This is a genomic window from Streptomyces sp. NPDC088387 (assembly GCF_044753385.1).
Lineage (GTDB): Bacteria > Actinomycetota > Actinomycetes > Streptomycetales > Streptomycetaceae > Streptomyces.
On the sequence record NZ_JBIVNC010000014.1, the window covers coordinates 1 to 230686 of the forward strand.

167 protein-coding genes (1 of these 167 cut by a window edge) are annotated in these 230686 nt (G+C 71.2%); 89 read left to right on the plus strand and 78 right to left on the minus strand.

Annotated features, from left to right (window positions below):
- A partial coding sequence (locus ACIQAC_RS30920; RefSeq protein WP_402197120.1) for a Fe-Mn family superoxide dismutase occupies positions 1 to 139 on the plus strand: 139 nt, incomplete at its 5' end.
- 218 nt (positions 140 to 357) lie between these two features.
- Positions 358 to 1095 (plus strand): dienelactone hydrolase family protein, encoded by a 738-nt coding sequence (locus ACIQAC_RS30925; protein ID WP_402196765.1) that lies wholly within the window; start codon positions 358 to 360, stop codon positions 1093 to 1095.
- Between the two features lie 65 nt (positions 1096 to 1160).
- Here the strand turns inward: ACIQAC_RS30925 and ACIQAC_RS30930 are convergent, their stop codons facing one another.
- Both ACIQAC_RS30930 and ACIQAC_RS30935 read right to left on the minus strand, forming a co-directional pair.
- On the minus strand, positions 1161 to 2648 hold the full coding sequence (locus tag ACIQAC_RS30930; protein ID WP_402196766.1) for a long-chain fatty acid--CoA ligase: 1488 nt from the start codon (positions 2646 to 2648) through the stop codon (positions 1161 to 1163).
- A 225-nt stretch (positions 2649 to 2873) separates the two neighbouring features.
- Positions 2874 to 3785 (minus strand): amidohydrolase family protein, encoded by a 912-nt coding sequence (locus ACIQAC_RS30935; RefSeq protein WP_402196768.1) that lies wholly within the window; start codon positions 3783 to 3785, stop codon positions 2874 to 2876.
- A 271-nt stretch (positions 3786 to 4056) separates the two neighbouring features.
- On the opposite strand from ACIQAC_RS30935, the gene nhaA reads away from it, so the two are divergent.
- The 3 genes from nhaA (at position 4057) to ykgO (ending at position 6380) form a co-directional block, all read left to right on the plus strand.
- On the plus strand, positions 4057 to 5937 hold the full coding sequence (nhaA, locus tag ACIQAC_RS30940) for a Na+/H+ antiporter NhaA (RefSeq protein ID WP_402196769.1): 1881 nt from the start codon (positions 4057 to 4059) through the stop codon (positions 5935 to 5937).
- Between the two features lie 102 nt (positions 5938 to 6039).
- Positions 6040 to 6204, plus strand: coding sequence for a 50S ribosomal protein L33 (rpmG, locus tag ACIQAC_RS30945; protein WP_402196772.1), 165 nt, complete (start codon positions 6040 to 6042; stop codon positions 6202 to 6204).
- 53 nt (positions 6205 to 6257) lie between these two features.
- The gene (gene ykgO, locus ACIQAC_RS30950; protein ID WP_402196774.1) at positions 6258 to 6380 is read left to right on the plus strand and encodes a type B 50S ribosomal protein L36; all 123 of its coding nucleotides are present in this window, start codon (positions 6258 to 6260) and stop codon (positions 6378 to 6380) included.
- A gap of 62 nt (positions 6381 to 6442) precedes the next feature.
- On the opposite strand, the gene ACIQAC_RS30955 is transcribed toward ykgO, so the two are convergent.
- The 27 genes from ACIQAC_RS30955 to ACIQAC_RS31085 all read right to left on the minus strand — a co-directional run bounded on the left by ACIQAC_RS30955 (position 6443) and on the right by ACIQAC_RS31085 (position 36062).
- Positions 6443 to 7033, minus strand: a complete 591-nt coding sequence (locus ACIQAC_RS30955) for a GNAT family N-acetyltransferase (RefSeq protein WP_402196777.1) — start codon at positions 7031 to 7033, stop codon at positions 6443 to 6445.
- Positions 7034 to 7036: 3 nt separating this feature from the next.
- Entirely contained in the window at positions 7037 to 7303 is a 267-nt protein-coding gene (locus ACIQAC_RS30960; protein ID WP_402196779.1) for an acyl carrier protein, read from the minus strand.
- The gene (locus ACIQAC_RS30965; protein WP_402196781.1) at positions 7293 to 8807 is read right to left on the minus strand and encodes an AMP-binding protein; all 1515 of its coding nucleotides are present in this window, start codon (positions 8805 to 8807) and stop codon (positions 7293 to 7295) included. Before ACIQAC_RS30965 ends, ACIQAC_RS30960 begins: the two co-directional genes overlap by 11 nt.
- A complete protein-coding gene (locus tag ACIQAC_RS30970; protein WP_402196784.1) occupies positions 8804 to 10807 on the minus strand; it encodes a class I tRNA ligase family protein in 2004 nt (667 codons plus the stop codon). The genes ACIQAC_RS30965 and ACIQAC_RS30970 overlap by 4 nt, the downstream gene beginning before the upstream one ends.
- Positions 10804 to 11889 (minus strand): NAD(P)/FAD-dependent oxidoreductase, encoded by a 1086-nt coding sequence (locus ACIQAC_RS30975; RefSeq protein ID WP_402196786.1) that lies wholly within the window; start codon positions 11887 to 11889, stop codon positions 10804 to 10806. The genes ACIQAC_RS30970 and ACIQAC_RS30975 overlap by 4 nt, the downstream gene beginning before the upstream one ends.
- On the minus strand, positions 11886 to 13199 hold the full coding sequence (locus ACIQAC_RS30980) for a lysine N(6)-hydroxylase/L-ornithine N(5)-oxygenase family protein (RefSeq protein ID WP_402196787.1): 1314 nt from the start codon (positions 13197 to 13199) through the stop codon (positions 11886 to 11888). Before ACIQAC_RS30980 ends, ACIQAC_RS30975 begins: the two co-directional genes overlap by 4 nt.
- 44 nt (positions 13200 to 13243) lie before the next feature.
- Positions 13244 to 14425 carry a saccharopine dehydrogenase C-terminal domain-containing protein gene (locus ACIQAC_RS30985; RefSeq protein WP_402196789.1) on the minus strand — a complete coding sequence of 394 codons (1182 nt, stop codon included), beginning with the start codon at positions 14423 to 14425 and terminating at the stop codon, positions 13244 to 13246.
- On the minus strand, positions 14415 to 15497 hold the full coding sequence (locus ACIQAC_RS30990; protein WP_402196792.1) for a saccharopine dehydrogenase: 1083 nt from the start codon (positions 15495 to 15497) through the stop codon (positions 14415 to 14417). The genes ACIQAC_RS30985 and ACIQAC_RS30990 overlap by 11 nt, the downstream gene beginning before the upstream one ends.
- Positions 15497 to 16717, minus strand: coding sequence for an acyl-CoA dehydrogenase family protein (locus ACIQAC_RS30995; protein ID WP_402196795.1), 1221 nt, complete (start codon positions 16715 to 16717; stop codon positions 15497 to 15499). Before ACIQAC_RS30995 ends, ACIQAC_RS30990 begins: the two co-directional genes overlap by 1 nt.
- Positions 16718 to 16781: 64 nt before the next feature.
- A complete protein-coding gene (locus ACIQAC_RS31000; protein ID WP_402197122.1) occupies positions 16782 to 18608 on the minus strand; it encodes an FAD/NAD(P)-binding protein in 1827 nt (608 codons plus the stop codon).
- 87 nt (positions 18609 to 18695) lie between these two features.
- On the minus strand, positions 18696 to 18944 hold the full coding sequence (locus ACIQAC_RS31005) for an acyl carrier protein (RefSeq protein WP_402196798.1): 249 nt from the start codon (positions 18942 to 18944) through the stop codon (positions 18696 to 18698).
- Between the two features lie 198 nt (positions 18945 to 19142).
- On the minus strand, positions 19143 to 20336 hold the full coding sequence (locus tag ACIQAC_RS31010; protein WP_402196801.1) for an FAD-binding oxidoreductase: 1194 nt from the start codon (positions 20334 to 20336) through the stop codon (positions 19143 to 19145).
- Between the two features lie 24 nt (positions 20337 to 20360).
- Positions 20361 to 21866, minus strand: coding sequence for a phytoene desaturase family protein (locus ACIQAC_RS31015; protein WP_402196803.1), 1506 nt, complete (start codon positions 21864 to 21866; stop codon positions 20361 to 20363).
- Between the two features lie 72 nt (positions 21867 to 21938).
- Positions 21939 to 23609, minus strand: coding sequence for a class I adenylate-forming enzyme family protein (locus ACIQAC_RS31020; RefSeq protein WP_402196805.1), 1671 nt, complete (start codon positions 23607 to 23609; stop codon positions 21939 to 21941).
- A complete protein-coding gene (locus ACIQAC_RS31025; protein WP_402196807.1) occupies positions 23606 to 25072 on the minus strand; it encodes an adenylosuccinate lyase family protein in 1467 nt (488 codons plus the stop codon). Before ACIQAC_RS31025 ends, ACIQAC_RS31020 begins: the two co-directional genes overlap by 4 nt.
- Positions 25073 to 25095: 23 nt before the next feature.
- Positions 25096 to 25869 carry a 4'-phosphopantetheinyl transferase family protein gene (locus tag ACIQAC_RS31030; protein ID WP_402196809.1) on the minus strand — a complete coding sequence of 258 codons (774 nt, stop codon included), beginning with the start codon at positions 25867 to 25869 and terminating at the stop codon, positions 25096 to 25098.
- Entirely contained in the window at positions 25866 to 26945 is a 1080-nt protein-coding gene (locus ACIQAC_RS31035) for a C45 family autoproteolytic acyltransferase/hydolase (protein ID WP_402196811.1), read from the minus strand. Before ACIQAC_RS31035 ends, ACIQAC_RS31030 begins: the two co-directional genes overlap by 4 nt.
- Positions 26946 to 27012: 67 nt before the next feature.
- Positions 27013 to 27939, minus strand: a complete 927-nt coding sequence (locus ACIQAC_RS31040) for a 3-oxoacyl-ACP synthase (protein WP_402196814.1) — start codon at positions 27937 to 27939, stop codon at positions 27013 to 27015.
- Positions 27940 to 27982: 43 nt separating this feature from the next.
- Entirely contained in the window at positions 27983 to 28465 is a 483-nt protein-coding gene (locus ACIQAC_RS31045) for a MaoC family dehydratase (protein ID WP_402196815.1), read from the minus strand.
- A complete protein-coding gene (locus ACIQAC_RS31050) occupies positions 28462 to 28926 on the minus strand; it encodes a MaoC family dehydratase N-terminal domain-containing protein (RefSeq protein WP_402196818.1) in 465 nt (154 codons plus the stop codon). Before ACIQAC_RS31050 ends, ACIQAC_RS31045 begins: the two co-directional genes overlap by 4 nt.
- 124 nt (positions 28927 to 29050) lie before the next feature.
- A complete protein-coding gene (locus tag ACIQAC_RS31055; RefSeq protein WP_402196820.1) occupies positions 29051 to 30523 on the minus strand; it encodes a UbiD family decarboxylase in 1473 nt (490 codons plus the stop codon).
- Positions 30498 to 31160 carry a UbiX family flavin prenyltransferase gene (locus tag ACIQAC_RS31060; protein WP_402196822.1) on the minus strand — a complete coding sequence of 221 codons (663 nt, stop codon included), beginning with the start codon at positions 31158 to 31160 and terminating at the stop codon, positions 30498 to 30500. The genes ACIQAC_RS31055 and ACIQAC_RS31060 overlap by 26 nt, the downstream gene beginning before the upstream one ends.
- A gap of 10 nt (positions 31161 to 31170) precedes the next feature.
- On the minus strand, positions 31171 to 31677 hold the full coding sequence (locus ACIQAC_RS31065) for a hypothetical protein (protein WP_402196825.1): 507 nt from the start codon (positions 31675 to 31677) through the stop codon (positions 31171 to 31173).
- Positions 31674 to 32225 (minus strand): beta-ketoacyl synthase chain length factor, encoded by a 552-nt coding sequence (locus ACIQAC_RS31070; protein WP_402196827.1) that lies wholly within the window; start codon positions 32223 to 32225, stop codon positions 31674 to 31676. Before ACIQAC_RS31070 ends, ACIQAC_RS31065 begins: the two co-directional genes overlap by 4 nt.
- The gene (locus tag ACIQAC_RS31075; protein ID WP_402197125.1) at positions 32222 to 33316 is read right to left on the minus strand and encodes a beta-ketoacyl-[acyl-carrier-protein] synthase family protein; all 1095 of its coding nucleotides are present in this window, start codon (positions 33314 to 33316) and stop codon (positions 32222 to 32224) included. Before ACIQAC_RS31075 ends, ACIQAC_RS31070 begins: the two co-directional genes overlap by 4 nt.
- A 240-nt stretch (positions 33317 to 33556) precedes the next feature.
- Entirely contained in the window at positions 33557 to 34261 is a 705-nt protein-coding gene (locus tag ACIQAC_RS31080) for a beta-ketoacyl-ACP reductase (protein ID WP_402196830.1), read from the minus strand.
- Between the two features lie 385 nt (positions 34262 to 34646).
- Entirely contained in the window at positions 34647 to 36062 is a 1416-nt protein-coding gene (locus ACIQAC_RS31085; protein ID WP_402196832.1) for a transcriptional regulator, read from the minus strand.
- A 503-nt stretch (positions 36063 to 36565) separates the two neighbouring features.
- Here ACIQAC_RS31085 and ACIQAC_RS31090 point away from each other — a divergent pair.
- Positions 36566 to 38359, plus strand: a complete 1794-nt coding sequence (locus ACIQAC_RS31090) for an AMP-dependent synthetase/ligase (protein WP_402196834.1) — start codon at positions 36566 to 36568, stop codon at positions 38357 to 38359.
- A 279-nt stretch (positions 38360 to 38638) separates the two neighbouring features.
- Here ACIQAC_RS31090 and ACIQAC_RS31095 read toward each other — a convergent pair whose 3' ends face one another.
- Positions 38639 to 39016, minus strand: coding sequence for a peptidoglycan-binding protein (locus tag ACIQAC_RS31095; RefSeq protein ID WP_402196837.1), 378 nt, complete (start codon positions 39014 to 39016; stop codon positions 38639 to 38641).
- A 259-nt stretch (positions 39017 to 39275) separates the two neighbouring features.
- Between ACIQAC_RS31095 and ACIQAC_RS31100 the strand changes: the two genes are divergently transcribed.
- From ACIQAC_RS31100 to ACIQAC_RS31110, 3 genes are all read left to right on the plus strand, one after another.
- Entirely contained in the window at positions 39276 to 39650 is a 375-nt protein-coding gene (locus ACIQAC_RS31100) for a nuclear transport factor 2 family protein (protein ID WP_402196840.1), read from the plus strand.
- A 34-nt stretch (positions 39651 to 39684) separates the two neighbouring features.
- Complete coding sequence (locus ACIQAC_RS31105; protein WP_402196842.1) at positions 39685 to 40230, plus strand: DUF1707 domain-containing protein; 546 nt, start codon at positions 39685 to 39687, stop codon at positions 40228 to 40230.
- 385 nt (positions 40231 to 40615) lie between these two features.
- Positions 40616 to 41395, plus strand: a complete 780-nt coding sequence (locus ACIQAC_RS31110) for a hypothetical protein (RefSeq protein WP_402196845.1) — start codon at positions 40616 to 40618, stop codon at positions 41393 to 41395.
- Positions 41396 to 41438: 43 nt separating this feature from the next.
- Here the strand turns inward: ACIQAC_RS31110 and ACIQAC_RS31115 are convergent, their stop codons facing one another.
- Positions 41439 to 42191 (minus strand): SDR family NAD(P)-dependent oxidoreductase, encoded by a 753-nt coding sequence (locus tag ACIQAC_RS31115; protein ID WP_402196847.1) that lies wholly within the window; start codon positions 42189 to 42191, stop codon positions 41439 to 41441.
- A gap of 88 nt (positions 42192 to 42279) precedes the next feature.
- Between ACIQAC_RS31115 and ACIQAC_RS31120 the strand changes: the two genes are divergently transcribed.
- The 3 genes from ACIQAC_RS31120 (at position 42280) to ACIQAC_RS31130 (ending at position 44675) form a co-directional block, all read left to right on the plus strand.
- The gene (locus ACIQAC_RS31120) at positions 42280 to 42870 is read left to right on the plus strand and encodes a TetR/AcrR family transcriptional regulator (RefSeq protein ID WP_402196848.1); all 591 of its coding nucleotides are present in this window, start codon (positions 42280 to 42282) and stop codon (positions 42868 to 42870) included.
- Positions 42871 to 42951: 81 nt separating this feature from the next.
- Entirely contained in the window at positions 42952 to 43938 is a 987-nt protein-coding gene (locus ACIQAC_RS31125) for a glutathione S-transferase family protein (RefSeq protein WP_402196849.1), read from the plus strand.
- 110 nt (positions 43939 to 44048) lie between these two features.
- Entirely contained in the window at positions 44049 to 44675 is a 627-nt protein-coding gene (locus tag ACIQAC_RS31130; protein WP_402196851.1) for a DUF998 domain-containing protein, read from the plus strand.
- Between the two features lie 94 nt (positions 44676 to 44769).
- Here the strand turns inward: ACIQAC_RS31130 and ACIQAC_RS31135 are convergent, their stop codons facing one another.
- The 3 genes from ACIQAC_RS31135 to ACIQAC_RS31145 all read right to left on the minus strand — a co-directional run bounded on the left by ACIQAC_RS31135 (position 44770) and on the right by ACIQAC_RS31145 (position 48356).
- Positions 44770 to 46290, minus strand: coding sequence for a DEAD/DEAH box helicase (locus ACIQAC_RS31135; protein ID WP_402196853.1), 1521 nt, complete (start codon positions 46288 to 46290; stop codon positions 44770 to 44772).
- 274 nt (positions 46291 to 46564) lie between these two features.
- On the minus strand, positions 46565 to 46768 hold the full coding sequence (locus ACIQAC_RS31140; protein ID WP_010032345.1) for a cold-shock protein: 204 nt from the start codon (positions 46766 to 46768) through the stop codon (positions 46565 to 46567).
- Between the two features lie 355 nt (positions 46769 to 47123).
- A complete protein-coding gene (locus ACIQAC_RS31145; RefSeq protein WP_402196855.1) occupies positions 47124 to 48356 on the minus strand; it encodes an alpha/beta hydrolase in 1233 nt (410 codons plus the stop codon).
- Positions 48357 to 48711: 355 nt separating this feature from the next.
- Between ACIQAC_RS31145 and ACIQAC_RS31150 the strand changes: the two genes are divergently transcribed.
- Entirely contained in the window at positions 48712 to 49728 is a 1017-nt protein-coding gene (locus ACIQAC_RS31150; RefSeq protein ID WP_402196857.1) for an alcohol dehydrogenase catalytic domain-containing protein, read from the plus strand.
- A gap of 22 nt (positions 49729 to 49750) precedes the next feature.
- Here the strand turns inward: ACIQAC_RS31150 and ACIQAC_RS31155 are convergent, their stop codons facing one another.
- The 3 genes from ACIQAC_RS31155 to ACIQAC_RS31165 form a co-directional block, all read right to left on the minus strand.
- A complete protein-coding gene (locus ACIQAC_RS31155) occupies positions 49751 to 50323 on the minus strand; it encodes a TetR family transcriptional regulator C-terminal domain-containing protein (protein WP_402196860.1) in 573 nt (190 codons plus the stop codon).
- Positions 50324 to 50400: 77 nt separating this feature from the next.
- Positions 50401 to 50823, minus strand: a complete 423-nt coding sequence (locus tag ACIQAC_RS31160; RefSeq protein WP_402196863.1) for a prepilin peptidase — start codon at positions 50821 to 50823, stop codon at positions 50401 to 50403.
- Between the two features lie 253 nt (positions 50824 to 51076).
- Complete coding sequence (locus ACIQAC_RS31165; RefSeq protein WP_402196864.1) at positions 51077 to 51904, minus strand: SDR family NAD(P)-dependent oxidoreductase; 828 nt, start codon at positions 51902 to 51904, stop codon at positions 51077 to 51079.
- 194 nt (positions 51905 to 52098) lie between these two features.
- On the opposite strand from ACIQAC_RS31165, the gene ACIQAC_RS31170 reads away from it, so the two are divergent.
- The gene (locus tag ACIQAC_RS31170) at positions 52099 to 52998 is read left to right on the plus strand and encodes a helix-turn-helix transcriptional regulator (protein WP_402196867.1); all 900 of its coding nucleotides are present in this window, start codon (positions 52099 to 52101) and stop codon (positions 52996 to 52998) included.
- 34 nt (positions 52999 to 53032) lie between these two features.
- Here ACIQAC_RS31170 and ACIQAC_RS31175 read toward each other — a convergent pair whose 3' ends face one another.
- Positions 53033 to 53881 (minus strand): alpha/beta fold hydrolase, encoded by an 849-nt coding sequence (locus tag ACIQAC_RS31175; protein WP_402196870.1) that lies wholly within the window; start codon positions 53879 to 53881, stop codon positions 53033 to 53035.
- A 200-nt stretch (positions 53882 to 54081) separates the two neighbouring features.
- Between ACIQAC_RS31175 and ACIQAC_RS31180 the strand changes: the two genes are divergently transcribed.
- Positions 54082 to 55695 (plus strand): MFS transporter, encoded by a 1614-nt coding sequence (locus ACIQAC_RS31180; RefSeq protein WP_402196871.1) that lies wholly within the window; start codon positions 54082 to 54084, stop codon positions 55693 to 55695.
- Between the two features lie 78 nt (positions 55696 to 55773).
- Positions 55774 to 56346, plus strand: coding sequence for a winged helix-turn-helix transcriptional regulator (locus ACIQAC_RS31185; protein WP_402196873.1), 573 nt, complete (start codon positions 55774 to 55776; stop codon positions 56344 to 56346).
- Between the two features lie 66 nt (positions 56347 to 56412).
- On the opposite strand, the gene ACIQAC_RS31190 is transcribed toward ACIQAC_RS31185, so the two are convergent.
- Positions 56413 to 57051, minus strand: coding sequence for an HD domain-containing protein (locus ACIQAC_RS31190; protein WP_402196876.1), 639 nt, complete (start codon positions 57049 to 57051; stop codon positions 56413 to 56415).
- Positions 57052 to 57266: 215 nt separating this feature from the next.
- On the opposite strand from ACIQAC_RS31190, the gene ACIQAC_RS31195 reads away from it, so the two are divergent.
- Complete coding sequence (locus ACIQAC_RS31195; RefSeq protein WP_402196878.1) at positions 57267 to 57671, plus strand: pyridoxamine 5'-phosphate oxidase family protein; 405 nt, start codon at positions 57267 to 57269, stop codon at positions 57669 to 57671.
- Positions 57672 to 57715: 44 nt separating this feature from the next.
- On the opposite strand, the gene ACIQAC_RS31200 is transcribed toward ACIQAC_RS31195, so the two are convergent.
- The 3 genes from ACIQAC_RS31200 to ACIQAC_RS31210 form a co-directional block, all read right to left on the minus strand.
- A complete protein-coding gene (locus ACIQAC_RS31200) occupies positions 57716 to 58228 on the minus strand; it encodes a Dps family protein (RefSeq protein ID WP_402196880.1) in 513 nt (170 codons plus the stop codon).
- A gap of 66 nt (positions 58229 to 58294) precedes the next feature.
- Positions 58295 to 58690, minus strand: a complete 396-nt coding sequence (locus ACIQAC_RS31205) for a gamma-glutamylcyclotransferase family protein (RefSeq protein ID WP_402196882.1) — start codon at positions 58688 to 58690, stop codon at positions 58295 to 58297.
- A 230-nt stretch (positions 58691 to 58920) separates the two neighbouring features.
- Positions 58921 to 59130: a DUF2180 family protein gene (locus ACIQAC_RS31210; protein WP_402196885.1), complete on the minus strand. Its 210-nt coding sequence runs from the start codon at positions 59128 to 59130 to the stop codon at positions 58921 to 58923.
- Positions 59131 to 59293: 163 nt separating this feature from the next.
- Here ACIQAC_RS31210 and ACIQAC_RS31215 point away from each other — a divergent pair, with 163 nt between their 5' ends.
- Entirely contained in the window at positions 59294 to 60187 is an 894-nt protein-coding gene (locus tag ACIQAC_RS31215) for an alpha/beta fold hydrolase (RefSeq protein ID WP_402196887.1), read from the plus strand.
- Between the two features lie 100 nt (positions 60188 to 60287).
- Complete coding sequence (locus ACIQAC_RS31220) at positions 60288 to 60740, plus strand: Fur family transcriptional regulator (RefSeq protein WP_402196890.1); 453 nt, start codon at positions 60288 to 60290, stop codon at positions 60738 to 60740.
- 296 nt (positions 60741 to 61036) lie between these two features.
- On the opposite strand, the gene ACIQAC_RS31225 is transcribed toward ACIQAC_RS31220, so the two are convergent.
- Complete coding sequence (locus tag ACIQAC_RS31225) at positions 61037 to 61399, minus strand: winged helix-turn-helix transcriptional regulator (protein ID WP_402196893.1); 363 nt, start codon at positions 61397 to 61399, stop codon at positions 61037 to 61039.
- Between the two features lie 225 nt (positions 61400 to 61624).
- Between ACIQAC_RS31225 and ACIQAC_RS31230 the strand changes: the two genes are divergently transcribed.
- Together ACIQAC_RS31230 and ACIQAC_RS31235 are read left to right on the plus strand one after the other, a co-directional pair.
- Positions 61625 to 62635 carry a zinc-binding alcohol dehydrogenase family protein gene (locus tag ACIQAC_RS31230; protein ID WP_402197127.1) on the plus strand — a complete coding sequence of 337 codons (1011 nt, stop codon included), beginning with the start codon at positions 61625 to 61627 and terminating at the stop codon, positions 62633 to 62635.
- Between the two features lie 89 nt (positions 62636 to 62724).
- A complete protein-coding gene (locus ACIQAC_RS31235) occupies positions 62725 to 63963 on the plus strand; it encodes a serine hydrolase domain-containing protein (RefSeq protein ID WP_402196894.1) in 1239 nt (412 codons plus the stop codon).
- A 467-nt stretch (positions 63964 to 64430) separates the two neighbouring features.
- Here the strand turns inward: ACIQAC_RS31235 and ACIQAC_RS31240 are convergent, their stop codons facing one another.
- Positions 64431 to 64967: a TetR/AcrR family transcriptional regulator gene (locus ACIQAC_RS31240; RefSeq protein WP_402196896.1), complete on the minus strand. Its 537-nt coding sequence runs from the start codon at positions 64965 to 64967 to the stop codon at positions 64431 to 64433.
- Between the two features lie 246 nt (positions 64968 to 65213).
- Between ACIQAC_RS31240 and ACIQAC_RS31245 the strand changes: the two genes are divergently transcribed.
- The 6 genes from ACIQAC_RS31245 to ACIQAC_RS31270 all read left to right on the plus strand — a co-directional run bounded on the left by ACIQAC_RS31245 (position 65214) and on the right by ACIQAC_RS31270 (position 70706).
- Complete coding sequence (locus ACIQAC_RS31245; RefSeq protein WP_402196899.1) at positions 65214 to 66248, plus strand: SDR family oxidoreductase; 1035 nt, start codon at positions 65214 to 65216, stop codon at positions 66246 to 66248.
- 106 nt (positions 66249 to 66354) lie between these two features.
- Positions 66355 to 67341, plus strand: coding sequence for a BtrH N-terminal domain-containing protein (locus tag ACIQAC_RS31250; protein ID WP_402196902.1), 987 nt, complete (start codon positions 66355 to 66357; stop codon positions 67339 to 67341).
- 226 nt (positions 67342 to 67567) lie between these two features.
- Positions 67568 to 68302 carry a helix-turn-helix domain-containing protein gene (locus ACIQAC_RS31255; protein ID WP_402196905.1) on the plus strand — a complete coding sequence of 245 codons (735 nt, stop codon included), beginning with the start codon at positions 67568 to 67570 and terminating at the stop codon, positions 68300 to 68302.
- Between the two features lie 117 nt (positions 68303 to 68419).
- Positions 68420 to 69055 carry a metal ABC transporter ATP-binding protein gene (locus ACIQAC_RS31260; RefSeq protein WP_402196908.1) on the plus strand — a complete coding sequence of 212 codons (636 nt, stop codon included), beginning with the start codon at positions 68420 to 68422 and terminating at the stop codon, positions 69053 to 69055.
- The gene (locus tag ACIQAC_RS31265; protein WP_402196910.1) at positions 69052 to 69933 is read left to right on the plus strand and encodes a metal ABC transporter permease; all 882 of its coding nucleotides are present in this window, start codon (positions 69052 to 69054) and stop codon (positions 69931 to 69933) included. The genes ACIQAC_RS31260 and ACIQAC_RS31265 overlap by 4 nt, the downstream gene beginning before the upstream one ends.
- Positions 69879 to 70706 (plus strand): metal ABC transporter solute-binding protein, Zn/Mn family, encoded by an 828-nt coding sequence (locus ACIQAC_RS31270; RefSeq protein WP_402196913.1) that lies wholly within the window; start codon positions 69879 to 69881, stop codon positions 70704 to 70706. The genes ACIQAC_RS31265 and ACIQAC_RS31270 overlap by 55 nt, the downstream gene beginning before the upstream one ends.
- A gap of 78 nt (positions 70707 to 70784) precedes the next feature.
- Here the strand turns inward: ACIQAC_RS31270 and ACIQAC_RS31275 are convergent, their stop codons facing one another.
- Positions 70785 to 72437 carry an AMP-binding protein gene (locus ACIQAC_RS31275; protein ID WP_402196915.1) on the minus strand — a complete coding sequence of 551 codons (1653 nt, stop codon included), beginning with the start codon at positions 72435 to 72437 and terminating at the stop codon, positions 70785 to 70787.
- Complete coding sequence (locus ACIQAC_RS31280; RefSeq protein WP_402196918.1) at positions 72434 to 74176, minus strand: CoA transferase; 1743 nt, start codon at positions 74174 to 74176, stop codon at positions 72434 to 72436. Before ACIQAC_RS31280 ends, ACIQAC_RS31275 begins: the two co-directional genes overlap by 4 nt.
- Before the next feature lie 124 nt (positions 74177 to 74300).
- Here ACIQAC_RS31280 and ACIQAC_RS31285 point away from each other — a divergent pair, with 124 nt between their 5' ends.
- Positions 74301 to 75476: an acyl-CoA dehydrogenase family protein gene (locus tag ACIQAC_RS31285; RefSeq protein WP_402196920.1), complete on the plus strand. Its 1176-nt coding sequence runs from the start codon at positions 74301 to 74303 to the stop codon at positions 75474 to 75476.
- A 113-nt stretch (positions 75477 to 75589) separates the two neighbouring features.
- On the opposite strand, the gene ACIQAC_RS31290 is transcribed toward ACIQAC_RS31285, so the two are convergent.
- On the minus strand, positions 75590 to 76612 hold the full coding sequence (locus ACIQAC_RS31290) for a sugar ABC transporter permease (protein ID WP_402196922.1): 1023 nt from the start codon (positions 76610 to 76612) through the stop codon (positions 75590 to 75592).
- Complete coding sequence (locus tag ACIQAC_RS31295) at positions 76609 to 77748, minus strand: MFS transporter (RefSeq protein WP_402197128.1); 1140 nt, start codon at positions 77746 to 77748, stop codon at positions 76609 to 76611. Before ACIQAC_RS31295 ends, ACIQAC_RS31290 begins: the two co-directional genes overlap by 4 nt.
- 257 nt (positions 77749 to 78005) lie before the next feature.
- On the opposite strand from ACIQAC_RS31295, the gene ACIQAC_RS31300 reads away from it, so the two are divergent.
- The 11 genes from ACIQAC_RS31300 to ACIQAC_RS31350 all read left to right on the plus strand — a co-directional run bounded on the left by ACIQAC_RS31300 (position 78006) and on the right by ACIQAC_RS31350 (position 90218).
- Entirely contained in the window at positions 78006 to 78692 is a 687-nt protein-coding gene (locus ACIQAC_RS31300) for a hypothetical protein (RefSeq protein WP_402196925.1), read from the plus strand.
- A 168-nt stretch (positions 78693 to 78860) separates the two neighbouring features.
- Positions 78861 to 79085: a heavy-metal-associated domain-containing protein gene (locus ACIQAC_RS31305; protein WP_402196928.1), complete on the plus strand. Its 225-nt coding sequence runs from the start codon at positions 78861 to 78863 to the stop codon at positions 79083 to 79085.
- Positions 79086 to 79217: 132 nt separating this feature from the next.
- The gene (locus ACIQAC_RS31310; RefSeq protein WP_402196931.1) at positions 79218 to 79958 is read left to right on the plus strand and encodes a DUF1775 domain-containing protein; all 741 of its coding nucleotides are present in this window, start codon (positions 79218 to 79220) and stop codon (positions 79956 to 79958) included.
- Positions 79959 to 80126: 168 nt separating this feature from the next.
- Positions 80127 to 80393: a hypothetical protein gene (locus ACIQAC_RS31315; RefSeq protein ID WP_402196934.1), complete on the plus strand. Its 267-nt coding sequence runs from the start codon at positions 80127 to 80129 to the stop codon at positions 80391 to 80393.
- Complete coding sequence (locus ACIQAC_RS31320) at positions 80393 to 82705, plus strand: heavy metal translocating P-type ATPase (protein WP_402196936.1); 2313 nt, start codon at positions 80393 to 80395, stop codon at positions 82703 to 82705. The genes ACIQAC_RS31315 and ACIQAC_RS31320 overlap by 1 nt, the downstream gene beginning before the upstream one ends.
- On the plus strand, positions 82702 to 83223 hold the full coding sequence (locus tag ACIQAC_RS31325) for a copper chaperone PCu(A)C (protein ID WP_402196939.1): 522 nt from the start codon (positions 82702 to 82704) through the stop codon (positions 83221 to 83223). The genes ACIQAC_RS31320 and ACIQAC_RS31325 overlap by 4 nt, the downstream gene beginning before the upstream one ends.
- A gap of 233 nt (positions 83224 to 83456) precedes the next feature.
- Positions 83457 to 84623, plus strand: coding sequence for a 4-hydroxybenzoate 3-monooxygenase (locus ACIQAC_RS31330; protein WP_402197130.1), 1167 nt, complete (start codon positions 83457 to 83459; stop codon positions 84621 to 84623).
- A 68-nt stretch (positions 84624 to 84691) separates the two neighbouring features.
- Positions 84692 to 86383 (plus strand): methyltransferase, encoded by a 1692-nt coding sequence (locus tag ACIQAC_RS31335; protein WP_402196941.1) that lies wholly within the window; start codon positions 84692 to 84694, stop codon positions 86381 to 86383.
- A 251-nt stretch (positions 86384 to 86634) separates the two neighbouring features.
- On the plus strand, positions 86635 to 88032 hold the full coding sequence (locus ACIQAC_RS31340; protein WP_402196944.1) for an MFS transporter: 1398 nt from the start codon (positions 86635 to 86637) through the stop codon (positions 88030 to 88032).
- Positions 88029 to 89288 carry an FAD-dependent monooxygenase gene (locus ACIQAC_RS31345; protein ID WP_402196946.1) on the plus strand — a complete coding sequence of 420 codons (1260 nt, stop codon included), beginning with the start codon at positions 88029 to 88031 and terminating at the stop codon, positions 89286 to 89288. Before ACIQAC_RS31340 ends, ACIQAC_RS31345 begins: the two co-directional genes overlap by 4 nt.
- A gap of 129 nt (positions 89289 to 89417) precedes the next feature.
- Positions 89418 to 90218, plus strand: a complete 801-nt coding sequence (locus ACIQAC_RS31350) for an alpha/beta fold hydrolase (protein ID WP_402197132.1) — start codon at positions 89418 to 89420, stop codon at positions 90216 to 90218.
- A gap of 69 nt (positions 90219 to 90287) precedes the next feature.
- Here the strand turns inward: ACIQAC_RS31350 and ACIQAC_RS31355 are convergent, their stop codons facing one another.
- Both ACIQAC_RS31355 and ACIQAC_RS31360 read right to left on the minus strand, forming a co-directional pair.
- Positions 90288 to 90989, minus strand: a complete 702-nt coding sequence (locus ACIQAC_RS31355; protein WP_402196947.1) for an SDR family oxidoreductase — start codon at positions 90987 to 90989, stop codon at positions 90288 to 90290.
- Between the two features lie 257 nt (positions 90990 to 91246).
- A complete protein-coding gene (locus ACIQAC_RS31360) occupies positions 91247 to 92674 on the minus strand; it encodes an MFS transporter (RefSeq protein ID WP_402196949.1) in 1428 nt (475 codons plus the stop codon).
- A gap of 94 nt (positions 92675 to 92768) precedes the next feature.
- Here ACIQAC_RS31360 and ACIQAC_RS31365 point away from each other — a divergent pair, with 94 nt between their 5' ends.
- On the plus strand, positions 92769 to 93416 hold the full coding sequence (locus tag ACIQAC_RS31365) for a winged helix-turn-helix transcriptional regulator (RefSeq protein ID WP_402196951.1): 648 nt from the start codon (positions 92769 to 92771) through the stop codon (positions 93414 to 93416).
- A 42-nt stretch (positions 93417 to 93458) separates the two neighbouring features.
- Here the strand turns inward: ACIQAC_RS31365 and ACIQAC_RS31370 are convergent, their stop codons facing one another.
- Genes ACIQAC_RS31370 through ACIQAC_RS31380 form a run of 3 tightly spaced genes read right to left on the minus strand, consistent with a single transcriptional unit; the run spans position 93459 to position 97682 of the window.
- Positions 93459 to 94133 (minus strand): response regulator, encoded by a 675-nt coding sequence (locus tag ACIQAC_RS31370; protein ID WP_402196954.1) that lies wholly within the window; start codon positions 94131 to 94133, stop codon positions 93459 to 93461.
- On the minus strand, positions 94130 to 95437 hold the full coding sequence (locus ACIQAC_RS31375; RefSeq protein ID WP_402196956.1) for a sensor histidine kinase: 1308 nt from the start codon (positions 95435 to 95437) through the stop codon (positions 94130 to 94132). The genes ACIQAC_RS31370 and ACIQAC_RS31375 overlap by 4 nt, the downstream gene beginning before the upstream one ends.
- A 7-nt stretch (positions 95438 to 95444) precedes the next feature.
- Positions 95445 to 97682, minus strand: a complete 2238-nt coding sequence (locus tag ACIQAC_RS31380; protein ID WP_402196958.1) for an MMPL family transporter — start codon at positions 97680 to 97682, stop codon at positions 95445 to 95447.
- A 215-nt stretch (positions 97683 to 97897) separates the two neighbouring features.
- Here ACIQAC_RS31380 and ACIQAC_RS31385 point away from each other — a divergent pair, with 215 nt between their 5' ends.
- Complete coding sequence (locus ACIQAC_RS31385; protein ID WP_402196960.1) at positions 97898 to 98272, plus strand: ArsR/SmtB family transcription factor; 375 nt, start codon at positions 97898 to 97900, stop codon at positions 98270 to 98272.
- A gap of 58 nt (positions 98273 to 98330) precedes the next feature.
- Positions 98331 to 100310, plus strand: coding sequence for a heavy metal translocating P-type ATPase (locus tag ACIQAC_RS31390; RefSeq protein WP_402196962.1), 1980 nt, complete (start codon positions 98331 to 98333; stop codon positions 100308 to 100310).
- Here the strand turns inward: ACIQAC_RS31390 and ACIQAC_RS31395 are convergent.
- On the minus strand, positions 100280 to 100855 hold the full coding sequence (locus tag ACIQAC_RS31395) for a dihydrofolate reductase family protein (RefSeq protein ID WP_402196963.1): 576 nt from the start codon (positions 100853 to 100855) through the stop codon (positions 100280 to 100282). The genes ACIQAC_RS31390 and ACIQAC_RS31395 overlap by 31 nt on opposite strands.
- Positions 100856 to 101063: 208 nt before the next feature.
- Positions 101064 to 102200, minus strand: a complete 1137-nt coding sequence (locus ACIQAC_RS31400; protein WP_402196965.1) for a PQQ-dependent sugar dehydrogenase — start codon at positions 102198 to 102200, stop codon at positions 101064 to 101066.
- A 358-nt stretch (positions 102201 to 102558) separates the two neighbouring features.
- Here ACIQAC_RS31400 and ACIQAC_RS31405 point away from each other — a divergent pair, with 358 nt between their 5' ends.
- From ACIQAC_RS31405 to ACIQAC_RS31415, 3 genes are all read left to right on the plus strand, one after another.
- A complete protein-coding gene (locus ACIQAC_RS31405; protein ID WP_402196967.1) occupies positions 102559 to 103407 on the plus strand; it encodes a PhzF family phenazine biosynthesis protein in 849 nt (282 codons plus the stop codon).
- Between the two features lie 221 nt (positions 103408 to 103628).
- The gene (locus tag ACIQAC_RS31410; RefSeq protein ID WP_402196970.1) at positions 103629 to 104816 is read left to right on the plus strand and encodes a trans-sulfuration enzyme family protein; all 1188 of its coding nucleotides are present in this window, start codon (positions 103629 to 103631) and stop codon (positions 104814 to 104816) included.
- A gap of 169 nt (positions 104817 to 104985) precedes the next feature.
- Positions 104986 to 106287, plus strand: coding sequence for an amidohydrolase family protein (locus tag ACIQAC_RS31415; RefSeq protein ID WP_402196972.1), 1302 nt, complete (start codon positions 104986 to 104988; stop codon positions 106285 to 106287).
- Positions 106288 to 106303: 16 nt separating this feature from the next.
- On the opposite strand, the gene ACIQAC_RS31420 is transcribed toward ACIQAC_RS31415, so the two are convergent.
- Together ACIQAC_RS31420 and ACIQAC_RS31425 are read right to left on the minus strand one after the other, a co-directional pair.
- Positions 106304 to 106738 carry an Lrp/AsnC family transcriptional regulator gene (locus tag ACIQAC_RS31420; RefSeq protein ID WP_402196973.1) on the minus strand — a complete coding sequence of 145 codons (435 nt, stop codon included), beginning with the start codon at positions 106736 to 106738 and terminating at the stop codon, positions 106304 to 106306.
- A 71-nt stretch (positions 106739 to 106809) separates the two neighbouring features.
- The gene (locus ACIQAC_RS31425; protein WP_402196975.1) at positions 106810 to 108543 is read right to left on the minus strand and encodes a xylosidase; all 1734 of its coding nucleotides are present in this window, start codon (positions 108541 to 108543) and stop codon (positions 106810 to 106812) included.
- A 716-nt stretch (positions 108544 to 109259) separates the two neighbouring features.
- Between ACIQAC_RS31425 and ACIQAC_RS31430 the strand changes: the two genes are divergently transcribed.
- From ACIQAC_RS31430 to ACIQAC_RS31440, 3 genes are all read left to right on the plus strand, one after another.
- Positions 109260 to 109499 carry a DUF5302 domain-containing protein gene (locus tag ACIQAC_RS31430; protein ID WP_402196978.1) on the plus strand — a complete coding sequence of 80 codons (240 nt, stop codon included), beginning with the start codon at positions 109260 to 109262 and terminating at the stop codon, positions 109497 to 109499.
- 123 nt (positions 109500 to 109622) lie between these two features.
- On the plus strand, positions 109623 to 110009 hold the full coding sequence (locus tag ACIQAC_RS31435) for a BlaI/MecI/CopY family transcriptional regulator (protein WP_402196979.1): 387 nt from the start codon (positions 109623 to 109625) through the stop codon (positions 110007 to 110009).
- Between the two features lie 6 nt (positions 110010 to 110015).
- Positions 110016 to 110948 (plus strand): M56 family metallopeptidase, encoded by a 933-nt coding sequence (locus tag ACIQAC_RS31440; RefSeq protein WP_402196981.1) that lies wholly within the window; start codon positions 110016 to 110018, stop codon positions 110946 to 110948.
- Between the two features lie 65 nt (positions 110949 to 111013).
- On the opposite strand, the gene ACIQAC_RS31445 is transcribed toward ACIQAC_RS31440, so the two are convergent.
- Positions 111014 to 111973: a sporulation protein gene (locus ACIQAC_RS31445; RefSeq protein WP_402196983.1), complete on the minus strand. Its 960-nt coding sequence runs from the start codon at positions 111971 to 111973 to the stop codon at positions 111014 to 111016.
- Between the two features lie 219 nt (positions 111974 to 112192).
- Between ACIQAC_RS31445 and ACIQAC_RS31450 the strand changes: the two genes are divergently transcribed.
- From ACIQAC_RS31450 to ACIQAC_RS31460, 3 genes are all read left to right on the plus strand, one after another.
- Positions 112193 to 113527 (plus strand): hemolysin family protein, encoded by a 1335-nt coding sequence (locus tag ACIQAC_RS31450; protein WP_402196985.1) that lies wholly within the window; start codon positions 112193 to 112195, stop codon positions 113525 to 113527.
- Positions 113524 to 114546, plus strand: coding sequence for a hemolysin family protein (locus ACIQAC_RS31455; RefSeq protein WP_402196987.1), 1023 nt, complete (start codon positions 113524 to 113526; stop codon positions 114544 to 114546). The genes ACIQAC_RS31450 and ACIQAC_RS31455 overlap by 4 nt, the downstream gene beginning before the upstream one ends.
- A gap of 257 nt (positions 114547 to 114803) precedes the next feature.
- Positions 114804 to 114965 carry a CBS domain-containing protein gene (locus tag ACIQAC_RS31460; RefSeq protein ID WP_402196989.1) on the plus strand — a complete coding sequence of 54 codons (162 nt, stop codon included), beginning with the start codon at positions 114804 to 114806 and terminating at the stop codon, positions 114963 to 114965.
- Positions 114966 to 115005: 40 nt separating this feature from the next.
- Here the strand turns inward: ACIQAC_RS31460 and ACIQAC_RS31465 are convergent, their stop codons facing one another.
- Both ACIQAC_RS31465 and ACIQAC_RS31470 read right to left on the minus strand, forming a co-directional pair.
- On the minus strand, positions 115006 to 116103 hold the full coding sequence (locus ACIQAC_RS31465; protein WP_402196991.1) for a threonine aldolase family protein: 1098 nt from the start codon (positions 116101 to 116103) through the stop codon (positions 115006 to 115008).
- Between the two features lie 85 nt (positions 116104 to 116188).
- Positions 116189 to 116734, minus strand: coding sequence for a helix-turn-helix domain-containing protein (locus ACIQAC_RS31470; RefSeq protein ID WP_402196993.1), 546 nt, complete (start codon positions 116732 to 116734; stop codon positions 116189 to 116191).
- A 359-nt stretch (positions 116735 to 117093) separates the two neighbouring features.
- Between ACIQAC_RS31470 and ACIQAC_RS31475 the strand changes: the two genes are divergently transcribed.
- Entirely contained in the window at positions 117094 to 117894 is an 801-nt protein-coding gene (locus ACIQAC_RS31475) for an SAM-dependent methyltransferase (RefSeq protein ID WP_402197134.1), read from the plus strand.
- A 169-nt stretch (positions 117895 to 118063) separates the two neighbouring features.
- Here the strand turns inward: ACIQAC_RS31475 and ACIQAC_RS31480 are convergent, their stop codons facing one another.
- The gene (locus ACIQAC_RS31480) at positions 118064 to 119413 is read right to left on the minus strand and encodes a glycoside hydrolase family 18 protein (protein ID WP_402196995.1); all 1350 of its coding nucleotides are present in this window, start codon (positions 119411 to 119413) and stop codon (positions 118064 to 118066) included.
- 1028 nt (positions 119414 to 120441) lie between these two features.
- On the opposite strand from ACIQAC_RS31480, the gene ACIQAC_RS31485 reads away from it, so the two are divergent.
- The 10 genes from ACIQAC_RS31485 to ACIQAC_RS31530 all read left to right on the plus strand — a co-directional run bounded on the left by ACIQAC_RS31485 (position 120442) and on the right by ACIQAC_RS31530 (position 180678).
- Positions 120442 to 123258, plus strand: coding sequence for an AAA family ATPase (locus tag ACIQAC_RS31485; RefSeq protein ID WP_402196997.1), 2817 nt, complete (start codon positions 120442 to 120444; stop codon positions 123256 to 123258).
- Positions 123259 to 123446: 188 nt separating this feature from the next.
- Positions 123447 to 123848, plus strand: a complete 402-nt coding sequence (locus tag ACIQAC_RS31490) for a nuclear transport factor 2 family protein (protein ID WP_402196998.1) — start codon at positions 123447 to 123449, stop codon at positions 123846 to 123848.
- Positions 123849 to 124429: 581 nt separating this feature from the next.
- Positions 124430 to 139735: a type I polyketide synthase gene (locus ACIQAC_RS31495; protein ID WP_402196999.1), complete on the plus strand. Its 15306-nt coding sequence runs from the start codon at positions 124430 to 124432 to the stop codon at positions 139733 to 139735.
- 83 nt (positions 139736 to 139818) lie between these two features.
- Positions 139819 to 146190 carry an SDR family NAD(P)-dependent oxidoreductase gene (locus ACIQAC_RS31500; RefSeq protein ID WP_402197137.1) on the plus strand — a complete coding sequence of 2124 codons (6372 nt, stop codon included), beginning with the start codon at positions 139819 to 139821 and terminating at the stop codon, positions 146188 to 146190.
- A 25-nt stretch (positions 146191 to 146215) separates the two neighbouring features.
- Positions 146216 to 155755: a type I polyketide synthase gene (locus ACIQAC_RS31505; protein WP_402197140.1), complete on the plus strand. Its 9540-nt coding sequence runs from the start codon at positions 146216 to 146218 to the stop codon at positions 155753 to 155755.
- Between the two features lie 52 nt (positions 155756 to 155807).
- Positions 155808 to 161087, plus strand: a complete 5280-nt coding sequence (locus ACIQAC_RS31510; RefSeq protein WP_402197000.1) for an SDR family NAD(P)-dependent oxidoreductase — start codon at positions 155808 to 155810, stop codon at positions 161085 to 161087.
- Positions 161088 to 161374: 287 nt separating this feature from the next.
- Complete coding sequence (locus ACIQAC_RS31515) at positions 161375 to 172369, plus strand: type I polyketide synthase (protein WP_402197002.1); 10995 nt, start codon at positions 161375 to 161377, stop codon at positions 172367 to 172369.
- A gap of 23 nt (positions 172370 to 172392) precedes the next feature.
- Positions 172393 to 179493 (plus strand): type I polyketide synthase, encoded by a 7101-nt coding sequence (locus ACIQAC_RS31520; RefSeq protein WP_402197003.1) that lies wholly within the window; start codon positions 172393 to 172395, stop codon positions 179491 to 179493.
- 98 nt (positions 179494 to 179591) lie between these two features.
- On the plus strand, positions 179592 to 180368 hold the full coding sequence (locus ACIQAC_RS31525; RefSeq protein ID WP_402197005.1) for a thioesterase II family protein: 777 nt from the start codon (positions 179592 to 179594) through the stop codon (positions 180366 to 180368).
- Positions 180369 to 180438: 70 nt separating this feature from the next.
- Positions 180439 to 180678 (plus strand): DUF5988 family protein, encoded by a 240-nt coding sequence (locus tag ACIQAC_RS31530; RefSeq protein WP_402197007.1) that lies wholly within the window; start codon positions 180439 to 180441, stop codon positions 180676 to 180678.
- Between the two features lie 121 nt (positions 180679 to 180799).
- On the opposite strand, the gene ACIQAC_RS31535 is transcribed toward ACIQAC_RS31530, so the two are convergent.
- Positions 180800 to 182932: an MMPL family transporter gene (locus tag ACIQAC_RS31535; protein WP_402197009.1), complete on the minus strand. Its 2133-nt coding sequence runs from the start codon at positions 182930 to 182932 to the stop codon at positions 180800 to 180802.
- A gap of 91 nt (positions 182933 to 183023) precedes the next feature.
- On the opposite strand from ACIQAC_RS31535, the gene ACIQAC_RS31540 reads away from it, so the two are divergent.
- From ACIQAC_RS31540 to ACIQAC_RS31550, 3 genes are all read left to right on the plus strand, one after another.
- A complete protein-coding gene (locus ACIQAC_RS31540) occupies positions 183024 to 183722 on the plus strand; it encodes a TetR family transcriptional regulator (RefSeq protein WP_402197010.1) in 699 nt (232 codons plus the stop codon).
- Between the two features lie 181 nt (positions 183723 to 183903).
- Positions 183904 to 193293: a type I polyketide synthase gene (locus ACIQAC_RS31545; RefSeq protein ID WP_402197012.1), complete on the plus strand. Its 9390-nt coding sequence runs from the start codon at positions 183904 to 183906 to the stop codon at positions 193291 to 193293.
- Positions 193290 to 194459 (plus strand): acyl-CoA dehydrogenase family protein, encoded by a 1170-nt coding sequence (locus ACIQAC_RS31550; RefSeq protein ID WP_402197014.1) that lies wholly within the window; start codon positions 193290 to 193292, stop codon positions 194457 to 194459. The genes ACIQAC_RS31545 and ACIQAC_RS31550 overlap by 4 nt, the downstream gene beginning before the upstream one ends.
- A gap of 15 nt (positions 194460 to 194474) precedes the next feature.
- Here the strand turns inward: ACIQAC_RS31550 and ACIQAC_RS31555 are convergent, their stop codons facing one another.
- On the minus strand, positions 194475 to 195152 hold the full coding sequence (locus ACIQAC_RS31555) for a hypothetical protein (protein ID WP_402197016.1): 678 nt from the start codon (positions 195150 to 195152) through the stop codon (positions 194475 to 194477).
- Between the two features lie 267 nt (positions 195153 to 195419).
- On the opposite strand from ACIQAC_RS31555, the gene ACIQAC_RS31560 reads away from it, so the two are divergent.
- From ACIQAC_RS31560 to ACIQAC_RS31570, 3 genes are all read left to right on the plus strand, one after another.
- Positions 195420 to 196601 carry a DUF475 domain-containing protein gene (locus ACIQAC_RS31560; RefSeq protein ID WP_402197018.1) on the plus strand — a complete coding sequence of 394 codons (1182 nt, stop codon included), beginning with the start codon at positions 195420 to 195422 and terminating at the stop codon, positions 196599 to 196601.
- A gap of 85 nt (positions 196602 to 196686) precedes the next feature.
- The gene (locus ACIQAC_RS31565) at positions 196687 to 197397 is read left to right on the plus strand and encodes a FadR/GntR family transcriptional regulator (protein WP_402197021.1); all 711 of its coding nucleotides are present in this window, start codon (positions 196687 to 196689) and stop codon (positions 197395 to 197397) included.
- A complete protein-coding gene (locus tag ACIQAC_RS31570; protein WP_402197024.1) occupies positions 197394 to 198647 on the plus strand; it encodes a CynX/NimT family MFS transporter in 1254 nt (417 codons plus the stop codon). Before ACIQAC_RS31565 ends, ACIQAC_RS31570 begins: the two co-directional genes overlap by 4 nt.
- Before the next feature lie 22 nt (positions 198648 to 198669).
- On the opposite strand, the gene ACIQAC_RS31575 is transcribed toward ACIQAC_RS31570, so the two are convergent.
- The 3 genes from ACIQAC_RS31575 to ACIQAC_RS31585 form a co-directional block, all read right to left on the minus strand.
- A complete protein-coding gene (locus tag ACIQAC_RS31575; protein WP_402197027.1) occupies positions 198670 to 199332 on the minus strand; it encodes an NAD-dependent epimerase/dehydratase family protein in 663 nt (220 codons plus the stop codon).
- A 167-nt stretch (positions 199333 to 199499) separates the two neighbouring features.
- Positions 199500 to 199742: a DUF6411 family protein gene (locus ACIQAC_RS31580; RefSeq protein ID WP_402197029.1), complete on the minus strand. Its 243-nt coding sequence runs from the start codon at positions 199740 to 199742 to the stop codon at positions 199500 to 199502.
- Positions 199743 to 199870: 128 nt separating this feature from the next.
- The gene (locus ACIQAC_RS31585) at positions 199871 to 200812 is read right to left on the minus strand and encodes an RNA polymerase sigma factor SigF (RefSeq protein ID WP_402197031.1); all 942 of its coding nucleotides are present in this window, start codon (positions 200810 to 200812) and stop codon (positions 199871 to 199873) included.
- A 203-nt stretch (positions 200813 to 201015) separates the two neighbouring features.
- Here ACIQAC_RS31585 and ACIQAC_RS31590 point away from each other — a divergent pair, with 203 nt between their 5' ends.
- Positions 201016 to 201681, plus strand: coding sequence for an HD domain-containing protein (locus ACIQAC_RS31590; protein ID WP_402197034.1), 666 nt, complete (start codon positions 201016 to 201018; stop codon positions 201679 to 201681).
- Positions 201682 to 201894: 213 nt separating this feature from the next.
- Here the strand turns inward: ACIQAC_RS31590 and ACIQAC_RS31595 are convergent, their stop codons facing one another.
- Together ACIQAC_RS31595 and ACIQAC_RS31600 are read right to left on the minus strand one after the other, a co-directional pair.
- The gene (locus ACIQAC_RS31595) at positions 201895 to 202326 is read right to left on the minus strand and encodes a hypothetical protein (protein WP_402197035.1); all 432 of its coding nucleotides are present in this window, start codon (positions 202324 to 202326) and stop codon (positions 201895 to 201897) included.
- Complete coding sequence (locus tag ACIQAC_RS31600; protein WP_402197038.1) at positions 202320 to 202913, minus strand: TIGR03086 family metal-binding protein; 594 nt, start codon at positions 202911 to 202913, stop codon at positions 202320 to 202322. Before ACIQAC_RS31600 ends, ACIQAC_RS31595 begins: the two co-directional genes overlap by 7 nt.
- Positions 202914 to 203047: 134 nt before the next feature.
- Here ACIQAC_RS31600 and ACIQAC_RS31605 point away from each other — a divergent pair, with 134 nt between their 5' ends.
- From ACIQAC_RS31605 to ACIQAC_RS31615, 3 genes are read left to right on the plus strand one after another with little or no spacing between them, the layout of a single operon-like run.
- Positions 203048 to 204493 (plus strand): PLP-dependent aminotransferase family protein, encoded by a 1446-nt coding sequence (locus ACIQAC_RS31605; protein WP_402197041.1) that lies wholly within the window; start codon positions 203048 to 203050, stop codon positions 204491 to 204493.
- A 54-nt stretch (positions 204494 to 204547) separates the two neighbouring features.
- The gene (locus tag ACIQAC_RS31610; RefSeq protein ID WP_402197043.1) at positions 204548 to 204796 is read left to right on the plus strand and encodes an antitoxin MazE7; all 249 of its coding nucleotides are present in this window, start codon (positions 204548 to 204550) and stop codon (positions 204794 to 204796) included.
- Between the two features lie 4 nt (positions 204797 to 204800).
- Positions 204801 to 205181 carry a toxin Doc gene (locus tag ACIQAC_RS31615; RefSeq protein ID WP_402197046.1) on the plus strand — a complete coding sequence of 127 codons (381 nt, stop codon included), beginning with the start codon at positions 204801 to 204803 and terminating at the stop codon, positions 205179 to 205181.
- A 77-nt stretch (positions 205182 to 205258) separates the two neighbouring features.
- Here ACIQAC_RS31615 and ACIQAC_RS31620 read toward each other — a convergent pair whose 3' ends face one another.
- Positions 205259 to 206230, minus strand: coding sequence for an arsenic resistance protein (locus tag ACIQAC_RS31620; RefSeq protein ID WP_402197143.1), 972 nt, complete (start codon positions 206228 to 206230; stop codon positions 205259 to 205261).
- 88 nt (positions 206231 to 206318) lie between these two features.
- Between ACIQAC_RS31620 and ACIQAC_RS31625 the strand changes: the two genes are divergently transcribed.
- From ACIQAC_RS31625 to ACIQAC_RS31640, 4 genes are all read left to right on the plus strand, one after another.
- Positions 206319 to 207062, plus strand: a complete 744-nt coding sequence (locus ACIQAC_RS31625) for an extracellular solute-binding protein (RefSeq protein WP_402197146.1) — start codon at positions 206319 to 206321, stop codon at positions 207060 to 207062.
- Positions 207063 to 207165: 103 nt separating this feature from the next.
- Positions 207166 to 208179, plus strand: a complete 1014-nt coding sequence (locus tag ACIQAC_RS31630; RefSeq protein ID WP_402197049.1) for a carbohydrate ABC transporter permease — start codon at positions 207166 to 207168, stop codon at positions 208177 to 208179.
- 5 nt (positions 208180 to 208184) lie between these two features.
- Entirely contained in the window at positions 208185 to 209036 is an 852-nt protein-coding gene (locus ACIQAC_RS31635; RefSeq protein ID WP_402197052.1) for a carbohydrate ABC transporter permease, read from the plus strand.
- Positions 209037 to 209075: 39 nt separating this feature from the next.
- Positions 209076 to 210920, plus strand: a complete 1845-nt coding sequence (locus tag ACIQAC_RS31640) for a hypothetical protein (RefSeq protein ID WP_402197054.1) — start codon at positions 209076 to 209078, stop codon at positions 210918 to 210920.
- Between the two features lie 84 nt (positions 210921 to 211004).
- Here the strand turns inward: ACIQAC_RS31640 and ACIQAC_RS31645 are convergent, their stop codons facing one another.
- Complete coding sequence (locus tag ACIQAC_RS31645) at positions 211005 to 211484, minus strand: SRPBCC domain-containing protein (protein WP_402197057.1); 480 nt, start codon at positions 211482 to 211484, stop codon at positions 211005 to 211007.
- Positions 211485 to 211587: 103 nt separating this feature from the next.
- Entirely contained in the window at positions 211588 to 212034 is a 447-nt protein-coding gene (locus tag ACIQAC_RS31650; RefSeq protein WP_402197059.1) for an SsgA family sporulation/cell division regulator, read from the minus strand.
- Between the two features lie 182 nt (positions 212035 to 212216).
- On the opposite strand from ACIQAC_RS31650, the gene ACIQAC_RS31655 reads away from it, so the two are divergent.
- From ACIQAC_RS31655 to ACIQAC_RS31670, 4 genes are all read left to right on the plus strand, one after another.
- Complete coding sequence (locus ACIQAC_RS31655) at positions 212217 to 213086, plus strand: GyrI-like domain-containing protein (protein WP_402197062.1); 870 nt, start codon at positions 212217 to 212219, stop codon at positions 213084 to 213086.
- A gap of 310 nt (positions 213087 to 213396) precedes the next feature.
- Entirely contained in the window at positions 213397 to 214878 is a 1482-nt protein-coding gene (locus tag ACIQAC_RS31660) for a short-chain fatty acid transporter (protein WP_402197064.1), read from the plus strand.
- Between the two features lie 103 nt (positions 214879 to 214981).
- Positions 214982 to 215860 carry a menaquinone biosynthetic enzyme MqnA/MqnD family protein gene (locus ACIQAC_RS31665; protein ID WP_402197066.1) on the plus strand — a complete coding sequence of 293 codons (879 nt, stop codon included), beginning with the start codon at positions 214982 to 214984 and terminating at the stop codon, positions 215858 to 215860.
- A gap of 107 nt (positions 215861 to 215967) precedes the next feature.
- Positions 215968 to 216420, plus strand: a complete 453-nt coding sequence (locus ACIQAC_RS31670) for a hypothetical protein (RefSeq protein ID WP_402197069.1) — start codon at positions 215968 to 215970, stop codon at positions 216418 to 216420.
- Between the two features lie 14 nt (positions 216421 to 216434).
- On the opposite strand, the gene ACIQAC_RS31675 is transcribed toward ACIQAC_RS31670, so the two are convergent.
- Both ACIQAC_RS31675 and ACIQAC_RS31680 read right to left on the minus strand, forming a co-directional pair.
- On the minus strand, positions 216435 to 216839 hold the full coding sequence (locus ACIQAC_RS31675; RefSeq protein WP_402197072.1) for a nuclear transport factor 2 family protein: 405 nt from the start codon (positions 216837 to 216839) through the stop codon (positions 216435 to 216437).
- Between the two features lie 81 nt (positions 216840 to 216920).
- Positions 216921 to 217901 carry an aldo/keto reductase gene (locus ACIQAC_RS31680; protein ID WP_402197074.1) on the minus strand — a complete coding sequence of 327 codons (981 nt, stop codon included), beginning with the start codon at positions 217899 to 217901 and terminating at the stop codon, positions 216921 to 216923.
- Positions 217902 to 218127: 226 nt separating this feature from the next.
- Here ACIQAC_RS31680 and ACIQAC_RS31685 point away from each other — a divergent pair, with 226 nt between their 5' ends.
- From ACIQAC_RS31685 to ACIQAC_RS31700, 4 genes are all read left to right on the plus strand, one after another.
- Positions 218128 to 219000: a helix-turn-helix transcriptional regulator gene (locus ACIQAC_RS31685; RefSeq protein WP_402197076.1), complete on the plus strand. Its 873-nt coding sequence runs from the start codon at positions 218128 to 218130 to the stop codon at positions 218998 to 219000.
- Positions 219001 to 219122: 122 nt separating this feature from the next.
- The gene (locus ACIQAC_RS31690) at positions 219123 to 219485 is read left to right on the plus strand and encodes a DUF1304 domain-containing protein (protein ID WP_402197148.1); all 363 of its coding nucleotides are present in this window, start codon (positions 219123 to 219125) and stop codon (positions 219483 to 219485) included.
- Positions 219482 to 220045 carry a TetR/AcrR family transcriptional regulator gene (locus ACIQAC_RS31695; protein ID WP_402197078.1) on the plus strand — a complete coding sequence of 188 codons (564 nt, stop codon included), beginning with the start codon at positions 219482 to 219484 and terminating at the stop codon, positions 220043 to 220045. Before ACIQAC_RS31690 ends, ACIQAC_RS31695 begins: the two co-directional genes overlap by 4 nt.
- A 331-nt stretch (positions 220046 to 220376) precedes the next feature.
- Positions 220377 to 221204 carry an alpha/beta fold hydrolase gene (locus ACIQAC_RS31700; RefSeq protein ID WP_402197149.1) on the plus strand — a complete coding sequence of 276 codons (828 nt, stop codon included), beginning with the start codon at positions 220377 to 220379 and terminating at the stop codon, positions 221202 to 221204.
- Positions 221205 to 221363: 159 nt separating this feature from the next.
- Here ACIQAC_RS31700 and ACIQAC_RS31705 read toward each other — a convergent pair whose 3' ends face one another.
- Positions 221364 to 222026, minus strand: a complete 663-nt coding sequence (locus ACIQAC_RS31705) for a ScbR family autoregulator-binding transcription factor (RefSeq protein WP_402197081.1) — start codon at positions 222024 to 222026, stop codon at positions 221364 to 221366.
- Positions 222027 to 222244: 218 nt separating this feature from the next.
- On the opposite strand from ACIQAC_RS31705, the gene ACIQAC_RS31710 reads away from it, so the two are divergent.
- Positions 222245 to 223105: an NAD(P)H-binding protein gene (locus tag ACIQAC_RS31710; protein WP_402197083.1), complete on the plus strand. Its 861-nt coding sequence runs from the start codon at positions 222245 to 222247 to the stop codon at positions 223103 to 223105.
- 155 nt (positions 223106 to 223260) lie between these two features.
- Here the strand turns inward: ACIQAC_RS31710 and ACIQAC_RS31715 are convergent, their stop codons facing one another.
- The gene (locus ACIQAC_RS31715; protein WP_402197084.1) at positions 223261 to 224442 is read right to left on the minus strand and encodes a serine hydrolase domain-containing protein; all 1182 of its coding nucleotides are present in this window, start codon (positions 224440 to 224442) and stop codon (positions 223261 to 223263) included.
- A gap of 121 nt (positions 224443 to 224563) precedes the next feature.
- On the opposite strand from ACIQAC_RS31715, the gene ACIQAC_RS31720 reads away from it, so the two are divergent.
- The gene (locus tag ACIQAC_RS31720; protein ID WP_402197086.1) at positions 224564 to 225118 is read left to right on the plus strand and encodes a hypothetical protein; all 555 of its coding nucleotides are present in this window, start codon (positions 224564 to 224566) and stop codon (positions 225116 to 225118) included.
- Between the two features lie 51 nt (positions 225119 to 225169).
- On the opposite strand, the gene ACIQAC_RS31725 is transcribed toward ACIQAC_RS31720, so the two are convergent.
- The 3 genes from ACIQAC_RS31725 to ACIQAC_RS31735 form a co-directional block, all read right to left on the minus strand.
- Positions 225170 to 225817: a dihydrofolate reductase family protein gene (locus ACIQAC_RS31725; RefSeq protein ID WP_402197088.1), complete on the minus strand. Its 648-nt coding sequence runs from the start codon at positions 225815 to 225817 to the stop codon at positions 225170 to 225172.
- Between the two features lie 155 nt (positions 225818 to 225972).
- Positions 225973 to 226704 carry an SDR family NAD(P)-dependent oxidoreductase gene (locus ACIQAC_RS31730; protein WP_402197090.1) on the minus strand — a complete coding sequence of 244 codons (732 nt, stop codon included), beginning with the start codon at positions 226702 to 226704 and terminating at the stop codon, positions 225973 to 225975.
- A gap of 103 nt (positions 226705 to 226807) precedes the next feature.
- The gene (locus ACIQAC_RS31735; RefSeq protein ID WP_402197092.1) at positions 226808 to 227401 is read right to left on the minus strand and encodes a TetR/AcrR family transcriptional regulator; all 594 of its coding nucleotides are present in this window, start codon (positions 227399 to 227401) and stop codon (positions 226808 to 226810) included.
- A 234-nt stretch (positions 227402 to 227635) separates the two neighbouring features.
- Here ACIQAC_RS31735 and ACIQAC_RS31740 point away from each other — a divergent pair, with 234 nt between their 5' ends.
- The 3 genes from ACIQAC_RS31740 to ACIQAC_RS31750 all read left to right on the plus strand — a co-directional run.
- The gene (locus tag ACIQAC_RS31740) at positions 227636 to 228643 is read left to right on the plus strand and encodes an aldo/keto reductase (RefSeq protein WP_402197093.1); all 1008 of its coding nucleotides are present in this window, start codon (positions 227636 to 227638) and stop codon (positions 228641 to 228643) included.
- Positions 228644 to 228763: 120 nt separating this feature from the next.
- Positions 228764 to 229096 carry a hypothetical protein gene (locus tag ACIQAC_RS31745; protein ID WP_402197152.1) on the plus strand — a complete coding sequence of 111 codons (333 nt, stop codon included), beginning with the start codon at positions 228764 to 228766 and terminating at the stop codon, positions 229094 to 229096.
- Positions 229097 to 229099: 3 nt separating this feature from the next.
- On the plus strand, positions 229100 to 230686 hold the 5' portion of the coding sequence (locus ACIQAC_RS31750) for a caspase family protein (RefSeq protein ID WP_402197095.1). The gene runs 1269 nt beyond the window's last position; 1587 of the gene's 2856 nt are visible here — the first part of the coding sequence; the start codon lies at positions 229100 to 229102; its stop codon lies beyond the right edge, outside the window.

Below are 230686 nucleotides of genomic sequence, written 5' to 3' on the forward strand. Positions count from 1 at the left end.
GCACGCCTTCTACCTCCAGTACAAGAACCAGAAGGTCGACTTCATCGACGCCATGTGGGCCGTCGTCAACTGGCAGGACGTGGCCCGGCGTTACGCCGCGGCCAAGGAGCGCGGCGACAGCCTGCTGCTCGCCCCGTGACGCCGTAGCGCCGGCCGCCGTACGCACACGTCCTTCGGCGAAAAACCTGTTGGCGGACCGGCGGGACCACGGCTAGGTTGCCGGTGGCCGTGCGTGAGGACGAGGAGGTGGTACCCGTGAACACAGAATCGACATGGGTGCTCCCCTCCGGGGTCACGGTCGGACGTTAGGCAGGTCGTCCGGGAGCGCCGCTCTGAGCACTCCCGAAAGGCACGACCGTGTACTTCACTTCCGAACAGCTCCTCGACGACGGTGTCCTCGAACGCGAGTTCACCGTCGGCGAGATCCCCGGCACGCTGTGGATTCCCGCCTCCGCCGGAGCCTCCGGGGCCGCACCCGTCCCGCTGGTCCTGATGGCCCACAACAACGGCCTGCCCAGGACCCAGTCCCGGCTGGTGGCACGGGCCCGGCACTGCGCGGCCCACGGCTACGCGGTGGCCTCCATCGACGCCGCCGGGTGCGGTGACCGGCCCCGTTCCGCCGCCGACGAGCAGGCCCGCATCGAGCTCCGCCGGGCGATGCAGGCCGGCGAGCCGGTCGACGAGATCTTCGAGTCCTTCATCGGCCCGCTGGTCGAGATGGCGGTCCCGGACTGGCGGACCACCCTCGACGCCCTGCTCACGCTGCCCGAGATCGGCGGACCGGTCGGGTACTCGGGGTGGACCGCCGTCGGCATCCGGCTCGCGGTGGTCGAGCCACGTATCGCGGCCGCCGGCTTCTTCGCCGGAGGGTATGTGCCCCGTGCCCAGCGCGACGAGGCCCGGCAGGTCACCGTCCCGCTGCTGTTCCTGTTGCAGTGGGACGACGAGGGGAACCCGCGCGAGCGCGCCCTGGACCTGTTCGACTCCTTCGGTACGAAGGAGAAGACGCTGCACGCCAACCTCGGCGGGCACACCGGCACCCCGTGGTTCGAGGTGGAGGACGGGAACCGGTTCTTCGGCCGGCACCTGAAGTGACGCCGGGGCGCGTGATGTGACGCCCGGCGGCCGGGCCGGCCAGTGAGGTCACGCCCGGCCGCCGCTCACCGCACCGGCACGCGGATCCGCCCCTTGAGGATCTTGCCGGTGGGCCCGGTCGGCAGCTCGTCCGCCAGCCACACCACACGCGGGTACTTGTACGCCGCCACCCGCTCCTTGACGAACTGCCGCAGCTCGTCGGGCGTGGCCCGTGCCTCAGGGCGCAACACCACCGCTGCCGCCACCTCCTCGCCGAGATGTGTGTCCGGCACGCCCACCACCGCGGCCAGCGCCACGGCCGGGTGCTCGTGGAGCACCTCCTCGATCTCGCGCGGGTAGACGTTGTAGCCACCGCGGATGATCATGTCCTTCTTGCGGTCGACGATGAAGAGGAAACCGTCCTCGTCCTGGCGGGCGAGGTCACCGCTGCGCAGCCAGCCGTCGGGGATCGCGGCAGCCGTGTCCTCCGGGCGGTTCCAGTACCCCTTCATCAGGTTCGGCCCGCGCACCACCATCTCGCCGATCTCGCCGGTGGCCACGTCCTGGCCCTTGTCGTCGACGACCCGCACCTCGACGTCCTTGATGGGGGTGCCGATCGACCCCGCCTTGCGCGGCCGGTCGAGGTGGTTGAACGTCACCACCGGACTGGTCTCGGACATGCCGAATCCCTCCAGCACCACACAGCCGAAACGCCGTTCGAAGCCGTGCAGCACCTCCACCGGCAGCGAGGCGCCGCCGGAGATGCACAGCCGCAGGGTGGACACGTCGGCCTGCGACGGGTGCTGGAGCAGTGCCGCGTACATGGTTGGCACACCCTCGAACACCGTCGCGCCGTCACGGACGATGGCCTCCAGCACGGTCCCCGGATCGAATCGCGGGATCAGCACGAGGGAGGCACCCGCGTGGACGCTCACGCTCATCGTGCAGATCTGGCCGAAGATGTGGAACAGCGGCAGACAGCCCACGACGACGTCCTTCGCCGTCATCCGCTGCACATGAACGGTGTTGACCTCGGTGTTGTGCCGCAGCCCGGCGTGGGTGAGCGTGGCGCCCTTGGGCCGGCCGGTGGTGCCGGACGTGTACAGCAGCACGGCCACGTCCTCGTCGTCCGGCTCGCTCACCTCCGGCAGCGGTTCGTGACCGGCGAGCAGGGCGGCGAAGGCGGTGGGCTCGACGCTCCTGTGCCGCACGCCGGCGGCGGCCGCGCCCTGCTCGTCCTCCCCTGGCGTCCGATGCCACGCGAAGAGCAACCCGGCACCCGAGTCACGCAGGTGGTACTCGACCTCCCGGGTCTTGAGCAGCGGGTTGACCGGCACCACGACCGCTCCGGCGCGCAGCACGCCGTAGTACAGGACGACGAACTCGGGAACGTTCGGCAGCATCAGGGCGACCCGGTCACCCACCCGTATCCCCTCGGCCCGCAGTAACGCGGCGGCGCGGGCGCTGCGTTCGTCGAGTTCGGCGAAGGTGGTGACCTCGCTCCCCAGCCGCAGCGCGGGCCGGTCCGGCTGCCGCCGCGCCGACTCCACCAGGAACTCCGCCAGATTGGCCATGACCGCCTCCACGAACGTCACCGTCGGAATCCGCTGTTCACGTTGACCAGAACGTGCGGTCGACCGTGGCAACGGCCTGAACGCGGCAGGAAAGCAGCCGCACGGCCGCATTGTTCCGGAGCGGGAGACGGGGGCGCCAGACGGCGGCAGGCCACGCGTCACCGCCGGCTCACCTCAGGCCGGCCCGGCTCCGGAGGAGTTCCACGCCGTCGCCCTGGATGCCCGTCATATCCCGAACAGCCGCGCCGCGTTGTCGTGGCACACCGCCCGCAGCCACGCGTCCCCGAGGTCCAGCCGCTCCAGCGCGTGGAGCTGGTCCATGTACGGATAGGGGATGTTGGGGAAGTCCGTGCCCAGCAGCACACGGTCGCCGAGCGCGGCGAGCCGCGGTACGGCGTGGCGCGGGAACGGCATGAAGTCCTCGGTGAAGTCGGTGAACGCCATCGTGGTGTCCAGCCGCACCTCGTCGTGTCGCTCGGCGAGATCCAGGAACTCGGCGTACTCGGGCATGCCCAGGTGCGCGATCACCAGGCGCAGGCCGGGGTGGCGGGCCAGGACCCGGGCGACGGGCTCCGGTCCGGTGTGCTTGCCCGGCGCGGGACCCGAACCGCAGTGGATCACCACGGGGATCCGTGCCTCGGCCAGCAGTCCCCAGGCCGGTCGCAGGAGTTCGTCGGCGGGGTCGTAGGCACCCACCTGGACGTGTGCCTTGAACACGCGGGCGCCCGCTTCGACGGCCTCCCGGACGTACGACTCGACACCCGGCTCGGGGTACAGGGTGGCCGTGTGCAGGCAGTCGGGGGTGCGCGCGGCGAACTCGGCGGCCCAGTCGTTGAGCCAGCGGGCCATGCCGGGCTTGTGCGGATAGAGCATCGCGGTGAACGCGCGGACGCCGAACTCCCTGAGCAGCGCGGTGCGTTCGGCCTCGTCCCTGCGATAGGTGATCGGCCAGGCCAGGCCGCCGGTCAGCGGGCCGAGGGAGTCGAAGTAGTCCCAGACCTTGTGGAGCACACGGACCGGCATGAAGTGCGTGTGGACGTCGATCAGACCGGGCAGACCGAGGCGGCCCCAGAAGCGGCGGACCTCGGCGGGCTCCTGGGCGGTGTGGCCGGCGGGGGCCGTGGCGTGATCGTTCATGCAGACCACGATCGGTGCCCGGCGCGGCGAGGACCAGCCTTCCGCGGACATCGGTGTATGAGGCATCCGTCACGCCGGGTGAACGGCTGCCGAAGTTCCGCAGTCCGGTGTCACCCGGCCACGACAGCTGCGGCGGCTGCTGGGCCGGCTCCCGTCCGGCCCGCTCCGGGTGCGGAATCACGGCGGCAGCGGTGATGTTGCTTGCAAGTGCGGCCGGACGCCCCGATCCGGCAGCTGGAACACGTACCGATCACGAAGTGAGCCGCTGAGCATGGTCTTCCCACCCGGCGACTACACCAGTCAGACGTCCTGCGGCGGCTCCCGCTCGCCGCTGCGGGAGTTTCTGCGCACCGAGACCGGAAGCGCCGCCGTCCTGGTGACGGCGGCGCTCGCCGCGCTGCTGTGGGCCAATGCGGCCCCCGGCACCTACGAGTCGTCCTGGCACACCCACCTGTCCGTGGGGCTCGGCGGCCACGAGTTGTCGCTGACCCTGCGCGAATGGGTGAACAGCGGGCTGATGGCCCTGTTCTTCTTCGTGGTGGGCCTTGAGGCCCGCCGCGAGTTCGACATGGGGGAGCTGCGCGACCGCAGCCGGCTCGCCCTGCCGCTCGCGGCCGGCGCCGCGGGCATGCTCGTGCCCGTCGCGATCTACCTGATGTTCAACGCGGGCGAGAGCACCGTGCACGGCTGGGGCGCCGCCATGTCCACGGACACCGCCTTCGCCCTGGGCGTGCTCGCCGTCGTCGGCCGGCGGATGCCGAGCGGGCTGCGGGTCTTCATCCTCACGATCACCGTCGTCGACGACTTCCTCGCCCTCGGCGTCATCGCCGTCGCCTACAGCGACCGGATCTCCGTACCCGCCCTGCTCGTCGCGATCGGCGTCTTCGCCGTCGTCCTGCTCGTACGGCGGCTCGGAGTGCGGCGCGGCGCGGTCTACGGGGTGCTGGCCGTCGTGGCGTGGGGCGCGCTGGTGGAGTCCGGCGTGGACCCGGTGGTGATCGGCCTCGCCATGGGGCTGATCACCTACGCCTACCCGGCCGCGCGCGAGAACCTGGAGCACGCCACCGGGCTGTTCCGGCTCTTCCGCGAGCAGCCCACACCCGAGCTGGCCCGCTCGGTCCGGGCCGGACTCGCCTCGGCGATCTCGCCCAACGACCGGCTTCAGGGACTGTTCCACCCCTGGACGAGCTATGTCGTCGTACCGCTGTTCGCGCTGGCCAACACCGGCATCCAGCTCAGCGCGGACCAGCTGGGGCGTGCCTTCACCTCTCCCGTCACGCTCGGCATCCTCGTCGGATTCGTCGTGGGCAAGCCGCTGGGCATCCTCGGAGCGTCCGCGGTGGCGCACGTGCTCGGCCGCGGGCGGTTGCGGCTGCCCGTCGGCTGGGGAGCCGTGGCCGTGGGCGGCACCCTTGCCGGGACCGGCTTCACCGTCTCCCTCCTCATCGCGACGCTCGCCTTCGAGGGCACCCAGCTGGAGAACGCCAAGATCGGCATCCTGAGCGCGGTGATCGGCGCCTTCCTGCTCAGCCGCCTCGCCACCTGGCTGATCACACTGCTGCCCGCCCGGCTGCGGCGCCGGGCGCTCCTGGGCGACTCCGAGACCATCGTCGACCTGGCGGTACCGGTCGACCCCGACCGCGACCACATCCGCGGCCCGCGGCACGCGCCGGTGACCGTGGTGGAGTACGGGGACTACGAGTGCCCCTACTGCGGCCTGGCCGAGCCCGTCGTACGCGAACTGCTCGGCGACTTCGGTGACGTGCGGTACGTGTGGCGCCACCTGCCCCTGACGGACGTGCACGTGCACGCGCAGGTGGCCGCCGAGGCCGCTGAGGCGGCGGACGCGCAGGGCCGCTACTGGGAGATGCACGACCTCCTCATGAGCCACCAGGGCGCGCTGCGTATCGACCACCTCCTGGACTACGCCGGGGAGATCGGTCTGGACGTGGACCGCTTCGAGCTCGACATGAAGCAGCCCGCCGTCGCCGAGCGCATCGCAGCGGACGTGGACTCCGCGGACCTGAGCCAGGTCGCGGGGACACCCACGTTCTTCGTCAACGGGCACCGGCACCAGGGCGCCTACGACATCGAGAGCCTCTCGGTGGCCGTGCGCACGGCACGCGAGCGGGCGAAGGTCGCGGGTCACTGAGGGCCGGGGGCGCCGGGAATGCGGAGCGGGGTGTCCGCGTTGTGACCGGTGGCTGACATGTTCGGGTCACTGAACCCGGGCGGCGGTGAAAGGAGCAACCCCATGGCACGCAGTACCACGCGTCCCGTCGTGAAGCTGAGGTCGACGGCCGGAACCGGTGTCACCTACGTGACCCGCAAGAGCCGGATCAACGACCCCGACCGGCTGGTCCTGCGCAAGTACGACCCGGTACGTGGCGAGCACGTCCTCTTCCGCGAGGAGCGCTGACGCTCCGCTCCGGACGACGGCACCACGGTCCGTACGATCTTGAGGAGACCCCGATGAAGGTGCGCAAGTCGTTGCGCTCGCTGAAGAACAAGCCCGGCGCCCAGGTGGTGCGCCGGCGCGGCGTGACATTCGTGATCAACAAGAAGGAACCGCGGTTCAAGGCGCGCCAGGGCTGACCCGACGCCCACGTGAAAACGGAGGCGGTGCCGCTGCACGAGCGGCACCGCCTCCGGTCGCTTCACGCCGGGTCGGTCAGGAGGTGCTCCCTCACACGCGGCCACTCGGCGCGCAGGACGCTGTAGAAGATGGCGTCGCGGCGGCGGCCTCCGGGCATGTAGTTGAAGCTGCGGAGGGTGCCCTCCTCGGTGGCGCCGATGTTGAGCAGCCCGTGGCGGGCCTGCTCGTTGAGGATGTCCGTCTTGAACTCGACACGTTCGGCGCCGAGTTGGTCGAAGGCGTGCCGCAACATCAGGTACTTGGCCCAGCGGTTGACACCTTCGCCGCGGAAGTCCCGGCCCAGCCAGGACCAGCCGATCTCCAGCCGGGCGTCCGCCTCGGCCAGGTTGCCGAAGCTCATACTGCCGGCGATCCGGCCGGAGGCCTTGTGGGTGATGACGAACACCACCCGGCGGCCCGCGGCCTGGTCGGCGAGGCAGGTGTCGAAGAACACCTTGAAGTCGGCGTCGTTCTCCACGGCCGCCACGAAGTACCGCCAGATGTGGGGGTCCATCGCGACGGCCCGAATTCCCTCACGGTCCGCCTCGGTGACCGGATGGAGTTCGACGTGCTCGTTCTCAAGGACTGTTGACGCTTTGTCGGCCCAGGTCATGATTCAGTTTCCCACCGGACCCGCATGTCGCGCGAGTGCCTCTGTCACGTCACGCAGGGTCTTCATTCCGGCCAGGTCGTCCTCGGTGAAGTGCGACAGGTCGACCTCGGTGCTCTCGCACAACTCGGTGAGGAACAGCACCTTGTTGAGGGAGGTCAGCGCGTACTGACCGACCATGTCGGCGTCGAGGTCGAGTGCCGCCGGGTCGACCTCGTGGGTCAGGACGGCGGAGAGCTGTTCGCGGGCGGCGGTCTCCAGCTCAACGGGCATGGATTCCCTCCTCGGGGTCGTGGACGGCGGTGTGGTGGGCGGCGAGGATCTGCTGCCGCTTCGGCTTGTACTGCGAGGTGAGCAGGCCGTTGCCGATACTGAACGGCTCGTTGGCGACGATCACCCGGCTGATCCGCTCGTCCGGAGTGACGGCGGCGTTGGTCAGGGCGAGCCGGGCGCCGATCGCGTCCAGGTCGGCGGGGACGCGGGCGGGGGAGACCACCGCGACCAGCTCGGTCTGACCGGGGCAGAACAGCACACAGTCGGCGATCGCCGCATCGGCCTTCATCTGCTCCTCGACCGGCCGGACGACGACCTTCTTGCCGTTGTCCAGCACGATCACGTCGTCCGCGCGGCCCCGCACGAACAGGAACCCGTCCTCGTCGAGGTGCCCGAGATCGCCGGTGCGGACCGTGCCGTCGGCGGCGAACACCCGCTCCGAGTCACCGGGCCGTGCATAGGTGTAGCGGGTGTTGACGGGGTGCTCGCTGCGGACGTGGATGATGCCGTCCTCGTCGATCAGCACCTCCTTGCCACTGAGCACCTGGCCGACGCTGCCCTCGCGGTGCGCCTTGGGGTGGTTCTTGGTGACGATGCAGGTCTCGTTGAGGCCGTAGCCCTCGAAGAGGGGCAGTCCGGCCTCGTCGAAGAAGCGCAGGGTGCTCGGGTTCGCCGGCGCCGACCCGGTCCACAGATACCGGACGCGGTCGCCGAACACGGCCTGGGCCGCCTCCTCCAGGGAGGCCGCCCGGCGCGCCTTGGCCTCGATCTGGCGCTTGGCGGTCTCGTAGAACGCCGGCACCCCCATCACCACGGTCGGCCGCGCCCGGCGCAGCGCCGCGAAGGCCGCCTCGTAGGTGCTGACCGTGACGTCGTGGCCGTGCAGCAGCGCCGAGTAGATCCAGTAGCGCTGCTGGAGCAGGGAGAGCGGCAGGAACACGAACAGGTCGTCGCCCGGCCCGTGTTCGAAGATCTCCTGCACGGCCCGCAGTGAGCTGTCGATGCTGCCCGCCGTCGCGCCGAGCCCCTTGGGCGTGCCGGTGCTGCCGGACGTGAACTTGATCGTGGTGACGTCCTTGGGACCCCACGTCACCGGCGGCAGCGCGGGCTCGTCCAGGTCGGTGCGCCCGGCCGCCTCCGCCACCTCGCTCATCGTGACCGTGCCGGGCACGTCGGACGGCCGGTCGACGAACAGGTACGTCAGTCCGTAGTCGGTCAGCAGGTCGGCGGTGGGCGTGAACTTGCCCGGTTCGAGGCCGGCCGTCTCCACCTTCAGCCGCAGGGCCGCCAGGTCGAGCAGCACCCACTCGGGTCCGTTGGCCCCGAGGACGCCGATCCGGTCACCCGGGCGCACCCCCCGGTCGAGCAGCCACCGGGCCACCCGGCCGGAGCGCCGGTACAGGTCGGACAGGGTGAGCGTGCGGGTGCCCTGGAGACCGGCGAAGGAGATGTTCCCGGCGGCCGGTTCGGTGGCGACGAGCCGGCCGAGGGTCTCCCGCGTCACCGGTCCGACTCCGGGCGGGTGCCAGCCGCGGGCTTGAAGAACACCGCGTCCGCGAGCCGGATCTCACTGCCGGGGGCGACGAGCTCCACCGTGCGCGGCCACTCGGCCGGCTGCGGAACCCCGAGCGCGCCGGCCAGCCGGCCCGCGAAGCGGGGCATCAGCGGTGCGGCGGCGTGGGCGAGCAGCCGGGCCGCGGCCAGCTCCAGGGCGATCGCCGTACGCGCCTCGTCCTGCCAGCCGGCGCTCTGCGCGGTGCGGGCCTCCCGGCGGGCGAAGCGCACGGTGTCCTCGACCAGCCCGTCCAGCTCCGCCGCGGCCTCGTTGAGGCTGAAGCCGTCGGAGCGCAGCGCGCCGGTGACCGCGTCGAGCCGGGCGCCCAGGCGGGCCAGGAACGCCGAGTGCTCCGGCGTCCAGACACCCGCGTCGGGCACCTTGCCGTCGTACTGCTTGGCGACCCGCGTGCCCAGGTCGTTCAGCCACTGCTGCCAGGTGCCGATCAGTGTGTCGTCGAGCGCCGACTCGAAGTCCGCGCGCCGGAAGTTGGTGCGCTCACCCTCGGGCCGGGTGCGGCTGAGGAAGTACCGAACGGCGTCGACGGTGTCCTCGTTGAGGATCTCCTTGCCCCAGATGGCGTGCCGCCGGCTGGTCGAGAACTTCTCGCCCTCCAGCAGATAGAACTCGTTGACGTGGTAGTCGATGTCCGGCCGCCAGTCCGGGTGGGCCAGCTTGTACAGCACCGGGTACAGCACCGAGTGGTAGAAGCTGTTGTCGTAGCCGAAGAAGTGGACGATCTTCCAGTCCTGCTCCGGCGCCGCCGCCTTCCAGCCGCGGTCCAGCCGCACTCCCAGCGACTCGATGCCGTGCAGGAAGCCGTACGACATCTCGGGCCAGACCCAGATGACCTGTCCGTCGACGTCCTGCTCGGCCGGGGGCACACCCCAGTCGGCCGGGTGCGAGAGCGGGATGTCCATCGCCGGGCGGGCGAAGAGCCGGTCGCCGAGCTCCCGCAGCCGGGCCGGGACCCGGCCGTGCGTGTGATGCTCGGCGACGTCCTCGCGGAACAGGTGCAGCGGCAGCGACCAGCGGGCCAGCGGGGCGCGCCGCGGCTCGGCGTCCGACGCGTTGGACCGCGGATCCGCCAGGTCCACCACGGTGTTGGGCTCGCCGCACTCCTCGCAGATGTTGCCGCTGGTGCCCGAACCGCAGCCCGGGCAGCCGCCCTTGACGTCCACCTCGTACAGATAGCGGCCGCTCTCGCCGTCGAACAGGGCGTCCCGCTCGGTGACCGTGGCCCAGCCCGAGCCGACGACCCGGGTGAAGAAGTCCTGAAGGCCCTGCCGGTAGCCGGGCTCGGCGTCGGTGACCGTGTACTGGTCCGGGACGATGTCCATCAGCGCCAGCGTCCGCGCGATCTCGGCGCTGTAGTGCGCGGCGGTCTCCGCGGGCGCGCGGCCCTCGCGGTCGGCGGCGCCCACCACATAACTCTGGTAGTCGTCACTGCCCGTCAGATGCCAGGCCTCGGTGCCGTTCATCCGCTGGAACCGGACGAACGCGTCCGCGCCCAGATAGGGGCCGGACAGATGCCCGAGGTGCAGATCGCCGTTGGGCGTGGGCGGCGTCGAGAAGACGAACACCGGGCGCTCGCCGAACGCGAGGCGCTGCTCCTCACCGGCCGACTTCATGGCCCGGACCGGGTCGCGCCAGTACTGGGTGAGGAAGACCAGGTCGCTGTCGCCGGTGTTCTCCAGGACATGCGACTCGAAGGGCTCGAACAGGGCCAGCGTGCCGGGCTTCGCCGGATGGCGGCGGCCGTCCACGACGAACTCGCCCTGCCCGGCGACGATGACGAAGAACTCGGTCTCGTCGTGCTGATGGCTGGTCGACGCCCCGCCCGGCGTGACCCGCCCCCAGCCGGCGCCCACCCCGAGGCCCTCGACACTGCTCATGCCGATGCCGAAGGCGGGCGCCAGGGCGCGCGGGTCGAACGTACTGATGATCATTTCTCGGTGTCCTTCCGGTCCGTGCGGGACGGGGGCTGCGGGGAGAGCAGACGGACGGTCTCGCGCGCGAGGGCCGGGGCCAGCCGGTATCCGGAGCCCCCGGCGGCGCCCGCGAACACGACCCGTCCGTCGTCGGTGAGCGGCCGCACCAGCGGGACCCCGCCGGGCGCGTACGCGTCGCAGAAGACCCGGCCCGAGACACAGCGGTCGGCCAGCCGGGGCGCGTACCGCTCCAGCAGCTCCCGGGCCTCGGCGAGATGGGCCGGGGTGGGGCCCGGCTCCACGGTGTCGGGGTCCACGTCCCATTCCGTGCAGGTGTAGCTGAACAGCCAGTGACCCCGGTGCCGGTACGGCAGCAGGAAGGCGTCCTCCTCCTGGAGGACGATCGCGCCGTCGTCCTTGCCCGGGGCCTCCTCGATGTGCAGGGCGACGATCTTCTTGACCCGCGCCCCGAGGGGTTCCACCAGGTGGGCCCACGCCTTGGCGGCGAGCCAGGGACCCGGCGCGAGCACCACCCGTTCGGCGGTGAGGGTGTCGCCGGTGCCCAGGGACAGCCGGACCCCGTCCGCCTCCGGTGACACACCGGTCACCGTCACGCCCTCCAGGAACTCCACGCCGGGCCGCAGCTCGGCGGCGAGGGCCTGGGTGAGGGCGGGGACGTCGGCGTACTGGCAGCCGTCCCCGGTCCAGGCGGCCGAACCGGCCGGCACGGTGACGCCGTCCGGCACCCCGGTAGCGCGCCGCAGGTCCGCCTCGGGCAGGTACACCTCGCGCAGCCGCGCCTCGGTGCTCTCGGGCGCGACGACCGTCATGGGGAGCGAGTGGATCGGCAACTCGGGGCGGGCGGCGACGAGTTCGGCGTAGTAGCGCTGGCTCTCGGCGGCCATGGCACGTACCGCCGGGCTCGCGCCCCGGGGGAAGTGCAGGCCCGCGGACCGGCGGCTGGCGCCGCCGGCGACGAGATCTCGGTCGACCACGGTCACCGAGGCGCCGGGATCCGCGGCCAGGATCTCGCGAGCGACGACACACCCGAGGATGCCTGCGCCGACGACGACGGTGCCGCGGACGTGCTCGGCCGTCATGGCGTCCTCCCGGCGCGTGGCTTGCTCGACCACTCGATGAACGACGGCAGTTGCTCGTTGCTCGACACCATCGCGAGCCGGTCCGCGATGCGCTGGCTGCGCCAGGCGTTCAGACTCAGGTTCGGGTCGGCGAGGCCCCGCTGGCCGCGGGCGGCGTTCTGCACGAACACCCGGCGGTCGTCCGGCCCGTCCCAGTACACGGCGTAGTCCTCGTCGATGCGCAGTTCGTCGCCGTCGCGCTCCAGACGGTCGGCGATCGGGTCGAGGAAGTCCATCCGGGTCGGCCGGAAGCCCGTCGCCCAGATCACCACGTCGGCCTCGAACACCTCGGTGGACTCGGGGTGGTCGTTGTGCCGCGACGCCACCTGCCAGCCGCCGTAGACCCCGTTGCTGACCTCGGTGACCTCGCGGTTCGGGTACAGGCCGACCAGGTCGACGTTGTTCTCCACGAACCGGTGCACGTAGGCCCGCTGGTAGATCTCCTTCAGCGTGCTCTCCGAAATGCCGTCGCTGGACAGGACGTTGCGCTCGTTGAAGGTGTGCCGGGCCTCGCGGCTCAGGTCGAAGAAGTAGTCCGCGTAGCACGGCATGTAGTAGTCGTTGGTGAACGGCGAGTCGTCGATCGGGAAGTAGTTGCCGCGCCGCGACACCCAGGAGACCCGGCGGGGCAGCTTGTCGCCGGGCTGGTTGATCAGGTCGAGGAACACCTCGGCGCCGGACTGTCCGCCACCGATCACCACGACCCGTTTGCCGCCCAGGTCGCGGGCCGACTCCAGGTACTCGTTGGCGTGGAACTGCGTCGGCCCCATCTTGTCGCGCACATGGCCCGGCACCCAGGGGCGGCTGCCCACACCGACGACGACGTTGTCCGCGGTGACCGTCCGCCGGTCCGTGCGGACCGTGAAGACACCGTCGAAGGTGACTTCCTTGACGGCCTCGCCGAACACGATGTTCTTGTTGCAACGGCTCGCCCACGCCAGGTAGTTGCGGTACTCGACCCGCGGCACGGCGTCGAACTGGGCGTTGAGGAAGTGGTACAGCCTGCCGTTGTCGTGCAGATACGACAGGAAGGAGAACGGGTTCCTGGGGTCGGCCAGGGTCACGAGGTCCTTGAACAGGGAGACCTGGAGGGTGTTTCCGGGCAGCTGCTGCCCGTCGTGCCAGCTGAAGGACTCCTTCCGGTCGAGGAAGAGACTGGTCACGTCCGGCCGGTTGTGCAGCAAGGACGCCAGGCTCAGATTGGCCGGTCCCACGCCGACTCCCAGGCAGCGATAGTGCTCCGCGCCGGAGCGAGTTGGCTCATGCACCATGTCGGGCTTCTCCTTTGGGCGGCTCGCCGCACTCGATGAGAGGGTCATGCGGATCGGTCGGTCTGTTCCGGCGGACCGTCGAAGGCGGTACGCAGGCCGTGGCTCCTCAGGAACTCCATCCAGCGCGCGGCCTCGTCGGCGGACTCGGCCGCGCGGTTGACGCCCGCCGGCAGGGCCCCGTCGAGGATCCGGGTCACCCCGTGGGCGACCGGCAGCGAGACACAGCGGGCCATCGCGCTCTCCGTCGCGTCACCCGTGACGTCCAGCACCTGTGCCTGCCGCCAGCGGGTGGCGCCGTCCGCGTCGCGGACGGTGAGCCCGACCGTGAGCACCACACGGTCCCGGTCGGCCTCCGTGGTCGGGTACCGGTCGGCGAGCTCCGCCGCCAGCGCCCGGACCGCCGTCTCGTCCCCGGCGCGGACGGTGTCGAAGACCGCCGCCCAGGCCGTACGCCAGCCCGCGTTGCGCAGCGTCCCCCGTACGAACGTCTCCAGCCGCCACCCCTGCGGGACGGCGTACTGGGCGACGAACGGCATGCTGTCCCGGTTGGGGTAGGCCTCGAACGCCTCCCCGTCGAGCACCAGCCGGCGCGTCGCCTCCCAGGGGTGCCGGGCCGTGCGCTCCTCACCTCCTTCGACGTACCGCGCGGGCGAACCGAGCGCGGCCAGCACCCCGTAGGGCGCCCAGCTGAACCGGTAGCGGAAGTCGTTGGGCACGGCCGGGACACCACCGCAGTACGAGGTGAAGTCCACGGCGGCGGCGGTGTCGCCGACGTCCTGCCGGGCCCGCTCGATCAGCTGGTGGGCCATCAGATGGTCGATGCCCGGATCGAGTCCGGCCTCGGTGAGGACCACGAGCCCGTCGGCGGTGGCCGTCTTCGCCTCCTCCTCCAGCTGCGCCGAGGTGTAGCTCGTACAGGCGAAGTGGGCGCGGCGGGCGAGGGCGAGCCGCAGCAGGGCCGGGTGTTCGGCCGCGGGCAGCATGGAGACGATCACGTCACCCGGGCCCACCCCGGCCTCCAGGGCACCCTCGCCGAGCGCCCGGACCTCCGCCCGGTCGCCGAGTCCCAGCGCGCTCAGGCGGCTTCGGGCCCGCTCGGCGGTGCGGTCCCACACGACGACCCGTTCGGCGCGGTCGCACAGGACGCCGAGTCCGGTACGGCCGGTGGACAGGCCGGTGCCGATCCAGTGGACGGTGCCGCTCGCGGTCGGCCGGTCAGCGCACATGGGCGTCCTCCTTGGTACGGTCGGCGACCGCGCTCGCCCCGGCCGCCCTGGCGAAGGTCAGCAGGCAGCGGAACCAGGCGCCGTCCCCGTCGCCGAGGCGCAGCAACTGCGGCCACAGCTCGGCGGAGAACGCCCGGCCGGCCTCGACCGGCAGCAGGGACGGGAGGTTGTCGACGGCGATCATGTCCAGCGGCCGGTCGCCGTCCCGCAGCCGGCGTACCGGGTGCTCCCAGTCGGTGACGGTGTCGTAGACGGGCAGGACGTTGCACTCCGAGTCCACGTCACAGGTCACGTCCGCGACGACGGACAGCCGGCGGTCGGGCGCGTCCAGGTCGGCCCCGGTCAGGAACGGCGGCACCGGTGTGGTCACCAGCACGGTGTTGACGAGGAGGTCGTGCCCGCGCAGCGCCTCCCGGTCCAGGTCGCGTGTCTCGGCGACGTCCCAGCGCACCGGGCTGATCCCGGCCGTCTCCAGGGCGTCGCATGCACCGCGTCCGCTGCGGCCGAGCGCCCCGACGACCAGTGCGCTGCCGTCGTCCGCAGTGTCGCCGCCCGCCCGCAGCAGCGCGTCCCACTCCGTCCGCTCCAGCGGCCGCAGCGGTGTTTCGAGGGCGCCGCGCCGGTGCAGTACGGCGAGGACGGCGCCCATGTAGCCCGCCCAGTACCCGAACGCGGCCAGCCGCCTGCCGTGGTCGTCCGTCAGGTACTCCAGGTCCAGCAGCACCCCGCCGCCCGCCTCGAACCGGCGCAGCAGTTCGGCGGCGCCCGCCTGGCCCTTGTAGGCGTGGCCGAAGAAGATGTGCCGGTGGCGCAGCGCGTACGGCTCGGCGGGCAGCTCCTTCAGGCCCAGCACGTAGTGGTCCTCGGGGGCGTCCACCCAGCTGCCCGCCGGTGCGGTGGCGCAGCCCGCGCGGACGTACTCGGCGAGCGGGAAGGCCCGTTGGGGGGACTCCTCGACGGTGATCGCGACACCCTCGCGGACCAGCCGCGCGGCGTCCTCGGGCACCAGCGGCGCCCGGCGTTCGGTGGCCCGGGTCTCGTGCCGCAGCCACAGGCGGGGCCCGGCGCCCATCAGCTCGGCTCCTTCGTGGCCCGGCGCTCCGCGACCCGGTCGGCCCGCCGCATGTCCAGGGAGCCGGCGATCGCCATCCGCAGGACGTCGGTACTGCCCTCGTAGATGCGCAGCGAACGGATCTGCCGGTACAGACGCTCGGGGAGACCGTCCTGGACCACCCCTGCCGCGCCGAACAGCTGGACCGCCGCGTCGACGGTCTGCTGGGCCGCCTCCGTGGCGTGCACCTTGGCGATGTTGGAGTGCCGGGCGAAACCCCGGCTGCCCCGGTCGCACTCCCAGGCGGCCCGCGCCGTGAGCAGCGCGGCGGCGTTCAGCCGCACCTCCATGTCGGCCAGTGACGCCTTCACCAGCTGGAGGTCGAGGAGTGTGCCGCCGTACGCCCTGCGGTCCCTGGTGTGCGCGAGCGCCGCGTCGGCGGCCCGGCGGGCGAAGCCCAGGGCGGCCGCGGCGACCGTCATCCGGAACCGTTCCAGCAGGTCGATGGCTATCACGAAACCCTTGCCGGGCCGGCCGAGCACGGCCTCGGCGGGCACCCGGCAGTTCTCGAACACCAGATGGCCGAACGAGCGTGGCGCGACGGCGTCGAGCGGTTCGACCCGCACCCCGGGCGTGTCGGCGGGCACCAGGAACGTCGTCAGTCCGAGCGGGCCCGGCCCTTCGCCGGTGCGGGCCACGACGACGAACAGATCGGCGATCGTGGCGTGCGCGATCCACGCCTTGGCACCGTCGAGCACGAAGTCGCCCCCGGACCTCTTCGCGGTCAGTCCGACCGCCGCGACCTCCGAGCCGGCCTCCTTCTCCGACACGGCGAACGCGCCGACCAGCAGCCCCTTGGCCATCCCCGGCAGATAGCGCCGCCGCTGCTCCTCGTCGCCGAACCGGATGATCGGCGTCGCGGACAGCGACTGGATGGAGTACGCGAAGTCCGCCAGGTCCTCGGTGTAGGCGAGCGCCTCACGGGCCAGACACAGGGCACGCAGATCGGTGGGCAGATCGTGCGGCCGGGCCGCCGGGTCGAGCCCGGCGAGCCAGCCGTCCTCGCCGAGCAGCTCGACCAACCGGCGCCCGGAGACGTCCGGACGGGTCCGGCGGACGGACTCCCACACCTCGCCGTAGCTGTCGCACCAGATGCCGATCTGGTCGGCGAACCGGCGGTGTCCGTCGTCGTAGAAGGGGAGTTGGAGCAGTTCGGGGTCGAACATCGTGGTCACGTCCACTGGGATGACTCCGTGCGGATTCCGGGCGGATGGGGGCGGGGTGAACGGCCCTCCTGTCGTGCGGTCATGAGGTCGTCACCGCGCGCGCGATGGCGTCCGCGTCTTCGAGGATCACCGAGCCGACGCCGGGGCGGATGCCCGCGGCCGTGGCCCAGTGGACGTACTCGGTCGGCACCCCGTAGGCGAATCTGCGCGGGTGGGGCTCGCCCGAGGCGTCGACCACGCGGTAGGGCCGCGCGGTGACGTCCAGGCCGCCGCTCTCGAACACCCCGTCGGCGTCCGGGATCCGATAGGTCCGGCACTGGCCGGTCGCCAGCAGATGACGCAGCAGCGGGTTGGTGCTGCGGCGCAGATCCGGTTCGGCGATCCGCGCCTCGATCAGCGCGGTGGCCGCCACCTCCGGACCGGGGACCACACCGGAGCCGATCAGGAAGCCGGCGCCGTCGGGGGCCGGACGGACCCGGGTGCCCGGACCGACGACCTGGAGCACCCCGCTCTCGACGAGCGCGATCATCTCCTCGACGCGCGAGCGCGGCGGGCCGATCGACAGGAACGCGTTGAGCGGCGTGAACCAGCCCATCACCTCGTCGCGGTACGACGTTCCGGTGATCCCGGAGTGGTCGATCGCGAGCCGCACCTCGTTGCGCAGGTCGCGCAGGACGTCCAGGGCCGCCTTGAGCGGGTTGTCCACGTTGCCGCCGCCGGCGTGCCGGACGTCGTCGCGCAGATGGTCGAGCAGCCACGCGTTGAAGTCGGCGCCGTCGCTGAACTCCCGGTCTCCCCAGGGGCGTTGGACGTAGTCCCAGTTCCACTCGTCCCGGTCGGTCAGGCCGGCCCGGCGCAGCACCCCGGGCCGTTCGGCCTCGGCGGCGGCCAGGTACTCGGCGAGGAAGCGGTCGGCCGTGGCGCGGTCCGTCCGCTGGGCGACGAGCGCGTGGTGGTGGACCGCGCGCACCTCCGCGTCCAGCAGCGGCCACACGTCCCGGCGGAACGTGGCGCCGGGGGTGTCACGGATCCGGCGCACCGCGTCCAGGGTCAGGAACAGCGGCTCGTGCCGGCCCGAGGGCCCCTTCTGGTTCTCGCCGCGCGCCTGGTACGGCACACCGCGCCGCGATCCGGCGTACAGCACCGGCTCCTGCCCCGAGGGGAGGTACAGCGGGCCGTCGGGGGAGCTGACGAACTTTCCGCCGCGGCCCTCGGTGAGGAGGGACAGCACGTCGAAGAAGGCCAGTCCGAGCCCGCGCACGGCAACGCTCTCACCGGGCTTGATGGCGTCGAGGTCGACATCGGCGGGGTTGCCGGGCGGTATGTACGTCAGTCCGTGGCGGTCCGCGTGGACCGCGAACCGCCGTTCCTCGTCGGTCGGTTCGTTGGCCCCGTGGCCGAGGGCCAGGACCACGGCGTCCAGGCCCGGCAGCCGGGTGCCGTCGTCCAGGGTGACGCACTGGCCGTCGGCCCCGTCGTCCAGCGCGACCGCCGTCGCGCGGTGGACGACGAAGCTCAGGCCGTCGGGGGCGTTGTCGACGAGGTGCCGGAACACCCACTCCAGGTAGTGGCCGTACTGGGCGCGGGACGGGTAGTCGTCGGGGCCGAGCAGCTCGGCGCCCGCCCACACCCGGTCGGTGTCCGCGGACCGGTGCAGCCACTCGTGCAGGCTCGGGCCCGGCCGGATCGGGCCGGTGCACTGGACACTGTCGTCGGTGAACTGGCTGACCTGGGAGGTCACCGTGTTCATGAGCAGATGGTGGGACTGCTTCGTGCGCCACGTGCGTCCCGGCCCCGGCGGAAAGGGGTCGACCACGTGGACCAGCAGCCGGCGCCCGTTGGTGTGATGGGCACTCAGCCGCTCTAGGACGGCGAGTCCTCGCGGCCCGGCTCCCACGACGCACATCGCCCTGGTCGACTGCGGCAAGGTCACATCTCCTTCAATCGGCCTGCCCGCACATGACGAGCGCCAGGACCTGGTCGGAAGGGGCTGCTAATTCCCCGTGGCGCGGCGCTTGGCTTCCTGGGTGAATTCCCCCAGGGTCATCGTCGTGAGCTTCTCCATCTCCTCGTCGGAGAATTCCACGCCGAAGTTGTCGAGCTGCATGACGAGCTCGGCGAGAGAGAGCGATTCCAATTCGAGGCCGCCGTCGCCGAGCGGTGTCTCGTCGTTCACCGAGTCCACCTCGAAGTTCATGTTGCGGAGCGTCTCGACCACGACTTCGCGCAGGTCAGTCGACATTTCTCTACCTCCAGTTGAGTGCTTTTGTGCCGCACGGAAGCGCCTCGGAAATTCACGAGACGAAAAGAAGAGCGAGGGTGGCGGTCATTTCGGCCGCGGCCGGGGAACGGCCAGAGAAGGTGCACCTTCAGCACATCGCATTACCGGCCGACTGCCAAGAGGTGCGCCGTTCTTTTTCCGGAACTGCAAGGTTTCCGGCTAGAAACCGTTGCCGGGCTGGAAATCAACTTCGATGTCGGTGAGCGGATAGGCGACACAGGAATGCGCGTAACCGAACCGCTGGTCCGCCATGCGCAGCCGAGCCTCCTCGGCGTGGAAGACCTCGCCGGAGCAGACCTTGACCCGGCAGTCGCCGCACTCGCCGGAGCGGCAGGACGCCTCGGGCGGCATCCCGTTCTCCTCGAGCCCGTAGATCAGCTCCTGCCCGCGCGGCATCCGGAAGGTCCCACGGCCCCGGACGCTGACCGTGACCTCTTCCTTGGTGTCGAGCTGGGACGGCCAGCTGGTGTCCTCCGGCGGCGGCTTGGCGATGTAGTTGGCCTCCTTGCGGATCCGCCGGCCGGGCAGCCCCAGCGACTCCAACTCGCCCACCAGATGCGGGTACTTGTAGGCGGGACCGCACACATACGTCATCCGTCCGGCCGGCGGTCCGGCCAGCCGGCCGATCAGGGCCGCGTCGAGCGGCTTGACCGCGCCCGTCCAGCCGGGCTCGTCCTGGGCCAGCACGTGGTGGACCACGATGTTCGGATGCCGCTCGGCGATGGCGTCGAGCTCGTCGCGGAAGATGATGTCGTCCGAGCGGCGGGAGCCGTAGAGCAGGGTCATCCGGCGCGGCAGGCCCAGCTCGGCGATCTCCCGGATCATGCTCATCGCCGGCGCCACACCGGAACCGCCCGCGAGGAACACCAGGTCGTCGCCGTGGAACAGGGGATCGTGGCAGAAGGTCCCCATCGGCCCACCGCTCGTGAAGCGGTCGCCCACGGACACCTCGTCGAGGAGGTAGCCGCTGACCAGTCCGCCGGGCAGCCGGCGGACGGTGAGGTCGTAGTGCGCGCGCCGGGTGGGGCTGGACGAGATGGAGAACGCCCGGTTGGTGCGGACGTCGCCGACCCGGACGTCGAGGGAGATGTACTGCCCGGCGCGGAACGGCGGCAGGTCCCCGCCGTCCGGGCGGCCCAGCCGCAGCGTCTTCGTCGTGGCGGTCTCCTCGATCACCTCCGTCACCGTCAGGTCGATCTTCCTCGGGTGGTGCGGTTCGACCTCGGACCGGGCGTCGGCCGGGTGGGGCGCCTGGCTCTCGGCGTGCGCCTTGAGCCGCTCGACGACCTCGTCCGCCCCTTCGAGCAGCCGGGCCAGCGGATTGACCGCCGGCGTGTAGGGCTTGTCTGTCACGATCCACTCCGCTTTCTCAAGGGGTCACTGGCCCGCGGCCAGCAGCCGCTGGCACCGCCGGGCGGCGGTCACGAGGTTGGAGTTGTAGCCGCCGGCCGTGGTCCAGTTGCTGGTCAGCAGCAGACCCGGCACGTTCTGCTTGAGGTCCTCGTCGTGGAACAGCCAGCTGTCGGTGATGTCCTGGTCGAAGCCGTAGATGGCACCGCCCGGCTGGTTGGTGTAGCGCTTGAACGTCAGCGGGGTGGCCAGCTCGGCCTCCTCGATCACGTCCCGGATGCCGGGCACCAGCGACTCGACCAGATCCAGCTGGGACTGGGCGTACGCGGCCTTCGCCGACGCGTAGTCCTGCGGGGCGAGCGACTCCCACGGCTCCGAGTACTGGATCGAGGAGAGCACCACCTGCGCGCCGCCCTTCGGCGCGAAGCCGGTGGACTGCACGTCGTAGCAGGTCGCGATCATGAACGGGCAGGGCTCGTCCAGCGAGTACGCGCCCCGCAGGATGGACTCCTCGTCCAGGCTCGCGGACAGGAACGTCGTCGCCGTGGTGAAGCCCAGCTCCTCCGCCGTCGCGTCCACACCGAGGAACAGACAGGTCGCCGACGATCCCAGGCGCCGCGAGCGCAGATCCTTCAGCGTGTGCGCGGGCACCACGTCCGGGTCGTCGAGGAGCCGCATGTACGTGGTCGTGGAAGGGGCGTTGGAGACGATCTGCCTGGTCGAGACCGTCTCGCCGTCCTCCAGCCGGACCCCGACCGCGGTCCCGTCGCGGGTGAGGATCTTCTCGACGTTCGTGTTCAGCCGCAGTTCGCCGCCGGCCTCCTCGAACGACTCCACCAGGGCCGAGGACAGCGCCTGGCTGCCGCCGACGATCTGGAAGGGCTTGGTCTCGACGTACAGCGCCAGCAGCCGCGCCATGTCCACAAAGGCGATCCGGTGCGGGAGCTGGCCGTTGTAGCTCCAGTACGACGACAGCACGATCTTGAGCCGCTCGTCGGTGAAGAACTCGTCCAGCACCTCACGGAACGTCCGCAGCGCGTACCGCCGTACGTCCGGAAGGGTGCCCAGCCACTCCAGCTGTTCCTTCATCTTGTGCAGGCTGACCCGCGCGGTCAGCTGCCACAGCCCGGTCTCCCGGACGATCTCCAGGAACCGCACGATCTGCGGGCGGTTGCCGGGGCTGATGCCGTCGAGGACGTCCGCCATGCCCTCCCAGTCGTGGGGCAGCTTGACGTCGACCTCGCCGGGCACGAACGTCCGGCACAGGTCGCGGTCCTCCAGCCACTCCACCCTGCGCGTCACGTCCAGCTCGTCCAGCACCTTCTTCAGCGGCTCGTGGCCGCCCATGCCGCCCAGCTGGTGCAGCGACACCTCGAACTCGAAGCGGCCCCGCACGAACGAGGTGGCCGCGCCGCCGGGGATGCTGTGCCGCTCCACGACGAGGGTGCGCATCCCTCCGCGTTGCAGGGTGGTGGCGGCGGCCAGTCCGCCCAGACCGGCACCGATGACGATCACGTCGTAGTCGACGCTCATACCCAAGTCCCTTTCTCCGGTGACCGGGTGGGCGACGCAGCTGCCGCCCACCCGGTCGGGTCGTGAACGCCGTCAGCCTCCGACGGCCAGCTCCCTGGCCTGCTCGCGCAGGATCCGCTTGAGGACCTTGCCGGTGATGCCCACCGGGATCGCGTCCTCGGCGACCACCACGGCACCCTCCACCGCGGGCAGCCCGTGCTTGGTCAGCGCCGCGTTCACCCACGCGGTGGGGTCCTCCGGCGCGGTCGCTCCCTCGGCGAGGTTGAGCAGCATGTACGTCTTCGCGACGCCCTCGTCCTCCCAGCCGAACTGCACACCGTCGTCGGCCAGTCCGACGACCGTGCAGTCCCGGATCTCCTCGTACTCGCCCAACAGGAGCTCCTCCGTGTACGCGCTGTAGACGAAGCCCTCCTCGGTACGGATGGCGTCCGAAGTGCGGTCCAGGTGGTAGAAGTTGTTGCCGCCGTCCCGGTACACCAGGTCGCCGGTGAGGAAGTAGCCCCCGAGCCACTGCTGGTGCCAGCGCACGTTGTCGTTCCAGAAGCCCGGCGTCAGCGACTTCGAGCGCACCCCGAGCCGGCCCACCTGACCGGGCGGCAGCACCGCGCCGTCCTCGGTCAGCGCCGCCGCCTCCGCGAACCGCATCGGACGCCCGATGCAGCGTCCTAGGCTGGGGGCGCCGGGCCGGTGCACGTAGTCGAAGAGCACGTAGCCCATCTCGGTCGAGCCGAAGATGTCGAGGAAGATCGCGCCCGGCGCCGTCTTCGGCTTGAGGTCGCGGCCCGTGTACGGGTGCTGCCCCTTCTCCAGGAGCCGCCTGATGTGCACCACGTGCGCGGCGTCGCCCGAGGCGTAGAACCCCTCCACACAGGAGAGGTCACGGTCCGTCAGATCCTCGCCGGCCATCTCCATGAACGTGTGGGTGAACCCGAACACGATCGTCGGGCGGTACTTCTCGATCCCGTCCAGTACGGCCTTGCCGCTCGGGTCGGTGAAGTGGATCACCGGCGCGCCCAGCACCAGACCGAGCAGGGTGTTCGACATCGCCGAGACATGGTGGCCCGGCAGCGCGAGCAGACGGGCGCGGGTGCTGCAATCCAGGCCGTCCGACAGCCGGCTGAGCGCCCCGTGGAAGAGCGTCTCGTGGGTGTGGAACGCCGACTTGGGGATGCCCGTGGTGCCCGAGGAGTGCGAGATCAGGATCGGGTCGTTGGGGGAGTGCCGGAACGGGTAGTTCTCGGGGCGGTGCGCCCGGTCCTCCGGTGCGATCTCGGTCTGGAGGGCGACGAACCGCGGCGGCACGTCGTCGTCGAGGTGGCTGGTCAGCTCCTGGTGCCAGGGCTCGCGGGTCATGATGCCGACGACCCGCTGCCGGCGGATGTACTCGCGGCGCACTTCCAGGGGCATGTTGGCGTTCACCAGGGAGGCGATCGCGCCGATGCTGGTGAGCGCCATCAGGTTCAGCGCGAAGTCGGTGATGGACGTGGTCACGATGGCCACCGCGTCCTTGGCGCGCACCCCGTTGCGGCGGTAGTAGCCCGCGTACGTCGCCACGACCTCGTGCAGCTCGCCGAGCGTGAGCACCTCGGGGTGGTCACCGGAGGGCGCGCGCCAGGTGCCGTCCAGCCACAGCACCTGCTCGTCCAGGGACCGCCCGTACAGGGGCAGCCGGTGCAGCACGTTGCCCGCGCCGAGCGCCCGGTCGTCGAGAATCTTCCGGCGGAGCTCCTCGTTGATCATCATGATGTCGTCTCCAGTTCTTCGGACGGGGTGAGGGGGACGGCTGCCGGGCCAGCACGGTGCACGGCACGGTCGACCAGGGGCTCGGCGGCTCCGAGATAGCGCTCCGGGTCGAGGAGTTCGTCGAGTGAGTCGAGGCACGCGGACCGTCCGTCGACGAGTCCGGCCGCCCTGAGGGCGCCGCGCAGCGCCTCGGCCGCGGGCACGCCCGCCTCCGTGTCGCGCACGGCCCGGGTCACGGCCTCCTTGGCGCGCTGGCGGCCCAGTTCGGGGGCGAGCGCCACGGACAGCCGCTCGGCGACCAGACTGCTGCCGGTGAGGGTCACGTTGGCCCGGATCCGGTCGGCCGAGACGACCAGGCCCTCGGCCAGCTCGGCCGCCGTGTGGCTCGCGCCCGCGGCCAGCCGCAGGCACTCCCGCAACGGCTGCCACTCGGCGTGCCAGGCCCCCGACGACCGCTCGTCCTCGGCGACCATCGACTGGCCCAGCACCAGCGCGTACACCGGGAGTTGGCGGGCGGCGGTCGCGACCAGCGTGCTGAGTACGGGGTTGCGCTTCTGCGGCATCGCCGAGGACTGTCCGCGGCCCACCGCGGCGGGCTCGGTCACCTCGGCGATCTCGGTGCGCGAGAGCACCAGGACGTCCGCGGCGAACTTGCCGAGAGCCCCGCCGACGAAGCTCAGGACGGCGGCCAGATCGGCGATCGGGGTGCGCACTGCATGCCAGGGGACCGTGGGCCGGGCGAGACCCAGCTCCTCCGCGACCAGGGAGGCCAGCAGCAGTTCGGGATGGTCGTCAGGGACACAGGCGCCGGTCAGATGGTCGTGGTAGGCGGCGAGGGTGCCGGCCGCCCCGCCCATCGACACGGGCAGCCCGGCGCGCAGTACGGCGTCCACCCGGTCGTGGGCGTCGCAGACCAGCGTGAGCCAGGTCGCCGCCTTGGCCCCGAAGGTGGTGGGGACCGCGTGCTGGGTGAGCGTCCGGGCGACGGCGGGCGTCGAGCGGTGCTCACGGGCGAGCCCGGCGAGGGCTGCGCGGATCCGTACCAGGTCGTCACGGACCAGGGTGAGCGCACGGGTCGCGATCAGCATGGCCGCGGAGTCGAGGACGTCCTGGCTGGTGCACCCGGCGTGGACGTGCCCGGCCGCGTCCGGGTCGGCCGCGGCGACCAGTTCGGTCAGCCGCTTCACGAAGAACACCACCGGGTTCGCGGCCTCCCGGCCGATCCGGGCCAGCTCCACCGGGTCCAGGGCTCCGGCCCCGCCCGCCGCGCGGATGGCGTCCGCCGTGCCGGCCGGGACCGCGCCGAGCCGCGTCTGGGCGGCGGACAACGCGGCCTCGAACTCGACCATCGCCGCGAGCCACGCCTCGTCCGAGGTGAGCGCCTCGACCGGCGTACCGGCCCAGACGGGGGACAGCAGACCGGAGTCGGTGCCGGCGGCCGTAGGACTCCTGCGGACGGCCATCTCCACTCCTTCCGTACGGATGCTCACTGGGCGGCCCCCGTCCCGGACACGGGGTGCGGCAGACGGCTCGCGGCGGACGCGTCCCGCCGCCGTACGGCGTCCGGCACCCCCCACGTGTGCAGCCGTACCGGAAGGCCCAGGCCCTCCGTCACCATCGCCGTCATCACCTCGGCCGCCGACCCGGGCACGGCGAACCGGTCCGTACGACCGGACCACGCCACCCCGCCCGCGTCCCGGATCCCCGCCAGGGCACAGCGGTCGGAGCCGACCGGCCGGTACAGCTGGACCTCGCGCGCCCCGCGGGCGAGACCACGTCCGGTCGCCTTGACGGCCGCTTCGAGCAGCGTCCAGGCGGAGAAGAACGTCTCGGGTTCACGGAAGTCGCCCAGCGCGTGCGCCTTCGGATAGAAGGTCCGCAGCACCTTGGCGGGCGACTCGACGGGCCGGACCGCCTCCACGTCGACACCGATCCGCGCACCCCGGCACAGTGCGACCAGCAGCACCCCGGCCGACGTCGACCAGCTGACGGACCGGTCCGGATGGTCCGGCAGGACGGGCCCGCCGCCCGGCGCCACGCCTATCCGTACCCGCGCGGGCGCCTCGCCCAGCGCCTGGCCCAGCACCGTGCGGATCGCGGAGCGGACCCGGACGTAGGTGACGGCCGCGGACGCGCGCACGAACCGCTCGGCCCGCCGTATCTCCATGGCGGAGAGGTCGGCGCGGCAGCGCGCGTCGTCCCACACCCCGTCCGCCGTGTCGCCGACGGCGATCAGCCAGCCCTCCGCCCCGGCCCTCATCCGCCCGCCGCCCGGTTCGCCGACCTGGTGGTGAAGACCTGCGGTTCGCCGCACGGCCGGGACCCCAGCAGCCGCACCTCGCCCAGTGCCGGACGCATCGCCACCACGGCGACGGTGCGCTCACGGCGGATGTCCCCGTTGTCCGGCACGAAGATCGGCGGGGTCGTCAGCAGCCCGAGATGGTCCGCGGCGGAGGCGTCGTCGGGCAGGGCCTTGAGCCGTACGGCGCATGCGTCCAGCCGGCGCAGCGAACCGTTCTTCGCGAACACGTTCAGCTCGTCGAAGGGGACGAACTCCGGGTGCAGGAAGTGGTTCGTGTGGACCAGCGTCGAGTCCCTGACGACCCGCATCCGGCCGTCCATGAACTCCACGTAGGCGGCGCCCCGTTCGTCGCACAGCATCAGCGACCGGGAACTGGCGAACCGCAGCCCTTCGAGGACGCCCAGCGCCTCGTCCACCGAACCGGCGCTGTCCAGGACGTGCCGCACCGCCAGATACGGCGGGATCCCCGGCCGCCACCGCCCGCCGAGCACCAGGTTGATGCCGACGGCGAGCCCGTCGCTGTTCATACCCAGGTAGCCGAGCAGTCCGCCGAAGCTCAGCATCAGCACGTCACGCGGCGAACCGTCCCGGCGGATCGACAGAAAGCCCGTCTGGTCGTCGAGGTCGCCGTTGAGGTCGACCGTCTGCGCCAGGGTGGTGTGGTCGCCGGCGGCGACCCGCGCATAGGTGGTGCAGTCGCCCTCGGGGCGGCGCCGGGTGCTGCGGTAGCCGAGGATCTCCCTGCGCACCTGGAGCAGCAGGGCCTCGTCCTGGGTGATGCCCGCCCCGTCGGCGAGGCCCCGGATCTCCTCCGCCAGCGCGGGCACACCGGCCTCGATCTCCGACCGGAACGCCATCAGGATTGGTTCGAGCGAGTCCAGCGACACGGGGGTGTCCAGGAGATGGTTCAGCCGGGCCAGCCCGTCGTCCAGGAAGGCGCGCAGCCGGGCAGCGCGGGCGGCGCCGTGCTGCTGCCCCAATTGATAGGGATCTCCGGACAGTTGCAGATGCGGGACGGGTGCGATGGCGGTCATGTCGTCACCGCCGTGACTGCGGGGCGTGTGTTCATCCGATCCGTCTCCCTCGACGTCTCGAGCGGTCTCACGAGACCTTCCGGAGCAGTACGCCGTGCCGCGCACCGGGCACGCTGGAGGCCAGCAGGTAGAGCGCATCGATCTCCCCCTCTCCGGAGGCCAGCAGATCGACGAGGTTGATCAGCGGGTCGGCGGCGAAGCAGTGACCGAGCCGCTCGACGTTGCCCATGCGCACCTGCGCCGCGGTGAAGCCCGCCTGACGCTCCTTCAGCGTCACGAGCGGCCGCACCAGATTGGCCGGCAGAAGCGCGGTGATCTTCTCGCGGGGGATGCCGGTGGCCCGCTCCAGCTGCTCGTTGACGGCGATCGAGAGCCGGGAGTCGATCTGGTCCCGCACCCCCAGCACGGCGGCGTCCTGCGCCGTGGCGGAGGCGATCAACTCGAAGCTGTCCGGACCCTGTTCGTCCTCGCTCACCAGACAGCTCGCGGCGCCGTCACTGAACAGCGCGAACTTCTCCAGCCGGATGGACTCGTCGAGGATCCGGTCCGCCGTCACCACGAGGATCCGCCGGTGGCTTCCGGAGCTCACCAGGGAGCGGGCCACATGCAGGCCCGCGAGCAGGTTGTTGCACCGGTTGAGCGTCACCCCGCAGGCGAACGCCACATCGGTCAGCCCCAGCCCGCCCAGCACCGCCCCGAGGAACCCGGCGTGGTCGTCGACGTGCCGCGGGAACGAACTCGTACAGACGACCAGCCCGTCCACCGACTCCCGCGCCACCCCCGACGCGTCGAGCGTGGCGTTGCCGCCGGCGACCGCCAGCTCCACATGGGTGCGCTCGGTGCGGAAGTAGCTGCCCCAGCCCCAGGTCCTGGGCGCCACGGGGATGGCGAAGTGCGCCGCGCGGGCCTCCAGGTCCTGGATCGCCGTGTACGGTTCCTCGATCTCGCCCAGGACGTAGCGGGGCGCGGTGAGAAAGACCGGTGAGGTGTTCATCCGTCCGTTTCTTCCGTCTGGGGAGGGTCGGGTTTCCTCCGGGCTAGCGGGGGGCGAGACGTACGACGGCGCGGGCCTCGCTGAGCACCTTGGTTCCACCGCTGGTCACGGTGAGGTCGATCCGCACCCGGTGGTCGTCCAGGCGCGCGGCCACCCGGCCCTGTACCTCGACCGAGGTGCCCCGGTCGCCGTCGGGGACGACCACCGGCCGGCTGAAGCGGGTGCGGTACTCGACGACCGCGCCCGGGCCGCCCGCCCAGTCGGTCACCGTGCGGGCGGCGATCGCCATCGTGAACATGCCGTGGGCGATCACGTCGGGCAGCCCGGCCTCGTGCGCCACCCGCGGATTCCAGTGCACGGGGTTGAAGTCCTCGGAGGCCCCCGCGTACCGCACCAGGTCACCGCGGGTCACCGTGACCGTCCTGACGGGCAGTTCGGCACCGACCTCCACGTCCGTACCGGCCTCCACGTCCGTACCGGCCTCCACGTCCCTACCGGTCACCCCGTTGTCCGCGCCGTTCGTCATCGCGCGCCACCGCCGTCCACCGCGCTCAGGGAGACAAAGGTCATGTGCAGGGTGACGACGTGGTCACCGCCGCTGTCCCCGACGTCGGCGCGGAGGTTCAGTACGTCCTTGCCGCGCAGGTTCTTCGCCCCGGTGATCTCCAGGGTGGTCACCAGCCGGTCGCCCACCAGGACCGGCCGGGCGTACTCGAAGCGCTGGTCGCCGTGGATCAGATAGGTCGGGTCGAAGCCGATGTCGTCGTAGCTGAACACCTCGCCCATCGCCCGCATGGCCACGATGAACGGGAACGTCGGCGGGGCCGGGACGGCGGAGTGGCCCAGAGCGCGGGCCGCCTCCGGGTCGGTGTAGAGGGCGGCGGGGTCGCCCACCGCCTCGGCGAAGCGTCGGATCGTCTCCGCTTCCACGGGATAGGGACGCGCGGGGGGATACATCTTGCCCACGCAGCTCGGGTTCAACGGCATGTCGCTGTCGCTCCATCGGGTGGCGGTCGGGAAGGGGCCGTCGGGGCGGTGGCGGTCGGACGGGAAGGCGGTCGGTGCAGCGGCGGTCGGTCGGGAGGCGGTCGGCGCGGTGGTCCGCCGGCGCTCAGTCGTCCCAGTGCTCCAGGACCCTGCGGCGGATGTCGGCGGGGTAGGCCTGGTCGAACGAGCTGTGGTGCAGCCGTCCCTCGCCCCACGCCGGCAGCAGCCCGTCGTGGACGACGCTCGGACCGCGCATCGCCTTGCGCTCGTCCTCGGAGAAGCAGGCCATGAACGGCAGCACCACACCGTCCCAGGAGAACCGCCGGTCCCTGGGGTGCAGCCGGGTGGCCAGCGCCCAGAACAGGTCGGCCTCGTCGGCCGGGTCGATGTCGTCGTCGAGCACAAAGGTGACCGGCATCATCGCGCTGGGCCCGCCGCTGTTGTGGATGACCTCGCCGATCCGCCGTACGAACTCCCCGGAGTCCACGCCCGGCAGGGACTGCCGCCAGGTGTCCGGGACCGTCACCACCGTCCAGTGCATGGCGGCGGGGAACGGCATCCACACGGTGGTCACCGGCAACTGCGCCCGCCGCAGGGCGTGCAGGACGTTCGCGGCGCGCCCGGTCCCGGTGACGGTGTGGTACTCGTCCGCCGGCCGGCCCTCCGGGACGATCGGCCAGATCGGGTCGTTGCGGTGGGTGATCGCCTCGACGGTGTAGATCGGCTGCATCGACGACTGCGTGGAGGCGTATCCGGCGTACTCGCCGAACGGCCCTTCGAGGCTGTCGCGGCCCACCGACATATGGCCCTCGATGACCACCTCGGCGCTCGCCGGCACCTCCAGGTCGACGGTCTCGCAGCGGACCACGTCCACCGGCTCGCCGTGCAGGGCACCGATGTACCCGGACTCGTCCACACCGCGCGGCAGCGGGATCCCGGCCACGAAGGGGATCGCCGGAGCGCCGCCCTGGACCAGCGCGTACGGCATCGGCTCGCCCCGCTCGGCCCAGGCCTGCCAGACCAGGCCGAGGTGCTGCGGCGGCACCACCAGGCCGGTCATCCGCTTGCCGTCGAGCATCATGATCCGTGAGATGGACCAGTTGGTCCACGCGCCGTCGGGTGTCTTGACGACGATGACACCCCAGGTGTTGAGGTAACTGCCGCCGTCCTTCTCGTGGATGCGCGGAACGGCGAACCGGTCCAGCGTCGCGTCCTCCCCGAGCAGCACGTTCTCCTTGCAGGGCGCGCCCTCGCCGGACACCGTCCGCGGTGGCACGGGCTCGGCGTCCCGGGTGCGGACCAGGTGGTCGACCAGCTGGGCCGCACCGGTATCGGGCGGCAGCCCCACCGACATCGCGAGCCGGGCGAGGCGCATGTCGGGCCGGGAGCTGACACCCGCCGGCGCCCCGAACATCCGCATCCCGATCCGGTCCTCCGCCACGTTCGTGAACAGCGGCGCGGGGGAGCGGATCTCGTACGAGCGCCGGGTGATCGCCGCCGCCTCCAGGTCCGCGCTCACCGCCCGGTCGACGGTCTTCAGGTCGCCGAGCGCGTCCAGCGCGTCGATGTAGTCACGCAAGTCGGTGAAGTGGCGCATGCGCACGGTCCTCCCGGTCGGTCGCGGTCAGGGAGCTGCGGTCGAGCCCGACGGGCGCCGGTGCCGTGTGCGCGTCCGGCAGCCCCTGCCAGCGGCGGGCACGGCTCGACGAGATGGCGAACTGGTCGAGCACCCGGGTCACGATGTGGTCGGCGAGGTCCTCGACGGTGGACGGCCGGTTGTAGAAGGTCAGCATCGGCGGCAGCACCACCGCGCCCATCCGGGACAGGGTCAGCATGTTGTCGAGGTGGATCTCGTTGAGCGGGGTCTCCCGCGGCGCCAGCACCAGCCGCCGCCGCTCCTTGAGCGTCACGTCCGCGGCCCGTGCGATCAGACCGTCGGCGTACCCGGTCCGGATCGCCGCCAGGGTCTTCATGCTGCACGGCATCACGATCATGCCGTCCACGGGGAAGGAACCGGACGAGATCGCGGCGCCCTGGTCGTCGGGGGAGTACGTGTAGTCCGCCAGGTCGGACACCGCGCGCGGGCTCAGTCCGGTCTCCACGTTCAGCGTCGAGCGTGCCCAGCGGCTGATGACCAGGTGGGTCTCCACGTCCTGGTGGAGCTGGAGTTCCTGGAGCAGACGTACTCCCAGTACGGCGCCGGTGGCTCCGGTGATGGCCACGACCAGTCGCATCGGATGCCCCCTACTTCAGGCAGGCGCGGAAGCGGCAGACGGACGCCCCTTCGCGCATGCACTCGACGACCTCGTCCGACGCGCGCACGCCGATGCCCTCGAACCAGCCGGCGCGCAGCTCCATGCACGGGCACTGGTAGCCCTCCAGCGAGCGGCTGGCCTTGAGCATGCGCAGCGCGAAGTGCTCGCTGACCACGGTCTCCCAGGTGTTGTCGCCGTCGAACTCGGCGGAGTCCAGCCGCACCATCGCCCGGGTGAACATCAGCCGGGCCAGCGTCTCCAGCGTCTCGGCCACGTCCTTCGTACTGGCCTCGTCGCCGGTGGGGTGCCGCCGGGAGTAGATGGTCGCGACCCGGCGCGCCACGAACTGCATGACCTCGGCGTTGAGTTCGTTGGCCGCCTCCTGTCCGAAGCGGTTCTTCACCGCCTGGTACCAGCGGGCGTCGTGCAGCCACCACCCCTGCCGCAGCAGGGCGATCTCCTGGTCGGGCGGGAGATCCCGCGCGGTCTCGGTCATGCCGTCTCCCCGGCGGAGACCAGCAGCGCCTCGGCGTGGTCGGGCTGCCCCTCGCGTGCGGAGAGTTCCACAAGGACCAGCAGGACGTCGCCGGCGCTGCCGTCCTCGATGAGCAGTTCCGCCAGGTCCATGGCCTCGGTGAGCGGGTCGCCGGCCGGGCTGATGCAGATGACCGGCCCGCCGAGCCCCCAGCGTGCCGACACGAACCCGAGCACGGCGCTGGGCACCGATTGGTAGAACAGCAGCGGCGAGGCCTTGGAGCCGGTGTCGACCGACCCGACGACCGCGGCCTCGGTGGCCATGTCGCCCAGCTGGGACACCAGGACCATCGCGATCGAGTCGGCGCGCTCCGCCGGTACGGGCGGCTCCTGGTGACGCTCCCTCAGGCACACGTCGGCGACATGGGCGATGATCGGGGCGAACGGCGAGGCGGTGAACCCGGGCAGGTTCGGGGGCCGTTCGTCGGTGTCGGCGGACCAGGCGGTGCGGGCCAGCACGGTCAGCGGCCGGGCGTCGGGGGACGTTGTGGTATTCGCAGCGGTTGTCATGCGGCACTCACCACCAGCGCGGAGTTGGCTCCACCGAACGCGGCGTTGAGGCTGAGCACATGCCGTGCCGCCATCTCACGCGGGGAGTCGAGGACGAGGTCGAGCCGGCAGTCCGGGTCGGGCCCGAGATAACCGGAGTTGATCGGCGCGCTCCCCAGCTCCAGGGCGAGCAGGCAGATCACGAACTCCACGAGACCGGCGGCCTGGAGGGCGTGTCCGTGCATCGACTTGGTGGAGCTGACGGGAATGCTCTCGGCGTGCTCCCCGAGCGCCCGGTGCAGGGCCGCGGTCTCCGCGGAGTCGTTGAACGGGGTGCCGGTGCCGTGCGCGTTGACGTAGTCGAGGTCGCCCGGGGCGAGGCCGGCCCGGTCCAGGGCGCGGGTGATCGCGCGGGCCATGCCCAGGCCCTGCGGATGCGGCTGGCACACGTGGTGGGCGTCGCCCGCCATGCCCCAGCCGGAGACATGGGCCAGCGGGCGCATTCCGGTACGGCTGTCGGCGGCCTCCAGCACCACCGCGCCCGCCCCGTCGCCCAGCAGCAGCCCCTTGCGCCCTGAACTGAACGGCCGGAGCCGTCCGTCGGGCGCCAGGGCCTTGCCCGCGTTGAAGGTGGTGAAGGACTCGGCGTCGACGAGATGTCCGGCGGCGACGACGACGCGGTCGTTGCGGCCCGAGGAGATCAGCGCGGCGGCCTCGGCGATGGCGGTACTGGCGGCGACACAGGCGTTGATGTAGGTACGGCCGGCACCACCGAGGCCCAGCTCGTCCGAGAGCCAACGGGCGGTCTCGCTGATGGGCTTGGACTCCTGCTCCTCGCGCGGCAGCCGGGACACCGCGGGATCCGCGTGCCGGGCCATCACCAGGGGCGCGTCCGCGCGCTCGCTCTGCGAGAGCCCCGCCTGCTTGCACGCCTCCTCGGTCAGCGCCAGCAGCTCGGTGTCGAGGTCGAGCCCGGCATCCGCCTGGGCGGCCACGCCGACCCGGTACCTGCTGGTGTCGAACCGGGTCACCGGGACGAACGCCGGCTCACCCGACCAGATCCCGTCGCGCAGTGCGTCGACGCCCTGGCCGAATCCGGTGGTCACCGCCATACCGGTCACGGCCACCGTCCTGCCGGTGCGGCCCGTTCCGTTGTGACTGTTCACCTGAAGCCTCCCGGTGATTTCATCGAGGTCGGCCGAGTGGGTCGGAGAAGTGCGAGCGGCTGGAATCGGGCGGGTGCGTACGCACGATTCCTCGCGTCAAGAGGGGGAATTCGGTCGAGGTGATCCCGTCGTGTGCACCGAAGTCGTTCATGGCGCATTCCGGCCGGTCGGTACGGCGAGGTCATGTCAATGCCCCATTCCCATACCGCCGTCGACCGGGATGACGGCGCCGGTGATGTAGGAGGCTTCCTCGGAGGTCAGGAAGCGCACGGTGGCGGCCACTTCCTCCGGGGTCGCCATTCGGCGCAGCGGAATCTGGCCGACGATGCCCTCGCGCTGCGCGTCCGAAAGGGCGGTGCTCATCGCCGTGTCGGTCAGCCCGGGCGCCACCACGTTGACCAGCACCCCGCGGGGCGCGAACTCGCGGGCCATCGAACGGGCCATTCCGATCAGACCCGCCTTCGAGGCCGCGTAGTTGACCTGACCGGCGACCCCGCTGAGCGCCGCCGTCGACGAGATGATCACCACGCGGCCCGCCCGCGCCCGCATCAGATGCTTGGTCGCGCGCTTCACCACCCGGTACGTACCTGTGAGATTGGTGTCGATCACCGAGGTGAAGTCCTGCTCGGACATCCGCAGCAGCAGCGTGTCCCGGGTGATGCCGGCGTTCGCCACCAGCACCTCCACCGGCCCCTGCTCCGCCTCGACCTTCGCGAACGCCTCGTCCACGGCGGTGGTGTCCAGGACGTCGCACTGCACGGCCAGCAGGCCGCTCGGCGGCTCGCCCGAGCGGTAGGTCACCGCGACCCGGTCACCGTCGGCACTGAGTCGCCGAGCCACGGCAAGGCCGATTCCGCGATTTCCGCCGGTTACCACGACAGATCGACTCATGCGTAAATCTCCAGCCTGATGGTCATGAAAATTTCACGTTCGCGCCGTCCGATGCGCCCCAGCATCGGAATGCGCCCTTCCTCACGCCGGTGAATCGGGAACGGGTTGCATTCGCGACTCACCACCGTTCGGACAATGAAAGTCTCATCGCAGGGCCGGGTGAATTTCTACGGATCGTGATGTGCCTCGGATGTGCCTCGGGGCGGGGCACGTCCACGGGGCACACCCGAGGCACATTGACGATGTGGCACGACCTTGTTCCACTACGGAGGGGCGAATGCCGATAACGCACACGGCCGCCCGTCACCGAACGCGTCGGTGACGGGCGGCCGTGTGCACCGCCCCGGTACCGCCGGGCCCGCGGGCCCGGCCGGATCGTGTCCCCTCAGTCGGACGACAGGAGCATCCTCACCTCGGGCAGGTGCGAGTACGCGCGCAGGGCGAGACGCACCCGTTCGGAAGCCGCAGACCTGATGCCCCCGAGGAGGTTGGTCGCCTGAGCCACGGACTCCGCCCCGCCGGCCATGTCCCCGAGCGCCACCTGTGCCTCCGCGGCGCGCAGCAGATACAGGGAGCGCACCGAAGGAGGCAGCTTCAACTGCGGCACCTGGTCCGACAGCACCGGATCGAAACACTTGATCGCCCGGTCCGGCTGGTTCAGTTCAAGGAGTGACACCCCGTCCATCAGCTGAAGCCAGCGGTCGCAGCGCACCGGCAGGATCATCATGGGGTGCTCGTGCGGAGCGCTGGCCAGCGCCTGACGCCCCGCGAGCAGCGCTCTGCGCCGGCCCAGGTCGTCCCCGCGCTGGGCGTGTACACGTGCGATCTGCGCGTGCATGAGGGCCGGCAGCGCCGGATCCTTCACCCTGATGTGCGAGCGGCGCAGTAACGTCCGCGCGGACGTGAGGAGTTCGGTGGCGTCCTCGTGCAGGTTGAGGTCCAGGTACTGGGCGGCGTGCAGCGTCATCAGCGCGGCGGCGATCTCCGCGTCCCCGGCCGCCGTGGCACAACGCAGTCCGGCCACGTAGTACCGCTGCGCGCTGACGTGCTCGCCCTGCAACCGCGCGATGAACCCGCACAGGGCCAGGCCCTCCGCGGCCAGCGTCAGCAGCGCCTGCCCGCTGTTGTCGAGCAGGCTCGGCTCCGCGGCGAAGTGGTCGGCCAGATGCCGCAGTTCCTGCTCGCTGGCCGGCACCAGCCAGCCGGCGGTGAACCAGCCGGCGAACAACTGGAGGGTGCGCAGCCGGGTACAGGCGTGCAGCACCGAACCCAGTTTGATGTCGGTGCTGCGCTCCCACAGCCACACCGGCGTCGCGGGCACCAGCTGGCTCGGCGCCTTGGCCAGAGCCTCGGTCATGGCGTCCAGCCAGTTCTCCGCCAGCGACTTGGCCGCCCAGCCCGTCGCCAGCAGGTACCCCTGCTGGGTCTGTTTCCGCGTGGTGACGGCGTCGAGGATGGCCTCCGGTACGGACGCGGTCGTCCACGGGATCTCCAGCTGGCGCGCGTCACCGTGCGCGAGGTGGAGCCAGTCCGGCCAGACCAGCCGGTCGACGTCCTCTTTCGGGACGGCGTGGATGTGCGCGATCGCGAGCTGCGCGGTCCGCTCCGGAATGGCCCGGCCGGCCTCCCAGCGGGAGACCTTCTCCCGCCGCGCCGCCATGTGGCCGAAACCTAATTCGGCGTGCGTCGCCGCGATGAGGCGCGCGTACTCGCCGTGGGTGTAACCGGCCTTCGCCCTGAGTGCGGCGAGGGGATGACGGTGCCGGCTCGCTGTCGCTGTACTGCGTTCGTCTCGGTGCATGGGAATGCTGTGCTCCTCGGTGACACGTTCGCTTGAGGCGGTGGGGGCATCTTCCGGACGCGGATGAAGATCGAGTCCGTCAGACCGTCAAAGGGGCGGTGTCCAAGTTGCGCATCGTGCGTCGGGTTGCGGGCAGACCCGGAACGGAACGGCGGTTCTGCGCCAACATCACATGTGACGTATGGGGTGGAGCTCTACTGCTCTTGTCAGGACGGCCACCTGTACGTCATGGCAGCGCCCGGTCGAGTGGGCAGAGCGGGAAAAGGGATTTCGGCTGACACCGCGGTACGGGGGCTTGCCCCTTCATAACAAACGAAACGCGCCCGCTCGATCAACCCAGGAAATCGCCAAGTTGCCCGTTGAACGGTGTGATTGGGAACGCAGGAACTCGCCGGTGGCAGTGGCTATACCTGGTCCCTACCAGCTGGTAGCCTCCAGCCCGTCAGCACTGTCCCCCGCTGTGCCGCGTGCCTCCGCAGCCGCGTCCACAAGGAGGAGCCGCCTTGCGCGAGTTCAGCGTTCCGGCTTTATACGACGTACCCCCGGACGGCAACCTGGCGGACATCGTCATCCGCAATGCCGCCCTGTACCCCGACCGCGCCGTGTTGGCCCGCAAGGTCGCCGGGCAGTGGCAGGACGTCACCACCACCACCTTCCTCGCCGAGGTCCGCGGCGTGGCCAAGGGCCTGATCGCCTCCGGTGTCCAACCGGGCGACCGGATCGCCCTGATGTCGCGCACCCGCTACGAATGGACCCTGCTGGACTTCGCGATCTGGGTCGCCGGCGCGGTCTCCGTACCGGTGTACGAGACGTCCTCCGCCGAACAGATCGAGTGGAACATAAGCGACTCCGGCTCGGTGGCGGCCATCGTCGAGAGCGCCGACCACCAGGCACTGGTGGAGCAGGTCCGGCCGCGCCTTCCCCTGCTCAAGCACATCTGGCAGATCGACGCGGGCGGCATCGACGAACTCAACACCGCCGGCGCCGATGTGACGGACGCTCAGGTCGACGAGGCGGCCAAGTCCGCCGGCCCCGACTCCCTGGCGACCATCAACTACACCTCCGGTACCACCGGCAGGCCGAAGGGGTGTTCCCTCACCCACCGGAACTTCCTCGCGGAGTGCGGCAACATCATCGCCCGCAACACCCCCCTCTTCCGCGAGGACTCCTCCATCCTGCTCTTCCTGCCGCTCGCGCACGTCCTGGCCCGCGTGGTCGAGGTCGGCGCCATGGTGGCGCCGGTGAAGCTGGGACACGTCAGTGACGTCAAGAACGTCACCGAGGAACTGGGCCAGTTCCGACCCACGTTCCTGCTCGGCGTCCCCCGGGTCTTCGAGAAGGTCTACAACTCGGCGCGCGCCCAGGCCCGTGCGGGCGGCAAGGAGAAGATCTTCGAACTCGCCACCGACACGGCGATCGCCTACAGCCGCGCGCTGGAGACCCCGAAGGGCCCCGGCTTCGGCCTGAAGCTCAAGCACACGGTCCTCGACCGGCTGGTCCTCAGCAAGCTGCGCGCGGTCCTCGGCGGCCGCACCACACACGCCATCTCCGGCGGCGCGGCCCTCGGTGAACGCCTCGGCCACTTCTACCGCGGCCTCGGCCTCACCGTCCTGGAGGGCTACGGCCTCGCCGAGTCCTGTGCCGCGACCACGCTCAACCCCTGGGACCGCCAGAAGATCGGCACGGTCGGTCTGCCACTGCCGTGCAGCGGGGTACGGATCGCGGACGACGACGAGATCCTGCTCAGCGGCGAGCACATCTTCCAGGGCTACTGGAACAACGAGAAGGCGACCGCAGAGGCGCTGATCGACGGCTGGTTCCACACCGGCGACCTGGGCAGCCTGGACGACGAGGGCTATCTGCGCATCACCGGCCGCAAGAAGGAGATCCTGGTCACCGCGGGCGGCAAGAACGTGGCCCCGGCGGTGATAGAGGACCGTATCCGGGCGCACGCCCTGGTCGGCGAGTGCATGGTGGTCGGCGACGGCAAGCCCTTCGTCGGGGCCCTGGTCACGCTGGATGCCGAGTTCCTGCCGCGCTGGGCCGCACAGCACGGCAAGCCGGAGGACGCCTCGGTGTCACAACTCCGCGAGGACCCGGAGCTGTTGGCGGAGATCCAGCGCGCCATCGACGACGGCAACGCCGCGGTGTCCAAGGCCGAGTCCGTACGGAAGTTCCGCATCCTGGACATCCAGTTCACGGAGTCGTCCGGTCACCTCACCCCGTCGCTGAAGCTCAAGCGAAGTGTGGTGCTGAAGGACTACGCGGACGAGATCGAGGCCATCTACTCGTCCTGAACAACGAGCCCGGAGGCTCACGAACAGGTTGCGCAGACGCCCGGCCGGGGCCCACCTCGGCCGGGCGTTGTGCGTGCGCCGTGCGTGCGCTGTGTGCGAACGGCCCCGAAACCGGTCCGGACCAGCGTTGAACGCGGTTACTTCGGCGGCCAGGGTGGCTCGAACATTGCGGTCGCCGGAGCCGCCGAGCGGCACGATGAGACGGGTGTGACGGGTGTGGCGAAGGCAATGACGGGACCATGGACCAGACCATGGCCCATGGAGCGTGGACCTGCCGGGTCAGTGCCGGTGGGTGAACGCCTCGCCGCCCGTGAGCCCGGCGGTGTCGAAGAGGTGCAGTTCCTGCCAGGTGCGGGGACTGAGCACACCGTCCGCCGGAAGGCCCCGTGACTGCTGGAACCCGAGCAGCGCCCGCCGGGTCGAGACGCCCATGACCCCGTCCACCGGGACGTTGTGTCCGTGCAGCCGCAGCAGGCACTGGAGATGACGTACGGCCGTGGTGTCGTGCGGCCCGGTGTAGGAACACTCGGCCGGCTCGACATACGCGGTGGGGGCCGCAGGAGCCGGCCCCACCGCGGCGCCGGAGAGCAGGGCGACGGAGAACAGTGCGGCGCAGAGCGCCACGGAGGTGCGGGTCACGCGGCGGGAAGACATCATCGGCGGTTCCTTTCGCGACAAGGGGGCGAGGAACAGGGCTCGTTGGCCCGGAAGCACACCGGCTGCGCGGTGCGGACCGTGCCGAACAGTCTGCTCCCGATCGTGCGAGGTGAGGACCTTGCCCGGCGGGTGACCGGAATTGTGTCCGGATGTACGTCCAGGGCGGCCCGGCTCCCCGGTCCGGCGTGGGTGAACACCGTGCTGAGCCGTGACGTGGGGCAACACCGTCCCGCACACCGCGAACTGGTATTACTGGTGCATGCAGGAAGAGACCGCGCAGTCCGCGATCGACACGTTCATCTCCGCGTTCAACGCCTCGGACGACAGCTATGTGACCTCACTGCTGTCCCAGGCCCTGACGACGGACGTGGTCCTCTGGGGGCCACTCGGACGGAGCGAGGGGATCGAGGCAGTCGAACGCTTTGTGCTGGACATCCGGCGCCACCCGGCGGGAGTCGGCACGATGGTCCGCTCCTCCGGCGTCGACATGCCTGACGAATGGGCCCGGTACCGCTGGGTGTTCACCACCCCGCACGACGGACCCAGGCTGACCGGCACGGACGTGGTGCACCTGAGGCGCAGCCTCATCGACCAGATCATCGTCTTCGCGGGAGACGTCAAGCCGGTTTCCTGAGCGACCGACGGAACGGCCGCACTACAGTGAAACGGTGACCCCATCGCAGGAAGATCCGCCGTCGCCGTCCCTCAGTGAGGACGACCGCGAGACGGCCGTACGGCGCTTGCAGGACGCGTACGCCGACGAGCACATCTCGCACGAGGAGATGGACGCGCGTCTCGGCCAGGTGCTCACGGCCACGTCACGCAGTGACCTGGTGTCCGCGCTGGACTCGCTGCCGGCGGTCGCCCCCGACGTCCCGTCGACGATCGGCGCGGCCGGTGGACGCATCCTGCGGCGCGGCGCGTGGCGTGTGCCGAGGACCCTCAAGGTCGAGTCGGCGTACGGCAGGGTGCACCTGGATCTGTCCCGCGCGGTCATCGCGCACCCGGTCGTCGACATCGAGCTGCAACTCGGCACCGGCGGGGCCAGGATCACCGTGCCCCGGGACGCGGTCGTCGACGTGGAAGGTCTGAACACCGGGTGGAAGGACCTCCGCTACAAGGCGCCGCGGGACCCGCACCCCGGCGGTCCGACGATCCGTATCTCGGGCGCCATGGGATTCGGCCGGCTGAAGATCCGCCACGCGAGGCGCTGACGCTCCTCCGCCGCCGGCCGTTCCGCGAAGCGCTGACGCTCCTTCCGCCGCCGGCCGCCCGGAGGCGTCCCGCGGACGACCTGAAGCGCGCTGTATGTCCGGCGCCCGATTCGGGTATGCTCCGCCGCGCTCAACTGGTCGGAAACAACGGGGGTATGCCGTGGGCTCGTACGGCGGACAAGGTGGCGGAAGCTCGCAGTTCGGTCCGGACGGAAGGCCGATCGGACCGGCGCCGACGGGCCCCTATCCGTACCCTCCGCAGCCCGTCCCACCCCAGGCCGGCCCGTATCCGCCCGCACCGCCGACACCGGGCTACGGCCCCTACCATCCGAACCCGTACGGCGGCACCTGGCCGCCCGGCATGCCGCCCTATGGTCCGCCCGGCATGCCGCCCAGGCCCGAACCCACACGACGCCAGCGGATCCTGCGCTGTGTGCGCAATCCGTTCTACGCCTCCCAGCAGGTCTTCCGCCCGTCACGCCCGGACCGCCTCGTGGACCCCCGGGTCGGCCGCCTCCAGCTCTGGCGGACCCTGCTCGGCATCGCCGCCTGGCTGTGGTTCACGATCACCTACGGCCTGGTCAGTGACGCCGGGGACGCCGAGGCGGCCATCTCCGACCGGTTCAACCAGAGCTGGATCAGCGTCCTGGTCCTGATGTGCACGTTCCCCGTGGTGGTCGGCGCCTTTGTGGTCGCCGCCCGCGGCCCCCTGAAGCGTCTGTACCTGCGCCGCTCCCTGCGCTCCCTGGGCGCGATCGTCGCCCTGATGGCGTCCATGGCCATGTTCCCGCTCGCCGTGGCACAGGACCCGGTGACCCAGGGATTCCGGGACTTCATCGGCATCCCCGGCAAGGTCGTCCTCGGTGTGCTGTGCCTGTGGTCGCTCGGGTTCGCCCTCTACGGGATCGGTCTGTCCCTCGTCCATGTCCTGCGCACCGCCGACATCCACGAACTGGTGCCGCCGTGCCTCGCCCTCGTCCTTTCCTGGGAGATGGCCCTGATCGACCTGATCACCGGCGCCTACCCCCAGGTCCCCCTGATCGCCAGAGTGGTCTTCATCGTCGGAGCACCCGCCGTCATCACCGCGATGTCCGTCTGGGAGATCCGCCGCCTGCACGGCCACGGTCTGACCCTGCGCGAGGCACTGCGCCCGTCGACCCCGTAGGGTCCCGCCCGTGCGCCCGTGCGCCCTTCGACCGGCGACGGCGTCAGACCTGTACCTGACCCCCGTCGACGAAGTGCTCGGCACCGGTGATGAACGAACTCTCCGGCCCGGCGAGGAACGCGGCCAGTGCGGCGACCTCCTCGGGCCGGCCCATCCGCCGCAACGGCAGCGGCGCGGCGAGCACCTTGTGGAAGTCCTCGGTGCTCTGGCCGAACAGGGCCGCCAGGTTCTCGATGGCGGGGGTCGCGATGGGACCCGGCGTGATGACGTTGACCCGCACTCCGCGCGGCGCCAGCTCGGCGGCCCAGGTCCGCCCCAGGCTCCGTACCGCCGCCTTCGACGCGGCGTACACGCCCATCCTGTCGTTGCCCACGTGGATGGTCGTGGAGCCGAGCAGGATCACCGACGCCGGGTCGGCGAGCAGGGGCAGTGCCTTCTGTACGGTCAGCAGGCTGCCCTTGGTGTTCACACCGAAGACATGGTCGAACTGCTCCTCCGTGACGTCCTGGAGCCGCTCCCCGTCACCCAGGCCCGCGTTGGCGACGACGATGTCGAGCCGCCGTCCGTCTTCGCGGACGACGTCCATGACGTGGTCGACGTCGCCGATCCGTGAGACGTCGGCCGGTACGGCGACCGCGCCGGGGCCGATGTCGGCGGCCGCGGCCGCCAGTTCGTCCTTGCGTCGGCCGGTCACGTAGACGCGGGCGCCGTCGTCGGCGAAGCGCTGGGCGATCGCCCGGCCGATTCCGCTGGAGGCGCCTGTGACCAGCGCCGTCTTTCCGTCCATGGGACGCATGGCGTCTGTCCTTCCGTAGTTCTTGACTGTCTGGTCCAGAACGTACGCCGTTCTGGACCAGACAGTCAAGAACCAGTACTCTGGAGCCATGGCACGACCCCGGAACTTCGACGAACACAAAGTGCTGCGCACCGCGAGGGACCAGTTCTGGTCGACCGGCTACGCGGCGACGCGGGTGGACGACATCGCCGCGGCCACGGGCCTGGGCAAGGGCAGCCTCTACGGCGCCTTCGGCGACAAGCACCAGCTCTTCCTGCGCACCTTCGACGACTACTGCGCCGGCCTGGTCGTGGCCGTGCGCGACCAGCTCGAAGGCCCGGACGACACCGCCCTGGAACGGCTGCGCGCGCACGTCCTGACCGTCGCGGACTCCACCGCGGCCGACGTATGCCACCGAGGCTGTCTCCTCGCCAAGGGCACCGCCGAACTGTCGGCGCAGGATCCGGCCGTCGTGGAGACGGCCCGCAAGACGTTCTCGGCCATCCACGAACTGCTGGCCGCCTGCATCGCGGGAGCACAGCGCGCGGGCGACCTCAAGAAGGACACGGACCCCGCCCAACTCGCGGGCGTGGTCCTCGCCGTGCTGCGGGGCGTCGAGGCACTGGGCAAGGGCGGATCCAGCCCCGAGGCGCTGCGCGCGATCGCCGACACGGCACTGGCGCTGCTGCCCGCACCGTAGCGCCTCGTGCCGCGTCTCCCGCGATGCCGGCGGCAACAAGGGCTCCTCGAAGATTCGGCACCCACCCCCTAGGCTCGGACCATGGGCGCTGACGGGGAGTACAAGCGGGACCAGAACTACATCTCGACGCGGATCACGGCCGACGGCCGCGACGGCTATCCGGTCGAGGCCGGGCGGTACAGGCTGATCATCGCGCGGGCCTGCCCCTGGGCGAACCGGGCGGCGATCGTACGCCGCCTGATGGGCCTCGAGGACGTGCTGTCGATGGGGATCGCCGGACCGCTGCACGACGAACGCAGCTGGTCCTTCCACCTGGATCCGGGAGGCAAGGACCCGGTCCTGGGCATCGAGCGACTCCAGGAGGCGTTCTTCAGACGCGACCCCGACTATCCGCGGGGCATCACCGTGCCGGCGATCGTCGAGATCGCCACCGGCCAGGTCGTCACCAACAACTACCGTTCCATGACCCTCGACCTGGGCAGTGAGTGGTCGGCCCTCCAGCGCGATGGCGCACCCGACCTCTACCCGGACAAGCTCCGCGACGAGATCGAGGACGTCGCCGACAAGGTCTTCCACGACCTCAACAACGGTGTCTACAAATGCGGGTTCGCCACCTCGCAGGAGGCATACGAGCGCGCGTACCGGCAGTTGTGGGAGCGCCTCGACTGGCTGGAGGACCGGCTCGGCAGCCGCCGCTACCTGGTCGGCGACACCCTCACCGAGGCGGACGTACGGCTGTGGCCGACGCTCGTCCGGTTCGACGCCGCGTACCACGGTCATTTCAAGTGCAACCGGCAGAAGTTGAGCGAGATGCCCGTGCTGTGGGCGTACGCCAGGGACCTGTTCCAGACGCCGGGCTTCGGCGACACGATCGACTTCGAGCAGATCAAACAGCACTACTACGGTGTGCACCGCACCATCAACCCGACCGGGATCGTCCCCGTCGGCCCCGCCTTCGACGGCTGGCTGACCCCGCACGGCCGCGAGGAACTCGGCGGCCGTCCGTTCGGCGACGGCACCCCGCCGGGCCCGCCGCCGGAGGCGGAGCGGGTGCCCGCCCTGGGCTGACCGTCCGGGACGGGGCGCCCGAAACCCATTGCCGCCCGCCGAGGTGATGTCCGCGCCGGCGGGCGGCGTCGTGACGCCGGATTGTCCGTTTCGCGTTTTACGGTGTGCGGATGCGAAGCGTGCCGGGATGGGCTGTGTTCTCGTCGGCCTGCGCGCCGCTCGTGCTGATCGCGGGTTGGGCGATCGCCGCGGTGCTCGAAGGGCCGACCTACGACCCCGCCACCACGACGATCAGCGTCCTGGGGGCCTACGGGGGTGCGGGATTCTGGGTGATGACGACGGCGCTGCTCGCGCTGGGCGTCTGCCACCTGGTCACGGCCTGGGGTCTGCGTGCCGCCGCGGCGCCCGGACGCCTTGCGCTGGCCGGCGGGGGACTGGCGGCCTTCGCGGTGACGGTGTTTCCGGCCCCCAGCAGCGGTGGTTCCCTTCAGCACGGCGCGGTCGCCGTGGTCGGGTTCGCGTTGATGGCGTTGTGGCCGGTCCTGGCGGCCCGCCGCGAGAGCGCCGCCCCCTGGGGGCTGCGGCCCGGACCGTGTCTCGGCGCGTGCGCCGTCATGGGAGTCAGCGCGCTGTGGTTCCTGGTGGAACTGCAACTTCAGGGCGTCGCGGGTGCGGCGGAACGGCTGGTGACGTCGATTCAGTCCCTGTGGCCGTTTGTGGTGGTCGTCTCCTGCCGCCGCAGGAAGGTCGTGGTCGAGTTCGCCCGGGAGGCTCCTGACCGTCGCCGGTCCTGGTGAGGCGGCCGGAGGCCCAGGCCGGTGAAGGCCTGGGACCTGGGACGTGGGACGGAAACGATCCGGCGTGATGCGTGGGCCGGACCGGTCGGGCGGTTCAGCGGCTGGTGCCGCCCTTGGCCGAGGAACGGCGACGGGCCTGGGAGGCGCGGCTGCGCTGTCCGCGGGACGAGGACGACGGGGCGCGCTTGGGGCGCTCGACGACCGGCGGCGGCGTGACGGTGACGGGCACACCGGAGGGCGCCTGGGCGCCGGTGATGCGCGTCAGTTCGGCCTCGCCCGGACGGACCCGGGTGGTGTGCGCGGTGATCCCCGCGTCCGCCATCAGGCGGGTCATCTCACGGCGCTGATGGGGCAGGACCAGGGTGACGACGGTGCCGCACGCGCCGGCGCGTGCCGTACGGCCGCCCCGGTGCAGGTAGTCCTTGTGGTCGCCCGGCGGGTCGACGTTGACGACGAGATCGAGGTCGTCGACGTGGATGCCGCGGGCCGCGACATTGGTGGCGACCAGGGCCGTCACCTGACCCTCCTTGAACTGGGCGAGGGTGCGGTTGCGCTGGTTCTGCGACTTGCCGCCGTGCAGGGCCGCGGCGTGCACCCCGACGGCCAGCAGCTTCTTGGCCAGCCGGTCCGCCCCGTGCTTGGAGTCGATGAACATGATCACGCGTCCCTCGCGGGCGGCGATCTCGGTGGTCGTGGCGTGCTTGTCGTCGTCGTCCACGTGCAGGACGTGGTGCTCCATCGTGGTGACGGCGCCGGCGGCGGGGTCGACCGAGTGGACCACCGGGTCGTTCAGGTAGCGGCGCACGAGCAGGTCGACGTTGCGGTCCAGGGTGGCCGAGAACAGCATCCGCTGACCGTCCGGGCGCACCTGGTCGAGCAGGGCCGTCACCTGGGGCATGAACCCCATGTCGGCCATCTGGTCGGCCTCGTCGAGGACGGTGATGGACACCTGGCGCAGGTCGCAGTCCCCACGCGAGATGAGGTCCTTGAGCCGGCCGGGCGTGGCGACGACGACTTCGGCGCCACCGCGGAGCGCGCTGGCCTGGCGGCCGATCGACAGACCGCCGACGACCGTGGCGAGCCGGATCCGCAGCGTCCGTGCGAAGGGGGTGAGCGCGTCGGTGACCTGCTGTGCCAGCTCCCGGGTCGGTACGAGGACCAGGGCGAGCGGCTGGCGGGGCTCGGCGTGCTGTCCTGCCGTACGGGCCAGGAGGGCGAGACCGAAGGCGAGCGTCTTGCCGGAGCCCGTACGGCCCCGGCCCAGGACATCCCGGCCGGCCAGCGAGTTCGGCAGCGTCGCTGCCTGGATCGGGAACGGCACCGTGACGTTCTCGGCGCGGAGCGCGGTCAGCAGCCGCTCCGGCAGGTCCAGCTCGGCGAACTGCTCGACGGCGGGCAGCGCCGGTGTGATGGTGGTCGGCAGCGCGAAGTCCCCGGCGGGCCCGGCGGTGGCCCGACCGCCGTGCCGGCTCCGGCCGGCCTTGGCCGTACGGCTGGGGGTGTTTCCGCCGCCGGTCTGACGGGAGCGGAAGCGGTTGCGCCCAGCGGCACCGGCAGACGACCCGTCGTTACGGGTGCTGGAGGCGCCGTTGTTCTTGCGAGCCTTGCGTTCCAAGTGGAACCTTCCTCGATGCGGCACGTATCGAGGAATTCCGCGCGACGGTGACGTGCTGTGGCGGGATTCGCAAGAATGAGCCGAAGAAAAGAGGAGCCGAGACGAAACCGAGCAGAGGCCGGTCCGCGAGTCGACTCAATGTGACAAGAGTGTGGAAATATGCGAAAAGGGTCAGCCGACTGTGGGCGCCCTGTCCGGTTTTGCTGCGGAAACGCAATCGGCTGGGGCCCGCACCACAAGAGCGCGGGCCCCAGCCATGTACTACGCGTCAGCGTCAGGCAGGAACGATGTTCTCGGCCTGCGGGCCCTTCTGACCCTGCGTGACGTCGAAGGTAACCTTCTGGCCCTCCTGAAGCTCACGGAAGCCGGAGGTGGCGATGTTCGAGTAGTGGGCGAACACGTCAGGACCGCCACCCTCCTGCTCGATGAAGCCAAAACCCTTTTCCGCGTTGAACCACTTCACGGTGCCAGATGCCATATTGAATCTCCCTTTGGGGCGGTGCCCGGAGTCCGCACTTTACAGACCCGGAGTCGCCGAAATGATCACTCTTCCGGAGTTACCCGGAAAGCCCCGAAAATAAAAAGAGTGCTCGTCGACATAGGTCGAAGAGCACCCGAAGTCTCTGGGAACCAAATCTGCAACGCTTATCACGATAGCACACGACGAGCTGCGTGATCCAGGAATTTTCAACCCTTCGCCCTGTTGAGTCGCCGCTCCGCCGTCGATCGGCACACATCGGGTCCTCGGAGCTTGCCGCCGGGCAGAGCGCCGGTGAAGGGCGCGGGAAGGTCTGGTGCCACATCCCCGGTCCCACCGGATCAGGTCACCCCCGTCAAGAGGTCCGGACGGTGGCCTTCACGTCGACGTCCGCGATGTGCGCCACGGGGTGTTCCCGGCCTTCCAGCACCGCGGAGAACCTGGACTCGCCCAGCAGGTACCTGCGGAAGAACGCCTCGACGTAGGCGAGACCGGCGCGGCGCTGCCGGCTCTCGGTGAGCTGGACGTCCACGGCCGACTCGCCGATGTCCGTGCAGCGGCCCGGCCGGCCATCGACGGGATGGGCGTCGTCGTCGGCCGCCACCTCGCCGCTCCCGGGCGACCACTTGGTGTTGAAGTAGTTGTGGTTGCCGCCGTGGACGCCGAACTCGTAGGTGTCCGCCTTCCCTTCCGCCGTCGCGTCGGCGGCGAAGCCGAACGACTCCAGGCCGACCTGGCCGTCACACGTTCCGCGCATCACCGCGAGGGGAGTGGTGTGGACGCGGTACGCCGACATGTCCTCGGTCATCACGTTGTACGCCGGTGCCAGGGCCAGCACCGCCTTCACCCGTACCCCGGACGGCCACTGGCTCCGGTGGCTGTCGGCCGCCTGCCACGTCACGCCGGCGCCACCGCGCGAGTGGCCCAGCGTGCCCACCCTTCCCATGTCGACGTGATGGGCGAAGTCGACCTTGGCGCTCCTGCCGGTGGCCGCGTCGGTGAACCGCCCGGCGAGCGCGCCCGCGCCGGTCGAGCTCAGCCGCTGCCACAGGGCCAGGTGCCTGTTGATGAGGTCGGCGCGCGCGGAGGCGTTGTCGTCGCCGCTGAGCGACGCCGCGTTGAGGCCGTTGGCACGGACGGAGACGAAGACGAAACCCTCGGCGGCCAGTCGCTCACCCATGTAGTCGTAGCCGCGGTCGTTGTCGATCGGCCGCACGCCGGCCGCGCAGGGCCAGGAGAACAGGCGCTGGTTGGCGCGGCTGTACGCGTCCCAGTCCGCGGCGCGTTCGGCCTTGTCGCGCGCGGTCGCCGCGTCCGCGTCCGCGCAGGTCTCGTGCCAGCCGTGCAGCGCGACGACCACGGGGTGCGGCGTACCGCCGAGGTTCTTCGGATAGTGCACGGTCGCGGCCAGTTCGACGGGCTCGCCGGTGCCGGGGAGTTCGTAGGCCGAGTCACCGAGGTGGTAACGGACCGTCTCCACGGCGGCCCGACCGTCCGCCGGGGCGGGACGCAAGGGTGCACCGGCATGGGCGGTGCCGCCGGTCGCCGCCAGTACGACGGCGGTGGCCGCGAGGGTCCGGGCGCGCATCGCGTGACGGTGTCGCGGTGAGGGCTTGGCGGGGTGGTTCACGTGGTCTCCAACAGGGGGATCGCGGTGGGCCGGTGCTCCACCGGTGCGGTGCCAGACGTGCAGGGCACTCCGAAGCTGTTGAGACGACACAGCGACCCGAACGGTTGGAACGAATTCCGCGGCGGCTGCGACTCGGTCCATTGCGCATGTCCCGACGCGGGTCCGCCAGGTGTCTCCGGACGAACTTGACGCTCCCCTGCGGACGGGTCATTGTGGAGCTAAGACGACCGGTCATTTTGAAGGTCCGAAGTCTGCCCACCGACGACGTGCGTCGGCGAATTCGGCGCGCGAGCAACCGATCACAAGGAGTGCCATGTCCACATACCGAGCGTTCGAGGTCACAGGGGCACGGAAGTTCGCACTGGTCGAGCGTGAGCTGAGGGAACCGCCGCTCGGGCATGTGCGCCTGCGGGTGGAGGCTTGCGGCGTCTGCCACTCCGACGTGCTGGCCGTCGAGGGCATGCGGCCCGATCCGTCCTCGCCGGCGGTCCCCGGGCACGAGGTCGTCGGCGTCATCGACGCGGTTGGTCCCGGCGTGACGACCTGGCACGTCGGCGAGCGGGTGGGGGTGGGATTCCTCGGTGGCCACTGCGGAGTGTGCGAGTACTGCCGGCGTGGCGACTTCGTCAACTGCACGGACCAGCCGCAGACCGGCGGCGACGTGGACGGCGGCTACGCGGAGTCGATGATCGCCAGGGCCAGCGGTCTGGTCCGGATCCCCGAGGGGATCGGCTCCATCGACGCGGCACCGCTGCTGTGCGCCGGTCTGACGGTGTTCAGCGCGCTCAGGCAGATCGAGTACGCCCCGGGCGCGCTCGTGGCCGTGCAGGGTATCGGCGGCCTCGGGCACCTGGGTGTGCAGTACGCGAGCAAGCTCGGCTACCGCGTCGCCGCCATCGCCCGGGGTACGGACAAGGCGGAGCTGGCCAAGCGGCTCGGCGCCGACCACTACATCGACAGCTCCGCCGAGGACGCCGGCGCGCGGCTGCGGGAGCTGGGCGGCGCGGCGGCGATTGTGGCGACCGCCGCGAGCGGTGCCTCGATGTCGCCCCTCGTCTCGGGGCTGGCCACGCGCGGGCGCATGGTGGTCGTCGGCGCGGCCATGGACCCGATCGAGGTGCAGACCACCGAACTGATCTTCGGCACCCGCACCCTCGCCGGGAGCCTGACCGGCAGCTCCATCGACAACGAGGACAGCCTCCGGTTCGCCGAGGCCCGGGACGTGCGCCCGATGACCGAGGTCATGCCGCTCGCCCAGGCGCCCGAGGCGTACGAGCGGATGATGTCCGGCGCGGCCCGCTTCCGCGTCGTTCTCAACGTGGCGGCCTGAGGGCGAACCGGGTTTCGCGCGCTCAGGTGAGGAGCGTGCCGAAAACGGTGTCGAAGAAGATCTCGTAGGAGTCGTCCGCATGCTCGGAACGGGCGGAGATGAGCGTCCCCTCCCAGGCGTTGAGGATGAACCGGGCCAGCGTCCGCGCTTCCGCGGCGGCCGTGATCCGGCCCGACTCCTGCGCCTGGGCGATCGGTACGGCGAGAGCCTGGGCCCAGTGCTCCAGGCTGACCCGTACCGCCTCGCGGATGATGTCGCTGTGGTCGGCCATCTCCGTGCCGAAGCCGCCGATGAGGCAGCCGCGCGCGTAGTCACGGGCGGTGTTCTCGTCGCGGAGGAACTCGAAGTGCTGTCGCAGCCGCAGCAGCGGATCGACGGACGCGTCGAGGAGCTCCGCGAGCCGTCGGGTCTCGCCGTACCGCTCCAGGGCTACGACGGCCAGCGCCTCCTTGCTCGCGAAGTGGTTGTAGAACGACCCCTTCGGCACCCCCGCGCCGTCGGTGATGTCCTTCACGCCCGCCGCGTTGAACCCACGCGAGTGGAACTGTTCGACCGCCGCGTTGACGATCTCCTCGCGCATACTCCTTCTGCTCACCGGGGGCACCCCTTCATGGCAATATGACCAACCATCTTAAAACGCTATCACGTGCCTCTCGGTGACCGACCGGGCTTTCAGGCGACCCAGATCCGCAGCGCCACTCCGGCAACCGCGCCCGCCACCAGGAACGGGGTGGACGCCACACTCGCCCGGTGTCCGGCTCGTCCCGTCAGCACGAGCCCGATGCGGCAGGCCACGCCGATCACAATCCCGGCGAAGGCGCCGAACACCAGGACCGCCCAGCCGAACCACCCCAGCACCGCGCCCGTCGCGAAGGCGACAGGTACGTCGAGGCGTCCGGTGCGCCGAGGATTCGCCAAGGACAGGGCGAGGCGGCCACTCCCCAGGGCGAGCGCGCCGAGTGACGCAGTCGTCCAGCCGTGCGCGGACAGGGGCAGCAGCGCCGCGACGCCGAGCGAGCCGAGGGCGATCATGACGGCCAGGAGAGGGAGGAGGGCCGGCAGCGCGCCTCGGACGGTGGTGGGAGTACGGTCCACCGGTTTGCCTGCGGTGGCCGCACGGCCCGGTCCGGACAGGCGGAGAAGGGGTTCGCCCCGGCCCGGGTGAGCTGGATGCATGTCAGCCTGCTGATGCGAGGGAGAGGCCATGGATGCGGGCCTGCTCCTGCCAATGAGTGACGTACATGTCGTCGGGCCGTGGCGGTGGCCGTGACCCGGGCGGGCGCGGGGACGCGGAACGTCTGTGTCGTGGACGCTCCACGTCCCTGCGGTCGCCGGTGCTGGGCGGAGGTCAGGCGGCCTGCCGTGCCGGGGTGAGGGAGAGGGACTCCCAGCGGTCCAGCTCCGCGAGGCGGGAGCGGAGCGAGGCGCGGATGTTCTCCACGGCGTCGGCGCCCACGGCCAGACGCAGCGGCGGCTCCTCCAGGGTGGACACCGTCATGATGGCGTCCGCCACGGCGTTGGGGTCGCCGAAGGCCTCGGGCGGCAGCGCGGAGAAGTCGTTGAGGAACTTCCCGACGGTGGGCGCGTAGACGTCGTTCGGGAGGACCACCTGGAGGTTGGTGGCGAACTCGGTGCCGAACGTGCCGGGTTCGATGATCGTGACCTTGACGCCGGTGGGGGTCAGTTCGTGGGCCAGGGCCTCGCTGATCAGCTCGACGGCGCCCTTGGAGGCGGCGTAGAGGCCGGAGGACGGCCAGGCGAACTGGCCGATCAGCGAAGAGGTTTGCAGCACGCGCCCCTGGGAGGCGCGCAGTGCGGGGAGGGTGGCCCGCAGGACCGTCAGGTTGGCCAGCACGTTGGTGTCGATGATCGCCCGCGCCTCCTCGGCGCTGATCTGCTCGACGGACCCGAACAGGCCGTAGCCGGCGTTGTTGACCAGGACGTCCAGACCGCCCGCCGCCCGGACCGTGTCGGCCAGGACGGCCTGGGCGTCGGGGGCCGTCAGATCGAGCTCGACCGTGGTGACCTGTCCCGCCGGGGCCTGCTCGACCAGCTCGGCGAGGCGGTCGCGGCGCCGGCCCACGGCGATGACGTGCGCGCCGGTGGCGAGTGCGCGTTCGGTCACGAGGCGGCCGAAGCCGGAGGTCGCGCCGGTGATGAGCCAGGTGGAAGCCATGGCGAATACTCCTGTGCTGGGCCGTGCGGGTGCTGCACGGACGGTGGGCTCCGAGACAGCCGGTCGGTGTCTCGCTCTCAAGCCAACCGCTCGCCGACCCCGCCGCGGACCCTGTAGCTGGCCTTCTCGATCCTGGGACTCGGCGGGCCACCCAGGACGTGTGCGCTCGCCCTGTTCCGGGCCACCATGGGTGCATGGAGCGGAACGAAGGGCTCAGCGACTTCCTGCGGGCCAGGCGCGCGGCGACCGACCCCGAGGCCCTGGGCATCCACGACGCGTCGGCGCGCAGGGTCCCCGGCCTGCGCCGCGAGGAACTGGCCGCGCTCGCGGGCGTCAGCGTGGACTACTACACACGTCTGGAACAGGGTCGGCCCATCACCCCGTCGGAGTCGGTCCTCGACGCGCTCGCCAACGCCCTGCAACTGGATCACGCGGAGCGTGCCTACCTGCACGCGGTCGCACGCCGGCCGGCCCCGGGACGCCGGCGCACCCCACGAGCGGTGCAGAAGGTACGGCCCGGAGTGCACGCACTGCTGGCCCGCCTGGGCGACACCCCCGCCTTTGTGCTGGGGCGCCGTACCGACGTACTGGCGACCAACCGCATGGCACGGGTACTGCTCGCCGACTTCGACGGCGTACCGGTACGGGAACGGAACGCCGTACGGTGGATCATGCTCGACGAGGCGGCCCGGCTGCTCTTCGCGGACAGCTGGGAGCGGGTGGCCTCCATGTTCGTCGGCACGCTCCGGATGGACGCCGCCCGGCATCCGGACGACAGCCGTACCGCCGAGCTCGTGGGCGAGCTGTCCATGAAGAGTGAGCCCTTCCGCCGCTGGTGGGCGGTGCAGAAGGTGGTCCAGATAAGCCACGACACGAAGGTGCTGCGCCATCCGATCGTGGGCGAACTGACGCTGCGCACCGAGGCGTTGACCTTCCCCGACGACCCGGACCAGACCCTGTTCACCTTCCTCGCCGACCCCGGATCGGCGTCGGACGAGGCGCTGTCCGTACTGTCCTCGTGGGCCTCCGATCCGGCACACTCCGGCACCAAGCCGGAAGCGGCGCGGGGGACGGACCACTCCGAGAAGTCCTGACAGCGGGTCTGGACCGGGGCGCGTTGGGCGATCGTCAGGCGACCGACCTGGCGGCGTCACCGATGAGATCGGCGACGACCCGGGGGTGGCTGAGCATCACGACGTGGGAGGACTGCGGTACTTCGACGACCTTGCGCGCGTTCGCACGCCGGTACATCCAGCGCTCGCAGGCCGGCGGGATCGCCTTGTCGCGGCCCGCGACCAGCCCCCACGACGGGATCGTCTTCCAGGCCGCGGCCGTGGTCGGGAAGGTGAAGGAATCGGCGTCGAAGGGCCGCTGCGTGGCCTGGAGGACCCGGAAGTCGGCGGTGGAGATGTCGGCCGCGAAGGCCGCCTGGCCGTCCTTGCTCAGATACAGATCGATACCGGTCGTGCCGTCTGGCTTTGTGTACGGCACCGGCACACTCACCGGCTCGACCTCGCTGCCGGGGAACTTGGTGATGAGCTCCCCCTGCGTCTCGCCGACCTCGGGCGCGAACGCCGCGATGTAGACCAGCGCCTTGACGTTGGCCTTCCCGGCGGCGGCGTTCGTGATGACCGTGCCGCCCATGGAGTGCGCGACCAGCACCACCGGCCCGCTGATCGAGTCCAGCACACTCGCGACGTAGGGGGCGTCCGTCGGAATGCCGCGCAGCGGGTTCGCCGCACAGATCGTGGTGCAGCCCTTTCTCTGCAACTCCTTGATGGTGTCGTTCCAGCAGGACGAGTCGGCGTAGCCGCCGTGCACCAGCACGATCGTGGGCTTCACCTTCGGCTTCTTCTCACCGGAACCATCGGGGGCCGCGGCGGCGGCCGTTCCTGCCGCGCCGGCCGACAGCGCCGCCGACCCGGCCAGTGCCGCGCCGGCGGCCAGTGCGTTTCGGCGGGAAACCTCGGGGCTCATAAGACTCCTCATGCATAGGGGCCGAGCAAACGCCGGCTCGGTCGGCGGGTTCATCCACCGACGGCCGGTTTTGATCGGTGAGGCATGACGTGGAGCCTATGAAGCACGCTTTTGGGCCGGCATCCGTCAACTGACCTAGGTAGGTCAAGGTCTCCCCATCTGACTTCGTCTGGCCATAGTCAGGTGGTAGCGTCCTGACTATGGAAATACGAAGCCAGGTGGCTGCCGCGCAGCCTGTTTCTCCTTCGTCCTCACCGACGTCGTCCGCGGGCGGTCCGGCTCACCACGCGAAACAGCCCGAGCACCGCTGGCTCGGACTTCTCGTCGTGTGCCTCGGCGTGATGATGACCTTCATCAACGTGACCGCGACGATCACATCGCTCGGCTCTCTCCAGCAGGACCTGCGCATATCGACCCACACCCTGGTCTGGATCACCAGCGCGTACAGCCTGGCCGTGGTCAGCCTGGTGATGTCGGCCGGAACCCTGGCCGACCTGATCGGCCGACGCCGTGTGTTCATGGGCGGCGCGGTCGTCTTCGCGGCCGGGAGCCTGGGGGCGTTCCTCGCGGGCAGCGCGGGCACCCTCATCGCCGCCCAGGCGGTCATGGGAGTCGGCGGCGCGGCCATCCTGCCCGCCAGCCTCACGATCGTCAGCACCACCTTCACCGACCCGCACGAGCGCACCACGGCCATCAGCGCCTGGGCCGCCTGCTCCGGACTGGGCCTCGCGGCCGGCCCGCTCATCGCCGGCGCCCTGCTCGACCACTACTCGTGGCACTCGGTCTTCCTGACCAACCTCGTCATCGGCGCTCTCGCCGTCGCGCTGTCACCCGTCTTCGTCCAGGAGAGCAAGCACCCCTCACGCCGTCTGGACCTGTCGGGCATGATCCTCGGCACGCTGGTCCTCGCCTCGGCGACCTACGCGATCATCCAGGGCGGCGCCACGGGCTACACCCGGACACCGATCCTCGTCGCCTACGTCGTCTTCGCCCTGTCGCTGGCCCTGTTCGTCCGGGTCGAACTGCGCCACCACGACCCCATGCTCGACCTGCGCCTCTTCCGCAGCGCCTCGTTCGCCGCCGTCATGGGTGTGTCCGCCACGAGCCTGTTCGGCTTCGTCGGCATCGCCCTGATCAGCGTGCTCTACATGCAGCGCGTCACCCACGCCGGACCGCTGGACGTGGGTGTCCGGCTGCTTGTGATGTTCGCCAGCTTCGTCGCCGTCAGCGCGATCGCGCCCCGCCTGGTGCGCAGGCTGGGCTTCACCGTCCTCTTCGCCGTCGGACTGGGACTCATGGGCGCCGGCTCGCTCCTGCTGCTGACGGTCGGGCCGTTCGACGGATACGGCGCGATGTGGCCCGGCCTGCTCGTGGCGGGCGCCGGATCGGGTCTGCTCGTCGCGCCCTCGACCGCCGCCGCGGTCAGCAGCGTGCCCCCGCTCCAGGCCGGCATGGCCGCCTCCGCGGTCAACATGTCCCGCCAGCTCGGCAACGTCATGGGTCCGAGTGTGCTCGGCACGATCCTGACGAGTCACTTCTCCAACAATCTGCACGACCGGCTCGTCGACGCCGATCTGCCCAGCCGCACCGCCGACCAGATCGTGGCCGGCGCGGCACACGGAGGCGGCGGCAGCAGCCTCCCCGCGCCCGTCGCCCGCATTGTCGCGGACGCGGTCCCGCGCGCCTTCACCGACGCGATGCACCTGTCCCTGCTCATCGGCGCGATCGCCCTGCTGGCCATGGGAGTTGTGGCGGCCCTCGTTGTCCGGCAGCGGGTACCCGGAGCACGGACGACGGCCTCACCGACCCGGTGACCGAGGCCGCGGTCCGGTCGACCGGCGCCGACCGCGGCTGACTCCGTACCGCAAGAGCCAGGTTCTAGGATGGTGTTCATGGCAGACGTGACACAGCACCCCTCGGACGAAGAAGGTGTCATCACCCGCGTCGGCGCCTTCGCCGACCGGGACGCCTGGACCGCCCAGGGATGGTGTTCCATCGAGCGGGCGCTGGAAGTCGTGGGCACCCGCTCGACCATGATCCTGCTGCGCGAGGTCTACTACGGAGCCAACCGCTACGAGGATCTCGCGCGGCGCACCGGACTGAGCGAGGCCGTCACCGCCGGCCGCCTCAAGCAGATGGTCGCCGACGGCCTGCTCGACCGGCGCCCCTATCGCGAACCCGGCGCCCGCACACGCAACGAGTACGTCCTCACGCCCCGTGGGCGCCGGCTCTTCCCCCTGGTCGCGGCCCTGATGGAGTGGGGCGGGACCCTCAAGGAGCCGAACTCGGGGGTGGAACTCGTCCACGCCGGCTGCGGTGCCCGGCTCGGCACGGTGGTCCGTTGCGAGAAGGGCCACGACGTCTCGCTCACGGAGACGGAGGCGAGGATCGTCGTCCGCGAGACGAAGGGGAACGCGGCGGCGGAGGGGAGTGCGGCGGCGAAGGGGAGCGCGGCGGAGGAGTGAGGGGCGGTGGTCGGGGGAGTGTGCGTCACACGTGGCTCCCCGCCGCCCCGTCCTGTTCCGGTCCCGCTACTCGGGCCACGCCGAGTTCTGGATGACGTCGACGAAGTCGACGCGCTGGTAACCGGGTACGAAGTGCTCCAGGACATCGGCGTTGACGGTCCCGAACGTGGTGTCGGGGCGGTGCTGGAACCCGTCCGTGAACGCCTGAAGGATCTGCTTCTTGAAGTCGGGACGGGGATGGGCCTTCGTCACCTCGGCGATGTCGGCCTCGGTGATGTTGCCCAGCCGCATGCCGAGCACGTCCGTCTCGACACCCGCGGTGGTCGCCGCGATCTCCGGCGCCATCTTCCACGGCACCTCGGGGGTGGTGTGCAGAGCGATCGCGGTCCACACGACATCGGCGTCCGAGGCGCTGTAACCGTGGTCGAGGAGGAAGGCACGGGCCTGGTCGGCGCCGTCGAGCTCGAACCGCTGGTCGTCGCTGCGGTACGGCGACACAAGACCGGCGTCGTGGAAGAGCGCGGCGACGTAGAGCAGCTCCGGGTCCGGCTTCAGCCCCGCCTTGCGCGCCTGAAGGGTGCCGAACAGGAACACCCGCCGGGAGTGGTTGAAGATCAGCGGCGTGGTGGTGTGCCGGATCAGGGCGGTGGCTTCGGCGGCGACGGTGGTGTCGGGGATCGTGACACCTGCGATGACCTCACTCATGGGAGGCTCCAATCGATTCAGTGATCGGTGGGTATGCCTCCAGGTTCCTCGGACCGGAGCCCGGTGTGAGGTGCGTGGACGGCCGTAGGACCCTCGGTTCCGGACATGAGCCGGGCCGCCCCCATGGTCTTCGCTGATTTGTACCGTGTCTATTCTTGGTGGGCCCGGTCGTGGACGCAGTGACCATGACGCGGCCCACGCGAAGGGTGTCAACGATGAACGGCCTCGTACGCTCCGATCCCGGATTCCTGGCCTTCTGGCAGGAACGGCACATCGCCACGCTCTGCACCACGCGTCCGGACGGCTCGCCGCACCTGGTCCCGGTCGGCGTGACGTACGACCCGGACACGGGAATCGCACGCGTCATCAGCTCACGGACGAGCCGCAAGGTGCGCAATGTGCTGGACGCCGCCGCGCCCGCGAAGGTTGCCGTCAGTCAGGTGGACGGGGCGCGTTGGGCCACCTTGGAGGGGGTCGCCGTGGTCAGGTCCGACCCCGCGTCGGTGGCGGACGCGGAGCAGCGCTACGCCCGGCGTTACAAGCAGCCGCGGCCCAACCCCGATCGCGTGGTCATCGAGATCGATGTGACGCGTGCGATGGGGTCGAGGCCGCGGGGGTAAGGGCGAGCGGGGGGGGGCAGTGGGGGTGGGAGTGTGGGCCGGGATCAGGAGTGCGGCACCTGGTCGCGCAGCAGCCAGGCCTGCTTGTCCACCTCTTCGATCGCGGAGTTGATGAGATCGGCCGTCGCCGAGTCCTCGCGGTCGACGCCGGGGTGTGCCGAACGGAGCACCTGAGACACGGAGTTGAGGCGTCCCAGGATCTGCCGTGCGCCGTCCATGCTGTCGAGCGTTCCGGTCGGGATCGCCGGCAGGCTGGTGGTGCGGGCGACGGTGTCGGTGGTTCCGTCCGGGGCCGCGCCGAGAGCCCGCAGTCGCTCGGCGAACGTGTCGGCCTGCGTCCGCGCGAGGGACGCGATCTCGTCCAGCTGGAGGTGCAGGCTGCGGAAGGAGCGGCCCGAGATGTTCCAGTGCGCCTGCTTGGCCTGCGCCTGGAGCTCAAGGAGGTCGACGAGGATCCCCTGCACCGTCGCCGACAGCTTCCGCGAAGCCTGCGGAGACGGGGCGTCGTGGTGGCGACGGGCGGAGATGACGGGCTGATCGTGCAGCGTTGTGGTCATGGAACTCTCCTTTGTGCGCCGGGACATGGGTTCTGGGGGCGGGCTGGGGGCTTCGGCGCCTGGATCTCAGGCGGCCAACTCCTGCGACTCGGCGGGTACGGCACCCCTGCTGAGCAGGGGCGGACGGTACCGTCGGTCGACATACGCCCACGCGGTGATCCCCGAGCCGAGCTCGACGGGGACGCGATGGAAGCCGACGCCGCTGTGGCGGTCGACCGCGTCCAGTTCGGCCTCGGTCAGCAGATAGACGGTGCCGCGCACCCTTGTGCCGGACGAGGTGCCCAGTACGGCCATCGGATGGCGGGCGGAGCCGGTCGCCGCGATCAGGTCGGTGTCGTCGAGCTCCGCGACCGTGAGGACGAACCCGGGGAGGTGGTCCGGCGTTCCGTCGACCGTCCGGCCGAGGAACTGCTCCTGGACGCCGATGTCTTGGAGGGCGCCGTACGAGAACAGGGGGATCACACCGCCCTGTTGTCCCGCCGAGGTCCCGTCCCCGAGCTGTGAGAGGGGCTTCGCGGGCGGGGGCCCGTGGTGAGCGGAATGGTTACCGGGGTCGAACATGGGCGCTCCCTCGCTCGGTCGGACCCGAGGTGGGGCGGGGTGCCGCCTCCACCGATGTTGCCAACCTCGAAGCTACGCCCAAGAGTGGACTGAGTCAAATATAGGGAGGGAGTGCTGGTGGGGGGCGTACTTCAGTAGGCCGTGGCGGCCGTGTGGCAGGCGTTGCAGACGAAGAGTCGGGCGCGCTGTGGGCTGACGGAGCTGCCCATGCCGTTGGAGCGCTGTACATGGGACTGGAGAACGTGTGCGTGATCGGGGCAGGAAGCCAGTCCGCAGCGTGCGCACACGCCGACGGCGGAGCTCTCCTGGTGGCCGTCTTGGATGCAGTCGTAGCAGGTCATGGGTGTCTCCTGGGGGAAGATCGGGGATAGGGGGTGCGTTGTCGAAGTGGTGGGCGTGGGTCGGCGCGGCCGGATTGACGCCCTCATGGCAAGTTAGGTCCTAGAGTGGAGTGAGTCAATTTTAGGGATGTCGGAGTGTCGGCGCCGGGAATGCTGAGGGACGATGACAACAGGCGTAACGCCTCCGGGGCGGCTGGGGGAGACCCGGCTCGCGAGCGGGCGTGTGCTCGGCTGGGCAGAGTGGGGATCACCCTCGGGGTGGCCGGTGCTGCTCTGCCCCGGGTCCGCCACGAGCAGATGGCTCGGGGTCGATGTGCGTGCCGTCCAGTGGCTCGGCGTACGGCTGATCTCCGTGGACCGTCCGGGCCTCGGCGCGTCCGATGCCATGGCCGACTGGACTCTGCACAACTGGGCCGCGGATATCGGTGAGTTCGCTCGGCTTCGTGGGTTGCGAGGTATGGCGGCTCTCGGCTACTCGATGGGCGCGCCCTGCGCTCTCGCCTGCGCCGCGGCCGGCGTGGTCACCGGTGTTGCCGTGGTCTCGGGCACGGACGAAATCGCGCATCCGGCCTTCACGGACCTGCTCGAACCCGAGGCCGCGATGCTTGTGCGGCTGGCGGCGAGGGATCCGGCGGCCGCACAGGGTCTGCTCGCGGAGGCCGCCACCGCTGACGCGCTCTTCGAGCTGATCACTGGCGAGTCCGGCGGCCGGGACGACCAAGTCTTCGGTGATCCGGACTTCCGGGACGCCTATCGACACGCCCTGGCCGAGGGCTTTGCCCAGGGCCCCGACGGGTATGCGCGCGAGACCGTCCTGGCCGCCATGCGCTGGTCTTTCGATCCGGCCACTGTCTTGGTTCCGGTGGATCTCTGGTACAGCGAGCACGACACGAACCCGTTCCACTCCCCGGACCTCGGGGTCACGCTTGCACGGCGCATACCCGCCGCGCGCCGCCATGTTGTGTCGGACGCGGGAGCCGCCCTCCCGTGGACCCACGCGGACGACATCCTCGGCACGCTGCTGGCCAGGGTGGCGGCGAGCGCGGGCAAGATTTGACTATATCCAAATAGGCGGCATGCTTGGTTGGTGAGCCGCCTGGGGACGGAGATTCACCGACGGGCGGAGAGTCGACGTGGACGTGGGGAGCGGGAGGGTCATGGACACCGAGCAGCTTGCCGGCGACATGCTGAAGCGCAAGGGTCTGCGCAACACGTCCCAGCGCCGCGCCGTGCTGACCGCCCTCCTCGGCAACCCGCACTCCACCGCGTCCGAACTCGAAGGCCGCATCGGTGTGGGCAAGCCCGCGCTGAGCGGACTGTCCCGGCAGGGCCTCTACAACGTGCTGGAGGACCTGACCAAGTCGCAGCTGATCCGCTGCATCGAGCCGGCCGGCTCCCCGGCGCGCTACGAACTCCGCGTCGGGGACAACCACCATCACCTGGTCTGCCGCAACTGCGGACGCATCGAGGACGTCGATTGCAGTGTTGGTGTCGCGCCCTGCCTCGACCCGATCGACACCAAGGGCTTCGCGGTCGACGAGGCGGAGATCACCTGGTGGGGCCTGTGCGGTGACTGCCGGCGTTTCGCGGGCGACGCCCGGTCCCAGTAGCCCGGCCCCAGTGAACTCATCCCGGTGAGCCCGGTCCCGGCGAGCTCTGCCGCCTCCGGCCGGTGAGTGCGAGCCCTACGACCCCGAGGCCCTATTGCTGTTGATATGCAATAACCTCTATCGTGCAGTAGTCCGGTATTCCGGTGGAACTCCGTCGGGATCGCCGACACGGACCGGGTGTGGGGTGCCGTCCCGCCTGAACGAACGCCTCCGTTCCAGGACGTCGCCCCGCACCTGCCCGAACCCCGGCTGGGCCGCACCGGGCCGGGCCGGGAGACTCGTACCCGCGTCGCCCGTCAGGCTGATTCCGGGAACCGGCCGATGTTGTCCTCCACCCAGTTGCGCAGATGCGCGAGCGGGATACAGGCGTCTTTTCCGAGCGGCGTCAGGCTGTACTCGACGCGGGGCGGGACCTCGGCGTAGACCCGGCGGTCGACGAGACCGTGGTCCTCCAGGCGGCGCAGGGTCTGGGTGAGGACCTTGGGGCTCACCCCTTGCAGGCGGGCGCGGAGTGCTCCGAAGCGCTGCGGCCCCTCTTCCAGCGCGCCGAGCGCGAGCGCGCTCCACTTGTTCGCGAGCAGGTCCAGCATGTCGCGGCAGGGACAGGCGGCGGAGTAGACACTCTTGGGGTCGTGGCATTCGGGAGACCTGGTTTCCATACGCCAACAGTACCCAATGGGAACTAGTGGCCCTTGCGGGTAACCACCCTGTGTTCCGTACTGTCGCGGACGTGTCCGTGCGGGCCACGCATCGACCGGCGCACCAGCCGCCCAATGCGACCCGCACGCCAAGCACCGAATCGACTGCACTCCGACCACGACTTCGATCTGCACATCGAAAGGTTGTCCGTCATGAACGACGTCCCCCACACCCTCCCCGCGACGATGCCCGCGGTCGGTTACCGCAAGTGCCTGCCGATCGAGGAGGCGGACAGCCTGCTCGACGTGGAACTGCCGGTCCCCGAGCCACGCCCGCACGATGTGCTGGTGCGGGTGGAGGCGATCGCCGTCAACCCGGTGGACTACAAGATCCGGCAGAGCGCCGACCCCGGCGGCGAGTTGAAGGTGCTGGGCTGGGACGCGGCCGGCACGGTGGTCGCCGTGGGCGAGGAGGTACGGCTCTTCCAGGTCGGTGACGAGGTGTTCTACGCGGGTGCGCTCGACCGCCCCGGCACCAACGCCCGCTACCACGCCGTCGACGAACGACTCGTCGCCCGCAAGCCCACCACGCTCTCCTTCACCGAGGCCGCCGCGCTGCCGCTGACGTCCCTCACCGCGTGGGAGGGACTGTTCGAGCGGCTGGGCCTGCGGGTCGGCGCGCTGGAGCAGACAGGCGCCCTGCTGGTCACCGCCGCCGCCGGCGGTGTGGGTGCCGTCACCGCCCAACTGGCCCGCGCACTGACCAGCCTGACGGTCGTCGGTACGGCGTCCCGGCCGGAGAGCGTGGAGTTCGCGCGCCGGATGGGTGTGCACCATGTGATCAACCACCATGAGCCGCTGGGGCCGCAGCTTGCCGAGGTGGCGCCGAACGGCGTCGACCACGTCTTCAGCACCACGGGGACCGACCGCAACCTGGCCGCGTACGCGGAGGCGTTGAACCCCTTCGGCCACGTCGTCGCCATCGACGACTTCGACGCCCTGCCGATCGGGGTGCTCAAGGCGAAGAGCATCTCCTTCCACTGGGAGTTCATGTTCACCCGCTCGATGTTCAGTACGCCCGACCAGGCCGTGCAGCACCACATCCTCACCCAGATCGCGCGGCTGGCCGACGCCGGCATCCTGACCACCACCGCCACCCGTGACTTCGGCCCGATCAACGCGACCAACCTCCGTGACGCGCACCGGCTCCAGGAGTCGGGCAAGGTCGTGGGCAAGACCACGCTGACGGGGTTCTGAGCGACAGGAGTGAAGCAGGGGGATTTCCCCACCTGCCTCCGGGTGGCACCCTCATGGTGCCGGTGACAGCGCTCGCAGATGCTGGCCGCATGTCCAAGCCATACACAAAGAACACCGGGTCCCGTCTGGCTGTCGCCCTGGTCGGCGCTGTACTCGCGGCCGTTGCTCCGGCGGTGCCCGCCTCGGCGGGCCCGGTGTCGGCCCTGACTCCCGTGACGCCGTCCCCGGCCGGGGACGGCGGTCCACTGAGCCGGGCCGAACTGCGGGCGGAGGTGGAGCGCACGCTCAAAGATGCGGGCTACGTGGGGATTTCGGTGGAGGTCCGCGACGGGCACCGTCGTGTCCAGGCCCGCGCGGGGGAGGTGAAGCTGGGCACCGGCCGTCCCGTGCCGCACGGCGGATCCCTACGGGCCGTCAGCGCGACCAAGCCGTTCGTCGCCACGGTGATCCTGCAACTGGTCGCCGAGGGACGGCTGTCGTTGGACGACACCGTGGAGAAGTGGCTCCCCGGTGTCGTCACCGGCAATGCCAACGACGGCAGGCGTATCACTGTCCGTCATCTGCTCCAGCACACCAGCGGCATCCACAACTACGACTACACCGACGACACGGGTGGCGATGCCGCCGCGTTCCAGCGGCACAGATTCGACCGTGTCGAGCCGGAGCAACTCGTCGCGGGCGCCATGCGCAGCAGGCCCGACTTTCCGCCCGCCGACCCCAACGACCCCGAGCCGGACTGGAACTACTCCAACCCCAACTACGTACTCGCCGGAATGATCATTGAGAAGGTCACCGGTCGGCCCTGGGGCACGGAAGTGCACGACCGGATCGTCAAGCCCCTTGGTCTGCAAGGTACTTACGCTCCTGGACATGATCCGTTCCTCCCCGGACCGCATGCCCACACGTACCACCGCTTCCCGGGTTCCGAAGGCTGGACCGACACCACCGTCCGCGACATGTCCTGGCTCGACGCGGCCGGCTCCCTCGTCACCACGGAACGCGATCTGGACCGCTTCTTCACGTCCCTGATGCAGGGACGCCTGCTGGCACCACGGGAACTGGCCCGGATGCGTCAGGTCGTGCCCGTCGGCGAGGACTTCCAAGTGGCCTTCCCCGGGCTCCATTACGGGCTGGGGCTGATGCGGCAACCGTTGAGCTGTGGGGGCCATCGCTGGGGCCACGGCGGGGACACCGACGGTGGCACGGTGTCAGGGACGGCGTCACGGACGACGGATCGCGCAGCATCGTCATCAACGCGACCGGCAAGGACCCCGCCGACGAACCGCTGCTGCGTGCCGAGGCGGCCGTCCAGCGCCTCACCGACCTAGTGTTGTGCGAGGGCGTCCGCTGACAGGGTGTGTGCGGCGCCGGCCCGCCACGCCGTTCTGATCTTGCCGAAAGGCGGACTGCGGCACCGCCGCCCAGTCGTAGGTGAGCGTGACCTCGCCGCGGGACGGACCGAGCGGCGAGATGTCGTAGTGCCAGAACCAGCCGCCGAAGGCCAGTTGACCGTCGTCCCTGCGGCAGCCCGTCATCCAGCCGATGGCGTGCGGGGGTCGAGGGCCCGGACCCTGTCGACCACCTGGTAGTCACCGTTCGGATGGTCCGGGTGGTACATGTCCATCTGGAAGATCTGGCCCACCTCGGTCAGGCGCTGCCGGTCGGCGGCTTCCTGGATCCAGCCCGTGCCGTCGATCGCCGCGTGGGTCGTCGGGTCGTGGAACCTTCACCATGGAGACGCCGCGCAGAGGCACAACTCACCGGTCAGGCGGCAGCCGGAACGGCCGTGCCGCGGCTACCGGTGCGCGCCGAGGCCGTCGAGGATGAGCGCGAGCATGTGGGGTGCGCGGTCCTCGGGGGTGGACGCGGCCCGCCACAACGCGCCGGTGAGTTGCAGAAAGTCCCCGGGCTCGGCGTCCACGCGGATGCTTCCGTCGGCCTTGCCGGCGTCGAAGAGCTCCGTGATCGCGGCGATCACCGGACCGTAGGTCTGCTCGGTGATCGCCTGCTGCGCGCCCGTGCCGAGGGCGTCACCGAGGCCGTGCTTTCTGCGCATGGCCTCGACGAGGTCGATCGTCCAGGCGCGCAGCGCCTCCAGTGGTGGCTTCTGGGCCAGCAGGTCGGAGACGCTGCCCGTGATGCGGGCCACCTCGTCCTTGTAGACGGCCAGGACCAGCGCCTCGCGGGTGGGGAAGTTGCGGTACAGGGTGCCGGCGCCGACCCCCGCGCGCTGGGAGATCTGGTTCATCGACGTGCTGCCGTCCGCCGCGAGTGCTTCTCGTGCCGCGGCGAGGATGCGCGCCCTGTTCTCACGGGCGTCTGAACGGACCACGGGACCTCACGTTGCTAAGTGGAGAGTTCTCCAGTACATTATCCGGAGAGCTCTCCGAATATTCTAAGGAGCGTCGTGCATTACAGCAAGCTTGGCACGACCGGCCTCGACGAGGTGGGTGGCCGGGATGGCCCTCACGTGAGACCCGTCGTTCACCGGCACCCTCAACCGCAAGATCCACAACACACACCGCCCCACGTTCCGCGGCACATACCGCAACGTGAGTCGCAAGCAGAGGAGACACACATGGCACAAGTACTTGTCACCGGAGGAACAGGATTCATCGGGAGCTGGTGCGTCCTGGCCCTGCTCGAAGCCGGGCACACCGTCCGCACCACGGTCCGCGACCTGCGACGCGAACCGGCACTGCGCTCCTGGCTCCACGAGGCCGCGTCCTTCGACGACGACCGCCTCACGGTCGTACGCGCCGACCTCGAACAGTCCGAGGGCTGGGACGACGCCGTCGCCAACTGCGACTTCGTGCTGCATGTCGCCTCGCCGACCCTGCGCCACACCCCGGCGAACGACGACGAGTTGGTGGTCCCGGCACGGGAGGGCGTCCTGAGGGTGCTGCGCGCCGCCCGCGACGCAGGGGTACGCCGGGTCGTCCTGACGAGCGCCTTCGGTGCCGTCGGGATCGGGCACGCACCCCGCTCGACCCCCTTCACCGAGGAGGACTGGACCAACGTGGACGGCGACATCCCGCCCTACCAGCGGTCCAAGACGCTCGCCGAGCGTGCCGCCTGGAAGTTCGTCGAGAACGAAGGCCATGGTCTGGAACTGGTGGCGGTCCACCCCGTTGGTGTCCTTGGCCCCCTGCTCGGTGTGGACGACCCGCCGTCCCTGCGGCTGGTGCGCAGGATGCTCGAAGGGCAGGTCCCCGCGTGCCCGCCCTTCGGCATGGGCTTCGTCGACGTGCGTGACGTCGCGGATCTGCACCTGCGCGCGATGACGGATCCGGCGGCCGCCGGCCAACGCTTCCTGGCAGTCGCCGGGCACAGCCTGCGCGTTGTCGACATCGCCCGCGTCCTCCGCGACCGCCTGGGTGAGCGCGCCGCAAAGGCCCCGACCCGCGAAATGCCCCTGTGGCTCGCGCGCACGCTGAGCAGGGTGAACCCGGAGATGCGGCTGCTCAGGCATCAGCTCGGCCGGGATCTCGACGCCACGAGTGCCAAGGCGGAGCGGGTTCTCGGCTGGCGGGCGCGTCCCATCGAGGACACCATCGCGGAGACCGCCGAGAGCCTTCTCGCGCACGGCATCGGGGCAAGGGCCGGCTCTTGACCGACTGGCCCGACGGACCCGACGGACCCGATTGACCCGATTGACCCGACGGACCTGACCGACCTGACCGACCCGGCCCACTGCACGCCGAGGCAGAATGAGCGGCATGGCGGCCATGGTGAAAGACCTCGATGCCCGAGGTATGCAGCACTGCGAGACCACGGCGCTGGGTGTGCTGCTGCGGCATGAAGGACTCGACCTGTCCGAACCCATGCTGTTGGGACTCGGCTCCGGACTGTCCTTCGTCTACTGGGACAGCAAGGCCATCGGATTCCCCTTCCTCGGAGGCCGGGTCAGGCCGTTCGAGCTCACCAGGAACCTGACCGCCAACCTGGGCCTGGAGTTGGTGGTCGCGGAGACCACGTCCCCACGCAAGGCATGGCAGAACGTGGCCGCACCGATCGACGTGGGCCGACCCGTCGGTCTCCAACTCGACAGCTACCACCTGGACTACTTCAGCAGCAGGGTGCACTTCGGCGGGCACGTCGTCGCCATGTACGGCTACGACGCGCAGGACGCGTATCTGGTGGACACCGCACCACAGGGCGGAGCCGTCTCGACGGGCCTCGCCGCACTGGCCCGCGCCAGAGCCGAACGCGGACCCATGACCGCCAAGCACCGCTCCTTCACCATCAGCGCGCCCGGCGGCCCACCCCGGCCAGAAGAACGGATCATCCCCGCGATCAAGACGTGCGCCGAGGTTTTCCTCAACCCGCCCATCGCGAATCTGGGGCACCGGGGTATCGACAAGGCCGCCAAGCAGGTGCCGAAGTGGCTGCAACGCGGTGACGATCCGCGCGACGACCTGACACGGACCGCCGTCCTGATGGAGAGGGCCGGCACAGGTGGCGCCCTGTTCCGCAATCTCTACCGGGACTTCCTCGCCGAGAGCGCCCAGCTGATCGACAGCGGTCACCTGCGCGCCGGCCACGCCCTGTACGCCGAGGCGGCCGCGCTCTGGACCCAGGTGGCCGGGCTCATCGGGACGGCGGGTGAATCCGGCGACGCGACCCACCTCGTGCAGGCCGGATCGGTCCTCCACGACCTGTCACGCGTCGAACGGGAAGCGATGCAGGCGCTGAACAGGCTTTAGTAGTGCGGGCCGGGCTTTCCAGCGCCAGAAACGCTACGTTGCCTTTGATGTTCGATCAACAGTCGTATTGCGTACTACTGCCATCCATACACATCGGACGCGGGATCGTGTTGCAATAACCATGCCCGCAAATGCAACGCCCCACCGTGACGCGTTGCAATGGCTTGCGAGCGGGCGCTAGGGTGAATGACCTTGGGGAGCATCGCCGAGGGTGAAGGAGACCGTTGTGCCGGGAGGCAGGCTCACGCAGGGCGAGCGGCAGCAGATCGCGCTGGGGCTGGCCGACGGCCTCGCGTACGCCGAGATCGCCAGGCGCCTTGAACGCCCGACCTCGACGGTCACCCGCGAGGTGATGCGCAACGGCGGCCCCACCGCCTACCGTGCCGAACTCGCCCACCGCGCCACGGCACACCGCGCTCACCGCCGCAGACAGGCCGCGCCCAGGCGTCCCGGGGAGCCGGTGCAGGCCCATGGCCGCGACGCCGAGGCGGTGCGCGCGTACGAGGAGATGTTCGCCGCCGCCTTTGTGCAGTCGGGCGCGCCCAGGATGATGGCCCGGGTGCTGGCCTGTCTGTGCATCACGGACTCGGGCAGTCTCACCGCAGCCGAACTCGTCCAGCGCCTTCAGGTCAGTCCGGCGTCCGTGTCCAAGGCCGTGGCGTTCCTGGAGAGTCAGGGACTCATCCGCCGCGAACGCGACGAACGCCGCCGTGAGCGGTACGTCTTCGACGACGACGTCTGGTACCAGTCGATGATGGCCAGCGCCCGCTCCACCGCCCAACTCGTCGTCACCGCACGCGAGGGCGTCGGTGTCCTGGGCCCGGGCACCCCGGCCGCCGCCCGCCTGGAGAACATCGCCCGATTCCTCGACTTCGTCTCCGAGAGCATCGCCCGCGCCGCGGAACAGGCCCGCGAGATCCTCCACACCAAGCCGGAGCCCACCCCGGACGGCACCACCTGAGGTGACCTCGCCGGTGGCGGACGGCCCGTCCTGACGGCCTTCTGAAATGGCCCCGCACCGCCGGGAACTCGCCGCCCACCCGCTCCGACTCCTCTGGGGGAGCGAGCAGGAGGTGGGATGGACGGTCTGGATGTGCGGATGCGCGAAGTCGCCTGTCGGCACGGCCGAGTCGAGGCGGTACGCGGTGTGGATCTCAACATCGGGGCAGGTGAGCGGGTTGCGCTGACCGGCACCAACGGGTCGGGCAAGACCACGTTGATCCGCGCGGTGCTGGGCCTGCACCGTCAGTCGAGCGGACAGGTCCTGGTCGGTGGCCGGGGCGCCGCGACGGCGGCCGAGTGGGCCTGGCGGCGCCGCGCGTGCGCCTGGATCCCGCAGAAGCCCGCCGTGGGCCGCTTCCCCCTGCTGGCTAACGAACTGCTGGCCAGCAGCGGGGCGCAGGCCGAAGCCGTTGTGGCGGCCGGGAAGCTCGGTGTGGGGGCCCTGACCGGACGGCCGCTGCACACCCTGTCCGGCGGACAGCTCCAGCGGATGTACCTGGCCCGCGCCGTCGGTTCCGTCGCCGCCGGCGCGGGTGTGCTGCTCGCCGACGAGCCCACCGCCGCGCTCGACTTCGCCGGGCAGGAGGAGGCCGCCGACGTACTGCTGTCCCTGCCGGTGACCGTGGTCGTCGTCACCCACGACCGGGCCCTCGCCGACCGCTGCGACCGCGTACTGGAGATGGCCGCGGGCCGGCTGCGGGAGGTCCGGTGAACAGCCTCGCCACCGCGGACCTCGGCGAACTCCTCCAGCTCGTACCCGTCCAACGGGCCGGTGCCGCACTGCTGTTGGCCGCGATCGGACTTCCCGTGATCGGTGTGGTGATCGTCGGACTCGACATCATGCCGGTGCGGTTCGCGATGATGCACGTCGCCCTCCTGGGCATCGCCGTCGGCCTGCTGACCGGGCTCGACCCCATGCTGTGCGCTCTCGTCGCCTGCGCCCTCGCCGGGGCCGGCGTCACCCCGCTCGCCCGTACACCGGACGGCCTGTCGGGTGCGATGGGGCTGCTGATGAGTCTCGCCATCGCCGCCGCGCTGCTGGTCCTGTCCGTGTCCGGGGTCAACGCACAGGGCGCGTTCGCCCTGCTGTGGGGATCGATCCTCTCCGTGGGCGCGCCCGACCTGTGGCTGCTGGCCGCCCTCGCCGTGGTGGTGCCGGCCCTGTTCTGGTGGCGCCGCCGCGACCTCGCCCTGCTGCTCCACGACCGTGAACTCGCCCTGTCCTCCGGGGTCCGCGTGGACCTGCTGACCCTGCTGCTCCTCGTCCTGGTCGCGGTCTCCGTGGCCGGGGCGATCAAACTGACCGGCGCGCTGCTCGTCGACGCCCTGACCCTGCTGCCCGCGCTCGCCGCACGCAGGCTCGGCACGTCGCTCAAGTCCATCACCGCCTGGGCGGTCGGCATCGGTGTCGTGGTGAACCTCACCGGGTTCCTCGTCGCGCTGAAACTCGACTGGCCGCCGGGCCCCGTCCTCGTCCTGACCGCCGGGATCGTCGTCCTGGCGGTCCACGCCATACCCGAACGGAGAATCAGCTCATGGCGCGCATCCGCGTCCGCACCACCCGCCGTGTCCCTTCCGTCCTCGCACTGAGCCTGAGTGCGGCGCTCGTCCTGACCGCCACCGCCTGCGGCTCCGACAACGCCGCCGACACGGACACGGGCGCGAGCGGGAAGCAGGGCGACGGCGCTCCCGTCGTCGTGGCCACCACCACGTGGGAGGGTGCCTTCGCCAAGGCCGCCGGGGCCGAGGACGTCACGGTCATCGTGCCCTCGTCCGCCCAGCACGCCCCGGACTACGACCCCAAGCCGTCCGACCTGACGGCCGTCGCCGACGCCGACTTCGTGCTCTACGCCCCCTTCGAGCCCTACGCCGAGAAGATCAAGGAGGCCGCCGGGTCCGACGCCGAACTCGTCGAGGTCGGCCTCGACAACGACGTGGACAAGGCGGGCGCCGAAGTCACCCGGCTGGGCAAGCTGTTCGGCACCGAGGACGCCGCCGCGAAGTGGAACACGTCCTTCGCGAGTGAATACGGCACACTCCAGGCCGACTTGAAGGAGGCGTGGCCCGGCGGCAAGGCTCCGGCCGTCGTCGCGCAGGCCTTCTCCGTATGGTCGGCGAAGATGACGGGCGCCGAGGTCACCGGCACCTACGGTCCCGACGCCGTCACCGCCCAGCAGCTCTCCGACCTGGCGAAGAAGAAGCCCGCCTACGTCTTCGACAACGTCCACATGAGCACGGGCGAGGTACTGCCGGACTCGGGGGCGAAGCAGGTCGAGATAGTCAACTACCCCGGCGAGGACCTGGACCTGCTGGCCGTGTTCAGGAACGCGGCCGAGACCATCAAGCAGGCCATGGCCTCGTAACGACAGACCGCCTCCGACACGAGTGCGGGGCCGCCCAGGAGAGTTCCGGGCGGCCCCACTCATGCTCGACGACGTCGGTCAACCCGCTTGGGCCGGTGTCAGGAAACGTTCCCGCAGCTGTGACCGGTCCGGCTTGCCCGCCGGAGTCAGCGGCAACTCGGAGACCACCAGCAGCCGTTCGGGCTGCTTGCGCCGCTCCAGACCACGCGCCTCCAGATGCGCGCACAGCTCCTCCAGCGTCGGAGCCGCGCCCCGCGGCACCACACAGGCCGCGAGCCGCTCACCCATCAGCGGATCCGGTACGCCGACACAGACCACGTCCCGCACCAGCGGATGCGCGGCCAGTTCCAGCTCCACCTCGGCCGGGCTGATGTTGGCCCCGCCCCGGATCACCACGTCCTTGAGACGCCCCACGATCCGCAGATTGCCGTCCTCCTCGATGACCCCCAGGTCGCCGGTGCGGACCCAGCCGTCGGTGGTGCGGTAGCGGGCGTCGAGGTCGGGGGCGGCGACATAGCACAGCGGGGTCATCGGCCCACGGGCCACGATCTCGCCGACCGAACCCTGCGGAGCCTCCTGGAGTCCGGGCAGGTCGGGCACGGCTATCCGGATGTCGGCGACCCGCGGATCGGGATGGCCTGCCAGGATGCCGGGCCCCTCGCCGCGCAGCGGTACGTCACCCAGTCCTGTGTGGCAGTTGACCCCGTCGGCGGAGCCGTAGAGGTTGACGACCGGGCAGCCGAAGACCTTGCGCGCCTCGTCCGCGGTGGCCTCGTCGAGAGGAGCCCCGCCCACGACGATCGCCGTCGGGGCGGTGAACTCCGGCCTGCCGTCGGCCGCGATCCGGTCCAGCATCAGGCGGATCATCGTGGGCACACCCAGGACGTGGGTGGGTTCGTGCTCGATGAGCGCGGCGAGGGCCGCCTCGGGTGTGAAGCGGTCCAGGAGGACGAGTGTGCCACCGTGCCGGGCCAGCGTGACGGCGGTGCCGTTGCTGCCGAAGGCGGTCGCCAGCGGCACGAGGAAGAGACAGCGCGGCGGCCGGTCGTCGGGGATGAGGGAGGCGAGGAAGTTTCCTCGGCCGCCGGCCAGGGCGTTGTGCGAGTACGCCACCATCTTCGGCTCGGCTTCGGAGCCGGACGAGACGAGGATGCGGGCGGCCGAGTCCGGGTCGGGGCGGGCCGCGGAGAAGGCCGCCGGGTCGGTGCGCAGGAGGGCGGAGAACGCGACGGTGCCTTCGGGTGCCGTACCGGGCCCGGCGGCGACCACCGTGCGCAGGGCGGGCAGTTCACCGGCCAGCGCGAGGAGGTCGGTCGCGTGCCGCTCGCCGTGGTGCTCGGTGGCGGCGATGACGGCGACCGCCTCCGCCCTGCGCAGCAGCGAGGCCGCCTCGCGCTCGCCCCGCCCCACCGGGAAGGGCAGCGCGACGGCGCCCAGGGCGGCCAGCGCGAGGTCGGCGATGACGGCGTTGCGGCCGTTGGGCAGTTGTATGCCGACCACGTCACCGGCGCGTATGCCGAGCCCCGAGAGACCGCCGGCGAGACATCGCACCTTGCGGTCTAGGGCGGTGTAACAGAGTCTGCCCTTGGCGTCGATGACCGCCGTGCGGTGCAGGTCGGAGATCTGCCGGGCCCGGAAGAGGCTGTACAGGTCCAGGTCGGGGCAGGTGCCGTCGACCGCCCAGCCGCGGCGCAGTGCGGTGGGCAGCAGGTCGTGCAGGTCCACGGTCATACGGAGCTCCAGGGGGTCGGGACGGCGGGGGCGCCGTGCGCGTCACGGCTGATCGAGCCGGTGGAGAGAAGATCGGCGAGGTCGGTGACGACCGGGACGGCGGACAGACCACGCCCGCGCAGCTCTTCGAGGGCCTGTCCGGTGGACAGCCCAGTCACGTCGAGGGGGAGTGCGTGGTGGTCGGCGAGGGCGACCCAGCCGTCCGCAGTGCGTGCCGGGCGGCGGAACCCGGCCGGCCGACGCGGGTCAAGCCCCTGTGTCACCCGGTCGCGGGCGGGCGCGGTGAGTACATCGGCGGCCCCGAGCAGGGACGAGTCCACGCGCACCCCGTGCCCGGCGCGCTCACGCAGCAGCAGCCCGGCCAGGACCGCCTCGGCTCCCAGCAGTCCGCCGAGCACGTCGAGCAGGGTCATCAGGGACGGGGCGGGCGGCTCGTCGGCGGACCGTACCGCCTCGCCCACGCCCGTGCGGGCCTGCACCATGAAGTCGGTGCCCATGGGGGCGTCGGGCAGCCGGTCCGCCCATCCGCCGGTGTACGCGTACACCAGCGACGGGTTGGCCGCGGTCAGGTGCTCGTGGTCGAGGCCGAGCTGGGCGGCCTTGCCCGGCGCCCAGTTGTGCAGGAACACATCGGCGCCGGCGGCCATCTCCCGCAACCGCTCCCGGTCCGCGGGGGACTTGATGTCCACCTCGACGGCCTTCTTGCCCCGGTTCAGCGCGAGCCACCGTGCCGAGACCCCGGAACACGTGGGTGGCATCCCGCGCAACGGGTCACCGCCCGGCGGCTCGACCCGGACCACCTCCGCCCCCAGCAGACCCAGGACATGGGCGGCGAGCGGTGCCTGGATACGCCGCCCGGCCTCCAGGACGACGAACCCGGCGAGGGGGAGGTCATTGGCGGTCGTGACGGGGAAGTACGCATTGCTCTCGGACGGCGTCAACCGCCACGGATCCGACCCGTCGAACTCGGCGGCCCGTTCGGCGAGTGACCGAAGCGGACACACATCGGCGCCGGACACCTCGGCGGCCCGCCGGATCCGCTCCCACTCCGACGCCCGTACGGCCGCGTGCAGTTGGTGAGGGAGGGGCGCGCAGGCCGTGGCGTACCGGAACTGGAAGGGGCGCCAGCCCCGGCGGACCGCGTCGGCGGGCGCGTCCAGAGCACTCCAGAACGCCGCCCACACACCCGGATCGAGCGTCTCCAGTTCGAAGACCGTTCCGTCGGACGACGTGAACGGCGGTCCGCCCGGCGCGAGTTCCGCCGCCTCGCCCTCCTCGGCGCCCTCGGCGGCCAGATACTGGGAGACCGTGAGCAGCGCGGCCCGCTCGGCGCTCACCTCGACATGCGCGACGGCTCCCGCCCCGCGTGCCCGGGCCAGCAGACCGGCCAGCAGGCCCTGCACGGCGAGGACACCGGTGGTGGTGGTCACGTAGTCGGCGGCGAGCCCGCGCGGGGCGCCGTCGCGGCGGCCGTGCACGGCCATGACGCCGGTGACCGCCTGGACGGTGGCCTCGTCGACGGCCCCATCACCCCAGGTAGTGGCGGCGGAGACCGCGTCGGGATCGGGACCGGAGACGGTGAGCCGACCTCCCGAACCGCCGTCGGACCGCGCGCCCAGCAGCCGTAGATGCTCCGCGACCAGCGCGTCCGCCACGCCCGGTGGACCCGACCCCTCGAAGCGGAGCCCGTCGAGTGGTGCGGCTCTCCGGGCGATGGCCGGTGTGGCTGGAGTCGCCATGCCTCTCCTTTCCTCACACACGGGAACCCGGGGGCGATCGCTCCCGACCAGTTCCACGGAAGAGGGAGTCGGACGGCCGGTGGCCGGGGTTCCCGTGCCCCGGAGAAAAAGTGAGGAAAGCCGTATGGAGCACATCACCGGAGCACCGCAATGCCCCGCGGAAACCGAGGAGTTGAGAGACCGGGTCGCGGTGTTCGTACGGGACCGTGTGCTGCCTCACGAGCCCGTGCTGGACGCCGGCGGCTCCGAGGCCGCGGATGTCCTGCACGGCCTCCGGGACGAGGCGCGGGCGGCGGGGCTCTGGGCGCTCCCGCTGCCCACGGAACTCGGCGGCCAGGGGCTGCCGCTGCGCTCGTACGCCCATGTCGCCGAGGCCGAGGGAGCCAGCGACCACGGCCCGTTGATACTCGGCTCGGCCCCGCTGCTCGACACGCTGATGCTCCGGCGGCACGGCAGCCCCGCCGTCCGCGACCGCTACACCAGACGTATGGTCGCCGGGGACATCCAGGCCTGCTACGCGATGACCGAGCCGGACACACCCGGCACGGACCCCTTCCTCACCGCCACCCGCGCGGAGCCGCACGAGGACGGCAGCTGGCGAGTGAGTGGCCGCAAGTGGTTCACCAGCGGGGCGGCCGGCGCCGATCTGGTCACCGTGCTCGCCCGTACCGACGGCGGGCCCGGCGACCGTGAAGGCCTGTCGCTGCTGCTGGTGCCGACCGGCTCACCCGGCTTCCGTGTGGTGCGGGAGCTGCCGGTGCTCGGCGCGGGCGGTCAGTGGGAGATCGAACTCGACGACGTCACCGTGCCCGCCGACCACCTCGTCGGGGGACGCGGCAACGCCCTCGCCGTCGCGGGAGAACGGCTCCAGCTCGGCCGTACGCTGCGATGTCTGCGCTGGCTGGGGCAGGCGGCCCGCGCCTTCGACCTGATGCGGGAGCGTGCGACGACCCGGAACCGTTCGCGGGGCCCGCTCGCCGACCTCCAGCTCGTCCAGCGGCACGTCTTCGAGGCGCTGCTCGCCCTGCGCACCACCCGTCCGCTGGTGTACGAGGCCGTGGCCCGCTTGGACGCCGGACTCGACGCCCATGTGGAGGTGGGCCTGGCCAAGGTGGCCGCCGCCCGCGCCCTGGAGCAGGTCGCGGACGCGGCGATCCAGGTGCACGGGGCGGCGGGACTCGGCCCCGACACCGCTCTGCCCGCCCTGTTCCGCACGGGCAGAGCGGCCAGGATCCTCGACGGCCCGGACGAACTGCACATCACGTCGGTCGCCCGCCGGGTACTGAGGGAAGGGTCGTGAGGCAGCCGCTTGGACGGCTGTCCCTCCGAGGCGGCTGCCTCACGGCCCGTCTAAGGCGGCTGTCCCCCCCCAAGGCGGCTGTCCCGCCGGGACGGCTGTCCTTCCGAGACCGGTCAGGCGTCGTGCACGTCGACGAGGCCCGTGAGCGCGGCGAGGGCGTAAGCCAGGAAGAAGTCGCCCCAGATCAGCTCGTGTTGGGTCGCTGTCCCGGCGGCGAGGTCGTAACAGCCGTTCAGGAGGCGGCCGTCGTCCGTGAGATGGGAACGGACGAGTTCACCGAGCAGGGTGAGGGCCTGTTCACGGCGGCCGAGCTTGAGCAGGGCCACCGCGGTGATCGCGGCCGCCGATGTGTCGGGGGGACCTTGGGGACGGGCCTCGTCGGCCGGTGGCACGACGGGATCGGTGACCAGACGGTGGACGGCCGCTTTGAGATCGCCGGGCTGGAGCAGGTGCCCGCCGTCGGCGACCGCCAGCAGCAGCCATGCGCGACCGCGGCTCCAGCCGGGCGGCGGGTCGTCGCGGGGGACCCAGCCGTCGGGCCGCTCGTACGCGAACGACCAGCACAAGGGGTCCGCGCCCAGGCAGAGTTCGAGGTGGCGAGTGAGGTGGGAGCGTGCCGCCCGCGGATCGACCGGGGCCAGCAGGGACAGCATGCCGGGGACACCGTCCACGCGCGCCAGCAGGCGGGGTCCGCCGAACGCCGAGCCCCAGGGGACCAGGCCGAGTCGGGGATCGTAGGCGCCGCGGCAGGCATGGGTGGCCCGCAGCCGCAGAGCGGTGGCCTCGGGTGTGTCGGCGAGTGCGGTGCCGTACCAGAGGATGAGTCCGCGCGTGACCGTGTCCACGTCCACCCAGGTGCCGAGGCGGCCGGTGAACAGTTCGGCGGCCTCGTGGTCGCAGCGCAGGCCCGTGTGCCGGGCGCGGAGCCACAGCAGTCCGGCCCAGAAGCCGCCGGTCCACGAGCCGCGCCCGGTTGTGGTCCACCGGCCGCTCCCGGGGTCCGCGCAGAGCGGGAAACGGTCCTGTACCTCGGTCCGGGTGACGGCCACCTGGTCGAGGACACGGGCCAGCGCGGGAGCGGCCCAGTCGGGCACGGCGGCGCCGGGGCCGCCCATGGCCGCGGGCGTCGCACTCATGGCCGTACGGCCGATCGTCGCTCGCGCAGTGCCCAGACCAGCGCCACCAGGCCGGCTGCCGCGAACTCGCCCGCCACCAGCAGCCATCCCGTGCCGTAGTGGCCGGCGGCGAGCAGGCCGAACAGCGGGGGGCCGATGGCGAACCCGGCGAAGAAGCCCGCCGAGACCAGCGCCGAGTCCTGCCCGGCCCGGCCGGGTGCCGCACGCTGCATCACCAGCACCATCGAGACCGCGTTCGCCGAGACCGCGAAGACCCCCACGGCCACCGCCGCGACCCAGGCCAGCGGATGCGCGTACGCCGACGCCGCGATGAGCAGCGCCGCCCCCACCGCGCCCGCCGCCAGCACACCCGGCAGCCAGAGCGCCCGCCCGGGCTGCCCGGCCACCTTCGACCAGCCGACCCGCCCGGCGATCCCCGCGAGACCGAGCACCGCCACCAGCGCGCCGGCCGCCGTGGCGCCGAGTCCGAGCTCCCGTGCGCCGTAGAGCGCGAGATAGGTGTTCACGGAGGCGATGCCGCAGCCCAGCAACAGCGAGAAGACGCTCAGCCACGCGATGGCGCCCCGGGGCAGCCAGGCGGCGGACGCGTACTTCGGTGGCGGATCCGCGGGCAGGGTACGGGCTGCCCAGACCGCGGCCGGTACGGCCGTCGCGGCGGCCACCCAGACCGCTCCCCGCCAGCCGACGCCCCCGGCAAGCGCGGCCAGGGGCAGGCCCGCGGCGAACGCGCCCAGCTGCACACCCGACTGCTTCATGCCCGTCACCGAGCCACGCCGTGCGGCGGGAACGGTCGCCAGGATCGCCTTGTTCGTGGCGGGATTCGCCAGCGCCTGCGGCAACCCGCCCAGCGCGACGGCGGCCAGCAGGAACCCCGGGCCGGGCGCCGCCCCGATCAGCGCCAGGGCGACCGCCGCAACCAGCAGCAGGGCCACCAGACAGCGGCGCGGTCCGAAACGGTCCACGACGCGCCCGCCGAGCGGTGAGAGCAGCGCGGCGGAACCGAAGCCGACCGTCGTCGTCAGGCCCAGCACGGTCGGCGACACGTCCAGGTCGTCGACGAGCCGGGGGCCGAGGGCGCCGAGCAGGAACAGCTGCATCATCGAGAAGGCCATGGCACACGTCAGCAGCGCCGTCATCGCCGTGGTCCGCGGAGCCGGTCGCTTTCCGGTGGCGGCCCGCACGTCACTCTTCTCGGCCGTCACCGGCGCCCCTCCTCAACTCCGCCCCGCCCCGGCGCACTTCCCGGGTCCTCGCCAGGTGTCGGAGGGGGCACCCCGCCGGTTCCCGTCCACTATTGTGTGCTGGATCACAGCGACTGGAATGAGTCGGGCCACGGGGCCAGGTACGTAACCTCTTGTGACGTGTGAGACCCGGACTGCGAGGATGAGGCGCCATGGCCGTTGGGTGGTGTTCTCGCACGCTGCGCGCCGCCGTGTTCGCCGCGGTGTGTGTGCTGCTCACCGCCCTGGGCCACGTCATGATGTCCGGAACCGCGGTGCCCTGGTGGGCCATGGCCGCGGCGGCGGTACTCACCGGGGCAGCGGCCTGGGGGCCGGCCGGGCGGGAGCGCGGACCGGTTCTCGTCGGCTGCTTCGCGGTCGTGGCGCAGGCCGTACTCCACACCTCCTTCGCGCTCGCGCAGTCCGTGTCGACCGCCTCGTACTCCGCGATCGCGACGGGTTCGGCGGCCTCCACGGCCGCGACCGGTTCCACGGCCTCCATGGACCATGTGACCGGTGTTGTGCACTCCGCCGGTGCGATGCAGCACATGCCCAGCGGGCACACCCTCGCCCACGGCACGGTCGGTATGTCCTCGGCCGGTATGCTCGCCGCGCATCTGCTGGCCGCGCTGCTGTGCGCCCTGTGGCTCGCCCACGGCGAGCGCGCCGCCTTCCGCATCCTGCGGGCGCTCACCGGATGGCTCTTCGCCCCAATGCGCCTGGCCCTCCGGCTGCCCGCACCACCGCACCGCCCGCGTGTACCCGTCCGTCGGCACGGTTCGGACGGGCCACCACGGCAGCTTCTGCTCACCTACTCCCTCACTTCTCGGGGACCACCAGCGGGGATCGCCGCCGTCTGACGGCAGCCGGAATCCCGAGGCCGTCCACCCGGACGCGGGGGAGCCCTACGTCCCCTGTGCCTCGGGCATCGGCCGCGCCCTCGTGCGCCGGCCGACCACCCCTTCACCGGCCGAGCCCGCCCTCGCGGAGCGGACGGCCGGAACCGAGAAACCAGGAGCACAACCACCATGGTCGAGACGACCTACACCGTGACCGGAATGCACTGCGAGCGCTGCTCCGCGAAGATCACGGCGAAGCTGGCCGAAGTCCCCGGCGTCACCGCGGTCGACATCGACGTCCCGACGGGGCGTATGGCCGTCCGCGGCGAGGCGTTCGACGACGCCGCCGTGAGCGCGGCGGTCGCCGAGGCGGGCTTCGAGGCGACACGAGCCGTCGAGGGCGCCACGGCCTGAGCCGAGCCCACCCGCCGCCACCCGACCCCTCGCCATCTTCCAGGGCGGGCCGGGGGAGTGCGCTTCGCCCACCCCCGCCCCGGCCCGGTCCCTGGGCCCCGTACTTTCACCGTTTGATCGAAGGAGTTCCCCGTGCATCGCTCCACGCCGGCCCGCAGTTCACGCCGTCTCGCCGCCCTCACGGGCGTCGCGTTCGCGATCGCCCTCGCCACCGCGGCACCGGCCGCCGCGCACGCCGAGGTAGAGGCGGACGGCGCCCGCGCCCTCGACCAGAACGCCGAGCTCACCTTCTCCGCGGCCTCCGAGTCCGCCTCTGCCGGCATCACCAAGCTGGAGGTGATCCTCCCCGAGGGCATCACCCCCGCGGACATCACCTACAAGGAGGGCCCGGACGGCTGGAAGTACGCCACCACCAGCCGCGGCTACACCGTCTCGGGCACCAAGCTCCCCGTCGGGGAGAACGCCGAATACGTCGTCACCGTAAGGCAGTTGCCCGACGCCGAGTCGCTGGTCTTCAAGACGCTCCAGAGCTACAGCGACGGCAAGGTCGACCGCTGGATCGAACTGGAAGACACCGGCGACGAGCACGGCCACGGCCACCCCGCCCCGCGTCTGGACCTGGAGCCGGCGGCACCCGGCGCGAAGCCCGTCAGCCCCACGCCCACCGAGGAGCCGACGACGGCCGCCCCGTCCGACAGCGCGTCCGACGCGAAGGCCGCCGAGTCGTCGGCGCCGGACGCGGAAGCCGCGGCGGACAGCACGGAGGAGGACAACGGCATGTCCGTCGCCGTGCCCGTCGCCATCGTGGCGGGCGTGGTGGTGCTCGGTGGTGGCGCCTGGTGGCTGCGGAGCCGTCGTGCGGGCGACGCGTGAGCCGTTGACGCTCTTCTTCGGTCGGTGACGCCCTTTCGGGCAGCCCCCTGCCGAACGGGCGCTCCGTACGGGCGCTCCGTGTGGCGTAGGTCACCGGAGCGCCCGGGAACCCCTGCCCCACCCGCACCGACCCCTGATCAGAATCCGAGCGGTGCCAGGAGGCCGGTGGTGGAACAACACGAGCAGTCTTCCTCGTCCACGAGGGCTGCCGAGATCCCGCGCAGACCGCGGAGCCTGCGGCGTCCGCCCGCCGTCGTCGCCTTCCTGCTGCTCCTCGCGGTCGTCTTCACGGTGTCGTACGCGGTGGGATCCGCCGCGGGCCCGGTCGCGCCCGGCATGCACCGCTCCGGCACCGGCACCGACCCGGGCGACACCGGCACACAGGACGGCGACCCCGAGGACGGTACGCACATGGACCACGGGAGCGGCGACTGATGGGCGCGGAAGGGGTATCCGCCCCCGGCGGCGACGCACTCCTGCTCGTCACCACCGACCTCGACGTCGGCGGCATGACCTGCGCCGCCTGCGTCCGGCGGGTGGAGAAGAAGCTGGGCCGGCTGGAGGGCGTGACAGCGACGGTCAACCTGGCCACCGGGCGGGCCCGGGTCAGCCACCCGGAGGACGTCCGGCCCGCGGACCTGGTCGCCGCCGTCGAGCAGGCCGGATACACGGCCGCGCTGCCCGCCCCGCCCCAGAAGGAGCAGGGCTCCGGTGCGGGGGAGGCCTCGTCCGAAGGCGCCGCCCGTCAGGAACGGGAGCGGCTGCTCATCACCGCACTGCTCGCCGTGCCCGTCCTTGTGCTGTCGATGGTGCCGGCCTGGCAGTTCCGCAACTGGCAGTGGCTGTGCTTCGTACTGACCGCCCCGGTCGCCGTGTGGAGCGCGTGGCCGTTCCACAGCCGGGCACTACGAGGGCTGCGGCACTCGACGGCGACGATGGACACCCTTGTCTCGCTCGGCGTCGTGGCGTCCTTCGGCTGGTCGGCGTACGCGTTGTTCCTGGGCGGTGCGGGCGAGCCGGGCATGACGATGGCGTTCAGTCTGATCCCCGAAGCCTCCGACGGTATGGCACACGTCTATCTCGAAGCCGCCGTCGCCGTACCGCTGTTCGTGCTGACCGGCCGCTGTCTGGAGGCTCGCGCCCGGCACGGCACCGGGGCGGCGCTGCGCTCACTCGCCCGCCTCGCCGCCAAGGACGTGTCCGTGCGTGCCGTCGACGGTACCGAACGTCTGGTCGCCGTCGAGGAGTTGACCGTCGGGCAGGACTTCGTCGTACGTCCTGGGGAGCGGTTCGCCGCCGACGGTGAGGTGGTGGAGGGCTCCTCCGCCGTGGACCTGTCCCTGGTCACGGGCGAGAGCGAGCCGGTCGAGGTGCAGCCCGGTGCGGCCGTGGTCGGTGGGGCCGTCAACGCGGGCGGTCTGCTCCTCGTACGGGCCACGGCGGTCGGCGCCGACACCCAACTCGCCCGGATCACCAGCCTGGTGACCGAGGCTCAGGCCGGCAAGGCGAAGGCACAGCGACTCGCCGACGCGGTCGCGGGTGTCTTTGTGCCGGTGGTGCTGTCGCTCGCGGTGACGGTACTCGGCTTCTGGCTCGGCGCCGGGGCCGAGCCGCAGGCCGCCGTGACCGCCTGTGTGGCCGTGCTGGTCGTGGCCTGTCCGTGCGCGCTCGGTCTGGCCACCCCGACCGCCCTGATGGCGGCCACCGGGCGCGGCGCGCAGCTGGGTGTGCTGGTCAAGGGGCCCCAGTCGTTGGAAAGCCTCCAGCACATCGACGTGCTCGTCCTGGACAAGACCGGCACCCTCACCTCCGGGCACATGAGCGTCGCCCGGATCACGGCCGTCCCGGGCGGGCTCGGCCGGGACGAGGTGCTGCGGCTGGCCGGGGCGGTGGAGCAGGGCTCGGAGCACCCACTGGGCCGGGCGATCGTCTCGTACGCGCGCCGGGGAGCTGCCGGGCAGCACCTCCCGGCCGTCACGGAGTTCAACGCGACGGCCGGCGAGGGCGTCCGGGGGCGTGTGGAGGGCCGGCTTGTGGAAGTCGTGGCCCCGGACGATGCGCTGCCCGAGGAACTCGCCCGGGCGCTGCCGGTCGCGGAGACCGCCGCGCACACACCCGTACTCGTCCGCGTGGACGGCACGACCGAGGCGCTGATCGACGTCGGGGATGTTGTACGGTCCGGCAGTTACCGCGCCATCGACCGGCTGCGGCGCCTCGGTGTACGACCGGTGCTCGCCACCGGCGACCACGAGGCACCCGCGCGGGCCGTCGCCGCCGAACTGGGCATCGACGAGGTGCACGCCCGCTGCACACCCGAGGGCAAGGCTGATCTCGTCAAGGAGCTGCGGCAGGAGGGGTACCGGGTCGCGTTCGTCGGGGACGGGGTCAACGACGCGGTCGCGCTCGCCGGGGCCGACCTCGGGATCGCCATGGGCGGCGGTACGGACGCGGCCATCGGCGCCGCCGACGTCACTCTGGTCCGCGGCGACATCGACGCCCTCGCGGACGCCGTACGGCTGGCTCGCCGCACTCTGGGCACCATCCGTGTCAACCTGCTGTGGGCCTTCGGCTACAACGTGGTGACCGTTCCGCCGGCCATGGTCGGGCTGCTCAACCCGATGGTCGCCGCCGCCGCGATGTCGATCAGCTCGGTCCTCGTGGTCGCCAACAGCCTGCGGCTGCGCGCCTGGCGATCCACACGGGCGCGGAGACAGCACCCGGCGAGGCGGGGGAGTGCCGTCCGATGACGAACATCCCCGGGTGGCGCGGCGACCGTCGTCGTCTCAACGACCTCCTCATAGCCGGGCTCGCACCGGTCGCCGCGTGCAGCATCGCCCTCGCCGCCCTGACCACCTGGGTCAACACGGGCAACGCGGGCGCCCCACCCCGAATCGAGGTCGGATACGGCCAGGTCTGGCTGCCCTTCGGCGACACCACGGACACCTCGGTGTACTTCCGCGTCGTCAACTCCGGTGGCGCCGACGACCGGTTGGTGAAGGTGACGTCCCCGGCAGTCGTCGGCACACCCTCGCTCAGCCGGCACCGCATGCTCGACGGCAACGCCGCGACCCTGCGGAAGGTCGACTCGGTCACGGCCCCGGCCGGCGAGACCCTGGTCATGTCACCCGGCACGGTCAACGTCGTCGTACAGGCCAAGCCCGACTGGCAGGTCGGCGACGAAGTGCCCTTCACCCTGCACTTCGAACACCAAGGACCGGTCGACGTGTTCGCGGTGGTGCTGCGTCCGGGCACGAACGGTCTGTGACCGGTGCGACCGCGATGCGGTTGAGCCCGCTTCCCTGTTGCGGACGGCTACACCCGGCACGGCAACGTCCGACGGAACACGCAGGTAGATGGGGCGACCACTAGCTTCCATGAGCGATTCGCCGATCTTGTACCCATTCGAGTGATCGGAAACAAGCCGGGCATTTTGAGTGGTTAAGATCCGCTGCTGTGACAGAGAGTCAGAGCAATCCGCCCCCAGAAGGCGCGGCTGACGTGGTCGTTCTTGGTGCCGGTCCGGCCGGACTGGTGCTCGGCAACCTGCTTCTCGAGAGCGGGATCGACTGCGTCATTCTGGAGCGTGCCAGTCGTGCGCACGTGGAGACCCGGGCGCGCGCGGGGTTCCTCGCCGCGAACACCGTACGGATCCTGGACCGGCACGGTCTTGCCGAGGGTCTGCACCGGCGTGGCCAAAAACATGGCGCCTGTGAGTTCCGTACGGACGACGGCCGTTTCAGCCTGGACTACGGCCGTCTCGGCCGAGAGGAGCTGCACACTGTCTATCCGCAGCAGGAGTTGGTCACCGATCTGCTGACGCGGTACATGGACGCCGGTGGCCGGATCCGGTTCGAGACCAAGGCCGTTGCCGTCCTCGACGCCGACACCGCACAGCCCGCGGTCACCGTGCGCGAGGCGGACGGCCGTACCGGACGCTGGCGGGCCCGGTACGTCGCCGGCTGCGACGGCCGGCACGGCGCCGCGCGCGCCTCGCTGCCACCCGGCGCGGTCCGCCACCACCGCCGAGACCACGGAGTGTCCTGGCTCGGCCTGCTCGTCGAGGCACCGCCGAGCCTCGACGCCGTCGGCTACGCCGTGCACGACCGAGGCTTCGCCGGACACATGGCACGGACCCCCGAGATCACCCGCTACTACCTCCAGTGCGCGCCGGGCACCCCCGCCGACGCCTGGTCGCAGGACCGGATCTGGGACGAACTGGAACTGCGGATGCGTGCGCGGCAGTACGGGCCGCTGCACCGCGGCCGGGTCGTCCAGCGCGGCATCGTCGACCTGGACTCCGACGTCCTCGAACCACTGCGCCACGGGTCCCTCTTTCTCGCCGGTGACGCCGCCAGCGTGATCAGCCCATCCGCCGCCAAGGGCGCGAACCTCGCCGTGCTGGAGGCCGAGATCCTCGCCGACGCCCTCGCCGACGACCTCCTGCGGGGCGAGGCCGAGGGACTCGACCACTACTCGGCGCGCTGCCTGACGTACATCTGGCGTGCGCAGGAGTTCTCGCAGTGGATGATCCGGCTCCTGCACGCACCGTCCGGCCCGGACGGCGAGTCGTCGTTCCACCACTCCCTGCGGCGCTCCCGTATCGAGTCACTGCGTACCTCGCGCAGCCAGCAGGACTGGTTCGCCGAGAACTACGTCGGCGTCTGAGACCCATGGCACCCGAACACCAAGATTCCAAGTACCGAACTTTGTACCGAAATGAGGATGCCCGCGCGATGATCACCACGATGCGGGGGGACGAGGCGCGCCTGCGTGCGACGGCCGACTTCGTCAGGGAACAGGACACCACCACGTTGTTCCCGCTGCTTCTGCCCTGTCTGGACAGCTCCGAACTCCAGGCTCTTGTGGACCGTTGCCGTTTCGCGCACGCCGCGCTCCTGGTCTTCCCACCGGACCCCGAGGCGCTGCACACGGCACTGACCGACAGCGGGCTCGACGCCTACGCGTCCGCACAGCCGAGCGTTGTCGTACGGGACCGGCTGGCGCTGCGGCACGGGCTGGCGGCCACGGCACTCGACGTGCGGATTCTGCGGCCCGGTGTGCAGGGGCTGGACGGCGTACGGCGGGTGGTGGAGGTGTTTGTGCTGACCGTGCCGCCCGGCTCCGAGCTGAGCCCGGTCGCCGCACACGAGCGCGACCGGCAGCACGAGGCACATGTCGCCTTCGAGGTCGAGTGCCCCGACCCGCTGGTGCTGCGCGGCCTGTGCGCGGTCTTCGCCCGCCACGGCGCGGAACCCGACGGCGGGGGCTACAACCCGCACGAGGACGGCACGGTGTTCTACTTCACCGCGCCACCCGGCTCGAAGGCCGGATACCAGCGAGTCGAGCTCTACGTGCACGGCGACCACCAGGACGTACTCACCACACACCTGGCCGCACAGCGCGCGCGTCAACCTGCTGAATCGGTCCTGCGCCAACTGACGGGCGCATGGACGACCCAGGCACTCGCCGCGTTCGCCGCACTGCGCGTCCCCGACGCCATGGACACGGGCACCGGGACCGCCGTCGAGACCCTGGCCCGGACGGTCGGCGCCGAGACCGACAACCTGGCCACACTGCTGCGCTACCTGAAGATGCTGGAGGTCGTGGCCGAGGACGGCAGCGGCTACCGGCTCACCGAACGCGGCACACTGCTGCGCGCCGACGTGCCGGGCTCCATGCGCCCACTGGCACTCATGTACGGCGGCCCGTTCTACGAGTCCTTCGCGGGCCTCGGCCACACCGTGCGGACCGGCGAGGTCGCCTTCGACCGCCTCTTCGGCGAGAACCACTTCGACCACTTCGCCAAGGACCCCGAACTCGCCGAACTCTTCGACCAGTCCATGGCCGCGAGCACCCGCATGTTCGCGCCCCTTCCGGCCCACCCGGTGATCACGGCCGCGAGCCGGGCACCCGAGCCCGGCGTGATCGTCGACATCGCGGGCGGTACGGGAGAACTGCTCGGGCGAGTCCTCACCGCGAACCCACGCCTGCGCGGCGTCCTGCTGGAACGCCCGCATGTCATCGAGGCCGCCCGCCGCTCCCTCGACACGGCCGGCTGCGGCGACCGGTGCACCTACTGGACCGGCGACTTCGCGGACGTGCCACCCGGCGGTGACGTCTACATCCTCTCCCGGGTCCTGCACGACTGGGACGACGACCGCTGCCGCGAGATCCTGCGCCACTGCGCCGCCGCGATGCCCGCCCACGCCGATCTGCTCATCGTCGAACGGGTGCTGCCCACCGACGGCTCGCACTCGCTGGCCACGGCCTGGGACCTCCACATGATGTGCAACGTCGGCGGCCGCGAACGGACCACCGCGCACTACGCCCAGTTGCTCGGCGACGCGGGACTCACCCTCGCGGGCCGCTCCCCGCTCCCGCTGGACGGCAGTGTCCTGCACGCACGCAAGTCCAAGGCGGAGTAACCGAAGGGTAGTTGGAGGCCTGGTGGCTCCCGGGGCGACCCGCGGCCCCAGGCCTTCCGCTTGTCCGGGAGTCCGTCCGTAGTGCGCAGGCACCAGGAGGCCCGAGGGTCTGGTCCGGGTGCACCAGGGCAAGTCGGCAGTGGGGGACGATGCCCGGTCAGGAGGCCGGAAGAGAGTGTTGGTGGTGCGCGAATCCCGCGGATCAAGCAGGCGCACGCGCTTGGTCGCCGCCACCCAACAGAAGGACGTCCATGTCCGACACCATGGTCTCCCCGGTCCGTATCGGCAGGCTGCCGATCGTCGCCCTCGGCATCCTGGCACTCGCCCTCGGTACTTTGCAGACAGTGGTCGATCCCGCACTCCCGCTACTGCAAAGTGAGTTGGGAGTGAGCCCCGGCGAAGGCGCGCTGGTCTCCAACGCCGTACTCGTCACCGGCGCCGCCGTCGCGCCCGTCGCGGGAAAACTCGGTGACCGCTACGGCGGAAAGCGGGTGCTGGTCCGGCTGATGGCCGTGGTCGCGGTCGGCGGACTGCTGGCGAGCCTGGCACCGAACCTGCCGGCCCTGCTGCTCGGCCAGGTGTTGCAGGGCGCCATGGTGGGCGCGCTGCCGCTGTCCTTCATCCTGGTGCGCAAGCATCTCCCGGCGGGGGAGTCCCAGCTGGGCATCGGGCTGGTCATGGCGCTGTTCACGGGCGGCGGCATGGTGGGCACACTGATCGCCGGACCCGTCGCTGAAGCACTCTCCTGGCACTGGATGTTCGCGCTGCCGACGCTCGTGATCATCGCGGCGACCTGGGCGGTGGCCCGGCTCATGCCGCACGACCCGCCGGTCGAGTCCGACCACAGGGTCGACTGGCCCGGCGTCACGCTGCTCAGCGGCACACTGCTGGCGTTTATGTTCGGGCTGGTGAGGGTGACGGGCGACGACGGACTGCCGCCCATGGCGATCGCCGCCCTCGTGGTCCTGGTCGCCGCACTCGCCACCGGATGGGTCGCCGTCGAACGCCGGGCGGTGTCACCCATGGTCGATCTGCGCATGCTGGCCAAGCCCGCGATCTGGCATGCGTGTCTGCTCACCATCGTCATCACCACCAGCTTCGGGATGGTGAGCTTCCTGCTCCCGCAGCTGTTCGGGATACCGGGCGACGGCTACGGCTTCGGGGCCGACACCACGGACATCGGGCTGTTTCTGCTGCCCGGCGCCATCGCCGGGGCGGTCAGTGACTCCGTCGGTGGTGTCATGGCGCGGCGATTCGGTCTGCGTGCCGTGGTCGTCGTGGGCGCGGTCGTCACCGCCGCCACGATGACCGCCCTTGTGTCACTGCACTCCGCGGAATGGCAGCTCGTCCTCGCGAAGGCGCTGGCCGCGATGGCCGCGGGCGTCGCCACCACGGCGTTGCTCACCAGCGCCGCCACCGCCGTCGCGACCAAGGACACCGGCATCGCCACCAGTCTGCTCGTGGTGACCCGGGTGACCGGTGTCGCCCTGGGTGTCCAGATCGCCGCCGCGATCCTCGACACCGGCGCCGACAAGACGACCGGCCTGCCGACCGAGTCCGCCTTCGTCACCGGGTTCACCGTCGCCGGTCTCGTCGCCGCGGTGTCACTGCTCGTCGTCCGTGTCATCAAGAAGGGAGTCAAGGCATGAGTTCAGAAGGTCGCACACGAAGGAGCGCGCGTACGACCGCGAGGCGGAGGAGGGTTCTTGTCTCGGGCGCCAGCATCGCCGGACCAGCGCTCGCCCACTGGCTGCACCGGTCCGGATTCGAGGTCACCGTGGTGGAGAAGGCAGGCGCCCTGCGGGCCGGCGGCTACCCGATAGACATCCGCGGGACCGCGACGGACGTGGTCAGGCGGATGGGCATACTGCCGCAACTCCGGGACGCCCACATCAGCACCCGCCGTTTCACCTTCCTCAATGCCGACGGCAGCACGGTGACGTCGCTCAACGGACCTGCCGCTGGCCGCACTTCCGCTGACCGCACTTACGCGGCACAGGACCTTGAGGTACGTCGTGGAGATCTGGCCGCGAGCCTCCACGCGATCGTCCGCGACGACGTGGAGTTCCTGTTCGGCGACTCCATCAACACCCTCGATCAGTCGGACGAGGACGTCGTCGACGTGACGTTCCGGAGTGGCCGGCAGCGCACGTTCGACCTCGTCGTCGGCGCCGACGGAACGCACTCACACACGCGGGCCTCCCTGTTCGGCCCCGAAGAGCTGTTCCACCGCTACCTCGGCTACTGCTTCGCCCTCTTCACCCTGCCGAACACCCTCGGGCTCTCCCACGAGATCCTGCTGTGGAACACCCCGGGGAGGGCCGCCGCCCTCTACGCCGTCGGCGACGACGAACGACTGCACGGATTCCTCAACTTCCACCAACCAGAACCGCCGTTGGACACCTTCCGGAACCCCGACGCCCAGCGCGACCTGGTCGCCACGGTCTTCGCGGACGAGGGGTGGGAGATCCCCGGCATGGTCGACGCCATGCGCGACGCGGACGACCTGTTCTTCGACACGGCCGGGCAGATCCGTATGCCCCACTGGTCCAGCGGCCGGGTCGCCCTCGTCGGCGACGCCGCGTACGCTCCCTCGTTCCTCACCGGACAGGGCACCAGCCTCGCCCTGGTCGGCGCCTACATGCTCGCCAACGCCCTCGCCACGCAGCCGGACCACTCCACGGCCTTCGCCGCCTACGAGCGCGGCACCCGGGACTTCGTCACCATGAACCAGGCCCTGGTCGACAACGGCGGAGCCACACTCTTCCCCACCACGGCACGGGCCCTGGAGCAACGCAACGCCGTACTCCGCGACCTCGACACCATGCCGTCCGCCACGGCACGACCGGCCCACTCGGCCCTGGTACTGCCCGAATTCACCACGATGGCGAGCAGTATCCAATGAACGCGAGGGCGTGACGTCCCTGGAGGCCGCCCTCATCCGGGCAGGCGGTCGCTTCGAACGCCGACGGCTGAGCGGACGCCGCGAGACGATTGCGGCATGATCAGAGCCAGCCGATTCCCGGGAGCCGACATGGCCTGGTCCGAACGTGTAGTGGTGCGAAACGGTGTCGGGCTTGTGTGCCGGGACTGGGGCGGGCCGGGGCGGCCCATCGTGTTTCTGCACGGCCTGGCCGGTCACGCGGGTGAGTGGGACGTGCTGGCAAGGAGGTTGAGTCCGGGGCATCGGGTCGTCGCGGTCGACATGCGCGGGCACGGGGCCAGTGAGCGGCACCCGGAGGACGTCTCGCGTGCGGCCTTCGTCGCGGACGTCGTCGCCGTGATCGAGCAACTGGAGCTGCGGCGGCCCGTACTGGTCGGCCAGTCGCTGGGCGGGCACACGGCCATGCTCACCGCCGCCGCGCATCCGGGACTCGTCCACGCGCTGGTGCTCGTCGAGGCCGGTGCCGGCGGACCCCACCCGAACGGGCCCGCGGACATCGGCGGATGGCTCGACTCATGGCCGACACCGTTTCCCTCACTCGAAGCCGCGGTCACGTTCTTCGGCGGCGGGCCCGTCGGCACAGGCTGGGCGGCCGGGTTGGAGGAGCGAGAGGGTGGCTGGTGGCCTCGCTTCGACCGGGACGTGATGGTCCGCTCGCTCGCGGAGAACGCCCGGCGTTCCTTCTGGCACGAGTGGACGCAGGTCGTGTGCCCCACCCTGGTCGTCCTGGCCCAGTCGAGCTTCATCCCCGCGCGGGAAGTCGACGAGTTGCTCCGCCGACGACCCGCCACGATCTCCATGAGCATTCCCGGCACCGGCCACGACCTGCACCTGGAACAGCCCGGCACCCTGCACACCGCACTCACGGACTTTCTCCGGAGCCTTGGCTGAGAAGTCCGAGAAGTGCCGCGCGCCCGCCCCTCGTGGTGCCGGGACCAGGTCCTGAAGGGGAGTGCCCGGCTACTGCGCGAGAGCCGGATAGAGGGCGGTGACCGGCGCCGAGAGCGCGCTGTGCACCTTCGTGGTCATCTCGTCGACGAGCAACTCGTTGTCTCCGGCCTCCACCGCGTCGTAGATCGCGGTGGCGACGTCGGACGGCTTGTTCATCCCGGACCGGTCGCTGCCCGCCTGCATCGGGGTGTCGGTCGGGCCGGCATAGACGCCGAGGACCTGGACGCCGGCCGGGGCCAGTTCGAGCCGGAAGGCGTTGGTCGCCATCCACAGGCCCGCCTTGGAGACGCTGTGTGCCTTGCCGATGGCGAACCAGCTGAGCACGGAGGCGACGTTGACGAGCGTGCCCTTGGCGGAGCGCAGCGCGGGTGCGAGCGCCCGGGTCAGGTGGATCGGACCGAGCAGATTGGTGTCGAGGGTCGCGGTGATGTCCTCCACCGGGGCCGTGAGCAGGTCGCCCTTGGGGAAGGCGGCCGCGTTGTTGATGAGGATCGTGGTGTCGCCGGTCTGCTCCGCGATCCGCTTGACGGCCTCGGGGTCGGCCATGTCGAGCCGCAGGGCCACCACCCGCTCGTCGCCCCATTCCTTGGGGTTCCGGGCGGTCGCGTACACCCGCCGCGCGCCGCGGTCGAGCGCGGCCTTCACCAACTCGGTGCCGAGTCCGCCGTTCGCGCCCGTGATGAGGACGGTTGCCTGGTCGAGGGATGTCATCGTGATGTTCCTTTGCTGGAAACGGTGTTCGGGGTGGACCCGCGATCGGTCGTCCGATCGTGGGAGTTCGTGGGAGCGGTGTGGCGCGGCGGACGCGTCGGCAGGTGTCGCCTCCGGCGGCCCACCGGCGTTGGCCTCGGCATCCGCACAGGCTTCGGCCTCGGTGTCTTCGTCCGCCGGGATCGGATGGAAGAGCAGGCAGCCGCGGGACGGCCGGCGAGGGGGGCCACCGCTCATGGCGTTCCGGAAGACGTCGGTCATGCCGACACACCACGCCGTTTGACGATGCCGAGGCAGGCCACCGCGGCGGCCAGTTCGACGGCCGCGATGGTCCACCAGCCGTGCACGAACGCGGTGTGAGCCGATGCGTACGTCGTCGGGTTGCCGAGGATGGCCACGAGGACGGAGATGCCCAGGACGAATCCGATCTGGCGGGCCATGTTGATGACGGCGCTGCCGGTCGACGCCCGCTGCTGGGGCAGGTCGTGGGTCGCGGACGCCAGGATGGTGGGCAGGGTGAGCCCGATACCCACGCCGACGAGCAGATGTCCTGGCAGCAACTCGCTCGCGTAGTGCGATCCGTCCGCGCCGATACGGGTCAGGGTCAGGATGGTTCCGGCCGCGAAGAGCACACATCCCACGGCCGACAGGACACTCGCGGGGATCCGGTGGACGAGCCGCTGGGCCAGCACCGTGACGATCGGGACCATGGCGGGCGCGGGCGCGACCGCGAATCCCGTCGTGATGACCGACCAGTGCCAGACGTTCTGCATCCACAGCACGGTGATGAGCAGGTAGGCGGACATACCGAGGCCGAAGGCGACCATGGCGAGGTTGGCCGAGGCGAAGGTGCGCACGCGGTAGAGATCGGGCTCGATGACCGGGACGGGGTGGTGTTCGGTCCGCCAGGCGAAGGCGGCGAGCAGCAGACCGGCGACGGCGAAGACGCCGAGGGTTCGGCCGGTGCCCCAGCCCCAGTCCCCGCCCTCGACGATCGCCAGGGCGAGCGCACCGACACCCAGGGTGAGCAGGACGGAGCCGATGATGTCCGGCATGTTCGTGACGTTGGCGTCGCGCGAGTCGGGGACCCTGCGCCGGGCGGCGACGATCGCGAACACCCCTATCGGCAGGTTGACCAGGAACACCCAGCGCCAGCTCGCGGTGACCAGCAGGCCGCCGAGGACGGGCCCCGCGGCAGCGGCCACCGCGGCCACGGCCGACCAGATGCGCACGTAGTGCAGTCGCTTGGCCGCCGGCACGGCAGCCAGCAGCAGACCGAGCGCGGTCGGGGTGAGCGCGGCGGCTCCGGCGGCCTGTAGTGCGCGGAACACGACCAGCCACCACAGCCCGGGGGCGAGGCCGCAGGCCACGCTCGCCAGGGTGAACAGGCCCATCCCGAGCTGGAACATCCGCTTGCGGCCGACCTTGTCCGCCAGCCGCCCGAAGGGCACCAGCAGCGCGGCGAAGATGATCGCGTACGCGTTGAGTACCCAGCTCACGTCGCTGATCGACGAGCCGTGGAAGTCGTCGACGATCTTGTCGAAGGCGACGTTGACGATGAAGACGTCGAGGTTCGCCATGAACCCGGCGAGCGACAGGATCGCGAGGATCGAGCGCGCACCGGGTCCTGCCGGTGATGCTGCGGCCTGCACGGGTGCGGCCGTCGTGGGGTTCCGGTTGCTCATGACTCAGGAGCGTACGCAGGTTCACTTCATTATTGCAAGTACGATGCGATGAGCGAAGCGATATGCATTTCAGCAAGTCTGCTATGCTTGGCGCATGAGGCGGAAAGAGTTCGGTCAGTACTGCGGGCTCGCTCGCGCTCTGGAACTCATTGGTGAGCGGTGGGCCCTGCTGGTCGTCCGGGAGCTGCTGGCCCGACCGGGCCGGTACACGGATCTGCTGGAAGATCTGCCGGGCATTCCCACAAACGTGCTCTCCACCCGGCTCAAGGAGCTGGAGGAGGCCGGCATCGTCGAACGACGGGTCGCTCCGGCCCCGCAGCGCGGTGTGCTCTACGCCCTGACCGAGGCGGGCGAAGGCCTCGAAGCCGCCGTCCTCACGCTGGCCCTCTGGGGAAACACCCAGCTCGGAGAGCACCAGGACGGCGAGCTCGTCCCCCCGTCGTCGGTGGCCATGGCACTGCGCGCCACCTTCAACCGCGACGAGGCGAGCGGGCTGACCGCCGCATGGGAGATCCGAGTGGCCAAGGCCGTCCTGTACGCCGTGGTCACGGACGGACAGCTCAGGAGCGGTGTCGGCCCCGCGCCGACCGCGCCGGACCTCGTGATCACCATCGAGGCGGACGCGATGCTGACCTACGCCGAGGTCATGCGGGCCATCAAGTGCGACATGGTCGAACTGACCGGTCCCCAGTCGTTGTTGAGCACCTTCGTCCGGGTCTTCACACCGCCGGCTAGTGCGTGACCGGTCGCCCCGAACCGCTCAGGGGCCCGCACCGCACCAGGGCTACTGCTCGGGCGCGGCCTGGGCGAGGCCCGTCCGGTAGGCGATGACGACGAGTTGGGCCCGGTCGCGGGCCTCCAGCTTCGTCATGGCGCGCTGCACATGGGCGCGGACCGTGAAGGGGCTGAGGAACATCCGGTCGGCGATCTCCTGGTTCGACAGACCGGTCGCCACCAAGGCCACCATCTCGCGTTCGCGCGGGGTGAGCACGGCGAGCCGCTCGGCGTCGTGCGGTCCGGCATGGTCGGGTGTGGCGAGGAAGCGGGCGACCAAGGAGCGGGTCGCGGCGGGGGAGAGCAGGGTGTCACCGGCGGCGATCGTCCGTACGGCGTCCAGCAGTGCCTCGGCGCCGATGCCCTTGCCGATGAAGCCGCCGGCCCCCGCGCGCAGCGCCTGAGCTACGTACTCGTCGGTCTCGTAGGTGGTGAGGACCAGAATGCGGCTGTCACGCAGCTCCGGGTCCGCGCAGATCTCCGACGTCGCGGTGAGACCGTCCACTTCGGGCATACGGATGTCCATGACCACCACGTCGGGGCGCAGTTCGCGGGTGAGTCGTACCGCCTCCCTGCCGTCGCCTGCCTCGCCGACCACGGTGATGTCGTCGGCGGAGTCCAGCAGCAGACGGAAGGCCTCGCGCAGCAGGGCCTGATCGTCGGCGAGCAGCACGCGCAGCGTCACGGAGTGTCCCCTGCCCATCCGGCGTCTGATGTCCCGTCAGTCATCCTTCCCTCCAAGGCCGTTGCTGTGTCGGTTCCCCGCGTCGGCTCCTTCGTGGGTGGCAGGGGCAGTTCGGCGTGGACGAGGAAGCCGCCCTCCGGCCTGCTGCCCGCGGAGAGCTGACCCCCGACCGCTGTGGCCCGCTCACGCATCCCGATCAGACCGTAGCCGGGCGGGCGTTCCGGCATCGGGGGCGCATTCCGGCCGCCGGACGCGGCAGGTGTCGTACGGCCGCTCCCGTTGTCGCTCACCGTGATGGTCACGCGGTCATCGTTCCAGTCCAGGCCCACCCGGGCGCTGCCGCCACCGGCGTGCTTGGTCACGTTGGTCAGCGCCTCCTGGACGATGCGGTACGCCGTGAGGTCCACCCCCGGCGACAACGGCCTCGCCGTTCCCTCCTGGTGCAGCGAGACCTCCAGGCCCGCGCGGCGGAAGGACTCGACGAGCTTGGGGAGTCGGGACAGCCCGGGTGCCGGTTCGGCGGGTGCGGCCGAGTCCCCGGACTGCCGCAACAGGCCGACCGTGGCGCGCAGTTCGTCCAGCGCGTGGCTTGTGGTCTCGACAAGCTCGTTGAGGCTCTTACGGGTCTGCTCCGGGCGGGTGTCGAAGAGATGGGCGGCGACCGTGGCCTGCGCGTTGGCCAGGGTGATCTGATGGGCCACGAGATCGTGCAACTCCCGTGCGATGCGCACCCGCTCCTCGGCCACCTTCCGGCGCGCCTCACTGTCCCGGGTCTGCTCGGCCCGCTGGGCGCGCTCCTCCACCGCCGCCAGATAGGCCCGCCGGTTGTGCACCGAGTGACCGAGCACACCGGCCACCAGCGGGAACGCCGCCACCGCCCCCACCCTGCTCGCGTCCTGCCACGACAGGGCGCCGAACAAGGGGGTGGAGGCGACCAGCAGCGCCACGGAGGTCAGCGACACCGCGCTCACTGCGTGCCGTTCGGTGCGCGCGGTGAGCGAGTAGGCGGTGATCACGGCGGGGGCCACGATGAGCGGACTCAGCAGCAGCCCCAGCGGCGGTACCAGCACGCCGCACGCGGTGGTGACCGCCATGGCGGCCAGCGGCGCCCTGTGCCGCACCGGCAGTACGGCACAGGACACCACGGCGACGAGATAGGCGGCGGCGGGCGGCGCCGACAGGGTGCTGCCGTCGTTCCGCAGCGCGCCGCCCAGCAGACAAAGCGCGAACGCCGCCGCGGCGATCGCTGCCTCGCGCCACCACACACCGTGCGGTCGCCGGCCGGCGCCACCCGTGTCCGTCATGGCCGGCTCAGTACCGGTCGACGGGGAGTCGCGACACCGAAGCGTCGGGCCCCGGCTGCGAGGCCGGTACGCGCCCGCTCAGTGACTCACCCTCGATGTCCACGTTCGGCAGCACGCGGTCCAGGATACGGGGCAGCCACCAGGCCCGATGTCCCAGCAGCGCCAGGACGGCGGGCACGATCGCCATGCGGACCACAAAGGCGTCGAAGGCGACGGCGGCAGCGAGACCGACTCCCATGGTCTGGATGGTGGGGCTGTTGATGCCGACGAATCCCGCGAAGACGCTGATCATGATGATCGCCGCCGCGGCCACCACACGTCCGCTGTGCCGGAATCCGCCGACGATCGCCTCGCCGGGCGTCGCGCCACGGACGTAGGCCTCCCGCATCCTCGTCAGGAGGAACACCTCGTAGTCCATGGCGAGGCCGAACACTATGCCGATGATGAGGATCGGCATCAGTGACATCACCGGGCCGGTCCGGTCGATGCCGAGCAGGTCGGCCGCCCAGCCCCACTGGAAGACGGCGACCAGGACACCGAAGGCGGCACCCACCGACAACAGGAAGCCGAGCGCGGCCTTGACCGGGACCAGGACCGAACGGAACACCACCAGGAGCAGCAGTACCGCCAGTCCGACGACCACGGTGAGATAGGGGAGGAGCGCGTCGGACATGGCTTCGGAGATGTCGATGTTCATCGCGGTGGTGCCGGTGACCAGGACGTCGGCGCCGGTGTCCGCCTCGACGCCCGAGACCGAGCCCCGCATCGTGTGCACCAGGTCCTTGGTCTCGCCGCTGCTGGGCGCGGTCCGCGGAACGGCGGTGAACACGGCCATGTCCTTGCTCTCGCTGAGTACCGGGTCACCGACCGACGCGACCCCGTCCATCTCTCGTACGGTCTTGACGGCCAGGTCCGTGGCGGACGCGGCGTCCGTGGCTCCGGACGCGTCGACGACCACGGTGAGCGGCCCGTTGAAGCCGGGGCCGAAGCCTTCCGAGAGCAGGTCGTAGGCGCGGCGTTCGGTGGTCCGCACCGACTTGGACTCGTCGCCGGGCAGCCCCAGTTCAAGACTCAGCGCGGGCAGGGCGACCGCGCCGAGACCAAGGCCGGCGGTCACCAGGACGGCCACGGGCCGACGCAGGACGAACCGAGCCCAGCGCGTGCTCAAGCCCGACCGGCCTGTTGGGGTGTGCGCCGGGTGCTCGCCTCCGGGGCGGGCGCCCTTGCGGGCGGCGCGGGACAGCACGCGCCGCCCGAAGAAGCCGAAGAGGGCAGGGACCAGGGTCAGGGCGACCAGTACGGCGAGGGCGACCGCACCGGCGCCGCCCAGGCCCATCTTGGTGAGTTCGGGAATCCCGACGACGCCGAGGCCGACCAGGGCGATGAAGACGGTCGCCCCGGCGAAGACGACAGCGGATCCGGCCGTGCCCACCGCCCGGCCCGCGGCCTCCTCCGGGTCACTGCCCCGGGCACGCTCGTCACGGAAGCGGGAGGTGATGAACAGGGCGTAGTCGATACCGACCGCCAGTCCCAGCATCAGCGCCAGGATGGCGACGGTGGACGTCAGGCCCAGCGGAACGGCCAGCGCGGAGACCAGACCGAAGGCGATGGCCACCCCCACGAAGGCGGTCAGCAGGGACAGCCCGGCAGCGACCAGCGACCCGAGGGCGAGGACCAGCACCACCGCGGCCACGGCCACGCCGACGAGCTCCGTCGTACCGCCCGGTTCCTCCTCCGAGTCGAGCGCCGAGCCACCGATCTCCACGGTCAGCCCCGCGTCCCGGGCCCGGCCCGCCGCGTCATCGAGGGCGTTCCTGGTCGCCTCGGTCAGGTCGAGGGTGTCCGCGGTGTAGGTGATCGTGGAGTAGGCGATCGTGCCGTCCTCGCTGACAGCCCCGGTCTCGTATGGGTCGGTGATGGACGCGACCTGGTCGCCCCCGCCGAGCGAGCCGAGCGTGTCCTCGACAGCCGCCTTGTTCGCGGTCGCCGTCACCCGCCGGCCGTCAGGGGCCCGGAACACCAGACGGGCCTCGGCCCCTTGGGAGTTGCTCTCGGGGAAACGCTCGTCCAGCAGGTCGAACGCCTGCTGCGACTCGGTGCCCGGCATGGAGAGATCCTCTTCCTCCCCGCTCGGCGCCACAGCGGCGGCGGCCACCGCCAGCAGCAGGACCCCCAGCCACACACCACCCACGAGCCGGCGTCGCCGGAACGCCCACCGTCCGATCCGGTAAAGAAACGTCGCCACCTTCTGATCACTCCAGACACCATCGGCAAGCGGAATGCGTGGGATCCACGCGGCTCCCACACTTCCCGTCGGCGCCCGGACCGGGCATCGTCCCCGACTGCCGTCCTGCCCTGGTGCACCCGCACCAGCCACGCACGCGCCTGGTGCCCACGCACTACAGGCGGGACGGACGCATCACCTGGCGACGACATATCAATGACTGTTAGTGTATTGATATGACCGATGAGCGCGTGGACGCCTGTGACCTGCTCTGCCTGGATCTTCCGCATGCCGAGAGGATCCGCGGGCGCCTGCCGTCGCTCGGCTCGCTGGAGCCCGCCGCGTCGGCCGCCAAGGGGATGGCCGACCCGACACGGCTGAACGTGGCCGCGGCGCTGGCCGCCGGTGACGAGCTGTGCGTGTGCGACCTGGCATGGATCGTCGGGCAGGCGCAGAACCTCGTCTCCCACCACCTGCGCCAGCTGCGCAACGCGGGCCTGGCGACCTCCCGCAGGGACGGGCGACTGGTGATGTACGCGCTGACGGAGCGCGGCCGGGCGCTGCTCGGCGTACTCCTCGGTGACGACCTCGGTGTCGCCGTGGAGGTCTAGCGGGCGCGGGGAGATCCACCAGAGACAGCGAACGGCGGGGACAGGGGAGGAAATCTCGATGGGTGCGGAGTGCTGTGCTCCGGCCGAGGCGAGCGCCACGGCCGGAACGAAGGAACCGGGTCACGACCTCGAACGGCTGTGGCACATAAGCGAGTTGTGGTTCGCCGTAGCGGCGGCCGTGCTGCTGACGGGCGCGTGGTCGGCCGGCCGCGCCGGAGCCGAGATCCCTCGGACGGCACTGGAACTGGCCGCGGTCGCGGTCGGCACCGCCGCCTTCGTGCCCGCGACCGTCCGCAACCTGATCCGGCACCGGCACATCGGTGTCGGCACGCTCATGACCATCGCCGCCGTCGGTGCGGTCGCGCTCGGCCAGTACTTCGAAGCCGCCATGCTCGGTGTGCTCTTCTCCACCGCCGAGGGCCTTGAGCACTACGCCGTCGTACGCACCCGGCAGGGCCTGCGCGCGCTGCTCGGCCTGGTCCCCGACACCGCGTCCGTCCTCCGCGGCGGCCACGAGGTGCAGGTCGCGCCGGACGAACTGGCGATCGGTGACGTGATGCTGCTGCGCCCGGGGCAGCGCGCCGCCACGGACGGCGTGATCCGCTCAGGCCGCACCAGCCTCGACCTGTCCGCCATCACCGGAGAGTCGATGCCCGTCGAGGCGGCGGTCGGCGAACCGGTGTACGCGGGTGCCATCAACGGCGGCGGCGCGATCGAGGTCGAGGTCACCGCGCCGGCCAACGACAGCTCCCTGGCTCGGATCGTGCACATCGTCGAGGAGGCCCAGGAACGCAAGGGCACCGGGCAGCGCCTGGCCGACCGACTCGCCCGACCGCTCGTCCCCGGCATCCTGGTCCTCGCGGTGCTGATAGCCGGACTCGGCGCGATCCTGGGCGACCCGCTGCTGTGGCTGGAGCGCGCCCTGGTCGTGCTGGTGGCTGCCTCGCCCTGCGCCCTCGCCATCGCCGTGCCGCTCACCGTGGTCGCGGCCGTCGGCGCCGCGGGCCGCACCGGCGCTCTGGTCAAGGGCGGCCTGGCACTGGAACAACTGGGCACCGTACACACGGTGGCGCTCGACAAGACCGGCACCCTGACCCGGAACGAACCCCGTGTCGTCGCGGTCGTGACCACCAACGGAGCGACCGAGGCACAGGTGCTGCGATGCGCCGCGGCCCTGGAGGCCCGCAGCGAACATCCCCTGGCCGCCGCGATCACCACCGCCGCCGACCAGGTCCCGGAGGCCACGGATGTCACCGCGGTCGTCGGCCATGGACTTCGTGGTGATGTCGAAGGGACGCCGGTGCGGCTCGGCCGTCCCGGATTCATCGAACCCGCCGCGCTCGCGACGCTGGTGGTGCGGCTCCAGGACAAGGGTGCGACCGTCGTCCTCGTCGAACGCGACGGCACCCTGCTCGGCGCCATCGCGGTACGTGACGAACTGCGCCCGGAAGCCGCCGGGACCGTACGCGAACTGCACGACCTGGGTGTCAGGGTCACCATGCTCACCGGCGACAACGCCCGCACCGCCCACGCCCTCGCCGCCGCGGCGGGCATCGAGGACGTGCGCGCCGACCTGCGCCCCGAGGACAAGGCATCACTCATCACCGAGCTGCGCGCCCGGGGCGGCCGGGGCGGGGTGGCCATGGTCGGCGACGGCATCAACGACGCCCCCGCGCTGGCCACCGCCGACGTCGGCATCGCGATGGGCGCCATGGGCGCCGACGTGGCGATCGAGACCGCCGACGCCGCCCTGATGGGGGAGGACCTGCGTCACCTGCCTCAACTTCTGCGCCACGCCCGCCGCTCACGCGTCATCATGATTCAGAACATCGGCCTGTCCCTGGCCATCATCACGGCCCTGATCCCGCTGGCCGCCCTCGGTGTCCTGGGCCTCGCCACCGTGGTCTTCCTCCACGAAGTCGCCGAGGTCCTGGTCATAGCGAACGCGCTCCGCGCGGCCACCCGTCCGGCGGCTCGGCTCGAACCGGCCGGTGACCCCGGCGTGGCTCAGGCCGTGTTGTCGCGCGCGACGCGGTAGCGGAGGTACGCCACCCTTGAGTTGAAGGTGCGGGACTCGGCGAGTTCGAGATCCACCCGGCGCTTGTGCTGCGGGAAGTACGGGAGGCCACCGCCGAGCAGCACGGGGAAGACCCTGGCCCGGTACTCGTCGATCAGGTCCAACTCGGCCGCCTGGGCGGCGAGTTCCGCACCGCCGATCGCGATGGTGCCCTCGTCCGACTCGCCCCGCAGCCGCTCGATCTCCTCGGCCAGAGTGCCGGTGGCGAGGCGGGCGTTGCCCTCGACGGCCGAGAGTGTGGTGGAGAAGACGACCTTCGGGAGTGCCTTCCAGAGCTCGGCGAACTCGAGCGTGGAGAAGTCCAGCGCCGGGTTCTGTTCGGCGGTCTCCCAGTACAGCATGGTCTCGTACAGCCGTCGTCCCATGAGGTGGACGCCGGTCCCACGTACCTCGTCGGTGGCGAGGTTGAACACGTCCTCGTCGGGCACGCCCCAGTCGAAGGCGCCGTCGGGCCCGACCATGTATCCGTCGAGGGAGACGGTCATCGAGTAAGTCACGCTGCGCATCGGAAGTCCTCCTCAGTGACAGGTTCGACCCTACGACCGCCGGACGCCACCGGACTCATCGACGACTGCGAAATCCGGGGATTCCGTACGGCGGCCGGACCGCTTCCGTTCGCCCGGCACAAGCGCGCCCCGGACCGATGCGGGGTCCGGGGCGCGCGTGTGTCTCTGCCGGGTCAGCCGCCGGCGGTACTGTCCTGCTCGGTGGGTGTCACGCCGGGTCGATGCGGGAGATGGTGCCGTTGATGGCGAGCACGTACAGCTCGCCCTTGCCGCCCTGTGCGAAGGAGATGACCTCACCGCCGTTGACGCCGAGGTCGTTCGTGCCGGTCACCTTGCCGTTCCGCAACGACAGGGAGCGGATCGTGCCGTCGCAGTAGTCGCTGTAGACGTACTGGCCCTTGAGCGCCGGGATCGACTTGCCCCGGTAGACGAAGCCACCCGTCACCGAGCAGCCGAAGTTGGTGCGGTCGTACTCGAAGGCCGGCGGGACGTGGTTGGCGGGCTCGGTGCCACCGCGGAAGGTATGGGTGCCCTCCATCTGGCCCCAGCCGTAGTTCTCGCCACCCTTGCTGTTCGCGCGGGCCCAGTCGATCTCCTCCCAGTCGTTCTGGCCGACGTCACCGATGAAGATGTCACCCGTGCCGGAGTCGAAGGAGAACCGCCAGGGGTTGCGCAGCCCGTACGACCAGATCTCGTCCTTGGCGTTCGGGACGTTCACAAACGGGTTGTCCCGCGGAATCGCGTACGGTGTGCCGCCGCGCGGGTCGATCCGCAGCAGCTTGCCGAGCAGGGTGTCGAGGTTCTGGCCGTTGCCGTGCGGGTCGCCGCCCGAGCCGCCGTCGCCGAGCGCGATGTAGAGATAGCCGTCGGGCCCGAACTTGATGTCGCCGCCGTTGTGGTTCGCGTACGGCTGCGTCTGGGTGATGACGGTACGCCGGGTCTCGGGCCGGATCTTGCCGTTGCGTACGGCGAACTCGTCGACGGTGCTGGTGCCTTCGAGGTCCGTGTACGAGATGTAGAAGTGCGCCATCCTCTTGTCGAACGCGATGCCGAGGAGCCCGCGCTCACCGTCGGTGGTGGTCTCGTTGGTGATGTCGAGGACCGGCTGGCTGAGGCCTCGATCACTCAAGACCCGTACGGTGCCGGGGCGTTCGGCGATCCAGACGGTGCCGCCCGGTCCCGCGGTACCGGCGGTCGGGTTCTGGGCCGTGGCCACGTTCTTCAGCGTGATCTTCGCTGCCTGCCGTGGGGAGGCGGGCTCGTCGGCGGATGCCGTGGTCAGGGCGAGGGAAGCGAGGAGAGCGATGGTGCCTACGATCGCCGAGCTTCTGGTGCCAACTCTCACCGTGATCCTCCTTAGAGGCGGTCACTAGGAGGTCGCGCTGCTGCTCGGGCAGGTCCGGGGCGTCGCCCGCGCCGGCACGCGACCTGGGTGGGGGATGGTGCGCGACTGGCTGTGTATCGCCCATGAGGATACTGGGACACCGCCGTTTGGTATAGACCAACCGCTCATTCCCTCACCGCCGGTCCGGTGTCCATCCTCCTTGTGACGCAGGGTGGTTGGTCTTGAGAGGCGATGCCCGGATTCCGTGCCCGCGCACCGCGCTCGCCGTCCTGCCTACGATGGGCCCGCTGCCGCGCCGTGGTGCACCCGCGGGGCGGGGCGGGCAGACTCCGCCGCAGGTGACGTCGAAAGGGTCCCGATGACTGTTCCGCGCGACCGCTCCTTCGTGCAGGTCGATGTGTTCTCCACGCGCCCCTTCCAGGGGAACCCGGTCGCGGTCGTCATGGACGGGACCGACGTCACCGACGACGAGATGCAACGTGTGGCGCAGTGGACGAACCTCTCCGAGACCACGTTCGTACTGCCCGCGACCACGCCCGAGGCCGACTACCGGCTGCGCATCTTCACTCCGCAGGGCGAACTGCCGTTCGCCGGCCACCCCACCCTCGGTTCCGCGCGCGCCTGGCTCGCGTGCGGCGGCGTACCGCGCCACACCGACAGGGTCGTGCAGGAGTGCGGCGCGGGTCTGGTCACCGTGCGCCGGGGGACGGACATGCTGTCCTTCGCCGCCCCGCCGCGTATCCGCGAGGGCGCCCTGGACGACGCGTATCTGCACCGGATCATCAAGGCGTTCGGTATCCAGGCGGAGGATGTCCTGGCCCACCAGTGGGTCGACAACGGGCCCGGCTGGGCGGTCCTGCACCTGCCCACGGCGGACGACGTCCTCGCACTCGACCCGGATCTCTCGCTCATCCCCGAAGCCATGGTGGGCGCCATCGGGGCCTACCCGGAGGGCGCGGAGCACGACTTCGAGCTGCGTACGTTCGCCCCGGGCTGCGGAGTGCCCGAGGACCCGGCCTGCGGCAGCATGAACGCCTCCGTCGGGCAGTGGCTCACCGCCACCGGCGCCGCCCCGTCCGCCTACCGGGTCTCCCAGGGCACACGCGTCGGACGCGCCGCGACCATCGAGGTCAACGCGGAGGCTGACGGCACGGTCTGGGTCAGCGGCACCGCCACCGTTCTGGTCCGCGGCACCATCACCCTGTGACCTGACCTGACCTGACCTGACCTGACCCGGCCGTGTGCAGCACCTGAAGCCCAATCCGTCCCGTTGGCAGATTATTGCTCCACGACCCTGGCTACCACAATCCTGTAGCGCTCTGAGCGCGCAACTTGCTGCCAAAGTTGCGTCGCTTCGCTTCCGTCCGTCGTTGGATCGGTCACGCTTGAGGACGTCACCACCCACCGGCGCCAGCGAAGGGAGCCGCCATGACAGGAAAGAGCACGGTCGCCGTTCACGCCGACCGCGATGTCCATCCGAGCCACGCCGTGGCACCGCCGATCTACCAGACGGCGACGTTCTCGGCCGAGGACGCGGACACGTTCGCGAAGGCCGCTGTCGACCCGCGCGGCAAGGATTTCTACACCCGGTTCGGCAACCCCAACCACGCACAAGTCGCAGCCGTCGTGGCGGAGTTGGAGCACACCGAGGCGGCGATGGTCACCGCGTCCGGCATGGGCGCGCTCACCACCGCCGTACTCGCCCTGGTGTCGGCCGGTGACCATGTCATCGGGCAGAGGTCCACCTACGGCGGCACCGCGTCGATCCTGCTCAACCTGCTGCCACGCCTGGGTGTGTCGACGACGCTGGTGGACCAGACCGACCCCGCGGCCTTCGAGAAGGCGCTGACGCCGACGACCCGGCTGATCCTGCTGGAGTCACCGAGCAATCCGCTGCTCCGGATCACCGATCTGCGCGCCGTCGCCGACCTGGCCCGCGCGCACAACGTGCTGACCGTGGCGGACAACACCTTCGCCACCCCGCTCAACCAAAGGCCGACGGACTTCGGTGTCGACCTGGTCTGGCACAGCGCGACCAAGTACCTCAACGGCCATTCCGACGTGTCCGCAGGGGTGTTGGCGGGGCCGGCCGAACTGCTGGACCGGATCTGGGACGTCGGCCTGCTCACCGGCGCCGTACTCGGCCCGCTCGACGCGTGGCTGCTGCTGCGCGGCCTGCGCACCCTGCCGCTGCGCGTCCCGCGGCACAACATCAACGGCCTCGCCCTCGCGGAAGCGCTGGAGGCCCATCCGGCCGTGGCCGGGGTGCACTACCCCGGCCTCGCCACCCATCCGCAGCACAATCTGGCCACGCGGCAGATGAGCGGTTTCGGCGGAGTCCTCGGGATCGAGTTCACCGGCGGCTTCGAGGCGGCCGACACCTTCCTCGGCCGGCTGCGATACGCCCGCCGGGCGGCAAGCCTCGGCGGCGTCGAGTCGCTGGCAGTGCATCCGGCGTCCATGTGGCGCGGGATGCTCAACGACGAGGCGATGGCCGAGACAGGGGTTCCCCAGGGCCTGGTGCGATTGGCCGCCGGCGTGGAGGACACGGAGGACCTGGTCGCCGACGTACTCGCCGCGGCCGACACGCTGACCGGCGTGGCCGCGACCAACTGACCTGCGGTGCGCATGGCCGGACGCCCCGTCAGATACAGGGGACGCCGAGGCTCATTCGGCGCTCGCGCGCCAAGAACATCATGTGGGGACAGCGGAAATGATCTCGCACGACCTGAACCGTCCGAACGAAGAACACCGACCCGTACCCGCTCACGGAGGAGCCCACCCGATGAAGACCCTGCTCACCGGCGGCACCGTGGTCAGCATGGACCCGGCGGTCGGCGACCTCGAACGCGGTGACGTACTGATCCAGGACGGTGTGATCGTCGAGGTGGCCGCGCACATCGACGCGCCGGACGCCGAGGTGATCGACGCGACCGACCGGATCGTCATGCCGGGCTTCGTCGACAACCACCGCCACACCTGGCAGACCGCCTTCCGGGGCGTCGGCGCCGACTGGACGTTCCCCGAGTGGGCGGCGGCCATGCACGGCACGGTGAAACCCCACTACCGGCCCGAGGACGTGTACGTGGGCACCCTGCTCGGGCGGCTGGAGGCCCTGCACTCCGGTGTGACCACGATGCTGGACTGGTACCACGTCGCGCAGACCCCCGAGCACGAGGACGCCGCCGTCGCGGCGCTGCGGGACGCGCCCGGACGGTCGGTCTTCTGTCTCGGCGCGGGCTGGGGCACCCCCGACCCGGTCGACGCCGCCTTCCGTCGTGTCCACTCCGAGCTGTCCGGTGACGGCCTGGTCACCATGGCACTCGGGCTGCGCGGCGCGGACGACACCGGCATGGACATCCTCGCCGAGGAGCTGAAGCTGGCGGCCGAACTCGGCGTGCGCACCAGCCTGCACATCGTCTCCGACGGCACCCAGCGCCCGGTCGCCGACCTGCGCGAACACGGCCTGCTGCGGGACACCACCACGTTCGTGCACGCCAACGGCGTCAGCGACGAGGAACTGCGCATGCTCGCCGACGCCGGAAGCTCGGTGTCGATCAGCCCCGACGTCGAACTGAAGATGGGATTCGGCTGGCCCATGACCGGCCGGGCACTGGCTGCGGGGCTGCGCCCGACGCTGTCCGTCGACGACGTGCCGTCCGCCGGCGGCGACATGTTCTCCACGCTGCGTACGGCCTTCGCCGTGCAGCGCGGGCTGGACGGCGGACTGCGCTCGCGGGACCTGCTGGAGTTCACCACCATCGACGCCGCCCGGTCCTGTGGGCTGGACGCCCGGACCGGCAGCATCACACCCGGCAAGGACGCCGACCTGATCCTGCTGCGCGCCGACGACCTGACCGTCTTCCCGGTCACCGACCCGGCAGCCACCGTCGTCAGCGCGGGTCACCCGGGCCTGGTGGACACCGTTCTCGTCGCCGGACGCGTGGTGAAGCGCGACGGTGTGCTGGTGGACGTTGACCTGCCGGCCCTGAGGACGCGGCTGCTCGACTCACGCAACCGGGTCGCCGACGCCGCCGGAATCCCGCTCGACGGCACCTGGCACCCGCACGCCCCGACGGGGAAGTGACGGAACGTCAACTCGGCTAGGCCGGAAGCGTCTTCATCGTGACGTAGCTCGTGACCGTCGCCACGCCGGGCAGGCCGGCCAGCCGGTTGGCGTGGAAGTCCTCGTACGCCGGCAGATCGGCGACCTCGACCTGGAGCAGGTAGTCGAAGTTGCCGGTGATGTGGTGCGTGTGGACCACCTCCGCCAGCTTGGTGACCTCCCGCTCGAAGGCGACGACGTCCGCGCGGGTGTGCCGGAGCAGCCGGACGCCGGCGAACACCCGCAGGCTGCGGCCCAGGGCGGCAGGGTCGATCAGCGCCCGGTAGCCGCGGATCACACCGGCCTCCTCCAGCCGGTGCACCCGCCGCAGACACGGTGACGGCGACAGACCCACTCGCGCGGCGAGGTCGGCGTTGCTGATCCGGCCCTCCCTGTCGAGAACAGCGAGAATTGCCCGGTCCACCTCATCCATGGGCAGATTATTGCTCAGACGGACCAGGACGGACAATCGGATGCCGCGGTCCGGGGCCGCGACACGGACACTCACACAATGGTGACGGTGAACCGCTCCCAGTTGCCGATGCGTGACCGGTTGGCGACGAGGGAACCGTTCCCGCCGTTCTCCGCGGTCACGTACCTGCCGTTGACCTTGGCGAGCAGACTGACCGTACCGCCGGCGTTCACGACCAGCTGGAACACCTCGTACGAGCCGACCACCGCACGGTTGGCGATCAGCGGCTCGGCCCCCGCGTTCTCGGCGGTGACGTACTTGCCGTTGACGCGGGCCCGCAGCGCGATCGTGCCTCCGCCGCCGTCGAGCACGTCGAACTTCTCCCACCCGCCGACGGCCGTTCGGTTGGCGATCAGCGCCTTCGCCCCGGCGCGTTCCGCCGTCACGTACTTGTCGTTGGCCTTGGCGCGCAGAGTGATCGTCCTGCCTATGTACGAGGCCACGGTGGAGGCAGCCGCGGTGGTCGTCGGCGACGGGGCGGGCGTGGCGGCGGTGGAGACCTGCGGCCGGGTCGGCCGGGTCGCCGTGAGGGCGATCGTCCCCTTGAGCATCCTTCCGCCGTCGCCGGTCAGGCGCAGATAGTAGTCCGAGGAGCACGCGGTGCCGTCCTCGTCCAGCGCGAGCATGTCGGCGTCGGTGGGCACCCAGGACTGGGTCTCGGCGGTCTTCGCGATCTGGTTGCCCTCGTTGTACTCGTCGAACATCGAGACATAGATGCCCTGCACCCCGGCCCGGACCATGTTGTAGAACTGCCGCCACATGAAGTCGCCGTGCGCCCGCTGCCCGAGATGGAGACTGCCGGGCAGGACACAGGGCTGGTAGTCGATACCGTTCGCCGCGCAGTCCTCCATGTCGGGCACGGTCGCCACGTCGTAGAAGTGGTCGGCGTCACCGACGGAGCCGATCCGGCCCACCAGCCAGGGCGAGAGCATGTCGAAGGCGTGGTAGACGTCGATGAACCCGGCGCGCGAGTCCCGGTCACCTGTACGCCACCACGTCGGCACCCCGCCGATGACGTAACAGCCCTGATCCTGGAACCACTTGACGACGTCGAGACACGGGCCCGGCTCCCAGGTCCGCTTGCTGTCGTTGAAGCCGAAGCCCCAGATGCACACGACCGGCCTGCCGTTCTGCATCGCGTACGCCGAGGACGAGGTGTACGCCTTCATCCTTTCGGTCCAGTCCGTCTTGATCTCGGACTGCATGTTCGTCCAGCTGGTGACGTCGTACATGATGTAGAACTTCCGGCCGTACGCCTCCGCCGCCGTGCGCACCTTGGCGGTCATCGCGTCCCGGACCGGGCCCTCGTCGCCGGTGGGGTTGAAACGCTGGAGCGCGACGGTGTCGATGCCGTTCTGCTGCATCCACTGGAAGTGCGTGTTCACGGTCTGGTCGTCGTGGGACGAGAACAGGTCGGCGGTCCCGCCGTTGCCGAGGTTCGCGTACGCCGAACGGTACGTGTGGGTGTACTCGCGGGTGTCCGGCCAGGACACGATCGTGGTGTTGGACGGGGACGGCGGCTGGGCCTTGTCCTCGCTCCAGTGCCACCAGCCGTCGATGGGGGAGCCGTCACCGTCGGCGGCGAACCAACCCTGGTAGCCCACGCTGACCTTGCCGACGACATCACCGGCCACACTGGTCGCCGAACTCGCGGTGGCGGCGCGGGTGATGCCGAAGGCGGCGACCCCGGCTGCCGCGCTGCCGCCGACCGCCGTGGCGAGGACCTTGCGACGCGACCAGACCTGCTTGCGATGGGACACAGTCATGGTGGGAACTCCGTTGCGGGGAAGGCGGATGCGTGCGTTCGGCGGCCGGCGTTCGCCGCGGCCGCGGGGCAGCCGGAACGAGCGGCCGGACGGGTGTCGAGCGAGGCCGGGCGCGCCCGGGCCCATGGCCACGCGCCGTGCGATCGCCCCAGGCGCGGACGATCACCTCTGCCACCGGGAATTCAAGCCGCGCCGCCGAGCACGGGTCAAGGCGAGGGCGGTCGATGTGGGAAGCAGCTCTTTCGCCGATGTTTCTGTTACCGGCGGCGATGTCGCAGGTGGTGGCTCCGGGCACCACCGGACGCCGACCGCGCCGCCGTGCCCGAGAACTCGCTTGCCTTCACCACCGCGACCGTGACAACGTCCCCATGCAACTGTTCTCGCAGTCACGAAGCGGTGGTGGTCATGCTCATCGACGGCGTTCATCGGACCCTGCGGCCCCTCGGTGCCGCTCTCCTCACGATCGCCTCGGAGCACCCCCATGCCCACACAGCTCAGCACTCGTGCCGTCACCGGGTCCTGCGACGGCCGACGCGCCCCTGACTCCGTCACCTACGCCCACCCTCCGGGTGGCAACGCGGGCACGCCCGCGAGCCGGACCTCTCAGGGCGGTCCTTTTCCCCCGCGCGCAGCCGCACCACAGCTGTGACCCGCTTGGCGTGGCCGCCACCCGGGGGCCGCGCCGCACCGTACATTCGAAAGGGAAGGAGCCGACGATGACGGAAACACCAGCACCGAAGGACGAGAAGGCCGCCGAGGCCACGGATGCCCCGGAGGTCGCCGAGACCGCGGAGACCAACGACGACACCGAGGCCAAGCGCAAGTTCCAGGAGGCCTTGCAGCGCAAGGCCTCCGCCAGCAAGTCCCGTGAGGCCCACCAGGGCGGTCGCGGAAAGATCGGGGGCTTCAACGGCCCCCGGGGCCAGCAGCGAACCTTCCGCCGCAAGTCCGGCTGACCCCCGGAGCAGGCCCGGAAACCCCAGGGACCGTCACCGCACGGTGACGGTCCCTTTCGCGCGCCCGGATGTCCGTACGATGGGCCCCTTGTGGCATACGCGGCGGCGGAGAGGAGACAGGGCGTGACGGATCACCGGCGCCCCCGGCGACGGGGGCAGGGCGAGCTGGAGCTACAGGTCCTGTCGGCCCTGCGCGAGGCCGACGGTCCGGCGACGGCAGGCTGGGTGCAGGAGAGGCTCGGCAGCGACCTCGCCTACACCACGGTGATCACCATCCTCACCCGGCTGCTCGCCAAGGGAGCGGTCACCCGCGAGCGCACCGGCCGGTCCTTCGCCTGGACGCCCGCCTCGGACGAGGCGGGTCTGGCCGCCCGGAAGATGCGCAAGGTGCTGGACGGAGAGCAGGACCGCGAGGCGGTCCTCGCCAGCTTCGTGACCGCACTCGACGCCGACGACGAGCGCCTCCTGCGCGAACTGCTGCGTCAGCCGAAGGCCGAAGGGGAAAGCTGAAGCCTCATGGGGGTGTTCGTCTTCCTGCCGCTGGTGCTGCCGCTCACGGCCTGGCCGATCGCGCGGCTGGCCGAACACCGCCTGCACCCGCGCGTCGCGACCCGCCTGCTGACCTGCGTGGCCGCCGTGATGGCCCTGTGCAGCACCGTCTGTCTCGGACTGCTCATGGTGGTCGGCACCGCCCAGCTTCCCGGCAACCCGCTGCCCGACGGCTGGTCGGACCCGGAGGTGCGCGAGGCCGTCCCGTACGACGAGGTGGCCGGCAAGGCGGCCATCCCCGCGCTGATCGCCGTGGCCGTGGTGTGCGGCCGCACACTGTGGCGGCACACGCGGGTACGCCGCCGCGCCCACCGGGCCCTGGCCGGGCTGCCCGGCACGGAGGTCGCCGTACTCGCCGACGACGCGCCGTACGCGTACGCCCTGCCCGGTGGCGCCCGGGATCGCATCGTGGTGACCACGGCCCTGCTCGCCGGCCTCCAACCCGCCGAACGGCGCGCGCTGTTCGCCCACGAGCGGGCCCATCTCGCGGCCCGTCACCACAGGTTCCTGCTCGCCGTGCAGCTGGCGGCGCGCGCCAACCCCTTCCTGCGCCCGCTGCGCACGGCGGTGTCGTACACGACCGAGCGATGGGCGGACGAGGAGGCGGCCCGTGCCGTCGGTGACCGCCGCACGGTGGCACAGGCGATCGGCAGGGCGGCGCTCGTCTCCCGGGGCACGCCCGTCCCCGCACTGGCCGGCTTCGCCGCGCCGGGACCGGTGCCCCGCCGGGTCGCCGCGCTGCTGGGGCCCGCTCCGGCCACCCGCAGTTGGCCATCGGTGTTCACCGCCGTGGGCGTCGCCGCATGGACGGCCGCCGCGGGTACGGCCGTGTCCGCGCTGTCGTCCGCCAACGCCGCGGTGACGATGGCCCTCATCCTGCACGCGGCGACGCCGCTCTGACCCCGGACGGGCGCGGAGCGGCGTCGACCGCGCTCGGCAGCCGCAGAGCCTGAGGACGGCGGCGGCTACTCCTCCTCTTCGTCGCCCTCGAAGAAGTCGCCCACCTCGTCCACCACTTCGGCCGCGACCATGCCTCCGACGACCCCGACCGCGAGCCCCGCCGCGCCGGCCGCGACAGCCGTGCCCACGCCCGAGCGGTGGTGCCCGTCGTGCCCGTGGTGGCCCTCATGCCCGTACGACATCTGCGAGCCGTACGCCGTGCGGCGCTCGACCAGTTGCCGCATCCAGCCGTCGACCTCGGTGTTCCAGTCGCGCGATTCATGATGGCCGACGGTGAACCGGGAGACCGAGTCATGGCCCTCGGTGAAGAGTCCGCCGCGCTTGTCGGCCTCCAGGACCACCTCGACGCCGGCCGGCGAGGCGAGGAAGGTCAGCTCGATCTCGTTGACCTGGTGCGCGTACCGCGGGGCCGGGGTGAGCTCGATCTCCTGGAAGAAGGGCAGCTGCTGGCCCGTGCCACCGATACGGCCGTACTCCAGGTCGGCGGACCGGAACCCGAACCCGAGCTGCCCCAGGGCCTCCAGGATCGCCTCCTGCACGGGCAGCGGTCCCACGGTCAGCCGGTCGAGATCACCCTTGTCCTTCGCGCCGGCCACCGCCAGCTCGGTGCGCACCCCGAGCACAATGCCCAGGGGCTGGCCGTACAGCTCGCTGACCGGTGTCTCCCAGGGCAGGACGATTCGGAACGGCACCCCGCGCTCCTCGCCCGCCGCGAGCCCGAAGCCGCCGCCGACCACGAACCGGTCGAAGACGACGACCCCCTCGCTCTCCCCGCCGTCGAACTCGGCCTCGACCCTGGCCACCAGCTCCAGCGTGATGTGCTCGATGTCGAAGTCGGCGTCCCCGCCCCTGAGGCGGACCTCCCCCGACAGCTCCCCGCCCGGCCGGACCGACCCCGGGTCGAGAACCGTGTCCACCGTGGGCCCGCCCACACCGAGCGAACCGAGCAGCCGTTTGAACACCATCGCGGCGTCCACTCCTTTACGAGCGTCTGTGTACGTCCGTCACGTGCGGAACATCCGCAAGGGCCCGCACGTTCTCTACAAGCGAGTAGAAGCATAGAGTGGTGACCATCCACCCGACGTACCAAAAAGGAGCCAGAGTCCCGCAATGGGTGAGCCTCCCAGTACGGGCCGTGCCGAGCCCGGTCCAGGACACAGACGCCGGGGACCGGGGGTGGCGCGGTGACCGAGATCCTGCTGCTCCTCGTGGCCCTGCTGCTCACACTGGCCTGCGCCCTGTTCGTCGCCGCCGAGTTCTCCCTGACCACCGTCGAGCGCGGTGACCTGGAGCGGGCCGCGGCGGCCGGCGAGCGCGGCGCGCAGGGCGCGCTGCACGCCGTACGCCGGCTGACCGTCCAGCTGTCCGGCGCCCAGCTTGGCATCACCGTCACCTCCCTGGTGATCGGCATGCTCGCCGAACCGTCGCTCGCGGCGCTGCTGCGCGGACCGCTGAAGGCCATGGGCCTCGGCGGCGCGGCCTCCTCCGTCGCCACCGTGCTGGGCGTGGCCTTGTCGACCGTAGTGCTGATGGTGGTCGGCGAGCTGGTGCCCAAGAACTGGGCGATCTCCCGCCCGCTGGCCGTCGCCAAGGTGGTGGCCGGCCCTCAGCGCGGCTTCACCGCGGCCTTCGGCCCGTTCATCCGCCACCTGAACAACACAGCCAACCGGTTCGTACGCCGCTTCGGCCTGGAGCCCGCCGAGGAGCTGGCCTCCGCCCGCAGCCCCGAGGAACTGGTCGCGCTCGCCGAGCACTCCGCCGCCGAAGGCGCGCTGGAAGCGGACTCCGCCGAGCTGTTCGTGCGCACCCTGCACCTGAGTGAGCTGACCGCCGAGAACGTCATGACACCGCGCGTCGACGTCATCGCGCTCGAAGCACACGCCACGGCCGCGGACGCCGCGAACCTCACCCATGCCACCGGCCTGTCCCGCTTCCCCGTCTACCGCGACAGCCTCGACGAGGTCACCGGCACCGTCCACATCCGCGACGTACTCGCCCTGGCGCCGGAGCGGCGCGCCGTCACCCCGGTCACCGCCCTGGCCACCGAGCCCCTGCTGGTCCCCGACACCCTCACCGCCGACCGGCTCCTGGAGCGGCTGCGCGCCACCCGCACCATGGCCGTGATCATCGACGAGTACGGCGGCACGGCGGGCGTCGCCACGATGGAGGACATCGTCGAGGAGGTCGTCGGCGAGGTCCGCGACGAGCACGACCCCGTCGAGGTGCCCGACCTGGAGTCCGCACCCGCAACGGCGGACGGCCGCGCGGCGTGGGAGGCGGACGGCTCCGTCCGTATCGACCAGCTCGCCGCGATCGGGCTGACGGCACCGGACGGCCCGTACGAGACCGTGGCCGGCCTGGTCGCCACCCGCCTCGCCCGTATCCCCGTCAAGGGCGACGGACTGGACCTGGACAACGGCTGGCGGCTGGACATCCTCGACGTCGAGCACCACCGCGCCGACCGCGTCCGCATCACCGGACCGGCCCGCGTGCCGGCCCCGGCGGGGGAGTCCCGATGACCGTCCTGCAACTCGCCGTCGGCGCCCTGACCCTGCTCACCAACGCCTTCTTCGTCGGCGCCGAGTTCGCCCTCATCTCCGTACGCCGCAGCCAGATCGAGCCGCGCGCCAAGGAGGGCAACAAGCGGGCCCGGATGACGATGTGGGCCCTGGAACACCTCTCCGCGATGATGGCCACCGCCCAACTGGGCATCACCGTCTCTTCCCTGGTGCTGGGCGCCGTCGCCGAACCCGCCATCGCGCACCTGCTGGAACCCGGCTTCGAGGCGGCCCACATCCCGCACGGCCTCATCCACCCGGTCGCGTTCGTCATCGCGCTCACCGTGGCGACCTACCTGCACATGCTGATCGGCGAGATGGTCCCGAAGAACATCGCGCTCGCCGCTCCCGTCGGTACGGCCCTGCTGCTCGGCCCACCGCTGGCCGCCCTCACCCGCGCGCTGCGCCCGTTCGTGTTCGGCATCAACGCCTTCGCGAACATGCTGCTGAAGCTGCTCCGGGTGGAACCGAAGGACGAGGTGGAGTCCGTTTTCACCGACGACCAGCTGGCCCGGATGGTCGTCGACTCCAGCGCGGCCGGACTGCTCTCGCCCGCCGACGGCGAACGGCTGCGCGACGCCCTGGAACTGGGCACCCGCCCGGTCGGCGAGATCCTCGTCCCCGCACAGCAGATGCGCACCGTGGCCCACACCGTCACCCCGGCCGAACTCGAACGGACGGCCGCCGACGCGGGCTACTCCCGCTTCCCGGTCACCGGCCCGAACGACACCCTCCTGGGCTACCTGCACATCAAGGACACCCTCGGGATCACGGACCGTGACCGGCCCTTCCCGGGCGACACTCTGCACCCGGTCACCCGGGTCCGCATCGACACCCCGCTGGACGACACGCTCACCGCCCTGCGCGTGGACGGCAGCCACCTGGCCGCCGTCACCGGCGCGAGCGGCGCGGTCCTCGGCTTCGTGACCATGGAGGACGTCCTGTCCGAGCTGGTGGGCCCGGCACCCGCGACCGCCTGAGCACCGGCCGTGGCGTACGGCCGCCGGACGCGCCGTGACGCCACCCTCGGTCCCGTCCCCGCACGTCGACCCGTGGAGCACGCCCTTGTCCGCCAGACCGACGGACTCCACACAGCGCGTACGTCTCCGCGGACCGGCGATCTCGCACGAACTCGATCGGACGCCGACGCCGACGCCGTCATCGGCTTCCTGCACGCCCGCGACGCGTTGGTCGCCTGCGCTGTCACCGCGCGAGCGCCCGTGACCTTGCGCGTCCGGTGCCCGAGGTGTCGGCGGCCACCACCGTCGCCGACGCGATCGAGGTGCTGCGCCGCAACCGGGCCTCGTCGGCGGTCGTCGACGACGGCACCGGCCGGATCACCGGCATGGCGGGCCCGGACGACCTCCTCGCCCGCTGTCTGCAACCGCGGGGGGCTTGACCTTCGGCACGGTCCTGGGGGGTTTCCTGCGCGCTTCCCGTCAGCGGGCGTGGCGGCGGACCGACTCGATGAGCTGGTCGATGTCCTCCGGGGTGTGGGAGAAGGCGGTGACGAAGCGGACGATCCCGGGTTCCCAGCGGTCGTGGTAGAAGGCGTAGCCCTCGGCGAGGAGGCCTTCGGTGACGTGCTGGGGGAGCCGGCAGAAGAGGATGTTCGCCTGGGGCGTGGCGAGCAGGCCGGTGCCCGGGATGGCCTTGAGGCCGTCGCCGAGCCGGCCGGCCATCGCGTTGGCCCGGCGGGCGTTGTGCAGCCACAGGTCGTCGGTGAGATAGGCGTCGAGCTGGGCGGTCTGGAAGCGCATCTTGGAGGTGAGCTGACCGGCGCGCTTCGCGCGGAAGGCGAGTTCGCCGGCGAGTGCCGGGTCGAAGGAGACGATGGCGTCGGCGGTCATCGCGCCGTTCTTGGTGGCGCCGAACGACAGGATGTCGACGCCGGCCCGCCAGGTCATCTCGGCCGGAGTGGCGCCGAGGTGGTCCAGGGCGTTGGCGAAGCGGGCGCCGTCCATGTGGACGCGCAGCCCGGCGTCCTTGGCGATGGCGGACAGCCGGCGGATCTCCTCCAGGGTGTAGACACTGCCGCTCTCGGTGGCCTGGCTGATGCTCACCACGGACGGCTGCACGCTGTGCACGTCACCGGCCCGCCGCCGCACCGCCTCCCGGAGCGCCTCGGGGTCGATCCTGCTGTCCGGGCCGGGGACGCCGACGAGCTTGGCGCCGCTGGTGAAGAACTCGGGAGCGCCGCATTCGTCGTGGTTGATGTGGCTGTCGGGGTGGGAGAGGACGCTGCCCCAGGGCGGTGTGAGAGCGGCGAGGCTCAGGCCGTTGGCGGCGGACCCGGTGGAGACGGGGAAGACGTCGACGTCCCGCTCGAAGATCTCGCAGAGCCTGCGGCGGGCACTGTCCGTGTAGGGGTCGTTGCCGTAGGGCAGGACCTGGCCGGTCGCCGCGTCGGCGACTGCCTGGGCTATCCGCGGCGATGCCCCGGCCATGTTGTCGCTGATGAAGGCGCGGTGGGAGGGGATTACGGCTGGGGCTGGGGCTGGGGCTGGGGCTGGGGCTGGGGCGGGGGCCGGGTTCATGTGGGTGTTCCTAGGTCTGGGGGGAGGTTTCCCGTCCGAGGGGCTTCCCGAGCGGGGTAGGGCGGGGCCGGGCGGGGCGCTGGGCCTAGCTGCTGATCGGCGAGGCGAAGACGACCGTGATGTCCACTTCCTCGGCGCCGGTGCGGTAGAAGTGCGGGGCGTCGCCGGCGAAGGCGAGCATGTCGCCGGGGCCCAGGTCGTGCGGGGCGTCGACGGGGCCGGCGGTGACGTACCCGGTGGCGATCAGGAGGTGCTCGATCGTGCCGGTGGCGTGCGGGACACCGGCCAGCTCCGTCTCGGCCGGGATGCGCAGCCGCCAGATCTCCAGGCTGTTGCCGCTGCTGATGCGCCGTAGCAACTCTCTTGCGACCTCGCCCGGTTCGGCGGGTGTGGCGGGCCGGAAGACCGGTCCGGTGTCGGCGTCCCGGGCCAGCAGGTCGGCGATCGGGATCCGCAGGGTGATCGCGATCGCGTCGAGGGTGTCGATGGTCGGATTGCCGTTGCCGGCCTCCAGTTGGGACAGCGTGGCCTTGCTCAGACCTGCGCGCCGGGCCATCTCCGCGGCGCTCATGCCGCGTTGCTGCCGGCGCAGGCGGATCTTGGCGCCGACGGCGGCCGCGGTACTGCTCACGGGCTGCCGACCGGAGGGCGGGGGCGCGGGCGGCGGGGGCGGGGGCGGGGGCGGGGGTGTCATCAGAGGCTCCTCGGCCGGATCACCGAGGCCGCATACGTGGGTGTCCGGGCAGGGTGCGCTGTCCGGGTGGCCGAAACTGAGTAAACCATACGTTCACTATAACGAACGATTCCGGATTGGTGAACTGTCTGTTCGTTTTAATGAACGCCACCCCGGCTCGCCCGCCCTGTCGCGAACGCCGTGTTCGCCTGCTCCCGCACAGGAATTCGCCGTTCTGGACACCTGGCGCTAAGTTGCCTCTTGACCGCGCCCACCGGCCTGATCTGGAGGACACCCCCGTGAGCGAGAGCCCCGCCATGTCGAGTGAACTGCGCAGCAGAATCAAGACAGATCAGCCGCACACGGCCCGGATCTGGAACTACTGGCTCGGTGGCAAGGACAACTACGCGGTCGACCAGGCGGCCGGCGACCAGATCCGCACGCTGCACCCCGGGATCGGCGACTACGCCCTCGCCGACCGGCAGTTCCTCGGCCGCGCCGTACAGCACCTAGCGGGTGACCTGGGCATCCGCCAGTTCCTCGACATCGGCACCGGGCTGCCCACGGCCGACAACACGCACGAGGTCGCGCAGCGAGTGGCTCCGGAGTCCCGGATCGTCTACGTCGACAACGACCCGCTGGTGCTGGTGCACGCCCGCGCCCTGCTCTCCAGCACGCCGGAAGGCCGCACGGCCTACCTCGACGAGGACCTGCGCAACGTCGACGCGATCCTGGAGGAGGCGGCGAAGACCCTGGACTTCACGCAGCCCGTGGCGCTCATACTCCTCGGTGTCGTCATCTTCATCGAGGAGGACAAGGAGGCGTACGGCATCGTGCGCCGCCTCGTGGACGCGCTGCCCGCCGGGAGCCATCTCGTCCTGTCGCACACGATCACGCGCCCGGACATGCCGGACGTGGACGCCGCGGTCGCGTTCTGGAACGAGCACGGCACTCCGAAGCTGACCCAGCGCACTCCGGAGGCCGTCACCGAGTTCTTCGACGGCATGGAGCTGCTGGAGCCGGGTGTGGTCTCCTGCAACCGCTGGCGTCCCGAGAACGACAAGGACGCCGAGGCGGACGAGGTGGCCATGTTCGGCGGAGTGGCGCGCAAGGCCTGACCGCCCGCACCGTGGCCCGCACGGGCCGATCGCGCCGCACCGGGGCCGGAAGGCCTGAGTGTTCGGCGTCGTGGGCGCTCGCCGGGAAACGTCCCCGCCCGGCGGGTGGCAGCAGCGACACGGGCCCGGCACACATCGTGTGTGCCGGGCCCGGTCGTTCTGCGGATGATCAGCGGCGGCCGTTGAGGCCCTTGTCCACCGCCGCCGTCAGCTCGCCGTTGGCCGTGTCGCCGTCCAGTGACCAGAACATCGCGCCGCCGAGGCCCAGCTTGCGGATGTACGCCGACTTGGTCTTCAGGACCTGTGGGTCGTCGTACGTCCAGAGTGTGGTGCCGTCGAAGATCCAGGCGCTGCCGTTCCAGCGGTCCCGGTGCACGGTGTAAGTGCCCGACGCGGCCAGGCCCTTGAGGACCTTGTAGTCCTCGTAACCGTCCGCGTACGTGCCCTTCGCCGGGGCCGTGGCGGGCTGGTCGAGACCGTCGCCACCACCGCTCACCCCGGTCCAGCCCTGCCCGTAGAACGGCATGCCGACTACGAGCTTGCGCGGCTGGGCGCCCCGGCGCACCCAGTCCCGGACCGTCTGGTCCACGCTGAAGTCGCCCGGCGCGAACAGGGCCGACTGCTGGGCCGTCGTGGCCTGGCCCGACACGTGGTAGTCGTAGCCCTGGAGGTTCACGAAGTCGAAGTCCCGCATGATCCGCGGGATGTCGAACCCGGCGTCGATCGCACCCGGCGCGGCCGGCACGAACGCCGTCAGGTCGTAGTGCTTGGCCTTCTTGCCGCGCGGCGCCTGGCTCTTCGCGTACGCGTCGAGCTGGGTGCGGAACTCGTGCACCAGCGCGGTGAAGTTCTTCTTGTCCTCGGGCCGGTAGACCGTGTCCGTGTCACCCGGCGAGCCGGGCCACTCCCAGTCCAGGTCCACGCCGTCGAACAGCCCGGCGGCCGAGCCCTCGCCGCCGCGGGCGCCGTCGACCGGCAGGTTGCCCTTGATGTACAGGTCGATGCAGGACGCCACGAACTTCTTGCGCGACTCGGCCGTCAGGGCGGCGTCGGAGAAGTGGGTGGACCAGCTCCAACCGCCCAGCGAGATCAGCACCTTGAGGCCGGGGTGCTTCGCCTTCAGCTCGCGCAGCTGGTTGAAGTTGCCGGCGAGGGCCTGCGTGTCGGTGTCCGCCACACCGTCCACGGAGTTCTCGGCGTCGAGGGGGCGCGCGTAGTCGGCCCACGCGTCGGCCTCGCCCGGCACGTTGCCGGTGAAGCACTCGCCCGCGGCGTTCACGTTGCCGAAGGCGTAGTTGATGTGCGTCAGCTTGGCGGCCTGACCGCTCGTGTCCAGGTCCTTGACCTGGTAGTCGCGGCCGTACACGCCCCACTGCGTGAAGTAGCCCACGCGCTTGCCGTGCTTGGCGGTGGTGGTGCCCGACTCGGTGGCGCCGGCCGCCCCGGCGGCCGGCGCGAGGACGGCGATCAGGGACAGGGAGCAGGTGGCAACGGTCAGTCTTCCCAGGGTTCTTCGCATGGGTGGAAACGTATTGGTATGGACCATTGGGGTCAAGAGTTCAGCGGTTTTGCTGGAGGGGCGGTGCCTGCCTGGGGGCCCTCGCAGCCGTGTCGGCGGTCTCGCAAGTCCGCGTGTCGGCCGGTCGGCGCGAATTCGCCACCGCTGGGTCGACGTTGAAGCCGTCTCTGTCACGCGGAGCCGGTCGCGCCCCGGCGGCGAGCGCGTTCTCGTCGTGCCGTCGACGCGCGATGCGCGGTGACGGCGGAGGGGAGCGAGGGTGGTGGTCGGAACCGTTTCGGTGGCGTTCGCCGTGGTGGACGGGGCTGCGGAGCGTCATGTTCCGGAGGGAGGCACCCGGGTGTCGTCAAGCTCAATTCGGGTGACGTTCGGGCGCCTTGATCGGTTCCGTGTTTGAAGCGTCAAACTTTTGATTCGTATGTTTTCAGCCGTCCTTGTCAACTTGGGCCGGATCCCCGCGCTCTGGCTGGATCAGTGTTGTCGCTGTTGGTGCGGCCCGCCCCGGCCGTGGCCGGCGACCTGCCATGCGGACTGACAGGAGTAAAGTCGGCTCAATCAATTCGCTCGTAAAGTGTGTGTCATATTCAGTCCTTATGATGGTCAAGTCTTGCGGTGATGGCTGTTCTCCCATCCGACATCCGCGGCTTGGCACGCCATTGACGGATTGTCAGTCGGGTAGTCCGAGTGCCTGCCGCTAAAGAGCAGACAGATTGTTTTGCTGAGGGCCAGACGGTTGGGGGAACCGCTGATGTTCATGGAACTCTGGGCGAACGCGCCATGCCGCCGACCGGCCGTGAACGGCGTTTCGCCGGCCTTTGTCGCACCCCTCGCAGCAGTCCGGGGCCGTCACCGACCCCGCTCGTAGTCATGTCCTCCTCCCCCGGAACCCGGGGGAGTTGAGTCTCAAGGTGCGGAAGAGGCAACCGGGGTTGCTCCGACCTGGGCAGCCATGCCGATTATGTCACAGTTCATGGGGGTTTCTGTTGGTGTACCACGGGGGATTAGTACGGCCGGACTCCACACCATTGATGGAGCGACAACACCACATACAAGCTCTCGATGACGCATGTCGGGAATGTCAGAAGAGCAGCGGCGGCCTGATTCTTATAGAAGGCCGGTTCGGGACCGGTAAGACATCCCTGTTAAGAACGGTTCGTTCGCTGCCGGCCGCCGAGGGCTTCGGAGTTCTGCACGCGCGCGGGAACGAATCCGAGTCCGGGTTCCCCTACGGCATGGTCCGACAGCTCTTCGAGTACCTCTTGGCATCCGCAACTCCCGAAGAGCGCAACGCACTTGTGGCGGGACCCGCTGCCATGGCTGCACCACTCTTCGACTACGCGGACGGCGGAGTCCTCGGCGAAACCGATCCCGCACAGGAACAGACCCTGCTCCGGGGCCTGTTCTGGATGCTGGTCAATCTCTCCCAACGACGGCCCCTGCTCGTCCTGCTGGACGACCTGCACTGGGCCGACGAACAGTCACTGCGGTTTCTGCACTACGTGGAGAGCCGCCTCGAACACCACCCGATCCTGTGCGTCGCGGCCACCGCACCGGTGCACCACGGCAGCGACCCCGAAACCGCCCATGTCATCACCTCACCCAGCCTCCCCACCATCTGCCTCGACGAACTGAGCCGCGACGGCGTACGCGACCTGCTCACCGCGGCGTCGGGCCGCCATCCCGACCCCGACGTCGTGCGCACCTATCACGAGATCACCGGCGGAAACCCGTTCTTCCTCAGCGAGCTCCTCACGGAGACGCAGCACCACGGCGACGAGACACCCGACGTCGCCACCGCGGCCCGCGCCGCCCCACGCACCCTGGCCCGCGCCCTGCCCCGCTGGGTGGGCCTCGTCCCACCGCGCTACCGGGACAACGCCCACGTCCTCGCACGCAGCCTCGCCGTCCTGGGCTCCAGCGGCGACTTCGCCCAACTGGCCTCCGCCACTGACCTCCACCAGGACGAGGTCACCGACGCGGCCAGCGCCCTCATGGACATCGGTGTCCTCGCACAGGGCACACCCCTGCGGTTCCGGCACCCCATCGTGCGCAACGCCGTCTACGAACACCTGCCCAGCACCTTCCGCTACCGGGCCCACTCCAGCGCCGCCAAGGCCCTCGACCGGGACGGCGCACCGGCGGAACACGTCGCCGAACACCTCCTGCACGCCCCGCCCAGTGAGGACCGGCGCGCGGTCGACATCCTCGTCGCCGCCGGGGAGAAGGCCCTCGCCAACGGCAACGCGCACGTCGCGGTGTCCGTCCTGCGCCGCGCCATGCAGGAGAAGGTCCCCGACGAGATGCTCCCCGACCTGCTCATCCGGCTCGGCGAGGCCGAGCACCGGGCCCGCGACCCCCAGGCCGTCGACCATCTCACCCAGGCCCTGGAGGTGACCCAGGACCCGATCACCCGCGCCACCATCGCGTTCAGCCTCAGCGGCGCGCTCAGCATGGCCATGCGCTTCGGGGACGCCCTCGAAGTGCTCCGCAGCGTGCACGCCGACGTCGAGCCCCACGATCCCGAACTCGCCCTGCGCCTGCGCTCCGAACTCATCAAACTGGCGAGCCTGTCACCTGCCACCAAACCGGCCGCCGAACAGGATCTCGCCGCCCTCGCCTGCGCCGACGGCAACGACACCTCCACCACCCTGATCCGCGCCCAGCAGGCACAGGCCGCCCTCCTCAACGGCGAATCCGTCGAGAAGCTGGCCCGGCTCAGCGAGGACGCCCTGCTGCCCGGCACCCTCGTGGCCGGACCCGACGGAGGAGCACAGGCGTCCTGGATCGTCGCCTTCTGCCTCTTCTGCTGCGGCCGGCTCTCCCAGGCCGTGAGCATCCTCGACGAGGCGCTCCAGGAGGCGGAGGCCAAACACCTCCGCCTCGCCGCCGAGGACATCCGGGCGCTGCGCGCCATGGTGCATCTGCGCCGCGGAGCACTGGGCGAGGCCGAAGTGGACGCCCTGAGCGCGCTCAAGGGCGCCGACGGGGAATCCGTACCGGCCCTGGGCCGCCCGTTCGCCGCGCTCGCCCTCGTCGGTGTGCTCCTCCTGCGCAACCAGGTCGGCGCCGCGGCCGAGGCGTACGAGCGGTACGGAATGCCCACACACATCCCCCAGTTCTCCACCTACCTGCCCTTCATGGTCGCCCGAGGCCAACTCCGCATCGCACAGGGCGAGGTGGAGGCCGGCACCCGCGATCTGCTGCGCACGCACGAACTGCTCAACGAGTGGGGCGCCAAATGCCCGGCCCTCTCACCAGTGGTGTACGCGATGCACGCACTGTGCGACCTCGGCCGACTCGAGGAGGCACACGCCCTCGCCGAGGAACAGCTCAGCGCGGCCCGCGCGTTCGGCAGCGACCGCGAGATCGCACTCGTGCTGCGCGCCCGCGCCCGCGCGACGCGCGGCCCCATGCCCCTGGAAGACCTGGAACAGGCCGTGGAACTGCTGGCCGGTACACCCTTCACCGTCGACGAGTGCGGCGCCCTGATCCAGTACGGCACCGCCCTGCGCATCGCCGGCCAGCCCTCCGAAGCCCGCCGCCGGCTGCGCGCCGCCAGCGACCTCGCCGACGGCATGGGCGCGACGGCCCTCGGCAAGCAGGCCCGCCAGGAGCTGGCCGTCATGGGCGTCCGGGTACGGGAATCCGCCCGTACCGGCATCTCGGGACTCACCCCCAGGGAGCACCGGGTCTGTCTGCTCGCCGCCGAGGGCAAGAGGAACCAGGAGATCGCCCACATGCTCTTCGTCACCGTCAAGACGGTCGAATGGCATCTCAGTCAGGTCTACCGGAAACTCGGAGTCGCCTCCCGTGTCGAACTCCGGGACGCACTGACCCAGAACTGAAGACGCCACCGGTGACACCGCCCCCGACCCGGGGTCCAAACGCTGGGGCATGGCTGGGGGTGAACCCCGACCTGACGCCTTGACCGGCACACGAGAATCGCAGCGCGGCCACCGGAAGAATCGGCGACGGTGGCCGCGCGAGCGTCAGCTCGTGAACACGCCGGCAACCGACAGGCCTGGAGGCGACCGTGATCGACGAATCCCAGCGCAAGGCAGTCGTCCTTGACTACTACGAGCGCGTCAACGACAAGGACATCGACGGAATCGTGAAGCTCTTCGACGCCGAAGCCATCGTCGTCGACCCGGTCGGCGCTCCGCCCGTCACCGGAGAAGAGGCCATCCGCGCCTACTTCCAGCGCGTCGTCCACGAGTTCGACACCCACGACGTACCGGGAACACCCACCGGCGCCCAGGACGGCCAGAGCGTGGCCATTCCCCTCAAGGCGACCATCAACAACCCGCAGGACCCCACGGGCGGCGGCCGACTCGACGTCAACGTCATCTCCACGTTCCAGATCGGTGCGTCCGGGCTCATCACGGAAATGCGCGCCTACTGGGGCCTGACCGACATCACACCGGCCGGCACCTGACACCTGCCCGCACCTCCGACGGCGCCCCCGGGGGCGCCCCCGGAATCGCGGTACGCCGATGCTGGGGTGGCGGCCGGGGGTGAACCCCGAAGCCAGGGCCGCCACTTCTGGCGCAGAATCGACGAGTAGAACAAGCGGTGGCCGATGCGACCGCCGACCGGCCGGGCTCCGCTTACGGAACACGGCCGCCACCGACCCGGAGTCGGTACACGACAGACCACGCCCGCCAGGGCCACCCAGAAGAACACCTGCCGGCACACCGGATCAGACGCACAGGCGCACTGGCCGCCACCGTCACCGGTCCGGCAGGAAGCACCACCCATCAACACAGCAGCACAACTCGGGGGAAACAACAGTGATGCACCTTTCGGTCCGGCATGCCCGCCCGCGCGTGAACATCTCCGCCTGCGCAAGAACTCGGTGTTGACAACCGGACCGCCCCGCATCGCCCGCCGTGAGTTTCCGGCAGCGGCCCTTTTCCGACAACTCGTGGACGGTTCACGGCGCCCGTATGCCCGTGGCCGAGCCTTCCTCACCGCTGCGCTGTTCCCTTTTCCTTTCCGCCTGTGGAGTTGTGTTCCATGCCTGCCACTTCGCCCAATGAAGAGAAGCTTCGCGACTACCTCAAGCGGGTCACGGCCGATCTCCGGCAGGCCCGGCAACGCCTGAACGCGGCGGAGGCCAGAAGCCGTGAACCCATCGCCATCGTGGGCATGGCCTGCCGCTTCCCCGGCGGCATCGACTCACCGGAAAGCCTGTGGCAGCTGGTCGCCGACGGGGCCGAGGGAATCTCCGAACTTCCCACCGACCGCGGCTGGGACCTCGACGGCCTCTTCCACGCCGACCCCCTGCACACCGGGACCAGCTACATTCGCGGCGGCGGCTTCCTGCACGGCGCGGGCGGATTCGACGCGGGGTTCTTCGGTATCTCGCCGCGTGAGGCGCTCGCCATGGACCCCCAGCAGCGGCTGCTGCTGGAGACCTCCTGGGAGACCCTCGAACGGGCCGGAATCGTGCCCGGCTCGCTGCGCGGTGAGAACGTCGGCGTGTTCGTCGGCGCCGTCCCCCAGGAGTACGCACCCTCCCACGGGGACCCGGCCGCCGAGGATCTGGAGGGATACCTGGCGGTCGGCAACACCACCAGCGTGATGTCCGGCCGTATCGCCTACACCCTCGGCCTGCGGGGCCCCGCCGTCACCGTCGACACGGCCTGCTCCTCGTCCCTGGTGGCTCTGCACCTGGCGGTGCAGGCGCTGCGTCAGGGGGAGTGCTCCATGGCGCTCGCCGGCGGTGTCACCGTCATGGCCGCGCCCAACTGGATCGTCGACCTCAGCCGCCAGCAGGGGCTCGCCCCCGACGGCCGCTGCAAGGCCTTCTCGGAGGACGCGGACGGCTTCGGACCCGCCGAGGGCGTGGGCCTCCTCCTCGTCGAACGGCTCTCCGACGCACTGCGCAACGGACACCAGGTCCTGGCCGTGGTCCGCGGCTCCGCCGTCAACCAGGACGGCGCCTCCAACGGCCTGACCGCACCCAACGACGAGGCCCAGGAGGACGTCATCCGCCGCGCCCTTGCGGGTGCCGGGTTGTCGGTGGGTGAGGTGGATGTGGTGGAGGCGCATGGTACGGGGACCCGGCTGGGTGATCCGATCGAGGCGCAGGCGTTGTTGGCGACGTATGGGCAGGACCGGCAGGGCGGCCACCCCCTCTACCTCGGCTCGCTGAAGTCGAACATCGGGCATGCGCAGGCTGCTGCGGGTGTGGCGGGTGTCATCAAGATGGTGATGGCGATGCGGCATGGTGTGGTGCCGCGGACGTTGCATGTGGATGAGCCGTCGTCGCAGGTTGACTGGTCGTCGGGTGCGGTGTCGTTGGTGACGGAGGCGTCGCCGTGGCCGGAGACGGGCCGTGCGCGTCGGGCAGGCGTCTCCTCCTTCGGTATCAGCGGTACCAACGCCCACGTTGTGCTCGAACAGGCTCCCCAGGAGGAGCAGGGCGCCGAGCCGCGGGAGACCACGGCACACACCGTGCCCTGGGTCCTCTCCGCCAAGACCGAGGAAGGCCTCCGCGACCAGGCGGCCCGCCTCCTCAAGCACCTGAGCGACGGCGGCGACCGGATGCCGGCGGACGTCGGGCACTCCCTGATCGGAACCCGCGCGCTGTGGGAGCACCGCGCAGTCGTCGTGGGCAGCGACGACACCACCTTCATCGCCGGTTTGCAGGCCGCGGCCGCGGGCTGGCCGGGAGTGGTCAGGGGAACACCCGCCGCCGGCGGCGACAAGGCCGTGTTCGTCTTCCCCGGCCAGGGTGCGCAGTGGTCGCGCATGGGTCTCGAACTCGCCGACGTGTTCCCGGTGTTCGACGCGGCGCTGAGTGAGTGTGCGGAGGCGCTTGAGGCTTTCGTGGACTGGGATCTGCGGGCCGAGCTGGCCGGGGATCTGTCGCGGGTGGATGTGGTGCAGCCGGCTTCCTGGGCGGTGATGGTGTCGCTGGCGCGCCTGTGGCAGTCGTTCGGCGTCCAGCCGTCTGCGGTGGTGGGTCATTCGCAGGGTGAGATCGCGGCTGCTGTGGTGGCGGGTGCGCTCTCGCTGGAGGACGGGGCCCGGATCGTCGCGGAGCGCAGCCGCGTGATCGGTGAACGCCTGGCGGGCCGGGGCGGTATGGCTTCCGTCGCGCTGCCTGTCGCCGCGGTACGGGAGCGTCTCGCCGGCTATGGCGGCCGGTTGGCGGTGGCCGCGGTGAACGGGCCGTCGTCGACGGTGATTTCGGGTGAGCCCGAGGCGCTCGACGAGGTGCTGGCGGCGCTGGAGGCCGAGGACTGCCGAGTCCGCCGTATCGCCGTGGACTACGCCTCGCACTCCCCGCACGTGGAGTCCATCCGCGACGAACTCCTCGACGTCCTCGCACCGATCGCGCCCCGCGCCTCCCGCGTGCCGTTCTACTCGACGGTCGCGGGTGGGCTGTTCGACACGGCCGGTCTCGACGCGGGCTACTGGGTGCGCAACCTGCGGGGGACGGTGGAGTTCGAGGCCGCCGTGCGCGCGCTGATCGCCGACGGTCTGGGTGCGTTCGTGGAGTGCAGTGCGCATCCCGTGCTCGCGGTCGGCGTGGAGGAGTCGGGCGCGTCGACGGTGGTCGGATCTCTGCGGCGGGACGACGGGGGAGCGCGGCGGTTCGTGACCTCCCTCGCGGAGGCCTTCGTCCGCGGACTGCCCGTCGACTTCACGTCCCTCTTCACGGACGCACGGACGGTCGACCTGCCGACGTACGCCTTCCAGCACACCCACTACTGGCTGCGCCCCACAGCGCGAAGCGGCGATGTCACGGCCGCCGGACTGGGTGCGGCACACCACCCGCTGCTGGGTGCCGTCGTGAGCCTCGCCGACAGCGACGGTGCCCTGCTGACCGGGCGCCTGTCCCTGGCGGACCATCAGTGGCTCGCCGACCACGCCGTCGACGGGCACGTCATCCTGCCCGGCGCCGCGTTCGTCGAGATCGCCGTACGGGCCGGTGACGAGGTGGGCTGCGGACGCCTCGCCGAACTGACCCTCCAGAGCCCACTCGAACTGCACGAGGGCAGGCCCGTCTTCGTACAGGTCACCGTCGGCGCGGCGGAGCCCGACGGGAGCCGGCCGGTGTCCGTCCACGCGCGCACCGACGACCCCCACACCTTCTCCTGGGTCTGCCACGCCACCGGCACCCTCGCCCCCGCCGGATCCGACGCCGCGGGCTTCGATCTGGCCGCCTGGCCGCCGCCCGGCGCCACACCGGTGCCCGTGGACACCTTCTACGACGAGGTCGCCGCCGTCGGCTACCAGTACGGACCCGCCTTCCAGGGGCTGCGCGCCGCCTGGACCTCGGGCGACGACGTGTTCGCGGAGGTGGCGCCGGCCGCCCTGGAGGACTCCGACCGCTTCCTGCTGCACCCGGCGATCCTCGACGCGGCCCTGCACACCGTGCTGGTCGGCGGCGACGGAACCGGTGCGCTGCGCCTGCCCTTCTCGTGGAGCGGTGTGGAGGTGTACGCGACGGGCACCTCGGCCGTACGGGTCCACCTGACCCGCGGGGGAACCGACACCGTCAGCGTGCGTGTCGCCGACAGCGAGGGCGCTCCGGTCGCCTCCGTCGAGTCCCTCGTGCTGCGGGCACCCGCCACGGACAGACTCGGATCGCACGGCGGCGCCGATCTGCTCCACGTCACCTGGGAGCCGCTGCCCACCACCACGGACGTCACCGCACCCACCGTGGTCTTCACCGACGCCGCCGACGGTCTTGCCTTGCCGGACGGCCCGGTACCCGACGTCGTGGCCGTACCCGTGCCCACCGGCACGGATGTCCGTGACGCGGTGGGCTCCGCCCTCGGACTGATCCGGCGGTGGCTGTCCGACGACCGCTGGAGCACCTCCCGGCTCGCCTTCGTCACCCGCCGGGGCATCCCGGAACACGCGGCCGTGCAGGGCCTCGTCCGCTCCGCGCAGACCGAGCACCCCGGCCGCTTCCAACTGCTCGACCTCGACCCCGCCGACGATGCCACCGCCCCGGCCACAATCGCCGCCCTCGCCACCGCCGAGCCGCAGATCGCCGTGCACGACGGTGTTGTCGAAACGCCGCGCCTCACCCCGGTCACCGTCGACACCGATCCCGGAGCCACCCCGTTCACCCCGGACGGCACCGTCCTCGTCACCGGCGGCACCGGCACCCTCGGCAGCCTGCTCGCCCGGCATCTCGTGGCGAACCACGGCGTCCGCCGGCTGCTGCTCGTGAGCCGCGGCGGTCCGGATGCGCCGGGCGCCGCCGAACTGGTCGCCGACCTCACGGCCCAGGGTGCCCATGTGCGGATCGCCGCCTGCGACACCGCCGACCGGGACGCCCTGGCGACGCTTCTCGCCGACATGGACCCGGCCCACCCGCTGACCGCCGTGGTGCACACGGCGGGCAGCCTCGCCGACGCCGTGGTCACCTCGCTCACCGACGAGGACGTGGATCACGTACTGCGGCCCAAGGCAGACGCCGCCCGGCACCTCCACGAACTCACCGCGGACCTCGATCTCACCGCCTTTGTGCTGTTCTCCTCGGCAGCCGGCGTCCTCGGCACCGCCGGACAGGCCAACTACGCAGCCGCCAACGCCTACCTCGACGCACTCGCCACCCAGCGCCACCAGCAGGGCCTGCCCGCCGTCTCCCTCGCGTGGGGTTACTGGCAGCAGACCAGCGGCCTCACGGGGCACCTCGACCGCGGCGACGTGGCGCGCCTGGCCAGGACCGGCGTCGCACCGATGACCACCGAGCAGGGCCTCGCCCTGTTCGACGCGGCCCTGCGCGTCCCGCACCCGGCCGTCGTACCCCTGAAGCTCGACCGCACCGCCCTGCGCGGGGCCGCGGACGACGACACCCTCTCGCCTCTGCTGCGCGCCCACACACCCCGCACCCGCCGCCGCGCCACACCCGCGGGACAGGTCCGCTCCGCGGCCACCGACCTCGCCCAGCGGTTCCTCCGGATGCCCGCCGAACAGCGGGAGCACGCTCTCACCGAACTGGTCCGAGCCCAGGCCGGCGCCGTGCTCGGCCACGACACCGCAGCCGCCGTCGACGCCGCGCAGCCCTTCCGCGCCCTCGGTTTCGACTCGCTCGCCGCCGTGGAACTGCGCAACCGCCTCAACACCGCGACCGGCCTCCGCCTGTCCGCCACCACCGTGTTCGACCATCCCACCCCCGCCGCGCTCGCCGCACACATCGGCGTCCTGCTCGGCGGCGAGCCCGAGCAGCACCCGGGCACCGGAACCGGCGCGCGGGAAGCGGTCACGACCGAACCGATCGCCATCGTGGGCATGGCCTGCCGCCTGCCCGGAGGCATCGGTTCCCCCGAGGACCTGTGGCAGCTCGTCGCCGACGGAGTCGACGCCGTGTCGCCGTTCCCCACCGACCGGGGCTGGGACATGGACGCCCTGCTCGGCGCCACCGACGGGGCGAGCGGCACCTCCTACGTCCGTGAGGGCGGCTTTCTCTACGACGCGGCCGACTTCGACGCGGGCTTCTTCGGCATCTCGCCGCGTGAGGCGCTCGCCATGGACCCGCAGCAGCGGCTGCTGCTGGAGACGTCCTGGGAGGCGCTGGAGCAGGCCGGCATCGACCCGACATCACTCAAGGGCACCCGGACCGGTGTCTTCACCGGCGTGATGTACCACGACTACGCCAGCCGCATCGGCCACCTGCCCGACGGCGTCGAGGGTTACCTGGCCACCGGGACCTCCGGCAGCGTCGCCTCGGGCCGAGTCGCCTACACCCTCGGCCTCGAAGGCCCCGCGGTGACGGTGGACACGGCCTGCTCCTCGTCCCTGGTGGCTCTGCACCTGGCGGTGCAGGCGCTGCGTCAGGGGGAGTGCTCCATGGCGCTGGCCGGCGGCGTCACCGTACTGTCCAGCCCCGGTGTGTTCTCGGAGTTCAGCCGCCAGCAGGGGCTCGCCCCGGACGGCCGCTGCAAGTCCTTCGCCGACGGCGCCGACGGCACCGGCTGGGCCGAGGGTGTCGGCATCCTCCTCGTCGAGCGGCTCTCCGACGCCCGCCGCAACGGCCACCAGGTGCTCGCCGTTGTCCGCGGCTCGGCCGTGAACCAGGACGGCGCCTCCAACGGGCTCACCGCGCCCAACGGTCCCGCACAGCAGCGGGTGATCCGACAGGCCCTTGCGGGTGCCGGGTTGTCGGTGGGTGAGGTGGATGTGGTGGAGGCGCATGGTACGGGGACCCGGCTGGGTGATCCGATCGAGGCGCAGGCGTTGTTGGCGACGTATGGGCAGGGGCGTGATGGTGGACGCCCGTTGTTGCTTGGCTCGCTGAAGTCGAACATCGGTCATGCGCAGGCTGCTGCGGGTGTGGCGGGTGTCATCAAGATGGTGATGGCGATGCGGCATGGTGTGGTGCCGCGGACGTTGCATGTGGATGAGCCGTCGTCGCAGGTTGACTGGGCGTCCGGTGCGGTGTCGTTGGTGACGGAGGCGTCGCCGTGGCCGGAGACGGGCCGTGCGCGCCGGGCCGGAGTCTCCTCCTTCGGCGTCAGTGGCACCAACGCCCACGTGATCCTGGAGCACGCCGATCCGATCACACCCGCCGACATGACGTCCGTGCTGCCCTCCGCACCGGAGGCGGGCGGGGGACAGGTCCCCTGGGTCCTGTCGGCGAAGACGCATGAGGCCCTGCGCGCGACGGCCGACGATCTGGCGACCCTTGTCGCCTCCGGCACCGACCTGGACGTCCTGGACGTGGCCCATTCGCTGGCGCGTTCGCGGGCTCGGTTGGAGCGGCGTGCGGTGGTGGTTGGTGGTGACCGGGAGGAGTTGCTGGCCGGTCTTCGGTTGGTGGCTGCCGGTGAGCCGGGGGCTGTTGTCGGTGTGGCCGGGGGTGTGTCGCGTCCGGTGTTCGTGTTCCCGGGTCAGGGTGCGCAGTGGTCGCGGATGGGCCTGGAACTGGCCGACGTGTTCCCGGTGTTCGATGCGGCGCTGAGTGAGTGTGCGGAGGTGCTGAGGGCTTTTGTGGACTGGGATCTGCGGGCTGAGTTGGCCGGGGATCTGTCGCGGGTGGATGTGGTGCAGCCGGCGTCGTGGGCGGTGATGGTGTCGCTGGCGCGGCTGTGGGAGTCGTTCGGTATTCAGCCGTCTGCGGTGGTGGGTCATTCGCAGGGTGAGATCGCGGCCGCCGTGGTGGCGGGTGCGCTCTCGCTGGAGGATGGCGCCCGGATCGTCGCCGAGCGCAGTCGGGTGATCGGGGCGCGGCTTGCGGGTCGGGGCGGGATGGCGTCGGTCGCGCTGCCCGCGGATGTTGTACGGGAGTATCTCGCTTCCTATGGCGACCGGTTGGCGGTGGCTGCCGTGAACGGGCCTTCGTCGACGGTGATTTCGGGTGAGCCCGAGGCGCTCGACGAGGTGCTGGCCACGCTGGAGTCGGACGGTGTCCGGGTCCGTCGTATCGCCGTGGACTACGCCTCGCACTCCTCACACGTGGACTCCATCCGAGACGAACTCCTCGACGTCCTCGCGCCGATCGCACCCCGTACCTCCGATGTGCCCTTCTACTCGACGGTCACGGGTGGACTGCTCGATACGGAGGCTCTCGACGCGGCGTACTGGGTGCGGAATCTGCGGGGGACCGTGCAGTTCGAGAGCACTGTCCTGGCGCTGATCGCGGCTGGGCTGAGTGCGTTCGTGGAGTGCAGTGCGCATCCCGTGCTTGCGGTCGGTGTGGAGGAGTCGGGTGCTTCGGCGGTGGTCGGTTCGCTGCGGCGGGACGACGGGGGAGCGCGGCGGTTCGTGACCTCCCTGGCGGAGGCCTTTGTCCGCGGACTGCCCGTCGACTGGGCACCCCTCCACGGGACGGCACGCCGGACGGTCGCCCTGCCGACCTATCCCTTCCAGCGCAGCCGGTACTGGCTGGAGGCCATCGGTACACCGGCCGAGGTCACGCGGAACGAGGTGGAGGAGCGGTTCTGGGAGGCGGTGGAGCAGGAGGATCTGGAGTCGCTGGCGGCGTCGCTGGAGTTCGACCAGGACGGGCTGCGTGCGGTGTTGCCGGCGTTGTCGTCCTGGCGGCGGCGCAGCCGGGAGGAGTCCGTCATCGACTCCTGGCGCTACAAGACCGCCTGGCGTCCCGTCCCGGGTACCTCCGTGCCGGTGCTGTCGGGCAGCTGGCTGGTCGTGGTGCCCGAGCAGCTCGCCGACGACGAAACCACCGCGTCGGTGGTCCGGGCCCTCACCGGCAGGGGCGCTCGGACGATCACCCTGCCCGTCACGGCGGACGACGCCGATCGGGCCGCGCTGGTGGCGCGGATCCGCGCGGACCTGACGGACGGGCAGAGCCTCGGCGGCGTACTGTCCCTGTGGGCCCTCGACGAGACACCGACGGCCGGGCAGCCACTGGTGGCGGCCGGGCTCGCCGGGACCGTCGCCCTGATCCAGGCGCTCCAGGACCTGGGAACGGCCGGACCGCTGTGGTGCCTGACACGCGGAGCTGTCTCGACCGGCACGTCGGACCCCCTGGCCGGCGCGGTACAGGCCCAGGTGTGGGGAGTCGGCCGTGTCGCGGCCCTTGAACACCCCACGCTGTGGGGCGGGTTGGTGGATCTGCCCGGCACACTCGACGAACGCGCCCTGCGCAGGCTCTGCGGGATCCTGGCCGAGCCCGGCGGTGAGGACCAGCTGGCCGTGCGCGCCGGTGGGGTCTTCGCCCGCCGCATGGTGCGCGACGCCCTCGGGAGCAGCACGCCACCGCGGCGCTGGCAGCCGGACGGCACCGTCCTGATCACCGGTGGCCTCGGCGCCCTCGGCGCGCATGTCGCACGATGGCTGGCCCGTGCGGGGGCCCCGCACCTCGTACTGACCAGTCGCCGCGGTACGGACGCGCCGGGCGCCGCCGAACTGGAGCGGGAGCTGGTCGCGCTGGGCGCACGGGTCACCGTGGCGGCCTGTGACGTCGCCGACCGCACGGCGGTCGAGGCCCTCGTCACGCGCCTCGCGGCCCAGGGCGACCCCGTCCGTGCCGTGATGCACGCCGCGGTCCAGGCCGAACTCGCTCCGCTGACCGGGGCGACACCGGATCACTTCGCCGCCCTGCTGGGCGCGAAGGTGGCCGGCGCCGAGCACCTCGACGCGCTGCTCGGCGCCGACGTGGACGCCTTTGTGCTGTTCTCGTCGATCGCCGGGTTCTGGGGCAGCGGCGACCACGCCGCGTACGCCGCCGCCAACGCCCACCTCGACGCCCTCGCGGAACGCCGCCGGGCCCGCGGGCTGACCGCGACGTCCATCGCCTGGGGCATCTGGGACGCGTACAACGACTGGGACTCCCTCAGCGCCGCCGAGCGGGAGACGATCACGGCCCGGGCCGTACAGCAGGGCCTTCCGCTGCTCGACCCCGAGGCCGCGTGCACCGGCCTGCGGCAGGCGCTCGACCACGACGAGACGTTCGTTGCCATCGCCGACATCGACTGGCGGCCGTTCACCACCCTGTTCACCTCGGCCCGCCCGAGCGCCCTGATCCGCGAGATACCGGAGGCCGCCGCCGTGGTCGACGACGCCGCGGAGGACGTCGACACCACTCACGACACGGCGTCCCTGATCGGCCGTCTCCGCGGACTTCCCCGGGAGGACCGCTCCCGCGAACTCGTGGCGCTGGTCAGGTCCCAGGCGGCGGCCGTACTCGGCCACTCCACGGCCGACCAGGTCGACCTGGAACGGGCCTTCCGCGAGCTGGGATTCGACTCACTCACCGCCGTCGAGCTGCGCAACCGTCTCAACACGGTCACCGGCCTGCGGCTGCCCGCCACCGTGGTCTTCGACCATCCCACCCCCGCCGAACTCGCCGCACACCTCCACGACCGCTGCTTCCCGGACACGGCCGACGGCCCCGCACCGGCCGCACCCGTCCACACGACGGCCTCCACCCCGCACGACGAGCCCGTGGCCGTCGTCGGGATGGCCTGCCGGCTCCCCGGCGGCGTCACCACCCCGGAGGAACTGTGGCGACTGGTACGGGACGGAGGCGACGCGATCTCCGGATTCCCGGAGGACCGCGGATGGGACCTGGACGCCCTCTACGACCCCGACCCCACCACGCCCGGAACGACCTACGCGCGCGACGGCGGCTTCCTCTACGACGCGGCGGACTTCGACGCCACCTTCTTCGGAATCGCACCGCGTGAGGCACTGGCCATGGACCCGCAGCAGCGGCTGCTGCTGGAGACGTCCTGGGAGGCGATGGAACGGGCGGGCATCGATCCGACCTCGCTCAAGGGCAGCCTGACCGGCACGTTCATCGGTGCCAACCCCTCGGACTACCGCGCATCCATGGGCCAGGCGCCCGCGGGCTACGAGGGCCACCTGGTGACCGGCGGCCACAACAGCGTCGTCTCCGGCCGAATCGCCTACACCTTCGGCCTCGAAGGTCCCGCCGTCACGGTGGACACCGCCTGCTCCTCCTCCCTGGTCGCCCTGCACCTCGCCGCGCAGGCCGTCCGGCAGGGCGAGTGCACGATGGCGCTCGCCGGAGGTGTGGCCATCATGTCGACACCCGAGGGCTTCGTCGGATTCAGCCGGCAGCGCGGGCTCTCCCACGACGGCCGCTGCCGCACCTTCTCCAGCGACGCCGAAGGCATCGGCCTGTCCGAAGGCGTCGGCGTGATCCTCCTGGAACGGCTCTCCGACGCCCGGCGCAACGGCCACCCGGTGCTTGCCGTGATCCGTGGCTCCGCCACCAACCAGGACGGTGCCAGCAACGGCCTGAGCGCACCGAACGGCCCTTCACAGCAGCGCGTCATCCGCCAGGCGCTCGCCAACGCCGGACTGACGGCCGCCGAGGTCGACGCGGTGGAGGCGCACGGCACGGGTACGACGCTCGGTGACCCCATCGAGGCGCAGGCGCTCCTGGCGACCTACGGACAGGACCGGCAGGGCGGCCACCCCCTCTACCTCGGATCGCTCAAGTCCAACATCGGTCACCCCCAGGCGGCCGCAGGCATCGCGGGCGTGGTGAAGACCGTCCTGGCCCTCCAGCACGGTGTCCTGCCGCGCACACTGCACGTGGACGAGCCGTCGCCGGAGGTGGACTGGGCGTCGGGTGCGGTGGAGTTGTTGATGGAGGAGCGGGAGTGGCCGAGCACGGGGCGTGCGCGGCGGGCCGCCGTGTCGGGGTTCGGCATCAGCGGGACGAACGCGCATGTGGTGCTGGAGCAGGCTCCGGTGGAGGTGGCTCCGGCGGAGGAGCCTTCCGACGATCCGTCTTCGGGTGCGGGTGCGGGTGCGGTTGTGGGCGTGGTGCCGTGGGTGGTGTCTGCGCGGTCGGCGGAGGCGTTGGCGGCTCAGTTGGGCCGGTTGGCGTCGTTCGCGGAGTCGCGTACGGACGTTGGCGCGGTGGATGTGGCTCGTGCGCTGGCCGGACGCGCGGCTCTGGAGTACCGGGCCGTGGTCGCCGGCCGTGACAAGGACGCCCTGACTGCCGCGCTCGTGGCCGGTGGAGTCCGAGGTCGGACGGCTTCGGGCGGCGGTGGTGTGGGGTTGCTGTTCGCCGGTCAGGGTTCGCAGCGGGCGGGTATGGGCCGGGAACTCCGTGCGGCTTTCCCGGTGTTCGCGCGGGCTTGGGACGAGGTGTGTGCGGAGCTGGGGCGTTCGCTCGGGGACGAGGTTCCTGAGGGGACGGGGTGGGCGCAGCCGGCGTTGTTCGCGTTCGAGGTGGCGTTGTTCCGGTTGGTGGAGTCGTGGGGTGTGCGGCCGGATGTGGTGGTCGGGCATTCGGTGGGTGAGATCGCTGCCGCGCATGTCGCGGGTGTGCTGTCGCTTGAGAATGCGTGCCGACTGGTCGAGGCTCGTGGTCGGTTGATGCAGGAGCTGCCCGAGGGCGGCGCGATGGTGGCGATCGCCGCACCTGAGGACGAGGTCGCCGCGGTGATCGCGGGCCGACTGGGTGCGGTCGGGATTGCGGCGGTCAACGGTCCGTCGTCGGTGGTGGTGTCCGGAGTCGGCGCGGTGGTGGACGAGGTGGCGGCCGGGTTCGCGGAGTGGGGTGTGCGGACGCGGAAGTTGCGAGTGTCGCATGCGTTCCACTCGCCGTTGATGGAGCCGATGCTGGACGAGTTCCGTGCGGTGCTCGAAGGCCTTGCCTTCCACTCGCCGACGGTGGACTTCGTGTCCACGGTGGATGGCGGCGGCGATGTCGCATCGGTGGACTACTGGGTGCGGCACGCGCGAGCGGCGGTCCGGTTCGGCGACGCCGTGGCGGAGTTGGAGGACCGTCGTCTGTCGGCCCTCATCGAGATCGGTCCTGACGCGACGTTGACCGGTATGGCGGGCCAGGCGCTGCGGGCCCCGGAGGCCCTGTCGTTGGTGGCGCTCTGCCGCAAGGACACGGACGAGGCGGTGTCCGTCGTCGAGGGCATCGGTCAGGCCTGGGCGAACGGCACCAACATCGACTGGACACCCCTCTGCGAGGGAGGCGGCCACGTCGACCTCCCGACGTACCCCTTCCAGCGGACGCGCTACTGGCTGGGTTCGCGAACCGGCGCCGGCGACGCGCAGGGGCTCGGACTCGCGGGCACCGGACACCCGTTGCTGGGTGCCGCGCTGCCCATGGCGAACGGGCGCGGGGTCGTCCTCACCGGCCGGGTCTCCCGGTCCACCCAGCCATGGGTGGCCGACCACCAAGTGGGCGGAGCGGTACTGCTCCCGGGCACGGCATTCGTCGAACTGGCCGTACGCGCCGGCGACGAGGTCGGTTGCGGCCGGGTCGAGGAACTCACCCTCCAGGCACCCCTGGTGCTCCCGGACCGCGGAGGTGTCCAGCTCCAGGTCGTCGTCGACGCACCGGACGAGTCCGGCACACACCACGTGTCGGTGCACTCCCGCCCGGACCAGAGTGACGACTGGACACTCCACGCCGCCGGCCGCCTCAGCCCGTCCCACACCGCACCGGCGGAGGACGCGACCCCGTGGCCGCCCGCCGGCGCGGAGCGACTCGAACTGGGGAGTTTCTACGAGGACCTGGCGGACCGGGGCTATCACTACGGCCCGGTGTTCCAGGGACTGACATCGGCCTGGCGGGCCGGGTCCGACCTGCTCGCCGAGGTGATCCTCCCGGAGGACGCCGACGCGGACTCGTACGGCATCCACCCCGCGCTGCTCGATGCCGCGCTGCACGTGGCCCTGGTGGACATGGCTGACCCGGGTGAGGACCAGGTCCGGCTGCCTTTCGCCTTCAATGGCGTCGAACTGCACGCCTCCGGAGCGTCCGTCGCGCGAGTGCGGGTCCAGACCATCGGGACCAACACGGTCTCGCTCACCCTGGTCGATGTGGCGGGCCGCACGGTGGCCTCGGTCGAAAGCCTTGTCTCACGGTCCGTGAAGGGCACCCCGCAGACGGGCGGAGCAGGCGACACCCTGTACCAGCTGGACTGGAAGCCGGTCTCGGACGCCGTCGTCGAGCCGAACCCGGGGAACCTCCGCTGGGCGGTGCTCGAACCCGCGGACGCCGAGGTGCTGCACGCCGTCAAGGGCATCGCCGCGGCCGGCTTCGACTCCGCGGACCTGGACGGTCTGACCGCGCGACTGGACGCGGGTGGCAGCGCCCCCGAGGTCCTGGTGCTGGCGCCGCCCTCGCCGGGCGACGTCGACGACGACCTCGCCGCCGCCGTGCGTGATGTCACCGCCGATACCCTTTCGGTGGTGCGGCGCTGGCTCGCGGACGAGCGGTTCGGCGATTCACGCCTTGTCTGCGTCACCCGGGGCGCGATCCCGCTCGCCGGGGAGGAGCTGACCGACCTCCGACACGCCGCCCTGTGGGGGCTGTTGCGGTCGGCCGCCGCCGAGCACCCCGGCAGGTTCGCCCTCGTCGACGTGGACGGCTCCGACGCCACCTGGGACGTGCTGGCCACGGCCGTCGCCTCCGGGCACGAGCAGCTCGCCGTACGTTCGGGTGTCCTGCTCGCTCCGACGCTCGCCCCGGCGCTCGCCCCGGCCGAGACGGCACCCACCGGCCCCGAGTCCACCGATCCGGCGGACGTCCGCCTCGACGCCGGCACCGTGCTCGTCACGGGCGGCACCGGAACCCTCGGTGGCCTCGTCGCCCGTCACCTGGTCACCCGGCACGGTGTGCGCAGGCTGCTGCTCACCAGCAGGCGCGGCCACGACGCGGACGGCGCCGCCGAACTCGTGGCGGACCTGACCGCCGCCGGGGCGACCGAGGTGACCGTCGCCGCGTGCGACGCCGCCGACGGCCCGGAACTCGCCAAGCTGCTGGCCCGGTTCAGCGAGAACGACCCGCTGAGCGGAGTGGTCCACGCGGCGGGTGTGGTCGACGACGGCGTCGTCGGGTCCCTCACGGCCGAGCAGCTCGAACGGGTGCTGCGCCCCAAGGTGGACGCGGCGGTCAATCTGCACCGGCTCACCGAGAACATGCCGCTGACCGCCTTTGTGCTGTTCTCCTCGTTCGGAGGAGTGCTGGGCAACGCCGGGCAGGCGAACTACGCGGCGGCCAACACCTTCCTCGACGCCCTCGCCCACCATCGCCGCGACCGCGGCCTGCCCGCCGTGTCCCTCGCCTGGGGGCTGTGGGAGCAGAGCAGCGGCATCACGCGCACACTGGACCGCGGCGACCTGGCGCGCGGCAACCGGGCCGGCGTGCGGGCCCTCACCACCGACCAGGCACTCGCCCTGTTCGACCGTGGCCTCACCGCCGAACGCTCCCTGCTTCTCCCGGTCGCCCTCGACCAGCGTGCCCTCACGGCCCGCGCGGCGACCGAACCCGTACCACCCCTGCTCCGCAACCTGATTCGCGTCCCCGCCCGACGGGCGAGCGCGGCCAACGGTGCGGGCGCGGCCGGCCACGACGGGCCCACGCTCGCCCGGCAGCTCGGCGCCGCCCCGGCCGACCAGCGCGACACCCTGCTCCTGAACGCCGTACGCGCACACGCCGCCACGGTGCTCGGCCACGGCACGCCCGGCACGGTCGGCACCGACGTCGGCTTCCTCGACCAGGGCTTCGACTCCCTCATGGCCGTCGAACTGCGCAACCGGCTCGCCCTCGACACCGGACTCCGGCTGCCCGCCACGCTGATCTTCGACTGCCCGACGCCGGCGGCCCTCGCCCGCTACCTCGGCGAGGAACTCGGTACCGGCGACGGCACCGGGACCCGGGCCACCGAGGAGAGCGCCGTACGGCAGGCACTCTCCGCCATCCCCCTCAACCGGCTGCGCGAGGCCGGCGTCCTGGACACGCTGTTCCGCCTCGCCGGTCTCGGTGAGCCGGCGGCCCACACCACCGCGGACGGAAAGGACGGCGATCCCGGTCTGTCCAACGGCGACGGGATCGATGACATGGACCTCGACGACCTGCTCAGGCTCGCCGAGAACGACCGATGACCGCCGACCGCCCTGAAGCCAAGGAACCTCCCATGACCTCACCTCAGGACAACGCGGCCGCGGACCGGCCGACCCAGGACAAGGTGGTCGGCGCCCTCAGGACCGCGCTCAAGGAGACCGAGCGCCTGCGCCGCCAGAACGAACAGCTGGTCGCCGCCGCCGCGGAACCCGTCGCGATCGTCGGCATGGCCTGCCGCTTCCCCGGCGGAGTCAACTCACCGGAGGAGCTGTGGGACCTCGTGGCCAACGGCCGCGACGGTGTCTCCGGCTTCCCCGACGACCGCGGATGGAACCTCGACACGCTCTACGACCCGGACCCGGAGGCGCCCGGCAAGTCGTATGTGCGTGAAGGCGGCTTCCTGTACGACGCGGCGGAGTTCGACGCGGCCTTCTTCGGTATCTCGCCGCGTGAGGCGCTCGCCATGGACCCGCAGCAGCGGCTGCTGCTGGAGACGTCCTGGGAGGTGATGGAGCGGGCGGGCATCGACCCGGCCACCCTGCGGGGGAGCCGCACCGGCGTCTACGCGGGAATCATGTACCACGACTACGGCATGTCCATGGACCAGGTCCCCCAGGACGTCGAGGCGTTCATAGGCACCGGCAACGCGGGCAGCGTCCTGTCCGGCCGGATCGCCTACTCCTTCGGCCTCGAAGGCCCGGCGGTCACGATCGACACCGCCTGCTCCTCCTCGCTCACTGCCCTGCACCTCGCCGTGACGGCCCTGCGGCAGGGCGAGTGCACGATGGCCCTGGCCGCGGGCGTGACGGTCCTCGCCACACCTGACGTGTTCATCGGCTTCAGCCGGCAGCGGGGGCTCTCGCCGGACGGGCGCTGCAAGGCGTTCTCGGCGTCGGCCGACGGTACGGGGTGGGCCGAGGGGGCGGGCGTGCTCCTCGTCGAACGACTCAGTGACGCCCGCCGCAACGGACACAAGGTGCTGGCCGTGGTACGAGGTACCGCGGTCAACCAGGACGGCGCGAGCAGCGGCCTCACCGCACCCAACGGCCCGGCACAGCAGCGTGTGATCCGCCAGGCCCTCGCGGCCGCCCGGCTCTCCGCCGCCGAGGTCGACGCGGTGGAGGCACACGGCACCGGTACGACGCTCGGTGACCCGATCGAGGCGCAGGCCCTGCTGGCGACCTACGGACAGGACCGGAACGGGGGGCACCCCCTTTATCTCGGCTCGCTGAAGTCCAACATCGGACACGCCCAGGCCGCCGCCGGCATGGGCGGCGTGATGAAGATGGTCATGGCGATGCGGCACGGTCTGCTGCCCCGGACCCTCCACCTGGACGAGCCCACACCCAAGGTCGACTGGAACAGCGGCGCGATCAGTCTCCTCAGGGACTGTCACTCCTGGCCGGAGACGGGCCGCCCCCGGCGGGCGTCGGTGTCCTCCTTCGGCGCCAGCGGGACGAACGCGCATGTGGTGCTGGAGCAGGCTCCGGTGGAGGTGGCTCCGGCGGAGGAGCCTTCCGACGATCCGTCTTCGGATGCGGATGCGGATGCGGGTGCGGGTGCGGTTGTGGTGCCGTGGGTGGTGTCTGCGCGGTCGGCGGAGGCGTTGGCGGCTCAGCTGGGCCGGTTGGCGTCGTTCGCGGAGTCGCGCGCGGATGTCGGCGCGGTGGATGTGGCCGGGTCCTTGCTGCGGCGGTCCGGGCTGGACTACCGGGCGGTGGTGGCGGGTCGTGACCGGGACGCTCTGATCTCTGCGTTGGCGTCGGACGGTGGTGTCCGGGGTCAGGTCGGTCCGGGTGATGGCGGTGTGGGGTTGCTGTTCGCCGGTCAGGGTTCGCAGCGGGCGGGTATGGGCCGGGAACTCCGTGCGGCTTTCCCGGTGTTCGCGCGGGCTTGGGACGAGGTGTGTGCGGAGCTGGGGCGCTCGCTCGGGGACGAGGTTCCTGAGGGGACGGGGTGGGCGCAGCCGGCGTTGTTCGCGTTCGAGGTGGCGTTGTTCCGGTTGGTGGAGTCGTGGGGTGTGCGGCCGGACGTGGTGGTCGGGCATTCGGTGGGTGAGATCGCGGCGGCCCACATCGCGGGCGTGCTGTCGCTTGAGGATGCGTGCCGACTGGTCGAGGCACGTGGTCGGTTGATGCAGGAGCTGCCCGAGGGCGGCGCCATGGTGGCGATCGCGGCTCCCGAGGCCGAAGTCGCGGATGTGATCGCGGACCGGCTCGACGAGGTCGGGATTGCGGCGGTCAATGGTCGGTCGTCGGTGGTGGTGTCCGGTGCCGGCGTGGTGGTGGATGACGTTGCCGCGGGCTTCACGGAGAAGGGTGTGCGGACGCGGAAGCTGCGGGTGTCGCATGCGTTCCACTCGCCGTTGATGGAGCCGATGCTGGACGAGTTCCGTGCGGTGCTCGAAGGCCTTGCCTTCCACTCGCCGACGGTGGACTTCGTGTCCACGGTGGATGGCGGCGGCGATGTCGCCTCGGTGGACTACTGGGTACGGCACGCGCGTGCCGCGGTCCGGTTCGGCGACGCCGTGGAGGAACTGGAGAACCGTCATCTGTCGGCCCTCATCGAGATCGGTCCTGACGCGACGCTGACCGGCATGGCGGGGCAGGCACTTCAGGATCCGCAGGCCTTGTCCTTGGTGGCGCTCTGCCGCAAGGACACGGACGAGGCCGTGTCCGTCGTCGAGGGCATCGGTCAGGCCTGGGCGAACGGCACTAACGTCGACTGGACACCCCTGTGCGCAGGCGGAAAGCAGGTCGACCTCCCCACCTACGCATTCCAGCGCCAGCACTACTGGTTGCCCAAATCTGCCTCCGCCATCGACGCCGAGGGCCTAGGCCTGGTCGGCGCCGGACACCCCCTCCTCGGTGCTGCGGTGTCGATGGCGGACGGCCGGGGTGTGGTCCTCACCGGCCGCGTATCCCGCACCTCGCAGCCCTGGGTGGTCGACCACCAGGTCGGTGGTGTGGTCCTGCTGCCGGGTACGGCGTTCGTCGAACTGGCCGTGCGCGCCGGCGACGAGGTCGGCTGCGGCCGGGTCGAGGAACTCACCCTGCAAACGCCCCTGGTGCTCCCGGAGGAACTCTCCGTACGGATTCAGGTGGTGGTCGGCGAACCGGACGAGACCGGAAGCCGGTCACTGTCCGTCTTCTCCCTCGCGGACGCCGTCGACGACCAGACCTGGACCCTGCATGCCAGTGGCCGACTGACCTCGGCCGCCGCGACACCGGCGGACGACCTCACCGTATGGCCCCCGACGGACGCCGAGCCGGTCGATCTCACCGACTTCTACGAGCGGTTGGCGCAGGAGGGCCCTGGCTACGGGCCGGTGTTCCGTGGGCTGCGAGCGGCGTGGCGGCGCGGCGGGGAGGTGTACGCGGAGGTGGCGCTGTCCGAAGGGGTGGAGGCGAACGCCTTTGGCGTCCATCCCGCGCTGCTGGACGCCGCGTTGCACCCCATCGGCCTCGGCGGTCTGGTCGACCAGAACAGTGGGGCGATGCTGCCGTTCTCCTTCGACGGAGTGGAGATGCACGCCTCGGGTGCGACCGCTCTCCGGGTACGGATCATCCCGGCCGGAGGCAATTCGGTCGCCCTTCTGATGGCCGACGGTACGGGACAGCCGGTCACGTCGGTCGAGTCGCTGGCCCTGCGCCCGGTGTCGGCGGAGGCGCTCCGCGCGGCTTCGGCCGGCCACGACTCGCTCTACCGCGTCGAATGGGTCCCGGCCGTCCCCGCGTCGGCGTCCCCGGCCGGCAGGTCCCCGCTCACAGTCGTCGAGCTGACCCCCGGCGCGACCGATCTGCACGAGCTGGACGGTGCGGAGGCGCCCCGGGTCCTCGTCGCCCGGGTGCCGAGGGGCATCGACGTACGCGATGCCCTGGATCAGGTGCTGGCGCTGGCCCGCGGCCGACTCGCGTACGAGGGCTCCGGCAACGCCCCGCTGCTGTTCGTCACGCATGTCCACGACCTCGCCCACGCCGCCGTGCGGGGCCTGGTCAGGAGTGCGCAGGCCGAACACCCTGGCCGCTTCCTGCTGTTGGACGTGGAGGAGGACGGTCTGACCGCAGCCGTTCTCGCGGAGACCGTTGTGCCCGGCGAGGACCACGTCCGGCTGCGGGAACAGGGTCTGTTCGTGCCGCGGCTGGTCCGGGCCGTCACCCCGGACGTCCTGCGCCCGCCGGCGGAGGGCCCGTGGCGCCTCGAAACCGCGAAGGCGGGATCGCTGGACGCCCTGCGCCTGACCGTCGCCCCCGAGACGGCCGACCCGCTGGAGCCGGGGCAGGTCCGGATCGCCCTGCGCGCGTCCGGAGTGAACTTCCGGGATGTCCTGATCGCCCTCGGCATGTACCCCGGAGAGTCGGCCCCCTGGCTCGGCGACGAGGGCGCCGGCGTTGTGGTGGAGACCGGCCCCGAGGTCACCCACCTCGCGCCGGGCGACCGGGTCATGGGCATCGTCCCCCGGGCCTTCGGCACACATACCATCGCCGACGCCCGCATGGTCGTACGCCTGCCCGAGGACTGGTCCTTCGAGACCGCGGCCTCCGTCCCCATCGTCTTTCTGACGGCGTGGATGGGGTTGGTGGAGTTGGCGGGTGTGGGTGGCGGTGATGTGGTGCTGGTGCATGCGGGTGCCGGTGGTGTGGGGATGGCTGCGGTGCAGGTGGCGCGGCATCTGGGTGCTGAGGTGTTCGCCACGGCGAGTCCGGGCAAGTGGGCTGCTTTGCGTGAGCTGGGTCTGGACGAGGCGCATATCGGGTCGTCGCGGTCGCTGGAGTTCCGGGAGCGGTTCCTGGAGGTGACGGGTGGTCGTGGTGTGGACGTCGTACTCAACTCCCTGTCCGGAGAGTTCATCGACGCGTCCCTGGAACTGCTGCCGCGCGGCGGCCGCTTCATCGAGATGGGCCGCACCGACCTGCGAGACGCCGAGACCGTCGCCGCCGAGTGGCCCGGTGTCGCCTACCAGGCCTTCGATCTGATCGAGGCGGGTGCTGACCGGATCGGCGGGTGGCTCACCCAGGTGGTGGGGCTGTTGGAGAGCGGTGTGCTGACGGCTCTGCCGGTGGTGTCGTGGGACGTACGGCGGGCGCGCGAGGCCTTCCGGTTCGTGAGCCAGGCCCGGCATGTGGGCAAGGTGGTGCTGACGGTTCCGCGCGGGCTGGACGCCGATGGCACGGTGCTGGTGACCGGTGGTACGGGCACGTTGGGCGCGCTGGTCGCCCGGCACCTGGTGGCCGTACGTGGAGTGCGGCGCCTGGTACTGGCGTCACGGCGTGGTCCGGAGGCCGAGGGTGTGGCCGAGCTGGTGGTGGAGCTGGAGAAGCACGGCGCCTCGGTGACCGTGGCGGCCTGTGACGCGTCCGACCGGGACCAACTCGCCGCCACCCTCGCCGAGATACCCGCCGAACACCCCCTCACCGCGGTCGTCCACGTGGCAGGCGTCGCCGACGACGCCGCACTCGGCTCCCTCACACCCGAGCAGATCGAACGGGTACTGCGGCCGAAGGTCGACGCGGCCGTGAACCTGGACGAACTCACCGCCGACCTGGACCTCTCGGCATTCGTCCTCTACTCCTCGGCCTCCGGAATCTTCGGCACCCCCGGTCAGGGAAACTACGCCGCCGCCAACGCCTTCCTCGACGCCCTCGCCGAACGACGCCGAGGGCAGGGGCGGCCCGCACTCTCCCTGGCCTGGGGCATCTGGCAGGCCGAGAGCACACTCACCGCTCACCTCGGCGACAGCGACCGTGCCCGCATGGAACGGTCCGGTGTCCGTGAGCTGACCTCCGAGGACGGCCTGGCCCTCTTCGACGCGGCACTCGACACGGACGAGGCGGTGCTCGTGCCCGTCCGGCTCGACCTCGGAACGCTCCGGACCCGCGCCGCGTCGGATGCGGACATCCCCGGGCTCCTCCGGGGCCTGGTCCGTGCCACCTCACGACGTACGGCCGCCAGCGAGGCGGACACCTCGGGTGCCGAGGCGCTGCGCCGCCGGCTCGACGCCGCGTCCGAAGCCGAGCGGCGCCGACTGCTGGTCGAGGTCGTCCGCCAGCAGGCCGCCGCGGTACTCGCACTCAAGGACCCCGGCCAGGTAGAGGCCGAACGGCCCTTCAGGGAAACCGGCTTCGACTCCCTCACCGGCGTCGAACTGCGCAACCGGCTCAACACCGCCACCGGCGTCCGGCTTTCGCCCACCGCGGTGTTCGACCACCCCACTCCGCTGGCGCTCACCGAGCACTTGCTGGAACACCTCGCCCCGGACGGTGACAGCCGGGCCGTGCCCCAACTCCTTGAGGAACTGAGCCGCCTCGAGAACACGCTCAGATCCCTCGATGTCGACATGGCGGCCCACACAGAGGTCACCCTGCGGCTGCGCACGCTGCTCAACCGGTGGGACGCCAAGGCCGACCCGCCCGAAAGTGACCCGGCCGAGGACGTGTCGTCGGCCACCGACGAGGAGCTGTTCGACCTCCTCGACGACGAACTCGAAACCCCGTGACGCGGTCCTGGACAGGTGAGACTCGATCATGAGCAACGAAGAAAAGCTTCGCGACTATCTCAAGCGGGCCACGACCGATCTGCGTCAGGCGCGGCGCCGGATCTCCGAGCTTGAGGAACGCGACAACGAGCCCGTCGCGATCGTCGGCATGGCCTGCCGTTACCCCGGCGACGTCCGGACGCCCGAGGACCTGTGGCAGCTCGTCGCCGAGGGCCGCGACGCCATAGCGGGTTTCCCCACCGACCGTGGCTGGGACCTCGACGCCCTCTACGACCCCGACCTGCGCACCCCCGGCACCAGCTATGTCCGCGAGGCCGGCTTCCTGCACGACGCGGGTGAGTTCGACGGCGAACTGTTCGGCATCTCGCCCCGCGAGGCCCTTGCCATGGACCCCCAGCAACGGCTGCTGCTGGAGACCACCTGGGAGGCCGTCGAGCGCGCGGCGATCGATCCGGCGCGTCTCAAAGGCACCGACACCGGGGTGTTCATCGGCGCGGGACACCCCGGATACGGGGTCACCTTCGGTCAGCGCGACCTGCCCGAAGGCGTCGAGGGCTACTCGATGACCGGCAAGGCCGCGAGTGTCATCACCGGGCGGATCAGCTACACGCTCGGCCTCGAAGGCCCCGCCGTCACGGTCGACACCGCCTGCTCCTCCTCCCTCGTCGCCCTCCACCTGGCCGTCACCGCCCTGCGCAAGGGCGAGTGCTCGCTCGCCCTCACCGGCGGCGTCACCGTGATGCCCACGCCGGAACTCTTCGCGGAGTTCAGCCGGCAGCGCGGTCTGGCCCCGGACGGCCGCTGCAAGGCGTTCGGCGCGTCGGCCGACGGCACCGGCTGGGCCGAAGGTGTCGGCGTCCTCCTCGTCGAGCGGCTCTCCGACGCCGTACGCAACGGGCACCAGGTGCTGGCGGTCGTGCGCGGCTCGGCCGTGAACCAGGACGGCGCGTCCAACGGGCTCACCGCACCCAACGGCCCCTCCCAGCAGCGGGTGATCCGGCAGGCACTCGCCAACGCCGGGCTCGCCTCCCACCAGGTGGACGCCGTCGAGGCACACGGCACCGGAACCACCCTCGGCGACCCCATCGAGGCCCAGGCCCTCCTCGCCACCTACGGACAGGGCCGCGACCCCGAACGCCCGCTGTGGCTCGGCTCGTTGAAGTCCAACATCGGGCACTCCCAAGCCGCCGCCGGAGTCGGTGGTGTGATCAAGATGGTCATGGCGCTGCGCAACCGCGCCCTGCCCAGGACCCTGCACGTGGCCGAGCCCACGCCTCGCGTCGACTGGGACGCGGGCGCCGTCTCCCTCCTGACCGAGTCCCGGCCCTGGCCGTCCGGCGACGAACCCCGGCGCGCCGGCATCTCCTCGTTCGGCGTCAGCGGCACCAACGCCCACGTCGTCATCGAGGAGTTCGCGGCCGAAGCCGGATCCGTCACGAGCACCGGCCAGGACGCCGGCAGTGGGCAGGTCGGACCGTCCGGCGTTCTCCCCTGGACCCTCTCCGCCGCCGGTTCCAAAGCCCTGCGCGCACAGGCCCAGCGACTCCTCGACCACATCGAGTCCGGCGCCCCGGGAACGCCCGAGGAGACCGCCCGCTCCCTCGACACGACCCGTGCCCTTCTCACCCACCGCGCGGTGATCGTCGGCACCGACCACAACGACCTGCTCCACGGACTGCGCTCCCTGACCGACGGAACACCCGACGGCCGAGTGGTCCGAGGCACCACCACCGACGGGACCTCGAACCCCGTGTTCGTCTTCCCCGGCCAGGGTGCGCAGTGGTCGCGGATGGGCCTGGAACTGGCCGACGTGTTCCCGGTGTTCGACGCGGCGCTGAGCGAGTGTGCGCAGGCACTGAGGGCTTTTGTGGACTGGGATCTGCGGGCTGAGTTGGCCGGGGATCTGTCGCGGGTGGATGTGGTGCAGCCGGCTTCCTGGGCGGTGATGGTGTCGCTGGCCCGGTTGTGGCAGTCGTTCGGCGTGCAGCCGTCTGCGGTGGTGGGTCATTCGCAGGGTGAGATCGCTGCCGCCGTGGTGGCGGGTGCGTTGTCGCTGGAGGACGGGGCCCGGATCGTCGCGGAGCGCAGCCGCGTGATCGGTGAACGCCTGGCGGGCCGGGGCGGTATGGCTTCCGTCGCGCTGCCCGCCGACGCCGTACGCGAGCACCTCGCCTCCTACGGCGACCGGTTGGCCGTGGCTGCCGTGAACGGGCCGTCGTCGACGGTGATCTCGGGCGAGCCCGAGGCGCTCGACGAGGTGCTGGCGGCGCTGGAGTCGGACGGCACCCGTGTCCGTCGTATCGCCGTGGACTACGCCTCGCACTCCTCGCACGTCGAGTCGATCCGCGACGAACTCCTCGACGTCCTCGCGCCGATCAACCCGCGCTCCTCCGACGTGCCCTTCTACTCCACCGTGTCCGGCGACCTGCTCGACACGACTGGGACGGACGCGGCCTACTGGGTGCGCAACCTGCGGGAGACGGTCCGGTTCGGGCCGGTGGTCGAGCGACTGGTCGGCGACGGGTTCAGTACGTTCGTCGAGTGCAGCGCGCATCCCGTCCTCGCGGTCGGCGTGGAGGAGTCGGGCGCGTCGACGGTGGTCGGATCACTGCGGCGCGGCGACGGTGGAGCGGCCCGCTTCGTGGGGATGCTCGCGGAGGCGTTCGTCCGTGGACTGCCCGTCGACTGGAGCCCGTTGCTCGGCACCGGCCCCACAGTTGCTCTGCCCACCTACGCGTTCCAGCGCCGGCAGTACTGGCTGACGCCGCCGGCCGCCGACGCGGTGGCGCCGCGCGACGAGGCCGAGGCCGGGTTCTGGGAGGCCGTGGAGCAGGCGGACGTGGCCTCGCTCGCCGCGTCACTGGAACTCGACGGAGACCGGCTCGGGGAGCTGCTGCCCGCCCTGGCGTCCTGGCGTCGGCGCAGCCGCGAGCAGTCCGCCATCGACTCCTGGCGGTACCGGATCGCGTGGCGCCCCGCGACCGACCACGGACCCGCCCGGCTGGAGGGCCGGTGGATCCTCGTGGTGCCCGCCGGTGCCGACCAGGACCACTGGGCCGAGCACACCGAACGGGCACTGCGGGACGCGGGCGCCCAGGTCACCGTCCTCACTGTCGACGCCACCACCGCGGACCGGCGGTCGGTCGCCGCCGACCTCGCCGCCGCGACCAACGGCACCGGCGCCGGGGGAGTGCTCTCCCTCCTTGCGCTCGACGAGCGGCCGCACCCCGGACACCCGGCGGTCACCGCCGGATACGCCGCCTCCCTCGCGCTGGTCCAGGCGCTGGCGGACGGCGAACTCGCCGCACCCCTGTGGTGCGCCACCCGCGGAGCCGTCGGCACGGACCGGGAAGACCCTCCCGTCAGCGGTGTCCAGGCGCAGCTCTGGGGACTCGGCCGGGTCGTCGCACTGGAACTGCCCCAACTGTGGGGCGGGCTCGTCGACCTCCCCGAAACAGCCACCACCGACGGTCTACGGCTACTGGCCTCGGCCCTGTCGGGACTCGACGGCGAGGACCAGCTCGCCGTGCGGCCCGCCGGCCTGCTCGCCCGCCGTATGCTGCGGTCCCCCCTGGCGGGAACTCCCGCGCCCCGCACCTGGCGTCCCGAAGGCACCGTCGTCGTCACCGGCGGCACCGGCGCCCTCGGCGCGCACGTCGCCCGCTGGCTCGCCCACAACGGCGCTCCCCGGCTGCTCCTGCTCAGCAGGCGCGGTGCCGAGGCGCCCGGCGCGACGGAACTCGTGGCCGAACTCGCCGAGTCGGGCGCCGACGTCACCGTGGCCGCCTGCGACATCGCCGACCGGGAGGCACTCGCCGCCGAACTCTCCCGCATCCCCGACGACCAGCCGCTCACGGCCGTGTTCCACACCGCCGCCGTACTCGACGACGGCGTGGTGGGCGCACTCGACGCCGACCGGGTCGAACGCGTCCTGCGGGTCAAGGCACAGGGCGCGCTCAACCTGCACGAACTGACCAAGGACCACGACCTCAGCGCGTTTGTGCTGTTCTCCTCCTTCGCCGCGACGTTCGGCACACCGGGACTGGGCAACTACGCACCCGGCAACGTGCACCTCGAAGCGCTGGCCGAGCAGCGCAGGGCACAAGGGCTCCCCGCGACCGCCGTCGCCTGGGGCACCTGGGCCGGCGCCGGCATGGCCGAGGGCGCGGTCGGGGAACGGGCCCGCAGGCACGGCGTGTTCGCACTGGACGCCGAGCCCGCCACCCGGGCGCTCCAGCAGATCCTCGACCACGACGAGACCTGCTCCATCGTGATTGACATGCGCTGGGACCGCTTCGCCGTGGTGTTCACCTCCGAGCGACCCAGCCGGCTGCTCGACGAGATCCCCGAAGCACGCCGGGCCCTCGCCGAGGCCACACCGGCCGCCGGGATCGAGGACGAGCAGGAGGTGTCCGACCTGGTCCGGCGCCTGACCGGCCTGTCCGCCGCCGACCGGCACCACGAGCTCACCGACCTCGTGCGCCGCAACGCCGCGCTGGTACTCGGCCACGACGACCTCGCGTCCGTCGACGAGAGCCGCGCCTTCCGCCAGCTCGGCTTCGACTCCCTGACCGCCGTCGAACTCCGCAACCGGCTCAACACCCTCACCGGGCTGCGGCTGCCGGCCGGACTCGTCTTCGACTACCCCACCCCGGCCCGGCTCGCGGAGCACCTGCACACCGAACTCCTCGGCGACACCCTGGAGACACCCCTCGCCGTCGAGGCGGCCACGGCGGACGACGACGATCCCGTCGTTGTGGTCGGGATGGCGTGCCGGCTGCCCGGCGGCGTCGGCTCGCCCGAGGACCTGTGGCGACTCGTCGCCGGTGAGGGCGACGCGATCTCCGTGCTGCCCACGGGGCGCGGGTGGGACACCGACGCCCTCTACGACCCCGACCCGGCCGCGACCGGGAAGAGCTACGTCCGCGAGGGCGGCTTCCTGCACGACGCCGACCGCTTCGACCCGGAGTTCTTCGGCATCTCGCCGCGCGAGGCACTGGCGATGGACCCGCAGCAGCGGCTGCTGCTGGAGGTCTCCTGGGAGGTCCTGGAACACGCCGGTATCGACCCCACCTCGCTCAGCGGGAGCCGTACCGGTGTCTTCGCCGGAATGACCCACCACAACTACGGCGTCACCCATCCGGCGCTGCCCGTGCCGGAGGGCCTTGAGGGCTACCGGATGACGGGCAGCACCGCCAGCGTCGCCTCCGGCCGAGTCGCTTACACCTTTGGCTTCGAAGGCCCCGCGGTGACGGTGGACACGGCCTGCTCCTCGTCCCTGGTCGCCCTGCACCTGGCGGCCCAGGCGCTGCGGCAGGGCGAGTGCACCATGGCGCTGGCCGGCGGTGTCACGGTGATGTCGTCACCCGCGGCGTTCACCGAGTTCAGCCGCCAGCGCGGGCTCGCCCCGGACGGCCGCTGCAAGGCCTTCGCCGAGGCGGCCGACGGGTTCGGACTCGCCGAGGGCATCGGCATGCTCCTCGTCGAGCGGCTCTCGGACGCCCGCCGCAACGGCCACCAGGTACTGGCGGTGGTACGGGGCTCGGCCGTGAACCAGGACGGCGCGTCCAACGGGCTCACCGCACCCAACGGCCCCTCCCAGCAGCGGGTGATCCGCCAGGCTCTCGCCAACGCCCACCTCTCCCCGCACGACGTGGACGTGGTCGAGGCACACGGCACCGGCACCACCCTCGGCGATCCCATCGAGGCCGAGGCCCTGATGGCGACGTACGGACGCGAACGCTCGCCCGAGCGGCCGTTGTGGATCGGGTCGGTCAAGTCGAACATCGGGCACGCGCAGGCCGCCGCCGGTGTCGCCGGCGCCATCAAGATGATCATGGCGATGCGCCACGGTGTACTGCCCCGCAGCCTGCACGTGGACGAACCGTCCTCCCACATCGACTGGTCCGCGGGCGGAGTGTCCCTGCTGACGGAGACACAGCCATGGCCGCTGCGTGCGGAACCGCGCCGCGCGGCGGTCTCCTCCTTCGGCATCAGCGGCACCAACGTCCACGTGGTGTTCGAACAGCCCGAGCCGGCAGCCGACACGTCCGCCGACATGGACGAGACGAGCGCCGGACCCGGCGTGGTGCCCTGGACGCTGTCCGCCTCGTCCGACGAGTCGCTGCACCTGCTCGCCGCCCGCCTGCGCGAACACCTTGAGAACCACCCCGAGGTCGAACCGCTGGACGTGGGTCACTCGCTGGCGCGTTCGCGGGCTCGGTTGGAGCGGCGTGCGGTGGTGGTTGGTGGTGACCGGGAGGAGTTGCTGGCCGGTCTTCGGTTGGTGGCTGCCGGTGAGCCGGGGGCTGTTGTCGGTGTGGCCGGGGGTGTGTCGCGTCCGGTGTTCGTGTTCCCTGGCCAGGGTGCGCAGTGGTCGCGGATGGGTCTGGAACTGGCCGACGCGTTCCCGGTGTTCGATGCGGCGCTGGGTGAGTGTGCGGAGGCGCTTGAGGCCTTTGTGGACTGGGATCTGCGGGCTGAGTTGGCCGGGGATCTGTTGCGGGTGGATGTGGTGCAGCCGGCGTCGTGGGCGGTGATGGTGTCGCTGGCGCGGCTGTGGGAGTCGTTCGGTATTCAGCCGTCTGCTGTGGTGGGTCATTCGCAGGGTGAGATCGCGGCCGCCGTGGTGGCGGGCGCGCTGTCGCTGGAGGATGGCGCCCGGATCGTCGCCGAGCGCAGCCGGGTGATCGGCGCGCGGCTTGCGGGCCGGGGCGGGATGGCGTCGGTCGCGCTGCCTGCGGATGTCGTACGGGAGCATCTCGCCACCTATGGCGGCCGGTTGGCGGTGGCTGCCGTGAACGGGCCTTCGTCCACGGTGATTTCGGGTGAGCCCGAGGCGTTGGACGAGGTGCTGGCGGCGCTGGAGGCCGAGGGCGCTCGTGTCCGTCGTATCGCCGTGGACTACGCCTCGCACTCCTCACACGTGGAGTCCATCCGCGACGAGTTGCTCGACGTGCTCGCGCCGGTCGAACCCCGGCCGTCTCAGGTGCCGTTCTACTCGACGGTGACCGGCGGGAGTGTGGTCACGACCGCTCTGGACGCCGGCTATTGGGTGCGGAACCTCCGGGGGACCGTGCAGTTCGAGACGGCTGTCCGGGCGCTGATCGCGGACGGGCTGAGTGCCTTTGTGGAGTGCAGTGCGCATCCCGTACTGGCCGTGGGTGTGGAGGAGTCGGGTGCTTCGGCGGTCGTTGGTTCGCTGCGGCGGGACGACGGGGGAGCGCGCCGGTTCGTGACCTCCCTCGCGGAGGCGTTCGTCCGCGGACTGCCCGTCGACTGGGCACCGTTGTACGGCGAGGCGCGTTCCGTGGCGCTGCCCACCTATCCCTTCCGGCGTGACCGGTTCTGGCTCGACGCGGGGGACGTGTCGGTGGCGGTGCGGCGCGACAAGGTGGAGGAGCGGTTCTGGGAGGCGGTGGAGCAGGAGGATCTGGAGTCGCTGGCGGCGTCGCTGGAGTTCGACCAGGACGGGCTGCGTGCGGTGTTGCCGGCGTTGTCGTCCTGGCGGCGGCGCAGCCGGGAGGAGTCCGTCATCGACTCCTGGCGCTACAAGCCCGCCTGGCAGCCGCTGACGGAAGCCGACGACGGCACACCGCTGACCGGCACCTGGCTCGTCGTCACCCCGGCACACGATCCGGGAGGAACTGCCGCGGCCCTCACCCGGGCACTGGAGGACCGGGGTGCCGACGTCCGCCAGCTCGACGTGCATTCCGGGGATGTCGACCGCGTGAAGCTGGCCGCGCGGATCGCCGAGGTGGCGGGCGAGGAGACCGGCCTCTCGGGCGTCGTGGGACTGTGGGCGCTCGACGACGGGCGTCACCCGGAGTTCCCGGCCCTCACCACCGGTGCGCTCGGCAGCCTGACGCTGCTCCAGGCCCTGCACGACCTGGACGTCCAGGTCCCGCTGTGGCTCCTGACCCAGGGTGCCGTGGCCGTCACGGAGTCGGAGCGGCTCACCAGCCCGGCACAGGCTCAGGTCTGGGGCTGGGGACGCGTGGCCGCGCTCGAACATCCCAAGCTGTGGGGTGGTCTCGTCGACCTGCCCGTGGCGCCGGACGAGCGGGCACTGCGGCTGGCTGTGCGGGCCCTCGCCGTCCCCGCGGGGGAGGACCAGGTTGCCGTACGGCAGGCCGGGCTGTTCGGGCGCCGCCTTGTGCGGTCCGCGCTCGCCGGCCGGACGCCGGGACGTAACTGGACGCCACGCGGCACCGTCCTGGTGACCGGTGGCAGTGGTGGTATCGGCGGGCACCTGGCACGCTGGCTGGCCCGCGGCGGCGCCGAGCACCTGGTGCTGGTGAGCCGGCGGGGCGCGGACGCGATCGGCGCGCCCCAACTCGCCCAGGCCATCGAGGAGCTGGGCGCCAAGGTCACCTTCGCCGCCTGCGACATCGCCGACCGGGACGCCCTCTCCGCCCTGGTACGGCGGATCGAGGCGGACGGCTCGCCGATCACCGCGGTCGTGCACACGGCGGCCCACATCGAACTGGGCATGCTCGCCGACACCACTGCGGAGACACTGGGCGAGATCTGCCGCGCCAAGGTGCTCGGCGCCGAGCACCTCGACGAGTTGTTCGCCGACCGGGACCTGGACGCGTTTGTGCTGTTCTCGTCGATCGCCGGGTTCTGGGGCAGCGGCGACCACGGCGCCTACGCCGCCGCCAACGCCCACCTCGACGCGCTCGCCGAAAGCCGCCGGGCCCGCGGGCAGGCGGCCGTGTCGATCGCCTGGGGCATCTGGGACGCCGCGAACGACTGGGACGAACACAACACCGAGATACGGGAGTTGAAGAACGAGAAGTCCAGCCGGCACGGTCTGCCCCTGCTGGACGCCGAGCTGGCCTTCTCGGCACTCCAACGGATCCTCGACCACAACGAGACGTTCGTGGCCGTCGCGGACGTCGACTGGGACCGTTTCGTCGCCCTGTTCACCATGGCCCGCGCCAGCAGCCTGCTGGACGAGATCCCCGAGGCCCGACGTGCCCTGGCGGCCCCGGAACCCGATGCCCGGCCCGCCGACAACGGCGGCGAGCTGCCCCGGCAGCTGGCCGGCCTGTCCCGGCCCGAACAGGACCACCACCTTCTGGAACTGGTACGGGCCCAGGCTGCCGCGGTCCTCGGGCACGGACCGCAGTCGGACGCCGTGGACGCGGCGCGCGCGTTCCGGGAGATGGGCTTCGACTCGCTGACCGCGGTGGAACTGCGCAACCGGCTCACGTCGGCGACCGGCCTGCGCCTGCCCGCCACCCTGGTCTTCGACCACCCCTCGCCGATCGCGCTCGCCGCCCGGCTGCGCACCCTGCTCCTGCCGGACGACGCCGCCGCCCAGCCGGCCCTCGTCCGACTGGACGACCTGGAGGAGACGCTCGCGGCCACCCCGCCCGACAAGGAGACCAGGGAGCAGCTGGCCCGCAGGCTCCAGGCGCTGGTGTGGAGCTTCACCGGCGAGTCCGGGCCCGACGGAGAGACCACAGGACCGGCCTACGGCACGGCCACCGTCGATGTCGCCTCCGCGTCGGCCGACGAACTGTTCGACCTGATCGACAAGGGGCTGAGCCCGTCCTGACCCCGACGCCGCCCACCCCCTTCTTCCCAAGCGCCTGACTGGAGACCCCACGATGTCGAACACGTCCACACCCCCCGACGAACAGAAACTTCTCGACTACCTGCGCAAGGTCACCGTCGACCTCCAGCAGACCCAGCAGCGGCTGCGCACCGCCGAGGCGCGCGAGCACGAGCCGGTCGCCGTCGTCGCCATGGCCTGCCGCTTCCCCGGCGGAGTGCGCGACCCCGAGGGACTGTGGCGCCTGGTCAGCGGGGGCGGTGACGCGGTCACCGGATTCCCCGCGGACCGGGGCTGGAACCTCGCCGCACTGCACGACCAGGACGCCGACCGCGAGGGCACCACCTACGTCACACAGGGCGGCTTCCTCGACGGCGTCGACCAGTTCGACCCCGGGCTGTTCGGGATATCGCCGCGCGAGGCACTCGCCATGGACCCGCAGCAGCGGCTCGTCCTCGAAACCGCCTGGGAGGTGTTCGAACGCGCGGGCATCGACCCGCTGTCGCTGCGCGGCAGCCGCGTCGGCACGTTCGTCGGCGCCAACCCGCTCGACTACCGGTCGGGTCTGGCCACCGTCCCGGAGGGCTTCGAAGGACACCTGCTCACCGGCGGCGCGGCCAGTGTCGTCTCCGGCCGGATCGCCTACACCTTCGGCCTCGAAGGGCCCGCCGTCACCCTCGACACGGCCTGCTCCTCCTCCCTGGTCGCCCTGCACCTCGCGGTGCAGGCACTGCGGCGCGGCGACTGCTCGCTCGCCGTGGCCGGCGGGGTCGCGGTGATGTCGACGCCCGCCGAGTTCGTGGGCTTCAGCCGGCAGCGCGGACTGTCTGCCGACGGCCGGTGCCGGGCGTTCTCGGCGGACGCCGACGGCATGGGCCTCGGCGAAGGCGTGGGACTGCTCCTGGTGGAGCGGCTCTCCGACGCGGTCCGCAACGGACACGAGGTGCTGGCCGTCGTCCGCGGTTCGGCCATCAACCAGGACGGCGCCTCCAACGGCCTCACCGCGCCCAGCGGACCGGCCCAGCAGCGGGTCATCGAGGCCGCGCTGGAGGACGCCCGGCTGGCGGCGGACCAGGTGGACGCCGTGGAGGCGCACGGCACCGGCACCAAGCTCGGCGACCCGATCGAGGCACAGGCCCTCCTCGCCACGTACGGCAGGAACCGGTCCGCCGAACGGCCGCTGTGGATCGGCTCCCTGAAGTCGAACATCGGTCACGCGCAGGCCGCCGCCGGCGTGGGCGGAGTCATCAAGACCATCCAGGCCATGCGGCACGGTGTGCTGCCGCGCACCCTGCACGCCGAACAGCTCAGCCCCGAGGTGGACTGGGAGGCCGGCGCGGTCGCCCCCCTCGCCGAGAACACCCCGTGGCCCGACCGCGACCGTCCGCGTCGCGCCGGTGTCTCCGCGTTCGGGATGAGCGGCACCAACGCCCACGTGATCCTCGAACAGGCCGAACAGGCCGAACCGGCGGACCGGACGGCGGAACAGGCCGACGAGGCCGGCGCCGAGTCGGCCCAGGAGAACGACGACACGTCGGCCGACGCCCGGCAGCCTGCGGGCGGAGCCGTCGCATGGGTGGTGTCGGGTGCCACCGAGACCGCGCTGCGTGAACAGGGCGCCCGGCTCTGGGAGTTCCTGAGCGACCGGCCCGAGCCTGTCGATCCCGCCGACGTCGCCCGGTCCCTCGCGACGACCCGCGCCGCCCTCGACCATCGCGCCGTCGTGGTGGCGGACGACCTCACGGCGCTCGGCCCCACCGCGGTCCTCGGCCCCACCGCGCTCCTCGACGGGCTCGCCGAACTCGCCGCGGGCGGCACCGCGTCCGCCGCCGGACGAACCGCCCGCCTCACCACCGGCTCGGTGACGGAAGGCGCCGCACGGCCCGTGTTCGTGTTCCCCGGCCAGGGCGCCCAGTGGTCCGGCATGGCCCTCGCCCTCGCCGAGAGCCGGCCCGCGTTCGCCGCCTCCCTGCACGCCTGCGCCGAAGCCCTGCGACCGCACGTCGACTGGGACCTGCTCACCGAACTCGGCGGCGACCTCGCCCGCGTCGACGTCGTACAGCCCGCCTCCTGGGCGGTCATGGTCTCGCTCGCCGAACTGTGGCGCGCCCACGGTGTGGAGCCCGCCGCCGTCGTAGGCCACTCCCAGGGCGAGATCGCCGCCGCGGTCGTCGCGGGCGCGCTCAGCCTGGAGGACGGTGCCCGCGTCGTCGCCCGCCGCAGCCAGGTCATCGGCCGGAGCCTCGCCGGACGCGGCGGGATGGCCTCCCTGGCACTGAGCCGGGAGGCCACGCAGGAACGCCTGCTGTCCTGGGGGGACCGGCTCGGAGTGGCCGCCGTCAACGGCAGCCGCGCCACCGTCGTCTCCGGCGACCCGGAGGCGATCACCGAACTCGTCGCCGCCTGCGAGGCCGACGGCATACGTGCCCGTGTCATCCCCGTCGACTACGCCTCCCACTCCCCGCAGGTCGACACCGTCCGCGAGGAACTCCTGCGCGAACTCGACGGCATCGAGCCGCGCGCCTCACGCGTGCCGTTCCACTCCACCGTCGACGGACGCCCGCTCGACACCACCACCCTCGACGCCGCCTACTGGGTGCGGAACCTGCGGCAGACCGTCGAATTCGCCCAGGTCACCCAGCAGTTGGCGGACGCCGGCCACACCCTGTACGTCGAAGTCGCGGCGCATCCGGTGCTGTCCCTGGCGATCGAGGAGACCGCCGGACCCGACATCGTCACCGTCCCGTCCCTACGCCGCGACGACGGCGGCGCCGGCCGGTTCCTCACCTCCCTCGCCGAGGCGTTCGTGCACGGCGTCGACGTCGACTGGACGCCCGCGTGGCCCGGCGCCCGTACCACCGCACTGCCCACCTACGCCTTCCAGCACAAGCGGTACTGGCTGGAGTCCGGCCCCGCCGCCCTCACCGCCACCCCGACGGGCCGGGCCGAGGCCCGCTTCTGGGCGGCCGTGGAGCGCAACGACCGTACGGCCGTCACCGAGACGTTGCGTGTGCCGGAGGGCGCGGGCCTGGACGAGCTGCTGCCCGCGCTCGGCGCCTGGCGTCGCGCACGTGAGGAGCAGAGCACCGTCGACTCGTGGCGGTACAAGGTCGCCTGGGTTCCTGTGGCGCCGGTGACGCCTGTGGGACCGGGGGTCGCAGGGTTGGCGTCGGCGCCGTTGGCGGCGGCCGGCTCCGCGCCCGACGACGAAGCGCTCACCGGCCCGGCGCTTACCGGCTCCGCGCCCGGCGGCGATGCGCTCTCCGCCCCCGCGCCCAGCACCCCGGCGCTCACCGACCCCGCGCCCCGCATCCCCGCACCCCGCAGCCCCGTCTCCTCCGCGTCCGCGCCCGCCCTGAAGGGCACATGGCTGCTGGTCGTCCCCGAGGACCACGCGTCCAGCGCCCTCGTCACCGAGACGGCCGGCAGGCTCGAAGCGGCCGGCGCCGAGGTGCACGTCCTGCCGGTCGCCCCCACGGACGCCGACCGCGGCAAACTCGCCCCCCGCCTCCAGGAGACCGTCGGTGACGGAGCCGACCTCGCCGGGGTGCTCAGCCTGTGGTCCCTCGACGCCTCCGCGCTGCCCGAGAACCCCACACTCGGTTCCGCCACCCTCGGCACGCTCGGACTGCTCCAGGCCCTCTCCGACACCGGACTCACCGTGCCGCTGTGGTGCGTCACCCGAGGCGGCGTGAGCACCGGCTCCGCCGATCCCGCCGCCGACCCCGTGCAGGCGCAACTGTGGGGCATGGGCCGAGTCGCCGCCCTGGAGACACCCCGCCTGTGGGGCGGACTCGTCGACCTGCCGAGCGACGCCGAGGACACCGCTGCCGCACACGGCATCGTGGCCGCCGTCGCCCGTTCCGACGGCGAGGACCAGATCGCCGTACGCGGCGGACGCGCCCTGGGCCGCCGTATGGTCCGCGACCTGGCGGGCGACCGCACCCCCGCCCGGACCTACCGCCCGCGCGGCACCGTCCTCATCACCGGCGGCACGGGCGCCCTCGGCAAACTGCTGGCCCGCTGGCTGGCCCGCAACGGGGCCGAACACCTCGTCCTCACCAGCCGCCGCGGACCGGACGCCCCCGGCGCCGCCGAACTCGAGAACGACCTCACCGCACTCGGCGTCCGCGTCACCATCGCGGCCTGCGGCATCGCCGACCACAACGCGCTCGCCGCACTCGTCGAGTCGGTCGAGTCCTACGGCCCGCCCGTCACCGCGGTCGTCCACACCGCCGCGCACATCGACCTCGGCCCCCTGCTGGAGTCCACCGTCGAGGAGTTCACCAACACCTACGAGGCCAAGGTGCTCGGCGCGCACAACCTCGCCCGTGTCTTCGACGGACACGACCTGGACGCCTTCGTGATGTACTCCTCCATCGCCGCCTTCTGGGGCAGCGGCCTGCACGGCTCCTACGCCGCGGCCAACGCGCACCTCGACGCGATGGCCGAGCAGCTTCGCGCCGGTGGCCGGACCGCCGCCTCCCTCGCCTGGGGTGTGTGGCGGCCCGTCGACATCCAGGAGAGCTACGCCGCCGAGCGGATGGCCATCAGTGAGCGGGCCCAGGAACAGGGACTGCCCTTCCTGGAACCCGAGCTCGGTATCGCCGCCTTCCGCCAGGCGGTCGACCACGACGACGTCAATGTGGCGCTCGCCAACATTGAATGGGACCGGTTCGTGTCCCTGTTCACCATGGCCCGGCCCACCCGGCTGCTCGATGAACTTCCCGAGGCCAGTGCGGCTCTGCGGCGGATCGCCGAACAGGACGACCGGACGGTCGACGACAGCACGGAGGGCCACACCCTGCGGGACCGGCTGGCCGCACTGACCGCGGAGGAGGCCGGCCGGCACCTGCTCGACCTGGTGCGTGACCACGCCGCTGCCGCACTCGGCCACGACGGCCCCGACGCCGTACAACCCGCGCGGGCCTTCCGCGACCTCGGCTTCGAGTCCCTCACCGCCGTCGAACTGCGCAACCGCCTCAGCCGCGCGACCGGCCTCAGGCTGCCCGCCGGCCTTGTCTTCGACCACCCCACACCCAACGCGGTCGCGGCACTGCTGCGCGCCGAACTCCTGGACGACAGCCCCGTGACCGTCGAATCCCTGCACGCCCAGCTCGATCAACTGGAGACCGCACTCACCGCACTCACCGGCCTCGACGTCGACACCTCCGAACGCGCCCCCCTGACCGCGCGCCTGCGCGCCCTGCTGGACCGGTGGACCACGTCCGACACGACCGAGACGGAAGGGCCCGCCACCGTGGCGGAACAACTCGAATCCGCCAGCGACGAAGAGATGTTCGAGTTCATCCGCCGGGAGTTCGGCCGCTCCTGAGCGACCGGCATCCAGCGGCCGGCGGTCCGCGGTCGGCGTCGCGTACGCCGCACACCGCGGTCCGCCGCGCCGCGCACTTTCCGCACGGCACGCTCCGAACTCCGCACCGCATTCGGACCGAACTCCGGACCGAACTCCGGACCGTGCTCCGGACCGAACTCCGCACCGCATTCGGACCGAACTCCGCACCGCACCCCGGACCGAACTCCGGACTGTGCTCCGCCGGGCGGCGGCGATACCCCGCCGCCCGGCGCCCCGGCACCCCCAGACCTGCTGACTGCTTCACCTTGAACGACTCGTGGGAGACTCCAGTGGCCAACAGCGAAAAGACGCTCCGTGACTACCTCAAGTGGGTCACCGCGGACCTGCACGAGGCGCGTCAGCGCCTGCGGGACGCCGAGGACGCCGCCCACGAGCCCATCGCCATCGTCGGCATGGCCTGCCGTTTCCCCGGCGGAGTCGGCTCGCCCGAAGACCTCTGGCGGATGGTCCACGACGGTGTGGACGCCGTCTCCCACCTCCCCACCGACCGCGGCTGGGACGTGGACGGGCTCTACGACCCCGACCCCGACGCCCCCGGCAAGAGCTACGTCCGCGACGGCGGATTCCTCTACGAAGCGGCCCAGTTCGACGCGGGCGTCTTCGGGATCTCCCCGCGTGAGGCGCTCGCCATGGACCCGCAGCAAAGGCTGCTGCTGGAGACCTCCTGGGAGGTCTTCGAACGCGCCGGACTCGACCCGACCGGCGTCCGCGGCCGCCGTATCGGCACCTTCATCGGCGGCAACCGCCCCGACTACGCCGCACATCTCGGCCAGGTCCCCGACGCCGTCGAGGGCCACCTCCTGACCGGCAGCAACTCCAGCGTCACCTCCGGCCGGATCGCCTACACCTTCGGCCTCGAAGGCCCCGCCATCACCCTCGACACGGCCTGCTCCTCCTCCCTGGTCGCCCTGCACCTCGCCTGCCTGGCCCTGCGGCACGGCGACTGCGGCATGGCCCTCGCGGGCGGTTCCGCCGTCCTGTCCACCCCCGAGGGCTTCGTCGCCTTCAGCCGCCAGCGCGGCCTGTCCAAGGACGGCCGCTGCAAGGCGTTCGGTGCCGAGGCCGACGGCCTGGGCCTCGCCGAAGGCGTCGGCGTGCTGCTCCTGGAACGGCTCTCCGAGGCCCGCAAGAACGGACACGACGTCCTTGCCGTGATCCGCGGCTCGGCCATCAACCAGGACGGCGCCAGCAACGGCCTCAGCGCCCCGAACGGCCCCGCACAGCAGCGCGTCATCCGTGCCGCGCTCAGCGACGCCCGCCTCACCACCGCGCACGTCGACATGGTCGAGGCGCACGGCACCGGCACACCCCTCGGCGACCCGATCGAGGCACACGCCCTCATGGCGACCTACGGCCAGGGCCGCCCCGCCGACCGGCCGCTGTACCTGACCTCGTTCAAGTCCAACATCGGCCACGCCCAGGCCGCCGCCGGCGTCGCCGGAGTGATCAAGACCGTCATGGCGCTGCGCCACGGTGTCCTGCCCCGCACCCTGCACGCGGAGGAGCCCTCTCCGCACATCGACTGGTCGGCGGGAGCGGTCTCCCTGCTGCCCGACTCCCGTCCCTGGCCGGAGACGGGAGAGCCGCGCAGGGCGGGCGTCTCGTCCTTCGGCATCAGCGGAACCAACGCGCACGTGATCCTGGAACAGGCCGAGCCCGCCGACGAGCCGGCCCCCGGACAGGCCCCGCCGTGCGCCGGCGGTGGCGTCGTGCCGTGGCTGGTGTCCGCCAAGTCCGCGCAGGGCCTGCGCGCACAGGCGGCCCGCATGCTGGGCTACCTGCGGGCCCACCCCGAACTGCCCGCCCCCGACGTGGCGTCCGCCCTTGCGACGACCCGCGCGACGCTGGAACACCGGGCCGTGGTGGTGTCCGACGATCCCCAGGCCCTCCTCGCGGGCCTGGAGGCCGTCGCGTCGGGCACGGCCGCACCGGGCACCACGGTCGGCTCCGGACCGGTCGCGGACAAGGCCGTGTTCGTCTTCCCGGGCCAGGGCGCCCAGTGGTCCCGCATGGGCCTGGAACTGGCCGACGCCTTCCCGGTGTTCGACCAGGCGCTGGGTGAGTGCGCGGACGCGCTGCGGTCGTTCGTCGACTGGGACCTGCGGGCCGAGCTGGCCGGGGATCTGTCGCGGGTGGACGTGGTGCAGCCGGCCTCCTGGGCGGTGATGGTGTCGCTGGCCAGGCTGTGGCAGTCGTTCGGTATCCAGCCGTCTGCTGTGGTGGGTCATTCGCAGGGGGAGATCGCGGCCGCCGTGGTCGCGGGCGCGTTGTCGCTGGAGGACGGTGCCCGGATCGTCGCCGAGCGCAGCCGCGTGATCGGTGAACGCCTCGCGGGCCGGGGCGGTATGGCGTCGGTCGCGCTGCCCGCCGACGCCGTACGCGACCAACTCGGTACGTACGGGGACCGGTTGGCGGTGGCCGCCGTGAACGGGCCCTCCTCCACCGTGATCTCGGGCGAGCCGGAAGCTCTGGACGCCTACCTGGCGAGCCTTGAGGCGAAGGGCGTACGGGTCCGTCGTGTCGCCGTGGACTACGCCTCGCACTCCTCGCACGTGGAGAGCGTCCGCGACGAACTCCTCGACATCCTCGCGCCCATCACCCCGCGCTCCGCCGAGGTGCCGTTCTACTCGACGGTGACCGGCGGGATCCTCGACACCGCGGGCCTCGACGCCGGGTACTGGGTGCGGAACCTGCGGGGAACGGTGGAGTTCGAGGAGGCGACACGCGCGCTGATCGGCGACGGCTACGCCGCCTTCGTGGAGTGCAGCGCCCACCCGGTGCTCGGCCTCGGCCTGTCCCAGACCGCCGACGCCCTGGGCGTGCAGGTGGCGACCGTCGGCTCACTGCGACGGGACGAGGGAGGCGCCGAGCGGTTCGTCACCTCCCTCGCCGAGGGGTGCGTCAACGGCCTCGACGTGGACTGGACCCCGCTCGTCACCGGCGCCCGCGCGGTCGACCTGCCGACCTACGCCTTCCAGCGCACCCGCTACTGGCTGGAGAACGTCGACTCCGAGACCGTGGAGGCGGTCGGTGCCGCCGACGTCGTGGAAGCCGGCTTCTGGGACGCGGTGGAACGCGAGGACGTGCAGGGCCTCGCCCGCACGCTGGAACTGGACGAGGACAGGCTGGGCGACCTGCTGCCCGCCCTGGCCGCCTGGCGCGGCCGCAGCCGGGAACAGTCCGCGGTGGAGTCCTGGCGCTACCACCTGACCTGGCAGAACATGCCCGAGCGGAGCGACGCCCGGCTCACCGGCACCTGGCTCCTGGTCGTCCCGGAGGACACACCGGACGCGGACTGGGCCGACGCCTGCGACCGTATGCTGCGTGAGCGGGGCGCCGAGGTCGTCCGCCTCACCGTCGACACCACGACCGCCCACACCGGCCTCTCCACCCAGCTCGCCTCGGCCCTCGCCGACGGCCCCGTGCTTGCGGGCGCCCTCTCGCTCCTGGCGCTGGACCAGGACGCCCACCCCGACCACCCCGCGCTCACCCGGGGCACCCTGGCCACCCTCGCGCTCCTGCGCGACCTCGGCCGCCACGCCCCGTCCCCACCCCTGTGGAGCACCACCCGCGGAGCCGTGTCCACCGGCGCCGACGATCCGCTGACCCACCCCGAGCAGGCTCCCGCCTGGGGCGTCGGACGAGTCGCCGCACTGGAGTACCCCGAGCGGTGGGGCGGCACGATCGACCTGCCCGAGACCATCGACGAGTCCGCGCTACGGCGACTCGCCGCCGTACTCACCAACACGGACGGCGAGGACCAGATCGCCCTCCGCCCCACCGGCACCCTGGCCGCCCGGCTCGTCCGCGCACCGCGCCCCGACGGCCAGGCCCCCGCCTGGCGGCCCGAGGGCACCGTCCTGGTGACCGGCGGTACCGGCGCCCTCGGCGCCCACCTCGCCCGCTGGCTGGCCCGCGAGGGCGCCGCCCACCTCGTCCTCACGAGCCGGCGGGGCGCGGACGCGCCCGGCGCCGCCGAACTGGAACGCGAACTCACCGAGCTGGGCGCCCGCGTGACCCTCGCCGCCTGTGACGTCGCCGACCGCGCAGCCCTCGCCGCCCTGCTCGCCACCCTCACCGGCGACGACCGGCTCACCGCCGTCTTCCACACGGCCGGCATCGTCGACGACACCATCGTCGACACGCTGACCCCCGAACGCGCCGAGAGCGTCGCCCGGGCCAAGGCACTCGCGGCCCGGCATCTGCACGAGCTGACACAGGACATCGACCTGTCCGCCTTTGTGCTCTACTCCTCCTTCGCCAGCGTCTTCCCGAGCATCGGCCAGGCCAACTACGCCGCCGCCAACGCCTATCTGGACGCGCTCGCCACCCACCGCCGCGGCCTCGGACTGCCCGCCACGTCCGTCATGTGGGGATCGTGGGGCGGCGGCGGACTGGCCGACGGCGAGATCGGCGAACGACTGCGCGAGCAGGGCGTGCCGCCCATGGACCCGCGGACCGCTGTCGCAGCCCTGGCCCGCGCCCTCACCGACGACGACACGGTCGTCGGAGTCGTCGACATCGACTGGGCGCGCGTCGCCCCGACCGCCGTCTCCGTACGGCCCTACCCGCTCATCACCGGCGTACCGGAAGCACGCAGGGCCATCGCGCCCGCGCCCGGCGCCGAACCCGCCGACGGCGCCGCGAACCAGTTGGTCCAGCGACTCACCGGCCTCGACGACGCCGGACGCGACCGTGAACTGCTGCGCCTGGTACGTGAACAGGCCGCGGCCGCACTCGGCCACGCGGACGCCGACGCCGTGCCCGCCAACAGCCCGTTCCGGGACCAGGGCGCCGACTCGCTGATCGCGGTGAACCTGCGCAACGGCATCAGCCAGTCCACCGGTCTCCGCCTCCCCGCCACCCTGGTCTTCGACCACCCCACTCCGGCCGCGCTCGCCCGTCACCTCAAGGAGCACCTCTTCGCGGCGGACACGGCGGACGCCGCCAACCCGGCCGCCCCGTCGCCCCTCGGCGACAACGAGCCGATCGCGATCGTCGGCATGGCCTGCCGGCTGCCCGGCGGCGTCACCTCCCCGGAGGAGCTGTGGCACCTCCTCGCGCACGGCGCGGACGCGATCGCCCCCTTCCCCGACAACCGCGGCTGGGACGTGGACGCCCTCTACGACCCGGACCCGGAGGCGCCCGGCAAGTCGTATGTGCGCGAGGGAGGCTTCCTGTACGACGCGGCGGAGTTCGACGCGGCCTTCTTCGGTATCTCGCCGCGTGAGGCGCTCGCCATGGACCCGCAGCAGCGGCTGCTGCTGGAGACGTCCTGGGAGGTGATGGAGCGGGCGGGCATCGACCCGGACGCCCTGCGGGGCACCCGCACCGGCGTGTACGTCGGAGCCGGCCACCGGGGCTACGTCACCAACCTCGGCCAGCTCCCCGACGGCGCCGAGGGCTACACGATGACCGGCAACGCCTCCAGCGTGATGTCCGGCCGCATCGCCTACACCTTCGGCTTCGAGGGCCCCGCGGTCACGGTCGACACCGCCTGCTCCTCCTCCCTCGTCGCACTGCACCTCGCCACCCAGGCCCTCCAGCGCGGCGAGTGCGGCATGGCACTGGTCGGTGGTGTGGCCGTGATGCCGGACGCCGAGGTGTTCGTCGAGTTCAGCCGGCAGCGCGGGCTGTCGCCGGACGGGCGCTGCAAGGCGTTCTCGGCATCGGCCGACGGTACGGGCTGGGCCGAGGGGGCGGGCGTGCTGCTCGTCGAGCGGCTCGGCGACGCCCACCGCAACGGGCACAAGGTACTCGCCGTGGTGCGCGGATCGGCCATCAACCAGGACGGCGCCTCCAACGGGCTCACCGCGCCCAACGGCCCCTCCCAGCAGCGGGTTATCCGCCAGGCCCTCGCCGACGCCGGTCTCACGGCCGCCGACATCGACGCGGTGGAGGCCCACGGCACGGGAACCAGGCTCGGCGACCCGATCGAGGCGCAGGCCCTGCTCGCGACCTACGGCCAGGACCGCGAGTCCGAACGCCCGCTGTGGCTGGGCTCGTTGAAGTCCAACATCGGTCACACCCAGGCCGCCGCCGGCGTCGCCTCCGTGATCAAGATGATCCTCGCGATGGACCACGAGGTGCTGCCCCGCACGCTGCACGTGGACGAGCCGTCGCCGGAGGTGGACTGGGCCTCGGGCGCCGTGGAACTGCTGGCCGAGGCACAGGACTGGCCGCGGAACGGCCGGGTGCGGCGGGCCGCGGTCTCCGGGTTCGGGATCAGCGGGACGAACGCGCACGTGGTGCTGGAGCAGGCGCCGGCCGAGCCCACTCCGACACCGGAGTCCGCAGCGGACCCGTCCCCTTCGGCACGTGTGCTGCCATGGCTGGTGTCGGCGCGGTCGGCGGAGGCGTTGACGGCCCAGCTGGACCGGTTGGCGTCCTTCACGCAGTCGCGTGCGGACGTCGGAGCGGCGGATGTCGCGGGCGCCCTGCTGGGGCGTTCGGCACTGGAGTACCGGGCCGTCGTCGCCGGTCGTGACAAGGACGCGCTGATCTCCGCCTTGGTGTCGGAGGGGGGCGTCCGGGGCCAGGTGGGTCCGCGTGACGGCCGGGTCGGGCTGCTGTTCGCCGGTCAGGGCTCGCAGCGGGCCGCCATGGGCCAGGAACTCCACGCGGCCTTCCCGGTGTTCGCGCGGGCCTGGGACGAGGTCTGTGCGGAGCTGGGGCGTTCGCTGACGGACGAGGTCCCCGAGGGGACGGGCTGGGCGCAGCCGGCACTGTTCGCGTTCGAGGTGGCCCTGTTCCGGCTGGTCGAGTCCTGGGGTGTACGACCCGAGGTGCTGGTCGGACACTCCGTCGGTGAGATCGCCGCGGCGCACGTCGCGGGTGTGCTGTCCCTCGCGGACGCGTGCCGGCTCGTGGAGGCCCGGGGCCGTCTGATGGCCGCACTGCCCGAGGGCGGAGCGATGGTGGCGATCGCCGCGCCCGAGGCCGAGGTTGCGGACGCCGTCGCGGACCGGCCGGACGTGGTCGGGATCGCCGCGGTCAACGGTCCTTCGTCGGTGGTGGTGTCCGGCGTCGGCGCGGACGTCGACGAGATTGCCGCGGTCTTCGCGCAGAAGGGTGTGCGGACGCGGAGGCTGCGGGTGTCGCACGCTTTCCACTCGCCGCTGATGGAGCCCATGCTGGACGAGTTCCGTGCCGTGCTGGAGGGCTTGACGTTCAGCTCTCCGTCGGTGGACTTCGTGTCGACGGTCGACGGTGGTGGCGATGTCGCCTCGGTCGACTACTGGGTACGGCACGCGCGCACCGCGGTCCGGTTCGGCGACGCCGTACGGGAGTTGGAGGACCGTAGGCTCTCGGTGCTGATGGAGATCGGTCCCGACGCGACGCTGACCGGTATGGCGGCCCAGGCCCTCCAGGATCCGCAGGCCCTGTCCCTGGTGGCTCTGTGCCGCAAGGACACGGACGAGGCCGTGTCGGTCGTCGAGGGCGTCGGTCAGGCCTGGGTCAGCGGCGTCGAGGTCGACTGGACGCCCCTGTGCGTGGGCGGCACGCGGGTCGACCTCCCCACGTACCCCTTCCAGCGTCGGCGCTACTGGCTTGCCCGGACCACGGGTGCCGGTGACGCCGAAGGGCTCGGTCTGGTCGGGGCGGGACACCCGCTGCTCGGTGCCGCCGTGCCGATGGCGGACGGGCGGGGTGTGGTCCTCACCGGCCGGGTGTCCCGATCCGTCCAGCCCTGGGTGGCCGACCACCAGGTCGGTGGTGTGGTCCTGCTGCCGGGTACGGCGTTCGTCGAACTGGCCGTGCGCGCGGGCGACGAGGTCGGTTGCGGGCGCATCGAGGAACTCACCCTCCAGGCACCCCTGGTGCTCCCCGAGCGCGGAGGGGTCCGGCTCCAGGTCGTCGTCGACGCGCCGGACGAACTCGGCACGCGAGGCGTCTCCGTCCACTCCCGGCCCGACCAGAGCGACGACTGGACACTCCACGCCACCGGCACCCTCACGTCCTCCGACACGGTCACACCACCGGCGGACAACCTGACCGTCTGGCCCCCGACGGACGCCGAACCGGTCGATCTCACCGAGTTCTACGAGCAGTTGGCCCAGGCCGGCTCCGCGTACGGGCCGGTGTTCCGCGGGCTGCGGGCCGCGTGGCGGCGCGGCGGAGACGTGTACGCGGAGGTCGCGCTGCCCGAGGGGGTCGAGGCGAACGCCTTCGGTGTGCACCCGGCGCTGCTGGACGCCGCGTTGCACCCGATCGGCCTCGGCGGCCTGGTCGACGTCCAGGACGGAACGACTCTGCTGCCGTTCTCCTTCAACGGAGTGGAACTGCACGCCACCGGAGCCTCCGTGGCCCGGGTACGACTCACGCCCACCGGCGGTGACTCGGTGTCACTGCTGGCGGCGGACGGGGCCGGCGAACCCCTGGTCTCCGTCGCCTCGCTGATGCTGCGACCGGTGACCGCGGAGGCACTGCGCGCGGCCTCGGCGGGTCACGACTCGCTGTACCGCGTCGAATGGGTGCCGGTGGCCGCCGAGTCCGCCGGACCGGCGGTGACGGTGGTGAGCGGCGTCGCGGACCTCGACGGTGCCGCCGACGCGCAGGCCCACGGATCCGGCCGGGACCACCTGCTCGTGACCTACGTCGACCCCGCGGCCGACGTGCGCGAAGCCGTCAACGGCACACTCGCCCTGATCCAGCGGCTCCTCGGCGACGAACGGTTCGCCGACGCCAGGCTCGCCGTCGTCACCCGCGCCGGCGTACTCGCGCACGCCGCCGTGTGGGGCCTCGTCCGGACCGCGCAGACCGAGAACCCGGGACGGTTCTTCCTCCTCGACAGCGACCAGGACCGGCCGGAACGCACGGCCGTCGCCGAGGCCATCGCCACGGGGGAGAACCAACTGCGTTCACGCGACGGCCAGTTGTACGGCCCCAGGCTCGCGCGTGCCGTGTCCGCCGACGTGCTTCAGCCGCCCGCGACCGCCGACTGGCGGCTCGCGGTACGGGGCGGCACCGGCACCCTCGACGACCTGGCGCTTGTCCCACTGCCCGACCTCGGCGGCGAGCCGCTGCGCCCCGGCGAGGTCCGGGTCGCGGTCCGTGCCGCGGGCCTCAACTTCCGGGACGTGCTCATCGCGCTCGGCATGTATCCGGGCGACACCGCACCCGCGATCGGCAACGAGGCGGCGGGTGTGGTCCTGGAGACGGCGCCCGACGTGACGGACCTGGTCCCCGGGGACCGTGTGTTCGGCCTGATGCCCGACTCCGTCGGACCGGTCGCACGCACCGACCGCCGCTTCCTCGCCCGGCTGCCCGAAGGCTGGTCCTTCGATACGGCCGCCGCCACCCCCGTCGCGTTCCTGACGGCGTGGATGGGGTTGGTCGAGTTGGCGGGTGTGGGTGCCGGTGATGTGGTGCTGGTGCATGCGGGTGCCGGTGGTGTGGGGATGGCCGCGGTGCAGGTGGCGCGGCATCTGGGTGCTGAGGTGTTCGCCACGGCGAGTCCGGGCAAGTGGGGGGCGCTGCGTGAGCTGGGCCTTGATGACGCGCACATCGGGTCGTCGCGGTCGCTGGAGTTCCGGGAGCGGTTCCTGGAGGTGACCGGTGGTCGTGGTGTGGACGTCGTACTCAACTCCCTGTCCGGAGAGTTCATCGACGCGTCCCTCGAACTGCTGCCGCGCGGCGGCCGCTTCATCGAGATGGGCAAGACGGACATCCGCGATCCGCACACCGTACGGACCCAGTACCCCGACGTCGCCTACCAGGCCTTCGATCTGATCGAGGCGGGTGCTGAGCGGATCGGCGGGTGGCTGACCGAGGTGGTGGGGCTGCTGGAGGCAGGAGCACTGCATGTCCTGCCGGTGGTGTCGTGGGACGTACGGCGGGCGCGTGAGGCGTTCCGGTTCGTGAGCCAGGCCCGGCATGTGGGCAAGGTCGTGCTGACGGTTCCGCGCGGGCTGGACGCCGATGGCACGGTGCTGGTGACCGGTGGTACGGGCACGTTGGGCGCGCTGGTCGCCCGGCATCTGGTGGCCGTGCACGGAGCGCGGCAGCTGCTGCTCGTGTCACGGCGTGGTCCGGAGGCCGAGGGTGTGGCCGAGCTGGTGGTGGAGCTGGAGAAGCACGGCGCCTCGGTGACCGTGGCGGCCTGTGACGCGTCCGACCGGGACCAACTCGCCGCCACCCTCGCCGAGATACCCGCCGAACACCCCCTGACCGCGGTGATCCACACCGCCGGTGTGGTGGACGACGCGGTCCTCGGCTCGCTCACGCCGGAACAGGTGGAACGGGTACTGCGGCCGAAGGTGGACGCGGCCGTGAACCTGGACGAGCTCACCGCCGACCTTGACCTCTCCGCGTTCGTCCTCTACTCCTCCGTCGGCGGCCTCTTCGGAGGCGCCGGCCAGGGCAACTACGCCGCCGCCAACGCCTTCCTCGACGCCCTCGCCGAACAGCGCCGCGAGCGGGGGCGGCCGGCCCGGTCGCTCGCCTGGGGACTCTGGGAACAGTCCAGCGGCATGACCGCGCACCTCGGCCGCGGCGACCGGGCGCGGGCCGACCGCTCCGGCGTACGGGCCCTCACGTCGGAAGAGGGCCTGGCCCTCTTCGACGCGGCCCTCGACACCGACGAGGCACTGCTTGTACCCGTCGGGCTCGACCTCGCCACCCTGCGCGCCCGCGCCACGTCCGAGGACGTACCCGGACTGTTCCGCGGACTCGTCCGGGCCACCGGGCGCCGTACCGCCGGAGTGGTCGACGCGTCCGGCGCCGAGGCCCTGCGCCGCCGGGTCGAGGCGGCCTCCCCGGGCGAACGCCACCGGATCGTGCTCGACCTCGTCCGGCAGCAGGCCGCCGCGGTACTGGGACTCGGCGACACCGACCAGGTCCCGGCCGAACGGCCCTTCAGGGAAGCCGGCTTCGACTCCCTCACCGGCGTCGAACTGCGCAACCGGCTCAACGCGGCCACCGGCGTACGCCTCTCCGCGACGGCCGTCTTCGACCACCCCAGCCCCGTCGAACTCACCGGCCACGTGCTGGAGCACCTCGCCCCCGGCGAAGGTGACGGACCCGCGGGCGAGGACCGGTTCGAGGCCGAGTTCCGCAGGGCCCTCGCAGAACTGCCCCTGTCCACACTGCGCGACGCGGGCGTCCTCGGCCCCCTGCGGCGCCTGACCGGCTTCGGTGACGAAACCGGAGAGACGGAGGCCGCGACCGACGCCGCCTCCATCGCGGCCATGGACGTCGACGCCCTCGTCGACATGGCGCTCCACCAGAACGAAGCGTGAAGCGACACCGAGACGGAGTTCGCATGACCACATCGACCGACAAGCTCGTCGCCGCACTGAGGGCGTCGCTGACGGAGGCGGAGGACCTGCGCCGCCGCAACAAGGAGCTGACGGCCGCGCAGAGCGAGCCCGTCGCCATCATCGGAATGGCCTGCCGCTACCCGGGCGGCGTACGGTCCCCGGAGGACCTCTGGCGCCTCGTCGCCGACGAGGTGGACGCCATGTCCCCCTTCCCGGCCGACCGCGGCTGGGACCTGGACGCCCTCTTCGACCCCGACCCGTCGAGGACCGGCACCAGCTACGTCCGCGAGGGCGGCTTCGTGCACGGCGCCGGAGAGTTCGACGCCGAGTTCTTCCACATCTCGCCCCGCGAGGCGCTCGCCATGGACCCCCAGCAGCGACTGCTCCTGGAGACCGCCTGGGAGGCCGTGGAACGCGCCGGCATCGACGCCGACACACTCAAGGGCAGCCGGACCGGAGTCTTCATCGGCTCCGGCACCCCCGGCTACGGCGCCGACATCAAGAACGCACCCGAGGAGATCCAGGGCTACACCCTCACCGGACTCGCCACCAGCGTGGTCTCCGGCCGGGTCGCCTACACCTTCGGCCTCGAAGGCCCCGCCGTCACCGTCGACACCGCGTGCTCGTCGTCACTCGTCGCCCTGCACCTCGCCGTACAGGCGCTCCGGCAGGGCGAGTGCACGATGGCGCTCGCCGGCGGAGTCACGATCATGTCCGACCCCGGTGTCTTCCTGGAGTTCAGCCGCCAGCGCGGACTCTCCCCCGACGGCCGCTGCAAGGCGTTCGCGGACGGCGCCGACGGCACCGGCTGGGCCGAGGGCGTGGGTGTCCTGCTCGTCGAGCGGCTCTCCGACGCCGTACGCAACGGCCACCGGGTACTGGCGGTCGTCCGCGGTTCGGCGGTCAACCAGGACGGCGCGTCCAACGGCCTCACCGCTCCCAACGGCCCCTCCCAGCAGCGCGTCATCAGGCAGGCACTGGACAACGCCCGGCTGACCGTGGACCAGGTCGACGCCGTCGAGGCGCACGGCACCGGAACCACCCTCGGCGACCCCATCGAGGCCCAGGCGCTCCTCGCCACCTACGGCCGGCGCCGGACCACCGACCGCCCGCTGCGCCTCGGGTCGATCAAGTCGAACATCGGTCACGCCCAGGCGGCCTCCGGCGTCGCCGGCGTGATCAAGATGGTCATGGCACTGCGCCACGGCACACTCCCGAAGACCCTCCACGTCGACCAGCCCTCCACCCACGTCGACTGGGAGTCGGGTGCCGTCACCCTGCTCACCGACGCCGAACCCTGGCCCGAGACCGGCGACTCCCGCCGCGCGGCCGTGTCCTCCTTCGGCGTCAGCGGCACCAACGCCCACGTCATCCTCGAACAGGCCCCGCCCGTCGTACGCCCGGACACCGCCGCCCCCGTGCACCCGGCGCCGTCCGCCGTGCCGTGGATCGTCTCCGCGCGCGACGCACAGCAGCTGCGTACGGTCGCCGACAGCCTCAAGAGCCACGTCGAGCGACACCCCGAGCCGACGCCTGCCGAGATCGGCACCACACTCGCCACCCGCCGCACGGTGCTGGAACACCGCACGGTGGTCGTCGGCGCCGACCGCCCCGAACTGCTCACCGGCCTCCACGCCGTGGTGGCCGGCGAGCCCCACCCGACCGTGGTCACGGGCACACCCACCGGCGGCGACAAGGCGGTGTTCGTGTTCCCGGGCCAGGGCGCCCAGTGGTCCCGCATGGGTCTGGAACTGGCCGACGCCTTCCCGGTGTTCGACGCGGCGCTGAGCGAGTGCGCGCAGGCACTGAAGGCCTTTGTGGACTGGGATCTGCGGGCCGAACTGGCCGGTGATCTGTCCCGGGTGGACGTGGTGCAGCCGGCTTCCTGGGCGGTGATGGTCTCGCTCGCACGCCTCTGGCAGTCGTTCGGGATCCAGCCGGCCGCCGTCGTCGGTCACTCCCAGGGCGAGATCGCCGCCGCCGTGGTGGCGGGCGCCCTGTCGCTGGAGGACGGGGCCCGGATCGTCGCCGAGCGCAGCCGCGTCATCGGCCAACGGCTCGCGGGCCGGGGCGGTATGGCATCGGTCGCGTCGCCCGCCGGTGCCGTACGGGAACACCTCGCGCCCTATGGCGACCGGTTGGCGGTGGCCGCGGTCAACGGGCCGTCCTCCACGGTGGTTTCGGGTGAGCCCGAGGCGCTGGACGAGGTCCTGGCGGCGCTGGAGTCCGACGGCACCCGGGTCCGTCGTATCGCCGTCGACTACGCCTCCCACTCCTCGCACGTCGAGTCCATCCGCGACGAACTCCTCGACGTCCTCGCACCAATCACACCCCGCACCTCCGACGTGCCCTTCTACTCCACCGTGGTGGGCGGGCTGCTCGACACGGCCGCTCTGGACGCGGGCTACTGGGTGCGGAACCTGCGGGGCACGGTGGAGTTCGAACAGGCGACCCGCGCCCTGATCGGCGACGGCCTGACCGCCTTCGTGGAGTGCAGCGCGCATCCCGTACTCGCCGTCGGCGTGGAGGAGTCCGGCGCCTCGTTGGTCGTCGGGTCGCTGCGGCGCGACGACGGGGGAGCGCGCCGGTTCGTGGCCTCCCTCGCCGAGGCGTTCGTCTGCGGCCTGCCCGTCGACTGGCGGCCGTTGTACGGCCCGGCGGAGCCCGCGGAACTGCCGACCTACCCCTTCCGGAACACCCGCTACTGGCTGGAGCCCGGCGAGGACGTGACGTCCGAGGCGTCCGCCCGCGACGAGGCCGAGACGGGTTTCTGGGACGCGGTGGAGCGCGAGGACCTGACCGCGCTGGCCGAGTCGCTGGACCTCGACACGGACGGGCTGCGGGAAGTGCTGCCCGCCCTGGCGTCCTGGCGCCGGCGCAGCCGCGACGAGTCCGTCGTCGACTCCTGGCGCTACAAGACGGCATGGCGGCCCGTCGGGAGTGCCGGGACCACGGTCTCGGGTACCTGGCTGCTGGTCGTGCCCGAGCCGCCCGCGGCCACCGACGCCGACTGGGTGCGGGCGGCGGGCACGGCCCTGGAGGAGGCGGGCGCCACCACGGTACGGGTCGCCCTGGTTCCCGGGGCGGAACGCGCCGAGTACGCGGCACTGCTCGCCGCCGCCCGTGCCGGCATCACGGACATCGCGGGAGTGCTGTCGCTGCTGGCCCTCGCCGAGGAGCCGGTACCGGCGTACCCGTCGACGCCGGGCGGCCTCACGGCCACGCTGACGCTGGTGCAGGCGCTCGGCGACGCCGGCATCGACGCCCCGCTGTGGTGCGCGACGCGCGGTGCGGTCTCGACCGGGCCGTCCGACGCGCTGACCAGCCCCGCCCAGGCCCAGGTCTGGGGCCTGGGCCGGGTCGTCGCCGAGGAGAACCCGCACCGGTGGGGTGGTCTGGTCGATCTGCCGCCGTCCGCCGACCAGCGGGCCCGAGCCCGGCTCGCCGCCGTACTCGGCGGCATCGACGACGAGGACCAGGTGGCGGTACGCCGTTCCGGCGTCCTCGCGAACCGGCTCGTCCGGGCCTCCTGGGGCGACGGACGGCCACTGCGCGCCTGGCGTCCCGAAGGCACCGTCCTGATCACGGGCGGCACGGGAGCGCTCGGCGGACATGTGGCCCGGATGTTCGCCGCCGCGGGCGCACCGCACCTGCTGCTGGTCAGCGGCCGTGGCCCGGAGTCGCCCGGCGCCGCCGAGCTGGAACGCGAACTCACCGAGCTGGGCGCCCGGGTGAGCCTCGTCGCCTGCGACGTCGCCGACCGCGACGCCCTGGCGGCCGTACTCGACTCCGTACCGCAGGAACTGCCGCTGCGGGCCGTGGTGCACACCGCCGCCGTACTGGACGACGCGGTCGTCGACGCCCTGACTCCCGGGCAGGTGGACCGGGTGCTGCGGGTCAAGGCGCGCGGGGCGCGCAACCTCGACGAGCTGACGCGGGACACGGACCTCACGGCGTTTGTGCTCTTCTCCTCCTTCGCCGGCACGTTCGGCGTGGCCGGACAGGGCAACTACGCGCCCGGCAACGCCTATCTCGACGCCCTCGCCCGCGCCCGGCGCGCGGCCGGACTGCCCGCCACATCGGTGGCCTGGGGGCACTGGTCCGGCGGCGGCATCGCCTCCGGCGCCGCCGAGGAACAGCTGCGACGCCGCGGCGGCTCCGAGATCGAGCCGCGCCTGGCACTGCGGGCCCTTCAGCACGTGCTCGACCACGACGAGACGGTGGTGGCGCTGGCACTGATCGAGTGGGACCGCATCGCCGCGACCGCGCAGGGCGTGGACAGCGGGCCCCGGCCGTTCCTGCGGGAACTGGACGACGTACGCAGACTGCTCCGGGCCGCGGAGCGTGAGCCCGCCGCCGTGGACGCGGCCGCGGGCGGCCTGCCGGCGGCCCACGAGCTGGCCGCGCTGCCCCGCGAGGAGCGGGAGCGGGCACTGGTCGACCTGGTGCGCACCCACGCCGCGGCCGTGCTGGGCCACACCTCGGCCGATGTGCTGGACGCCGAACGGCCCTTCCGCGAGCTGGGCTTCGACTCCCTCACCTCGGTCGAACTGCGCAACCGGCTCGGCACGGCGACGGGAGTGAAACTCCCCGCGACCGTGGTCTTCGACCATCCCACGCCACGGGATCTGGCCACACACCTGCGGGGCGCGCTGCTGGGCGACACCTCCGGCGACGGACCGGCCACGGAGGCCCAGCCGCAGGGCGGCGCCACCGACGGCGCGGACGATCCGGTGGTGATCGTCGGGATGAGCTGCCGGCTGCCCGGCGGTGTCGAGACCCCCGACGAGCTGTGGCAGCTGGTCCTGGACGAGCGGGACGCCGTCGGCGGACTGCCCGAGGACCGGGGCTGGAACGTCGACCTCCTGGTCGAGGCCGGACTCGAGGTGCCCGGCATGCGGTACGTGCGCCAGGGCGGATTCCTGCGCGACGCCTCCCGCTTTGACGCGGCCTTCTTCGGCATCACCGACGACGAGGCGCTCGCCATGGACCCGCAGCACCGGCTGCTCCTCGAGCTGTCCTGGGAGGCGCTGGAACGGTCGGGCACCGCCCCGGGAGCACTGCGGGGCGCACCCGTCGGTGTCTTCCTCGGTACCTTCTCGCAGGGCTACTGGTCGGGGCTCCAGGAAGTGCCGGAGGCCACCCGCCCCTATCTGAGCGGAGGGATCTCCCCGGCGCTCGCGGCCGGCCGGATCGCCTACACGCTGGGCCTGGAAGGACCGGTGCTCACCCTCGACACCGGCTGCTCGTCGTCCGCGCTGGCCCTGCATCTGGCCTGCCAGGCCGTCCGCAACGGTGAGTGCGACCAGGCCCTCGCAGGTGGCGCCTCCGTGCTGGCCAACCCGGCCGTCTCCCCGGGCATGGGCATCGGCGCGGCGGGCGACGGCCGCTGCAAGTCGTACGCGGAGAGCGCCGACGGCACCGGCTGGGGCGAAGGCGCCGGCATGCTCCTGGTCGAACGGCTCTCCACGGCACGCGCGCGGGGCCACCGGGTGCTCGCCGTGATCCGGGGCAGCGCCGTCAACCACAACGGCACCGGCAACGGCATCGGCGCGCCCAACGGCCCGTCCCAGCGGCGGGTGATCCGGCAGGCCCTCGCGAACGCGCGCCTGGCGCCCGGCGACATCGACGTGGTGGAGGGGCACGGCACGGGCACCGCACTCGGCGACCCGATCGAGGCCCAGGCGCTGATGTCGGTGTACGGGCCGGACCGCGACCCGGACCAGCCGCTGTGGCTCGGCACGGTGAAGTCCAACATCGGCCACCCGCAGGGAGCTTCGGGTGTCGTCGGGGTGATCAAGACGGTCCTGTCGATGACATACGGCAGCCTGCCGCGCTCACTGCACTCCGACGAGCCGAGCGGGCACGTGGACTGGAACGGCGGGGGAGTGCGGCTGATTCAGAAGACCATGCCCTGGCCGGAGACCGGTCGGCCACGTCGCGCCGGAGTGTCCTCGTTCGGCGCCAGCGGCACCAAGGTCCACGTCCTCCTCGAACAGCCCGCGCCCGACGACGCCGGACCGCGCACCAAGGATCACCCCGCGACCCTGCCGGTGCTGCCCGTTGTGCTGTCGGCACGGGAGGGAGACGCCCTGCGTGAGCAGGCGGCGCGGCTCCGGGCGCACCTGGAGTCCCGGCCGGAGATCGGAGTGTCCGACGTCGCCTGGACGCAGGCCGTGGGCCGCTCGGCGTTCGCCCGGCGGGCCGTGCTGCTCGCCGATGACCGTGACGCGCTGCTCGACGGACTTGCGGCCGTGGCGGAGGGACAGGAGAAGGAGACCGTGTTCCTCGGCACCGCGGGCGGCGACCTTCCCGTCGCCTTCACTTTCCCCGGCAACCCGGTGACGCCGGGCGTCGCACGTCAACTGCACGACGGCTACCCCGAGTTCGCCGACGCGCTCGAAGGCGTGTGTGCCCACCTGGAGCCGTTGCTGGAGCACTCACCACTCGACCTGCTGCTGAGCGGCGGCACCGAGGCGGCCGAACCCGGCTCTCCCACGGCGTGCGCCGCGTCGTACGCCCTCGAACTCGCCCTGTCCAGGGTGCTGTCGGGGTGGGGTGTGCGACCGGCCGCCGTCTCCGGGCGGGGGCCCGGCGCGGTCGCCGCCGCGGTGGCGGCGGGGGCTCTGGACGAGGCGGACGCGGCACGGCTGCTGACGGCCCTCGCCGCCGGGGCCGAGCACAACGCCGTGCTACCGGCGACGACCTGGCGCCGGCCTACGGTCTCCGTGCTGGTCGCGGATGGGGACAGCCAGGTGCCGGGACCGACGGACGGGGCCGCCGCCGGTGAGCCGGGTTCGGACGCCTACTGGAGGGCCGCCTGGGCGGCGGAGACGCCCACCGCGCCCACCGGTGCGACGGTCGTTGAACTCAACGGCACCACGTCGACCGACCCCGGCTGCCTGCCACTGCCCGTCGCGGGCACCGGCGCGCTGCCGGCCACCCTGGCCCGCCTGCACACCCGGGGCGCCGCCGTCGACTGGGCCCGGATGTGCGGGGACGGGCACCGACTGGCCGACCTGCCCACCTACCCCTTCCAGCGCGACAGCTACTGGCTGCGCACCGCGCTCGACGCCCTGACCGCCGGAGCCACGGCCGTCTGACCCGGCCCTCCCCGTGCCGGTGCCCGTCGTCTCGGGCACCGGCACGGGCGGCCGTACCGCAACCGCACGACCCACCCGACCAGGAGGCTCAACCGCCCATGCCGTCAACCAACACACATACGGACCTGTGGATACGGGGGTTCGGCAGCGCACCGGCCCAGCACCCCGGGGTGCGGCTGCTGTGCTTTCCGCACGCCGGCGGGTCGGCGTCGTTCTACCACCCGCTGTACCGCGCGGTCGGCGACGCCGCCGAGGTCCTCGGCGTGCAGTACCCGGGCCGCCAGGAACGCCGGTCCGAGACCCCACCGACCGATCTCGACGCCCTGGTCGACGGGGTCCGCACCGAACTCGAGGAATGGACCGACCGGCCCGTGGTCTTCTTCGGACACAGCATGGGCGCTGTAGTCGCCTACGAGGTGGCCCGCAGGCTGAAGCGGGAGAACGGCACCGGCCCGCTGGGCCTGATCGCCTCCGGCCGTCGCGCCCCCGGTGTCCTGGTCGAGGAGAACGTCCATCTGCGCGACGACACCGGCCTGGTGGCGGAGGTGCGGACACTGAGCGGCACCGCCACGAACCTGCTCGACGACGCCGAGGTCAGGGAGATGATCCTGCCTTCACTGCGCGCCGACTACACCGCGATCGAGACCTATCGCCACCGCCCGGGGCCCGAACTGGGCTGCCCGATCACCGTCCTGGTCGGCGACTCCGACCCCCGAGTCGGCCGGGACCACGCCCGTGCGTGGTCCCGGCACACCACCGCAGCATTCGAGCTGCGGACCTTCTCCGGCGGCCACTTCTACCTCGGCGACCAGTGGCCGGCGGTCGGCGCGACCGTACGCGCCTGCCTCACGGCGTTCGGCGCTGCCGCGCGCTGACCCGCGCGCCGGCGCCGGGCCGGCCGCACATCCCTGCCCGCACCATTCTCTCGACGGAGTGTGATTCCCCATGAGTTCCGCCAAGTCCGACGTCATGACCGACCACGAGCCCAACATCATCCTGCGCGGCGGCCCCGACTGGCTGCCCGAGGAGGAGCGGACCCGCTTCGAGTCCGACCTGGGGGAGAAACTGAAGGTACTGATCGGGAACGCCTACGAGCACTTCGTGCCGACGGGGGAGACCGTCGAGCGTGAGGGGGTGCGGCTGCGGGTCTTCCTGTGGTCGCGCCGCACCTACGTGGCGGAGTGACCGGCTTCCACCGGCACACGACGTCGACCGGCAGCCACCGGACACACCAGGGGGCCGTGCCCGAAAACCGGGCACGGCCCCCGTGCGTACCGTGCACACGGCCCCCGTGTGCACCGCCGTCCTACGCCTCCCCGGCCGCCGGCTGCTGGGCCCGTTTCGTGCGGGCGAGGCCCGGCCGCCACCAGGCGCGGTCGCCGAGCATGCTCATCAGGGCCGGCACGAGCACCATACGGATCACGGTCGCGTCCACGATCACGGCGGTGGCCAGGCCGATGCCGATCATCTGGATGAGTGTCTCCGGCACGGACACGAAGCTGAGGAACACACACGCCATGATGATCGCCGCCGTGGTGATGACCCGGGCCGTGGACCCGATGCCGCGCACCACCGCGCGCTGGGCGTCGCGGTCGCGGTCGTAGGCCTCCCGGACGGCGGACAGCAGGAACACCTCGTAGTCCATGGAGAGTCCGAAGAGCACCGCGAACAGCAGCATCGGCACGGCCGACATGATGGGGACGGTCTTGTCCAGGCCGAGCAGGTCGAGTCCCCAGCCCCACTGGAACATGGCGATGATCACGCCGAACGACACGCCGATCGACAGCAGTGTCATCGCCGCCGCCTTGAGCGCGACCACGGGTGCCCGGAACATGCCGTACAGGAGCAGCATTCCGGCGCCGACCACGGCGAGGATCACCCAGGGCAGCCGTTTGCCCACCACGTCGGCCATGTCGATGACCACCGCGGTCGCCCCGCCCACGAGGGCCTTGCCGCCCGACGGCCCCAGCGCCTCGGGCGCCACGTCGTCGCGGATGCGGTGGACGAGCTGGGTGACCTCCTCGTCCTGCGGCGCGTGCCGGGGGATCACGGTCACCACGGCCGCCTCGCCGTCCTCGCTGGGCGCGGGCGGCATCACCGTCTGCGCCTCGCGGTCGGATTCGAGCGCGCGGTGCAGCCGGTCCAGGCCCGCGGCGTCCGCGCCGTCCACGGTGATCACCAGCGGGGCGTTCCAGCCCGGCCCGTAGTGCTCGGCCACCAGATCGTAGGCGCGGCGCTGGGACAGCTCCGTGGGCTGGATGCCGTCGTCGGGGGTGCCGAGGCGCAGCGCGAACACGGGAATGGTCAGCAGCAGCAACAGGGCGGTCGATCCCACGGCGTACAGGACCCGGTGGCGCTGGACGTGACCGCCCCAGCGGTAGGTGAGGGTGTTCTCGTCGTCGGGGTCGGGCCGGCGCTCGCCGCGGTGGCGCAGCCGGGGCACCGGCAGGGCGTCCACCCGGTGGCCGAGGAGCCCGAGCAGGGCCGGAAGCAGCGTGACAGCGGCGACGACCATCACGCCCACGGTCAGTGCCCCCGCGATGCCCATCGCGCCGACGAACGGGATGCCGGCGAACATCAGGCCGAGGATGGCGACGACGACGGTACCGCCGGCGAACACCACGGCGTGCCCGGCGGCCGCGGTCGCGCGCCCGGCGGCCTCCACCGGCGCGTGCCCGTGGGCGAGTTCCGTGCGGAAGCGGCTGAGGACGAACAGGGCGTAGTCGATGCCCGCGCCCAGGCCGAGCATCACCGCGACGATGGGCGCCGAGGTCGGGATGTCCACGATCAGACCGACCAGCAGCACCAGGGCCGTGCCGGCGACGATGCCGACGGCGGCGACGGCCAGCGGCAGACCGGCGGCGACCACCGAACCGAACGCGACGACGAGGACCACCAGAGCCGTGCCCACCCCGACGAACTCGGCGACGCTGGTGGACGGTTCGGTGCCCAGGTCCACCACCATGCCGCGGTACTCGACGGCGAGCCCGGCGTCCCTCGCCGGTTCGGCTGCCTCTCGCAGACGCTCGTAGTGCGAGGCGTCCAGCTCGCCCAGTTCCTTGTCGTAGTCGACGTTGACCATCGCCGCCTTCCCGTCGGGACTGGGGAAGGGGTCGTCCACACCGGCCACGTCGGGCTGCTCGCGGATGTCGGCGAGCATCCGCTGCACGGCGGCCGTGTGCGCGGGATCGTCCAGGTCGCCCTCGGGGGCCTGCCAGACGATCTGTGCGTTGACCACACCGAAGGACGGGAAGTGCTCACGGGCCACGTCCGTGGCTTCCTGAGACTCGGCGCCGGGCACGCGGAAGTCGTTGACGAAGGCGCTGCCGGCGGTCTGCCCCAGCGCGAGCAGGGCCGCCGCCATCAGCAGCCACGCGGAGATCGTGCGCCACGGTCGCCGGGCGCAGAGCGCACCGAGCCGTTCCAGTAAGCGTTCCATGACCCCATGGAATCGTAAAATCACACTCGATGCAAACTTTCAGCGCGTGCGAATATGCAGTCGAAGAAGAAATGGGCCTAAAGTGTTGCGCATGACAGAAGTCCCAGCGACCACCGGCCCGCACCCCGCCGACCCCGCCCCGGCGACTCCCGTGCAGGGGCTGCGGGAACGCAAGAAGCAGCGGACCCGGTCCACGCTGATCACCGCCGCGGTGGAACTGATGTACTCCAAGGGGTACGACGAGACGACCGTGGCCGAGATCGCCGCCGCGGCCGAGGTCTCCACCCGGACGTTCTTCGCCTACTTCCCGACCAAGGAGGACATCCTCTTCGCCGACACGAAGCAGCGCACCGAGGACGCCGTACAACGCGTCACGGCCCGGCTCCCCGGCGAGGGGCCCTCGGACGCCCTGCTGCGCGCCCTGCGCGAGACCGTCGCCGGCGAGGCCACCGCCCAGGAACTCGCCGGCGAACTGGCCTCGCGCCGGATCCGCCTGGTGCTGTCCACCCCGGCCCTCCAGGCCGGCGCCATGCGCCGCATCACCAGCGCCCAGCGCGAACTCACCGAAGCGCTGCTGGCCGCCTTCCCCGACGACCTCACCCCGGCACAGGCCGCGGCCGCCGTCGGCGCGCTCGTCGGCGCCCTCGTCAACACCGCCCTCACCGTCATGCCCGGCGACCCCGGCTCGGACGAACTGCTCGAGGCGCTCGCCGCAGCGGCCACCGTCGCCGTCCGCGGCATCGGGATCCTCGGCACACCCGGCACGGACCCCCGGTACCAGGCCCTCTGACACCCGCCCCGCCCGTCCCCGGGTACGGCAGCCCGGGAATGTCTGGGGGTATGGCCGGGGCAGGACACCGGGGCGAGCCCGGCCCGCACCCGCACAGAATGTCGACCGGCGCCCGACGGGCGCCGGACGGCATCGACAGGGCCGCACCAAAAGGACCAACAGGTCAGCGGGGGCTGAGGGCATGAGGAACGACGAGTCGAAGGCGCCGGGTATCCAGCAGGAGACCGGGACACGGCCGGCCACACCCGTCGCGGTGATCGGCGCGGCCTGCCGGCTGCCGGGCGCCGCGGGACTCGAGGAGTTCTGGGAACTGCTCCGCTCCGGCGTGGACGCCGTGCGTGAACTCCCGCAGACACGCCAGGACATCGCGGGCGCGCCAGCCGTCGCCGGATACCTCGACAGCGTCGACACCTTCGACCCGGAGTTCTTCGGCATCTCCCCGCGAGAGGCCGCCGCCGTGGACCCGCAGCAGCGACTGCTGCTGGAACTCGGCTGGGAGGCACTCGAAGAAGCCGGCACGGTGCCCGCCGCGCTGCGCGGCACCCGGACCGCCGTGCTCGCCGCGGCCATCTGGGACGACTACGCCGAACTCACCCACTCCGGCGGCCCGGACGCCCTCACCCACCACTCGTTCGCCGGCACCCGCCGGGCCATACTGGCCAACCGCCTCTCCCACACCCTCGGACTGACCGGCCCGAGTCTCACCGTGGACACCGGCCAGTCGTCGTCCCTCGTCGCCGTCCACCTGGCCTGCGAACTGCTGCGCAACGGCGAGGCCGGCATCGCCCTCGTCGGCGGCGTCAACCTGATCACCGGCCCCGGCTCCACGGCCACCTCCCAGCGCATGGGCGCACTGTCACCCACGGGACGCTGCCACACCTTCGACGCACGGGCCGACGGATACGTCCGCGGCGAGGGCGGTGCCGTACTCGTCCTCAAACCGCTCGACCGCGCGCAGGCGGACGGCGACCGGATCCTCGGTGTGATCCGCGGCAGCGCCGTCAACAACGACGGAGACGGCGCCGCACTCGGCGTGCCACGCCGCGAGACCCAGGAGGAGGTCGTGCGGCTCGCCCACCGGCGGGCCGGCACCGATCCCGCCGCCGTCCACTACGTCGAACTGCACGGCACCGGCACCCCCGTGGGTGACCCCGTCGAGGCCGCGGCACTCGGCGCCGTCGCGGGCACCCCGCGACCGGCGGGCGACCCCCTGCCCGTCGGTTCCCTCAAGACCAACATCGGCCACCTGGAGGGCGCGGCCGGAATCGCCGGCCTGCTCAAGGTGCTGCTCGCCATCGGGCACCGGGAACTGCCCGCCACCCTGCACCACGAGACCCCCAACCCACGGATCCCCCTGGACGCACTCAACCTGCGCGTCCAGACCTCCCGCACTCCGTGGCCCCGGCCCGACACCACTCCGCTCGCAGGCGTCTCCTCGTTCGGGCTCGGCGGAACCAACTGCCATGTCGTCGTCGAGGGACCCGACCCGGCCGAGACAGTGGCCGAGACCGAGACCGAGACCGAGACCGAGACCGTGGCCGGTTCCGTTCCGGCCCGGAGCAACGGGCTCAACCGGTCCGAGCAGCCGGGCCCCGTCCTGTGGCCGCTGTCGGCAACGACCCCGCCCGCCCTGCGCGAACAGGCGGCACGCCTGCGCGAACACCTGGCCCGCCACCCCGGTACCGCGCCGCAGGACATCGGCTACTCCCTCGCCACCACCCGCACCCCGTTCCGGCACCGTGCGGTCGCGCTCGCCCACAGCCTCGACGACCTCAACGAAGCGGTCTTCGCCTTGGCCGAGGGCCTGCCGGACCCCCGCCTGACCGAGGGCACAGCCACCGAGGACACACGCGGGCCCGTGTTCGTGTTCCCCGGGCAGGGGGCGCAGTGGTCGGGCATGGGCCTCGAACTGGCCGCGGCCTTCCCGGTGTTCGACGCGGCGCTGAGCGAGTGCGCGCACGCGCTTGAGGCTTTCGTGGACTGGGATCTGCGGACGGAACTGGCCGGGGATCTGTCGCGGGTGGACGTGGTGCAGCCGGCTTCCTGGGCGGTGATGGTCTCGCTGGCGCGCCTGTGGCAGTCGTTCGGCGTGCAGCCGTCTGCCGTGGTGGGTCATTCGCAGGGTGAGATCGCCGCCGCCGTGGTCGCGGGCGCGTTGTCGCTGGAGGACGGCGCCCGGATCGTCGCCGAACGCAGCCGCGTCATCGGCCAACGCCTCGCGGGCCGGGGCGGCATGATGTCGATCGCCCTGCCGGCCGACGTCGTACGGGATCATCTGCGCGGTCACGGTGACCGGTTGGCGCTCGCGGCTGTCAACGGCCCCTCGTCGACGGTCGTCTCGGGCGACCCGGCCGCGCTCGACGAACTGCGGGCGACCCTGGAGGCCGACGGCACGAGGGTACGCCGGATCGCCGTGGACTACGCCTCGCACTCCTCGCACGTCGAGTCGATCCGCGACGAACTCCTCCAGGTGCTCGCGCCTGTCGCACCTCGCGACTGCGATGTGCCGTTCCACTCCACCGTCACCGGCGGGGCGTTCGAGACCACCGGTCTCGACGCCGCCTACTGGGTGCGCAACCTGCGCAGCACCGTCGAGTTCGAGACCACGACCCGCACCCTGGTCGCCGCCGGACACCCGGTGTTCGTCGAAATGAGCGCCCACCCCGTCCTCGCCGCCGGCCTACAGGACTCCGGAGCCCGCGCGATCGGGTCACTGCGCCGCGACGACGGCGGCCGGGACCGCTTCCTCGCCGGCCTCGCGGCGGCCTGGGCGAGCGGGCTCGCCGTCGACCTCGACGCCGTGTTCCGCGGTCAGGACGCCCGGCGCTGCGCGCTGCCGACGTACGCCTTCCAGAGGCAGAGGTACTGGCTTACGGGCCCGTCCACCGCGGCGCCTGTGGAGGGGCTGCCCGCTACGTCCGCCCACACCGCGCCGGCCACCTCCGGTACGGCCACCGCCGCCACCGCATCCCTCGCGGAGCCCGCGCCCTACGCCTCCCCCCTGTCCCATCTCACCGGCCGCACCGCGGACCAGCAGCGCCGGGCGCTCCTGGAACTCGTGCGGCGCCACGCCGCCGCCGTGCTGGGCCACACCAACGCCGGCCGAGTCGAGAGCGACCGCACCTTCAAGGACGCCGGGTTCGACTCGCAGATGACGGTGGAACTCCAGAGCAGCCTGAACCAGGCCACCGGCCTGCAACTGCCCTCCGGAGTCCTGTACTCCCACCCCACGCCGACGACCCTGGCCGAGAGACTGCGCGAGGACCTGCTCGGCACCGCCGACACCGACACACCCGACACGGACACCCGGACCATGGGCGACGCGGTCGCCGTCGTCGGTATGGCCTGCCGCTTCCCCGGCGGAGTCACCTCCCCGGAGGACCTGTGGCGCCTGGTCGCCGACGGCACCGACGCCATCGCCCCCTTCCCCACCGACCGCGGCTGGGACCTGGGCGCCCTCTACCACCCGGACCCCGAGCACACCGGCACCTCGTACGTCCGCCATGGCGGATTCCTCGACGGCGCCGCCGAGTTCGATGCCGGCTTCTTCGGGATCTCGCCGCGTGAGGCGCAGACCATGGACCCCCAGCAGCGGCTTCTGCTGGAGACGTCCTGGGAGGCCGTCGAGCGGGCCGGGATCGTCCCCGAGACCCTGCGGGGAACCAGCACCGGAGTCTTCGCCGGCGCCATGGCCATGGAGTACGGCACCCGACTGCACGAGGCCCCCGAAGGCTTCGAGGGACAACTGCTCACCGGCACCGCGGGCAGTGTGCTCTCCGGCCGCGTCGCCTACGGACTCGGCCTCCAGGGCCCCGCCGTCACCGTGGACACGGCCTGCTCCTCGTCCCTGGTCGCCCTGCACCTGGCTGCCCAGGCACTGCGGCAGGGCGACTGCTCCATCGCGCTCGCGGGCGGTGTCACCGTCATGCCGAACCCGGGCATGTTCCTGGAGTTCAGCAGGCAGCGCGGGCTGTCGCCGGACGGACGCTGCAAGGCGTTCGGATCCGAGGCGGACGGCACCGGCTGGGCCGAAGGCGTCGGCGTACTGGTCCTCGAACGGCTCACGGACGCCCGCCGCAACGGGCACACCGTGCTCGCCGTACTGCGTGGCTCCGCCGTCAACCAGGACGGCGCGAGCAACGGCCTCACCGCACCCAACGGAGACGCCCAGCAGCGGGTGATCCGGCAGGCCCTCCGGTCCGCCGGTCTCACCGCCGACGACGTGGACGCCGTCGAGGCACACGGCACCGGAACCCGGCTCGGCGACCCGATCGAGGCCCAGGCCCTCCTCGCCACGTACGGCCAGGACCGCGACAGCGCCCATCCGCTCCGACTCGGGTCCCTGAAGTCGAACATCGGCCACGCGCAGGCCGCCGCCGGCGTCGGCGGTGTGATCAAGACGGTCATGGCGCTGCGCCACGGCACCCTGCCCCGGACCCTGCACGCCGTCGAAGCATCCCCCTATGTCGACTGGTCGACAGGCGCGGTGTCCTTGCTGACCGAGGCCGAGCCCTGGCCCGACCGGGGCCGGCCCCGGCGCGCCGCGGTCTCCTCCTTCGGCATCAGCGGAACCAACGCGCACGTCATCCTGGAGGCGGCACCGCAGGAGAGCGCGAAGCCCCCGCTTGCCCCTCCCCGGACCGCCCCGGTGGCCTGGCCGCTCTCCGCCCGCAGCGGCCCGGCGCTCGCCGCGCAGGCCCGGAAGCTGCGTACGTACGTCGAGACGCACGAGGAACTGGCCCCCGCCGACATCGGCCACTCCCTCGCCACCACACGCGCCCTCCTGGAGCACCGCGCCGTGGTCGTCGGCCACGACCGGGAGGAACTGCTGCCCGCACTGGCCGCACTCGCCGACGGTGCCCCCTCCGGCCTCACGGCCACCGGCACCGCGACCTCCGGCGGAGCGGTGTTCGTGTTCCCCGGGCAGGGCGCGCAGTGGTCGGGCATGGCTCTCGAACTGTCCGCGGCCTTCCCGGTGTTCGACGCGGCACTGAGCGAGTGCGCGGAGGCGCTGTCGCCGTTCACGGACTGGGATCTGCGGACGGAACTGGCCGGGGATCTGTCGCGGGTGGACGTGGTGCAGCCGGCCTCCTGGGCGGTGATGGTGTCGCTGGCCCGGTTGTGGCAGTCGTTCGGCGTGCAGCCGTCTGCGGTGGTGGGTCATTCGCAGGGTGAGATCGCGGCCGCTGTGGTGGTGGGTGCGCTGTCCCTGGAGGACGGAGCCCGGATCGTCGCCGAGCGCAGCCGGATCATCCGGCGCCGGCTCGCCGGCCGGGGCGGCATGGCCGCCGTCGCGCTGCCCGTGGACACTGTGCGGGCCCATCTCGCCGAGATCGGCGAGGAGATCGAGGTCGCGGCCGTGAACGGGCCCACGTCGACCGTCGTCTCCGGAGAGCCCGACGCCCTCGACGCGTTCCTCGCCCTGCTGGAGCCGGAAGGCGTCCGGGTCCGCCGGATCGCGGTCGACTACGCCTCCCACTCCTCGCACGTCGACTCCGTCCGCGACGAACTCCTGGAAGTACTCGCCCCCGTCCGGCCGAGGCCGTCGAGCGTGCCGTTCCACTCGACGGTCACCGGTGAGACCGTCGACACGACCGACCTGGACGCCGCCTACTGGGTGCGCAACCTGCGGCACACCGTCGAGTTCGCCACCGCGGTCGACGGGCTCGCCGCCGAAGGACACGGCCTGTTCGTCGAGATGAGCCCCCACCCGGTCCTCACCATGGCCGTCGAAGAGGCGGCGGACGGTTCCCTGACCGCCGTGGGCTCCCTGCGCCGCGACGACGGCGGACCGGACCGGTTCCTGGCCTCCCTCGCCGAGGCGCACGTCCACGGCGCCACCGTCGACTGGGCACCCGCCTTCCCCGGAGCCACGGCCGTGGACCTGCCCACCTACGCCTTCCAGCGGCAGCGCCACTGGATGGACTCCGGCACCACCCGCCGCACCGACGGCGACCACCCGCTCGCCGTCACCGTCGTCCGCCTCGCCGACGGTGACGGCGCCCTCCTCACGGGCACCCTGTCGCGCGCCACCGCGACCTGGATCCCGGACCACGCGGTGGCCGGTGACGTACTGCTGCCGGGCACCGCGTTCGTGGAGCTCGTGCTCAGCGTCGGCGAACAGGTCGGCTGCGCCCGCCTGGAGGACCTGACCCTCCAGGCCCCGCTGCCACTGCCCGAGAACGGCTCCGTACGGTTCCAGATCGCCGTCCGTGAACCGGACACCGGCACCGGCCACCGCCCCTTCACCGCGCACTCGCGCCCCGCCGACGCGGCCCCCGACGCCCCGTGGATCTGCCACGCCACCGGTCTGCTCGCCCCCGCGGGCACACCGGCGGCCCCGGCGGCCGACTTCACCGCATGGCCGCCGCCGGGCGCCGAGCCGCTCGCCCTGGAGAAGCTGTACGGCGAACTCGCGGCCCTCGGTTACGAGTACGGCCCCGCGTTCCGGGGCCTGACGCAGGCCTGGCGACGTGGCACCGAGGTCTTCGCCGACGTCGCGCTGCCCGCCGACCGGCACGCGGAGGCGGCGTCCTACGGGGTGCACCCGGCGCTGCTCGACGCCTGTCTGCACGCCGCGCTGCTCGACCGGATCGACGCCGCGTCGGCCGGGCCCGCGCTGCCCTTCGCCTGGTCCGGCGTCGAGTTCCACGCCACCGGAGCCACGGCCGCCCGGGTGCGGATCACCCCCGGCGAACCCGGCTCCGACACCGTCACCGTGACCGTCGCCGACACCTCCGGGCTTCCGCTCGCCGACGTGGAGGCACTGGTGCTGCGCGAGGCACCCGCCACCACCGCCGCGCGGGACACCGTGCCCGACGGCCTGTACCGGATCGACTGGGTGCCCACCCCGGCCGGCGAGCCGCGGGACGTGGACTGGTGCCACTACCGAGACCCGCTCCCGGGCCCCGTACCACCCGTCGTCGTCACCCATGTCACACCGGGCACGGACGTGACCGAAGCGGTCGAAGGCGCGTTGCGCACCGTCCAGCACTGGCTCGCCGACGACCGGTGTGCCTCCTCCCGGCTGGTGTTCGCGCTCACCGGTGACACGCCGGCCGAGGCCGCCGTCGCCGGGTTCGTCCGCACCGCACAGACCGAGCACCCCGGGCGCTTCACACTGCTGCACGTACCCGCGGCGGCGTCCGACGCCGACCTCGCCACCGTACTGGCCACCGACGAGCCCGAACTGCGGGCCGTCACCGACGGGCACACCGTCCCGAGGCTCGCCCGCGCCTCCGCCCACCGGGTACTGACCCCGCCCGCCGACGGACTCTGGCGGGTGGACGTCACCACGAAGGGCGCCCTCGACCATCTCGCGCTGCTGCCCGCGCCGGCCGCCGAAGAGCCGCTGAAGGACGGCCAGGTACGGGTACGGATGGCCGCGGCCGGACTCAACTTCCGGGACGTCATCGTGTCGTTGGGCATGGTGCCGGGACTGGAGGGCATCGGCGTCGAGGGCGCCGGCACGGTCGTCGAGACGGCCCCGGACGTCACGAGCATCGCCGTCGGCGACCGGGTGATGGGACTGCTGCCCGACGCCATGGCACCCGTCGCCGTCGCCGACGCCCGCACGCTGGTCCGGGTCCCGGACGGCTGGACCTTCCGGCAGGCGGCGTCCGCCCCGGTCATCTTCCTCACCGCCTGGCTCGGCCTGGTCGAACGCGCCGAACTGAAGCCCGGCGACCGTGTCCTCGTGCACACCGCCACCGGCGGACTGGGCCTGGCCGCACTGCAACTGGCACAACGCGCCGGCGCCGAGGTGTTCGCCACCGCGAGCCCCGCCAAGCACGACTTCCTGCGCGAACTCGGCCTGGACAACGACCACATCGCCTCCAGCCGCGACCTCGGCTTCCGCGACCACTTCCATGCCGTGACCGGAGGCGCCGGCATGGACGTCGTGATGAACACCCTCAGCGGCGAGTTCACCGACGCCTCCCTCGAACTGCTGCCGCACGGCGGCCGGTTCGTCGAGATGGGCAAGACCGACGTCCGCGATCCGCACACCGTCGCCGCCGACCATCCCGGCGTCCGCTACCTGTACTTCGACCTGCTCTCCGAAGAACCCGACCGCGTCCACGACGGCCTCGTGCACCTCGCCGAGCACCTGGCCGACGGCGAACTGCACCTGCCGCTGATCACCAGCTGGGACATCCGGCACGCGCCGGAAGCGTTCGAGACCCTGCGCGGGGCGACCCACCTCGGCAAGATCGTGCTGACCCTCCCGCACACCTGGGACCCCGCCCGGACCGTCCTGATCACCGGTGGCACCGGCACCCTCGGCAGCCTGCTCGCCCGCCACCTCGTCACCGAGCACGGCGTACGCCATCTGCTGCTCACCAGCAGGCGTGGTGCCGCCGCCGAAGGCGCCGACCGCCTCGCCGGGGAGCTGCGCGACCTCGGCGCCAACGCCGACATCGTCGCCTGCGACGTCGGTGACCGTGCCGCCCTGGGCGAACTGCTCGCCGCCGTCCCCGCGGACCGGCCGCTCGGCGCCGTCGTCCACACGGCGGGCGTGCTCGACGATGCCACCGTGGAGGCCATGACACCCGGACAGGTCGACCGGGTGCTGCGCGCCAAGGTCCACACCGCCGACCTGCTGGACGAGCTGACCGCCTCGGCCGACCTCGACGCGTTTGTGCTCTTCTCCTCGGTCGCCGGCGTCCTCGGCACGGCCGGACAGGCCAACTACGCCGCGGCCAACGCCGCTCTGGACGCCCTCGCGGCGCGCCGCAGGCGACAGGGCAGGCCCGCGGTGTCGCTCGCCTGGGGCCTGTGGGAGCAGGCCAGCGGCATGACCGGGCACCTCGACGGCCAGGACGTCGGCAGGCTGTCCCGCACCGGCGTCGCCCCGCTGCGCTCCGCCGACGGACTCGCCCTCTTCGACGCCGCGCTCGCCACCGACGCGCCCCAGATCGTCGCGGCCCGCCTCGACCACACCGCGCTGCGCGACCAGACCCCCGCCGCGCTGCCCGCCGTACTGCGCGCCATGGGCGGTACCGCACGACGGCGCGCCACCGCCGTCACCCCGGACGCGGCGGACGAGGCGACCCTGAGTAGGCGCCTGGCCGCCGCCTCCCCCCAAGAGCGCGGGCAGGCCCTGCTCGACCTGGTCCGCACCCACGCCGCGACCGTCCTGCGGCTCGCGAGCGCCCAGGAGGTGGACGACGACCGCCCCTTCCGCGAGGTCGGATTCGACTCCCTGACCGCGGTGGAGCTGCGCAACCGGCTCAACACCGTCACGGGTCTACGGCTGCCGAGCACGGTCATCTTCCGGCACCCCACCCCTGCCCAGCTCGCCGAACGGCTGCACACCGAGCTGTTCCCGCAGACGGACGGTGCCGCCGCCACCGCCGCCCTCGCCGACCTCGACCGGCTGAGCGGCTCGCTCACCGGCATGGCGGGCGCGGAACGCACGGCCGTCGCCGAACGCCTGCGGCAGCTGCTGCGGGAGGCCGACGGGACCGGCGGCGACGACGTGCTGCTGACCACCGGACACGAGGACCTGGCGAACGCCGCCGACGACGACGAGATATTCGCGCTGATCGACAAAGAGCTGGAGATCGAGTGAGCCCGCACAGCCTGCCGCATCTGCTGGAGGACATCCGGCGCTTCGCCCGCGCCGAACTCATCGGCCACCACGCCGAACTGGACTCCCTGGCCGAGGCACCCCTGCCGTTGTACCGGAAGTTCGCCGACGCCGGCATGGCGAACTGGTGGCTGCCCCCGAAGCCGGGCGCGGACGGCCTCTCCCTGGAGGACAGTGTCGAGATCGTCTCCGAACTGGCCTACGGGGACGCGGGCGTCGCGTTCACCTCGTTCATCTCCATCCTCGGTACCACGATGGTCGATCTGTACGGCACCGACGAGCTGCGCGAGACCTACCTCGCCCCCATGGCGGAGCGGGGCGGATTCTGCGCCACCCTCGCCAGTGAACAGGCCGCGGGCAGCGAACTGGCGAGGATCACCACCACGGCGACCAGGGACGGCGACGACGTGGTGGTGAGCGGCGACAAGTTCTTCTCCACGAACTCCGCCTTCGCCGACTTCCTCGTCGTCGTCGCCCGCTCCGCCGAGGACCCGGAGGAGCACCTCGCCGTGGTCGTTCCCCGCCACACCCCCGGTGTGCAGGTGGAGCGCCGCTGGGACATGGTCGGGTTGCGCGCCTCGGGCACGTACAAGGTGTCGCTGCGCGACTGCCGGGTCCCCGCCACACATGTGCTGCGGGGCAACGGACTGCGACTCCTGGAAATCGGACTGAACGCCAGCCGCATCCTGATCGCGACCACCGCGGTCGGGGTCGCGCGCTGCATCCGCGACCTCTGCATGGAGTACGCGAAGCGCAAGTCCCTCCAGGGCGGCAAGCTCGTGTCCCACCCCGTGTTCGGCGCGAAGCTCGCGGACATGGAGACCCACATCCTGGTGATGAAGGACACCTGCCTCGCCGCCGCCCGTGACTTCGACGCGGTCATGAACGGCCCCGATCCGGCAGCGGAGTTCGTCCGGCGCGGCACCATGCGCTCCGCCATCAGCGCGAAGCTGTTCTGCGGTCGCGCCGGATGGGACATCGCCGGCACGGGCTCGGAGATGTTCGGCGGCCTCGGGTACACCAACCACATGATCATCAACAAGCTGATGCGCGACATGCGGTACGTGTCCATCGTCGAGGGCGGCGAAGACGTCCTGCGCGACCTGCTGTACAAGCGGTACGTCGTCCCCGCGGGCCAGCGCGCCTGAGCGGCGGCTCGCGGTTCAGTACTCGGGTTTGATCTTCGAGGAGAGGTAGGCCAGCGCCGCCGTCACCGCGATCAGGCCGCCGGCCAGTTCGTCGTAGCCCTGGAAGTAGGTGACGGGGACGCCGATGCCGCAGGCGAGCGCGATCAGGTCGACAGTGCGCCCGAGAACCCGTCGGAACCGGCCCGGCGGGGGAGGGGAGTGCGGGTTCGGCGGGCTTCCCCACAAGGGAAAAGGACCCGGCCTCGGCTTCCAGTCCTCGTCCAGGTACCGCACGAACTCCGGGTGGTGGCGGCCGTAGCCGAGGCGGTGGGGTGCCAGCCGCCGCCACGGCAGCCGGCCGCTCCTGATCGCGATCCAGGCCAGAGTCGGCAGACACGCCACGACCGCCCAGACCACGGAGAGGGTCCGCTCGCCGGTCGAGGCCGGGAGAATGCCGAGGAGCCGGTCCAGTTGGCCACTGGCGGAATAGGCGATCACCGCGGCGAGGGCGAGCACCACCGCGGTCAGCTCGATCTGGTGGCCCGTGTGGCAGCGGGCACAGCGCGGCACCAGCACGACCTGCCTGCGCCACGTGGTCCTGAGGACGATGATCCACCGGGTGAAGTTGGTCTCGGCGCCCTGGTGCAGACCCATCACCCGGTCGTGCCACGACGCCGGTGTCGGGTCCCCGCAGAACCAGCAGTCCCGCTCCACGTGCCGACTCCCCCTCACGACCGGCCACGCCGGTTCGGTCCCGCCGTCCCGCCATCGCGCTGTGGGGCGTTGTACGAGCCGTTGCCGGGCTGTGGGCGGCAGCCTAGAGGCTGATCTCCGGTCAGTGCCAGGCCGGATACTGACGGCGGCAGCACGCGAGATCAAAAAGAAGGCAACGACCGCTGGTCCTGACACGTGCGCGCAAGGTGGGCGTGGTAGACAACGCCCACCTGGATGCGGGTATGTGGACGACAGGAGTGGGTGGCCGTGCTGCTGAAGACCTTTCGCTGGGCGTTCGCGTTCACAGCGCTCGGCCTGGCCCTGGGAGTGCTCTACGACGGCTGGACCGCGCTGGGGATCGTCGCGATTCTCGTGGTCCTGGAGGTCTCCCTCTCGTTCGACAACGCCGTCGTCAACGCCGGAATCCTGAAGAAGCTCAACGCTTTCTGGCAGCGCATCTTCCTCACCATCGGTGTGCTCATCGCGGTCTTCGGCATGCGGCTGGCGTTCCCGGTCGTCATCGTCGCCATCACGGCCGGGCTCAATCCGTACGACGCGGTCCACCTGGCGCTGACCGACAAGGACCGCTACCAGCAACTGGTCACCGACGCGCACCCGGCGATCGCGGCCTTCGGTGGCATGTTCCTGCTGATGATCTTCCTGGACTTCATCTTCGAGGACCGGGACATCCAGTGGCTGCGGTGGATCGAGCGCCCGCTGGCCAGGCTCGGCAAGGTCGACATGCTGTCGACGTGTCTCGCGCTGGTGGTTCTGCTCGTCACCTCGTTCACCTTCGCCGCCCACGCCCACCAGCACGGCGGAACACATGTCGACAAGGCACAGACCGTGCTCTTCTCCGGCATCGCGGGCCTCGTCACCTACCTGGTCGTCGACGGCCTGTCGGGCTTCTTCGAGAACCGCCTGGAGGAAGAGGAGGAAGAGGAGAAACGCGCAGGACAGGGGGAGCGGGCCGAACAGGAGGAGCGGGCCGAGCTGGAGAAGACGCCGAACGCCCGCACCGGCGGATCCCGCACAGGCGTGGGACTGGCGGGCCAGGCCGCGTTCTTCACCTTCCTCTACCTGGAAGTCCTCGACGCGTCCTTCTCCTTCGACGGCGTGATCGGCGCCTTCGCCATCACCAACGACATCGTCCTGATGGCGCTCGGCCTCGGCATCGGCGCGATGTACGTCCGTTCTCTGACGGTCTACCTGGTCCGCCAGGGCACGCTCGACGACTACGTCTACCTGGAGCACGGCGCCCACTACGCGATCGGGGCGCTCGCCGTGATCCTCATGGTCAGCATCCAGTACCAGATCAACGACGTCGTCACCGGCCTCGTCGGCGTCGTCCTGATCGGCTGGTCCTTCTGGTCGTCGGTACGCCGCAACCGGGCGCTCGCGCGGGCGGAGCAGGGATCGGAGCCGGCCGCACCGTCGCGAGTGCCTTAGCGGTCCGTCACCCCGCGTCGGAGCGTGCAGCTGGCCCGTACGGGTGTGACGTTCAAACGTCTGATGTTTGTTGTAGGCTGCTTCCATGAAACGCATCAGCGCACCACGGCGGACCGCCAGCCTGTCCGCTCAACTCGTGGACAGTCTCCGCTCGCACATCGAGACGGGAGGCTGGCCGGTGGGCACGCGGATCCCGCCGGAGCAGGACCTCATGGAGGAACTCGGCGTCGGACGCAGCACGCTGCGGGAAGCGATCGGCGCACTGGTGCACCTTGGGCTGCTGGAGCCCCGCGCGGGGGACGGCACCTATGTCCGCTCCTCGAGTGAGCTCCAGTCGGTCATGGTCCGGCGGGCGAGTTCCGTGCAGCGGGACAAGGTCCTGGAGCTGCGGACCGTACTGGAGGAGTACGCCTCGGGAGCCGCGGCCCTGCGCCGCAGCGAAGAGCAGTTGCAGCAACTGCGCGAGCTGCTGGCCGACGCAGAGGAGGCCGGCGCCGACGAGGACACGACCGCGGCCACGGGCGTCGACGCGCTCTTCCACCGGGCCGTCGTCCGGGCGAGCGGGAACGACCTGCTGATCGAGGTGTACGACTACCTCGGTACGGCACTGACCTCGTCCCTCGGCGGTCTGCCCTGGGACGCCACGCATGCCGAGGAACACGCCCGCCTGCACCGGCGGCTCGTCGACGCGATCGAATCCCGGGACGCGGACGACGCCCGTGCGGCGGCCGCCGCGATCGTCCAGCTCACCCGCGACCACGAGACCACACCACCACAAGCGGCGGAGGATCAGTGACCACGCAGCCGACACCGACCTCACGCAAGCCGTCTTCTTCCTCGGAGCCGTCGCTCATCGACCGCGTCGACAGCGCCACGCCCCTCGTGTCGGTCGGGCTCATCATCGCTATCTGCCTCGTGGCGGCCAATCTGCGCACCCCCCTCACCGGGGTCGGCGCCCTGCTGCCGGAGATCGAGCACGGCAGCGGCCTGACGTCGAGCTGGGGCGGGCTGCTCAGCACCCTCCCGCTGCTGACGTTCGCCGCCACATCCCCCCTGGTCGCCAGGACCTCCCACCGCTGGGGCAGCGCCCGTCTGCTGGTCGCGGCACTCGGTGTGCTGGCCGTCGGTACGGTGGTCCGCTCCCTGCCGTCGGTGATCTGCCTGTTCGTCGGCACGGTGATGCTCTCCGCGGCCATCGCCTTCGGCAACGTACTGCTGCCCGCGCTGATCCGGCGCAGCGTGCCCGCGCACCGCATCCAGAGCGTCAGTGCTCTCTACGTGACCGTCATGGGCCTCATGGCAGCGGTCTCCTCCGGGGTCTCCGCACCGCTGGCCCAGTCCGTGCCGGGTTCCTGGCACACCGCCCTGGCCTGGGGCGTCGCCTTCACCGTCGCGGCGTTCCTCGCCTGGCTGCCCCGCATCCGGGGTGACAAGCCGCAGGCGGCCACGGGCGGGACCCACAGCCCGGTGCCCTGGCGGTCGCGGCTCGCCTGGCAGGTCACCTTCTTCATGGGCTTGCAGTCGCTCGCCTTCTACACCGCCGTCGCGTGGCTGCCCAGCGTCCTCGTCGACCGCGGCATGAGCAGCACGGCGGCCGGATGGATGCTGTTCTACTACCAGGTGGTCTCACTGGCCGCCAGCAGCCTTCTCCCGCTCCTGACCCGGGGCCGGCACGACCAACGCTGGACCGCGACCGGGGCTTCGCTCCTCGCGGCGGCGGGCTTCACCGTTCTGGTCGCGGCCCCCGCACTGGCCGTCCTGGCGTGCACCCTGCTCGGACTCGGCGGCGGCGCGTGCCTCGTCCTCGCCCTGACCTTCCAGAGCCAGCGCGCCGGCAGCGCGGGCGAGGCCGCCGCGCTGGCCGGTATGGCACAGTCCATCGGCTACCTCGTGGCGGCGGCCGGCCCTCTGCTCCTCGGCATCGTGCACGACGCCACGCACAGCTGGACGCTTCCGCTCACCGTCCTGGCCGTCCTCGGAGTCGCCACGGCGATCGCCGGACACGGCGCGGGCCAGGACCGCCACCTGAGCCGTCCGTCCCCCTGACACGCCCCGCCACTCGGGCCGCTCAGGCGCCGAGGCGGTTGATGTCCAGGCTGTACAGAACACGTTTCTGCTCGGCCTGACGGGTGACGGCGAGCATGGCGCGGCCGAGGTGTTCGGTGGTCGTGGTGTGCTTGGGCGCGATGCGATGCAGTACGGGATACAGCCAGCCCGTCAGCGCGTAGGTGACGCGGTAGACGGTGGTCCTGGAGACGGCGCCGTGGCGGGGCTGGATGTAGCCGGGCCGGAACATGTACGCGTTCATCGGCAGGGCCAACAGGGCGTTCTCCGTACGTCCCTTGACGCGGGCCCACATCGTCCGGCCCTGCTCGGTGCTGTCCGTACCCTCGCCCGAGACATAGACGAAGGTCAGCTTGGGGTTGTGCTCCAGGAGCGTGCGAGCGGCGGCGAGCGTGAAGTCGTACGTGATGTGCGTGTAGTCCGCCTCGCTCTTGCCGGCGGAGGACACCCCGAGGGGGTAGAAGCAGGCGTCCACGTCGGTGAGTTGGCCGCTGATGGCGGACAGGTCGGCGTAGTCCTGGTGGATGATCTCGTGCAGCTTGGGGTGGGTGACCCCGAGCGGGCGGCGGTTCACGACCACGACGCGGGTGACTTCACCGTCCAGCAGGCAGGCGCGCAGCACACCGTGTCCGACCATGCCGGACGAGCCGAAGATGACGACGTTCATGAGGGGCTCCGTACGGCGGCGGGAAGCTACGTGTACAGCGCCACATCCTCGCACGCGACGACAGCGGCCGAGGACAAGGAGAGCGTCGGCGCGGCGACGGCGGAGCGGGGCTCCACGCCGTCGGCGCCGAGGAGGGAGACGATCAGTCTCGTCTCAACTCCGCTGGATCAGAACGGCATACGGCCGCGGGTGCGCCGGCCGGCCGAACCGCTGCGGCCAACAGCCTTGGAACTGCTGCGGAACGGCTTGCTGAACACGCGGCCCAGGATGCCGGGGGCCTTTCCGCCGGCCCGCGAACCGGCACCGAGCGTCCGCTGGGTACCGCGCTCCGGATGTCGGGACAGACGCGGTACCAGGAAGGCGAGTATCGCGAGCACAACACATACACCGACGATTCCTACGATCACCATGGGGGACTCCTTGTTGTGGGATGTCCCTGTCGGTTGCCCCCTGAGTCGTCGGGCATGCGTGACGACCGCTGTCCGCTGGGGAGTTCGTCCGGAAACGCCGCTGGGCCCGTCGCCGTCGTCGCGACCGGTTACTGCGACAGCAGACCGCTGCGGAGCTTGACGAGGGTGCGGGTGAGCAGCCGTGAGATGTGCATCTGGGAGAGGTCGAGCTCGCGGCCGATGTCCGCCTGGGTCATCTCCTGGCCGAAGCGCATCTCGATGATGGCCCGTTCGCGCTCGTCGAGTCCCTGGAGCAGAGGCGCGAGCGCGTGGAGGTCTTCGAACAGCTCCAGCGCCGGGTCCTCGTCGCCCATGGTCTCCGCGTACGTCGGTGCGCCGTCCGCGCTCGCGCTGTCGCTGCCGGGGCTGTCGATGGAACCGGCGACATAGCCGTTGGCGGCCACCAGGCCCTCGATGACCTCTTCGTCGGTGAGGTCGAGGTCGGCGGCGAGTTCCTTCACCGTGGGCGGGCGGTTCAGCGTGGCGGCGAGCGCTTCCGTGCTCTTGGCGAGCTCGACACGCAGCTCCTGAAGGCGCCGCGGCACATGCACGGCCCACGTGGTGTCGCGGAAGAAGCGCTTGATCTCGCCGACGATGTACGGGATCGCGAAGGACGTGAACTCGACCTCCCGGGAGAGGTCGAACCGGTCGATCGCCTTGATCAGTCCGATCGTGCCGACCTGGATGACGTCGTCCATGTCGCCGCTGCCGCGGTTGCGGAAGCGGCGGGCCGCGAAGGTCACGAGGGAGATGTTCATCTCGATCAGCGTGTTGCGGGCGTACTGATGCTCGGGCGTGCCCTCTTCCAGTGACTGAAGCCGGTCCAGGAACATCCGGGACAGCACACGCGCGTCCTTGGGGGCGACCTTGCCGCCGTCCTCGATCCAGGGCAGTTCAGCCGCGACCTCGGGCGTTCCGGGTGTTCCGGATGTTCCGGGTGCTCCGGATGTGCCGATTGCGTCGGTGTTCGCGGTGTTCGTCCGGCGGACATGCACGGAACTGGTCACGGTGCCGCCTCGGATGGAAGACATGGTGAGCGTCTTCTGCCCGCCCTGGCCCAGGGCATGTGTGCGAGAGCGCCGCGATTTGCCAGGAGAGCTGTGCCGGCCGCGCACCCGTCCGAATGGCCCAAGATCCCCGCCTCCTGGTGGCCCAGATAGTTGGGCCACTGAAGCGTTACGTTCGACAGGTGACCGTCGCTGTCGGTCAGTACCCCGTAGAAGGAAGACATGACATGCCCGACAATCCACCTGCCCCCAGAGCGCGCCTGGCGACGGTCGGTTTCACGCTCGACGACCTGGCCGTCCCGGACACCGCGGCCTCGGCCACGGCATGGGAGCTGGCCTCCGCCTACCAGTCACCCGCCCTGCTGAACCACTCCGTCCGCGCCTATCTGTGGGCGGCCGCCCGTGCGAAGGCACAGGCCATCAACGTCGACTCCGAACTCCTCTACGTGGCGGCCCTGTTCCACGACATGGGACTGGCGCCCGAGTTCGACAGCCACACGGTGTCCTTCGAGGTCGCCGCCGGCCACCTGGCGCGGGTTTTCACCGCCGGTGCGGGGTGGCCGGCGGAACGCCGCGAACGGCTGGCGGAGGTCATCGTCCGCCACATGTGGCCCGAAGTGGACGTCTCCATGGATCCCGAGGGGCACGTGCTGAACCGGGCGACAGCACTTGAGATCGTCGGCAAGGACGCGGACTACTTCGCCCCCGAGTTCAGGGCCGAAGTGCTCGGACGCCATCCCCGGCTCGATCTCGCCGCCGAGTTCCTGACGTGCTTCCAGGAACAGGCGGGGCGCAAGCCCGACAGCTCGGCGGCCGGGGCCGTACGGTCGGGACTCGAAGCGAGGATGGCGGACAACCCGCTGGACCGTCCCCAGCCCCCGACGGACAGCTGAGCCCGCAGCCGGACGGGCCGAAGCCCCGAAGGCTCACGGCCAAGCACCGGACCCGGAGGTTCACGGCCAAGCACTGGGCCCGGAAGCCCACGGCCAAGCACTGGACCCGGAAGCCCGTCGGGCCCAGCACTGGGCCCGACGACCCACGGCACAACGCTGGAGCAGGCCCCCCAGGCCCTCGCCCCCCCGGGGCCCCCGCCCCCCGCAACGCCCTCAGCCCCGCTGCCGTGGCGCCCCCCGTTCGGCGCGGCAGTGGTCGGCGTCCGGCGTCAGCCATGCGTCCGCGTCCCGCCGGATCAGGGCCGCGTCGAAGGTCTCGTACTCCCGGATCACGGCCCTGATCGAGCCCCGATCGCGGTACTTGTCCATGATCGCGACATGCTCCGGCAGACGTACGAACCCCGCGAGGGCCCGCCGTCCGGTCCACACCGAGACGGATCCGCAGCGCCGGGCCAAGGGCGCGACCCACAGCCACATGCCGACCGCTCCGTCGAGATCCGGCCAGCGGCGCCGCAGCGCGAAGCCGTCACGCGCGATGCCGGGCAGATCGCGGTGCGAGTCGCTGGTGAAATCGGTGACGCTGACGATCACGGCACCCTCTGCGGCGCCGCCCGCCGGGCCCTCGCGCCAGGCACTCCTCAGCACGGCTTCGGCGTCCAGGACGGGTCACGGCCGACCAGCGCGAGCAACTGGTCGGCCGGCGGGGCGTCGTCGCGTACGGCGATCCGCCGGCGGAACGCGGTCCCGGCCCCGCGGCCCTCGTCCGGCACCAGGGCGGCAACACGCAGAGCGGCAGTGGTGAGTTCGGCGTCCGGCTGCCACGGGACGCCGATCGTCACCGCGACGTCCCACGCGTGAACGACGTAGTCGAGCAGATGGAAGCCGATCGCGGTCCGCCCCGGGACGGCGAAGCCCTCGCCCACCTCCGGAAGCGCGAACCGCCGCTCCAGGACCTCGTCGTCGGCGAAGGCCGCGACGACCTTGCCCACGGACGCCGCGTACGCTCCGGCCGGATCGTCGCCGAGATCGCCGTCGTGCCAGACGGCCCACGGCGTGCCCGCATCGCGGGCGGAGGCGGCGAACCCCTTGTTCTGGCTGACCAGATGGCGGAGCAGGCCGTACAGGGTCCAGTCCGCGCACGGTGTCGCCCATCTCAGGTGGTCGGTCTTCACCAGGGAGACCGCGTCCCCGGCCAGTAACAGCGCCTCGCGGTCCAGTCGTCGTATGTCCATGCCGGGAGCGTAGGATCATGCAGTGGTTCAACTCCAGATCCAATAAGTGGCCGGATGATTGAACCAATTGTCAGCCGCGTGAACCGGCTGCCGGGGCCGGAGGCGACCGGCCGGGCCGATGACGGAAGGCCGAGATGGACGTACACGTCAGGCTCGACGGGCAGCGTGACCTGTCCGGCCAGATCTACCGCCAGCTGCGCACCGCGATCCACGACGGACTGCTGCGCCCCGGCGAACCACTGCCCCCGACCCGGGAGTTGAGCCGTCGGCTCGCCGTGGCCCGCAACACCGTCGGTGTCGCCTACGAGCGACTCGTCGCCGAGGGCTACGCCGACAGCAGGGTCGGCTCCGGGACCTACGTACGTACGACCGGCCTGCCCGCGTCGGGGACCGCGACCGACGCGGACACCAGCGTGTCCGGACTGCGACCGCGCGCCCTGTGGGCTGACCTGTCCCCGTGGGCGGCACCGGAGCTCACCGGGCCGACCACGGCGACCCACGACTTCCGGGTCGGCCTGCCGGACGCCCGCCTCTTCCCGTACGACGCCTGGCGGCCCCTGATCGCCCGGGAGCTGCGGCACTCCGCGGCCGGGGCGGTCGGATACGGCGATCCGGCGGGCCACGCCGGACTGCGGGCGGCCCTCGTCCGGCACATGGGACTCTCGCGCGGTGTGCGGACCGGCCCGGAGGACGTACTGGTCACCAATGGCACACAGCAGGCGCTCGACCTCATCGGGCGGGTGCTGCTCGAACCGGGCGACCGGGTGGCCGTGGAGAGGCCCGGCTACCCACCGGCCCGGCTGCCGTTCCTCGCGCAGGGCGCCCAGGTCACGGGTGTCCCGGTGGACGCCGAAGGCCTGGTGGTCGACGCCATCCCGCCGGGCACCCGCGCCGTGTATGTCACCCCTGCCCACCAGTTCCCGCTCGGGATGCCGATGTCCCTGCGGCGCAGAACCGCGCTGCTGCGGTGGGCTCGGCGCAACGGCGCGGCGGTGATCGAGGACGACTACGACAGTGAGTTCCGGTACGGCGGACGGCCGGTGGAGACGCTGCGGAGCCTGGACCGGGACGGACACGTCATCTACGTGGGGTCGTTCTCCAAGGTGATGCTGCCCTCCCTGCGGATCGGCTTCATGGTGGCGCCCCCCACACTCCGCGCGGCACTGCGCACCGCCAAGTACAGCGCCGACTGGCACACGGCGGTGCCCACCCAGGCGGCGCTCGCCCGCTTCGTCGACGACGGACTGCTCGCCCGGCACATCCGCCGCATGCAGCACACGTACGAGACCCGGCACCACACCATCACCCGCGCGCTCACCGACCACTTCGCGGACCTGACCGAACTCGTGCCGTCCGCCGCCGGCCTGCACGTGACCACGTTCACCCGGGGCCGGCTCGGCGACCCCGACGCCCTGGCCGCCGCGGCCGAACGGGCCCGGGCATCCGGCGTCGCCGTCTACACCCTGGCGGAGGTCGCCGCGAAGCGCGCCACCCGCCCGGGCCTCGTGTTCGGCTACGGCTCGATCGGTGCCTCGGACATCGAGCCGGGCCTGCACCGCGTACTCGCGTCTGCGTCCTGACCTTCGGGCGGGAAACAGTAGCGCCGCCGGTATGCCAGGCGGCATACTCGACCCATGGCAGACACCAGCGTCAAGATCGACGAAGAGACGCGTGACCGGCTCAAGGCACTGGCCGAGAGCAGCCACATGTCCATGAAGGAGTACCTCGCCGAGCTGGCCGTGCGCGAGGAGAACGCCCGCCGCCTCGAAACGGCCACCGCCGTCTTCCGCCGCGCCACCGGCGAGCCCGGCATCAGGGAAGCCTTCGACGCCGAGTTCGGCGGCCTTCCGGCGGCAGCGTCGGGCACCCGGCGGGCGGCCTGAACCCGTGGACCTGTACGTCGACTACCGATGGTTCCTGGAACGCCAGGAGGACATCCTCCGGGACGACCTGACCGTCAACGACTTCTCCGTCCTGGTCGCCATGGCGGCCCGCCACAGAGTCGATCCACCCCGGCACGACCACCACCACCCCGACGCCTTCTGGAGGGCCGCCACCTTCCTGGAGGAATGCGTACTGCTGCGCCCGCTCCCGGCCCGCAACGAGCTTTTCGGATACGGCATCGCCATCGCCTACCTGGAGGCGTCCGGAGAGCCCGTCGACACGAAGTTCGAACTCTGGCGCGACCTGATCCACGACATCCGAGGCCTCCGCCTGGACTCCTACACCATCGCCGAACGGCTGCGAGCTTGGCGGCAGAACGGCTGATACCGGCTTCCGGTATCCCGTGATGTGCCGTTGCTCGGGCAGCAAACCCAACCGCGGCCGTGGTCGATCAACCTGCATCAGCGCCCGAGCGGTACGTCCTTCGTCATCCGGGCGGCAGGGACCAGGCGTGGGACGAGTCGGACGTAGGCGACCATGCCGAGGACTTCGACCAGGGTCTGGGTGACCACCACGACCGCGGCCACGGCGAACGCGTCGGGCAGGGCAAGGGCCAGGGGTAGCACCACGAGGGAGTTCCGGGTCGCGCCGGTGAAGACGATCGCCCGTCCGGCGGCGGTGTCCAGGCGGAACAGCCGTGCCACCGCCTTGCCCGCGAAGGCCATCACCACGAGGAAGGCCGCGTAGAACGGGACGACGGCGGCGACGTCACCCGCGCTGTCGCCGAGCTTGGGGACCTGCGAGGCGACCACCGTCAGCAGGGTCGCGGCCATCAACGGCACCATGGCCGTGGCCACCGCGTCGGAGACCCGCCGTCCGGCCCGACGGCGCTCCGCCCACGCCTGGAGAAGCCAGGCGAACGCGAGCGGAACGACGATCAGGAACACGAACGCTTCGAGGAACGGGCCGACGTCGACGATGTCGGCCAGCTCGGAACCCATGAACAGGTACAGGAACAGCGGCAGCAGCACCATCTGCGCGACCAGCAGCAGAGGCGTGGCAGCCAGCAGGCGGCGGCTGGAGCCCCCGGCCAGCCCGGAGAAGACGATCACGTAGTCCACGCACGGGCACAGCAGCACGAGCAGTACTCCCACCCGTACCGCCTGGTCCGCGGGCAGGAACGTGAACATGGCCGCGACGATCAGCGGCACGACCACGAAGTTCACCACGAGCGCCGCGGCGAGGAACCGGCCGTCGCGCAGCGAGCGGACCAGTTCGGCGGCCGGGACCTGGAGGAACGTGACGAACAGCAGGGCGCCCAGAACGGGGTTGATCGCGTGCTCAAGTCCCGGGCCCGCGTCCGGGACGACTCCGCCGAGCAGCCCACCGACGGCCATCGCCGCGAGGTAGATCGCGATCTGGTGCCGTTCCATACGCTCGGCCAGGCCCTGCGGTCCCTGCGCCACCCTGACTGCTCCCTCGTTCTCGTACCGGCCACTCGCGGCGATCGCCCGCCCGTCGATCCTCACAGGTCACACCACGTGCCCGGACACTGGGAGCGCCGACACCCCCGCGCACCAGCTCCAGCCCCTGGCGGAGAGCCTGGGCGGCGGATCCGGCGTCACGGGCAAGGACAACCTGACCCCCGACCTGGAGAACGCGGGCTGGACCAAGGCCATGACCTGGTACGGCTCCCTCTACAAGGACAAGATCTCACCGCGCGGCATTCCGGTCGCCCAGACCCCCGACACCTTCGCCTCGGGACAGGTCGCCTTCTACCCCGGCGGACCATGGTGGTCACCCCAGTTCACCGCCGAGAAGGACCTCGACTTCGGCGTCGCCGCCTACCCCTACTTCGAGGGCGGCAAGGCCGTGACACCCACCGGCGGCTGGTCCCTCGGCCTCAACCCGGCCGGCAAGCACGCGCAGGCCGCGGAGATCTTCATGAAGTTCATGGCACTCGACAAGGGCGGCTACGCCCAGTACATGTCCAGCCTCGCCGTGCCCCCCTCCAACACCGAGGGCGCCGAGAACTTCTACAACCAGCCGGTCTTCAAGGACCCCCGGATGGCCGGAGCCGCCGAGCTCACCAAGTACGAACTCGCCAACACCGCCGTACTGCGCGCACGGACCGTCGGATACGTCGAGTTCGAGGACGCGCTCGGCCGCACCTTCGAGGACATCGCCAACGGCACCGCGCCCTCCAGAGCGCTCTCCTCGGCCACGAAGGACATCGAACAGGCGTGGGCCAAGTACCGCCGGTAGCCGGCCCTGCGGCAGCCCGGTGTGGACGTCTCCACGCACCCTCAGCCCGTCACACCGACCGGTCCGGGAGGACGCCCCGGACCGGTGGAGGGACACCAACGCCATGAGCACCACCCCAGCCCGGCCGGCCACGGCGGCCACCTCGGCCCGGCACACCACGGACAGCACCCCGGGCCCGGCCGACCCGCCGCGACGGTGGGCCCTGCGCACACGCAGCCGGGCCGGCAAGCAGCACGCGAGGAAGCATCACCAAGGGCCACGGAACCTCACCGCGGCCGCACTGTTCCTGCTGCCCGCGCTCGCCCTCATCGTCATCCTGCGCCTGGTCCCGGTGATCCAGGCGGTCACCGACGCCACCCACTCCAGCCTGCCGGGCAGCGCACTCGCACCGCAGTGGGTGGGCCTCGACAACTTCACCGCCCTGTGGCACTCCGAGACGTTCTGGACCTCCGTCCAGCAGACGCTCCTGTTCAACGTGATCGTCAACCCGCTCCAGGTCGCCATCGCCCTGGGCCTCGCCGTCCTGCTGACCCAGAACCTGCCCGCCTCGGGCCTGTGGCGCACGCTGATCTTCCTGCCGGCCGCCGTACCCATGACCGGCTCCGCCGTCGTCTGGGGGATCGCGCTCCGGCCCGACGGCCCGGCCAACGCCCTCCTCGGCAGCGTCGGCATCGACCCGCAGCCCTTCCTGACCAGCCCGCACCAGGTCGTCGCCAGCCTCGTCCTGATCGCCAGCTGGATCGGCGTCGGCTACTGGATGATCTTCCTGATCGCCGGGCTCAACGACATCCCCCAGGTCTACTACGAGGCCGCGAAGGTGGACGGCGCCGGACCCCTGCGGCGCTTCTGGTCCATCACACTGCCCCAGCTCAAACGGCCCCTGCTGTTTGTACTCGTGGCCGACACGGTCTCCAACTTCGTGCTCTTCGCGCCCATGCAGATCCTCACCAACGGCGGGCCCGAGCAGAAGTCCAACTTCCTCATGTACGACATCTTCCACAACAGCTTCGAACTCGCCGACCCGCACACCGCCGCGGCCGAACTCCTCGTACTCCTGGGCCTCATGATCGTCATCGTCGCGGTCCAGTTCCGGCTGCTGGGCGAGGCGGAGGACTGATCACGATGAGTCACACCACCACATCTCCCTCGCGCACCCGCCGCGTGCTTCTCACGGCGTTCGCCGTCGTCGTCGCGGCAGCCTTCCTGCTGCCCGTGCTGTGGCTGCTCGCCAGCACCTTCCGCTCGTCCACACAGACCTTCGCCGACAGCTCCTCGCTGAGCTGGCACACGCTGTGGCCCCGCGACTTCACCACCCACAACCTCCAGGCGGCGTGGGACAACGGGTTCGCCCGCAACCTCGCCAACTCCGTGATCGTCGCCGCCGTGACCGTCGTCGTGGGTATCGTCATCTCCGCGATGGCCGCCTTCGCGCTCGCCGTCATCGACTTCCCGGGACGCAAGCTCGTCTTCGGCCTCGTGGTACTCAGCTTCCTGGTCCCCTTCGAGGCCATCGCCATTCCGCTCGCCCGCACCTTCAGCGACTGGAACCTCACCAACAGCATCACCGCGCTGGTACTGCCCGGCCTGGGCAACGGACTCGCGGTGTTCATCCTCCGGCAGTTCTTCCTCGGCATCCCCGGCGAACTCGTCGAGGCCGCACGTGTGGACGGAGCGGGATGGCCGCGCATCTTCGCGCGCATCTACCTCCCGCTGGCCAGGCCGGCCCTGATCGGCACCGGCCTCATCCTCTTCCTCTTCCAGTGGCAGGCCTATCTCTGGCCCATCCTCGTGACCACCAACGACCGTGACGACGTCGCACCGGTCGCGATCGCCAAGACCTTCAACGCGTTCAGCAGCGACTACGGCCGCGTCTTCGCCGAGACCGCGGTCCTCGCCATCATCCCGGCCGTGATCCTGCTCGCACTCCAGCGCTACTTCGTCGCCTCGGTGGCCTCCACCGGCAGCAAGAACTGACGGCGGCGCCACTCCACCCAACAGAACAGGAGCCCCGCCTTGCTTCGTCATGCCCACGCTCCACACCGCGCCGGACGTGGCCGCACCACAAGACAACTCCCGGCAGCCCTCGCGCTGCTCCTGGCGGCCACGGCCGTCAACCTGGCCGCGGGCCCCCAGCCGGCCGCCGCCGAGCCCCAACGGGCCACCGCCGGACGGACCTTCTACGTCGACGCCCAGAACGGCAACGACCAGTCCGCCGGCACCAGCACCACCACCGCCTGGAAGAGCCTGAGCAGGCTCAGCTCGGTCACCTTCCAGGCGAGCGACACCATCTCCCTGCGCCGCGGCCAGACCTTCACCGGACAGGCCGTCATCAACGGCACGGCCACGACTGCTGCACCCATCACCGTGACGGCCTACGGCACGGGCAACGCTCCCACCCTGTCCAACCCCAACGGCCTGAACATGCTCCAGGTCCAGGCCCCGCACGTGACCGTGGCGAACCTGCGGTTCGCCGACGGAGTGGTGTTCGACGACTCCGACGGCACGGGCATCACCGGCCCCAAGTACCGGCTCAGCGGCGCCGTCGCGGTTACCGCCGACGGAACCGGCGCCATCGTACGCAACAACGAGTTCACGCAGGTCGGCGTCGGCGTGAAGACCTATGCCACGGACTCCCTCGTCCAGAACAACAACTTCCACGACCTCAAGATCGCCTTCCGCGGCATGGACTCCGGCAGCGAGACCTCCTACGGAGCCATCGGCGTCTCCGTCAACAACAGCGACGTACGCGTGACCGGCAACCGGTTCACCAACTGCCGCTCCACCAACAGCCCTTACGGGGCGGACGGCGGCGCCGTCGAGATCGAGGGCTTCGACCACGAAAAGAACAACATCACCATCGACCACAACATCTCGACCGGCTCCCAGGGCTTCCTCGAGGTCACCGAGACCACCACGGCCGACGTCGACCTGCTCTACAACGTCAGCGACGACTACCAGCAGTTCCTCGCGTTCGACACCACCACCCACCCCGAGAACTACCGCGTCGCGCACAACACCATCCTGCGCAACCGCGGCGACGACCAGAAGCTGTTCGCCATCTACTTCTACCGGGAGGAGGGCCCCGCACCGCAGGACTCATGGCTGACGATCAGCAGCAACGTCATCGAGATGGACTCAGGGATCGTCCTCTACGACCACCTGTGGCCCCACGACCACAACCTGGTCAACGCTCCGCTGGGCGACGCCCCGGGCGTCGGTGACGTCCTGGCCGCCCCGAAGCTGACCAACGTGGCCGGCGGCGACTACACACCCCAGCCCACCAGCCCCGCCGTCGACAACGGCGGCCCGGCGATAGGCATCACGGACCTGCTGGGCAACCCCTCGAACCGGGCCCTGGGACCGGACATCGGCGCCGTCGAACGCCAGGCGCAGCCCACCGCCGGCACCAGCGTCGTCCAGAACGGCGGATTCGAGCAGGCCACCACCATCACCGGCACCTCCACGCCGTGGTACTCCGAAGGAGCACTGGCCTACGGCGTCGACAACGGCACCGGCACTGCGCGCACCGGGTCACGCAACGCCTGGATCGCCTCGTCCGCGTCGGGCACCTGGGGCGCGGTCAAGCAGACCGTGACGGTCACCCCCAACAAGCGCTACCGCCTCACCGCCTGGGTGCGGAACTCCGGCACCATCGACCAGGCGTGGCTCGGAGCCAGGACCACCGGCGGAACGGTCGTCAGCGAGGTCCGGCACGGCACCGCCCCCACCTACACGCGCTACGTCCTCACCCTGGACAGCGGCAGCAACAGCACACTCGTCCTGCACAGCGGCTACTACTCGCCGGCCGGCTCAGCCTGGCAGCGCATCGACGACGTGACATTGCAGCCTCTGTCCTGACGGGAGACGGCTGCCCCACGGAGTGAGTCGGGTGCCGACAGCACCACCGAGTCGGCACCCGACTCCCCGTCGGGTGAGCGGTGCTCAGGCCCGGATCAGCCGGGGCCTGCGGAGGGAGCCGCGGGACGGCGCACCGTCCGGCTCACACAGGTCTGCGAGGCGGCCCAGCATCGCCCGGCCGCGTACCTGCTGTACCGCGTCGACGAGACTGTTGTGCAGCAGGCCACCGGCGCCGCGCAACGGGTGTTCGTCGAGGATGAGCAGCGTCTGCTCGCCCCAGGGCCGCAGTTCCAGCGCGATCCGCGCCGTCCCCAGGGGGCCGCTGTCCGCCTCCAGTTCGAGGATGTGTTTCGGTTCGGTGCGGCGCACGACGGTCGTGTTGTGCAGAGTGACCGGCCCGAGCCTGATCTCGTAGCGCAGAGTGGCCCCCAGCTCGGGCCAGTCTCCCTCGGCCTCCTCGGTCCGTGAGGTACCCACGACCCAGTCCCCGTACTTCTCGATGTCGGACAGGACCTCCCAGACCTCGTCGGGAGACGCCCTGATCAAACGGTGTCGTACGGCCATGAGCTCCTCCGGCGTCCGTGCGTTCGCACTTCCGGCCCCCGGGTGCCCACACCAGGGACGGGTACACGCTTCCGGGCGGGGAGGGATGCGGAGCCGGGCGAGGTCAGTCCTGCTCCAGCAGAGTCGTGAGGTAGGTGTCCCAGTCGAGGTAGTCGCTCTCCGTGTCCTGCGGGACGAGTTGCAGCGTGACGTCCAGCCAGTCGGAGATCACGTCCCATTCCGTCTCGAACACGGCGCAGTTCTCGAGCGACCCGAGCCGGATGCGCAGCCATTCGCTGCGGCCCGCCCGGTGGACGGGCCACGCGGCCACGTCGCCGATCCCCTCGTGGCCGCGCAGTCCGGACAGCAGTGTCTCCCGGGACACCGACCACTGGACCGAAGCGCCGTCCGTCTCCAGACCGATACGGATGGCGAACGGGTCCAGCGACGTGTAGCTCAGCTCCAGGTCGAGCGGCACCGCCGGGCGGTCGTCGCCGATCAGATGCGTACGGTAACGCAGGGTGGTGGTCCGGTACGGATGGACTTCGGTGAGCGTGACTGGCTCTGGCACGAGTGATCACTTCCGATGAGTGAGGGCGACGGGCCGACTGCCGTCAGCCCCCTCGTACCTGCGGAATCAAGCACGGGGAGCTTCTGGTACCCCCGATTTCGGTGTGCACGACCGGATCGGATCGCAATGATCGGGTACCGCCGGGGTGGATGCTGCCAGGGTTGGACTCGAAAGGAGGCCTCATGATCTCGGCACTCAACCAACTCGTTGATCTTGTGGAGGAGCACCTCACCGAGGAGCTCGACCTCGACGGGTTGGCCGGGGCGCTCGGCACGACCGAATACCACCTGCGTCGGATGTTCTCGTCGTTGGCCGGAATGCCGCTGTCGGAGTACGTGCGACGGCGCCGCATGACCGTTGCCGCGGGCGACGTCGTCCGGGGCGAGGGAGATCTGCTGGGCATCGCCGTACGGCACGGATACGGCTCGACCGAGGCGTTCGGACGTGCCTTCCGGGCCGTCCACGGTGCCGGCCCCCGGGAGGTGCGCCGCGACGGAGGCCCCTTGCGCACACAACCGCAGCTCAGGTTCCGCCTGACCGTCGAAGGGAGTACCCCCATGGACACTCGTCTCGTCGACCGCCCCGCATTCCGGCTGGTCGGTCACGCAACCCGGGTTCCGCTCATTCATGAGGGCGTCAACCCGTACATCCAGCAGCACATCGCCGCGTTGCCGCACCAGGAGCATCTGCGGCTGAAGGCCCTCAGCGACACCGAACCCCAGGGCCTGTTGCAGGTCACCGACGACCTCGATCCCGACGGCAGGGAGGGCAGCGAACTGACCTACCTGCACGGAGTCGCCCTCAGCCGGAACACGCCGGCCCCGGACGGACTCGACGCGATCGAGGTACCGGCGGGAATGTGGGCGGTCTTCCGCACCAGCGGACCGCATCCGCAGGCCCTACAGACCACCTGGGCGGCGACCGCGACCGACTGGTTCCCTTCCAACCCGTGGCGGCTACGACCGGGTCCCTCGTTCGTCGCGATCCTCGAACGCGCCGACGATTTCAGCACCGCGACGTGCGAGCTGTGGCTGCCCGTCGAACCGTCCTGACGCATCTTCGATCCTCGATGCGGACCACGACGCGTTGCCCGGCGAGCAGCCGCGATTTTTAGCCCGTCCCAGACAGAAGCAGACACGGCCGAACCGCTGCGATCGGTGAAGCGTTCATGCCGGAGAGGAGGCATTCGCCGGACAGTCGACCTGGGCGTATCCGGACCCTCCACAGGGCCGCGGCGCGGGACGCGTGTACAGGGCACTTGATCGAACGGGTGGACAACGCACAGCACTTCGGAATGATGTTGCCGCCGGACCGAGCGGCAGGGTCCGGCCGCTCACACGTACCGACCGAGGGAGAACTCCTGTGGCAGCCCCACCTGCGAAGGAGCAGAACCAGACGGCGGGCGGGGAGAACTGGCTCGCGCGCCTCGCCCTGCGCTTCACCGCGTTCACCGAGAAATGGCTGCCCGACGCCCTGGGCTTCGTCCTCGTAGGCACCTTCGCGGTCTTCGCGCTCGGCCTCGTCACCGGCGAGAAGCTGCTCGGCGCGCCGGACGACCCGGCGGCGACGACCGGATACGGCCTGGTGGACGCCTGGGGCCAGGGCTTCTGGTCCCTGATCACCTTCACGCTCCAGATGGCGATGATCATCATCGCGGGGTACGCCGTCGCCGTCTCCCCACCCATGGGCCGCCTGATCGCGAGGATCGCGCGCGTACCGCGTACGCCCCGCGGAGCCATCGCCTTCACCGCGGCCGTCGCCATGGTGACCGCGTACCTCAACTGGGCCTTCAGTCTCATCTTCACGGCGATCCTCGCCAAGGAGATCGCCCGCAGGGTCGCCGGTGTCGACTACCGGGCGCTCGGCGCCATGGCCTTCCTCGGCCTCGGCACCGTATGGGCCCAGGGCCTGTCCGGATCGGCCGCACTACAGGTGGCCAGCGAGGGATCGAGCCCGCCCGCGGTACAGGAGGTCATCGCCGAGGGACGCGGCGACGGCAACGGACTGATCCCACTGACCGACACGATCTTCCTGTGGCAGGGCATGGTAGCCACGGCCATCATCTTCGTGATCGCCGTCGTCACCGCATGGTTCCTGTCACCGTCACCGCAGACGGCGAAGACCGCCGAACAACTGGGCATCGACCTCGGGCCCAGCGTCGGTGAGGCCCGCACCGAACTGCACCGCAGCCGCCCGGGGGAGTGGATCGAGTACAGCCCGGTCTTCGCCGTCCTGCTGTTCGGCCTGGGCGCCTGGTATCTGGCCCGGCACTTCTCCCGCGCCGAAGGCAACGCCCTCAACGCGCTCGACCTCAACACCGTCAACCTCATCCTCATCCTGCTCGCACTCATCCTGCACTGGCGGCCGGTCCGCCTCGCCCAGGCGGTCAAGGAAGGCTCACCCGCGGCATCCGGCGTCCTGCTCCAATTCCCCCTGTACGGCGGCATCTTCGGGATGATCGCGTTCACCGGCCTGAGCAAGACCATCGCCGGCTGGCTCGTGTCGGTGTCCAACGAGTTCCTCTACCCGGCGTTCATCGCCATCTACAGCTGCGTCCTCGGCGTCTTCGTCCCGAGCGGCGGCAGCAAGTGGGTGATCGAGGCGCCGTACGTCATGGACGCGGGCAACCAACTGGAGGTGAACCAGGGCTGGATGGTCGTGGTCTACGACCTCGGCGAGGCCAGCGCCAACCTGCTCCAGCCGTTCTGGATGCTCCCCACGCTCACGATCCTCGGCCTCAAGGCCCGCGACATCATGGGCTACACCTTCGCGATGTTCCTGGTCTGCTTCCCGGCCGTCCTGGTCCTCGTGACCCTCTTCGCCCAGACGCTCTCGTTCCCGTGAGTACGGCCGGTTGGGTCGCGGGGATCATCCCTCGTCGGGGGCGGCGGCCAGGAGGTGACGGACCGACCGAGGTTCACGGTCTCCGAAGTACTAGCCTGAGAAGGTGAACACCGCACACGTACACCGCGTCCCGCACGACCACGGGAAGCGCCCCAGGGTCGGGCACATCCAGTTCCTCAACTGTCTGCCGCTCTACTGGGGACTCGCCCGCACCGGCACCCTGCTCGACCTGGAGCTGACCAAGGACACCCCCGACCGGCTCAGCGCGCTGCTGGTCGAGGGTGCCCTGGACATCGGCCCGATCGCCTGCATGGAGTACCTCAAGCACGCCGACGACCTGGTACTGCTCCCCGACATCGCGGTGGGCAGCGACGGCGCGGTCACCTCCTGCCTGATCGTCAGCAAGGTCCCGCTGGGCGAGCTGGACGGGCGCCGGATCGCCCTGGGTTCCACCTCGCGCTCGTCGGTACGCCTGGCCCGGCTTCTGCTGGAGGAACGGGAAGGGGTGCGCCCGCAGTACTTCACCTGCCCGCCGGACCTGCCGGTGATGATGCAGGACGCGGACGCCGCGGTCGTGATCGGGGACGCGGCACTGCGCGCCTACCTCCACCAGGCCGAGGACCTGGGACTGCTGGTGTACGACCTCGGTGAGATGTGGAAGGCGTGGACCGGCCTGCCCTTCGTCTTCGCGGCCTGGGCCGTCCGCAAGGACTACCTTGAGCAGAACCCCCGCCTCGTACGCGAGGTGCACCAGGCGTTCCTGGAGTCCCGGGACCTCGCGATGACCGAGGTCGACAAGGTGTGCGAGCAGGCGGCCCGGTGGGAGGCCTTCGACGAGCGGGCGCTGCGCCGTTACTACACCGATGCTCTCGACTTCTCCTTCGGAGAACGCCAGTTGGCGGGCGTCCGCGAGTTCGCCCGCCGGGTCGCCGCGGACTCCGGATTCGATCCTGAACTGGAGATCACGGTCCTCCAGCCGTAGTTGCCGATCGGCTCCGCCACCGGCCGGACCGCACGTCCACCGACTGGGCGAACCTCCATGGCCTCGACGGCTATTCTCCTTTCTGACTGTGCGGAAGGAAGCATCAGATGATCAAGTGGGTGTCCCTCAACACTGGTGCCAGGCCCGTCCCTCAGCCCATCGCCACCCCGCTCGTGTGGGTCGGAGCGTGCAGTGGCGCACTGGTGCTGGTCGCGCTCCTCAACGCCGTCTTCGGGCCGGGCCGCCCCGGGCTCGCGCTGACCCTGCTGGCGCTGCTGGCGTCGCTTCTGGGCTCGTACGCGCGCTTCACCGCCGCCCCCGGCACGGCCGTGGCCTGCTGGCTGTTCCTCAACGGATTCGCCATTCCGCCCGCCGGCACCCTCACCTGGGCGGGGCACCGCGACACGTTCTGGCTGGCATGTCTGCTCACCGCGGCCCTCTTCGGCACGGCCCTGGCCCGCCTGGTCCATGCGCACGCCGCCTACCGGCGTGTCACCGGAGGCCCCGCCGCGGCCTCCCCGGCACCGGCACACTCCGGCGACAGCCCGCACACGCCCTGACCGGAACGGGCGCGTCACACGACCTTGGGCCGGCCGGTCAAGGTGCCGGCATCGTGGTAGAAGAGCCGGTTCTCGACGATCTTGCCGTCCTTGACCGTGAACTGCTCGATGAACCGGGTCGGTTCACCGGTCGCGACGTCCTTGATCCCGACACACGCCGCCACGCGGTCGCCGTCGGCGATGGTGTAATGCACCGTGATCGAGGAGACGTCGAGGTAGTCCGGCAGGATCTGCGCGAGGCCGAGGAATTCGTCCTTGCCGTGATAGGCCTTGCCGAAAGGCAGGAACAGCGGCTCGATGACCGTGATGTCGTCGGACAGATACGAGAGCACCGCGTCGATGTCACCGTTGTTCGCCGCCGCGAACATGGCTTCGACGATCGCGCGGTTCTGCTCGGTCGGTGAGGTCGCTGCGGACATGGTGTTTCTCCTGTGCGACGAAGGTTTCAGGGGCGTCGGGAGCCCGGTCGGGGCCCGGAGTCAGGTACGTCGATGCCGGACTCAGCGGTCGATCGTGGACTCGTTGAACTCGTCGTGGCGGGCACCGGTGGCCGGCGTCAGGGCGTCGAGGCGCCGCAACTGCTCGGCGCTCAGGACGATGCCGTCGGCGGCGGAGTTCTCCTCGACGCGGGCCACTCGCCGGCTGCCGGGGATCGGGGCGATGTCGCCCCCCTGGGCCAGCAGCCAGGCCAGCGCGATCTGCGCCGCGGTGGCGCCCGCCTCGACCGCGATGTTCCGTACCTCCTCCACGAGCCGCAGGTTCTGCTCGAAGGCCTCGCCGATGAAGCGCGGGTTGGTCTTGCGCCAGTCGTCGTCGGGGATGTCGTCCGGCGTACGGATCTGACCGGTCAGGAACCCGTGCCCGAGCGGTGCGTACGGGACGAGGCCGATGCCCAACTCGCGCAGCAGCGGCAGCAGATCGGCCTCGACGTCGCGCGTCCACAGGGAGTACTCGGTCTGCAACGCGGCGATCGGATGCACGGCACAGGCGCGACGGATCGTCTCCGGTGAGGCCTCGGACAGACCGACGTGAAGGACCTTGCCCTCGGCGACCAGCTCGGCCACGGTGCCGATGGTCTCCTCGATCGGAGTGTTCCGGTCGACGCGGTGCTGGTAGTAGAGGTCGATCCGGTCGGTGCGAAGACGCTTCAGCGAACCCTCCACGGCCGTACGGATGTTGGCCGGGCTGCTGTCGAACAGGGCCGTGCCATCCCCGGCGTGGGACAGGATGCCGAACTTCGTCGCCACGACGACCTGGTCGCGCCGGCCCTGTAGCGCCTGACCGACAAGGTCCTCACTGTGGAAGGGACCGTAGCTCTCGGCCGTGTCGATGTGGGTGACGCCCAGGTCGAGCGCGCGATGGATGGCGCGGATCGACTCGGCGTCGTCCAGGCCGCCGCCGGAGGTGTAGGTGCCGGCCATGGTCATGGCACCGAGGCCGATCCGGGAAACCGGCAGGCTCCCCAGCATTGCGTGCTGCATCAGAGAACTCGTTTCTCGTTGTGAGTGTCGAAGGTCGAGAGTGTCGTAGGGAGGAAGGTGCGGGAGGTGGGGGCGCGGTGAGGGCCGGTGACCGTGACCTCCGGGCGCCGCTCTCGATCTCGCCGACACCAGCCAACATCGGTTCACGGCGTCCCGACAGACACTGCGAAAAGGGGTACTGACAGGGACCCCTTACGGCAGGTGGGCCGGGCCTATCCTTGATCTCATGGACGAGAAGGAGGCCGCTCGGGCGGCGGTCCGCGAGTTCCTCACCACGCGCCGCGCCCGGGTCACACCGGCCGACGTCGGCCTTCCCCCGCAGGGCACGCGCCGTCGGGTGAAAGGCCTTCGCCGGGAAGAGGTCGCGTTGCTCGCCGGGGTCAGCCCGGAGTACTACGTACGGCTCGAACGCGGCCAGGCCACGGCACCCTCCACCGGAGTCGTCGACGCCGTCGCCGGCGTCCTGCGCCTGGACGAGGACGAACGCGCCCACCTCGACCGGCTGCTCGCCGCTCTGACCCCGTCGGCCCGCAAACGGCGCCGCGGCACCACGAAAGACCTGGTCACCCCTGGAATCCAGGTACTGCTGGACTCCATGGACCACCTACCCGCCATCGTCTTCAACGGTCGGTTCGACATCCTCGCGGCCAACACACTCGGGCGCGCACTCATCGCCCCCATGTATGACCTGCCGGGCCGGACGAACAGCGCCCGCTTCCTCTTCCTCGACGAGCCCAGGGCGCGGGACCTGTTCCCCGAGTGGGACGGGATCGCGGCCGACACGGTGGCGATGCTGCGCATCGAGGCCGGCCGTCACCCGCACGACCCCGATCTGACCGAACTGATCGGCCAACTGGCCACCCGAAGCACCGACTTCCGCAAACGCTGGGCGACCAACGACGTACGTACGCCCCGAGCCGGTGCGAAGACCTTCCGGCACCCGCTCATCGGCGAGATCACCCTGCCCTACGAGACGCTCCGCATCGACGCCGTCTCCAGCCAGATCCTCAGCGTCTACACGCCCCGTCCAGATACCCCCGAAGCCGACGCGATCCGCCTCCTGGCCAGCTGGAACGCCGACGAACTGCGGAACGGATGAGGTGACCGACCCCGGCCACCCCGTGCCCCGGCATATCCACTCCCGGGCCAGCCGGTTTGATGTTTCTGGACAGGTGTCTGTATATTCTGGACCACTGTCCAAGAACTCTGCTGGGGATGGCGATGGAGACAACGGCTCGGATTCTTGTTGGCCTGGTGGCCGCGCTGCACGCGTACATCCTGGTCCTTGAGATGTTCCTGTGGGCGAAGCCTCCGGGCCGCAAGTTGTCCGGCTTCGACGTCGAAATGGCCCGTGCCACAGCGCCGTTGGCGGCGAATCAGGGGCTGTACAACGGCTTCCTCGCGGCGGGCCTGGTGTGGGGCCTGATCGCCGCGGACCCGACCGGCTTCCGCGCCCAGGTGTTCTTCCTGTGCTGTGTCGTCGTCGCCGGGCTGTACGGCGGGGCAACGGCGAATCCGAGGATCTTCGTCGCTCAGGCGCTCCCCGGGGCCGTGGCACTGGGCTTCGTGCTGGCGGCACAGTGACGGCACCCGACCAGGACCCCCGCGCGGCACGGACCCGCGCCGGCCTGTGCGAGGCCCTGCTGGACGAGTGCAGCCGGCGGCCCCTCGCAGAGGTCAGCGTGGCCGCCGTCGTACGACGGGCGGGGGTCGGCCGATCCACGTTCTATCTCCACTACCGCGACCTGGAAGCGCTGGCCGTCGACGCCTGCGCCGACGTGGTCCGCGACGCCGTGGAGGCGCTGCACGCCTGGCGCGGCACACCCTCTCCCGCCTCGCCGCCGCCGGCCCTGCTCGACTTCTTCGAGAAGCTGACCGAGCACGCCGACCTCTACCGGGAACTGCTGTGGCCCAGCGGCGGACCCCTCGGGCAGGTCCTGCACAGGGACCTGAGGGCACGCAGCGAGGCCGAGCGCCGGCTGGTCGGCGCACCACAGCCCGAGTTGATCGCCTCGGCCGTGGCCGCGACCTTCACCGGAGTACTCGCCGACTGGCTGCACGACCGGATCGAGGGCACACCCGCCGAGATCGCCGGCCAGGTCTGGCCATTGCTCATCGCGCTGCACCGAGTCCCCGGCGCGTGAGGGGACCGGCTGATCCGCTCGGTTCGGCCAAGCCTCTCTGGCCGCCACCTGACCAGGGGGGTTAACCAGAGTGCGTGTACGGGGGCTGCCGCCGTCCGTTCCGGGACTCAACACCCTTCCCGCTGTCGTCGGCCGTCCATAGCGTCAAGGCATGACGAAGAACCATGTGGTGGGCGAAGACGGAGTCGGGCGCGGGAACAGGTCGCGCAGGGGTGTGTTGTTGGGGCTCGGGGTTGCCGCGGGTGGCGCTGCCCTGAGTGTGGGCGCGAGCGCGTCGGCGGCCGCGGCCGGGCGGGACGGCGGCCGACGGGGGAGGAGGTCGTGTACGTATGTGCTGGTGCACGGCACGCACAGTGCGGGCGCGTATTGGCTGCCCGTCGCACAGGAGTTGACCCTTCGCGGTCATCGCGTCGTCGCGGTCGATCTGCCGCTGCACGGCTCGCAGGCGTTCGTGCCGGAGTCGTACCAGAGGCAGGACTTGGTGGCGATGGCCACCGAACCCTCACCGGTCGCCGCCCTTTCGCTGGACGACTACGAGAAGCATGTGACGCGCATCGTGCGCCGGGCGGCGGCGCACGGCCCCGTGGTACTGGTCGGCCACAGCCTGGGCGGCGCCACCGTGAGCCGTGTCAGCAACGCCGTACCGGAACTGCTGCACCACATCTGCTACATGGCGGCCTTCTGCCCCAGTCCCGCACTGCCGACCCCCGACGCATGCACCGCGGCACCGGAGAACGCGGACGCGCTCATACCGTTCGACCAGATCATCGGGGACCCGGAACGGCTCGGTGTGATGCGGCTCAATCCCCGCACGGGTGACGCCGCAGACCTGAAGGCGCTCCGGGAGATGATGTGCGCCGACTACCCGGACGAGGTGTTCCGGCAGCGGCTGGGCAGCATGCAGACGGACGAGTCGACCACGGCCTACGCGGGGCGGGCCGTTGGCGAGGTGCAGACCTGGGGTCGACTGCCCCGCACCTATCTGCGCTTTGGCGACGACCGGACGATCGCGACGAAGCTCCAGGACCGGATGATCGCGGAGGCCGACGCCCGGACGCCGCACAACCCCTTCCGGGTCCGGAACTTCCCCACCGCTCCGCACATCGGCCCGCTGGACCCGGCGCCGGTGGCGAACGCACTGGCCGCGCTCGCTCCCTGAGGCGTGCCGATGCGGACGAATCCACCCGATGTGCTTTGGGTGTTGTGAAGGTCTTGAAACGAACCGCGCATCCGGTATATTTCGTGGCGGGAATTGGGCTGCGGTCCCGTGGCTTGTTCGTGGACCATGAGGCGATGGCCGCGGGGCGTGGGGCCGCGGTCAGGGGGCGTCGGGTTGGGGGTGGGGTGTGTGGAGGATTTCCTGGTAGACGCTTTCGCCGCGGGCTTCGGTGAAGTCGAGGTTGGCGAGAACCGACGGTACGGCGATGCTGGGGAAGAGGTGGCGCAGGAGGTCGGAGGCGCGGGTGCGCAGGTCCTGGTAGTCGCTGACGGCCTGGGACATGGACTGGATTCCGGCGAAGGTGCCGACCAGGACGTCGGCGGTGACGGCGGGGATCACGTGGGGGAGGAGCTCGCCCTGGGCCTGGGCCTTCTCCAGGCGCTCGCGGCAGACCTCGCTCCAGCGCAGGAACGGCCCGCTGCGGTCGAGGCCCTCGGCCTGCTGGTCCATGGTGAGGCGGACGCCGGCGCGGACCATCGGGTCCGTCTGGAGGCGGTAGGCGTGCAGGATCACCTCGTCGGCGAGCTCCTGGAGTTTGCAGACGCGGTGCGGGATGACGAACCGCTGATCCTGACCGTGGAGAACGCCGAGCGCGAGCTGTTCCTTGGAGCCGAAGTGGAAGTAGAGGGCTCCCTTGGTGACGCCGGCGGCGCTGAGGATCTCGGAGATGGTGGCGGCCTGGTAGCCGCGTTCCTCGAAGATCTTCGCGGCTGCCTGAAGGATGTTGTTGCGGGTGCGGATGGCACGGTCCTGTTTCACCACGTGGCCGCCCTCCCTTCCTTGAGATCGTTTCCGCGGGCGGGGGTGCCGGGAGAGGGCCTGGACCTCCCAGCAAACAAACCGCCCAGTTCGTATCTTACAGGCCGAGCGGCTTTGCGGAACCTTTGATGTCCATGAATTTGTAGGGCGCATCGAGCCTCTCGGTCGGGGAGCCGGAGGAGCAGGAGCCGGCGGGGGAAGTTGCAGGAGGGGGAGCACTGGTGATTCTTGTGACGGGTGCCACGGGGACGGTGGGCCGGGAGGTGCTGCGAGCGCTGCCGGCCGAGGTGGCTGTGCGTGTGCTCGCGAGGGACCCCTCGCGGGTCCGGGACGCGTCCGGCGCGGTGGAGGTGGTGGCGGGGGACTACGGCGACATGGCTTCGCTCGCGCGGGCACTGCGCGGAGTGGAGCGGATCTTCGTCGTGACGTGCCGGGTGGGCGCCGGTGATGACGAGCGGCTGGTGTGTGCGGCACGGGCGGCGGGTGTGCGGCACGTGGTCAAACTGTCGGCCGCCGCGGTGGAGGACCCGGGAGCGCAGGACCTGATCACCCGCTGGCAGCGTGCGAGTGAGGAACTCGTCCGCGGCAGTGGTCTTGAGTGGACCGTGCTCCGGCCACGCCTGTTCATGTCGCACACACTGTCCTGGGCCGCCTCGATCACCTCGGAGGGGGTCGTCCGCGCGATGAACGGCACGTCGGGCAACGCGTGTGTGGATCCGCGGGACGTGGCGGCGGCAGCCGTGCGCGCCCTCACCGAGGCCGGGCACGAGGGGCGTGTGCACACGCTGACCGGGCCCGCGGCGGTCACCGCCGTGGAACAGACGGCGGCGCTCGGCCGACTGCTGGGGACCCCACTGCGATTCGAGGAACTCTCGCCCGTCCGAGCGCGCGCACTGCTGAGGAAGCGTCATCCCGCTGTCGTGGTCGAGGCGTTGCTGGAGAGCGCGGAGCGGCAGCGGGCGGGGGCGAAGGTGGGCGTCGAGGACACCGTACGCGATCTGACCGGCCGCCCGGCCCGCTCCTTCACCACCTGGGCCAGGGACCACCTGTCGGCGTTCGCTCCTGCCGCGTGCAGGGTGTAGACGAGGTGTCGGGGTGGGCCGGACCTGGCCATCACCCGTGCGAAACCGGCCCGACCCACGTCGGACGCCCCGCCCGTGTGACTACGGGCGGGGCATTTCGCCGTGAAGCCGCGTGAGGACACGGCTCGTTACCTGATCGCTGTCTGGTCGTCGCCTCACTTACCGAGGTTCGCGGCGCGTACGCGGTCGGTGATGCCCAGGGTCAATTCCGCTGCCTGGTCCTCGAGGTTCCATTTTCCGTCGTGGTAGGCGTGGTTGCTGATCCAGAAGACGAGGATGCGTTCGTCCAGGGATCGGCTCAGCAGCCCCAAGGACCAGTCGTTGCCGCCGTCGTGCCAGGCGAGAGGGCCGTGGGGGGTGTCGCGGATGCTCCAGCCGTATCCGTAGGAGTTCTCCGACTCCGGTTCTCGCACGCGAGGATGGAAGAGCTTCCGTTTGGCTTGTGCCGGCAGGATCTCGTCGCCGAGGAGTGCGCGGTGCCACTGGAGGATGTCGTGGGCGGTGGAGAGCATGCCGCCGCTGCCGCGCAGGTTCCAGTAGGGTCCGTCGGCGGCCCAGGGGTGATCGTAGGGCCGGCCCTGGCTGCGTCCCCTGCTGTCGTACTCCACCGCGACCTGGTGCTCTTTCCAGCGGGGCAGCACGTATCCGGTCTGCCGCATGCCGGCCGGCGTGAACAGGTGGCGGGCGAGGAACTGCTCGTAGCCCTGCCCCGACGCCTCCTCGATGATCGCGGCGAGGAGGCCGTAACCGATGTTGGAGTAGTGGAACTCGCTGCCCGGGGCGGATTGCAGTGGCGATGACATCGCCTGGCGTATCAACTCCGTGCGGGACAGAGGGTCGTAGTCGTCGCCGAGTGCGTCGGGCAGCCCCGATGTGTGGGTGAGGAGGTGCTCGATGGTGATGCCGCGTTTGTCCTCGGGGACCGGCCGTCCGTCGCCGAGATGGCGGGCGATCGGATCGTTCACCCCGAGCCGGCCCATCACCTCCAGTTTGACGATCGCGGCCGCGGTGAACTGCTTGGTGATCGACATGGTGTCGTACACGGTCTCGCAGCTTGCGGGGGTGCCGGCGGCGCGGTCGGAGGCGCCGAATCCGCCGCAGTACGCGAGCCGGTCGCCGCGTGCGGCGATCACGGTGACACCGGGCCCGGCGGGCAGGGTGCGGCGTACGAAGTCGGCGATCGACTCCGTGTCGCCGCTCGGGGACGCCGTGGCGCGTCCGGGCGTCGATCCGGCAGCGCGCTCCTGGGCGCAAGCGCCGAGCATCAGCACCAGGGCGAGGGCGGTGGCGATGACCGCAGGGCGGCGGTGATGGTGGCGCGGCAGGGCGCTACCCATGTGACCTCCAACGTCGGGAATCCGTTGGGAGATTGACCGCCGCGCTCGCCGTCCCTCAAGGCGTTATGGTGTTCGAGCTTGTACGAGCCCGTGTACGTCCAGGTCAGCAGGGGGAGCCACCATGACCACAACACCGCCCGTACCGCCGGACACCGACGCCGCCGCCTTTGTCGCGGCGCTGCGTCGGCTCAAGGTGTGGTCGGGCCTGAGCTACCGGCAGTTGGAGCGACGCGCGGCACAAGCGGGCCATGTCCTGCCCCACTCCACGGTGGCGACCATGCTCGGCAGGGACCGGCTGCCCCGCGAGGAACTGGTCGCCGTGTTCGTGGCGGCGTGCGGGGTGCGGGGGGAGGCGGCGCAGGCGTGGCTGGACGCGCGGGTGAGCATCGCGTACGGGCAGCCCGCCGAGGTCGTGCCCACGCCCGCCCTCATCCCCACGCCCACGCTCATCCCTGCGCCCAGGCTCATTGCCGCGCCCACCCTCGTCCCGACGTCCACGTCGACACCCACCTCCACGCCACGGAGCAGGAGAGCGCGGCGTCCTCGCTGGGCGCTGGCCGGCGCCGCCGTCGCGCTAGCCACCGCGCTCCTCGCCGGAGTCGCCGGGACCGGTGTCCTCACCGACGACGTGGACGTCGTAGAGACACAGACGTCGCTTCCTGTGCTGCGTTCCTGACGGAGGAGTCAGTCAGTACGGGCAGGGTGCCTCGACCGGTGCCTGGGTGGATCAGGTCCCCGTGCGGGTGAACGTGAGGTGGGTGACTCCGCTGGGCGAGCTGGCGGACTCGACCGCGTAGTCCTTCTCGATGTCTTCCAGGCCGTCCCACAGACGCACGCCCCGGCCGAGGAGGATCGGGACCACCACCACATGCATACGGTCGACGAGTCCGGCCGCGACGAAGTCGCGGACCACGGTGACGCCTCCGCCGATCCGCACGTCCTGACCGTCCGCCGCCGCGCGGGCCGCATCGAGCGCCTCGGCGGGCGAGGTGTCGAGGAAGTGGAAAGTGGTGCCACCCTCCATCTCGATCGACGGACGAGGGTGGTGGGTGAGGACGAACGTCGGTGTGTGGAACGGCGGGTTGGGCCCCCACCATCCCTTCCAGTCCGGGTCCTTGTGCCATCCGGGCGGCCCGAACTTCCCGGCGCCCATGATCTCGGCTCCGACCCCGGGTGCGAACTGCCGTGCAAAGGCGTCGTCGAGACCGCCGGTCCCTCCGGGTTGGTTGGTCATCCGGTGCCAGAAGCCGGTGGTGAACATCCACTCGTGCAGTCGTTCGCCGGCGTGACCGAACGGCGTGTCCCGACTCTGGCCGTCACCGGTACCGAAGCCGTCGAGCGAGATGGAGAAGTTGTGGACGCGGGCGAGGGACATGGCTGCGTTCCCTTCCGTCTGCCGATCGAGCTGCCGATCGAGCCGCTGATCGAGCCTTGAGGTCTCAGCTGGGTACGAGGCGATGATGGTGTCCCGGGTGCCATGACGTCCAATGCCAGTTCTTCCCGGGTTCCATAGACAAACGTAATACTTCCTCAGTCGACGACCGCGCCACCGGTGACATTGACCTCCGTGGCGGTCATGGTCGGCGCGCGGTCGGAGGCGAGGAAGGCGGCGACGTGGGCGACGTCTTCGAGACGGGGCCTACGGTGGATCAGCGTCGCGTTCGCCTCGGGGTCGTCGTCGGGCGGGTCCGACGGATCGGGTGAGCCGGGGGAGAGGATCCAGGCCGACCGGATGCCGTGCGGGCCGAGTTCGCCGGCGAGCTGGCGGCAGAGACCCGACAGCGCGGACCAGGCGACATGGGAGCCGCCGAGGCCGGGGATGGCTTCTCGGCCGCCGCCCATGGCCAGGATCACCCCGGTGCGGCGGGGGATCATATGGCGGGCGACGGCGGTGGCCAGGGTCAGGTGAGTGGTGACCGCCTTGATGACGGGTCGCAGTACGTCCTCGTCGGCCATGTCGACCAGCGGTGTGCCGTGCAGGTCGTCGTTGGACGTGGCGTTGAACGCGATGTCGATCCCCGCCGAATGCCGGGCGACGGTGTCGGCGTGCTGCTCGACCGCGGCGCGATCGGTCGCGTCGAGGGTGGCGACCTCGACGCGGGCCCCGGTCGCGGAGATGGTGCCGGCCAGCTCCTTGAGCGGTGCGTGAGTGCGTCCGACCAAGTGGACCGCGGCGCCTTCGGCCGCGAAGACGCGCGCGACCGCGGAGCCGACCGCTCCGGCACCGCCGTAGACGATGGCGGTCTTGTTCTCCAGCAGCATGACAATCCCTCCGTGAGCGAGGTTCGGTCATCCGGACCGCGGCGCCGGGACGCAGCCGGTGGTGCCGGCCGGCGGAGAGGCGGGTCCGACGGCTCGCCGGAGCTCAGTCCGTGCCGGTGTTCTCCGCCGGGACGTCGGCCACGGCGTCGAGTGCGGCGTGCAGGTAGGGGATCAGGCGTTCCACGTCGGCGCTGTTGAGCTCCGTGTGTCCGAGCAGCTGGCGGTTGAGCATCACGCCGGCGCAGATGGCGATCAGCAGGGCGGAGCGGCCCGCGGCGTCGGGGCCGGGCAGCGCCTCGGCAAGCCGGTGCTGGTAGTTGCGTTCGATGCTCTCGCGCATGATGGTCGCCGCGCGCGGGTTGGCGGCCGAGCGCAGGGTCAGGAGCAGGCCGTCGGCGGGGTCCTTCTCCGTGCCCGTGAGCAGGTAGCGCGCCGCGTCCGCGTTGTGCTCCGGCGTCATCATCATGGACTTCTCGTAGGCGAGGTCCACGACCTCGGCGAACAGGCCCTCCTTCGAGCCGAAGTACCGGCTGATGAGACGGGTGTCCACGGAGGCCGTCTGCGCGATCTCCCGCAGCCCGGCTCCGTCGTACCCGCGCTGTGTGAACGTCTCGCGGGCGGCTTGCAGGATGGCCGCGCGGGTCGCGGTCGAGTTCCGACGGCGAGGCCTGTCGATCGACGGCGTGTCCTGACTCATGGGGTCAAGAGTACGAGTGTCGTCGAGACCCGCTCCAGTCCGGCTCCCGCAGCGTGTCCGGACAGCCACCGCTTGCATGTCCACAGGTGGCGACATACGATGTCCACGAGTGTGGACATGGCGCGCGGCGCCGGCGAACACTCACAGCTCGGCGCCGGCGGGCATTCACAGCTCGGCGTCGGCGAGCACGCACTGCTCGACACCAGCAACAGTCACTGACCGCAAAGGTTCATCATGACCATTCCCCAGCGTTCACTCGGATCCGGCGGACTGACCGTCGGTGCCATCGGTTACGGAGCGATGAGCTTCGCCCGCCCCTACGGGCAGACCGCCGAGCAGGCCTCGGACGACAGCGCGGACGCCCTGATCGGGCGGGCCGTGGAACTGGGCGTCACGCTCATCGACACCGCGGACGTGTACACCGGCAGCGAGGAGGCGATCGGCAAGGCGCTCCGCGGCCGACGCGACAAGGTCGTCGTCGCCACCAAGTTCGGCATCGTGCGCGGGCTGTCCCCGGAGGGTCCCCCGGTCATCAACGGGCGCCCCGAGTACGTCCGTGAACGCATCGAGCGCTCCCTGACCCTTCTCGGCACCGACCATGTCGACCTGTACTACCAGCACCGCATCGACCCGGACGTTCCCGTCGAGGAGACGGTCGGCGCCCTTGCCGAGCTGGTCAAGGAGGGGAAGGTGCTCCACGTGGGCCTCAGCGAGGCCGCCCCCGACACCATCCGGCGCGCCCACGCCGTCCATCCAGTCGCCGCCGTGCAGACGGAATGGTCCGTCTGGGAGCGGGAGATCGAGCGTGAGGTGTTCCCGCTCTGCCGTGAACTGGGCATCGGGATCGTGCCCTACAGCCCCCTCGGGCGCGGCATGCTGACGGGCAGGATCACATCGAGGGACGACCTTCCCGAGGGCGACTACCGGCGGAAGATGCCTCGCTTCTCCCAGGAAGCGTTCGATGCCAACCTGGCGGCCGTCGAGACGGTGCGTGACATCGCCAAGAGCCATGGCGCCGCCGTGGGGCAGGTCGCTCTGGCCTGGCTGCTGGCCAAGGCGCCCGACGTTGTGCCGATCCCCGGAACACTCCATGTCTCACGCCTGGAAGAGAACAGCGGGGCCGGGAAAGTGACACTCACGGCCGAGGAGGTCGCTCGCCTGGACGCGCTCCCGGTCGTGGGCGCACGCGAGACGGAGTCCGGCCGCAACTGGTTCAACGGGGTTACGCCGCCGAGGCGTTGAGGGCGGGGCGCCGCCGCACTCGGCGTCACGCACAGTCGGTACTGCCAATCGATCGGCGGACGGCGGAAGTTCGTGCCACCCTTGGGGGTCGGGTGGAGGCACGGTGTAGTTGGAGACGTGATGCAGGTCAAGCTGGTCACCGAAGGGCTCGGGGACGACTACTTCTTCCTCCGGCGCGAGCTGGACGAGCTGGAGCACACCGGGATCGACGACGTCGAAGCGGTGACGTCGGACGCGGGAGCGCGCGGCGGTGTCGTCGAGGGCGTCGTCATCGCGCTCGTGGGCAGTCCCGTGCTGGCCGCGCTGATGACGCTGGTGCAGGACTGGCTGGCGCGGCGGCAGTCCGGGACCGTGATCCTGGAGATCGGGGAGGACCGGGTGGAACTGACGGGCAGGCCAACGGAGTTGCACCAGCAGGCTCTGGCGGCGTTCCTCGCGAGACACCCCGAGTAACCCGTGCGGAAGCGGGCCCTCATCATCGCGGCGCAGTTCTACGACAACCCGAGGCGGCAGCAGCTGCCCGGAGCCGGCGCTGATGCCAGGGAGCTGTCCAAGGTCCTGAGGGATCCGGCCGGCGGGGCGTTCGAGGTCGAGACCGTCATCGACGAGCCCAGCCATGTCATCAGGCTCGCCATCGAGCGCTTCTTCCGCGAGGCCGGCAGGGACGACCTCCTGCTGCTGCACATTTCGTGCCACGGACAGCGCAACCGGCGCGGCGAGCTCTACTTCGAGGTGAAGGACACCGACCCGGCGACACCGAGCTCCACCGGTATCGACTCGGGTTTCGTGGCCCGGCTCATGGAGGAGAGCACCGCGCGACGGATCGTCCTCCTGCTGGACTGCTGCTACAGCGGAGCCTTTGAGCTGGGGGCGCGGGCCGGTGTCGCGGACGTCGACGTCAAGCGCCTGTTCGGCGGGCGGGGCAGGGTCGTCCTCACGGCATCGACCTCGCTCCAGGTGGCGTACGAGAACGAGATGCGCTCCCGCGCGGTCGGTGAACCCAGTGTGTTCACGTCGGCGGTCGTCCGGGGTCTGGCGACCGGCGAGGCCGATCTCGACGGCGACGGACTCGTCTCCGTCCAGGAGCTGTTCTCCTATGTCGAGCGCAGGGTCTCCGAAGCCCGCCCCACGCAGACGCCCACGCTCAGCGTGGACGACGCCCAGGGCGCGATCTACCTGGCCACCAGCCCGCGAGGCCCCGTAGACCCGCGGGACGCGGCGCACGAGGGACTCTCGCCGCTCGGGGACGAGGTGCAGCGGGCCCTGTTCGCGCTCGTCGATCCCCGGTCCGAGCGGGCGTCCGCGCTGGTCCGGGCCGCGAGTCTGCCCGTCGAGGACGTGGTCACGCTGGCCGACCGGCTCTCCGGCCTGGGGATGCAGGAGCTGGCCTTCGGCCTCTTCAGCAGGGCGGGCGAGGCTCGCCGGATCGCGGACGTCGAAGCGCTGGTGACCCGGAGCCGGCAACGTGACCTCGGTACCTGGTGGCTCCGCTGGCTCGTCGAGGTCGCCGCCCGCCTTGACAGCTCGGACATCGTCACGCAGGCGCTGAGCAGGCAACTCGCCGCCGTGCGGGCGCACTTCGCCACCCTGCCCCCGAGCGAGCTGATCGTCCTCGTGGACTCGCTGCGCCTGCACTCCCTCGACCACGAGGCGTCGGAGACGCTGTGGGCGGCGGGAGACCGGACGGACGTGGCGGACGTACTCGCGGCACTGAGCGAGGCCGGCCGTTTCGGGGACGCGGGCTGGGTCCTCGCCGGAGCACTGGACGAGCCGCCGAAGCAGAACGCCGCAGCGCTCGACTGGCTCGTGAGCGCGGCCACCCGGCTGCCGATCGCCGCCGTGGCGACACTGACCCTGAGACTCGTACACCGTCATGTCGTCCCCCTCACCCACGCGCTGCCCCCGGCCGACCTGCTGGTCCTGGTGGACTCCTTCCGCGAGCACGACCGGGAGATCGAGGCCGCGGTGTTCCTCCGGGCCGCCGCCGAAAGACCGGATCTCCCGCAACTGCTCACCCTGCTCGGCGACTCGGGCCGCGCGGAG

Coding starts and splice junctions, on each gene's coding strand:
- ACIQAC_RS31045 (WP_402196815.1), bottom strand. CDS start 28,465: ATGACGAACGGCGCGGACAACGGGGTGACCGGTAGGGACGTGGAGGCC.
- ACIQAC_RS31210 (WP_402196885.1), bottom strand. CDS start 59,130: ATGACCTGCTACGACTGCATCCAAGACGGCCACCAGGAGAGCTCCGCC.
- ACIQAC_RS31420 (WP_402196973.1), bottom strand. CDS start 106,738: ATGGATGAGGTGGACCGGGCAATTCTCGCTGTTCTCGACAGGGAGGGC.
- ACIQAC_RS31605 (WP_402197041.1), top strand. CDS start 203,048: ATGGACGTACACGTCAGGCTCGACGGGCAGCGTGACCTGTCCGGCCAG.
- ACIQAC_RS30935 (WP_402196768.1), bottom strand. CDS start 3,785: ATGAACGATCACGCCACGGCCCCCGCCGGCCACACCGCCCAGGAGCCC.
- ACIQAC_RS31035 (WP_402196811.1), bottom strand. CDS start 26,945: ATGACCGCCATCGCACCCGTCCCGCATCTGCAACTGTCCGGAGATCCC.
- ACIQAC_RS31180 (WP_402196871.1), top strand. CDS start 54,082: ATGGAAATACGAAGCCAGGTGGCTGCCGCGCAGCCTGTTTCTCCTTCG.
- ACIQAC_RS31170 (WP_402196867.1), top strand. CDS start 52,099: ATGGAGCGGAACGAAGGGCTCAGCGACTTCCTGCGGGCCAGGCGCGCG.
- ACIQAC_RS31445 (WP_402196983.1), bottom strand. CDS start 111,973: ATGGTGTTCAAACGGCTGCTCGGTTCGCTCGGTGTGGGCGGGCCCACG.
- ACIQAC_RS30985 (WP_402196789.1), bottom strand. CDS start 14,425: ATGTGCGCTGACCGGCCGACCGCGAGCGGCACCGTCCACTGGATCGGC.
- ACIQAC_RS31125 (WP_402196849.1), top strand. CDS start 42,952: ATGGGCGCTGACGGGGAGTACAAGCGGGACCAGAACTACATCTCGACG.
- rpmG (WP_402196772.1), top strand. CDS start 6,040: ATGGCACGCAGTACCACGCGTCCCGTCGTGAAGCTGAGGTCGACGGCC.
- ACIQAC_RS31130 (WP_402196851.1), top strand. CDS start 44,049: ATGCGAAGCGTGCCGGGATGGGCTGTGTTCTCGTCGGCCTGCGCGCCG.
- ACIQAC_RS31030 (WP_402196809.1), bottom strand. CDS start 25,869: ATGAGGGCCGGGGCGGAGGGCTGGCTGATCGCCGTCGGCGACACGGCG.
- ACIQAC_RS31520 (WP_402197003.1), top strand. CDS start 172,393: ATGACCACATCGACCGACAAGCTCGTCGCCGCACTGAGGGCGTCGCTG.
- ACIQAC_RS31525 (WP_402197005.1), top strand. CDS start 179,592: ATGCCGTCAACCAACACACATACGGACCTGTGGATACGGGGGTTCGGC.
- ACIQAC_RS31575 (WP_402197027.1), bottom strand. CDS start 199,332: ATGAACGTCGTCATCTTCGGCTCGTCCGGCATGGTCGGACACGGTGTG.
- ACIQAC_RS31385 (WP_402196960.1), top strand. CDS start 97,898: ATGACCGATGAGCGCGTGGACGCCTGTGACCTGCTCTGCCTGGATCTT.
- ACIQAC_RS31025 (WP_402196807.1), bottom strand. CDS start 25,072: ATGGCCGTCCGCAGGAGTCCTACGGCCGCCGGCACCGACTCCGGTCTG.
- ACIQAC_RS31295 (WP_402197128.1), bottom strand. CDS start 77,748: ATGACGGCGCTGCTGACGTGTGCCATGGCCTTCTCGATGATGCAGCTG.
- ACIQAC_RS31285 (WP_402196920.1), top strand. CDS start 74,301: ATGGAGCACATCACCGGAGCACCGCAATGCCCCGCGGAAACCGAGGAG.
- ACIQAC_RS31060 (WP_402196822.1), bottom strand. CDS start 31,160: ATGCGACTGGTCGTGGCCATCACCGGAGCCACCGGCGCCGTACTGGGA.
- ACIQAC_RS31150 (WP_402196857.1), top strand. CDS start 48,712: ATGTCCACATACCGAGCGTTCGAGGTCACAGGGGCACGGAAGTTCGCA.
- ACIQAC_RS31465 (WP_402196991.1), bottom strand. CDS start 116,103: ATGAACCCGGCCCCCGCCCCAGCCCCAGCCCCAGCCCCAGCCCCAGCC.
- ACIQAC_RS31585 (WP_402197031.1), bottom strand. CDS start 200,812: ATGTCTTCCATCCGAGGCGGCACCGTGACCAGTTCCGTGCATGTCCGC.
- ACIQAC_RS31245 (WP_402196899.1), top strand. CDS start 65,214: ATGGCACAAGTACTTGTCACCGGAGGAACAGGATTCATCGGGAGCTGG.
- ACIQAC_RS31455 (WP_402196987.1), top strand. CDS start 113,524: ATGACCGTCCTGCAACTCGCCGTCGGCGCCCTGACCCTGCTCACCAAC.
- ACIQAC_RS31355 (WP_402196947.1), bottom strand. CDS start 90,989: ATGACATCCCTCGACCAGGCAACCGTCCTCATCACGGGCGCGAACGGC.
- ACIQAC_RS31050 (WP_402196818.1), bottom strand. CDS start 28,926: ATGCCGTTGAACCCGAGCTGCGTGGGCAAGATGTATCCCCCCGCGCGT.
- ACIQAC_RS31600 (WP_402197038.1), bottom strand. CDS start 202,913: ATGGACATACGACGACTGGACCGCGAGGCGCTGTTACTGGCCGGGGAC.
- ACIQAC_RS30955 (WP_402196777.1), bottom strand. CDS start 7,033: ATGACCTGGGCCGACAAAGCGTCAACAGTCCTTGAGAACGAGCACGTC.
- ACIQAC_RS31715 (WP_402197084.1), bottom strand. CDS start 224,442: ATGGGTAGCGCCCTGCCGCGCCACCATCACCGCCGCCCTGCGGTCATC.
- ACIQAC_RS31405 (WP_402196967.1), top strand. CDS start 102,559: ATGACTGTTCCGCGCGACCGCTCCTTCGTGCAGGTCGATGTGTTCTCC.
- ACIQAC_RS30975 (WP_402196786.1), bottom strand. CDS start 11,889: ATGACGGCCGAGCACGTCCGCGGCACCGTCGTCGTCGGCGCAGGCATC.
- ACIQAC_RS31140 (WP_010032345.1), bottom strand. CDS start 46,768: ATGGCATCTGGCACCGTGAAGTGGTTCAACGCGGAAAAGGGTTTTGGC.
- ACIQAC_RS31040 (WP_402196814.1), bottom strand. CDS start 27,939: ATGAACACCTCACCGGTCTTTCTCACCGCGCCCCGCTACGTCCTGGGC.
- ACIQAC_RS31565 (WP_402197021.1), top strand. CDS start 196,687: ATGAAACGCATCAGCGCACCACGGCGGACCGCCAGCCTGTCCGCTCAA.
- ACIQAC_RS31305 (WP_402196928.1), top strand. CDS start 78,861: ATGGTCGAGACGACCTACACCGTGACCGGAATGCACTGCGAGCGCTGC.
- ACIQAC_RS31360 (WP_402196949.1), bottom strand. CDS start 92,674: ATGAGCAACCGGAACCCCACGACGGCCGCACCCGTGCAGGCCGCAGCA.
- ACIQAC_RS31165 (WP_402196864.1), bottom strand. CDS start 51,904: ATGGCTTCCACCTGGCTCATCACCGGCGCGACCTCCGGCTTCGGCCGC.
- ACIQAC_RS31430 (WP_402196978.1), top strand. CDS start 109,260: ATGACGGAAACACCAGCACCGAAGGACGAGAAGGCCGCCGAGGCCACG.
- ACIQAC_RS31620 (WP_402197143.1), bottom strand. CDS start 206,230: ATGGAACGGCACCAGATCGCGATCTACCTCGCGGCGATGGCCGTCGGT.
- ACIQAC_RS31220 (WP_402196890.1), top strand. CDS start 60,288: ATGGACACCGAGCAGCTTGCCGGCGACATGCTGAAGCGCAAGGGTCTG.
- ACIQAC_RS31635 (WP_402197052.1), top strand. CDS start 208,185: ATGAGTCACACCACCACATCTCCCTCGCGCACCCGCCGCGTGCTTCTC.
- ACIQAC_RS31740 (WP_402197093.1), top strand. CDS start 227,636: ATGACCATTCCCCAGCGTTCACTCGGATCCGGCGGACTGACCGTCGGT.
- ACIQAC_RS31320 (WP_402196936.1), top strand. CDS start 80,393: ATGGGCGCGGAAGGGGTATCCGCCCCCGGCGGCGACGCACTCCTGCTC.
- ACIQAC_RS30990 (WP_402196792.1), bottom strand. CDS start 15,497: ATGGGCGCCGGGCCCCGCCTGTGGCTGCGGCACGAGACCCGGGCCACC.
- ACIQAC_RS31095 (WP_402196837.1), bottom strand. CDS start 39,016: ATGATGTCTTCCCGCCGCGTGACCCGCACCTCCGTGGCGCTCTGCGCC.
- ACIQAC_RS31510 (WP_402197000.1), top strand. CDS start 155,808: ATGTCGAACACGTCCACACCCCCCGACGAACAGAAACTTCTCGACTAC.
- ACIQAC_RS31235 (WP_402196894.1), top strand. CDS start 62,725: ATGTCCAAGCCATACACAAAGAACACCGGGTCCCGTCTGGCTGTCGCC.
- ACIQAC_RS31225 (WP_402196893.1), bottom strand. CDS start 61,399: ATGGAAACCAGGTCTCCCGAATGCCACGACCCCAAGAGTGTCTACTCC.
- ACIQAC_RS31415 (WP_402196972.1), top strand. CDS start 104,986: ATGAAGACCCTGCTCACCGGCGGCACCGTGGTCAGCATGGACCCGGCG.
- ACIQAC_RS31335 (WP_402196941.1), top strand. CDS start 84,692: ATGATCACCACGATGCGGGGGGACGAGGCGCGCCTGCGTGCGACGGCC.
- ACIQAC_RS31075 (WP_402197125.1), bottom strand. CDS start 33,316: ATGGCGGTGACCACCGGATTCGGCCAGGGCGTCGACGCACTGCGCGAC.
- ACIQAC_RS31395 (WP_402196963.1), bottom strand. CDS start 100,855: ATGCGCAGCGTGACTTACTCGATGACCGTCTCCCTCGACGGATACATG.
- ACIQAC_RS31410 (WP_402196970.1), top strand. CDS start 103,629: ATGACAGGAAAGAGCACGGTCGCCGTTCACGCCGACCGCGATGTCCAT.
- ACIQAC_RS31725 (WP_402197088.1), bottom strand. CDS start 225,817: ATGTCCCTCGCCCGCGTCCACAACTTCTCCATCTCGCTCGACGGCTTC.
- ACIQAC_RS31065 (WP_402196825.1), bottom strand. CDS start 31,677: ATGACCGAGACCGCGCGGGATCTCCCGCCCGACCAGGAGATCGCCCTG.
- ACIQAC_RS31195 (WP_402196878.1), top strand. CDS start 57,267: ATGAACGGCCTCGTACGCTCCGATCCCGGATTCCTGGCCTTCTGGCAG.
- ACIQAC_RS31610 (WP_402197043.1), top strand. CDS start 204,548: ATGGCAGACACCAGCGTCAAGATCGACGAAGAGACGCGTGACCGGCTC.
- ACIQAC_RS31270 (WP_402196913.1), top strand. CDS start 69,879: ATGGCGCGCATCCGCGTCCGCACCACCCGCCGTGTCCCTTCCGTCCTC.
- ACIQAC_RS30930 (WP_402196766.1), bottom strand. CDS start 2,648: ATGGCCAATCTGGCGGAGTTCCTGGTGGAGTCGGCGCGGCGGCAGCCG.
- ACIQAC_RS31730 (WP_402197090.1), bottom strand. CDS start 226,704: ATGCTGCTGGAGAACAAGACCGCCATCGTCTACGGCGGTGCCGGAGCG.
- ACIQAC_RS31680 (WP_402197074.1), bottom strand. CDS start 217,901: ATGCAGCACGCAATGCTGGGGAGCCTGCCGGTTTCCCGGATCGGCCTC.
- ACIQAC_RS31345 (WP_402196946.1), top strand. CDS start 88,029: ATGAGTTCAGAAGGTCGCACACGAAGGAGCGCGCGTACGACCGCGAGG.
- ACIQAC_RS31185 (WP_402196873.1), top strand. CDS start 55,774: ATGGCAGACGTGACACAGCACCCCTCGGACGAAGAAGGTGTCATCACC.
- ACIQAC_RS31260 (WP_402196908.1), top strand. CDS start 68,420: ATGGACGGTCTGGATGTGCGGATGCGCGAAGTCGCCTGTCGGCACGGC.
- ACIQAC_RS31655 (WP_402197062.1), top strand. CDS start 212,217: ATGATCTCGGCACTCAACCAACTCGTTGATCTTGTGGAGGAGCACCTC.
- ACIQAC_RS31365 (WP_402196951.1), top strand. CDS start 92,769: ATGAGGCGGAAAGAGTTCGGTCAGTACTGCGGGCTCGCTCGCGCTCTG.
- ACIQAC_RS31485 (WP_402196997.1), top strand. CDS start 120,442: ATGGAGCGACAACACCACATACAAGCTCTCGATGACGCATGTCGGGAA.
- ACIQAC_RS31685 (WP_402197076.1), top strand. CDS start 218,128: ATGGACGAGAAGGAGGCCGCTCGGGCGGCGGTCCGCGAGTTCCTCACC.
- ACIQAC_RS31020 (WP_402196805.1), bottom strand. CDS start 23,609: ATGATGATCAACGAGGAGCTCCGCCGGAAGATTCTCGACGACCGGGCG.
- ACIQAC_RS31735 (WP_402197092.1), bottom strand. CDS start 227,401: ATGAGTCAGGACACGCCGTCGATCGACAGGCCTCGCCGTCGGAACTCG.
- ACIQAC_RS31110 (WP_402196845.1), top strand. CDS start 40,616: ATGCCGCCCAGGCCCGAACCCACACGACGCCAGCGGATCCTGCGCTGT.
- ACIQAC_RS31425 (WP_402196975.1), bottom strand. CDS start 108,543: ATGACTGTGTCCCATCGCAAGCAGGTCTGGTCGCGTCGCAAGGTCCTC.
- ACIQAC_RS31085 (WP_402196832.1), bottom strand. CDS start 36,062: ATGCACCGAGACGAACGCAGTACAGCGACAGCGAGCCGGCACCGTCAT.
- ACIQAC_RS31690 (WP_402197148.1), top strand. CDS start 219,123: ATGGAGACAACGGCTCGGATTCTTGTTGGCCTGGTGGCCGCGCTGCAC.
- ACIQAC_RS31005 (WP_402196798.1), bottom strand. CDS start 18,944: ATGTCGACTGACCTGCGCGAAGTCGTGGTCGAGACGCTCCGCAACATG.
- ACIQAC_RS31000 (WP_402197122.1), bottom strand. CDS start 18,608: ATGTGCGTCGTGGGAGCCGGGCCGCGAGGACTCGCCGTCCTAGAGCGG.
- ACIQAC_RS31545 (WP_402197012.1), top strand. CDS start 183,904: ATGAGGAACGACGAGTCGAAGGCGCCGGGTATCCAGCAGGAGACCGGG.
- ACIQAC_RS31250 (WP_402196902.1), top strand. CDS start 66,355: ATGGCGGCCATGGTGAAAGACCTCGATGCCCGAGGTATGCAGCACTGC.
- ACIQAC_RS31350 (WP_402197132.1), top strand. CDS start 89,418: ATGGCCTGGTCCGAACGTGTAGTGGTGCGAAACGGTGTCGGGCTTGTG.
- ACIQAC_RS31535 (WP_402197009.1), bottom strand. CDS start 182,932: ATGGAACGCTTACTGGAACGGCTCGGTGCGCTCTGCGCCCGGCGACCG.
- ACIQAC_RS31145 (WP_402196855.1), bottom strand. CDS start 48,356: ATGCGCGCCCGGACCCTCGCGGCCACCGCCGTCGTACTGGCGGCGACC.
- ACIQAC_RS31070 (WP_402196827.1), bottom strand. CDS start 32,225: ATGACAACCGCTGCGAATACCACAACGTCCCCCGACGCCCGGCCGCTG.
- ACIQAC_RS31540 (WP_402197010.1), top strand. CDS start 183,024: ATGACAGAAGTCCCAGCGACCACCGGCCCGCACCCCGCCGACCCCGCC.
- ACIQAC_RS31015 (WP_402196803.1), bottom strand. CDS start 21,866: ATGAGCGTCGACTACGACGTGATCGTCATCGGTGCCGGTCTGGGCGGA.
- ACIQAC_RS31200 (WP_402196880.1), bottom strand. CDS start 58,228: ATGACCACAACGCTGCACGATCAGCCCGTCATCTCCGCCCGTCGCCAC.
- ykgO (WP_402196774.1), top strand. CDS start 6,258: ATGAAGGTGCGCAAGTCGTTGCGCTCGCTGAAGAACAAGCCCGGCGCC.
- ACIQAC_RS31120 (WP_402196848.1), top strand. CDS start 42,280: ATGGCACGACCCCGGAACTTCGACGAACACAAAGTGCTGCGCACCGCG.
- ACIQAC_RS30960 (WP_402196779.1), bottom strand. CDS start 7,303: ATGCCCGTTGAGCTGGAGACCGCCGCCCGCGAACAGCTCTCCGCCGTC.
- ACIQAC_RS31630 (WP_402197049.1), top strand. CDS start 207,166: ATGAGCACCACCCCAGCCCGGCCGGCCACGGCGGCCACCTCGGCCCGG.
- ACIQAC_RS31230 (WP_402197127.1), top strand. CDS start 61,625: ATGCCCGCGGTCGGTTACCGCAAGTGCCTGCCGATCGAGGAGGCGGAC.
- ACIQAC_RS31325 (WP_402196939.1), top strand. CDS start 82,702: ATGACGAACATCCCCGGGTGGCGCGGCGACCGTCGTCGTCTCAACGAC.
- nhaA (WP_402196769.1), top strand. CDS start 4,057: ATGGTCTTCCCACCCGGCGACTACACCAGTCAGACGTCCTGCGGCGGC.
- ACIQAC_RS31175 (WP_402196870.1), bottom strand. CDS start 53,881: ATGAGCCCCGAGGTTTCCCGCCGAAACGCACTGGCCGCCGGCGCGGCA.
- ACIQAC_RS31530 (WP_402197007.1), top strand. CDS start 180,439: ATGAGTTCCGCCAAGTCCGACGTCATGACCGACCACGAGCCCAACATC.
- ACIQAC_RS30970 (WP_402196784.1), bottom strand. CDS start 10,807: ATGATCATCAGTACGTTCGACCCGCGCGCCCTGGCGCCCGCCTTCGGC.
- ACIQAC_RS31475 (WP_402197134.1), top strand. CDS start 117,094: ATGTCGAGTGAACTGCGCAGCAGAATCAAGACAGATCAGCCGCACACG.
- ACIQAC_RS31580 (WP_402197029.1), bottom strand. CDS start 199,742: ATGGTGATCGTAGGAATCGTCGGTGTATGTGTTGTGCTCGCGATACTC.
- ACIQAC_RS31340 (WP_402196944.1), top strand. CDS start 86,635: ATGTCCGACACCATGGTCTCCCCGGTCCGTATCGGCAGGCTGCCGATC.
- ACIQAC_RS31280 (WP_402196918.1), bottom strand. CDS start 74,176: ATGGCGACTCCAGCCACACCGGCCATCGCCCGGAGAGCCGCACCACTC.
- ACIQAC_RS31670 (WP_402197069.1), top strand. CDS start 215,968: ATGATCAAGTGGGTGTCCCTCAACACTGGTGCCAGGCCCGTCCCTCAG.
- ACIQAC_RS31080 (WP_402196830.1), bottom strand. CDS start 34,261: ATGAGTCGATCTGTCGTGGTAACCGGCGGAAATCGCGGAATCGGCCTT.
- ACIQAC_RS31290 (WP_402196922.1), bottom strand. CDS start 76,612: ATGAGTGCGACGCCCGCGGCCATGGGCGGCCCCGGCGCCGCCGTGCCC.
- ACIQAC_RS31675 (WP_402197072.1), bottom strand. CDS start 216,839: ATGTCCGCAGCGACCTCACCGACCGAGCAGAACCGCGCGATCGTCGAA.
- ACIQAC_RS31115 (WP_402196847.1), bottom strand. CDS start 42,191: ATGCGTCCCATGGACGGAAAGACGGCGCTGGTCACAGGCGCCTCCAGC.
- ACIQAC_RS31100 (WP_402196840.1), top strand. CDS start 39,276: ATGCAGGAAGAGACCGCGCAGTCCGCGATCGACACGTTCATCTCCGCG.
- ACIQAC_RS31645 (WP_402197057.1), bottom strand. CDS start 211,484: ATGGCCGTACGACACCGTTTGATCAGGGCGTCTCCCGACGAGGTCTGG.
- ACIQAC_RS31275 (WP_402196915.1), bottom strand. CDS start 72,437: ATGACCGTGGACCTGCACGACCTGCTGCCCACCGCACTGCGCCGCGGC.
- ACIQAC_RS30980 (WP_402196787.1), bottom strand. CDS start 13,199: ATGGTGCATGAGCCAACTCGCTCCGGCGCGGAGCACTATCGCTGCCTG.
- ACIQAC_RS31390 (WP_402196962.1), top strand. CDS start 98,331: ATGGGTGCGGAGTGCTGTGCTCCGGCCGAGGCGAGCGCCACGGCCGGA.
- ACIQAC_RS31590 (WP_402197034.1), top strand. CDS start 201,016: ATGCCCGACAATCCACCTGCCCCCAGAGCGCGCCTGGCGACGGTCGGT.
- ACIQAC_RS31480 (WP_402196995.1), bottom strand. CDS start 119,413: ATGCGAAGAACCCTGGGAAGACTGACCGTTGCCACCTGCTCCCTGTCC.
- ACIQAC_RS31055 (WP_402196820.1), bottom strand. CDS start 30,523: ATGCGCCACTTCACCGACTTGCGTGACTACATCGACGCGCTGGACGCG.
- ACIQAC_RS31190 (WP_402196876.1), bottom strand. CDS start 57,051: ATGAGTGAGGTCATCGCAGGTGTCACGATCCCCGACACCACCGTCGCC.
- ACIQAC_RS31440 (WP_402196981.1), top strand. CDS start 110,016: ATGGGGGTGTTCGTCTTCCTGCCGCTGGTGCTGCCGCTCACGGCCTGG.
- ACIQAC_RS31720 (WP_402197086.1), top strand. CDS start 224,564: ATGACCACAACACCGCCCGTACCGCCGGACACCGACGCCGCCGCCTTT.
- ACIQAC_RS31215 (WP_402196887.1), top strand. CDS start 59,294: ATGACAACAGGCGTAACGCCTCCGGGGCGGCTGGGGGAGACCCGGCTC.
- ACIQAC_RS31745 (WP_402197152.1), top strand. CDS start 228,764: ATGCAGGTCAAGCTGGTCACCGAAGGGCTCGGGGACGACTACTTCTTC.
- ACIQAC_RS31495 (WP_402196999.1), top strand. CDS start 124,430: ATGCCTGCCACTTCGCCCAATGAAGAGAAGCTTCGCGACTACCTCAAG.
- ACIQAC_RS31300 (WP_402196925.1), top strand. CDS start 78,006: ATGGCCGTTGGGTGGTGTTCTCGCACGCTGCGCGCCGCCGTGTTCGCC.
- ACIQAC_RS31375 (WP_402196956.1), bottom strand. CDS start 95,437: ATGACGGACACGGGTGGCGCCGGCCGGCGACCGCACGGTGTGTGGTGG.